The sequence below is a fragment of the Asticcacaulis sp. genome (assembly GCF_035497195.1).
Classification (GTDB): Bacteria; Pseudomonadota; Alphaproteobacteria; order Caulobacterales; family Caulobacteraceae; genus Asticcacaulis.
In genome coordinates, this window is the sequence record NZ_DATJDZ010000009.1 from 1 (window position 1) to 215,991 (window position 215,991).

A 215,991-nucleotide genomic window follows, 5' to 3' on the forward strand; every position below is an offset into this window, starting at 1 on the left:
GACGATTGACCAACGGTCCATCTGCGCCTGGTTGATCTGCTGCGTGCCATGGTAAAGGCCGGTGGTATCGCCGAGACCGACCGTGTTGGCTGTCGAGAACAGGCGGAAGGCCGGATGCGGACGGATGACGCGGCTCTGGTCCAGCAAGGTCAGGCGGCCTGAGGATTCCAGCACCCGCTGGATGACGAACATCACGTCCGGACGGCCGGCGTCATACTCATCGAACACCAGGGCGACCGGGCGCTGGATGGCCCACGGCAGGATGCCTTCCTTGAACTCGGTGACCTGCTGGCCGTCCTTCAGCACGATGGCGTCCTTGCCGATCAGGTCGATCCGGCTGACATGGCTGTCGAGATTGACGCGGACCAGCGGCCAGTTCAGGCGCGCGGCGATCTGCTCGATATGGGTCGATTTGCCGGTGCCGTGGAAACCCTGCACCATGACGCGGCGATCGAAGGCGAAACCGGCGCAGATCGCCTGCGTCGTCTGCGGATCGAAGCGGTAGGCGTCGTCAATATCCGGCACATGGCTGTCGCGGTGCGAAAAAGCCGGCACCTGCATGTCGATATCAATGCCGAACACGTCACGGACATTGACCTTTTTATCGGGTGCGAGGGCCAACAGGGGATCGGGATATTCAAGCTCGGCGGACATATGGCAATCAGGCTTTCAACGATGAAAATATGCAGGTTTCAGCTAAGACTTTAGCGCCTGCGAAACAACCCCCAATTCATTGCCTGCGACGTTTTTACCTGTCATTTATCCGGATATTGATGGCTGACCAGCTTATCAAGGAAGGGGGCGGCCTCAATATCCTCCATTGTCGTGCGTGCCGGCCAGTCATCGAGATGATCGAGCCAGGCAACACGACTTTCCATGCCATACTGGATATGCGGCTCCAGCGCTTCCGGATGATCGAAGGCGCCGATGGAAACCGCCATGCCGTCCGGCGCTTCGTAGGTGAGCGGCGTGCCGCAGTCCGGGCAGAAGCCGCGATTGACCAGGTTGGATGAGGTGAAACGCTTCGGCTCCGCCTTCGTCCAGCGAAAATCGGTGCCGCGCACCGAGACCAGCGGCGCGAAGACATTACCAAACGCCTTCTGACACATGCGGCAATGGCAGATGGAGGCATCCGGCAAGGGGCCGGTCACTTCAAAACGGATGGCGCCACACTGGCAGCCGCCTTTCAGCATAGTGTTCATGTGAACCTCTTTAGCGAATTATAGCGCAAGATTCCGGCAGCAAGCGAACGACTTTTCTGTTAGATGGCCTCTCATGAAAATGACCGAACTCGACAACCCTGCCTGGTCGGCTCTCACCAGCCGTCACGCGCATCTGGCCATCGGTGATGGCCCCGTGCGGCGCTATCCCGCGGAGATATCGCCCTTTGCCGCGATCGAGACGCCCGACGCCCTGCCGGTTCTGGCCGATCGCATGGCGGAAGGTGAAACCGCCGTATTATGGTCACCTGAAGAACTGGCAGCGCCGGAGGGGCTGGACCTGATGGTTCATTTCCCCATCCTGCAAATGGCCGGCTATGATTTTCGACCGGCCGATGTGGCCGATGACGCCGAATCTCTGACGCCAGCAAATGTCGATGAGATGATAGAACTCACCACCCTGATGAAACCGGGTCCGTTCGGTAAGCGCACCATCGAAATGGGCAGCTATATCGGCGTATTCGAAGGTGGGCGACTGGCGGCAATGGCCGGGGAGCGTATGAAGCCGGCGGACTTTACCGAGATCAGCGCCATCTGCGTCCATCCGGATTTTCAGGGACGCGGTCATGCCCGCCGCCTGACCTCGATCCTGGGCAAGCGCATTGTGGCCGACGGACGCGTGCCGTTCCTGAATGTTCTGCCGGAAAATACAGCCGCTATCGGGCTTTATGAAAGCCTGGGCTTTTCTCTGCGCCGACGGCTGCACGTTCATCTGTTGCGCAAACCTGGCGGCGATATTGCGGATGATCCGTTTTTCAGTAGTTTGTAGCTTGTAAGAGTCCCCCCTCCGCTTGCAGGGGAGGAGAAAAATAAAGCCGCAAGGCCGCATAGGCGAGGGATTTCTATTCGTGGCTAGCCGGCTAGCGCCGCAGGTACACTAAGTACCTGCAAGCGACGACTGCGACGTCCACGGGGAAAAAGGACCGACTAGGCGAGGGACATTTTTTTGAGGACTTTGTAAGCCTTGATGACTCTTTGCAGCTTGTCTTCGGCCGAACGGTCGCCGCCATTATTATCCGGGTGGCAGCGTTTGAGCATCTCGGTGTAGCGCACACGAATCTGCTCCGCCGTGGCGCCGACTTCGAGATCAAGGTCGGCGAAGGCGGCGCGTTCGATCTTGCCATATTGGCGCGCGGCTGGTGCGCTCTTGTCACGCAGGGGCGCGGCGCCGGCGCCAAAGACGCTGTGCGGATCGAAGAAGGTCTTGGACGTCGTACCCTTCACCGCGAAATTCGCCGCTTCCCGGCTGACGCGTGAGGCGCGGAACGCCCAGGTCGGGCGGTCACCGGTCATGATGGCTTCGCGGTGACGACGGGCTTCACCTTCGCTCATACCGGCGAAGAAGTTCCAGTTCTTGTTATACTCTGCCGCGTGATTGGTGCAGAAGTTATAGTATTCATTCATCATTTCGCGCGATTTTGGCGCGCGCGCCGTCGAGGCCTTATGGCATTCCGGCCATTCGCACGGCTTTTCACCCGGTTTCAGATGCAAGACATCATCTTCCGGCCTGCGCGTCTGCTCCTCGCCTTCCTTCGGCGGACGGATGCGCATATCCATGAATTTGGGCTTGAACTTAAATCCTTCGGTCATATGATGACAGTGATCCTTTGATCTTAAAAAATTGCGAAGCGTGTATAGCTGTAAAGTGAGGCCAGAATATGGGAACCGTAGCCGATCGCCTGAGATCGAAGCTCGATCAGGCCCTCGCCCCGCAGCAATTGGACATTCACGACGATAGCGCCAAACATAGTGGACATGAAGGCGCGCGTGAAGGGGGCGAGAGTCATTTTTCCTTACTTATCGTGTCAGAACGCTTTGAAGGCCTGAACCGCGTCGCCCGCCAGCGCCTGATAAACACTGCTTTGGCCGAGGATCTGGCCGGACAGGTTCACGCCTTGAGCCTGCAAACCCTGACGCCGGCGGAATATGCGGCGCAAAAGCCGCACTGACAGCTAATTGCGGTCTAAAGGTTGACGCGCTGCAATAAACGCCCTAGTTCCGCCGCGTGCCAATGGTGCCTGCGCGTCAAACCCGCAGGATAATAGGGAATTGGGTGCGATACCCAGACTGTCCCCGCAACTGTAAGCGCCGAGCGAGCGACACACGTCACTGGAAAATACCGGGAAGACGTCGCCCGCGTTCGAGGCGCAAGTCAGGAGACCTGCCTTGGCTGTCGTCCTTTGCGTGGCCGGGAAGTGCAGCGCGAGCGGAATCGATTCCGAGAGACGATACCTTGTGAGCCGTAACCGGCGCAGGCTTCGTCATGCGCGTTTACGGCTTTCGTTTCTGACCGAAAGCCCCTTATGCGCAATCGCAAAACCACCCTTATCCTCTCCACCGCCCTGCTGGCCCTGCCCGCCTTCGCTCACGCGCAAGATATTGCCCCCCAAGAGATTATCGTTACCATTACGCGTGAAGCTCTGCCGGTCTCCAAGGTCGGCCAAAGCGTCGATGTCCTGACCGACACCGATATCAAATCTTACCAGTCCCTGTTCGTCGCTGATCTGTTGACGCATACCACCGATCTAAGCATCGCTCGCAATGGCGGCCCCGGCTCTGCGACCACTGCCTCGATCCGTGGCGCCGGTTCCGATCACACCCTCTATATGCTGGATGGTGTGCGGCTGAATGACCCGTCACAGGTCGGCGGCGGCACCAATTTCGGCCTCATCAGCACCGATGACGCCGCGCGCATCGAAGTCCTCCGCGGCCCTTTGTCGACCCTGTGGGGGTCCGGCGCCATGGGCGGCGTGGTCAGTATCACCACCCGCACGCCAACTGAGCCGCTCGAAGGCGATCTGCGCGTGGAAGGCTTCGACGAATATGGTTCGGCCCGCGCCGGCATGGGCGGCAAACTGGCTGGCCTGACCTGGCGTCTGTCGGGCAGTACCTATAATGACCGCGGCATTTCGACCTTCGCCGGCGGCACGGAAAAGGACAGCTTCACCCAGACGACGCTGAATGGCAAGCTGCGCTACGATTTCAACGAAGCCTTGAGCGCACAGGCCTTCTCAACAACCAGCCACAGCCGCACCGATTTTGACGGATATAACTCTGTCGCCCCTTACAACTTCATGGATACCGGCGATTTCGGCAAGAACGATACCACCCTGTCGGTTGTCGCCCTGACCCATCGTTTCACAAAAGGCGAGCAGGTTTTGTCGGTCAGCGTCACAGACAATAACAGCGACAATTACAATCCGGATCACACGCCGAACTTCGTCGCCAATGGTCATATCGAAGCGGCCGATTATCACGTCAACTACCGCCTGAGCGATACCACTCGCCTGCTGGGTGGCCTGAGCTACGAGCGCGACACAATGCGCGTGGCCTACCCGTCAAGCTTCGACCCGAATCCTGTGCCGCTCAGGGCCGCCTCAACGCTTTCGAGCGTCTACGGTCAGGTGACGCATGATTTCGGACCGCTGGATATTGCCTTGAGCGCCCGTCATGATGACGCCTCGTCCTTTGGCGCCAATGATATCGCCCAAATCACTGTCAATGCGCCATTGGGCGACCACCTCCGCGTCCATGCCAGCGCCGGTCAGGGCGTCAAGGTGCCTAGCCTCTACCAGCTTTACAGCGATTATGGCACGGATTCGCTGATCGAAGAAAAGTCGATCACGCTCGATGGCGGCATCGATTACGGCTTCGATGGTGGTGTGTTCAGCGTCAGCCTGTTCACCCGCTCGGTGCGCGATCAGATCGACTTTGTCTATGACGGCTGCCGATCCGATCAGCCTTATGGCTGCTATGGCAATATCGGTCGCACTGAAACGCGTGGCGTCGAACTGGAACTGTCCAAGGACCTGACCGAGTCCTTACATCTGCGTGGTAATTTCAGCTTCCTCCACGCCCGTGACGGCTTCGGTGGTCTGCTGCCGCGCCGTCCGGACCAGATGGGCAGCCTCGACCTGACCTATGCCGCCACAACGAAGCTCAATCTTGGTCTCGGTTTGCGCCATGTCGGTGAGGGCCTCGATACGGCCTTTACCGGGATGCTGAAAGCCTATGACCTAGCCGATCTGCGCGCCGACTATGCGCTGAACGACCGCCTCAGTCTCTACGGCCGCATCGAAAACGCCGGAGACACCAGCTACCAGACCGCCGGCGATTATGGCCAGACGGGCCGCCGGGTGTGGCTCGGAATCCACGCTAAACTCTTTTAAACCGTCAACTCTTTTTGCGGCGCAGCATTTTTGTTAAATGCGGCACGTTCGAAGATTGTCATTATTGACTATAGACTTTTGCGCGGAGGATTTCGGTCCTCCGCGCTTTTTTATGCATTCGACGTTTGGAGCCAGTCCGATTTGCCGCCACTCTTGGCGACCACCGCTATCCCCTCGATCCGCATGGCCTTATCGACCGCTTTCAGCATGTCATAAAGCGTCAGGGCGGCGATGCTGGCCGCCGTCAGGGCCTCCATCTCGACGCCGGTCTGGCCGGTGGTCCGCACCTCGGCCTCGATATCGAAACCCGGCAGGTCGTCATTGATCGCTATCCGCACCGCCACCTTGCTGAGGGCCAGCGGATGACAGAGGGGAATGAGGTTCGAGGTCTGCTTGGCGGCCATGATGCCGGCCAGTTCGGCGGTCGAGATCACCGCGCCCTTCGGCGTCTTATTTTCACGCACCAGCGCCACGGTTTCCGCCGCGCAAACCAGACGCCCGCACGCTGTCGCCACGCGCGCAGTTACCGCCTTGTCGGACACATCAACCATGCGGGCGCGGCCTGTTTCATCGAGATGCGAAAGATCGTTCATTTATCACTCCAGCGTTTGAGATCATCAGCGTCCTTGCCGGTCGGTTCGACCCAGTGGTCGGTTTGTGGCCCGACTTCCCGCTTCCACAGGGCCGCTTCGGATTTCAGCCGGTCCATCATATAGTCCACCGCTTCAAAAGCCGCCCGGCGGTGCGCGCTGGCCGCGGCCACGAAAACCACCGGCTCGCCGGCCCGCACCTCGCCGCAGCGATGATGAATGCACAGGGCCTGGATATCGAACCGCTCCACCGCAGCGTCGGCAATGCCCTGGATCGACGCCTCGGTCATGCCGGGATACCAGTCGAGGTACAGATAATCAACCGCAGCGCCCTTTGCTGTTTCCCGCACCACGCCGGTAAAGGCCATAACCGCACCGAGCGCCCCGAACCGCGCCAGAAAATCGCCATGAACCGCCGCCGGATCAAATCCCGCCGGCAAAAGACGGACAGCCATTTCCACCATTTCAGCCTCCTGAAAACACAGAAAAGAAAGCCACCTCATCGCCATCATGCAGCGGCTGGTCGGCCGTCACCATCACCTGATTGACGCTCATGCGCATTCGCTCATCGGCTTCGCCGTTAAAAAGCCGCAGGCGCAGCGCAAACAGACTCAAGCCCTCTTCCGGGAAAGTCATCGCCAGACGCCGCTTTCCCTGCATGTCCGCCACGCGGCCGAAAAAAAGAATATCGATCATATCCTGTCTTTACACCATTGATGGCGTCCGGTTGCAAAAAATAGCGCCACACGGACGCTTCACCCTTGCTAAAAGAGCCATAACACGCTCAATACGCTCTCCTATTATCGCCAGCCCGCCGGAATACCTATGAGTCTGTCCAACTATCGACTGCTTCGCTTTCTGGCGCGCCTGGCTTCCTTCGGCAAGAAAAACGGCTCCCTCCCCCTGCCCGATCCCAGCGATCCGGCCTCTTTCAAGGTGTTGCTGCATCGCCCGCAGGTGCAACTCGATACCGACGGCCTGAAAAACTTCTATACCGGTAAGCGTGTACTGGTAACCGGCGCCGGCGGTTCGATCGGCTCGGAAATCTGCAAGCAGGTGCTGGCGCTTGGCGCTGAGCACGTCAGCCTGATCGATCACTCCGAACTGGCGCTGTATGAAATCGACCGGGCCATCAAGCTCGAATTCCCCAACAACGGATCAGGTGATCGCGCCCGTCCCTTCCTGTGCAGCGTGCGCCGCAAGGAACGAATCGCCGCCGTAGTGGCCCAGCAGAAGCCGGATGTCATCTTCCACGCCGCCGCGCTGAAGCACGTACCGATGGTCGAGCTTAATCCAAGTGAAAGCGTGCTGACCAACGTGCTCGGCACGCAATATGTCATCGATGCCGCCAAGGCGGCCGGTGTCAAGCAACTGGTGCTGATCTCGTCGGACAAGGCCGTAGCGCCTTCGTCGCTGATGGGCGCCACCAAGCGTCTGGCCGAGCACCTGATCCGCACGCAGATTTCCGACACGCATCAGGCCTGTGTCGTGCGCTTCGGCAATGTGCTGGGATCGACCGGTTCGGTGGTGCCCTTGTTCAAGTCGCAGATCGAGCGCGGCGGGCCGATCACCCTCACCGACCGCGATGTCGAGCGCTATTTCATGACCATCTTCGAGGCGGTACAACTGGTTCTGACCGCCGCCATGACCAATGCCGGCACGCCGGAACATTCCGGCCTCTATATCCTGGAGATGGGTAGGCCGGTGAAGATTCATGACCTAGCGACGCGGATGATCAAGCTTTACGGCCTGCGCGTCGATAAGGACATCAAGATCACCTTTACCGGACTGCGTGAGGGCGAAAAGATCACCGAAGCGCTGGTGGACGACAATGAGGAGCGCCGGCTCGTGCTGCCCGGCATCTTTGAAGTGGTCAATCAGGTGCATGTCGCGCCCGTCGCCGAAGAGGTGATGCAGACGCTTTATGCGCTGGCGCAGGAGGGCCATGACGCGCCAGCCAAAACGATGGTGTTTAACCTGGTGAATTCTCTTCGGGAATAACAAGGTTGATTTTTTACCGCTCAAGCGCCGCTAGGCTCTCCTCGCAACGGCTCGGGCACACTTGTGCTTGCCAAAATTCAGTGAATTTTGGAGTCTGAGTACGGGTCTTCGGCGTTCGGATCGTCAGTCGTATGAAACTCGTACCAGATGCCGTTGAGAATGCCGGCGGCGACGGCCAGACCAACGCCCAGAATCCATGAAAAATACCACATGCGCGGCTCCTTATGAGGGGGTTGGGGAGGCGCGCCTCCCCAGGCTTTTGATTAATACAGATCTGGATTGGTCTTGAGCTGTTCGGTGCTGACACGGCCGAAGAGCACCTTGTAGACCCAGGAGGTATACAGCAGCACGATCGGCAGAAAGACCGCCACCACCAGCAACATGATGAACAGGGTCAGGTGTGAGCTGGAAGCCGTCCAGACCAGCAGGCTGGAATGAGCATCCACCGAACTCGGCAGGATGATCGGGAACATCGAGCACCCGACCGTAGCGATAATACCCGTGGCCGCCAGTGACGAACCGATAAAGGCCAGCCAGTCGATGCGCAGGCGCTGTCCGGCCAGGGCAATCAAAGGCCCGGCAAAGCCCAGCACAGGCGCCGCCCACATCCACGGATGCCTGGCGAAGTTGGTCAGCCAACCACCGGCCTGCCGGACAACTTCGGCGCGTGTCGGGTTTGAAGGCCCGTCGGCAGACACAGCACCGACAACGCTGTAGCCAAGCCCTGAAAAGCGTACAAAGATATAACCGGCGGCGAACAGGGCTATGACGCCAAGGGCGGCGAACAGCCCGAACCGCAGCGCGCGGTCACGCACCACGCCTTTTTCCAGCTTGAGGCCGAGCCATGTCGAGCCTTGCAATACCAGCATGGCGACCGAAGTCAGGCCGCACAGGATAGTGAAGGGCGAAAACAGACCCAGCAAGCCACCCAGGAACTGATCATGATAGGTGACACGCAGGTCGTCGTCATGACTGAACGGTGCACCTTGCAGCACATTACCGATAGCAACACCGAAGACCAGGGCTGGCACGAACCCACCGATAAACAGTGCCCAGTCCCAATTGCGCCGCCATGCTTTTCCTGGCCGTTTAGAGCGATACTTGAAGCCGACCGGCCGCAGGATCAGCGCCATCAGAACCAGAAACATGGCGAGATAAAAGCCGGAAAAACTGGCGCCATAGACCAGCGGCCAGGCGGCGAATAGCCCCGCCCCACCGACGATAAACCACACCTGATTTCCTTCCCAGGTGGCGCCGACCGTATTGATAACGGCACGGCGTTCGGAGTCGGTCTTCGCCACGAAGGGCAGCAGGGCCGCTACGCCCATGTCAAAGCCGTCCATGATGGCGAAACCGATCAGCACCACGCCGACAAGGCCCCACCAGATGACCCTGAGGGTCGGATAGTCTAAAGGAAGTTCCATTTATGTATCTCCTTACTCAGCCGGACCGATTACGGGCAGCGAGGGATCGTCTGTGGGGCTGACTTCGGGGTCGTGGTGCATACGGCCGAGTTTGGCCTCATACGGTCCTTTTTTGATTGTGTGGATCATCAGCTTGACTTCAATGACGGCGAGAACCGCATAGGCCAGGGTGAAGCCAACAATCGTCAGCCAGATTTGCGATTTCGTCAGACTGGACGCGCCCATGAAGGTCGGGAGCACGCCATCCACCGCCCAGGGTTGCCGGCCGATCTCCGCCAGAACCCAGCCCGCTTCGATGGCGATCCACGGGAAGGGTATGGCAATGATACAGGCCAGCAGAAACAGGCGATTATTGTGTTTTCCTAGTGTCACCATCAGGAAGGCGATGGCGAACAGCGCGATAAAGGCAAAGCCTAAACCGGCCATAACGCGGAAACTCCAGAACATCACCGGCACATTGGGAATGGTATCGAGCGAGGCCTGGACGATCATTTCATTGGTCGCCATGCGCGGATCTGGCACATACTTCTTGAGCAGCAGAGCATAGCCAAGGTCTGCCTTGTGCGCCTCGAAAAGCGCGCGGGAGTCCATATCGTCCGGATTGGATTTCAGCTTTTGGACACCATCATAGGCGATAATGCCGGATCGGATGCGCACCTCGGCCTTGTCGGTCAGGTCGAGGATACCGATGACCGGCGTATCGACACTGCGGGTGGCGATCAGGCCCAGCACATAGGGAATCTTGATGTCAAAATCGGTGCGCTGCTCTTTCACGTTCGGAATGCCGAATACCGAGATGCCGGCGGGCGCCTTTTCGGTGTGCCACATTGATTCCAGCGCAGCCAGTTTCATCTTCTGGTTATCGGTCAGGGCATAACCGGATTCATCACCGAGCACGACGACCGACAGCGACGACGCCAGACCGAAGGCTGCGGCCACCGCCATGGAGCGCTTGGCGATGCTGGTCCACTTGTCGTTCCACAGATAGATGGCCGAAATGCCCATGACGAAAACCGCCGCCAGCACATAGCCCGCACTGACCGTATGAACGAACTTCGCCTGGGCCACCGGATTGAAGACGACCGCAATAAAGTCTGTCACTTCCATGCGCATGGTCGCCGGATTAAATTCCGCGCCGATCGGATGCTGCATCCAGCCATTGGCAATCAAAATCCACAGCGCTGACAGGTTGGTGCCAAGAGCTACCAGGAAGGTGACAAGCAGGTGAACGGGCTTCGACAGCTTTTCCCACCCAAAGAACATCAGGCCGACGAAGGTTGCTTCCAGGAAGAAGGCCATCAATCCTTCGATCGCCAGCGGCGCGCCGAATATGTCGCCGACATAGTGCGAATAATAGGACCAGTTCATACCGAACTCGAACTCCATGGTGAGACCTGTTGCCACACCCAGCACGAAATTGATGGCGAACAATGTGCCCCAGAAGCGCGTGATCGTACGCCAGACCTCTTGCCTCGTAAGGACATAAACGCTTTCCATGATCACCAGCATGAAGCTGAGACCCAAGGTCAGCGGCACAAACAGAAAATGGTACATGGCAGTCAAGGCGAATTGCAGCCTTGAGAGTTCTACGGTACTGAGGTCCATCAGACTTCCCCGGTTAAGTTCGCGTTCCCGGTGAGGAAACGCCTAAAATCAGCCCTTAGCAATGCCTTTTCTCAACCTCAAAGGGAAAGAGCAATGCTAAACCCATATAAACTTTAAGGCTTAATCTTGCGCCGCACAATATCCAAATCGTCGCACCCTGACGCCGCACCATCCGCAAAGACATTGCGAACTCAATTGCGCGCCTGGGCGAAGACAGATGCTAAAGCCTTGCGCGTGATACATGTGACAGGTTTGCTGGAAGGCCTGTGCATTATCGGTTTCGCCTGGGGCTTGTCCCATATGGTCAGCGATCTGTTCGGCGGGCCGCAAAGCTTCAGCCGCCTTGTCTTGCCACTCACCGTTACAGTGGTCTCGCTGGCCTGCCGGGCGGTATTAGGCTTGTTAAATCAAAAGCTTTCCATGCAATCGGCACGAAGGATCATCTCACACCTCAGGCTTGATCTCATGGCCAGGGCGCTCGATGGTCGAATCGATTCCCCCCGTCACCAGGGCCGGCTGAACGCCCTGTTCGAGGATACGGAAGCGCTCGAAGGTTACTATGCCCGTTTTCGTCAATGTGACTTCCAGGCGCGTATTTTACCTTTGGTCTTCATAGCCCTGATGGCCATGGCCAGCCCCGTCAGCGCCGGTATTTTGCTTCTGACCCTGCTGCCGTTTGTCGCATTGATGGCTATTCTCGGCCTGACGAGCGCTGAGGAATCGAAACGGCAACTGGATGCCCTGTCGCGCCTGTCAAACCTGTTCGTTGATCGCATCAGGGCTTTGCCGCTGATCCTGAGCTTTGATGCCGGACCGCGACAGGTGCATCATGTAGGTCGCGCCGCAAATGAGGTTGCCGAGCGTACACTCAGTGTACTGAAGATCGCTTTTGTCACCTCTGCGGTGCTGGAATTCTTCAGCGCACTGAGTGTTGCCCTGATCGCCATCTATTGCGGATTCTATCTGCTGGGCGAATTGCCGTTCGAAGTGCCGGAAACCCTGACCTTCGCCACCGCTTTTTTTGTGCTCGCGCTTGCGCCGGAGGTCTATGCGCCGATGCGCCGGTTAGCTGCCGCCTATCATGACCAGCAGACCGCCATGGCGGCCACGCAAAGGCTGATGGAAATAGACATCCTGCCGGAAAGTACGCCCGCCGCGCGCCTGACCGCCGCGCCGGAAATTACCTACACTGAGGTGGTCTGCGGCTTTGCCGACGATCCCGGCTTCCGTATCGGACCGGTCAGTTTCACCGCCGCGCCAGGACAGGTGATCGCCCTGAAAGGTCCGACCGGATCAGGGAAAACCACCCTGCTGCGGCTATTGCTGGGCCCGGGACATTTAGCCTCCGGCGAGATGCGGATCGATGGCCTGCCCCTGACCGATATCGGCGAAAGCATCGCCTGGGTATCGCAAAGCCCGCCAATCCTGACCGGCAGCCTCGCGGATAATCTCCGGATCGCCAACCGCGCGGCCAGAGATGATCAGATCCGGCAGGCGATCAAGCTGTTCGGCCTCGCCGCCGTAGCCGAAGCCCGCACGGATAAATTAAATGAACGCGGCTCCGGCCTGTCCGGCGGCGAGCGACGCAAGATCGGCCTGGCGCGTGCCTGGCTGAAAAATGCGCCGGTCCTGTTGCTCGATGAACCGACCGCCGATCTCGACGCGCAGGCCGAAGCCGATCTGATCGCACAACTGCCGGCGCTGTTCAAGGGCCGGACAGTGATCCTCTCCAGCCATTCGTCCCGGCTGTGCGCCTTGGCCGATCAGGTGGTGGAACTGTCATGAAGACCTTCGATACGTTCTTCAAAAATCTATTGAAAACCTACGGGACGCGCCTGTTCCTGACGGCAATTTTCGCCGCCGGGGTCAGCGTTTCCGCTGTCATGCTACTGGGGATTTCCGGCTGGTTCCTAACGGGTGCGGCGGTAGCGGGCGCGGCCGGGGTGATGGCCGCGCAGGGTTTCAACTATCTGCTCCCCAGCGCGGCGATCCGTTTCTTCGCCATCGCGCGCACCGTTCTGCGCTATGGCGAGCGCTATACCGGCCATTCGGCGGCGCTTCGGGCGATGGCGGAATTGCGCCCGGCCCTGTTGGAACGCGTAATCAATGCCGAACCGCAAAAGACCCTGCAACTCAGCCGGGGCGAGACCTCCAGCCGGTTCATACAGGACGTTACGACGCTGGAAAACGCGCTGGTCATGCGTAGCGCACCGTGGGCCGGCGGGGCAGGCATGGTCACGGCGCTGTTGCTGACCGTCCTGGCAGCTCCGTGGGCGGCGTTCGTTTTGCTGGTTTTCATGGCCGGCGCCTTGTCGGCCGGTCTTTATATCCACCGCCGTCCGGTAGATGATGTTTCCGAATCCGCCGCCATCGGCGCCCTGAAAACGCGCTTCTTTTCGCTGATGGCCTTGCTGCCTGATATCCGCGCCTACGACCTGCGCAGCCCCTTAATGGAAGAATTGCAAACACTGGAAGCCCGGCTTTTCGCGGCCAAAACGCAGGTCATCGGCAAGGAAGCGCTGAGCACCGCCGTCACCACCGCCCTGACCGGCGTTTGCCTGGCCGGAATCGCCGTGGCCAGCCTCAGCCAGCCGCTGGCGCATATGGCGCTGGCGTTGCTGGCCGGCAGCATGGGCTTTGAATCGGTGACCATCCTGACACGGGCCATGAGCCAGAAGGCCGGCTTCGATCAGGCTCGCACACGCGTGGCGGAAATCCACGACCAGCCGCAGGTCTCTTCACTCGGCCATGCCGAGCCGGCCTTCACCTTTAAAGGCGAGACCATCGCGCTCCACTCATCCCTGCGCCTGCGTATCGACGGCCCCTCCGGCAGCGGCAAGACCCGGCTGATCGAAACCCTGATGGGATTGAGGGAATCGGCGGGTGATCGGAGACGCTTTTCGCTCTGCCCGCAGGATGCGGCCCTGCTGACCGGCACGATCCGCGAAAACCTCCTGATGGCGATAAGCGACGCTGCCTTAAAGGCGATGCCCCGCGCCGATCAGGATAATGTCATGCTGGAAGCGCTCGATAAAGCCTGCCTGAAAGCGCGCATCATAGCGCTGCCAAAAGGCCTGAATACCTGGATCGGTGATGGCGGCATCACGCTTTCCGGCGGCGAGCGTAAACGTCTGGCCTTGGCCCGCAGCCTGCTGCGTGATGCGCCAATCCTCGTCCTCGACGAACCGACCGAGGGCCTCGATCTCACCGCCGAAGCGCAGGTGGTGGAAAACCTGTCGCAGCACCTGATCGACAAGCAGCAGGGACTGATCCTGATCAGTCACCACGAGGGGCCACGCCGACTGGCCGGCCAGGTCCTTACGGTTTAAGTCTTCGCGCCGTAAGCCGCGAAGAAAACGAACATAGCGGCGTCAACCTCGGCGGCGATTTCTTCGTCGCTCGGTGCCGGCATATAATTAAGCAGGCGCGCCTTGATCATGCGCCCGTGAATAAGCGACGTGAAATGGTGAGCCGCCACTTTCACATCGGGAACAACCAGTTCACCACGCGCCACGGCCTTTTCGATATAGCCGCCCAGGATACGCGCGCCGGCCAGCGGACCGCTTTCATAAAACAGCCGTCCAATTTCAGGCGATTTGTGGCTTTCAGCGGAAATGACGCGCCAGTTCTGCAAGGCCGGTTCGGCGGTGAAAGCACGGACATACCCCTTGGCGAAGGCCGTCATCACGGTACGGGCGTCACCTTCGTCCAGCAGCAGGTCGGTGATCTCACCCCGGTGAAAGACGCAACTGCGCTGAACATAAGCCGCGAACAGGTCTTCCTTGCTCTTGAAGTAATTGTAGAGCGTGCCCTTGGAGCCACCCAGCTTCGCCGCGATCGTCGACATCGACGCACTGGCATAGCCTTCCGACAAAAAAATCTCGGTGGCGACGTCAAGAATCGCTTCGCGGCGGTCTTCGCCGCTCATGCGCCCTTTGGATTCGCAGGCTTTCAACGCTTGTACTTTATCGTTTTGCATCGCAAAAATATTTCCTAAACCGTACGGTATGGTCAGTTGACAGATACAGCGTGCCGGACTATATGTCCAGCATAAATGACCATACCGTACGGTTGTTTCAAGAGTCCGCCCTTATGAGACTTATTACAATGACACATAACACGCCCTCCTCCCAAACGCCGCGCCGCAGCCTTGTTATCGCTGCCCTTCTGGCCACCACAGTCTTGACGGCCTGCACCACGATTCCGGAAAGCGCCCCTTTCGCATCAGAGCCTAGTCAGGCCAAGAAGGTCAACCCCATCAATGCGATAAGCGAGCAGAGCTGGTGGAAAGGCCTCGGCGATGCGCAATTGCAGCGCCTGATGACACAGGCTTTCGACAATTCGCCATCGCTGGCTATGGCCGAGGCCCGCCTCAATCAGGCGCAGGCCGCCGTTTCGCAGTATCGCGCCGCGAATCGCCCCCAGGTGGGGCTGGACGCCACGGCCTATGAAGGCAAGCAGAGTTATAATTACCTCTTCCCAAAGGAAGCTGTGCCCGAAGGCTATAAGGACTATGGTCAGACGACCTTGAGCTTCAACTGGGAACTCGATTTCTGGGGTAAAAACCGCGCCGCCATCGCTAGAGCCAGCACCAATGCCCAGGCCGCCGCCGCCGATGCCGCCCAGGCCCGTCTGGTGCTTTCGACCGCCATCGCCACCGCCTATATCGATCTCGACCGCCTGTATCAAGAACGCGACCTGGCCGAACGCGCCGTGGGAATCCGTAGCGATAGCGCCAAGCTGGTTCAGGACAAGCTCAATAACGGCGTCAGCAACGGCGCTCAGAACGCCCAGGCCCAGGCCGGTATCTTTGCCGCCAAGGCCGATCTGGCCGCGCTCGATGAGCAGATTGACCTCAACAAACACCTGATCGCCATGCTGACCGGCGCCTCGCCCGACTTCGCCAACGGCCTGCAACGCCCGGCACTGGCGCTCAACAACGCGGCTTTCGGCAGCGTGCCCAGTCAGGTCAACCTCGACCTGATCGGCCGCCGCCCGGATATCATCGCCGCGCGCTGGCGGGCTGAGTCAGCGTCGGCCCATATTAAGCAGGCCCACGCCGCCTTCTACCCCAATATCAATATCGCCGCCTTTATAGGCTTGCAGTCCCTGGGTCTCGACAAGCTGTTCTCCTCCGGCTCCGATATCGGTCAGGTCGGTCCGGCCCTCAGCCTGCCGCTGTTCGATGGCGGCGCGCTGAAGGCCAATCTCAAATCGGCCGAATCCGAACATGCCCTGGCCATCGCGGCCTATAATCAGGATGTGCTGGAAGCCATGCAGCAGGTGGCAGATACTCTGACCAGCCAGAAGGCGCTGCAATCAAGGCTCGATAATTCCGAACAGGCCCTGACGGCTTATGAGGAATCCTATCGCCTCAGCAAACTGCGCTATGACGGCGGCCTGTCCGACTACACCTCGCTGCTGGTGGCCGAGCAAAGCCTGATCAGCCAGCGCCGTACCGTCGCTGATCTGCGCAGCCGCGCCATGACCCTCGATATCGCCCTGATCAAGTCCCTGGGCGGCCAATACACCGTGAACAACTAGAAATCAGAGATTTCAACATGCCCGACACCGCACACAACCTCGAAAAAGTCGAAGAAGCCGCCGAAGCCTACGGCACCCAGAAGACAGCCGCCAAGCCAGCCGCAAACACCGCCGGCAACGCCAGGCGTCAGCGCCTGCTCACCTATCTTGGCACCGCCGTTGCCATCGGCGCCGTCGCCTACGGGGCCTATTACGGTCTCGTCGCCTCGCACTATGTTTCGACCGACAACGCCTATGTCGGCACCGACACGGCGCAGGTCAACGCTCTGGTGTCCGGTCCGGTAGCCAGTATCGCCGTTTCCGAAACCCAAGCCGTCAAAGCCGGTGATATCCTCCTGACCATAGATGACGCCGACGCAAAGATTGCCGTCGCCCAGGCGCAGGCGGCCCTCGCCCTCGCCCAGCGTCACGTCCAGGGCTACTACGCCAGTGACGAGGCCTTCGCCGGCGAACTGGGCGTCCGCCAGGCCGATGTCGCCCGCGCCGCCGCCATGATCGCTTCGGCGAAATCGGGCCTCGACAACGCCAAGACCGAACTGACCCGCCGCCAGAACCTGGCGCAGTCGGGCGCGGTCTCGCAGGAAGAACTGACCACCGCTCAGAATGCTTATACGCAGGCCCAGGCCGCCTATAGCACGGCACTGGCCACCCGCGATCAGGCCACGGCCGGCGTTCAGGCCGCCGGCGGCCAGCGCGCCACCAACGCGGCGCAGTTCTCCGGCGTTTCCGCTGCGGAAAACCCGGAAGTCCTGGCGGCGCAAGCCAAGCTCGACGCTGCCAACCTGGCGCTCGAACGCACCATCGTTCGCGCGCCGACCGACGGTATCGTCGCCAAGAAGGCCGTTCAGGTCGGCCAGCAGGTCGCCGTCGGCACCCCGCTGATGACCGTCGTGCCGATCGGCCGCGCCTATGTCGACGCCAACTTCAAGGAAGGTCAACTCCGAAAGGTCATTCCCGGCCAGCCGGTCGAACTGCATTCCGATCTCTACGGCAAGAAAATCACCTTCCACGGCATTGTGCGCGGCATTTCCGGCGGCACCGGTTCGGCCTTCTCGCTAATCCCGGCTCAGAACGCTTCGGGTAACTGGATCAAGGTGGTCCAGCGCCTGCCGGTTCGTATCGATCTTAATCCGAAGGAAGTCGCGGCGCACCCCTTGCGCGTCGGCCTGTCGATGGACGCGAAAATCAATACCAAGAACTAGCTTTCCCTGGCCCCGCGCTGTCTTCTCCCCCCTGAAGCGCGGGGCCCTTTTTATTCTGAGACAAGAGGCGCTCCATGTCCTCCTCCGCTAATACCGGCCCCGCCCCCATGACCGGCGGCCTGCTGGCCATCACCGCCATCGCACTGGCGCTCGGCACCTTCATGCAGGTGCTTGATTCAACCATCGCCAATGTCTCGATCCCGACCATCGCCGGCGACCTCGGCGTCTCGACTTCACAAGGCACCTGGGTCATCACCTCGTTCGCCGTGGCCAACGGCATTTCCGTGCCGCTGACCGGCTGGCTGATGGGCCGCTATGGCGTGGTCAAGACCTTTACGGCCGCAGTCGTCCTGTTCACCGTCGCGTCTTTTCTCTGCGGCATTGCCTGGGATATCAATTCGCTGATCTTCTTCCGCGTCCTGCAAGGGGCGGTTTCCGGTCCGATGATCCCCGGCTCGCAGGCCCTGCTGATGATGATTTTCCCACCCAACAAACGTGGCACGGCCCTGGCCATCTGGTCGATGACAACCCTTGTGGCGCCGATCTGCGGGCCTATTTTCGGCGGCTGGATATCCGATAACATGACCTGGCCGTGGATATTCTTCATCAATATCCCCGTCGGCGCTTTCTGTGCCTTCTTCTGCTGGCGCGGCATGTCGTCACGTGAGACGCCGACCTTCCAGCGCCCGATCGACCGCACCGGCTTCGCCTTGCTCATCGTCTGGGTCGGGGCCTTGCAGGTCATGCTCGATACCGGCAAGGACGTCGACTGGTTCAATTCGCCGGCTATCGTGGTCGAGACGATCATCGCCAGCGTCGGCTTTATCGCCTGGGTAATCTGGGAACTGAACGACAAGAATCCGATGGTCGATCTCAGCTTCTTCAAGACGCGTAACTTCGCCTTCGGCACCATCGTTCTGTGCGTCGCCTACGCCATCTTCTTCGGCGCCAATCTGCTGATGCCTTTGTGGCTGCAAACAAACATGGGCTATATCGCCACCTGGGCCGGGCTTGTCGCCGCGCCCTCCGGCGTGATCGCCGTCATCCTGACGCCATTCGCCGCCCGGATGCTCAACAGGTACGATGCGCGTATCCTCGGCACGGCTTCACTGTTCCTGTTCGCCCTATCTTTCTATATGCGCTCGCTGTTCACCACCGACGCCAGCTTCCTTGTGCTGATGGTGCCCATGCTGATCATGGGGGCGGCGATGAGCTTCTTCTTCATCGCCTTTATCAGTATCGGCCTGAGCGGCATTCCGGGCGACCGGATACCGGCGGCCTCGGGCCTGTCGAACTTCGCGCGGATCATCACCGGTTCGTTCGCCGCCTCGCTGGTCACGACGCTGTGGGAACGCAGCGAAAGCGAACACCAGACCCGTCTGGCGGAGGTCATGGGTGGCCCCGCCGGCCTGAGTGGTCCGATGACGGATGCGCTGCATCAGGCCAGCCAGTTCGGCCTGACGACCGCACAGGGTATGGGGGTGATCGCCCGGCAGATTTCCAGCCAGGCCTTCCTGCTGGCCACGGTCGATCTGTTCCGCATCTCGTCGATTGTCATCCTGCTGCTGGTGCCGTTCGTCTGGCTGTGTCGTAAGACACTGGTCACCGGACCGGTAACGCACGCGGCGGATTAGGCCTTGAAACGGACAGGGCAAGCGATCATAGGAACATCCGAAACCATTCGGAGATTCCCATGATCGCTTTCGCCTTGCACGGCGGCGCCGGGGCCAAACAGGGCCGCGACTATTCCGCTGAAATCGCTAATATGCGCGACATCGCCGAAGCCGCCCGCGACAGCCTGAAAAGCGGCGCGAAAGCCTTCGATGTCGTCACCGAAGGGGTGCGCAGGCTGGAGGATTCCGGCCTGTATGTCGCCGGCCGAGGGGCCTCTCCGAACGCCGCTGACCATTACGAACTCGACGCCAGCCTGATGAATGGCGCCGATCAGACCTGCGGCTCTGTCGCGGCCTTGCAAGGCTTCGCCAACCCGGTGCTGGTCGCCCGCGCCGTCATGGAAAAGACGCCGCATGTCATGCTGGCCGGTGATGGCGCGGCGCTTTTCGCTCATGAACAAGGCTTTGCGTCCCTCGCCGACGAAGCCGAATACTTCACCCGCGCCGGGCGCTTTGAATCCAACCACCCGCCGGGCACCCTGTCGCACGGCACGGTCGGCTGCGTCTGCCTCGACAGTTACGGCAACCTCGCGGCGGCGACTTCAACCGCCGGGGTGTTCGGTAAACTGGCCGGCCGGGTCGGCGATACACCTTTGATCGGCGCCGGCACCTGGGCGGATAAGCAGACCGCTGTTTCCTGCACCGGTCAGGGCGAATACTTCATCCGCGTCAATGCTTCGGCGCAAGTCGCTTTCCGCCATGCCGGCGGGCAAACACTGACCGGGGCCGCCGACACCACCTTACAGCAAATCGTCGATATGGGCGGCGAAGGCGGTCTGATCGCGCTCAATGCCAAAGGCGAGGTGGTCGTCCCGTTCCGGTCACAGGGCATGAAGCGCGCCTGGTTTTCCGGCGATAACCCAATTACATCAGAAGCGTTTTAAATCAGCCGTAATTTCGTCGAAAGACATGCGTAAAATTCAATCGCAGACGGTTGCGTAATGCCTGATATTCAGGCCACGTATACATCTGTCAGAGTAAGCGTCATGGTTCAATCGCACGATTTTGAAGCCGCCCTCGCCCTCTCCCGCTTCGGCCTGGGCAGCGGGTCATACGGATGGCACGCGGCAGGCGGTGATGCGCGCGCCGCACTGAAACATGAGATAAAAGCCGGGTCGGCCGCGCTTCGTATCGACGCCCCCCTGCTCTCGACGCCTGAACTCCTGACGCAATATTACGACTACACGCAGGCTGTGAAGGCTTTGCGGAAACAAACGCCGCCGGACGATGGCTCCAAACTACCCAATCCGGTAGCGGAGCGCAATCTCGACGAAATCGGCGCGCGTTTCAATACGGCCGTCATGAAACCGCGGATCGGTTTCAATGAGCGGCTGGTTATGTTCTGGGCCAATCATTTCGCGGTCGCCACCGACAAATCCTCCCCGATCCGGATCACCGCCGGCGCCTTCGAACGCGAGGCCATCCGACCGAATGTCTTTGGATCGTTCAAGGACCTGGTAATGGCTGTCGAGACTCACCCCTGTATGTTGACCTATCTCGACAACATTTCGTCAATCGGCCCGCAATCGCGCCACGGACGTAGTAGCCGGCTCGGTTTGAACGAAAACCTCGCCCGTGAGATCATGGAGTTGCATATTCTTGGCGTTGGCAGCGGCTACACTCAGGCCGACGTCACCGCCTTCGCCGCAGCACTGACCGGTTGGAGCGTCAAGAGTTTTTCCGAATCGAGCGAAGGCGCCGGTGACGGTTTCAATTTCATTGACACCAACCATCAGCCGGGCGAACAAACCGTTCTTGGCAAGGTGTATCCCGACTCAGGTTTCTTTCAGGCTGCCGACATTCTCATCGATTTGGCCAGCCGGCCTGCGACTGCGCGCCACATCACCTTCAAGCTGGCGCGTCATTTCGTGGCGGATGTACCACCGCCCGCTCTGGTGGACCGCCTGATGGAAAATTTCCTGGCCACCGGCGGCGACCTGGCCTCGGTTTACGAAACCCTGATCGAATCCGACGAAGCCTGGAACCCCGCGTGTGTGAAGATTCGTTCTCCGCAGGAACATCTGGCCGCCATGATCCGCACGTCAGGCGTCACCATCAGACCTCAGACCGAGAAGCAGGCGCTTTATGTCATGGGTCAGTCGCTATGGACCCCATCGGGGCCAAACGGTTTTCCGGATACCTTTGCGGCCTGGGCTACGCCGGAAGGCCTGAGTACCCGTCTCGACGTCACAGCCCTGATCGCCGCCCAGATTATCCGGGCGTTTCCCGGTCATAATATCGACCCGCGCGAACTGGCCGCGCGCTGCCTGGGGCCGCGCCTGACCGACGCCACCCTTCAGGCGATAAGTCACGCGGAAACCGTCCCGCAAGGCCTTTCGCTCGTTTTCATGTCCCCCGAATTCTTGAGGCGCTGATATGGAATTCAAATCGCTCTTCGCCAATGGCTTTTCGCGCCGCAATCTCTTTCAGATGGGCGGGGTCGCGGCCTTTGGCGCCTTCATTCCGCTGACCGCGCGTGCGGCCGGGGCCCGTGATCCCCGCTTCATCACCATTGTGCTGCGTGGCGCCCTCGACGGACTGACGGCCGTGCCGCCAGTCGGAGATCCAGATTACGCACGCCTGCATGGCCGCGAGGCGCAAACCACAAGCCAGCCCTTACCGCTGAATACGATGTTTGGCCTGCATCCCGCCATGCCGCATTTTGCCGCTCAATATCGCGCCGGTCAGGCTCTCGTCGTCCATGCCAGCGCCTCGCCCTACCGCGACCGGTCACATTTTGACGGACAGGACGTGCTGGAATCAGGCTTCACCACGCCCGGCCATACCGATTCAGGCTGGATGAACCGGCTATTGCTCACCTTGCGGCAGGATCAGCGCATCACGGCCATGCAGGGACTATCCGTCGGCACGACAACGCCCCTGATCATTCGCGGTCAGGCCGATATCCTGGGCTGGGCGCCTTCGAGCCTCAGCCTCAAGGATCCCGATCTGCCCGGCCGTGTCCTGGCGCTCTACCAGGAAAGCGACCCTGCGTTCGCAGCGACCTTCCGCGACGCCATCAAAACTAATCGCATCACCGCCGGCTTTGACGCCAATTCTGCACGCGGCGGCCCGGCCGATCCGCAGATGATGGCGGCTATGGCGACAGGCACGGCGCAGTTTCTCGCTCGCGATGACGGTCCCCGTATCGCTGCCCTCGCGTTTGAAGGCTGGGACACGCATGTCTCTGAAACCGATCGTCTCACCCGCCTGCTCGGCGGTCTCGACGATGCCCTGTATGCTTTTCAGCACACGCTCGGCCCCGTGTGGAAAGATACCGCCATTCTGGTTATCACCGAATTCGGTCGCACCGCTGCGATTAATGGCACCCAGGGCACCGATCACGGCACAGGCACAACCGCCTTCCTGACCGGCGGCGCCGTCAAGGGCGGACGCGTGATCGCCGACTGGCCCGGCCTGAAAACGGCGCAACTCTATCAGGGGCGCGACCTGGCCCCCACCATCGATTTACGCAGCATCGCCAAAGGCGTGATGGCTGAACTGTACGACGTTTCGGACAAGGCCCTGGCGACGACGATATTCTCTAATTCCGATACCGCTGTTCCCATGAAAGGCCTGATCGCCTAACTGCATAGTCCCGCCAGATTGCTGATATCGACATCGGGCGGGGCGTCGCTCCACAGGTCGATACCCTTTTCCTTGGCCGTGCGCTCAATCAATAGCCCTTCGCCCTGATGAGCGCTCGGCGCACTATAGGCCGGATCACTTTGCGCCTGATCGAGGGTCACGAAATGCGCGCCTTCTTCCTCAAAGGCCGCCAGCACTTCCGGCAGCATCAGGGCCGTAAAGGCGCCTTCGTGGATCAGCAGGACGTGGGATATCTGCCGGCCATAGACCTTTTCCGACGCCATCAGCGACCGCGCGATCGACGCCTTCACGCCCTGCATATACTGGATTTTCATGCCCTCGACGGCTTCTGAGTCACCCTTGGCCATGCAGCGCGCATAGGTATCTGTATAGGCCCAGTCGTTGAAGCTGATCGAGACGTCGGCGATCCTGTATTTGTGCGCCTTCAGATAGGCCATGATCCCCGCATGATGGGCCTCGTCGCCGGCGCTCAGGAAGGGAAAGCGCAACACACGCCAGTCGGCCCCGGTCATGCGGTCGCGGATCGCCGGTTCGCCGGCTTCAAGATCGGCTTCAAAAGCCTCCAGCGTACCGGAATTGATATTCATGTGACTATAGGTGTGATTACCCAGCGGATAACCGGCGGCGCGCCACATATCAAGCACTGCTTCCGTTCCGGGCTCCTGCTTCAAGCGGACGGCGTTAACGAAACCATAGACGGCCGGGACATTATGCGCCTTCAGCGCCGCCAGGTAATCGCGCGCCACGTCGGTGCGACTGACGCCCGGCGGCACGGGACCATGCGCCGGCAGATCGTCAACCGTAATGGCGACATCAAAAGTTGTCTGGGCGTGCGCGGAAGACGCAATCAGCGTCAAAGCGGCGAAAAGCAGGACGGCAACAGGCTTCATGGGGGTCGGTCTCCTTATCCGCCTCTGATGGACGTTAGCGCTACCCTGCGCCCGAAGTTAGCGTCTGGCAATCGCCTCAAACGCACCCTTGCACAAAAAACGACGTTACGTTAACTATGCGCATCCAAACGGGCCAAGGGGGCCAAAAAGGGGCATCTTATGAACGGTAATATTTTCCTGCGCACCAGTGTTGTTTTCCTGTGCATCGGTATTGTTCTCGGCCTGTATATGGGCGGCACGCACGATTTCACCCAAATGCCGACGCACGCCCATCTTAATCTCGTCGGCGGGGTTCTGATGTTCCTGGCAGGCCTGTTTTATAACGGCCATCCCCAGCTTTCACGCAGGATGACCCTGGTCCATTACGCCATCGCCGTCATTGGTCTGGTGATCTTCATTCCCGGCATATGGGGTGCGCAAACCCGGGCGTCCTGGGCTGAACCCGTGGTCGGAATCGGCTCTGTGCTGACCGCCGTCCAGATCGTCTTTTTTGCGGTCATGGTTTTTATCGGCACCGGCAAAAAATCCGCCCTCACAGGGTCGTGACGGCAAGACGGCGGTAAAGGTCAAAATAAGGATTGCCACGGCCAGGCAACAGGCATAGTTTCATTGGATACTATTCCTGTGAGACTCGCCATGACCGCCGACTCCCTGACCTTCCCGACGCAAACCCGTCTCTTCGACGGACTGGACGATCAGCCGCTTGACGCCATGCTGCTGCTTCTGCGGCAGTTACGCGACGATCCGCGCACTGGCAAGATCGATCTCGGCATTGGCGTTTATGGCGATGAAGCCGGCCGCACACCGGTGATGCAGGCCGTTCGCCAGGCCGAGCGGATCGTCGCTGAAGCCCAGACCACCAAGGCCTATGTCGCGGCTGAAGGCGATGCGCGCTTTATTGCTTTGCTGGCCTCGATCGTGTTGGGCGCTGCCCGCGCGGCCGATGACCGCTATTGCGGCCTGCAAACCCCCGGCGGCACGGGCGCGTTGCGTCTGGCGGCGGAACTGATCGCTCGCGCCAATCCGGACGCCCGTGTCTGGGTCGGGACGCCGACCTGGATCAATCACCAGGCCCTGATGCGTTCGGCCGGTTTGCAAGTGCTGGAGCATCCCTTCTTCGATCAGAGCACGCAGACCGTCCTGTTCGATGCGATGATCAGCACGCTGGAAACCGCCCGCCCCGGTGACGTCCTGCTGCTACACGCCTGTTGTCATAACCCGACCGGCGCCGGTTTTACCTCGGATCAGTGGCGCACCATCGCTGACCTCTGCGCCCGCAAGGGGCTGCTGCCGCTGATCGATATCGCCTATCAGGGCCTGGGCCACGGTCTGGAAGAAGACGCCGCCGCCATGCGCGCCCTGCTCGATATCGTGCCGGAAGCCCTCATTACCGCCTCGTGCTCGAAGAATTTCGGCCTTTATCGCGAACGCCTCGGCGCCTTGTGGATCAAGGGCAGCAATGCCCAGGCGGCCCTGCGCGCCCGCGCCAACTGCGTCAAGGCTGGCCGGTCGATGTGGTCTATGCCGCCTGATCACGGCGCCTCAGTCGTCCGGACTATTCTGGAATCGGCCGATCTGACGGCCAACTGGCAGGCCGAACTGGCCACCATGCGCGCCCGCATCAACAGCGTCCGCACCGAACTGGCCAGGGCCGTGCCGCAACTGGCTTCTGTCGCGCAGCAAACCGGTATGTTCGTCCTGCTGCCCTTGAGCCGTGAGGCGGTGGCCGAACTGCGCGTCAAACACGGCGTCTACATGGTCGAGAACGGCCGGATGAATGTCGCCGGCCTGAGGTCTGAAAACCTGCCGCGTTTCGCTGCGGCGCTTGAACCCTATCTGAGCAAAGGAGAATAAGTTGAATAATAATCCTTTGGGCCTGAACGGGTTCGAGTTTGTCGAATTTACCGGCCCGGATACCGCCGTCATGGCCGAACAGCTTGAAATGATGGGCTTTGTCGCCGCTTCGCGCCATCCTGAGCGCGATATTGTCCGCTACAAGCAGGGCACAATCAATTTCTTGCTCAACACCGCCGGCAGCGCACAAGCTGCCGATTTCGCCGAACACCACGGCCCCTCGGCCAATGGCATGGCTTTCCGTGTCGCCAATGCGAAAGCGGCCTATGACCTGGCCCTGCAAAACGGCGCGCAAGCCGCCGACGCGTCCCAGGGTGCGCTCGGCAAGGGCAGCTATGCGCTGAAAGGTATCGGCGGTTCGCTGCTTTATCTCGTCGATCATAATATCTACGCGGACTGGATCGCCATTCCCGGCGCGGCAGATGACGAGCACCTCAATAATGTCGGCTTCAAGGTACTCGATCACCTGACACATAACGTGGCCCGCGGCCAGATGCGCACCTGGTCGAGCTTCTACGCCCAGATTTTCGGCTTCGAGGAGCAAAAGTATTTCGACATCAAGGGCCAAGCCACCGGCCTGTTCTCGCAGGCGATGATCGCCCCCGACGGCAACATCCGCATCCCGCTCAATGAAAGCCAGGACGACACCAGCCAGATCGAGGAATTCCTGCGCCAGTATAATGGCGAGGGCATCCAGCATATCGCGCTCACCACCGACAATATTTATGAGACGGTCGAAAAGCTGCGCGCCCGCGGCGTCAAATTGCAGGATACCATCGAGACCTATTACGATCTGGTCGATACGCGCGTGCCGGGGCATGGCGAGGACCTGGAACGCCTGAAGGCCAATCGTATCCTGATTGATGGCGCTGTCGGCGATGAGGGTATATTGTTGCAGATATTCACCGAGAACACCTTCGGGCCGATCTTCTTCGAGGTTATTCAACGCAAGGGCAATCAGGGCTTCGGCAATGGTAATTTCCAGGCGCTGTTTGAATCGATTGAACTTGATCAGATACGGCGAGGCGTGATCAAGGTTTCGTAAGTCAGATACCCCACCACCACGCCTTCGGCGCGGTGAGATGTGGTGGTGGGGGTTCTCGCTTCCTATGATAACAGCGGGAGGAGCGCAGATGTCAGACTACATGACCGGCTTCGGCAATCATTTCTCGACCGAGGCCGTGCCCGGCGCCTTGCCGATCGGGCAGAACTCACCGCAGGCCGCACCCTTCGGTCTTTATACCGAACAACTGTCCGGCTCGGCCTTCACCGCCCCGCGCCACGAGAACCGCCGGTCGTGGCTCTACCGCCTGCGCCCCTCAGCCGCCCATGCGCCCTTCATCCCTTATCGAGACGCCGACACGTTCGCGCCACCGACGCCCAACCGCCTGCGCTGGTCGCCTCTGAATGCGCCGGCTACCCCTACAGACTTTATCGACGGCCTGATCACCTATGCCGGCAATGGTGACGCGGCGGCGCAGACCGGCATGGCCATTCATCTCTATGCCGCCAACCGCTCGATGGACCGCGCCTTCTTCAATGCCGATGGTGAGTGGCTGATCGTGCCGCAATCCGGCCGGCTGGTGATCTTCACCGAAATGGGCGTACTGAAGATTGAGCCGCTCCAGATCGCCGTCATTCCGCGCGGTGTGAAATTCCGCATCGCCCTGCCGGAAGGCCACGCCACCGGCTATGTGCTGGATAACTACGGCAAGCCGTTGCGCCTGCCTGAGCTTGGCCCGATCGGCGCCAACGGCCTGGCCAATCCGCGCGATTTTGAAACAGCCATAGCCGCCTTCGAGGATATCGACGGCGATTGCGAATTGATCCAGAAGTTTGGCGGCCGGCTGTGGACGACCCGCATCAGCCATTCGCCACTCGATGTCGTCGCCTGGCATGGTAATTACGCGCCTTATCGCTACGATCTGCGCCGCTTCAACACGATCAACACCGTCAGTTTCGACCATCCCGATCCGTCAATCTTCACGGTCCTGACCTCGCCATCAGAAATACCCGGCACCGCCAATGCCGATTTCGTCATTTTCCCGCCGCGCTGGATGGTGGCCGAGCACACCTTCCGACCGCCGTGGTTTCACCGCAATATCATGAGCGAGTTCATGGGCCTGATCACCGGCGCCTATGACGCCAAGGCTGACGGTTTCGCGCCGGGCGGGGCCAGTCTGCATAACTGCATGAATGGTCATGGCCCGGACAAAACGAGCTACGAGGCCGCTATCGCCGCGGACCTCAAACCCCACAAAATCGACGGCACGATGGCCTTCATGTTCGAGAGCCGGTTGCCGCTTACGCCTACGATTTTAGCATTAGAGACGCCGCTGTTGCAGCGCGATTATGACCAATGCTGGGATAATTTCAAAAAGGCGGAGTTGCCTAAGTGATAGACGCGACACACGATCAAAAACTGACCTCATGGGTCGCCAACGCCAATGGTCATGCGGACTTCCCGATCCAGAACCTGCCGCTCGGTCTGTTTTCGCCGGCGAATGAAGCCCCGCGTCCAGGTACAGCCGTCGGCGACTATATAATCGAATGGCAGGCCCTGGTTGCCGCCGGCCTGAGGCAGGACAACGGCCTCACTATGGAAGACGTGCTGGCGACCCCGGCCCTGCGCCAATCCTTGCGCGCGCAACTATCAAAACTACTTAGCGATCCGCAATACCGCGAAATTTCCGAACCCTACCTGCACACCGCCGCCGATTGCCGCCTGCACCTGCCAATCCGGATCGGCGACTACACCGATTTCTACGCCGGCATCCATCATGCCGTCACGGTCGGCAAGCTGTTCCGGCCGGACAACCCCCTGCTGCCGAATTACAAGCACGTGCCGATCGGCTATCATGGCCGCGCCTCGTCCATTCGGCCAACGGGCGCGCCGGTCATCCGCCCCAAGGGCCAGACCAGAGCGCCCGATGCGGAAGCGCCATCCTTCGGCCCCAGCAAACGGCTCGATTTCGAACTGGAACTCGGTATCTGGATCGGCGCCGGCAATGATCTCGGCGCCCCCATTCCCATCGAAAATGCTGCGCAGCATATTGCCGGTTTCTGCCTGCTCAATGACTGGTCGGCGCGCGATTTCCAGGCGTGGGAATACCAGCCGCTCGGCCCCTTTCTCGCCAAGAACTTCATGACGACGATCTCGCCGTGGATCATCACACCGGAAGCCCTGGCGCCTTTCCGGCTGGCGCAGGCATCGCGCCCCGAAGGCGATCCAAAGCCCTTGCCCTATCTGTGGGGCGAGGCCGATCAGGCCGGTGGTGCGCTGAAACTCAGGCTTGACGTCCTGATCGAGACCGCCGAAATGCGAGCGCAGAACCTGCCCCCCCATGCCCTCAGCCACAGCGAGGCCCGTCATATGTACTGGACCGCGGCGCAGCTCGTCACCCATCACGCCAGCAATGGCTGTAACCTGCAAACCGGCGACCTGCTCGGCACCGGCACCATTTCCGGCCCGGCTCCGGACAGCGCCGGCAGCCTGCTCGAACTGTCCGAAGGCGGTAAAAAACCCGTGACTTTGCCGTCAAATGAAACACGCGCCTTTCTTGAAGACGGCGATGCGCTTATCTTGAGGGCACGCGCCGAGGCGGACGGCTTTGTCAGCATCGGATTCGGAGACTGCCGCGGGCTGATTTTACCCGCCCCTTAACGAGAAAGCAGGCGAGGATGCTCAAGCTGCATGATTACTGGCGTTCCAGCGCCGCCTATCGCGTTCGGATCGCGCTCAATCTCAAGGGGCTGGACTACAAACAGGACAGCCACGACCTGCGCACCAACGCCCAGCACCTCGACAGCTACAAGGTGCTCAATCCGCAAGGCCTGGTGCCGGCGCTCGATATCGGCGGCCACATCCTGACCCAGAGTTCTGCGATCATCGAATGGCTGGAAGAAAGCTGCCCGGAACCGCCGCTTCTGCCCCGCGCCGCCGCCGACCGCGCCACGGTCCGGGCGATGGCGGCGCTGATCGCCTGCGATATCCATCCGCTCAACAATCTCCGCGTCCTGCGCGAACTGAAGAACGACTGGGGCGCCGACGACAAACAGGTCAAGATTTGGGCCACGGGCTGGATCGCCGAAGGATTCACCGCGCTGGAAACCCTGATCGCCCACAATGGCCAGGGCTATTGCTTTGGCGATACCCCGACCCTGGCCGATTGCTTCCTGGTGCCGCAGGTCTTCTCCGCTCAGCGCTTCAATGTCAGCCTCGATCCCTATCCCCATATCCGCGCCGTCAATGAGCGCTGCGACGAGCATCCGGCCTTCTCGCGCGCTCATCCGGCGCACCAGCCCGACGCCGATACGGTCGATTTCAATATCCGATGAATGTGCGTGTCTACGCCACCCCCGCCGGCGTAAAACTGGGGCCGAAGGATCTGATCGCGCCGGATAGCGCGCGCAATTTCGTGCTGGAAATCGGCGAGGCGCATTTTCATGGCTTCGTGGTGCGCAAGGCCGACGATTATTACGGCTATGTTGATCGCTGCCCGCACGCCGGATTGCCGCTGGCGCAGGAACTCGATGATTACCTGACGCCACAGGCCGACCTGATTTCCTGTAGCTGGCACGGTGCGTTGTTTCGCATCTCTTCCGGCCAGTGCATCGGTGGCCCCTGCGCCGGACAGAGCCTGACAGCATGGCCGGTGCGGATAACAGACGGATTTATCGTCACCGCTTAAGCTGTCGCATCGTTCGATCCGCGCTTTGCCGTCAGGCTGGAACCGGCCGATGCGATAATTACCAGCGCCACCGCCAGCCATTGCAGCGGCATCAGCAATTCATGCAGGATAACAAGCCCCAGCAGCGCGGCGACGGCCGGCTCCAGACTCATCATCAGGCCGAATGTCTTGGCCGGCATGGCCTTCAGCGCGATCATTTCCAGCGCATAGGGAATGGCGCTGGCCAGAATGCCGATACCGACCCCATATAGCATTATAACCGGTGACCACAGGGCCGCGCCGGCAAAGGCCACGCCGATCGGCACGGTGAAGATCGTTGAAAACGCCATGCCGAGCGCCACAGCCTTGCCGCCGTGGACGCGATCGCCGACCTTTTGGCCAACGATGATATAAAGCCCCCACAGAACGCCGGCGATCAGGGCATAGACCACGCCCAGAGGATCGAGCGCAGCATTGCCATTCCCCCAGGGCAGAAGGATCAGCAGACCAGCGACGGCGCAGGCCACCCAGATGAAATCACTCCACTTGCGGGAGCCTAAAATCGCCACGGTCAGCGGGCCGGAAAATTCCAGCGCCACGGCGATGCCCAGCGGAATGCGGGCGATAGAAGCATAGAAGATCAGGTTCATTACGCCGAGTATGGCGCCGTAAAGCGCCAGCACCGGCCAGTGTCTGCGTTCAGGCCCGCTGCGCCATGGCTGGAAGACGATCAGCAGGGAAACCGTGGCGAAGAACTGGCGCAAGGCTGTGGTGCCTTCGGAACCGACCAGCGGAAAGACATGCTTGCTGAGCGTAGCGCCGAGTTGCACGGAAACAATGGCGATCAGAACGGCGATGATCGCCCACAATTTAGGATTTTTGGACATGTTTCGACTCCGGTGTGGCGTCGTCTTGTCTTGACCGGGTACGGCGCACCTCGTCCGGAGAATATCTACGTTCTAGATAGCCGTTCGGCGGCCTTATCTCAACGGGCCGGAAAAATAAAATTGGTCTTATTGCTTATGACCAATAGGTAGGCCACCCTTCAAAAAAAACGGAGGGAACCGCCATGAAATCACTCGCCGCTATTATTCTGTCTGCCGCCCTGATCGCCGCACCGGTCATGGCGAAGCCCGCGCCAAAGCCGGTGATCATCGGTTACCTGCCGGCTTTCAAGGGACCGATGCTCGCCCATATGGACAGTATCGATCTGACGAAGATCACCCATATGAACCTGTCCTTCGTTAATCCCGATCCGCAAGGCCTGATTGTCAGCGGCGCCAATATGGCCTGCATGGATACCGAAGGCCACGGCGGCCTGCCGGTAGCCGATGTGCAGGCGGTGATCGGCCGCGCCCATAAGGCCGGCGTCAAGGTGCTGATCTCATTGGGCGGTGGGATTATTCCCAAATGCTCCGGCAACTGGCCCACCCTGCTCAAGCCCGAAAATCGCGCCAATACGGTGAAAAACCTCATTCAGTTTCTCGATGATACCGGTCTCGACGGTCTGGACATCGATCTCGAATGGGACGTGCTTACCGCCGTCGACACCGCCGGTGAATATACGCCCTTTATTCAGGAACTGAGTGCGGCCCTAAAAAAGCGCGGCAAACTTTTAACCTGCGCTACAGCTTCAGGCGAAGGCGGCATGGTGCCGGTGTCGTCCGTGCCCTATTTCGACTATGTGAACATCATGTCCTATGACGGCATCGGCCCAAGCTGGGGTACGCCGGGTGACGAACATGCCACATTAGACATGGCGAAACACGATATCGCCGTCTGGCAGGCGCGCGGCGCCACAAAGGCGCAGATCGTTCTGGGAGTTCCCTTCTACGGTCATGCCTTTGGCACCTACAAGCTCGGCTTCCATGATTACAAAGGCCTGCTGGCGGAATACGGCGATGCGGTCGCCGAAAACGATATCCTCGGCAAGGCATGCGCCGGCTGCGATTACGTTACCTATAATGGCCGCCCGACGATCCGCCTCAAGGCCGACCTGGCCCGGCAAAATGGCGCCGGCGTCATGATCTGGGAGCTGACCGCCGACCAGCCAGGACCGAACAGCCTGCTCGACGCCCTGCATGACTCGCTTAATCATGCTGCGGATTAACAGGTGCAGCATAAATTGTCATGACAGCGCCGTCAGTTGGCAAATTTTCCTGAAATGCAGTTAATTTTCCAAATTTGACACTAATGTCAGTTTTTGAAATTGACCCAAGGGCGGCTTTTTTGTATAGTGTTTTCAATAACAAGAGAAAACACTCCATAACACACCATGTTAACCAAGTTGCTATTCATCGCCGGAACGACCGCCACGTCAGCCCAGCGCCAAGCCCGGAGAGCGGGGGCGGTCAGCCCCGCCGGATATCCGGAAATGCTGCATCTCAAATTCATGCAGCATTTTTTTTGCGGCACAACGCAACACCCTATAAACATAATTGAAAAAGGCACCAAGGGACCGATACGCCATGCAACCTCCCATTTTTGAATATACCCTGCGTCTCGGTGACGACGCCCTCATCCTCGGCCAGCGCCTGAGCGCCTGGTGCGGCCACGCCCCCAGCCTTGAGGTTGACTTGGGCCTTAGCAGTTTGGCGCTCGATCTCGTTGGTCAGGCCACCTTCTGGCTGGAACTGGCAGCGAAGAACGACGCCCAGGGCCGCGATGCCGACGCGCTCGCTTTCCGCCGCGACCCGCACGATTTCCACAATTGCCTGCTGGTCGAACAGCAAAACGGCGACTTCGCCCAGACCCTGGCGCGGCAGTTCCTGTTCTCCAACTATCAGCACCTGTTCCTGGAAGCCCTCAGCGGTTCCACACACAAGGGGTTGGCCGAGATTGCGGCAAAAAGCGTCGGCGACGTGGCCTACCATGTCGATTTTGCCCGCGACTGGATGATCCGCCTGGGCGATGCGTCCTGCCTGAGCCATCAGCGTCTGGTCAAGAGCATGGACTATATGTACCACTTCGTCGACGAACTGTTCGTGATGGACGAGATCGACGAAGCTTTGCTGCCAAAGGGTATTTCCATCTGCAAGGCAGCCCTGCGCGATGAGTTCGATCATCGCGTGTCGTCGGTGCTTCAAGAGGCCGGCCTGACGCCGCCGAAGGCGAAGCGCTCGGTGATTCTCGGCCGTAAGGGGCACGATTGCGCGCATGTGGCGCATCTGCTGCATGATATGCAGATCCCGCCGCACGAAGCTGATCCGCGCTGGTAATTATCCGACGGCGAGTGACGCCGCCGCCAGATCCTGCGCGGCGTCGCCCACGCTTTTGAACAGGGTGATGCGGTTTTCGCGGTCAGTCACAGCGCCATGAGCGCACAACTTAGATAATGTCCCTTTGATCATCTCATGATGCAGCAAACCGGCGGCAATGGGTTGTGTCAGGTCCCCCGCCTCGCTGAGCGCGGCAAAGGTATCGACCCAGATGTCGGCGCGCGTCATGGCCGCGTCATCGGCCTCGCGCATGTCTTTCAGATAGCCGCCGATCAGCGCTACATGCTGGCCTGCGTGCAGCCATTCGCCCTTGATCAGCGGTTCTTTAGAGAGCGTGGCGCAGGCGATGATATCGGCTTTTGCTGCGTCTTTGGCCAGATCGGTACAGACCTCGGCATGGAAACCACCGGCCTTTAGCGCAGCCACCAGTTTCTCGGCATTGGCCGTGGTTGGGCTGAAAACCTGGACCGTTTCAATGTCTCGAACCGCTCGGTAAGCGAAGGCCAGTTCCGAAGCAATCCGGCCAGAACCGACCAGCAGCAGATGTTTGGCGCTGTCCACAGCCAGCCGGTCTCCTGCGATTGCCGCAACCGCCGCCGTGCGCCGCGCCGTCAGTTCGCCGCCATCGAGCAGGGCCATGTGTTCGCCGGTAACCGCATCGAACAACAGATAACTCGCCGTCACCGCCGGCAGGTTGCGGCGCGTATTGCCCGGCGTCACATTGACGATCTTGACCCCACCGACACCCTGACTCCACGCTGGCATCATCAAGAGCGTCGCATCCGGTTCGCCGTCGTTCTGAACCGTGTGGACATGGCGCTGCGGTGAGGTCGTCTCGCCCTGCAGCAATTTTGGCAATTGCTGGGTGAGGACAGCATAGGGCAAACGTTCGATCAGGTCGTGCGCGGTCAGGTTTTGCATCTTTTATCCGTTATCAGCGGCGGTTTCAGTCAGGAGCCAATCGCGGAAGGCGACCAGCGGCGGATGGTCGGCGCGGTCTTCCGGCCAGGCGAGATAATAGGCTTCAGCGTTCTTCATCGGCAGGTCGAGCGCCCGCACCAGTTGGCCGGTGCGCAGCTCTTCCTCGATCAGGAAGTCCGGCAGTAGCGCCACGCCAAGCCCGGCGCGCGCAACCTGCGCCACCGTAGCGAACTGGTCGAACAGCATCCCCTGCACATGCTCGGCCGGCGCGTCGTTCTGGCGCAGCCAGCGCTCCCAGGCATCCGGACGGGTGGTGATGTGCAGCAGCGGCGCTTTGCGCAGATCGGTCGGTGTCTCGAAACGGTAGCGTTCCAGCAGCGCCGGACTGCATGCCGGCACGACATATTCTTCGCGCAGCAGCAGGGTTTCAGCGCCTGGCCAGTCCCCGGTGCCGTGATGGATGGCGGCGTCCATCGCCTCCTGGCGGAAATCGAAAGCGGTCAGGCGCGTGATCAGGTTGAGCGTGGTGCCCGGATGCTGGCCCAGAAAAGCTGGCAGGCGCGGCGCCAGCCAGCGTGCGCCGAAGGTCGGCAGGACCGCGAGATTGAGCGTGCCACCAAAGGGATTGGCGCGCAGGTTGAGCGAGGCCGTGCTGATCTTTTTCAGGGCGTCGCGCACTTCACGGGCATAGGCTTCGCCACCAGGGGTCAGGCGGATGGTCTGGCGCTCACGGTGAAACAGTTCAACCTCAAGCTGGTCCTCCAGCGCCTTGATCTGACGGCTGACGGCGCTTTGCGTCAAGGCCAGTTCACGCGCCGCCGCCGTGATGCTGCCGGTGCGCGCCGCAGCCTCGAAGGCCTGCAGGTGGCTGGTCGGTGGTAAAAAACGGCGCGGCGCAAGCATGAAGTTCATTCCGATTGAGAATGATGTAATGCCGAAATGGCAATGGATAAGGCGCATATTAGCGCGTATAAGCCTGTTGTCCATACAGATACGGAATGACATGCTGAACGATAAGCGCACACATGGTCTCTGGGAAACCACCGCCCCCGCGGCGCCGGCAACAGCCACGCTGAGCGGAGATGTGCGCACGCAAGTCTGCATCATCGGTGGTGGCTATACAGGTAATTCGGCGGCGCTGCATCTGGCGAAAAAGGGCGTAGCCTCAATCGTTCTGGAAGCGAAAGAGATCGGTTTTGGCGGTGCGGGCCGCAATGTCGGGCTGGTCAATGCCGGCATGTGGGTCATGCCCGATGAACTGCCGAACGTGCTGGGTGAGGTCCATGGCGACCGCCTGCTGAAACTGCTCGGCGATGCCCCTTCGGCCGTGTTCGATATCGTCGAGTCTTACGGCATCGCGTGCCAGTTGCAGAAGCACGGCACCCTGCATTGCGGCGTCGGCCAGGCGGGTCTCGAAGAACTGCAACAGCGTGAAAAGCAATGGCAGTCGCGTGGTGCGCCGGTGCGACTGTTATCGGCGGAAGAGACCGCGCAAAAGGTTGGCTCCCGCGCCTACAGCGGCGCCCTGCTCGATCTGCGCGCCGGCACCATCCAGCCGCTGGCCTATGTGCGCGGACTGGCCAAGGCGGCGCAGACGGAAGGCGCCACGCTTTATACCGGCTCGCCCGCGCTGGAGGTCATTCCGGCCGGTACGCAATGGCAGGTAAAAACGCCGCAAGGCTCGGTCACAGCCGATTGGGTGATCATGGCCACCGACGCCTATACGCAAGGCCCTTGGGAGATCATTCGGCGCGAACAGGTTCACCTGCCCTACTTTAATTTCGCCACCGAACCCCTGAGCCATAATGTGCGCGCCACAATCCTGCCCGGCCATGAAGGCGTGTGGGATACCAAGGAAGTGCTGTCCTCTTTCCGCATGGATGTGCACGGCCGCCTGATCTTCGGCAGCGTCGGTGCACTGAACGGTGTCGGTCATGGCATCCATCGCGGCTGGGCCCTGCGCGCCCTGCACAAGATTTTCCCGCAAGTGGGCGATGTCAAATTCGAAGCGGAATGGTACGGCCAGATCGGCATGACCGATGATAACCTGCCGCGTTTCCATAAATTTGCGCCGAACGTCATCGGAATCAGCGGTTATAATGGCCGCGGCATCGCGCCGGGCACGGTCATGGGCCGCACCCTGGCCGAACTGATCGCCGGTGAAAAGTCCGAAGCCGATCTGCCCCTGCCCGTCACCGCTCCGCGCGATGCAAAGCTGCGGGCGCTGAAAGAAGTATTTTACGAGGTCGGCGCACAAGCGGCGCACCTCACGGATTCGAGATTCTAGCCATGACAACCCTGTGCGTGACCTTAACCCCACCCGGCCTTTCAGGCCACCCTCCCCTGAAATCAGGGGAGGTTCTTTCCTTTAGAATCCCCCCTGATTTCAGGGGGGAAACCGGCGAAGCCGGAGGGGGGTTAATTTCAGGCCGAGACAATAAAGGAACGCAACCATGATCACCGAAACCACACGCTTTGCCGAAGATGTCTCTTCGCTTCTGACAACCCTCGGCGTCGACGCCAAAACCTATACCGGTGGCACCCTGGCCGTCACCTCGCCGGTCACCGGCGATGTCATCGCCAAGGTTGTCGAGACCTCGACCGCCGACGCCACGAAGGCCATTGATGCGGCGCACAAGGCGTTCCTCGACTGGCGCGTCATCCCCGCCCCGAAGCGCGGCGAACTGGTCCGTCTGCTCGGTGAAGAACTGCGCGCACACAAGGCCGAACTCGGCAAGCTGGTCTCCATCGAAGTCGGCAAGGTGACCTCGGAAGGTCTCGGAGAAGTGCAGGAAATGATCGACATCTGCGATTTCGCCGTTGGTCTGTCGCGTCAATTGTACGGCCTGACCATCGCCACCGAACGTAGCAGCCACCGCATGATGGAAACCTGGCAGCCGCTTGGCGTCGTCGGCATCATCTCGGCCTTCAACTTTCCCGTCGCCGTCTGGGCCTGGAACGCGGCGCTTGCGCTGGTTTGCGGCGACTCGATCGTCTGGAAGCCGTCGGAAAAGTCGCCCCTCACCGGCCTGGCCACCCATGCGCTTTTTGAACGCGCCCTCAAGGCCTACGTCAACGCCGGCTACGATGCCCCTGAAGGCCTGTCGGCCCTGATCATCGGCGCCCGCGAAATCGGCGAAGTGCTGGTCGAACATGAAAAGGTCGCCCTGATCTCTGCCACCGGCTCCACCGCCATGGGCCGCGCCGTCGGTCCGAAACTGGCCGCCCGCTTTGCGCGTTCTATCCTCGAACTGGGTGGCAACAACGCCGCCATCGTTTCGCCGACCGCCGATCTCGACCTGACCTTACGCGGCGTCGCTTTTTCCGCCATGGGCACGGCCGGCCAGCGCTGCACGACGCTCCGCCGCCTGTTCGTTCACGACAGCATTTATGACACCTTGGTGCCGCGCCTTAAAAAGGCCTATGCCTCGGTCAAGATCGGCAACCCTATGGAAGATGGCGTGCTCGTTGGTCCGCTGATCGACAAATTGGCTTTTGATGGCTTTGAAAAGGCCCTGAACGAAGCCAAGACCGCCGGCGGCGTGGTCACCGGCGGTGAGCGCGTTACCGTCAGCGGCGACAACAGCTATTATGTCCGCCCCGCCATCGTCGAAATGTCGAAGCATGAAGGTCCGGTGCTGCGCGAAACCTTCGCGCCCATCCTCTACATCCTGCGTTATTCGGATGTGAAGGACGCCATCGCCATGCAAAACGATGTCGGCGCCGGCCTGTCCTCTTCCATCTTCACCAACGATATCCGCGAAGCAGAACTCTTCATGTCGGCGGCCGGGTCTGATTGCGGTATCGCCAACGTCAATATCGGCACATCCGGCGCTGAAATCGGCGGCGCCTTCGGTGGCGAAAAGGAAACCGGCGGCGGCCGTGAATCGGGTTCCGACGCCTGGCGCGCCTATATGCGCCGCACCACCAACACCATCAATTTCGGCAGCTCGCTGCCGCTGGCTCAGGGCGTGGTGTTTGATGTCTGATTTTGCCTGGAAAGATCCGTTCCTCCTCACCGAGCAACTAACGGACGATGAGCGGATGATCATGGAAGCGGCGCACGACTATGCGCAAGGTTCCCTGATGCCGCGCGTGCTGAAAGCCTATGGCGAGGAATATACCGACCGCGCCATTTTCAACGAGATGGGCGAACTCGGTCTTCTCGGCGCGACGCTGCCTGAACAATATGGTGGCGCCGGTGCGTCCTATGTCGCCTATGGCCTGGTGGCGCGTGAAGTCGAGCGCGTTGATTCCGGCTATCGCTCGATGATGAGCGTGCAGTCGTCGCTGGTCATGTACCCGATCTATGCCTATGGCAGCGAAGCGCAGCGCATGAAGTATCTGCCCAAGCTGGCTTCCGGCGAATGGGTTGGCTGTTTCGGCCTGACCGAGCCCGACGCCGGCTCCGATCCCGGCGCCATGACCACCCGCGCGGAGAAGATTGATGGCGGTTACCGCCTGACCGGCGCCAAGATGTGGATTTCCAACTCGCCGATCGCCGATGTGTTTGTGGTGTGGGCCAAACTCGATGGCGTCATCCGCGGCTTTGTGCTGGAAAAGGGCCTGAAGGGCCTGAGCGCCCCGAAGATTCATGGCAAGCTGTCGCTGCGTGCCTCCATCACCGGCGAGATCGTCATGGATGGTGTCGAAGTCGGTGAAGACGCCCTGTTGCCTAACGTGTCGGGCCTCAAGGGACCATTCGGCTGCCTCAATCGCGCCCGTTACGGCATTGCCTGGGGCGTGATGGGCGCCGCCGAGGACTGCTGGCACCGCGCCCGCCAGTACGGCCTTGACCGCAAACAGTTCGGCAAGCCACTGGCGCAGATGCAGCTTTTCCAGAAGAAACTGGCCGATATGCAGACCGAAATCACGCTGGGCCTGCAAGCGGCTTTGCGCGTCGGGCAACTGTTCGACGCCGGCCAGATGCAGCCGGAAATGATCTCGCTGATCAAGCGCAACAACTGCGGCAAGGCGCTCGATATCGCCCGTCAGGCGCGTGACATGCACGGCGGTAACGGCATCCACGAGGAATACCACGTCATGCGCCACGCGCAGAACCTGGAGTCGGTCAATACCTACGAAGGTACGCATGACGTCCATGCCCTGATCCTTGGCCGGGCACAGACCGGATTGCAGGCGTTTTATTGATGAGTAAAAGCAAGACACCCCACCACCACGCCTTTCAGGCGCGGTCCCCCTCCCCGGTAAAACCGGGGAGGTATAAGACACTCCTTTTATACCTCCCCAACTTGTTGGGGAGGGGGACCATGAGCGTAGCGAAATGGTGGTGGGGTATCTTGCTTTCTTCGAGTCAAACCGCATGAAACCTCTTTCTGGTCTCAAAGTTCTCGAACTCGCCCGCATTCTGGCCGGCCCGTGGTGCGGGCAGATGCTCGCCGATCTGGGGGCGCAAGTGATCAAGATCGAGCGGCCGGAGATCGGAGACGACACCCGCACCTGGGGGCCGCCGTTCATGACAGACGCCGCCGGCAATTCATGGGGCGCGGCCTATTTTCACGCCACCAATCGCGGCAAATCCTCGGTCGCCATCGCCTTTGAAACGCCGGAAGGCCAGGCCGCCATTCGTGCGCTGGCCGCCGAGGCCGATATCCTGATCGAGAACTTCAAGGTCGGTGGCCTGAAGAAATACGGCCTGGATTACGACAGTCTCAAAGCCGTCAATCCGCGCCTGATCTACGCCTCAATCACCGGCTTTGGCCAGACCGGCCCCTATGCCACCCGCGCCGGTTACGACTACATCATCCAGGGCATGAGCGGCCTGATGGACATTACCGGCGAACCGGACCGCGAGCCACAGAAGGTCGGGGTGGCCGTCGTCGATATCTTTACCGGCGTCTATACCGCGACGGCGATTCTGGCCGCCGTCCATGGCCGCGCCGCCACGGGTGAAGGCTGCCATATCGATATGTCGCTGTTCGACACCGCCACGGCTATACTCGCCAATCAGGCCAGCAACTACCTTGTCTCCGGTAGGTCACCGACGCGCCTCGGCAATGCCCATCCCAATATCGCCCCCTATCAGGTGTTTCAGGTGTCGGATGGCCATATCATCGTCGCGGTCGGCAATGACGGCCAGTTCCAGAAGTTCTGTATAGCGCTTGGTGCTAACGATATCGCTGCCCATCCGGACTACGCCACCAATGCCCTGCGTGTCGCCCGCCGCACGGATTTGCAATCCGCTGTGCAACCTTACCTGATGCAAAAGACCCGTGCCGAATGGCTGGCGGCGTTTGAGGCCGCCGGTGTCCCCGCCGGACCGATCAATCGCATCGAGGACGTATTCAGCGATCCGCAGATTATCCATCGCGGTATGCGGCTCGAATTGACCGCCGCCGATGGCTCGAAAGTCGCCGGGGTCGCCTCGCCCATCGTTATCAATGGCGAACGCATGTCTGCTCTCTCTCCCTCCCCCATGCTCGGTACCGGGCAAGCGCAATGGACTTCCAAATGACCTCACGCACTGGCGGCCAAATTCTTGTCGATCAACTATTGATTCAGGGCGTCGATCGCGTCACCTGCGTGCCCGGTGAAAGCTATCTGGCGGCGCTCGACGCCATGCACGACGCCGATATCGACGTGCTGATCTGCCGCCATGAAGGCGGCGCCTCCATCATGGCCGAAGCCTATGGCAAGCTGACCGCCCGCCCCGGTGTCTGCTTCGTCACCCGCGGCCCCGGCGCCACTAATGCCGCCCACGGCATCCATATCGCCCAGCACGACTCGACGCCAATGATCCTGTTTATCGGCCAGGTCGAGCGTGCCATGCGCGGCCGCGGCGCCTTCCAGGAGATGGATTATGAAGCGTTTTTCGGCAGTACGGCCAAGTGGGTGGTCGAGATCACCGATGCAAAGCGCATTCCGGAAATCGTCGCCCGCGCCTTTCGCGTCGCCATGCAGGGTCGCCCCGGCCCGGTGGTTATCTCCCTGCCAGAAGACGTGCTGACCGATATGGCAGACGTAACCGATGCGCCGGTGCTTAGCTTCGCCAAGCCGGAACTGTCCATCGAAGTGTTCCAGCAATTCGATGCCTTGCTGACCACCGCCAAACGCCCGTTAATCATCCTGGGCGGCAGCAACTGGAGCTATGACGGCTGCGAGGCGATCATCGATTTCGCCACCCGCTTCCAGATTCCGGTCGCCACCGAATTCCGCCGCTCAGCGCTGTTCCCGGCCGATCATCCGTCATACGCCGGCGACCTCGGTTTCGGTCCGAATCCCAAGCTGGCCAAGCGCGTCAGGGATGCCGACCTGCTGATCCTGTTAGGCGCCCGCATGGCCGAGGTGCCGTCCTCAAGCTATACCCTGATCGATATTCCGCAACCGGCGCAAAAACTGGTTCACGTCTTCCCCGACACCGGCGAGATCGGCAAGGTATATCAGCCGGATCTCGGCATCGTCTGCGCGCCTGACGCCTTCGCGCAGTCCCTCTCCTACCTGAAGACGCCCGATCGCGTCATCTGGCAGGAAGAAACGCAAAACGCCCATATGGACTTCCTGATGTGGACCACTACGCCGGCGAAGATCCCCGGCGATTTCCAGTACGGCGAGGTCATGGTGTGGCTGCGCGAAAACCTGCCCGCCGATACCATCACCTGCAACGGTGCCGGCAATTACGCTATCTGGCTGCATCGCTACTGGCGCTATACCCAGCCCCGCACCCAGATTGCGCCCACCTCTGGCAGCGTCGGCTACAGCGTGCCAGCCGGCGTCATGGCCAAGCGCCAGTGCCCGGACAAGACCGTGGTCGTCTTCGCCGGCGACGGCTGCTTCCTGATGCACGGCAACGAGTTCGCCACCGCCGTGCAGTATGATATCCCGGTCATCATTCTGGTGATCGATAACGGCATGTACGGCACCATCCGTATGCACCAGGAAAAGAATTATCCGCACCGTGTCGTTGGCACCGATCTGAAAAACCCGGATTTCAAAGTCTACGCCGAAGCCTTTGGCGGCCACGGCGAAACCGTGCGCACCACGGCCGAATTCGCTCCGGCCTTCCAGCGCGCCCAGGCTTCCGGCAAGCCGGCCATTATCCATTGCTTTATCGACCCACAGGCCATCACGCCAGCGAAGACACTCGATCAGGTGGCGCGCGGCGAATAAAAATCACAGCGCCAAGGTGTCGCGGAAATAATCGATGGTGCGCGCCAGGCCCTTATCCAGTCCAATAGCCGGTTGCCAGTCAAGCACCGCCTTCGCCAGCGCGATATCCGGCTGGCGTTGACGCGGATCGTCCGCCGGCAGAGAGTGGTTGACCAATTCGCTTTTGGCGCCCGTTAGCGAGATGACCTTTTCGGCCAGTTCGCGCATGGTGAACTCGACCGGATTGCCGATATTGATCGGTCCGGTCACGTCATCCGGGCTGTCCATCAGGCGGATCATGCCGTCGATCAGGTCATCGACATAGCAGAAACTGCGCGTCTGCTCACCGGAGCCGTAAAGCGTGATCGGTTCGCCTTTCAGGGCCTGAACGATGAAGTTTGAGACCACCCGGCCGTCATTCGGGTGCATTCGCGGGCCGTAGGTGTTGAAGATACGCATGACCTTGATCTTCAGTTTGTGCTGGCGATAGTAGTCGAAAAACAGCGTTTCGGCGCAACGCTTGCCCTCGTCATAACAGGCGCGCGGCCCCTGCACATTAACGCGTCCCCAATAGTCCTCGGTCTGCGGATGAACTTCCGGATCGCCGTAAATTTCGCTGGTCGAGGCCTGGAGAATTTTCGCCTTGGTGCGCTTGGCCAGGCCCAGCATATTGATGGCGCCGATGACGCTGGTCTTGGTCGTCTGGACCGGATCGAACTGATAATGTACTGGCGAGGCCGGACAGGCTAGATTGTAGATCTCGTCGACCTCGACGTAGAGCGGGAAGGTAATGTCGTGACGCAGGAGTTCAAAATAGGGGTTGCCCATCAGGTGGGCGATGTTGCGGCGCTGGCCGGTAAAGAAGTTATCGACGCAGACCACATCGTCACCGCGCGCCAGCAGGCGTTCGCACAGGTGCGAGCCGAGGAATCCCGCCCCGCCGGTGACCAGTATCTTTTTCACGGCGCTCCCCTTCATCACTCTTTACATACCCTGCGGGTTGCCACGAGTCGCCGCCTTTGACAAAAGGTTAACGCCGTCTACGCTCTGAGGCGTAACGAATCAGGAAAATGACATGCCGGATACCGCACATATCACGCCCGCCGCCTACAGCATGAGCGTCATGGAACTGATCCAGTCGGCGGAGAGCCTGAAAGCCGGTGGTCATGGCGCGGCGGCGGTGGCGCTGTACGAAACCTTCGTGGCGCAGAACCCCGACCACCCCCTGCTCTACGCCCTCCTGTTTAACCTCGGCGTCATCCTGACCGACACCCGCGACCTCAGCCGGGCGCGCGAGGTCATGGAACGTGCGTTGGAGGTCAATCCGGACTTCCACAGCGTCTATATCAATCTCGGCCGCATCTATGAAGGTCTGGGCAATAACGCCAAGGCCGTCATTACCTGGAACAGCCTGGCCGGACGGCTCGACCAACTCACCGGCTCGGCGCTGAAGCACAAGACGATGGCGCTCAACCAGGCCGCCCGCGTGCTGGAAGGCGCGCAACAGGACGAGCCGGCCGAAACCGCCCTGCGCATCAGCCTGGAGATCGATCCGCACCAGCGCGAGGCCATGCAGCACTTCATCGCCCTGCGCCAGCGCCAATGCGCCTGGCCGGTGGTCATCCCGTTCGAGAACATAACGCGCGAACACCTGCTGACCGGCATTTCGCCGTTGTCTATCGACGCCTATACCGACGACCCCATCTTCCAGCTGGCCTTGAGCTATCATTATAATCTAAAGGATGTCGGCGTGCCCGCCGGCGACATCATCACCAACCACTGGTCGGCGAAAAATGCCCCAAAAGGCAAGCCGATCCGCATTGGCTACCTGTCGTCCGACCTGCGCGAACATGCTATCGGCCATCTGATGTATGAGGTGCTGGGCCTGCACGATCGTTCGAAGGTCGAGGTCTTCGCCTATTATTGCGGCATCCAGACCAATGATCCGATCCATAATCACTACAAGGACACTTCGGATCATTTCATCGACATCACCGGCATGGATGATGCCACCGCCGCGCGCCGCATTGCCGACGATGGCATCCAGATCCTGATCGATGTAAACGGCTATACCCGCGACGGCCGCACCAAGCTGCTGGCCCTGCGCCCGGCGCCGGTCATCGTTAACTGGCTGGGCTTCCCCGGTTCGCTCGGGAGCCCCTACCATCACTATATCGTCGCCGACGACTGGATCATCCCCAAAGGCGACGAAATCTACTATTCCGAAGCCGTCACCCGCCTGCCCTGTTACCAGCCGAACAACCGCCTGCGCATCGTCGCCGAAGAGGTGCCGACCCGCGCCGAGGCCGGCCTCCCGGAAGACGCCTTCGTCTATTGCTGTTTCAACGGCACACACAAGATCACACGCTTCACCTTCGATCGCTGGCTGGAAATCCTGGCCCGCGTGCCCGACAGCGTGCTGTGGCTGCTCTCCGGCGCCGAAGCCTCGCACGGCCGGCTGAAAGCCTATGCCGAGGCCAAGGGAATCGATCCGGCGCGCATCGTCTTTGCCGACAAGAAGGCCAATCCGCACCATCTGGCACGCTACCAACTGGCCGACCTGTTCCTCGACACCACGCCCTACGGCGCTCACACCACCTGCTCGGACGCCCTGTGGATGGGCGTACCGGTGCTGACGCTTTCGGGGCGCACCTTTGCCTCACGCGTCTGCGGCTCACTGGTAAAGGCCGCCGGCCTGCCCGATGAGCTGGTCTGCACCAGGGCCGAGGACTATATCGACCGCGCCGTGGCGCTTGGCCGCGGCAATGGCGACCTCAAGGCCTGGCGCGAGCACCTGCTGGCCAATCGCCTGACCAGCACCCTGTTCGATACTTCGAAGCTTGTGACACATCTGGAGACGCTTTACGCCGATATGTGGCAGGCCTGCCTGGACGACCAACTGCCCCAGCCTGACCTGACCAATCTCGATACCTATTTCGAAATGGGCCTGCTGCACGACCACGAAGCGGTCGAGGTCCAGACCATAGCGGACTATAAAGGCTTCTGGCGGGAAAAGCTGGCCAGGCGTCACGCCTACCGGCCGGTGGCTTATGATCAGCGCCTATGGAAGAAGCCGGAGTAGGCAGCGTCATCACTTCCGATTTAATTGTCTCCGCGTAGTACACCTGTTATGAGTGCCTGATGTCATTTTTGAGAGTCGGCCTTTGAACGCGATCCGATCCCACCGGGCAAATCTGTAGTGGCAGACACATGGCGCGCCTCTCCCTCCCTGGTCGATTTGGGATGGACTGACTTTTTTGCCGATCAATGGCTTTCAACCGAAGAACACTTCGCGCCTCAACGCATTGCCGAGGTCCATCGCGCCCGCCTGAGCGCCATATCCCCGGCCGGCACAGCGAGGCTCGTCCTGCCTCACGGCGCAAACACCGGACAGTATGCCGTCGGTGACTGGGTTCTCGTCGAGCCTGAAACGCACGTGTTACACCGCCGCCTCGACCGCAGCACGCTGCTGCAACGTCATATCGAGGGCAAGGGCCTGCCTCAGCTTGCGGCGGCCAATGTCGACACCCTGTTCATCGTCACGTCGTGTAATGCCGATTTCAATCCCGCCCGGCTTGAGCGCTACCTGGCGATGGCCAATGAAGCCGGCACCGCGCCGGTGATTGTGCTGACCAAGGCCGATACCGTTTCCGACGCGCTAGAATACCAGCGCCAGGCCAGCGCCTTGCAGCGCGACGTGCCGGTCGTGACGCTGAATGCCCGGTCCGCGGACGCCGCACAGGCCTTGGAGCCGTGGTGTCAGCCCTGCCAAACCGTCGCGCTGGCCGGTTCCTCCGGCGTCGGGAAATCCACACTGGTGAATACCCTGGCCGGTTCGGAACAGATGGCGCCGCAGGAGACGGGCGGCATCCGCGAGCATGATGCGAAGGGCCGTCACACCACGACCGCCCGGTCCCTCCATGCAATTTCGGGCGGTGGCTGGATAATCGACACGCCAGGGATGCGCAATCTGCATGTGGGGAATGTCGCCTACGGTATCGACACCCTGTTTGCCGAGATCACTGAACTGGCGCCCCTGTGCAAATTCCGCGATTGCACCCATGCGCACGAACCGGGTTGCGCCGTCCGGGCCGCCGTCGCTGCCGGATCGTTACCCGAAGACCGCCTGACCCGCTGGCGAAAACTGCTCGAAGAGAATATCAGCAATACCCCCGTGCAAACCGGGCCGCGCGGTAACAGAACGACATTTGGCAAATCCAGGTGAGCGCAGGCCTGTAAGCGGCCAGTATCGCATCTCTACCGCACAAACAAAAACAGCACCCGAAGGTGCTGAATTATTGCGATCGTTGAATGGCGCACTCTAAGCCGTTTATAGCGAACGCAGAAGACGCCTGGTTAAAGACTAAACTATTCGAGAACCTAGCCGACTGGAGCCATATCCTCAAAGGTTCTTGTCTGGAGTTAGAACCTCCAGCAAATACGGAAAATGCTGCGCTGCCACAGTCCGAAATCGCCCGCCGAATGGGGGAGAAGCCAGCCGATCTGCCAGTCTCGATCCGCCTGTCTTTTCAGGATAGCGCCACGTTTGAGGTTACTGCCGGGGAAGTTACCTCGGTGGCTTCGTCGGTCTTCCCCCCCAATAACGATAATAGCTCGCCGCCGCCGGCGCGGCTTCTTCACCAAGCCTTTGAACATCTGTTAGCTGATAATGGACCACGACATGGTCCTCATGATCGCCAGTTTCTCAATCACCCGCAATGTCGCCGCTTTCACGATGGTGGGCCTCCTCTGGCCGCTTGACGAAGATCCGGGGAGCCAGCCTCTGACGGGCGAGACACGGCGCATATGGATCAGCCTCCTCCTCACCCGTGACATCGCCGGCGCGATAGCCAACCTCGAAGGTCAGTCCCTGGCGCATGCCTCCGTCCTTCACGACCTTGTCAAAGAGGGAAATGCCCGCGCGCTCGAAGCCGGTCCTGTCGAATTTGCATTCGTTTGAGGCAGTTGGTTGACGGCCAGGGCTCAGCCGGCCCCATCATAAACACGCATGACGATAGTAACGTCAGCAACCATTGCCACAGTCACTTCCAAATCATAATACATTGTTTGCATTATAAAAACTGTCAGAGTGGGGTTTCAAAAATAAAACTATAAGTATTTCAGTGATGTAATATGTTACTGGTGATTGCTTGATGTTTTCATATTTACATCGCGCCTACATTGTGAAACCTATTCGACACAACGAGGTATTTATGTTTGACGGGGCCCAACTATATCGCAATGAAGCGCTTGACGCGTCCCGCGATCGGCTAGGCGATCCGGCGAACCTGTTTGGCCTTAAGAGCTGGGCAGTCCCGGCCTTTATGACGACCCTGCTCGTCTCCGTGACGGTGTTCATTTCGACCGCGCACTACGCTCGCAAGGAAGCCGTATCGGGCGCCATTGCCCCGGCCGACGGCGTGGAGCGCGCGGCGGCTATCCGCGCCGGCATCGTCAAGCAAGTTTTCGTCGTCAATGGGCAGCATGTCCGTTAGGGCCAGCCGCTGTTCCTCGTCTCGTACAATCAGGCGCTTGAGGGCGGCGGTGATCTGACGGAACGACTGGATATGACCTCGCAAGCCCAACTGGCCTCCCTCCAGCAGCAAACCGTTTTCAAGAAGCAGCAAATCGCGCAAAGCGAGGCCGGGACGCGGGCGCGGTCTTCAAGACGATATTCGCCGACTGAGCGACCAAGCGGCCTTCCAAACGGATCGCGTGGCCTTGCTGCAGAAGGACTTTGAGGCGGCTTCGACCCTGATGGAGAAACAGTACATCTCGCAGGTACAACTCATGCAAAAGCGGGATGCGCTGCTTCAGGGACGTCAGGCCCTGTCCCAGATCGACCAGAGCATCGCCGCTAACCATAACCAAATCGAACAACTGGGGGCCACGCTGCGGTCGAGCCAGTCCGCCGGTGCCGAGGCCGAGGCCGATCTGCGGCTTATTCAGGCTCAGTTCGATGAGAAGCAGATCAGCACCCACGCGTCTGACGGCGCGCAGGTCTCAGCGACGCGCGCCGGCGAAGTCACCAACATCCAGGTGCGCGTTGGCGAGGTCGTCGCTGGTAACCAGACGATGGGTCTGGTCGTACCGGACGGCATCCGTAGCGCGCAACGCGCCGAACTCTGGGTGCCCTCGCGGGCTGTCGGCTTCATTCGCCCTGGCAACACGGTTCGGGTCATGTTCGATGCCTTTCCCTACCAGACGTTCGGCGTCGGCAAGGGGCGCGTGGTCGATGTCTCGAGCGCCCCGCTGATGCCGAATGAACTGCCAATTCCTCTCGAGACCAAAGAACAGATGTACCGCGTCGTTGTCGCGCTCGACGGCGACGCGCTTACCGCTTACGGCCGCAAACGGGTGCTGCTCCCCGGAATGCGTCTGACCGCCGACGTTGTGCTGGACGAGAAGTCATTTCTCGACTGGCTGCTAGATCCCCTGTTGGCTATCCGCAAACGCGCCGGTGGCTGACCGAGGTCGCCCTCACCAGCGGATGCCTCCCGCCCGGTGAAGGCAATCAGTAGCGTACCGTCACGCATCCCGTGACGTTTCCTTAGCAATGATATTTTGGAGCTAATTATGAGAGTTTTGAACATCGCCGAGATGGACGCAATTTCTGGTGGAGCCACACCCGACGATGCGCCCACGGTCGTCACCGTTGTCGGCAAGAAGAATAACAACATCGAAATCTACGGCAGCATCAAGACGCAGCCGGCCATCGAAATCAATACCAACATGCCGCTCGCGCCGATCCGCGTCGTCGACAACGGAACGGACCGTGGCGACTGGTGGGCCCCCTCCAGCATCAAGGCCGGCGAAATCGTTTTTGGGGGCCGGGATGTCCAAGGCCTGAGCATCGTCTATGGCAAGCAAGCCGATGGTCACGAATCCGTCTACCGTGACCCCGACACCAACCAGCTCTATATCGACCGCGATGGGAATGGCCGCGTAGACGCCCAGGCGACGATCGGCGCCAATGGCAATGTCTACGCTCGGACGCTTTCGCTTGGCGGCTATGACATCATGACTGACCTGAAAGGCAGCCAGATTGCGCCGGCAATGCGTTCGGGCATCGGGGCCTAGATCACATCGAAAGTCGACCTCGGTTTAAAATGGGCAGGGTGCTAACAGCGCCCTGCCCCGCTATTTGGGAGACGGATTTGAAGAGTCTTTTATCGTGGTGCGGGATCATCTGCGTACTTTACGCTGGAACGGCCAGTGCGCAAGGCACTGACGTCGACGCCTTTCTGACCGATCATGCGAGACTGGCGATACCTCCGGCCGGCCGGTACACCTACGCGCCGGAAAGCCAAGGCGACACCTGGACGCTTCAATTGGTCAGCGCCGACTGCCTGGTCTCACGCGATGCCTGCACGGTCAAAAGCGCGGCCTACACCGGCCCCTTCCCCTTCGCGAGTTATTTCTTCAGTCCCGACGATCGCTACCTCTATTTTGTCGGTCCCGGAATGGATGGAAACCGCGCTTCAGGCAGCGGCGTGGTCCAGCGCGTCGCGCTCGAGCCTTTGTTCACCTCACCCGACGCGCAAGGCGAAGTCGTACCCGCCACGATCAAGACGCCCCAGAACCTGTTCAGCGGCCTCAAACTCACCAGCACTGCCGCCGAACCCGATATTGCCGCCGCGCTAGAGGCCGCCATCCCCGTATACACCGACGCCACGAAATACTTCGTGCGCAATGCTTCGATCAATTCCTACAACGTCTTCGGCTACTATGCAGACGGCGACTATCTCTATCTGAGCCGCGACAACACCTTCAGTCTGTTCGCCCACTCAAAGACCTGCGACGCACACCTTATATCCCTCGAAGGTCAGGCCATTTCGCTGAATCACCACACGCCGTTCCCGACCACATATGTTCCGGTTTTCAAGCATACGGGGGCTACGAGCTATTTCTCGATGTCGGGCAGCATATTTACGCTGCGATCTGACTGCAGCTTGAACAATATGACCCAGAGCTTGCCACGCGTCGAGTTGATCGACGGCGAAGGCGAGATGCAATATGTCGGCTACTTTTCCAGAACGACGGTCTATCCAGAGAATATTCCGCAAGGGCTGACGACAGCGATCCACGAAGCGGTGCGTGACAATGACATCCAGTTCATCACAGGTGTCGCCATAAATGTCCGCACGAACAGCTTCCTCATTTCATATCAGAGCACCACTGGCGCCGAAGGCGATGAACAGGCGCCGGTGCGATACAGTCAGTATGTCTACCGCAACGGCAAGACCTCGAACCACACATGCTGCAACGGTGACCGGCCGTTCCGTTTCGCACTACCCCCCCTCGACGGCGCCGCAGGATGGATTCAATCCTATACGGTCGCGTCGGTCGCCCCCACAGTCATATTCCTGCATGGCGGTCCCGGCGTTCACGAGGAAATCACCGAAAATACCTTCGTCCGCATTCTGATGCAGAGCGGTTTCAACGTCGATATCGTCGAAGATGCCGGTGCCGATTATACGTTTGAAACGGTCACGCGCTTCGGCAAGCACGGCTATCGCGCCTTTGATCTCAACGCCGCGGCCATCGACCACTATCTCGCCGAGCGCTATCCCGGCAAAACCGACCTCTACCTCTATGCGCAAAGCTTCGGTGCCCACGATTACGTCCGGTTCGCCCCGTCTCTGCGTCAACGCTTCAGCCGGACAGTGCTGGACATGCCATCCGGCACCATACCCATGGACCTGCAACGAGCCGACCCGATCGTGTTCTCCAAATTCAGGCGCCTCGTCGGCGACGAACTGGCGGATGGCGAGGTCGATAACGCCTATTTCGTCGGGCTGACAGCGTGTCCGCTGCAAGGTGACGTCGCCATCTTCTACAGCGACACCGATCCTCTCGTCTCCCCGGTGGCGGACTATCGAACCTGCGCCGGCAAGACGAACGTCACCTTAGTGAACAACGCCTATGGCCACGAACTGTCAGCGACCGAACCTGACTATGTCCACATTGCCATGCGGCACATCACCGAGGTGGTGAGCTACCTGCACGGCCATAGCCCCTCATCCGACTGACCGTCCTCGCTGTCGTCCGTCTTTTCCCAAGTGTTCTATGCAATATCTTCAAACCGAAACCGCCGAATGCGGCCTGGTCTGCCTCGCCTATGCCTCGTCCCGACTCGGCGCGCACCTCGATATCGTGGACCTCCGCCGCAAGTTCCCGGTCGTCAGTCGAGGTCTCACCCTAACCCAGCTCACCGAGATTGCAGCCGGCCTCGATCTCATGGCGCGGGCAGTTCGTTGCGAGCTCGACGAACTACAGCAACTGAAAACGCCAGCCATTCTCCACTGGGGCTTCAATCACTTCGTCGTCCTCGACAAGGTGACCGAACATCACATCTTCCTGCACGATCCCGCCAGGGGCAAGGTCCGTCTATCCTTCGCCGATGCCGGCAAAGCCTTCACCGGCATTGCCCTCGAACTCTCGGCCTCACCAAAATTCCAGAAGCGCCGGGAGAAGGGGCCGCTCAGCATCATGGCATGGGTGCGCCTGACCCCGACACTCTACAGCGGTCTGGGGCAGATCCTTTTGCTGTCGCTAATCCTCCTAGTCTACGCCATTGCCAGCCCCTTCTACATGCAGATCGCCATCGATCAGGCGGCCCTGAAGGGCGACAGTGGCCTTCTGGTGACGCTGGCCTTGGGATTCGGCCTGTTCGGACTGTTCAATGCCGGCGCGACCGTATTGCGCAGCCTGGCGACGCAGGCGATTTCTGCGCATCTGAGCTGGGACATGGGACTGCGGCTCTTCCGTCACCTCGTTCGCGTGCCCCTGGGCTGGTTCCAGCGCCGCCGCCTCGCCGACACCATATCGCGTTTCGATTCTATCAATCCCATACGCGACCTGGTCTCTGGCGCGTTCATTTCCTCATTCATCGATGGAGTGCTCGCTGCGACGACGCTCCTGATGATGTTCATGTTCGCCTGGTCACTCGCCGTGTGCATATGCCTGTGGGCTGTCCTCCATGTTGCAATGCGCCTGGCGACGATGCCGACCAATCTACGCCTGAGTGCCGAAGCACTGGGCGCTCAGATTGCCGAAAACAGCAAGCGGATCGAGACGATCAAAGCGATCCAGACAATTAAGGTCAGCAGAGGTAGCCCTGAAAACCCAGTGGTCGAACTGCTATGCCGACTACATTCGCCGCAATCTGTCGCGCGGACGCTTCAGCATCTGGGTCACCGGTGCGAACGAATGCGTCAATGCCCTGGTCACGACGCTCGTCATTTTTCTCGGCACCCGCGCCATCATCGATCAACACATGACCGTCGGCGTCTTCTACGCGTTTTTGGCCTATAAGGGCCAATTCACCGGGGCGCTAACCAACATCATTGAACAGGTCATCCAGTGGCCCCTGACAGACGTATATTCGTACCGACTGGTCGATATTGTTCTGCCCCCGAAGGAGGACGGGATCGACAAGGCCGAGGTCGATCTACCGGTCTTGCGGGGCGATGTCGAAATCGCCGACCTGTCGTTCCGATACGCGCCTTATGAACCGTTCGTCTTCAAGAACCTCAACCTCCAAATCAACGCCGGGGAATTCATCGCCATCAGCGGGCCATCCGGCATCGGCAAGAGCAGTCTGGTCAAGGTAATATGCGGTCTCTATCCCGCCACCAGCGGCGAGGTCCGCATCGATGGCAGATCAATCAGCGCATGGGGACCGCGCGCCCTGCGAAGGAATCTGGGCGTCGTCATGCAGGATGATGAACTACTATCCGGTTCGATCGCGGAGAATGTGGCCTTTTTCGACGAGCATCTCGATCTGGATCGGGTTTGGCAGGCGCTTGAAAGCGCGGCATTGGCTGATGAAGTGAAAGCCATGCCGATGAAATGCGAAACCTTCGTTGGCGATATGGGCGGCGCGCTTTCAGGTGGCCAAAAGCAGCGCTTGCTCATTGCGCGAGCGCTCTATCGTCGGCCCGCGATCCTGCTGATGGATGAAGCCACATCACATCTTGACGCCCGGAACGAGATCGCAATCAACCGCGCGCTCAACAGCTTGAATATCACGCGCATTGTTATTGCCCACCGCATCGAAATCCTGCGCGCTGCAGATCGCATTTTTGACATGCTCACTGGCCGCTTTGTCAGCCTTGCTGGTGCAGATAAACTGGAGCGAATCTAGCCCCCTATCAGACCGCTATTGATAGATTGCCAAGGAACTTCCCGGCACCGGTGAGCGCTTCGAGGGCCTCCTTCCGCCTGTCGTGACGGCGCCGGCCTTCTCGGTCCGCAAACCCGCTGTCGCCGCCTTCTCGCTCGATGACTCCGCCTTGCGCCCGTTGCGGACATTACCGCGTCGTATAACTATCCTGCTAGCCCCTTAGCGACATCGGCTAGGGTGACTTCTGCGAACCGACTTCGCAAGAGTTTCTCAGCTTCGTCGAATACGCCTGTAAGTGTCGTGTTGACCGCCTGCTCGATGAGACATCCAGGCATATCGTAAGCCGGTCCAACGGCGAAAATTGATGGCTCGCCGACGGCGGTATGAATATCGAGAAGCGTAAGCTGATCCAGAGGGCGAGCAAGCCTCCAGCCGCCGCCATGGCCTTTCTCTGACAAGACAAAACCCGCATCGCGCAGGCCTGCCATAGTGCGGCGGATCACGACAGGATTCGCATCGAGCATCTGCGCGATCATCTCAGACGTCATGGCGCCATGATGCTTATCCATGTGGATTAAAACGTGCAGCATGCGCGAAAGCCGACCGTCTTGCCTCATACTTAAATTCCTTCTGCAGATCGCGCAGATGATATAGCACGACCGCATTACGATACAAATGAAGTATCATGAGTATTGACTCCGCCCAATCACGACACTTATGTTGTTGCGAAAGAAGGAGACAGTCATGAGCGACACAATTTACGATGCCATTATCATCGGCGGCAGCTTCGCCGGATTATCGGCTGCGCTGCAGCTCGGTCGCGCCCGGAGGAAAGTCCTCGTCATTGATGAGGGCCTTAGGCGAAATCGGTTTGCCTCACATTCCCACGGCTTCATCACTCAGGACGGTGTCGACCCCGCCGCTATCGCAGCCACGGCCCGTTCCCAGGTATCGAAATATCCAACGGTGCGGTGGCTGTCTGGTCGAGCGGATACGGTACATTCGATACCATACGGCGCCAGGACAGCAGCCTCGTTCGAAGTGATGGTTGGAGACACGCGAAATCTGTCAAAAACGCTCATCCTGGCCGTTGGCCTCAAGGACATTCTGCCCGGCATCGAAGGCCTGGAGGAACGCTGGGGCAAAAGCGTGTTCCACTGCCCCTACTGCCATGGCTACGAACTGAACCAAGGGCAGATCGGTGTGATCGCCGGATCAGAGTTGTCCATGCACCAAGCCCTCATGCTTCCGGATTGGGGCCCAACGACGCTCATCATCAATGACGCGTTCGAACCGAACGCGGATCACCTTGAATCTCTTGCAGCCCGCGGTGTCACCGTTGAGCGCAGCGCCGTGGAAGCTGTCAAAGGTCATGCGGATGTCCAACTCGCCGATGGCCGAACGCTGTCGTTCTCGGGGCTATTCGTGCTTGCCCCCTTTGAGATAGGCAGTGCGATCCCGCACCAGCTTGGCCTCGATTTGGAGCCGGGGCCGCTCGGCTCCATCATCAAGACCGATCCAATGAAGGAAACCAGCATGCCTGGGGTTTATGCCTGCGGTGATGCCGCGCGTGCCATGGCATCTGTGGCACTGGCTGTTGCAGATGGAAATCTTGCGGGTATCGGCGCTCACAAGTCACTGATATTGGGAGCTATTTCTCATGGGTAAGTTTGATGGAAGACAGGCAAATTACATCGAAGGCGCCAGACGCAACGTTCCGGGCCTCGATGGCCTCCACCGAATGACGGGAATACTTTTGGCTGAAAGGGTGCCGGAAGACGGGCGCATCCTTGTTGTTGGTGCTGGTGGCGGGCTTGAATTAAAGGCGCTGGCTGAGCAGCAAGCTGGCTGGACCTTTGACGGGATCGATCCCTCCTCGGACATGCTTGCGCTTGCACAGGGGACAAGTTCTGGCAGCGCCAGTCGCGTCAATCTTCACCACGGCGATATATCGTCCGCGCCCGACGGGCCGTTCGACGGGGCGGTTTGTCTTCTGGTCTTCCACCATATCTCAATCGAGGACAGGAAAGTCACGCTTCATGGCGTACGCCAACGTCTGCGTCCCGGCGCGCCCTTTGTCCTGGCTCATGTCAGCTTCCCTCTGAGCGAACCGGATCACGCGATGTGGATCGAACGGCATGTCGAGTTCGGTGCAAATGCGAGGCTGGACGAGGACAGACGTAACGCGGGAAAGGCTGGCATGAGGGATAAAGCCACTATAAAATCACCCGAGGAAGAGCAGGCATATCTGCAAGAAGCAGGGTTCACCAATATAACGCAGTTCTATCACGCGTTCAGTTTCCGAGGTTGGGTGTCCTATGCGTGAAGTCGGAATGAACCTAATCTAGTCCGCGAATAATGATCGGTTTGGGCCATATGCGACCGTTGAGATTCGGCTCGTTTGCGCCCGAAGCGGCCATTCCCATTTAACCAGTCTCGTTGTCCGAAAGCGGACATGCAGGTGATCGCGATATTATCGGCCGCGTGGCTGCGATCTGGAATGTTTGATAGGTGCTTTCCTTGTTCCCGTGCTTGATTTGAACTGACGACCTTCAGGTTATGGGCTTTGAGGAACTGATGGGTATGATGTCGTCGGGATACTGATGGTTATTACCCCCAGGATTTTTGACCGGCTTCATGAGATAGTGGCCAATGCCCCATTCGGCGCCTTCGGCATGACCGAACAGGCCTGCCGTCGCCAGGAAGAAGAGCCGCCAGCGCCGTTTCCATAATTTTGCATCGCGGCCATAGACCGACAGCAGGATGGCGTCGATAGCATCGGCCTCACGGTCGAAGTTAGCCAGCCAGTCTAAGGCCGTCTTTTGATAGTGTGTTCCGGACCAGCGCCATTCAGTCTCAACCGTCAACAGGCCGGGGAAGCGATGTGGCAGGGCGTGAGACGGCATGATGCCACCCGTGAAGAAATAGCGCCCGATCCAGTCCGCCGGATCTTCATGGTGGAAGCGATAGGAGCGGGATTTGTGTGTAAAGACATGCAGAAACAGGCGGCCGTCCGACTCAAGCCAGTTGCGGGCGCGTTCAAGCAGATCGTGCCAGTTCGACATATGCTCAAACATCTCCACGGACACGATGCGATCGAAGCGTCCCTGCGTCGAGAAATTATTCATGTCGGCGGTAATGACGTCCAGATTATGCAGACCGCGACGCTGCATTTCCCCGGTGATGAAGGCGCGCTGTGCATGAGAATTCGATACCGAGGTGATGCGCGCATTCGGGAAAGCCGACGCCATATGCAGGGACAGCGATCCCCAGCCGCAGCCGAGTTCAAGAATGTCCTGCCCGTCCGCCAGTCCGGCATGCCGGCAGGTTTCCTCAAGCGCGAAGACCTCAGCCTCGGCGAGGGAGGTGCGTTCGTTTTGATAAAGGCAACAGGAGTATTTTCGCGCTGGCCCCAATATCAGCCCAAAGAAGGCGGGCGGCAGTTCATAATGCTGCGCATTGGCCGCCTGGGTATGCAGGGCGATCGGGAACCGCCCCATCTCGTCAAGAAAAGCTGCCTCGGTTCCGAGGGGGGCGCGGGCAAGTGACTGACGGGTTCGGCTCACCAGCCAGTTGATCCCCGCCAAAGTCCAGGTGTCCGGAAGGGGAATGCGTTCCGCTGCGTCTATCGTACCGGCCAGCATATTCATGATCTTGTCTCCTTGATTGATCGGTGAGCGGACCGACGGGCCCAGGGGAAAAAGCCGCTGACCCGCGCCTGATAAGTCCGGAAAGCCTCTCCGCGGCTGGCAACCATATGCGTTTCCAGAGGCGGTATGCCTGAGATGTGCACCAACAGCACATACATCATGACCGGCGCGGCCAGCGCCACCAGCCCCTCAACCCGCCAGTTGCTCACATCAATCGCCAGCAATGGCCAGGCGCACCAGGCCAGCCATTCAAAAAAATAGTTCGGGTGGCGTGACCAGCCCCAGAGTCCGACATCGCAAACCGCCTTCTGGCCGTGATGAGTCCGGCGAAAGCGTGACAACTGAGCATCCGCTATAGCCTCACCCAAAATCGCCACCAGCAGAAGCGCCATGCCGAGCATGTCGGCAAGGCGTGGGAACGGCGCCGGATTGATGGCCGCCATGCGCACCGCCAGGATCAGGACAAAAGCGGCGCCGGCCTGTATCTGCAAAAAGACGAATAACCGCGGCGCGAAGCTACGCCCCCATTGCTGCGCCAGGGCAGCGTAGCGCGGATCTTCGTTCGCGCCATGCGTGCGGGCGGCGATGTGCCATGCCAGGCGCAACGACCAGATCGTCACGAGAAGTGCCGCAAAAACCTGCCGTCCGGCAACGGCTTCTGACGCCGGCAGGAGTGCCGCGGCCAGACCGCCCGCCCCTACCGCCAGCGACCAGATGGTATCGACCCAGCCGCTTGAGCCCGTAAGCCGCTGAACCACCCATGCGCCTGTCATGGCCGCAACGAGGCCTAATGCGATCCAGATCAACGGAAGATAATGCATTGCGGCTCCAAATAGCAGATACTTAAAGGAGTCTACGATGACCTTCATGCCCCGGTTCATATGCGCAAAAAATATTTTGAGGTCTCATGGGAGATCCGTTCCCGGCCTGCCGTCGTATCTCATTGAGGCTGTGGCACCTGGAGACACGGAACATGATGTCTATTCCTAAGATCGCCGCCGTGGGCGCGATGGCTCTGGTTGGGCTTGCGGGACCCGTTATGGCCCGCTCTGCCGCTTCGTTCGAAGGTACCTGGAGTCGCGGTGATGGTAAGGCACGTGTGCGCATTCAACCCTGTAAGGCCGGACTATGTGCGGTCAATATCTGGGTTCGCAAGGGTACGTCGCACGAAAAGGTCGGCGACAGGCTGGAAATGAAGGTCACCGAAACCCGACCTGCTCAATGGACCGGAACTGCTTATGATCCGCAACGACGGCTCAACATGAAGCTAATAGTTGACGTCAGCAAAACATCGATGGTCACGCGCGGGTGCCTGTTCATGGGTCTTGCCTGCAAAAGCATGGCCTGGACACGTACCGATGACGAGGTTAGCGATTCGTCCTGACGAGCGTCAGGGCGACACGGGCGCCATTGGCCGCAGCAAGTGTGATAATGCCTCCCCAGACCATGTCGATGAGACTGAGCGCCAGCGGCCAGTCACGCAAAACCGAGAGGGCTGTCAGGTCATAGGTTCCGTAAGTCACCACCCCGAAAAAGCCAGCACGCAGGGACAGCTCCGCAATCCCGCTGGATTTCATCGCCGGCAGAATGATCAGCCACGACAGGCCGAGCGCATAGAGCACATAGAAAGCCGCTGCTGCGCCAATATTCACCTGCGGACTCAGGAGATGGCCCATGGCGGGCAGGTAAAGGGGCTCATACGCCAACCCCAGCCACAGGGCGTCACAAGCCAGGAGCGTCAGCACGACCGCGATGAAAGCGACAAGCAATTTCATGCCGGCGTCCTAGATGCGGGCAAAAGGTTGCAATATCCTGCCCAGCCAAGTCTTGGGCACGATGGGCGCCGTTTGCATGACCAGGCACAGGCAATCTTCATCGGCCGTGATGGCAGGCGAATGGCTATCCTCCTCGGTGCGCACGGCGAAATCTCCGACAGCCAGGGCGCCATACTTGTCGGTAAAGCTGCCCTTGAGCATCAGAGTCATTTCCTGACCCGCATGCGTGTGTTCCGGCATGATCATGCCCGCCTTGACGTACATCAGGTAGGTCTTGATACGCCTGTCCGTTTCGCCAGTATCGATCGGCGCAATCCAGACTCCGGGCGCCGCCCAATAACGGCCACGCACGGCGGCCGCCGCCACGCTGGGCGGCAACGCGAAGCCGTCAAGAAAAGCCGGCAGTTTCTTGACCGGGCGTGGTGGCGCAACGGCAGGCCGTTCAATCCGAGCCAGAGCGAGTTCAAGAGCCGCGTCAGACATGGCCACCCCTTCGATCCGCTCCAGAAGAGCGCCCCCCAGAGCTTCAAATACCTTCAGCCCGCTACGGCAATGCGGGCAGGTTTCGATATGCGCACGGACCACCAAGGCCGCACCAGGCGACGCGGCCCCGCAGCAATAGTGCCATAAGATATCATCATCGGGATGGTGGTGTACGCTTTGCATGACTGGCCTCAGGCTTTGGTAAAATGTGTGCGCAACCGCGCAATGGCGAGACGCATTCTGGATTTGACCGTTCCCAGCGGAATGGACTGCGCACTCGCAATCTCGGCCTGTGAAAGACCTTCATAATAGGACAGGCGCAGAATCGTCTTCTGTTCCTCGGAAAGCCGGTCGAACGCGCGGCTGACCGACTCCTGGACCTGATGTTCGATCACCTGCTCGTCAGCCGGTTTCGCTGGCTCGCCCTGCCAGAGGTCTTCCGGCAGATCCCGGACGCGGGTGGCTTTGCGGATCGCGTCGATGCGCAGGTTGCGGGCAATCGTGTAGATCCAGGTCGAGGCGCCCGCCTTGGCCGGATCGAACAATTCGGCCTTGCGCCAGACCGTGAGCAGGGTGTCCTGCGCCAGATCCTCGGCGGCCTGAAACCCCATGCCCTGACGCATGACGAACGCCTTCACCTTCGGCGCGAACAGACAGAAGAGCCGCGCATAGGCTTCGCGGTCCCGCGAGATGGCTATGCGCGCAATTAGAAGGCCGGCATTATCCGTCGGAGCGACGCCTGTCGTTTCCAAATGTCGATCATCTTCATCCATGCGTCTAGTTGCCCCGAAAACAAGGCTTTGGTCAAAGGCCATTTTTCTGATCAGACCGGACATCGCACCAGACTTTCCTTGTTCGGCATTATTGCCCTTTGATTGTTATTACGCCGGACCAACCGGGTTGGATCATATAGGAACAATACGGCACCAATAGTGATCCAGTCAGGGACGCGCTCCGTAACCCTATTCATGAGACATATATTTTGGGAGCCCTCACATGCATGATCGGGTCGGAGCAGACACCGGGGTGAGAATTCCCGCCGGGCAGGAACGCCGCGTGAGGGTTGCGATCGTCGGTTCAGGGATAGCCGGGCTTTCGGCCGCCTGGCACCTGGATCGTCACTGTGAGGTCACCGTGTTCGAGCGCGAGGGTGTACCTGGCGGCCATAGTCACAGCGTCAATGTCGGCAGTGAAGAGGCACCTCTGTGGGTCGATATGGGGTTCATCGTCTTCAACGAACCCGCCTATCCAAATCTTGTGGCGCTGTTCAAGGCACTGAAGGTGCCGTACCAACTCAGCGATATGTCGTTCGGCGTTTCAATCGACCGCGGGTCTCTCGAATATTCCAGCCTCGGTTTTCGGGGGATCTTCGCACAAACGCTCAACCTGTTTCGTCCGCGCTTTCTGTCACTGCTGCTCGATATTGTTCGTTTCTATCGCGAAGCGCCAAAGGACCATGTGGCGCGCAGCCGTTCCGACTATCGCCTGGGCGACTATCTCAAGGATCGCAATTACGGCCGCGCCTTCATCGATGATCACCTGTTGCCGCAGGCGGCCGCTATATGGTCGACCTCGGCCGGTCAGGTGATGGATTATCCCTTTCACGCCTTCATCACCTTCTTCGAGAATCACGGCCTGCTGAAGGTGCTTGACCGCATTCTGTGGCACAGCGTCATTGGCGGCGCGCAAGCCTATGTCAGCAAGCTCACCGCGCCTTTTGCCCATCGAATTCATGCCGCGACCACGATTGCCACTGTTTCGCGTAATGCCGCCGGCGTTACGCTCACGGACAGCACAGGGCGGGTTCATCACTTTGACAAGGTGGTCTTCGCCACTCATGCCGATACCACACTGCGCTTGCTTGGCGATGCCGCGACCGAAGACGAACGTCGCACGCTTGGCGCCTTCAGCTACACCTCGAACGCGGTCGTGCTGCACACGGATACCTCCTTCATGCCCCGGCGCAAAGCCGCCTGGTCGAGTTGGAACTATCTGGGTGAGCGCATGGCCTCGGCGGAACAGCAATTGTGCGTCACCTACTGGATGAACCTGTTGCAGGTCTTGAAGACGCGCCAGAACTACTTCGTCACGCTTAATCCCAGTCACCCGGTTGATCCGGAAAAGATCATCCAGGTCCGGCATTTCGAGCATCCGCTGTTCAATGCCGAGGCCATCGCCGCTCAGTCACACCTGGGCGCGCTGCAAGGGCAGAGGCACACATGGTTCTGTGGCGCCTATTTCGGCTCCGGGTTCCACGAGGATGGCCTGCAATCCGGGCTTGCCGTCGCAGAAGCCATCAGCGGCGTGGCGCGGCCCTGGGATTTCGACTGGGCGCAAAGCCGCATCCCCTACAATCCCTGGGCGGATGAGCCGGCAGTCCTACAGGCAGCGGAATGAACAACGACAAGCCGAGGTCAGGCATTTATGATGGTACGGTGGTGCATCAGCGCTTCCGGCCGAAGCAGCATCGCTTGTCCTACCGCATGTTCCAGGTCCTGCTTGATCTCGATCGCCTCGATCTGGAGCTGACACCGTTGCGCTTCCTGTCGCACAATCGCTTCAACCTGTTCGGTTTTAACGACCGCGATCATGGCCCGGACCAGACGGATCTCCACGCTCCACTAAAGGATCGGATACGTACCCTTCTGCGTAAGCACGGCCTTGAGGCGGACCGGTTATTCCTGCTGACCATGCCGCGCGTCCTGGGTTTCGTCTTCAACCCGATCAGCGTATATTTCGTCTATGGCCGAACCAGCCGGTTGAAAGCTGTCATCTATGAGGTCAATAACACGTTCGGCAATCGCCATTCCTACGTCATGCCCGTGCCGAAGGAGAACGGGCATATCCGGCAGGGGACTGACAAACGCCTCCATGTCTCGCCCTTTATGGAGACGCACGACATGAGCTATGCCTTCGACCTGACCCCGCCGACAGATGCATTTGCGCTTAATATTCGCCTGCAACGGAAGGTGGGCGCAGGGGCAGAGGACATGCTGTTTGCCGGTTTTGCCGCCCAGCGGAAAGACCTGACGGACGCGCAACTATGGCGGCTGTTCTGGACTGTGCCGCTCCTGACCCTGAAAGTAGTCGCCGGCATCCATTGGGAAGCGGCGAAGCTTATGCTCAAGGGCCTATGGCTCAAGCCGAAGCCGCCGACACCGCGTTCGGGCGTTAGCGTCGGTTAAAAAGGGCAGTACGCAGTGGCTGATTTCTCCATACTGAGCCTTTTCAATACCTTTGTTCCCAAGGATAAGGGCGTTCGTCGCCTCGCCATTGGCGTGGTGTACGGCGCGCATCCACGCCAGCGCTATGACGTATATGCCCCGATACGGGTCAGGACACGCCTCCCGCTGCTGGTCTTCTTTTATGGTGGCGGCTGGTCAGAGGGGGAAAAGAAGAACTATGTCTGGATGGGCTATGCGCTGGCGGCAATCGGTTACATCGTCATAGTGCCGGATTACCGACTGGTGCCTGAGGTCCTTTACCCTGATTTTTTGAAAGATTGTGCCTGCGCGGTTCGCCACGCCGTGAGCCAGGCCAAAGACTACGGCGCCGATGCCTCGCGTTTGGCCCTGATCGGGCATTCGGCGGGCGCCTATAACGCCGCCATGCTGACACTGGACCCTTCATATCTCGGCGATAAAAAAATCTCCGCGCTCGTCGGTGTCTCAGGACCTTATGATTTTTATCCGTTCGACGTTAAAGCCTCGCGGGACACGTTTTCTGCATGGCCGCGCCCGGCTGAAACCCAGCCCATCAGCTATGCCCGCAAGGTATCGACCTCAGTCCTGCTGCTGCAAAGCACCGCCGATACCGTTGTGGGCATACACAACGCCGTCAACCTCCAAACGAGACTTAAAGCGACAGGCACCGATGTTCAGCTCAAACTTTACGATCACCTTAGCCATCAGGATATGGCCGCCGTCTTTTCTGGCCCTTTCCGCAGGAAGAGCATCATTCGGTCCGACGTCGCGGCATTCCTGACCGATCGCGTTTGACAGCGCCCTCTCTTCCTTTTTGAAGAGAGAGAGGGCGAAAGGCCGCAAGAATTTCGATCCCAGTCCGCGAGGTCCCGTTCCCCATTTAGTCACCATAGAGGCTTTTCAAACCTAAGCCTGCCAAAACTATTTTTAGCCAGGCAGGATATGCGCCGTCTTAACCGGGCAATGCTTTAGAGGTACTCCCGTTTGACCTACTCGGCGGCGGAAGAAATCAGGGACAAGGTTTCCTCCTGCGTGTTCTTCATGGCCTGAACTACCCAATTGGCGAACTTACGCACGGCGGATCGCGCATCGCCGGGGCGGTTTGCGACAATCCGGTATTTTGCGCCCGGAGCAGGCTTCAGCGAAGTGGCCGCGATCAGTTCGCCACGTTTGATAAGGCGGTTGACGAGGACAGTGCGTCCGATGGCCACGCCTTGATTGCTAAGCGCCGCGTGATAAGCGAGATGTGACAGGTTGAAATGTCGGTCGCCGACAATCTGGCCGCGCCATTCCGGGCGGGCCGATTGCCACGACCCCCATTCCGCTTCCGTGGGAACGCCTTGCCACAGGAAATCATCCCACGGCGCGTCGTCGTGAAGGCGGATGAGCTGTGGGTCCTGGGTTGCTGCGTTCATAGCGTCCTTACAGGACCTGGAACAGACTGGAACGATCATCTCCTGGAATGACCCGAGTTCATAGACGTCGTCGGCTGGCGCATTCTGGTAGCAAATGAGCACGTCGATGCCCTTGTCTTCCATGCGCTCTACGGTCGCCTGGTTAAATTCGCCGCGAATGAACAGCTCAATATCCGGATTTTCCTGGTAGAAACCTTGCAGACGCGGGACCAGCCACTCCATGGCCAATGAAGGGAGACAGCTTACTACGAGCGAGGTGCGTCGAACATGATCGAACCGGCTCAGCGCGCCGTTCAGCTTCGTTGCCACTTCATTCATCGTGCTGAGGACGTTTTCGCCCGAGGACGTCAGGATCAGGCGGCCATTCTTTCGGGAAAACAAGGTCGTGCCAAGTCTGCCTTCCAGGCGGATAACACGCTGGCTGACGGCGCCCTGCGTTACGCCAAGCCGGCTGGCCGCTCCTGTTATTGACCCCACGCGCGCCGCTATGCGGAAAATCCATAAATCGGACAGCAGCTGTGCATCGACCCGATAGCCCTCGACATCGTCTTCACCAATTTTACGGGCCATTCTCAAAACTCTCATGTTTAAACGCAGGCGGCAGGTGAACACTCAGGTCTCTGAGAGGCGATGAATACGTACCGTACCAAAACACTCGCGAGGTATGCTGAGTTCATCCTAAGAGACAGCGACGACGCCGGCACCGGAGTCTCAGCAAAAAGATATTCTAATGACAGCATTAGATTTGAACAATTGTCAGCGGACAATAAACACGTACCCTTAGTCGTCATCTTCGGAAGGGCCAAATGCAAACTGAAGGCAACGAGACGCCCCAAACCAGACGCCACATCCTTCGGTTGGCAGGCGGGGCCGCGATCTTTGCGACGCTCCCCACATGGCCCCTCGGTCAAGATTTCGATGATCCGCTGGCGAGCCGAGCGACGCTATCCTCACCTCACAGGGATACATCCTCTGTCCAATCAGCGCTGGATGCGCAAGTTCCCGCGTTGCTCAAGGAGCATCGTATTTCCTCAGTCAGCATCGCCCTTATTACGGAGGGCCAAGTCGCTCTCGAACGGAGCTATGGCGAACAGTCAGCCGGGGTCCGCGCCACGCCCGCCACACTCTATAATCTTGCGTCCGTGACCAAACCTGTTACGGCTGAGATATTGTTGCGCCTTGTCTCAGCAGGCCAGCTTTCACTCGATGAACCCATGTCCTCGTACTGGGTCGATCCCGACATCGCCTCGGATGCACGTCACCGGCAACTGACGCTTCGCATCGCATTGAGCCACCAAACCGGGCTTCCAAATTGGCGCGGACACAGCCCGGACGGAAAGCTCGCCTTCGCCTTCTCTCCCGGGGCTGCGTATGGGTATTCCGGCGAGGGCTATACCTACGCCGCGCGTTACGCAGAACGAAAGCTCGGACGCACGTTCGAAGATCTGGCACAGGAACAAGTGTTTGCGCCTCTTCGGATGACCAGCACGTCGTTCTCTTCGCGAGAATGGATGCTGGGACGACTTGCCGTGCCCCTCGACGCCGACGGGCGCTGGGGCAAACCGCAGGTAGAGATGGCCGGGCAGTGGAACGCGGCTAACAATTTGATTACCACTGCGGGGGACTATGCGCGATTCGTCGCCAGTGTGATGCAGGGCGAACGCTTGACGCCGCAATTAGCCATCGAGCGACTGCGTCCGGTGCGCGGCCCGCAACCTGAGTGGACGTGTGATGCCGTGCCGTTGACGGCGTGCCCGCAGACATTAAAGGTGGTACTCGGCTGGAGACGTCTGGAATTCGCCGACGGTCCTGTTTTCATGCACACGGGCTCCAACGATCGCCCCGGCGGCGAGCGCACGCTGGCTTACTTCGACCCTAGTAGCCAGCACGGCGTTGTCATACTGACGAGCGGTGCGGAAGGTGGGCGGCTATACCGTGAGATCGCCCCGATCATCGATCAAGGATCAGCAGTCTCCGCCTATCTGGTTTCGCAGCAATGAGACAACGGGCGGCCATCGCGTCGCTCAAGCCATCTCTCTACGCGCGCCAACGAATAAGTTTCACTCGGAGGCTTTCTTGATTCGATTGTTTATCGCCGCACTGGGCGCCGCGGTTCTCGCTGGTTCGCTCGCGAACCTATCCATGGCCGACGATTCAATAAATATCCGTATTCAACAGGTAACACAGCAGATGCCTCCGCCGGTTTTGGTGCGTGGCGAAACGCCTGTGGTTACATCGCTGGCCACGCGTATGACGGAACTCAGCGTGCCAGCGGTGAGCATTGCTGTGATCCACAACGGACGCATCGAGTGGGCGCGCGGATTTGGCGTCACTCAATGGGACGGACCCTCCGTTACAGAGCGCACAGTGTTTCAGGCTGCATCCATCAGCAAGCCGGTGTTTGCGCTTGCAGTGTTGCGTCTCGCTGATTCTGGCAAGGTGGATCTGCAAGCCAATGTCAACGATTACCTGACAAGCTGGAAGGTGCCCGACAGCGCTTTCACAAGCCAGGCACCAGTGACGTTGCGCGCATTGTTGTCCCATACAGCCGGAACCACCGTGCATGGCTTCCGCGGCTATGAGCCGACAGCGACATTGCCAACGCTCACTCAGATTCTCGACGGCGTATCCCCGGCGAATAGCAGCCCGGTTCGCGTCGATACCGTGCCAGGAACTCGATATCGCTATTCTGGCGGGGGGTACGTCATTGCACAGGCGGCGCTTCAAGACCTGACGGGTGTGCCGACCGCCCGGTACCTTCTAAAAGTCGTGCTTCAACCCTTGGGCATGAAAAACAGCACGTTCGAGCAGCCGTTGCCCGCCTCGCGCGCTGCGGAAATCGCAATGCCTTACCGCGCCGACGGGTCGCAAGTAGCGGGAGGGGCGCGGATCTATCCTGAGCAGGCTGCCGCCGGTCTGTGGACCACGCCGTCGGATCTGGCCCGTTACGCACTTGGCGTCAACGCGGCGCTTCAGGGGGAAAAAGACGCAATCATTTCAGCACCCATGGCGCGCACCATGCTGACTCCAGTGCTGAACGGTCGCGGGCTGGGACCGCAAGTCGGTGGAACAACGCCGAGAATGTACTTCGCACACGATGGCGGTAACGATGGATACCGTTGCCTGATGGTGGTTTACGAAGACGGCGAAGGCGCTGTCGTCATGACCAACAGCGACAATGGCGGCGTGATCGCGCAGGAAGTCATGCGCAGCGTCGCATCTGCTTATGGGTGGCCGGATTTTGCCCCCTCCCTACGCACCCTCGTGGATGTCAATCCCGAGAGATTGGAGCGATTGATCGGCGCCTACCAGTTTGACGATGGCTCAATCTACGTCGTGCGTCGTTACGCCGGCCGTTTGACGGGTCATGAGCTTGGCCAGACGCCAGTGGATTTATTCCCATCATCTGACCACGAGGTGTTCGCGCGGGACGCCGATCTCGTCGTCGACTTCGAAGGCGTCAACGACACGATAACGGCAATGCAACTCGGTATTGGTGAGACCGAGCGGCGCGCGGTCCGAGTTACCGAGGCGCGATCGCAAAGGGTTTTTGCCTGGCTCGATTCCACGGAGAACCGCTTTCGGACGCAGAGCGCTGCTCCCGAATCTGAAGCGGCGATCCGCTCACTGCTTGTCGGCATCACCGCGGGCAAGCCGGACTACCGCAACATGAGTCCGGCACTGGCAGACTCGATTAGCCAGCAATTGCCTGGACTGCAACAATGGTTAACGTGGTTAGGGGAACTGAAAAGCCTAAAGTTCGAGCGCGTGGACGCCAATGGACGGGACGAATATAGGGGTGAATTCGCCCAAGGCCCCTTGCGGATATTCATCCGGCTAAATGAAAATGGCCGCGTCGAACACGCCGAATTCGCACCGGGATAAGCACTCTGAAACCTGGATGGCAGATCAGGCCTTGCGCGGAGTGATTACCAATTGCGAGCGTGAAACCGCAAAAGAATTTCGATTCGTCACAATTGTACGATTTATTTGTCCGACCATTGACACCCAAGAAGCTACGTATATCGTATACAAATATAATATTTAAATCTATACATTTGGGGAGTCTAATGAACAAATTTCAAAAGCTGTTCCTTCTCGTGTCGACCGCCGTAGCTGTTTGCACATCCGTAACCTCCGCTTCTTCCAAGCCCATACAGGTGGAAAGCGCGGCGACCGAGAGGCCACGCGGCAATGAAATCCTGTCCCGTCAAAGCATTCTCGCTAAAATGGCCTTTCTGGATAACCGCGACTGGGACTGGTACCAGCGCAACGTGCCATTTCTCGAAACTCCGGATTCCGAGATCGACGCAACCTACTATTACCGCTTCGATATGATGACGAAACACTTTGTCTACGGTTCACCGGAGCACGGGTATTCGGTCACAGAATTTATCGATCGCCCGAGTTGGTCCGGCACGTATGGCGCCATCGTCGCACCGGCGGGATTACAGTTTGCTGACATGCGATGGTTGCGAGATCAACGCGTCACCCGCGACTATGCCCGCTATTGGTTTCACACCCCCGGCGCGCAACCACGCGCCTACAGCAACTGGTTTGGCGCCAGCATGTGGGGCCTATACGAGGCCTGGGGAGACAGAAACTTCATCCAGTCCATGCTGCCGGACATGAAGGCGCAATACGAAGGCTGGGAACAAGAGCATTTCGATCCAAAAGCGCAAATGTTCGTCTGGAATGGTATGCAGGACGGGATGGAGACCAATATCAATTCCCGGCTGACTAAGGATTGGTTCCGCGGAGCAGAGGGATATCGCCCAACGCTGAACGCTTACATGTATGGCGACGCCCTGGCCATTTCACGCGCAGCGGCGCTCACCGGCGACACGACCACAGCCAAGGCTTACGCCGATAAGGCCGCCTCGCTCAGAGACCTTGTGCAAAAGCGCTTGTGGGATCCTAAACGGAAACACTTTTTCCATATGTTCGCCAACGACGAAGATGGCGGCATAAAAGCCAACACACTGACCTATCAATCCGGCCCGCATGCCGGCGATCCGCATGGTCGGGAGTTGATCGGGTTCGTGCCCTGGCAATTCAATCTGCCAGATCCGGAGGCTAAGGAAGATTTCAGCGCCGCCTGGAAAACCATCATGGACCCGGATGGCTTCTTCGCGCCGTACGGTCCGACAACGGTGGAACGCCACGACCCGCAATTCAAGATCACACCCCGGTGTTGTGTATGGAGTGGTGACTCGTGGCCTTACGCTACGTCACAGACTCTGGAAGCGATGGCTAATCTGCTCAACAATTATGGTCAGTCCTATGTCAACAAGACCGACTACGTGAAGCTACTGAAGGTTTTCTCAGCCACACAACGTCATGAAGGCCAGCCTTATATCGCCGAAGCCGCTAATCCGGATACGGGCGCTTGGCAGATCGTGGATGGACATAGCGAGCATTACTTCCATTCTTCCTATGTCGATCTTGTTGTTACAGGGCTTGCCGGGCTGCGGCCACGGGCCGACAATATTCTTGAAGTCAACCCGCTCATACCCGACGACTGGGCCTATTTCGCTCTGGACGACATTGCCTATCATGGACATGATGTCTCTGTAATATGGGATAGGGACGGAACGCGATACAACCGAGGTAAGGGCCTGACCCTGATTGTCGACGGCCAGACCGCCGGCAAAGCCCCCACCCTGCAAAAACTGGAAGTCGCACTTCCGGCGCCTGTACCCGCGCCGGTGCCGGACGATTCGATTAATTTCGCCGTCAATAATGAAGGCACATACTTCCCCAACTTTACCGCGTCCTTCAGTGACCCCAAGACGGCTTTGCAGCGCCTCAACGATGGGGTCGCCTGGTATCTCGATGCTCCACCCAACCGGTGGACGACGGAGGGGTCACCCAACAAGTCCGACTCGCTTGTCCTGAATTTTGGGATCGAACGGCCCGTCAACTCTCTCAACCTTTATTTTCTGGATGATGGGGCCAGGTTGAAGGCGCCCCAGAGTTATGACGTCGAATACTGGAAGAACGGACAATGGGTGAAGGTCGCCAAAGCTGACCGCGCCCCCAAAGCGCCACAAGGCCACAAGCCCAACATCATCCGTTTTGACACGCCCGTCTCCGCGGAAAGATTCCGCTTCACCTTTGTCCACAGTCCCGGTGCTTTTACCGGCTTGTCGGAAGTTGAGGCCTGGGGGCATGCCCCCCTCCCCTTATCCGCGCCTACAGCAAAAATAGATGATCTGGCCTACAATCCCGGAGATCAAGCCTACCCGAAGGCGAGTGCGTCCTATACGTCTCCCTTCGATAAGATCGAAGAGGTGAATGATGGGAAGGTCTTTTTCTCCTCCAATTCGAGGAACCGCTGGACGGCCTTTGAATCGCCCAATGAAACGGACTGGGTGCAGATTGACTTTGGCGCGGAAAAGACTGTCGGCCGTGTCGACATGTATATTTTTGGCGATGGCGCCGGGGTTCGCTCGCCGCTGGGCTATTCCCTGATCTACTGGAACGGCTCGGAATGGACGCCGATGGATATCGTGTCAAGGACGCCGACGCAGCCTACCCAGGGCATGGTCAATAGCGTTCAGGTGAAACCGGTGAAGGCCAGCAAGATCGGCGTGACTTTCAAACATGATTCGCTCGGCCGCACGGGCCTTACCGAACTCATGGCCTTTGAGAAGTAACTCCAGATGCCTTCTAACCCAAAAAGGGGATAGGTTTATGATTATCAAAAAAGCCACCCTCATGCTGGCCGTCGCCGGAATGGCGCTTATTTGCGGCAGTGCATGTGCGCATGGCGTCACCTTCAGGATTCCCGGCACATCAAAAGCCTGGGATAACCAAGTCAATCCTGACTATCCTATCGGGATTGATGACGGCTCTGCACCGGCAGTGGCCGAGGGACTGTCACTGAAGGCCGGCGAAAAGATCCATATCACCGCGACCGGCGGAACCCAGACATTCCCAGGTGCCCCCCTGATCGGGCCTGAGGGGCAGCAGGACTACACTGCGGATGATTATCCGGGCGGTTCCGGCCGCTTCTTCCCCAGCAAATACGTGGCCCCGCACGATTATCCAGCTTTTCTGAATGAGCTAATCGGCACGTTTGTCGATGCAAAGGGCCGCATTGTCGGCAAACCCTTCCCGGTTGGAAAAGACTGGAAAGGTATGGTGCCTACAGGCGCCATCAAGCTGCAGTTCGGCCTCAATGACGACGTTCTGAACGATAATTCCGGCGAAATTTCCGTTGTTATTGAACCGAAGGCTGACTTCCCTGACAGCGATCTGGCAAGGGTCGCGCCACCACCGCCTTCGCCACCCGTCATCCTTCCGCCGTACCCCGAACACCCACCTGCACCTATTGCCCTCCACCCCGCTTTCAATACCCTTATAGCGGATGGCAGCCGTTACTCCGCAGACCCAGCACCGCTCGTGGCTGATGGCAAATTTTACATCATCGCCGGACGCGACGAGGCGCCCATCGATGGGGGCGGTTTTGTCATGTACAACTATCAAATCTTTGAAACGGCCGCCCTGGCCTCAAAGAACTGGAAACTGTATCCTGACATCTTACGTCCAGAAAAAGTGTTCGGGTGGGCGGATCAGGACGGAGCCTACGCGGCACAAATTATCCAGGGGCGTGATAAGCGTTTTTATCTTTACGCGCCGGTCAGAGAAAAAAACTGCAAGGCGCGCAATTGCATGGGGATCGGCGTGGCCGTGGCCGACACGCCCCTCGGTCCCTATCAGGATATTCACCCGGAGGGTCCAATTCTATCCCAGACTGTCCCGGTGAGAAATCAGATAGAAACATTGATCCGACCATTCTGGTTGACGACGACGATCGTGTTTACATCTATTGGGGCACCTTTGGCAGACTCAAAGGCATCGAACTCGAAAAGGACATGAAAACACCGAAGGGCACGCCTGTCGACGTGAGCGCCTTGACGGGCTTTTTTGAAGCGCCCTGGATTTTTAAGCGCAAAGGCGTTTATTATATGGCTTATGCGGCCAATAATGCAGGCCCTGACTCCCCGTGCACCGAAGCCGTTTATCACGCCTGTCAGAGCTATGGCACAGCCTCATCGCCTCTCGGCCCCTGGACCTATCGCGGTGTTTTCCTCGATCCTGTGACATCGGCCACCTCCCACGCGGGCCTCGTGCCGTTCAAGGACAAATGGTATCTTGCCTATCACAATGCTGACGCCAAGGACGGCAGTCATTTCCGCCGTAGCGTCGCCGTCGACGAAGTGTTCTGGGACGATACCGCATCGCCACCCGCCATTAAAAAGGTTATTCAGACGCGCCCGCCCGTAGACGCGACACCGACAAACAATGTGGCCTTAAGCGCGCGCATTACGGCCTCCAATATGCCCTTGCCGGTCCAGTTTCGCCTTAGGGCTTTGAACGATGAAAAAACCCCGCCGGCGCCCTTGCCGCCTGACATGTGGGGGAACTGGACAGGCCGAAACGATGCCCCGACAGGTTGGATTGAGTACCAATGGGATAAGCCTGTTACAGTAGATGCGACGAAAATCTACTTCTGGGGCGATCAACCGACAGGCGCAGGCGCAGGTGTTGCGGTACCTAAGGCATGGCATATTGAGTACTGGGACGAAGCCGAATGGCGGACTGTAAACCCGACTGGCCCCTATACAACCCTATCAGGAGACTATTCTCAGGTGTCATTCAAGCCAGTCACGACCCGCTGCGTCCGCGCGGTGATGGATGCATCCACCGACACTAAATCTTACGCCGCATTTGGGGTCCTGGAGTGGCAGATATTATCTCCCGATAAGATCATGAGACCAATATCAACATCCCTACTGAACGCGACTTCAGACTGCACGCGATAGAGCGGGCTCGGTTATATCTATAGCCTAAGTTGGCAGATCCCCTCGGCGCACTACACGCTGATGCGGGCCCTGCCAATGGATTTTGGGAACGGCCCTAAGGTCTTCGATATCAACGACCGTTTCATGTTCGGGCCATCTCTTCTGGTTCAAAGTACCGCACACTTTACAGGATTGCGCTCTAACGGCGTCAGTTCGTGAAATGCCGCTCGCCGTTGTCATCCACCCAGTACTTATTGCCATTCCCGTCGCTGTAAAGTTCACGCTTTTTGCCCTGCTCCACCACGTAGCCGATGACGGCGCCTGCGACAGCTCCAACCACTGCGCCCTTGACCGGATCATGCCCGGTTGCAGCGCCTACGGCGGCACCGCCTAAGCCCCCGATGACCGCCCCGCTGCCCATGCCGTCAGTTGCACATCCGCCCAGCAACGTGGCGAAGGCCAGGCCCAATACTGCGATTTTCATAGCTTTTCCTTTATGGTCAGAAGGTAAGCGTAAGGTGGTTTCGACACCCGCTCGGTTACGTCGAGTGTAACTAACCGTTGCTCTTTTTCTGATCGGGAATTGCCCCTGGGATTGTAAATATCGGGCAATGGCCTGTACCAGGAAAGCCGCCAAGGCCGTAGAGATTAAGCTTCTCGGCACATTCCAACCTCGCTTGTGCGGACACAGGTGTACGGAGTTGAACTTACAACCCCATAACTACCACATTTCAAAGGATTTTTCAAACATCAACGCACAGATGCGGACAGCTTCATGGTGCCCCCGGTCGGACTCGAACCGACACTCCTCGCGGAACCGGATTTTGAATCCGGCGCGTCTACCAATTCCACCACAGGGGCGCAGGGAAGGAAGCGGGGTGATAAAGGCTTTTCATCGCCCGTGCAAGACCCAAACAAAGCGTTTTTACAGCCTGACCTATGCCAACATATTGCGCTTATGCGCCGGTAACTTCTTGCGGGCGGGTTTCGGCGGCGCAGGCGGGGATGTCGGATCAGGCTCCGGCAACGGAGCAACCGTCACCACAGGCGTTGCGCCTGCCTTGTCGGCATCGTTCAATGCCCCGGCAACCACGGCAGCGGCCCCCGCCTTTCGCGCCAATAGCCAGGCCGGACGCCATCGCACAAGTTCAGGGGCAGGCAAATACTGAGCTTCCAACTGACGGACATAGGCCAGGGAATCGGTTCGGGCCAGTTCGTCCTGGGCAGCGCGAATCAGCCCCCTCACATAGGCCTCATTGCTCCAGAAAACCCGGAACGCATTGAGACTTTCCCATACCGCAATCATCTGCTCCTCAGCCGACATGGCGATCTTGACCTTGACGGTCCTGGGCTTTTCGGGTTTGGCCGGACCAGGCGGCGGCAAGGATTTTTCAAGTTCGGCTAGGTTTTTCCCCGGCTTGTCGACCAAAGCCATGACGTGACCAAGTCGATTATGCACCTCATCCCGCACCAGGGCGGCACGTTCGATAATGGCCAGTCCACGCGCCTCAAGCGCCTGATCGAGCTTATAGCGGATGCTGCCGTAGATATGATCGACCGAGCGCCGCTTGGCCTCATCAAGCCGCATGGCCGCCTGCCGCCGGCCGATATAGGCGCCAATACCGACAGCGACCACCATAGTGACCATCAGCGCCAGCAAGACATACAGCAGGAAGGGATCGAAATAGCCTATGCCGACGTCGGCGTAATAGGGATCAGGGGGCGCATCATTGAATGGCCCGTTAAAGTCGGAATCAAGGAACAGCAGCATCATCACCTATCCCCGTGCCATAGATTCGCCAGAACGCGGCAACAGGGGCGGCGTCCAGACCGGGGTATCGATAAGCTGGGTACGCGCGTCTTCCAGCAGCCCGGCCATGGAGCGTGTGCTTTTCCATTCATCATGCAGGACATTCAGGCTTTTGTAGATTCGCGCCTGATGGCTGAGCGGCGGCGCCGGCGGCTGGGCGAAGGGCGCACCGATATGCGCCACGGCCGGGCTGTTATTGACCGCCGTAGTCACCCCGTCGGCCACCGGCTGGCCATTAGGCCCGTTACTGACGGCGATATTGATGATGGTGCCTGAGTTTTCGCCGATCCCGCCGATACCATAGCCCGGCGGCGCATCAACTTCCTTTACGCCGCTAAGCGCCTTTTCAAGCTTGCCGTATTCCTCGCGGATTTCCTTGCCACAGCGGCATGTTTCTCCGCAAATAGCATTTACCAGCCCAACCACATCGGGGCTGAGCGTGCCGGGCGTTTCATAGGCCTTCGCCTGCGCGCGGCGCGAAGCGGCCTCGACCAGCTTCACCGTTTTTACGTGAGCGAAAAAGCTTTCCCACTGATTACGGCGCACGAAGCGGTAAACGCCCCAGATGACAAGCGCCATGACAACACCCCAGGCCAGAAACGCCAGCAGCGGACCATCATGATAGAAAACAGGATCTGTCGGGAAATCACTGGGCGCGGCCACTATATCCGGGCCATCGGGAGCGTCGTAAATACCGTGCATCATGAACCCTCCCCTCAATGTGCCTGCCTTCACCCGGAAAGGTTAACAGATTGCCAAGGGGGATGCGAGTCCACAACGCCTATTTTGCGAAGCGATCAGCCCTCAGTTCCGTTTTGCGCCTTGAGGGCGGCTTCTTCGACACGGCGCAGCCATTTCTTGAACTGTACGACTTCATCCGGCGAAAAACCGGCCAGCATGATACGTTCGTATTCGGCAGCGGCCGGCGCCACGTCGGCATAAAGCCGTTCGCCCTCGGCGGTGAGAATCAAGTGGTGCGACCGGCCGTCATGTTCGTGCGGCGCGCGGGTGATCAGGCGGCGCTTGGCCAGGGCCTGGGCAGCGCGCGAAATCGTCACCTTGTCCATGCCAGCGCGCTTGACCAGCGCCTGTTGCGTGGTCGGGCCATCTTCGCGCAGGATAAAGATCAGACGCCATTCCGGAATCTTGAGACCGTAGAGACTCTCGTATGCCGTCGAAATCAGCGCACTGACGGCGCTGGAGGCCACGGCCAGGCGGTAAGGCATGTAGTCGTCGAGAGGCAGCGAATCTTGAGACATTAATACGAGTCCTTCGTAGGGAAGGCTACTATGTGCCTTGTGACAAGACCAATTACAAATGAGTTATTGTTAAGGGATTGTCTAATTAACCTAATGCCAGGCCTCAAAGCACTGAAAATGTCGCGCTTTATGGCGTTCCAGCGCTTTTTTTGCCCCTGCCGGGCGTCACGCAGGCGACAAGCCACGGAACTCCTGATAAGGCAGTCGTCCCGATATTATCCAAGGAGCCTCCGTGCTGCGTCGTCTCTATAACTGGCTGCTGAAACTGGCCGGCACCCAACACGCCGAAAAAGTCCTCGCCGTCGTCTCCTTCGCCGAAGCCTCCTTCTTTCCGATTCCGCCCGACGCCATGCTGATACCCATGGTGCTTGCCAAGCCTGAGCGCGCCTGGCGCACCGCCTTCATCTGTTCGGTCGCCTCGGTGCTCGGCGGCTTTCTCGGTTATGCCATCGGCTATTACGCCCAGCCGCTCGGCCAGTCGATACTGACCCTGTTCGGCCATCCGCAAGGCCTGGAAGAGTTCCATGTCTGGTTCGCCAAATGGGGCGCAGGCGTCATCTTCATGAAGGGCCTGACCCCCATCCCCTACAAGCTGGTGACCATCGCCGCCGGCCTTGCGCAATTCAGCCTCGTGTGGTTCTTTATCGCTTCTGCCCTGACCCGTTCTTTGCGCTTCTTCGCGGTCGCGGCCCTGGTAAAGCGTTTCGGACCTGAAATCACCGAACTGATGGAAAAGCGCTTCTATCTGGTCGGCACCATTGTCGTCGGATTGCTGGTGGCCGGCATACTCGCTGTCAAATTTATTCCTCATTAGACACAGATCTTCATGACCGCGCACAAATCAAACAGGTTCGCAAAGAAGTTCATGCTCGCCTTCGGGCGCTGGTGGAGCATCACTGCCCTGGTCATCTCACTGGCCATGCTGGCCACCGCCTGGTCATTCCAGCTTTTCGGCCACCTCAGCCCCTGTCACCTCTGCCTGAAGCAGCGTGATATCTACTGGATCGCCGTCGGGGTGTCACTGGTCGCCAGTGTCTGGGCGCTGTTCACCGGCGCCAAGGGACCGCCGCGCGTCTTTTCGTTCGTTCTGTTCGCCATCTTCCTGACCGGCGCGGCCCTGGCCTTCTTCCACGCTGGCGTTGAACTGAAATGGTGGAATGGGCCGCAAAGCTGCACCGCTTCGGGCGGGGAGATCAGCATTGACCAGATGGCCGCCTTTCTCGCTGGCGCGGCCTCCAGTGCACCGATGTGCGATGTGGCGCAATGGCGCATGTTCGGCCTTTCGATGGCCGGCTATAATGCCATCGTATCGGCTGTCCTGGCCGCCCTGAGCCTGCTGGCCTCAATGCGTTTCAAGGCGAAATATCGCTCCAGCCGGCCCTATTGAGGTTAAGCTGATAACAATGACCGCCAAACCTATACCTCCCCGCCCCGGCTCCGGCGCCTCACGCCGCCGATTGGAAGAAATCCTGCGGGTCGATCATGCCGGCGAACTGGCCGCCGTCCATATCTATAAGGGCCAGAGCATGGTCTTTTCGGATACGCCGAAGCGCGATTTGAGCGAACAATTCAGCCATATGCAGGGCGAGGAACAGGTCCATCTCGACGCTTTCGAGGGCCTGCTGCGCGAGAAAAATATTCGCCCGACCGCCATGTCGCCGGTCTGGCGCCTGGCGGCGCTGGGCCTCGGTGTCGGCACCGCCCTGCTGGGTGAAAAAGCCGCCCACGCCTGCACGGAAGCGGTGGAAGAGGTCATCGCCGATCACTACGCCGAACAGATCGCCGAACTGGCGCCGTCCGATCCCGAACTGGCGGCGCGCCTGACGCAATTCCGTGACGACGAGATCGGCCATCATGATCGCGCGGTCGAACAGGGTGCGCGCGAGGCGACCGCCTATCCGCTGCTCTCCGCCCTTATCAAAACCGGATGCCGGGTCGCCATCAAGATCAGTGAAAAAATATAAGCGAATCCGCACTCTTGCGCTTCGCAGCCTGTTGCAGACATGCGGAGCCGATATGCCGGATACCGATACTCAAAAGGAAAAACCCAAAAGCCTGAAGGCGCTGTGGAAACTGCTCGGCCCCGGCCTTGTCACCGGCGCCAGCGATGATGATCCTTCCGGTATTGCCACCTATTCCCAGGCCGGGGCGCAATATGGCCTGACCACCCTGTGGACCGCCCTGATCACCTTCCCGCTTATGGCCGCTGTGCAGGAAATGTGCGCCCGCATCGGCGTGGTGACGGCGCAAGGGCTGACCGGCATCCTGCGCAAGACCTACCCCAAGCCCGTCCTGTGGCTGATGGTGCTGTTCAGCTTTCCTGCCATCATCCTCAATATCGGCGCCGATATCGCCGGCATGGGCGCGGTCGCCAACCTGATATTTCCGGCCATCAGTCCGATCTTTTTCAGCGTCGCCTTTACCATTCTGCTGCTGATCGCCATCATCGCCCTGCCCTATGCCAAGTTCGCCGCCGTGCTGAAATGGCTGTGCGTCATCCTCCTGGTCTATCTGGTGGTGCCATTCCTCGTCAAAACCGACTGGCTCAGCGTGGCGAAGCATACGGTCATCCCGACGGTGCAGTTCAACAAGGACTATGTCAGCGTGCTGGTGGCCATTCTCGGCACGACCATCTCGCCCTATCTGTTCTTCTGGCAGACCACCATGGAGGTGGAGGCTATGAAGCATGACCGGCATGTCGTGGTCGACAAGCGCTATATCAAGGACGTCGGGTTCGATGTCGATATGGGGATGCTGTTCTCCAACATCGTCATGTATTTCATCATCCTGACCACCGGGACCGTCCTGTTCAACGCCGGCATCCACCAGATAGATACGGTTGAGCAGGCAGCGAAAGCGCTCGAACCAGTTGCCGGCGCCGCAGCCTATTATCTGTTCGCCATCGGCGTCATCGGCACGGGCTTCCTCGCTATTCCAGTGCTGAGCGGTTCACTGTCCTACATCATTTCCGAGACCTTCGGCTGGCAGGAAGGCCTCGACAAGCGTCTGCGCGACGCCCCCGCCTTCTATGCGGTAATCGTCGTCTCGCTACTGATCGGGCTGGGAATCAACTATATCGGCATCAGCCCGATCCAGGCGCTGATCTGGTCGGCCATTCTTTATGGCATAACGTCGCCGGTGATCATCGCCATCGTCCTGCACATCTCGAACAACACCGCCGTCATGGGCACGTTCACCAACGGTGTCTGGTCGAATATCTTCGGCGGTTTGGCGCTGTTGCTGATGACCGTCGCTGCCGGCTTTATGCTGTACTTTCAGTTCTTCGGTTAAGATTTGGCAGTTTGCAGGTCAGGCGCTTCTGTCGCAGGCAAACCGAACCGGTTCGCCACGGTGCGCAAAGCCACAACTACCGTCAGACAGCCGAACAGTAACATAGCCATTGACGTACGATGCCAGCCGTCCATGTCGAAAATAAAGCTGAACACGCCCCAGATCATCCAGCCGGAGAATATCCACGACAGCACAAAGCGGAAAATGCCCCCGCCGATGCGATAGGCCACAGCCATCAACAGGGCGGCATAGGGCGCGATCAGGATCATGTCGTAATCGAGAATGCGCGGGATCATCAACGGCACCAGCCCCATGCCGAACAGCAGCCGCTCATCCTCTTCCAGTCGTCCCCACTGCGCGATCGCCATGCCCGACAGCCCCATCACGATCATGAAACCCAGCGCCAGTTGCCAGTTAAGATCGGACTTGCCCGGTACATGAAAGACGAAATTGGTCAGTTCGAACCAGCCCATGCCAGGCTGCCGCGCCAGGGTCACGGAATGCAGGGTTCTCTGCCACGCCTTGCCGAAATGGCCATCGGTGATCACCATCAGGTGGTTGACGCCGATCCCTGCCACTGCCCGCCAGATGAAGGCGAAACCCCGCCGCCACAGCACCACGTCGTCGAACAGGAAGATGACGAAATAGGCCAGAAAGGTCGGCTTGACGCACGAACACAGCAATACGACGATGGTGAATGGCAAACGCGCCAGAAAGAAATCCGGCTGGCTCATATCCGCCTTTGCCGTGTCCTTGCGACGGAACAGCAGCAGGCTGGCCAGTACCAGCGCGTGCATGACAATGCCGACATTGGCGCACAGGAAGGTCATGGCCGTCAGGCCGGAGAAGGCCAGCCAACGCCAGCGGATGTCGATATTCGGGAAACGCCGGACCAGGGCGAACCACAGCAGGAACAGTGTGGCCGGATAGAGCAAAACCCACTGGAACAGCGTACGGGTACCGGGAATACCGAAGCGCTCGATAAACGGCATGAAAAGATAAGCCACCTGCGGCGCATAGACGTAGGCGGCCGGTCGCACGCCGGCGCAGGTCGGCGGATGGATGGCATAGGGGGAGCGGCCGGACGCCAGGGTCTTGGCGCCGCACAACACAGCGTCGATATCCATCATCATCCAGGCGTGGTGGGTGATCATATGATACATGCCGGCCACAATTGGCCAGGCACAGAAGGCCATAAAGAGAAACAGAAGTGGCTTGAAGGCGGTCAGGCGCCGCAGGACTGAGAGGGCGTCCATGCGTCAGTGAGCCTCGAAATCGTGACTCTGGCGCAGGTGTTCCAGAATGATTTCCCGCACATCGTCATCCACCGCCACCAGGTCGATCTGGGCGTCACCGGTTTCCAGCAGGCGGATCTTCACCCGTTCGCCCATATAGATGAAACTCAGCACCTTCGGCCCGAACAGGCGCTCGCGCCGGGCCTCGAAGCGCACGCCGAGCGTTGTTTCCAGCGCGCTCTGCAACGGTTCCAGCGGAATACGGGTGCGTCCCTTGGGTCGCGGAAACGACACAAGGCCAAAACGGCGTTCGTCGATGACAAAACGCACGGGTAATGGTTTTTCAGACGACATATCTATGCCACGCCCAAGCCGGTATTCCCCCGGTACGCCGGAAGGTCAGCCCTCCAGTAGCGTATCCCAATACAGGTAGTCTATCCAACTTTCGTGAAGATAGTTAGGGGGAAAACGCCGCCCCAGTTCCTGCAACTGATACATTGTCGGCCGGTGTGGATTTTTTGCCGGCATCATGCGTGCCTGCTGGGGAGTTTTTCCCCCTTTGCGCAAGTTGCATGGCGCGCAGGCGGTCAGGATATTGGTCCAGCTAGACTTGCCGCCCTGCGAGACAGGCACAACATGATCGAAGGTCAGGTCTTCGTCGATACCGCAATACTGACAGGAAAATTCGTCGCGCAGGAAGACGTTATAGCGTGTGAAAGCTGGCGGGCGGTTCTGGTCGATATAGGTTTTGAGCGCCACCACACTCGGCAGGCGCATCTTCATCGAAGGCGAATGGATTTCAATATCGTAGGTCGACACCACATCGACACGACCCTCGAAAACCGCCTTGACCACATCCTGCCAGGGCTTGGTGGAGAGCGGATAATAGGACAGGGGGCGGAAATCAGCATTGAGCACGAGCGCGCGCCAATCCGAAGGCGGGCTTTTCAGAACCTGCATGTCGGCCTCCAACATGCAGGACAAAGCACTGTACAGGTAGCGAACTGTTTGAAGACGCATCCTCCTCATCAAGAAGCAGGCAGTCATAATCAGGCTGTAATGTAAGTGTGAGCCTGATTCCGCCAAAAGGGAACGGCAAATTTTTATGAAATTTTTGCGGCATACGGCTACACTACAATCATGTACCGCACCCGCTTCGCGCCCTCCCCCACCGGCTACCTGCATCTCGGCCACGCTTTCAGCGCGCTGACCGCCTATGAGCTAGCACGGGCAGCGGGCGGCGAATTCATCCTGCGCATCGAGGATATCGACCACACACGCAGCCGTCCGCAGTATGAAACAGCGATATACGAAGACCTCGCCTGGCTGGGCCTCTCGTGGCAGACGCCGGTTTTGCGCCAGAGCAATCACCTGCCCGACTATCAGGCGGCGCTGGAGCGACTCAAGGACCTGGGCCTGCTCTATGCCGATCACCGGACGCGCAAGGGGGAAGCGGAAGCCGCCCTCAGCGCGCCACAAAGCGAAGACAATCACGAGACTGCGCCGGCCAATCCGGCCTGGCGCTTGTCGCTCGAAGCCGCGCGCAAATACCTTGGTTCGCGCTACGATCACCTGACTTTCACGGATCACGGTCAGACGCAAAAAGCCGATCCATCGATCAATGGCGATGTCATTCTTGGCCGCAAGGATATCGGCGTCGCCTATCACCTCGCCGTGGTGATCGATGACGCCCGCCAGGGGATCAGCCACATCATCCGTGGCCGCGATCTCTCTGACGCCACGCATACGCAGGTTCTGCTACAAGCCCTGCTCGATCTGCCGGCGCCGGAATACAGCCACCATGCCTTGCTGCTGGACTCCGAAGGCCGCCGTCTCGCCAAGCGCAAGGGATCGAAATCCCTGCGCGATTACCGCAACGAAGGCCTGAGCGCGGCGGATATCAAGGCCATGATAACCACCGCGCCGAAAGGCTGAAACAGGCATAAAAAAGCGCAAACCGCTTACGCCGCCTGCGCTTTTTTATCTCAGATTATAGTGTCCAGAACCTACAGGAGCTGAATGTCGACCGCAGCGGTCTTGCCACGTTCGTTTTGCAGTTCGTAGGACACCTTCTGGCCATCGGCGAGACCTTGCAGGCCGGCGCGCTGAACAGCGGAAATATGCACGAAGACGTCATTGCCGCCTTCTGAGGGCTGGATAAAACCAAAACCCTTGGTGGAGTTGAACCATTTTACTGTACCTTCGGCCATGACGCTCTCCCTGGTCGCAAGCTGATATCGAGGCATGAAGCTTTCATCCCTCACAAGACAATCGTGTATCTCGGTAGCAGCGGGCGAGACCAAAGACCTGCGGCACGGGCCGGAAACCTTCAAATCCCATTAGCATAGGCAGCCAGACTAACGGATTGCGGAGATATTAAGACGCAGGTTTTAAAAACGGTCAAATAAAAACACGCTGTTTCGGGCGTGTCTCTCGCGTATTTTACCGGAAATTTGACAAAAATAGCCCAGTTTAGCGGATTTTTTATCACTACTCGCTGCGATTCAGGCGTGAAAGGTGCTAAATCACAGATCCTGGCGTCTCCCGCCTTTTCGTCTGATAAATACCATTTCCGAGGGTTCATGCGCGTCTCTGCTCTCAATACCTGGCTATTAAAGCTCGGCTTGACCCTGCCCTTGGCCGTACTGCGCTTTCTGGCTGGCGGCGGCGTGGTCCACAACCGGGGCCGAACGCTTGACGCGCAGATCCAGTTCCTGTGGCGCGGCCTGTTCACCAACCCGACCGGGCGAGCGCACCTTTCACTCACCGGCAAAAGTCTCGAAAGCGCCCGTGTCGAATGGCAGGAAACCATCGCTCTGTTCGGCCTGCCAGACGATATCCGCGTGCGGTACGAGGTCATCGAAGGCGGCGCTTCAATCAGCGGCCTGCTGATCCGCCCGGCGCATGTTTCCGAAGACGCGCCCCTGCTGGTCTTCTTCCATCAGGGCGGTGGCGTCATCGGCGGCCCTGACCTCAGCAAGGCGTTCTGCGCGCTTCTGGCGCACACCGCCCATTGCCCGGTCTTTTTGCCTGATTACCGCCTGGCCCCGCTCAATCGTTTTCCGGCGGCGCTCGAAGACGCCCGTGCCGCCTATGACTGGGCACTGGCCAACGCGGCGCGGTTGGGGGCGAAATCCGGACAGGTGGCCATCGGCGGAGCGCTGATCGGCGCCAACCTTGCGGCGCGGATCAGTCTTGATCTCAGACGCGATTTCAAGCCTTTTCCAGTCGGGCAATTACTGATCACGCCCCTGGTCGATCTCGCCGATCCCCTTATCAAAGCCAATGCAGCACTGGGGATGTGGCCGCTGACCGTAGCCGATCTCGACCTCATGATCAGCCATTATGCCGGCGCCGGCACCGATCTGACCGATCCACGCATCTCGCCAGCGTCGGAAAAGCTGATCATCGGCCAGCCGAAGACCTTTATCGTCTCGGCCGGCCTCGATCCACTGGCCGCACAGGGCGAAGCCTTCGCAAAGCGCCTGATCGCTGCGCGCAACGTCACACTTTATCGCCGCTATGACAGTCTGCCGCTCGGCTTCGACCTGTTCGCCGCCGTGGCGGACGAAGCGCGCTCAGCCGTGCAGGATATCGCCGAAAACTGGATGGACCTGCTGCGCAACGGCCAAATAGAGATCGCAGCGGAGCCAACGCAGGACGTCGCCTGATGGACATCGCGCGGCTCTATGGTGATGTCGAAGCGCAAGGGCCGCTGCCGCCGGTCGGGCAATGGCACCCGCCCTTCTGCGGCGATATCGATATGCGCATTACCCATGACGGCACATGGCTTTACACCGGCACGCCGATCACACGGCCGGCAATGGTCAAATTGTTCGCTGGCATCCTGCGTCGGGAAGGCGACGCCTATTTTCTGGTCACGCCGGTTGAAAAGGTCGAGATCACGGTCGAGGACGTGCCCTTTATCGCCGTGGAAATGATGTCTGACAAGGGTATCCTGACCTTCCGCACCAATGTCGATGACTGGGTGACGGCCGATGCCGATCACCCCTTGCGTTTCGAGTCCGATGGCGATGGGTTCAGGCCCTATATATGTGTCCGCGACGGTCTTTACGCCCGCCTTTCACGCGATCTGGCGCAGGAAATCGCCAATATGGGCGAGGTCACCGAGCATGAGGGCGCCCCCTGGTTCGGCGTCAGTTCCGGCGGTTTATTCTTTCCTGTCGTCCAGGCGGATCGTTTGTAATCGGCCAATTATAACATGAGTGAAATATTCATGCTGGGTTCAGGCTCAGGGAGTTACCTTATGCGTCATGGGGGCGATAGGATTAAGGAAAATCGCCATGAAACGATTCATGATTACCACGGCGCTCGCCGTACTGGCCGGGACCTTCGCGTTTGGCGACGTCGCCTCAGCCCAATCTCACCGCGGTTACGACCGTGGCTATGAACGCGGATATGATCGTCATGACCGCGGCGACCGTGATCACGACCGTCATTACAATCGCGGCGATCGTGGCCATAGCGGCTACAACCGCGGCTACCATCGCGGCTGGCGTGACCGCTCAGACTGGCGTCGCGGCGGCTATGTCTCCTATAATGACTGGCATCGCGGTTATTATGTCGATTACCGCCGCCACCATCTCCGCCATCCGCCGCGCGGCTATGAATGGCGCCGGGTGGATGACAATTACGTCCTCGCGGCCGTAGCCGGCGGTCTGATCGCCTCGGTTATCCTGAACAACGGCTATTAAAACAGAAACGGCGCCTCGCAAGGGGCGCCGTTTTTTAGCGCGTTATCACCTTGGCCAGCGTCACATCTTCCAGCCCCAGCGCCTGTAGAGTCGTCAGGACAATACCCGCTGCATCAAGACCGGCCTGGGCATATTGGTTGGCTTGAGAATCCTGGTCCTGATAAACATCCGGCAAGGTCAGGGTGCGGATCTTGAGGCCCGCATCCAGCGCGCCTTCGCCGGCCAGATAGTGCAGCACGAAGGCGCCGAATCCGCCGACGGCCCCCTCTTCGACCGTGATCAGGCATTCGTGGTGACGCGCCAGTTGCAGCACCAGTTCCTTGTCGATTGGCTTGGCGAAACGGGCGTCTGCCACCGTGGTGGACAAGCCACGCGCCGCCAGCATATCGGCCGCCTTCAGCGCATCGCCCAAACGGGTGCCCAGCGACAGGATGGCGACCTTCGAGCCTTCCCGCAGGATACGCCCCTTGCCGATTTGCAGAGGCGCGGCCAGTTCGGGAATAGCGATGCCAGACGCCTCGCCGCGCGGATAGCGGAAGGCCGACGGGCCATCATCATAGGCGGTGGCCGTGGCAATCATCGCCGCCAGTTCGGCCTCGTCGGCGGCGGCCATGATCATCATGTTCGGCAGGGCGCCGAGATAGCCGATATCAAAAGACCCGGCATGGGTGGCGCCATCGGCCCCGACCAGCCCTGCCCGATCGAGCGCAAAACGCACCGGCAGGTTTTGCAGGGACACATCATGCGCCACCTGGTCATAGCCACGTTGCAGGAAGGTCGAATAGATGGCGCAGAACGGCTTCATGCCATCCGCCGCCAGCCCCGCCGCGAAGGTGACGGCGTGCTGCTCGGCGATGCCGACATCATAGGTGCGCGCCGGGAAGACCTCGGCGAAACGGTCAAGGCCCGTGCCCGAAGGCATGGCCGCCGTTATGGCGACAATCTTGTCATCCAGGCGTGCCTGCTTGATCAGTTCCGAAGCGAAGACATCGGTATAGCTCGGTGCATTGGCCTTGGGTTTCGACTGTTCGCCGGTGATGACATCGAACTTGGCGACGCCGTGATACTTGTCCGGCGAGGTTTCGGCCGGGCTGTAGCCCTTGCCTTTCTGCGTCACCACATGGACCAGCACCGGCCGATCCTTGATCTCCTTGACGCGCTTCAGCACCGCCAGCAAGGTTTCCATATCGTGGCCGTCGATCGGGCCGACATAGTAGAAACCCAGTTCCTCGAAAAAGGTCCCGCCGGTAAACCAGGTGCGCGAAAATTCTTCCGACTTGCGCACCATCTCGAACAGCGGACGCGGCAGGCGCTCGGCCACCGACTTGCCCCAGCGGCGCAGGCTTTGATAGGCGCCGCCCGATACCAGATTGGCGAGATAGGCGCTCATGCCCCCGACCGGCGGCGCGATCGACATGTCATTGTCGTTGAGGATGACGGTCAGGTTTCTCGTCGTTTCGGCGGCGTTATTCATCGCCTCATAGGCCATGCCGGCGGACATCGAGCCGTCACCGATCACCGCGATCACATTATGGTTTTCGCCCTTCTGGTCACGCGCCGCACAGAAGCCGAGCGCCGCCGAAATCGAAGTGGCGGCATGAGCCGCACCGAACGGATCGTAGACGCTTTCGGAGCGCTTAGTGAAACCGGACAGTCCACCCGCCTGACGCAGGCTGCGGATACGATCGCGCCGGCCGGTCAGAATTTTATGCGGGTAACACTGGTGCCCGACATCCCAGATCAGGATATCCTTCGGTGTCTCGAAAACATGGTGCAGGGCCACGGTCAGTTCGACCACGCCGAGCGACGAACCGAGGTGTCCACCAATCTTCGACACCACATCGATGGTTTCGCTCCGCACCTCGTCGGCCAGCGCCCTCACCTGGGGGGAAGTCAGATCCCGGATGGCTTCGGGATCGGTCAGGGTATCGAGAATGGGGGTTTCAGGCATTAAAACGCAAACCGGTTTCTGGCGTAACACAAATCTGTCTTAGCCGCATTGCAACAAAATAGCCATTGGTTTTGCAGTCGGGCAGGGTAAATGGTCAGTTGCGCCGATTGAGCACGAAGTCAACGCTGTCCCGCAAGTAACGCGCTTTTCCGCCAAAAATATCAAGCCGTGATTTCGCCTGATCGGCGAGTATGCGGACGCGCGCCTTGGCCTCTTCCAGACCCAGCAGAGTAACGAAATTGGTCTTGCCCATAGCCGCGTCCTTGCCGCCGGAGGCCTTACCCATTTCTTCGGGGTCGCCTTCGACATCGAGCACATCATCGGCGATCTGATAGGCCAGCCCCAGGTCCTGGGCGAAGTGCATCAGGGCCATGCCCTCCTTTTCAGAGGCATCGGCGATGATCAGCGGTATCTGGAAGGCATAGACGATCAGGGCGCCGGTTTTCAGCCGCTGCATCCGCGCCACGCCGCCGACATCATCGGGTACGCCGATCAGGTCGATCATCTGGCCGCCGGCCATGCCCTGCGCTCCGGAAGCGATGGCCAGCATCCGGATCAGTTCGACACGGACCTGCGGGTCTTCGTGGGTATCCTCGTGCGACAGGATTTCAAAGGCCACGCTTTGAAGGGCGTCGCCGGCCAGCACGGCGGTGGCCTCGTCATAGGCGCGGTGAACGGTCAGACGGCCACGACGGATATCGTCATCATCCATGCACGGCAGGTCGTCATGGACCAGACTATAGGCGTGGATACATTCGAGCGCACAGGCGGCGCGCAGCACGGAATTCTCATCGGCATCGAACAGGCGGGCCGCTTCCAGCGCGAAAAACGGCCGCAGACGCTTGCCGGGTCCGAGCGCCGCGTAGCGCATGGCCTCGGTCAGGCGCGCTTCCGCCCCCTCGCCGCGCGGCAGAAGCTGATCAAGCGCCATCGTCACCAGATCAGCCGTTTCCGCCATGCGGATTTGCAGCGGCGGCAGATCGGAATTGGCGGCGACGGGGGTCATCTAATCTCTTTAATTAAAATCGGCGGGAGCCACGCCTTCGACGGCGCCGGATTTATTCAGCGAAATCTTCTCGACCTGCAAACGCGCGGCCTCGAGACGCGCTTCGCACAGCGCCTTCAGTTCAGCGCCACGCTGATAAAGTTCCAATGATTTTTCGAGCGGCGCCTGTCCGGATTCCAGTTCGGTGACGATCTTTTCCAGTTGCTTCAGCGCGTCTTCAAAAGAGAGTTCCACAGTTTCGGTCATTTGCGCTTCCTTAGTTCGTAGCGGCGGCAACCCCAGTATTTGAAGCCCTCTTCCAGAGTCTTTATATAGCCCATTTTCTTCAGTTCAATACTGACCATCAGATTAAAAAAGCCGTGGGCCAGCACAAGCACGTCGCCGCCTTCGCGGGCCTTGTCGAACAGGAATTCGGCCACTCTACGGGCGCGCACCTTGGCGACTTCGCGGCCTTCGGAAGTGCCGTGGATATTGAGATACCACCAGCAGACCCGCGCCAGAAAACCCCAGGCGTAGGAGTTTGGCGTCAACTTGATAAAGGACGGCAGGTGCGGCGGCGGCAAGGGTGCTTCGATCAATGCTTCCAGCGACGTAAAGCCCTTGCCGTCACAGATGGCTTCAGCCGTTTCGATCGAGCGCGGCAGGGTCGATGAATAAATGTAGCGGGCTTCCTTGGCGAACTTATGCAGGATCACCGGCGGTGTCTGGCCTTCGAGCAGGCCGACCTGATCATATTTGGCCCACCACTCGACATAGCCCCGCCAATCCAGCTTGACGCGACGCGACAGCGCCGGTTCGCCGTGGCGCACAAGTGTGATCGCCCCCATGCTGACGGGCTTCGCGGCCATATCGATATTTTTTGCGTCGAGCAACAGACCCCCAAACCGACAAACCTGGACATCAGATTCGCCGTTGGCCATTAAACAGAGGCCGTTGGTAACGTCCTTAAACGGGGGGGGCAAGTGTTTTGTGCTGGGATGCCTCCCTCTCCCACCTCCCCCTTTCGCAAATGAGGAGGTGTCGAGCAAGCGGAGCCGTCAGGCGAAGCACGTCGAGACGAAGGGGTTCTTAAAGAAGCAAGATACCCCTCCGTCGCGGACAAGCCGCGCCACCTCCCCATTTGGGAAATGGGGAGGAGAGATCAGTCCCCGCGCTGCAATTCCAGATGCACCACATTGGTGCGTTGCGTACGAAAGCCTGCCTCGCAATAGGCCAGATAGAACAGCCACAGCTTGCGGAAGTGGGCATCGAAGCCCTTGATCCGGCCCTCTTTCCAGGCGTCCTCGAAGCGTTGGCCCCATTGCTTGAGCGTCTCGGCATAGTCACTGCCGAACTTGAAGGACGAAATCGCCTTGAGACCGGCGACCTGTGTCTGCTCCAGCAGTTTCTGCGCCGAGGGCAACATGCCCCCGGGGAAGACATATTTCTGGATGAAATCGGCACGCGACCTGTAATCCTCGAACATTTCGTCGGCAATGGTGATAATCTGTAAACCCGCCTTACCGCCCTTTTTCAGCACGTCATGCAACTTGGTGAAATAGGCGCCCCAGTAGCTTTCACCGACCGCCTCGAACATTTCGATCGACACCACGGCATCGAACTGGCCCTTGATATCGCGGTAATCCATCATCACGATGTCAACCTTGTCTTCCAGGCCGAGCCGTTTCATACGCTCGACGGCGTAATCATGCTGGGCCTGCGAAATGGTGACACCGGTCACACGGGCGCCGATCGTCTCGGCGGCATATTGCGCGAAGCCACCCCAACCGCAGCCGATTTCCAGCACATGCTGGCCGGGTTTGAGATCAACCATTTCGGCCAGCTTGGCATATTTGGCCGTTTGCGCCGCGCCGAGATCCTTGTGCTCACGAAAACGCTCGCCCTCGAACAAAGCCGACGAATAGGTCATGCTCTGGTCAAGCCACTGATCATAAAAATTATTGCCGAGATCGTAATGATCGAAGATGTTCTTGCGGCTGCCTTTTTTAGTGTTTTTCCGCAGTGTGTGCAAAATCTTGTTGACGGTCCGCGTGATGAAATTGCCGGTAAAAAGCTGGCCCAAACGCTCGGTATTCAGGCTGAGCACGGTCAGAAGCGTCGCCAGATCAGGCGTATCCCACTCCCCTTCACGATAGCCGTCACAGAAACCGATATCGCCCGACGTCATCACCCGCTTCATGAAGTTGAAGTCCTTGACCAGCAAAGTGGCCGAAGGCCCCGGCTCACGCCCCTCCAGCATCATGTGCCGGCCATCGGGGAAAACGACATCCATCCGGCCGAATTCCCAGACCTTGCGCAGGGTTTCCACGCCCTTGCGCACCACAAACGGCTGGGCTTTTAAATCCTGGTCAATGGGGGCTGTCATGAACGGTGGCCTTTCCTCAGAGTGGGTTAACGCTCTTATACGGTACGCCGTGCCGGACAGATGATCCGGCAAAAATTCAGATATGGACCAAGCTAACAGAAAACAGGCCAAACGCAAAAGGGCCTGGTACGGTGACCAGGCCCTTTCACGAAGATGTTAAGCTATCCTATTTCTTTACCGTCACCGCCGCGCCGGAATAGGCCACCTCGCTATCGAAATCATCAAACGACGCCGAACTGGAGACGCCCGGCACGATAAAGCGCACGCGGAAGGTTCGGTTGGCGATCATGCCCTTATAGCTGCCGGTCCGCGCGCCGATGGTCAATTCGCCGGTCTTGTCATTATAGCTCAGCGGAATCCGGCTGAATTCGCCACGGGTATAGCCGTTGGTGACACCATCATCCTCATAAAAGCTGAACGTGCCATCAGCGCCGGTATAGACATTGAGCGTGATCGGCGCATCGGGCTTTTCATCGACATATTGCGTCACCGGACCAACCGGCACCACCGAGCCCGCCTTGACGAACAGCGGCATCTGAGTCACCGGCGCATTGACGGTCAGGCTCTGGCCACCCTTCAGCTTGCCACCTGTATAGAAATCATACCAGTCGGCGCCCGCCGGCAGGTAAACCGCGCGCGAACGGGCCTTGTACTCGTAGACCGGCGCCACCAGGAAGGCGTGACCGAACAGATACTCATCCTTGATATCCTTGACCTTAGGGTCGCGGAAATCCATCACCAGGCCGCGCATGATGGTGCCGGAATTATGATAGGTGTCCGAAGCCGTGGCGTAGATATAGGGCATCAGGCGGTAGCGCAGCTTATCGTACCAGATCATGTTGTCGCGCATGTCCGAGCCTTCCGGCGCGATCACGAAGATTTCGCGCTTCACGCCCTCGCCGTGCGAACGGAATAGCGGCGAGAAGGCGCCGAACTGGAACCAGCGCGTGTTCATTTCGCGCCATTCCTTCAGGTCCTCGGCCGTACCGGTGCCGCCCGATGCGCGGTTTTCCTGCAAGCCGCCGACATCCGTGCCCTGGAAGCGCGTTTCCTGCGCGTAGCCACCGATATCGTGCGTCCAGTTGGGGATGCCTGACATCGAGAAGTTCACGCCGGCGGCGATCTGATCGTAGAGATTGTTCCAGCGGCCCACCGTATCGCCCGACCAGACGGCCGCGGCATTGCGTTGCACACCGGCGAAGCCCGAACGGGTCAGGATGAACTGGCGGGTATCGGGCTGATCCTTCTTCAGGCCGTCATACATCGCCTTGGTGTTCATCAGCGCGTAAGGATTATGGACAATGGCGCCTGGTCCCATTTGTGTGGGCGTGATCAGCGCGGCGAATTCGGCCGGGCTGGTGTTGGAGCGCACGTCCGGTTCGGTATTATCCATCCACCAGGCGTCGAAGCCCTTCACGACCAGGGTGTCGTGAAGCTGCTTGTAGTACATGTCACGCGCGTCCTGATTATAGGGCGAATAGTGGCTGTTGAGATAGCCCTTGCCCACCCAGTCGCGCTGGCCTTCCTCGACATTCTTCGTCCACATATAGCCTTTCTTTTCAAAGGCCTTGTAGTTGTCGGTATTGGCGTAGAACTTGCCCCAGATTGAGATCATGATATGGGCGTTTTGCTTGTGCACCTCATCGACCATCTTCTGCGGATCGGGGAAGCGCTGGGGATCGAAGGTGTGCGAGCCCCACTGGTCTTCCGGCCAGTAGAACCAGTCCTGCACCATATTGTCGATCGGGATCTGCATGTCGCGGTAGGTCTTGAGTACACCCAGCAACTGATCCTGCGTCTCGTAGCGCTGGCGCGACTGCCAGAAGCCGTAGGCCCATTTCGGCATCAGCGGGGCCTGGCCGGTCAGGTGACGATAGCCGCCGATAACGCCATCCATGCTGTCCGACGCGATGAAATAGTAGTTGAGGCCTGTGCCGGCTTCTGACGAAAATTGCAGGGAGTGCGTATCGGCGGATGATTGCGGATTGTTATGGGTGATAGCGATCATGCCGCCCGAAGGCTGCCATTCGAGATGGAATTTCACCGGCTTGCCCTTGGTGAAATCCTGCTCGAAATTGTGATACCACGGGTTCCAGCCCTGACGCCACACGCTCAAGACCTTCTTGCCGTCGAGGGTCAGGTCGGCATAGTCGGACGAATACATCTGCATCTTGTGGACGCCGGAAATATCCGAGGTCATGGCGCCATCCCAGACAACCAGCACTTTTTTGCCTTGCGTCGCTTCCTTGGACAGCGCCGGATCGGTGGGCCAGTTGGCGGCGACATCGCTCAGATACTGATACTTGATGTCGCTCTCGACACGGGTCAGGATCAGCTTGCCATCGACATAGTATTTGGCGGTCAGGCCGGGCGTACCATCCTCGGCAGCCAGTTTCAGATCACGGCTGAACAGGGCGTAGGGCGTCGGATTGCCCCAGCGGGTGATCGAGTTATTGTCCCACAGGATGCCGTAATTCTGGTCCGACATAACGAACGGCACGGCGACGTCCATATTGTGTTGGGAGAGGAGCACGTCCTCGCCGTTCATGTCCATCTGGGCATTCTGGTGCTGACCGAGACCGTAAAGCCCCTCGGTCGTGCCGCGATTGAACTGGGCATGGCTCGTCACATAGGACTGGCCCTCGATGGTCACCGGCGCGATGGCGGCGGCGGTCTCGGTCAGGACCGGCTTGCCATCGGCATTGTAGAAGGTGACGAGGCCGGTCTCCAGCGAGACCACGGCCGAGGCTTTTGCAGCCTTGAGTGTCACGGCCTTCTTCGTTTCCGAAACCGTGAAATCACCACCGGGCGTGGCGATGGTCATCAGGGACGGCATTTGCTGGCGCGCCGGATCATCGGTGGCCAGCACATGGATGATCGAGTCGCTCATAACTTCGAGGCGGACTTCCTTGGCGGTACCCGTATCGGGCTTGACCACGATACCGGTGGCGGTTTTCTCGTAAGAACCGGCCAGAGCCGCGCCCGCCGACATGACGAGGGCAATGGCTGATACCGAGGCCCAGATTTTCGCTGCTTTCATCTTCTCACTCCCAGATTATCTTCTCCTCCCCTGCTTGCGGGGGAGGTGGCGAGCTTGTCTCGCCGGAGGGGGCTGCTGCCCTTACTTACTGTTCATAGGTAGCCAGGCGGACCTTCAATATCACCGGTTGCCCCGTGAAGTTCAGACCATAATCGGTCTGATCACCGTTCCATAGACGCTCAAAGACCCACTTGCCGTCCTCGAAATGGCCCTCCTCGACGCGATCCAGCAACATGCCCTTCTTGGCATTGGCTTCACCGGCGCCGAAGGTGATGCGCGCATTCAGGCCGGCCACCAGAAATTCATTATCGCTCAGCTTCGCCACAGCGATACCCCCGCTGGGAATTTCAGAGCCTTCCGGGAAGCCGTTCTTGTTCTCAGGGTCCCACTTGCGCAGGCCGAACTGCCATTCGCGGTAGCTGACCGTGGCGTTCCACTTCGCGCCGAGATCTAGCTTCTGATCCGAATGATCGTCCGGTTCGGAGACACCCCAGACCTGCGAGTCAAAGCTCAGCCTGGCCCATTCGCGGTCCATGCCGCCGAACAGCTTGTAGAGCGTGGCGAAGGGCTTGACCATCTCGATATCGGTCTTGGTCGTGCCCAGCGGATGATTGGAATAGCCGGTATAATCAAAGCCGAACGGATCGAAACCGATTCCCTGACGGCCCAGAGCCGAGAACAGGTAGCGCGCATAAACCGGCTTGTTGCCGCTTTCGGCGACATAGAGCGCGTTGTCGGGACGAGCGTAAAGCTCCAGCGTCTTCTCATAGGATTGCGAGGTCGGCGTATAGAGGTCGGGCGCCAGGAATTCGATATGCGGCGCCGCCGCCTTCCAGACATCGATGACGCTGTAGACCGGCCCGCCTGACGCATAGGAACCGGCCGGCTGGTCCGGGTTAAGCGGGTCTTTCAACGCGGCATTGACATAGGTGGGCAGCGGATAGACGGCATCGCCGGCCGCCACGATATCGTCGATATAGGTGGCGATCGACCAGGCATGGAAGTACTCGTCGGCATCCTTGCCGAAAACCGTGTTCCAGTCTCCCGCCTTCTTGTTGTATTTCTTGAGCAGGGCCGCCGGCACCGGTTTGGCCATCAGGGCATCGGCCTTTTTCGAATAGTCGCGCGCCGGACCATAGACGCCGACCTCATTTTCCGGCTGGAGCATGATGACCGTGTGCTGATCGCCGTCGATCGCCTTGAGATGCCTGACCAGTTCGACATAGGCCTTTTTGTCGGCGTCACGTGTCGATTCATAGAGCGGCGACAGGGCGTAGGAGGTTGTACCGTCCTTGTTCGTCAGGCGCGGGAAGCGTTTGTTATCCGTCTTGACCCAGGTGGGCGCATAGGACGGGCCGGTGTTCTTCCAGGTAGCGAACCACAGGATGACCAGCCGGACATTATTCTCGCGCGCCTGCGTCACCAGTGCATCGACGAAACTGAAATCGAACTTGCCCTCGACCGGTTCGATCTGCTCCCACGCCACCGGCATGGTCAGGGTATTGGCGTGCATATCCCTGATCGCCGGCCAGACCTTTGGCAGGGCGGCTTCGTAATTACTGGAATTGTTGGCCTGCCCGCCCAGGATCAGGAACGGCGCGCCATCGACCATCAGGGCGAACTTGCCGTCTTTCTGGACCAGTTCGGGCATCGGCCCCGCCGCCTGCGTCGGCATTGCGCCGGCCAGCATCAGCGCGCTGGATGATAGCGCTAACACAAAACGTGTCGACAAATGTTTCTTGAAGGTCTTGCCCATTGGTATCAGCTCCCATCAAACCGCTGCCCCGCTTATTACCGCAAAGTTTCACCTGCGAACGGACAGTCACATATAAAAACAGTCGTACAATAGTGGCCACCCTTCCGGCAAGCGTCAAATGACGAATCTGGTTTATAAATAGTATTTTATTCTATAAGCTTCCTAAGGCGAAGCGGCGAATCCCGGTTTTACAGAGATCGCACAACGCCTCAGGGACTATTAAAAGCCTACCAGAAAGAAACGTCATGCGCTCCGAACTCGGCGTCAGCCTCGCCTACGGCCTCCTCGCCTCCCTTGGCCAATCCATCGTCACCGGCGAATTCGAGAAGACCGGCTTCCCCACCGAAGCGGAACTCTGCGCCAAGTTCGGCGCCAGCCGCACCGTGATGCGTGAAGCGGTCAAGATGCTGTCGGCCAAGGGGCTGATCAGTTCGCGCCAGCGCCAGGGCACGCGCGTCGAGCCGGTCGATAACTGGAACCTGCTCGATCCGGACGTGCTGCGCTGGCTGATGGAGCGCCCCTATTCCAACAAGATTTTCCTCGAATTCGCCCAGATGCGCCTGGCCATCGAACCCGCCGCCGCCTCTCTCGCCGCCGAACTTCAGGACAAGCGCGCCATCGCCGGCATCCGCGAGGGCTTGCAGGCGATGATCGACCACGCCAACCAGCCGGACCTGGCTTTGCAGGCCGATATCGATTTTCACGTCGCCATATTGAAGGCGTCCGGCAATCCGTTCTTCTGGCGTCTCAAGCCGCTGGTCACCAATGCTCTGCACATGTCGATCCAACTCACCAATACGATCGCCGGGCATATGGCCGATATCCACGCTCACGAAGCGATCCTGATCGCCATCGAAAAAGGCGACGCCCCGATGGCGAAAAAGGCTTCCGAGGATATCTTGCTGGAATCGCTGAACTTTATCGAAAAAGCCCAGGCGGTTTAAAACGCGCCCCGTGATAAAAGCGCCTATGCACACCCCTTACGACGGTTCCCACAAGCTCTTCACCATCGGCGTCAAGCCGCTCGATCCAGCCGACTGGATCGATGTCGATGACCAATTGTTGGCTTATCTCGACGAAAAGGACCGGCTGGCTGAGCGCGCCTTTGACAGGATATTTGTCGCCGAACCGGGCACCGAAATGGCGCAGGCCGAGGTGCTGACCCTGCTAACCGATTATTTGCCTGAGCGCTTTCCCGATATCTACCGGCGCATCGGGCCGCAGATCGATATCGTGCCCGCTTTTCGGCGCGTCAGGCTGGATACGCTCTACCCGCCCCTGCTGATCGCCGGCGGGCTGGTGCAGGAAGACCTTGTGCTGATGCGGCGCAGCGAGACTGGCTGGCGGCTGGTGGCGGGGCACCTGTGCTTCCCATCGTCCTGGCGGCTGCATGAGAAGTTCGGCAAGGCGCTTCAGGAAATTCACACGCCGGTGCCGGATTTCGGCCGCGACACGCGCAACGCCACCATCATCGAGCGCATGTTTGACAATCTGCGCCCGGAACAGCCGATCATCCGCTGGAACTGGTCACTGCACGCCGACGATGCCCTGCACCATCCCCATTCCACAAAGCAATGGCGATTCGGTGACGAAAAGATCGACAGCTTCTACTTCCGGCTGGAACGCCAGACTCTGCGCAAGCTGGCCGTTAGCGGCGATATTCTCTTCACTATTCGTATTTATCTCGATCCGCTGGCAGCGATGGAACAGCAGCCCAACGCCGCCGAACTGGCGCAGGCATTGATCAGCCAGTTACAGGCCTATACGCCGCAACAACTCGATTACAAGGGTCTGACGCTCGAACGGGACCGTCTGATCGCGCGGCTGGAAGAGATCGCGGGCGCTTGAGCCGCATTGTCCGCTTACAAAAAGCCATGATAGCGTCGCGTAAATCTGTGCGAGGACCTCATGACAAAGATCGCCTGGCCTGTTGTGTTGCTGATCGCCCTGGCCGCCTGCCATCAGCCAACACCGGCGGAAAAGGCCGCATCCGCCTTTGCTGTCACCCCGCTGCAACCGGCAGATGGCGCCGACCTGACCGGCTGCATCACCCGGATCGCCCGCGCCGGCACGACCGACGGCTCACGCATCTTTATCGAGGATTCCCTGCAAGGCGGCGCCAAGGGCTATATCCGCATCAACGGCCATCCGGCGAAAGTCACCATGAGCACGGGCGGGTCGGACAGTATCCATAGCGTCCGCAGCTTTGTCGACGCGTCGGGGAAGCTGTCGGTAGTTGAATCCTATAATATCAGCGAGGCGAAAACCGGCCAAAATATCCGTCCCCTGACGGGCCAGTTGATCGTCACCTGGAAGGGCGGCACCCAGACCATTCCGATAGGCGGCGCCAGGGCCTGTATCGATGCGCCTTAGGCGGGGACAGGCGCACCGTCTTCATCGCTTGAATCAGCTTTGGAATGGCGTACCGGGCGCAGTCGCCCGACACGCAAACGAACGGCCCCGGCAAATCGTCGGACCTGTATAGATAGCCGGCGCACAACAATAATGATCCGCGCCGCGAATTGCCTGATCCGCAGTTTCGACGTCAGTACCGCCAGCGCGGCGGCAATTTCGATATAGGCGGTCAGGTCACCGGCGGCGATCAGGGCGATCTCAGCCGGAAAGGCTGCTGAGCAGAGGGTAACGACAATCGCAACGGCGATAAGCGCAAATACCTTTAGCGGACTGAGGTTGTTCAGCCATTGCGCCGGCGCATCGACAAAATGGCGTTTGGCGAAACGCCCTGTCGGCGTTTCCGGAAACATCAGCGCGAACAGTATCGCCGCCAGTGCCAATATCAGAACCATATCCGCCTCCCGTTTGCATAAAGCTGGGGTGGCAAAGAGTTATTTCAACCCGTGATGTGAGTAAAGATTGAGACGCCCCTCCGTCGCGGACTTCGCCGCGTCACCCCACGGGCGGCCCCGCTCCCCATTTGAGAAATGGGGAGGAGATTTTAGGCCGCGAGTTGTGCTTTTACGCGCTCGGCAAGGGTTTTAATGTCGAGCGGCTTGGGCAAGAAGGAGATGTTCTGTTCGGCTTCCAGCAGGTCGGAGAATTCCGACTCGGCATAGCCCGAAATGAACATTACCGGCACATTGCCCAGAATCGGCCGCGCCAGTTTCAACATCGAAGGCCCGTCCATGCCCGGCATGATGACGTCCGAGATCAGCAGGTCGAAGCGGCCGTTTTCGGCTTCGATGATGGCCAAAGCCTCCTCGCCATCCTCGGCTTCAAGCACCTCATAGCCGCGCTGACGCAGCAGGTGCGCCGCGATGCCGCGCACGATCTGCTCGTCCTCGACAAACAGGATACGGCCAACGCCTGAGAGATCCTTTGGCACCGGCTTGACCACCTCCGCCTTCGGCGTCGCCAGTTCCTTCTCGGTCTCGATCCACACCGGCAGGAAGATGCGGAAGGTCGCGCCCTTGCCCGGTGGCGAGACGATCTGGATATGACCGCCGGCCTGCGCAACGATTCCGTGGACGGTTGAGAGGCCGAGGCCTGTCCCCTCGCCGAGCGGTTTGGTGGTGAAAAACGGCTCGAACACCTGGGCCAGAATTTCCGGCGGGATGCCGGGGCCGGTGTCCGACACCTCGATCAGCGCTGCGCCCTGCGCCGGGGCTTCCGGCCAGCCGTAATCCTTGGCTTCGTCCTGTGTCATGCTGGCGGCGCGGATATTGACCTTGCCGCCGCCCTGGGCGCGCATGGCGTCGCGCGCATTGACCACCAGGTTCATCATGACCATCTCCATCTGCCCCTTGTCGACATGGACATTGGGCAGATTACGGCCATAGGCGGTTTCCAGCTTGACGTCCTCGCGCACCAGACGGCGCAGCAGAACCTCAGCCTCGGAGACCATTTCGCCGACATTGAGCGTGACGCGCTTGACCGTCTGCTTGCGGGCGAAGGCCAGCAGGTTGCGCACCAGGTCCTCGGCGCGGGCGATGATCTGGCGGATACCGTTCAGATCATCATAGGATGGATCGCCGAGGGGATGATTGACCAGCAGTTGATCATTACGGAACTTGAACCCGGTCAGCAGGTTGTTGAAATCGTGCGCCATGCCGCCAGCCACCTGTCCGATGGCCTGCATCTTCTGTGACTGGACAAGAGTCTGTTCCAGCTTCTTCTGCTCGGACACATCGAACAGATAGAGGCTGTAGCCGCCGGAGACCTGACTGACATAGATTTGCAGGGCGCGTTCGGACTTGACATTGAGGCTGATATCGAACGGGCCGCTCTTGCTGGTGGCCAGTTTTTCGGCCAGCGCCGCCCGCGAATTTTCGGTGACCAGATCGCCGAAAACCGCGCCGGTCAGCTTATCAGGCGCCTGCTCGGTCAGGGCGGCGAAAACGGTATTGAAATCGGTGACGCGCGCAGCGAACAGATCGCCTCCCGCCACCAGAGCTGCCCCGAAGGGTGCGGCTTCGGCGAAGGCGTCCATGATCGCTTCCGGCAGATCCGCCTTGAGAGGCTCAGGCTCATTCGGCAGAAACGCAGCATCCTGCACGGCCGGTGGGTTTTCATGTTTCAGCATCAGGCCATTGCCGAGCACGCCCTGCGAAGCGGCCCGCACCAGCACCAGGTCTTCGCCGAGGCGCGACACCACCATTTCGTAATCGAAGCCGCCAAGTCGGACCAGCGCGCGGCCGATCCCCTGCGCCCTGGCTTCACGCAGCGCCACGAAAAGCGCCGGCGCGTGTTCGCCCTGCGGCAGGCGCTTTGTGCCGTCACCCGCGTCACTCCAGGCGGTATTGACCGCCAGCACATGGCCGTCAAAAGCCGCCACCGCCGCCGGTTCGCTGAGGGACCTGACGATATCGGACGCCTTGAACCCTTCGGCGCCGAGGATATCGGCCTCGGCGGAAAAGGCGAACATGCCCATGAACACCACCCCGGCCACGGCGGCGATCAGGATGCCGATCACGATCCCGGCCGGCAGCCGCCCTGCCACCAGCCACACCGCGATACAGGCGCAAACCACGACAACCGCCACGATACCGATCGTCCACGGACTGGCGATCCCGCGCAGCCGCTCGATCAGCGGGTTGGCGGTTTTTACCGGTGCGGATACCGGCGTGGCAATCTGAGCTGCGGGCAAGGGAACAACCTTTTCGATACGGAATGCGGCGGCCGGGACGCTCAACGCCCAAGCGAATCACCGTCACATACTAGACCATTTTGTGTCAGGCGCGCATGTCTAACGAAAACCAGGCAGGGCAAGGGCAAGCACCCACCGCCGTCGATGCGGCGTTTATGCTAAAATGCACTCTTTTTCTTCGACATGATAAAGCTGATCAGCTTGGCGACCGCGGCGAAATGCTGCTCAGGAATAACCTCATCGATCTCCATGCTGGCGAACAGGGCGCGGGCCAGCGGCGGGTCTTCGACGATCGGCACATTATGCTTGCCGGCTTCCTCACGGATTTTCAGCGCCACGGCGTCCATGCCCTTGGCGACGCAGACCGGCGCGGCCATTTCGTTCATCTCGTAGTGCAGGGCGACGGCATAGTGGGTCGGATTCGTTACCACCACGGTGGCGTTCCTGACGTTCGACATCATGCGCCGGCGGCCTTTTTCCATGCGCAACTGGCGCAGCTTCGCCTTGATGTGCGGGTCGCCTTCGGTCTGCTTGTATTCTTCCTTTTGCTCCTGTTTCGACATCTTCATGCGTTGCAGGAAGCGGTATTTTTGCAGGGCGTAGTCGGCCACGCCCCCGACGAACAGGAAGATGCAGACGGCGATGGCCAGGGCAATGACCGCCTCATGGACATAGGGCAGGATGAGCAGCGGCGATGCGGCGGCCAGGGCCAGAATGTCAGTCAGGCGGTTCTTGATGACCAGCCAGACGATGAAACCGGTAATGGTCAGCTTGAGCAGGGTCTTGCCGAAGGTGATGAGCGCATCGACGCCGAACAGCTTCTTGAAACCTTTCATCGGATCGAGCTTGCTGAAATCCGGCGCCAGTTTCGATGGCGTGAACATCAGCCCAGTCTGCATGACATTGCCCAAAATGCCCAGCGCCATCGACGCCCCCATGACCATTAACAATATGGGGATGATATCCATGACCACGGCGTGAGCAATGCCAATGCCGCCATCGCCTTCGAGTGAACCCAGAAGCTGCTCCGGATGCGCCAGGAAGGGCAGCAGGTCGCCGGTCAGGGTCTGGCAGAGTTCAGGTCCCTTGATAGCCACAATCGCGCAGGCGCCGATCAGCGACAGGGCTTGCGGCAGGTCGCCGGACTTGGCGACATCGCCCTTTTCCTGCGCCTGCTGGAGTTTCCGTCCGGAGGCCGCTTCTGTTTTATCTTCGCCTTCGGATTCCTCAGCCAACGCGGCCTCCCATGAGGAATATGCCCAGGAATTGCTGATAGTGGTCGATGAAAACCATGCCCATCGTGCCGAGCGACAGGGCCATCAGGGACAGCCCGAACAGGACGCTCAAGGGCGTGGCGGCAAAGAAGATCGGAAAGCTGGGCATCATACGTCCGATAAACCCGGTAGCGATATTGAAGACCAAAGCGAAAACAACCACCGGCGCCGAAAGCTGCAAGGCCAGCACGAAGCTTTCGCTCAATGTCCGGACCATCAGGGCGCCGGCGTCGCCGATCATGACGTTTTTAGTGGGCGAAAATATCTGGTAGGAATCGACCATGGCGCGGATGAACAGGTGGTGGGTATTGGTCACCCAGATCATCACCAGCCCGAAAATGGCGAGGAAAGCGCCGAGGCTGGTGCTCGATTGCGCTTCGGTCGGATTGGCTGTCTGGGCGAAAGATAGCGTGGTTTGCAGCGACAGGATTTCGCCCGTCGTCACCAGGGTAAACAGCAGGACGCGCATCAGGCTGCCGAGCATAAGCCCGACGATCGTCTCGTGCAGGACGATGCCGGTCAGTCCGCCGAGCGTCGGCGGCATGGCCGGGATAAATGGCCCGACAATCGGCGTGATCATCATGGCCAGCAGCAGGGCGAAGCACAGACGCAGGCGCGGCGGCACGGCCGGATCGCCCAGCCCCGGAATCAGCATGACGATGCTGGCGAGACGAATAAAGATCAGCCCCACAACCCACAACTGCGCCGATGTGCCGAAAAAAGAGGCAAAATCGTCGCCTCCCGTATCCGACAAGCTGGAACGCAACTGTACGACCTGGAGCAGGAGCATCACATCGTCGCAATTTTATTGATAATTTCGTGCATGAAACTGGCGAGCAGAGATCCCATCAGGGGCAGCAGCAGCAGCAAGGCCAGGAAAACGGCGATAATCTTGGGGGCGTAGATAAGCGTGGCTTCCTGAATTTGTGTCAGGGCCTGAAACAGGCCGATCGCCACCCCGACCACCAGGCCGACCAGCAAAATCGGCGTACATAGCTGAATGGTCAGCCAGATGGCGTCGCGCCCGACACCCAGAACCTCGGCACCCGTCATTTACGTCATATCCGTCAAGAAATTACACCAAAACCCGGCAATATTTGCCGCCTGAACGGTTAATTTGCTCTTAACCTATGATGAGATTCTCACTGCACATAAAGCCCGGAAATTGCCGTTAAATTATCGCGGCATTAACTATGGTTAAACCCCGTTGAGGCAAGTTAACGGACGATGAGTCGAGACCGTAAAACGCCTGTGCCGAATGCCGATGCCATCGGCAGCGCGCCCGCCCCTGAGCGGACGCTTGATCGTGCGCGCGTTTTGCTCGACAAATCGCAGCCGGCCCGGAAGCCTTTTTCGCTGAATAACGCCCTGCGCACCACCGCCATCGTCGCCGCCACGGTCTCGATGGGAATGGCGACCCTGGCGCTGGGCGACACCATAGCTCCGCCGCAGGTGGCCCCGCGTTCCGATATCGATATCCGCGTCGGGCGCAACAAGTCCTCCGGCCGCATCGAAATCTACGGCGCCATCGGCAGCCGCGCTTCGGTCCGCCGTGAAAAGGGACAGGTGGTTATCCGCCTGCCCGGCCAGAAGAAGCCGGACCTCGGCGATATCCGCGCCAATCCGCCGGTCGGCATCAAGGGCGTCGATCTCAAATCCGATGCCCGCGCCAACGAACTGTGGTTAAGCGTCACCGACGGCTTCGAAACCCGTTTTGGCCGCGCCGATGGCGCTGTCTTCGTCCAGATCGACCCCACCGCCGCTAATACCCAAAGCAGCAACACGCCTGACGACGGCAAAAAAGACGGCGATATCCGCGTTAATATGCAGGACGTCATCAAGCGTGAGGCGAACAAGTCCGCCAACCTGAACGATACGCGCCTCAACCGCGCCGCCAATGTGCCGGTTGTGGCGGCGGAGGTCGAAAGCGTCGATGGCGGCAAGGATATCACCTTCCCCTTTGCCGGCCCTGTCGCCACCGCCGTCTTCCGCCGCGGCGAATCGGTGTGGATCGTCTTCGATTCCGAGGTCGATTTGCGCTTCCCGGCGGAATTCAAGGACGGCGCCATCGTTCAGGACGCTCAATGGACGCGTAATGACGGCTTCACCGCCCTGCGCCTCAAGGCCCCGACCATCGGCGCGCTGTCGGTCATCAATGACGGGCTGGTCTGGCGGGTGCGGCTGGGCGGCAAACCGCTGGAAAACAAGGCCGCCGAAGTCAGCGTCATCCGCGATGACAGCACCGGCGTGCCCGGCCTCAACATCACCCTGGCCGGCGCCACCCGCGTCGCCTGGATTCGAGATCCGAATGTCGGCGACCGCATGGCGGTGATACCGGCGCGAGGGCCTGTGAAGAACCTGACCGCCGCGCGCACCACCCTCGAAGCCACCCTGGCGTCGACAGCGCAGGGCGCGGCGATCGTGCATATGACGCCCGACGTCAAGGTGGCGGCCGAGGGCGACCTGATCCTGGTGTCGCGTCCCAAGGGCCTGACGCTTTCGACCATCAATCCCAATGCGTCGCCGAATGATCCGACCCTGGCCTATAAGAACGCCCTTTACCCCGGCCTGATGAATCCTGACTGGTCGGCGTCGCCGGCCGAGGGTTTCCTGCCCCGCTACAACGCGCTCCAGGCCGCCGCCGCCGATGAAGGCAGCCTTGGCCCCGCCGCCAGCACCAAGGCGCGGCTGGCCCTGGCGCGGTTCCTTGTCGGTCAGAATCTCACCTTCGAGGCCCAGGGCGTGCTCGACCTGATGATCAAGGAAAGTCCGCGCGCCCAGGACAATCCGCAGGTGCGCGGCCTGCGCGTCGTCGCCCGCCTGTTGTCGGACCGCTATGCCGACGCGGTGGGTGACCTGTCCTCCTCGCAACTTATCAATGACCCGGCTTCGCGCCTGTGGGCCGGATACGCCGGAATGCAGGCCGGGCACCATGCCGATGCGGTCAAGGATTTCAAATTCGGCCTCAGGGCGCTCGATCAGTTTCCGCCGGAATGGCGCACGAAAATCGGGGCGGCCTATGCCTATTCCGCCCTGCAACAAAACGACCTGACCACGGCGGAAGCCATGATCGGCTATGCCCTGGCCCAGGCCGTCACACCGCTGCAAAAGCTGCACGCCTATCTGATCGACGCTCAGATTATCGAGGCCCAGGGCGACAAACCACGTGCGCTCAAGGTCTATCAGGCGGTGGCGCGCGCAACGGATGACAGCATCGCCGCGCCGGCCACCATGCGTGCCGCCATGCTGAGTTACGACCTTGGGAAGGCGACCTCGGCCCAGACCCTGGCCGCGCTCGATTCCCTGCGTTTCCGCTGGCGTGGCGATGATACCGAGATGAAGCTGATCAATAATATGGGCAGCCTCTATCTTAGCCAGGGCCGCTACCGCGAAGCGCTGATCGTGCTGAAAAGCGGCGGCCAGTCCTTCATGGGCGATCCGCAATCGGTGCAGATTCAGACCACGCTCAACCAGGCCTTCCGCGGCCTGTTTCTTGGCGGCATGGCCGATGGCCTCCAGCCGGTCGAGGCGCTCGGCCTGTTCAACGATTTCAAGGAACTGACCCCGATCGGTCCCGACGGTGATGAGATGGTGCGCCGGATCGTGCGTCGCCTTGTCGATGTCGACCTGCTCGACCAGGCCGCCGATCTGCTGGAATATCAGGTCAGCCACCGCCTCGATGGCGTCGCCAAATCCTCGGTCGCCGCTGATCTGGCCGCCATCTACCTGATGGATCACGATCCGCAGAAGGCGCTTCAGGCACTGTGGAATACGCGCACCACCCTGCTGCCGAAATCGGTCATGGCCGAGCGCCGGGTGCTGGAGGCGCGCGCCCTCAACGAACTGAACGCGCCCGACAAGGCGCTGGATGTGCTGGGCAATGACAATTCGCCCGATGCCCAGGATATTCGCGCCGACATTTTCTGGAACCGGCAGGATTACGCCCATGCCGGCGCCATTCTCGAAAAGCGCCTCGGCGACCGCTGGAAGAGCGACGCGCCACTGGCCCTGGCCGACGAGGGCCGCCTGTTGCGCGCCGCCATCGCCTACAGCCTGCAAAAAGACCAGCCGTCGCTGACGCGCCTGTCAACGCGCTACGGCAAGTTCTCGGAAACCGCGTCATCATCGGACGCCATCCGCGTGGCGCTGGCCCCGCTGGATGGCGGCAGCCTGAGCGCCCGGGATTTCGCCGCCTCGACCGCGGCGACCGACAGCTTCACCGGCTGGGTGACGAGTATGAAAAAGAAGTTCCGTGAAAAAGACGACGCCGCCGCGAAGGCCGCCGCCAATACGCCGAAGCCGAAAACAGCTTAGAGTAACAAAGTCACATCGGCGTGATCAATGTCGTGTTTCGCTTTAAACAATTCAGACCTATATGTAGTATGTACGGGTTCCCAAGTTTTCGGGAATTGATCCAAATGAAGGAAAATGATCGTTAGTTAAGTCAGGCATAGCCGCAAGTTTAATGCGCGGCCATTCGTCGAAATCTCGGCACCAGCCCATATTTGCTCTTACGCGATCAAGCCCTCCCCGAAACTAAGACTATAGTCACTCTCTCACTTGAGAGCGCGCATACACTTGTTCTTTTTATCTTTGTCTCAACACATGAAAGGTCGGGGGACCTGAGCCGCGTTCGTTTGGCCGCAGCCCTTGAAACGAAAAACATGAATATGAATAATCTCCGTAATGGCGTTGCCATCCCTGCCAAATGGAAGGTGCTGATACCCGCCGGGGCGATTGCCGCCCTTTTGCTGCTGTCGCTGGTTTCCTGCGGCCAGACGATCCAGCCGGGTAATGTCGGCGTCAAGATCCGCACGCTCGGCCCCAATGCAGGCGTTGACAAGACGCCCCTGTCTTCCGGCTGGCATCTGAACCTGCCAGGCGAGCGCATTGCCGAATTTCCCGTGATCCAGCGCACCTATACCTATACGCGCGAAGCCGATGCGCGCGGGCCGGAAAATGAGGAAGTCACCTTCTCGGACAATAACGCCCTGCCGATGACCGCGGATGTCCAGTTGGTGATGCGTATCGATCCCTCCAAGGCGCCGTCGCTGTACACGCGCTATCGCCTGTCCTTTGATCAGTTGTTCGAAGGCCCAATCCGCAACGATGTCCGCTCGGCCATCGCGGCGGAAACCGAGCTGGTCAGTGTCGAATTCCTTTATCGCGGCGGCCGCCAGCAGATCATTCAAAAGGCTTTGGCGCGGGTCAGCCGCAAGTGGGAACCGCAAGGCGTCAATGTCAGTCAGCTCGACTGGATCGGCACCATCCGCTACCCGCAGGTGATCCTCGATTCGATCCAGATGAAGACCAAGGCCGACGCCGATGCCTCCGCCGCGCAGGCGCAGGTCGCCGTCTCCAAGGCCCAGGCCGATGCCCTGATCGAACAGGCGCGCGGTCAGGCCGAGGCCAACCGTCTGCTGGCGCAGTCGATCGCCTCTTCACCGGAAGTGGTGCAACTGCGCGCCATCGAAAAGTGGGACGGCAAGTTGCCGACGACGACTGGCGGCGCGGTGCCCTTTATCGACATTAACAAACGCTAAAATGGAAGGGAGGCTCCGTTTACTTAAAATGGGGCCTCCTTTTTTTTTTATATTTACCCGCTGCCCGCCACCGGATGGAAGCTCTGCACCAGCGAGCCAGCGACCAGATGCCAGCCATCGACCAGCACGAAAAAAATCAGCTTGAACGGCAGCGAAATGACCACCGGCGGCAGCATCATCATGCCCATCGACATCAGCACCGACGCCACGACCAGATCGATCACCAGAAACGGCACGAACAGCATGAATCCGATCTCAAACGCCTTTTTCAGCTCGGAAATCATGAACGCCGGCGTCACCACGCGCACCGGCAGATCCATCTTGTCGGCCGGCATTTCCAGCTTTGACAGGCTGACGAACAGGCCGAGGTCTTTCACATCGACCTGGGCCAGCATGAAGGCTTTTACGGGTTGGCTGGCGGCGTCGAAGGCCTGCGGCAGTTCCATTTCCTGATCCATCAAAGGCCTGATGCCCTGGCTGTAGGCCGCCTCGTAAGTCGGGGCCATAACGATAGCCGAGAGAAACAACGCCAGTGAAATGATCACCGCATTGGGCGGACTCTGCTGAAGACCAAGCGCGGTCCGTAGCAGGGACAGCACCACCACGATGCGAATGAACGAGGTGGTCATGATAACGATCGACGGCGCCAGAGACAGCACCGTCATCAGGCCAATCAACTGCACCACACGGGCGCTGAGCGATCCGCCCTTGCCGAGATCGACGTTCACCGATTGCGCCAGTGCGCCATACGGCATGATCATCATGGTGAAGCCGAGAATGAACACCAACAGGACGATGAAATTCATCATCCTGGGGCTTAAAGGCTTGCGAACCTTTGGTTCGACCTCAGCGGTACGCGCGTCAGAACAGGTCATCATTGGGGTCCACAGATGCGGCTCTTGACGCAGGTTGAATATCGGATTGTACGGGGCGACTCTCACCGGGCGCATCCAGTTCGCGGCCTTCGCCGAGCAGGATCAGGCGTTCCGCATTATCGAGCCGCACCAGCACCAGCCGGCGGGCCGGATCAAGCACCAGGGTCTCAATCACCTGCAAGCGCTTCGCCCCACGCTGCGCCTGCATCTTCGCCATCAGCGCCGGCGCATAACGGCGCAGCACATAGGCCAGGCCGAGGATCAGCCCGATAACGATGGACAGGCCGAAAAAGGCCCGCAGGATTTCTACCAGACTCATCTGTTCCTTCTGCGCTCACCGAAGTTAACGCGCTGTTTACTTAAAGTCTTCGTTAACCAAAAGGTGGGCATAATTTGCCTCGTGTTCGTGGCATAACCCTCATTAGGTTGAGTCGCGGGATTTCGGAAAGGCTTGAACATGGCGAATCAGGACATAGGCTTTTTGAATGCGCTGCAATCGCGCATGGGCTGGCTGAACGACCGGCAAAAGGTTGTGGCGCAGAACGTCGCCAACGCCTCGACTCCCGGTTTCAAGCCGCGTGACCTCACCCCGCAGGATTTTGGCAAGCTGGTGGCGGACGAATCGAACGGCGGCAGTCTGGGCCTGATGACGACGAACGCGATGCATATCGCGCCGCAGGGAGGCGCTTCCACCCGCGCCAACGAAGTCGTATCGCTCGATTCGGAAACCACAATGGATGGAAACAGCGTCGTCCTTGAAGAACAGATGCTCAAGATGGCCGAAAGCCGGATGCAGTTCCAGGCCGCGGTCTCATTCTACGAAAAGTCGATGTCCATGCTCCGCATGGCCGCACGCGTACCGGGTAAGTAAGGATTAGAGCATGATAAATGATAAGCCCATTCAATCCAGCCAGACCATGGCCATCGCCGCCAGCGCGCTCAAAGCGCAGCAGGCACGGATGCGGGTCATCGCTGAAAATATCGCCAACTCTGATTCGACCGGCAAGACACCTGGCGCCGATCCCTACCGCCGCCAGACGCCTGTCTTCACCTCGGCGCCGGTCGATGGCGCCACGGGCGTCAAGCTGGCCAATGTGGTGCAGGACATGAGTGCCTTTACCAGGGAATACGACCCGACCCATCCCGCGGCCGACGCCGAGGGCTACGTCAAGAAACCCAACGTTAAACCGCTGATCGAAACCATGGACATGCGCGAGGCCCAGCGGTCTTACGAAGCCAATCTGAACGTCATCGAGACGGCGCGCGCCATGACTCAGAAAACCCTCGATATTCTTCAAAAATAAGGCGTAACTCATGGATCCGTTATCAGCGGCCCGCGCCTATGGCGCAGCAGTCAAACAAGCACAGAACGCCGCCAAACAAGAAGGCGGAGACGCCGGCGCGGTAGGTGCTCCCGACTTCGGCAAGATGCTGCAAGGCGCGCTCGACCACACGATGAAGACGACGCAGGGCGCCGAGAATATGATGGTCCAGCAATCGCAGGGCAAGGCGGAATTGATCGATGCCGTGACCGCCGTTTCCAGCGCCGAAACCAGCCTGCAAACCGTCATCGCTATCCGGGACCAGGTAATCAGCGCCTATCAGGAAGTCATGCGGATGCCGATCTAGGCTCACGACATTTCACATGAAAAAGCCTTCTCAGTTTGCTCTGAGAAGGCTTTTTCATGCTTGTAAGCGTCTTAGCCCTTCTTTGTCGGAGCCGTCGGTTTGGCGGGGGCAGCGCCGGGGGCGGCCGGGCCACCGGCGGCGGTCTTGTTCAGTTGCTGTTGAAGACCATCGGCGCGCTGCATACGCTTGGCCAGCTTTTCGGTCAGGTCTTTCGCGGCATCAGCCGACATGGCGCCGAGGATGGCGGCCAGCGCCCGATCCTTCATTTTCGCGGCGATTGGCAGGCGGACCTCATCGCTCATGATGGTCATGGCGGCGGCGGCGTCCTTCGGCTTCATGGCGGCATAGACGGCTACCAGACGGGTGGTATCGTCGTCCTGAACCTTGGTCGCCTGATCCAGCAAGCCTTGAATCTGCGTTTTCAGGTCGGCAAGCTGAGTGATGCGGGCATCGAGCTTGGAATCGGCGGCCTCGATCAACTGGGCGCGCGAATTGAGTTGCTGTTCACGCTGGTCAAGTTGCGCGCGGCGCTGGCCGAGGCTTTGCAGGATATTCAGTTCATTCGGCGAAATGCCGGCCTGCTTGGCCAGGTCATCGACCGATGTAGCGCAGATCGGCGTCATCGGCGCGGTGGCGGCGGCATCCTTGCCTTGCGACGCTGCATCGGCCGCCATCAGGGCCGGATCGACGCCAAAACTCTGGGTCGGATCGTCGGCCTTGTCGACCTCCCCCTTGCCGGCTTTCGCAGCAACCTTTTTCGCCGCTGGCTTCTCCGTCTTCTTGTCGCTTTTTTGGGCATCGGCGGCAAAGGCCGTGGCCGCCTTGAAGACGTCAGGCATCACTTCCAGGCTGGTGATCGCCTTGAGGGCGAAGACACCGGCCACGGCGACAGCGACGAGCGGCAGGAAACGGGGAAGAGCCATCTATAAAACTATCTCTTGATATTGAACTGACGCGGACGGCCTTTCGGGGCCTCCACGGTCGCGGCCGCCTTGTTACCACCGAACAGATCGTCCTCAACGGATGCGACCTGCCGTGTCGGCAGATTGAGCGTGCGGATCATTTCGTTGAGATTGGCGACCACCAGTTCGGACATCTGAACCTTGTCGATGATTTCGCTCTCATCTTCCGGCTCGATTTCCGGCAACAGGCTGGTGCGGGCATAGGGCGTCTGATTGGGCCGAACCACATCATTCATGAAGGGCGTCCGGTCACGCGGGCGCGCCACACTTTCGGCCTCATGATGGGCGGGACGAATGATTTCATTCGCCATCGGCTGGCTACGGACAACCTCATAGCTGACCAGGCCCTTGTCGAGTTCGGATTGCACGCGTTCGGCGCGCGTCACCTGCATGTCGAGCTTTTGCAGCACCTCACGCGCCGCCAGGATACGGCCGTGCAGCAGGTCCTGCGACTCATCAGCATTGCCGCGCAGTTCCTTCAGCGAATTGTGAGCGCGGATCGCCGCGTCATCGAGATCATGCACCGCCTTGGCGAAGCCCTCATGAGCGGCGCGCAAGGCCTTCAGGCGCTTGTCGAGGCGCATACCGAACATCAGCGCCGCCGCCAGCAGCGCCATCAGGATCACATCCATGATAATGTTCGTCAGGCTCATATTCGCCCCCTATTTCCTGACCTGCATGAGCCGGCGCTTGGCCGCCGAAGCCAGGGGCGCATCGACGCGCACCGCGATGGAATGGCCCTTGCGGCCCATCCGGCCCGTCGTCAGCGGAATGGCGCCGCATTTCAACTGGATCGGCGAATCGGCATTGGCGTTGAGAATGAGCGTTTCGCCGACCTGCAAATTGAGCACCTTGGAGAGCGGCACCTGCTGCTCATCGAGCACGGCGCGCACCTCCATCTGGGTCGTCCAGATTTCGGTGGCCAGGTGGCTTTCCCAGATATTGTCGCGGCCGAACTTTTCGCCCATGAACTGCTGGAGCAGCATCTTGCGGATCGGCTCCAGCGTGGCGTAGGGCAGCAGCAGCTCGACGCGGCCGCCGCGATCTTCCATGTCGATACGCAGCTTGACCAGGATCGCGGCATTGGCCGGACGGGCGATGGCGGCGAAGCGCGGATTGGTTTCCAGCCGGTCGAGATTGAAACTGACGGGGGTCAGCGGCTCGAAAGCCGCCTTGGCGTCATTGAGGATGACCTCGACCATCCGCTGCACCAGCACGCGCTCGATCGTGGTATAGGGCCGGCCTTCAATCCGCAGCGCCGCCGTTCCCCGACGGCCGCCGAGCAGGACATCGACGATCGAATAGATCAGGTTGGAATCGACCGTCAGCAGGCCGTAATTATCCAGTTCCTCGGCACGGAAAACGGCGAGAATGGCTGGCAGCGGGATCGAATTGAGGTAATCGCCAAATCGGATCGAGGAAATATTATCGAGCGAGACTTCGACATTATCAGAGGTGAAATTGCGCAGGCTCGTCGTCATCAGGCGGACCAGCCGGTCGAAGACGATTTCAAGCATCGGCAGGCGCTCGTAGGACACCATCGCCGAATTGATAATCGCCCGGATGCCCGAGCGTTCGTTATAGTCGTCTTCCGACAGATCGAAACCGAGCAGGCTGTCGATTTCATCCTGGTTGAGGATACGTTCGGCGCCGGCGGGCATGTTGAAGCGTTCGCCCATGCCGCCGCCGCCGACCATCGCTTCCCATTCAGCCGCGAGGTCGCCGCCGGCATCACCGTCGCCGCCACCACCGCCCCTGGAACCTCCGGCGGCTGCCTCGGCTTCGGCGGCGAGTTCCGCCTCCCAAGCCGCCATCATGGCTTCCTGATCGACCTCATCGGACATTAGGTAATCAACATTTCTTCAATAAGTACGGCATTGATCTTGTGAGGCGCCAGAACCAGATTAACCCGGCGCAGGATTTCGAGACGAAGCTGATAATTGCCCTGCGAACCGGCGAGGTCTTCCGGACGCAGCTCGCGCAGAAAGCCCTGCATCACATCATTGATGCGCGGCATGTTCTGGGTCAGGGCGTCAACGGTTTCGTCGTCGGGGCATTCCAGGGTCAGTTTCAGTTTCAGATAGCTGGCGCGGCCGTCAGGCGACTGGATATTGGCCACCATGTTCGGCAGGGACAGGTAAGTCGTGCCGTTCGGCCCTTCCGAAGGCACGGGTTGCGTCGCCGGATCAACCTTGGCGTCCGCGGCACCATGTTCGCCGGCCGCTTTTTTCTTGTCCTTCTTCTCAGCATGTCCGGCCTTTGCCGCCTTGCCATGCGCATCAGCGGCGCCCGCCACAGGCTTTGGTGCCAGGAAGAGGAAATAAGCCGCAGCGCCCCCACCACCCAGCAACAGGACGGCGGCGGCGATAATGACGATCAGCAGCGGGAATTTCTTCTTGGGCGTGGCCTCGCCCTCTTCGGCGCCATCCACAGGCGGCACTTCCTCGTCCTTAGGCTTCTTTTCTGTCTTGGCCAAAATGCCCACCCGCTAACTACACAAAGCGCCGGAAACCCAAATCTAGGCCCAACCTTTAAACAAACCCTGATCGCTTCCCAAAAGCGTTAATGCCACTATCGCCAAACATAGTTAACGATTGCTTGTTGCCCGCGCTTCACACGGCATTTTTTGCCGCCCTTCCATGTGTCGGGATTCGGCACAAACCGTCAACTTCCTTTTAAATCAAGGCTTTGGTGAATTACCCATCCGTGGCACGGCGCTTGCATCTTTCAAAAACATGGTTAACGGCGCATCTGAGGGATCAGCGACGTTTTTCCAGTAAGACTTTGAACCTGAACCTTTAATTGGGAGCCGCTGACATGGATAATGCCAACTACGTCGCCCTGTCGCGCCAGATCACCCTGCAACGGGAGCTGGACATCAGCGCCAATAACCTCGCCAACATGAACACCACGGGCTACAAGTTCGAGGAATTGCTGGTAAATGCCGAGCCGGGCGCCCCTGCCGTCAACATGCCGATCCGCACACCGGCCAATTTTGCCTATGACAGCGGCGTCGGCCGTAACTTCACCCAGGGCACGATGAACCAGACCGGCGCCCCGCTCGACCTGGCGCTAAACGGCGAAGGCACCTTCTTCACCGTTACCGGCAAGAACGGCCAGACAGCCTATACCCGCGATGGCGCTTTCACACTTTCAAACGACGGCACACTGGTGACCCAGCAGGGTTATGTGGTGCAGGGCGACGGCGGCCCCATCACACTCGACCCCAAGAAGGGCGAACCCAGCATTTCCGCCGACGGCATCATCACCCAGAGCTATCAGGGCCAATCCGAACGTGTCGGCAAGCTCAATGTCGTGCGCATCGCCAATATGAGCGACCTGTCGAAAAATGGCGACGGCACCTTCATCCTGACCAGCAATGCGACGCCCATCACCGCCGTAGACGCCCAGGTCCGCCAGGGTTTTCTCGAAGCCTCCAATGTCAATCCGATGACCGAGATCACCAACCTGGTACGCATCAATCGCGCCTATTCCAGCCTCGCCGCCATTGTCGAACAGAACAGTCAGCTAAACCGTACCGCCGTCGAGCGGCTCGGTCGCGTGGCGTAAGGAAGTAAATCATGCACGCTTTGAGAACAGCGACGACGGGTATGGCCGCCCAGCAGATGAATGTTGAAGTCATCTCCAACAACATCGCCAACATGAATACGGTCGGCTTCAAGAAGCAGCGGGCCGAATTCCAGGATCTGCTCTACCAGAACGTCGAACGCATGGGCGCGCAGTCGTCCGATTCCGGCACCGTTGTGCCGACCGGCATCCAGGTCGGTTCCGGTGTGAAGACCGGCAGCGTCTATCGCATCATGGAACAGGGCAGCCCGACCCTGACCGGCAACGATTACGACCTCGCCATCCAGGGCAAGGGCTATTTCCAGATCGAACTGCCCTCCGGCGAAACCGCCTATACCCGCGCCGGCAATTTCTCGCTCGACGACCAGGGCCGCCTGGTGACGACGGACGGCTATCTGGTGCAGCCGGGCGTCACCATTCCGCAAGGCGTGACCGGCGTATCGATCTCCAAAACCGGTGAAGTGCAGGTCGTCACCGCCGGTTCGGGTTCAACCGCACCCACCGTAGTCGGGCAACTGCAACTGGCCACCTTCGCCAATGAAGCCGGCCTTGATGCGCAAGGCGACAACCTGTTCCTCGAAAGCGGCTCTTCAGGCGCACCTAACGTTTCTACGCCGGGTGATACCGGCTTTGGCACGTTGATGCAGCACTATACCGAATCGTCAAACGTTGACGCCGTGTCGGAAATCACCGCCCTGATCGTGGCTCAGCGCGCCTATGAGATGAACTCCAAGGTCATCACCACGGCGGACGAAATGCTGCAAACCACCAGCCAGTTGGCGAGAGGGTAAGCAAATGAAAGTTGTAAGTGTTCTGGCGGCTATTTTGCTACTCAGCCCGGCTTTCGCGCAGGCTCAGACCGCACCCAATCCGCTGACCCTCAAAGCCAATGTCACCGATGGCGATGGCCGCATCACCTTGGGCGATGTGTTCGACAATGCCGGCCAGGCGTCGGACGTGCTGCTCGGTTATCGCCAAGGCGCCACCGCCGTGCTCGACGCCGCCATCGTGCAATCGATCGCCGCGCGCAACGGCGTCTATTGGGATAATGCCCGTGGCCTGCGCCGCATCATCGTCGCCGCCGGTTCGGAAACCGGCTCCGCGAATGTCCAGCAACTCGCCACCATTTCGGGCCCGCAAAGTACCGCGAACTGGGGCCGGCCCGCCGTCAGCGGTCCTGTGGCCGTGAAACGTTCAGAAATGGTTTCGGTGACCTGGACGCAGAATGGCCTGAGCCTCACCCTGTCCGGTCCGGCGCAGAAGGATGGCGCGATCGGCGATGTGATCCAGGTGCAGAACCCGTCTTCGAAAAAGATGATCGATGCCGTCGTCACCGGTCCCGGCCAGGCCGTTTCCGGACAGGCCGCCGCCCAGATCCGCAATCAAACCTACCTGTCTTCCCGCTAATTTTGGGCGTTAGTCCTGAAGGTTCCCAGATGTCCAGATTCCTCCTTGCCGCCCCTGCCCTGCTCGCCGGCCTTGTCGTTTTAAGCGGTTGCGGCTCCGTCCGTGAAGCCGTCAATGGCCCCGGCCTGACGCCGATGGCCTATCCTTCGGCGCTGGTGCCTACAGAACAGGCCATCGCCTATCCGCCGGCCAACAATACACCCGCCTCCAGCAATTCGCTGTGGCGGGTCGGCGCCCGCACCTTCTTCAACGACCAGCGCGCCCGCGCCCTCGGCGATATCGTGACCGTGCAGGTCGATATCAATGACAGCGCCCAGACCAGCAATGCCACCGACCGCTCGCGCACCAACGATTTCAATGCCGCCACGCCTTCGATCTTCGGGCTGGAATCTTCGCTCGGCAAACTGCTGCCGGGCGCCTATAATCCAGCCAAGGCGCTCGGCAGTGCCAGCGACTCGACCTCGACCGGCGCCGGTTCGGTCAAACGGGCGGAAAAAATTTCCGTCACTGTCGCCGCCATTGTCACCGGCGTGCTGCCCAATGGCAACCTGATCATCCAGGGCACCCAGGAAGTCCGCACCAATCGCGAAGTCCGTGTGCTGACCGTTTCCGGTATCGCCCGTCCGGAAGATATTTCCTCGACCAACGCCATCAAGCACACGCAACTGGCCGAAGCGCGCATCTCCTACGGAGGCCGCGGCGATATTACCAATATGCAGAAGCCACCCGCCGCGCAGGCCCTGATGGAAAAGTATTCGCCGTTTTAAGGCTCTTGACCATATATTGAGACTTATAATCTAAAAGTGGTGGTCAGGTTCCTGATCGCCACAAGGTTTCATGCCCGCTCCGTCTTCCAGTCTCACCGGCGCCCGCCGCGATCTGCCGGCAGATGACGCCAGCGGCTTGGCAAAAGGGATTCTATATGCGGAAGTGGCGCTGACCATTTTCTGCATCCTGATGTTTTCCAGTGCCCTGATTGGCCCGCTGTTCGCGCCGCAGACCCTTGATCTGGCGGCGGCGGAAAGTGATTCCGCCATCCTGCGGGTGATGTGGCTGCCGGTCTATGCCGTCACGCTTCTGCTGATCGGCTTTCGCGTCACGCGACTGATGCGCATCCTGCCCGCGCTGTTCATGACCGGCCTGCTGGTCGGGCTGTGCTTTGCTTCCAGCTACTGGTCGATCGCGCCCGATATCACCATCCGGCGCACCATCGCGGTCGCCGTCACATCGCTATTCGGACTTTATCTCGCGGGGCGCTACAGGGGCGGAGAACTGGTCCAGATCATCGCCCTGAGCTTCGCGGTCCTGGCCTTCGGCTCCTATTTCGTCTGTATCTGTGTGCCCTCCCTCGGCATCCATAACGATATCAACGCCGGCGCCTGGAAAGGCCTGTGGTACGAGAAAAACCAGATGGCCGCCATGATGGTGCTGGGCTTCATCGCTGCCTGCGCCTCTGCCTATATTTCACCTGAGCGCCGGAAAATATGGATCGGACTGGCCATCGCCATCTTCGTGCTGGTGGTCTTGTCGCGGTCGAAAACCTCGCTGCTCGCCTGCATGACCAGCGCCGTCGCCATACCTATTTTGATGGCCCTGCAACGCGGCGGCGTACTCAGCGTTGTCTTCGTCTGGCTGGCGGCTACGGGCAGCCTGATCGGCGGCGCCCTGTTCTATATCGCTCCCGACCTGATCTTCAAAATGCTCGGCAAGGACCCGACCCTGACCGGTCGCACCGAAATCTGGGCCTCCCTGATGCGCCTGTCCGACAAGCACCCGTGGCTGGGCTATGGCTACAAGGCCTTCTGGACGCCGACCTCAGTGCCCGCGTCGGTGGTGCGCGCCGAAACCCACTGGGACGTGCCTTCGGCGCACAATGGCTGGCTCGACCTGCTGATCCAGCTCGGCTGGGTCGGCGTCATATTATTCGGGCTGGTGCTGGCGACTGGCTTTTTCTGCGCCCTGTTCCGCTTTGCCCGTGTCAAGGACGGCTTCTTTTCGGTGCTGATCCTGATGCTGTTCAGCTTCCTGATCCTGTCGGAAAGCTTTATCCTGTCGCAAAATTCGCTAATCTGGGCGCTGTTTGTTTGTGCCCTGGCGCGGCTGACGGCCAATGATATCGAAGATTAATTCGCGGTCCCGACCGCTTCCGAAATCGAACGAAAACCGTCCGCTTTCAGACGTAAAACCAGATCGCGTCGGATAGCATCCGCCAGGCCCGGCCCCTTATAAACCAAAGCCGAATAGAGCTGCACCAGTGAAGCGCCGGAGCGAATCTTGGCATAGGCCTGCGCGCCATTCGATACGCCGCCGGCGCCAATCAGGGTCAGTGTGCCTTCGCTGGCCGACCGCGCCGTTTTCAGCGCCCGCGTCGATAATTCAAACAAAGGCGCGCCGGACATGCCGCCGGCTTCCGACGCCTGAGACGAGATCAGCCCCTCACGCGACAGGGTCGTATTGGAAACGATCAGGCCGTCGAGCTTGTGATCAAGCGTCGAGGTTACTGTATCAATGATTTCACTCTCGGTCAGGTCCGGCGCGATTTTGAGGAAGATCGGATAGTTGCTACCGGAAACCTTCACCAAAGCCGCGCGCGTCTCGACGATCTGGCCCAGCAGGTCGTCGAGATGCGACTTCCCCTGCAAAGCGCGCAGGCCAGGCGTATTGGGCGAGGAAATATTGATCGTGAAATAGCTGCCCTGTCCCCACAGGCGTTTCAGCCCGGTGATATAATCAGCCATGCGATCGGTGGCGTCCTTATTGGCGCCGATATTGAGACCGATCACCGCACCCTTGCGGTGGGCGTTGATATGCTCCAGATGGCGCGAAAAGACATCAAGCCCCTTGTTATTGAAGCCCATGCGGTTGATCACCGCCTGATCCTCGGTCAGCCGGAACAGGCGCGGCTTCGGATTGCCACCCTGCGGCAGGGGCGTCACCGTGCCGCATTCGGCAAAGCCGAAGCCGGCACGCACCATGGCCAACGGCACGTCGGCGTTCTTGTCGAAGCCCGCCGCTAGGCCAAGGCAGTTGGGAAGGCGCAAAACACCGCCGTCATAGGCGACATCGACAGCCAGTTCCGGCGTATTCAGACGCGATACCGGCCCAAGACCCGCCTTGAGCAGCAATATGGTCAGGGTATGGGCGTCTTCGGGCGGCAAAATGTGCAGGGCGCGCGTGGCGAGGGAATAAATCATTTCGCTAAGTACAATCCGTCATAGATCGGCCGGCCGGCGGCGTCGATCTCGAAGACCGTCGCCGTCGCCGTCGGGTAATTGCCGCGCACCTTGTCAGTGATCTCCGGTCCCGCCGCGCCTTCAAACAGATATTCGGCGACGAGATATTGCACACCGGGATTATGCCCCACCACCAGCAGGCATTGGCCATCATCCTCATGCGCTTCGATGGCGCGGCGCAGGGCGTCCGAACCGGCATTATAGAAGTCCTTCGACACCAGCGCCGGAAGATCGCCCAGAACGGCCTTCACTTCATCGAAGGTGCCCTGTGTACGCGCCGATGACGAAACCAAAGCGAAATCGGGCTTCACGCCATAGGCTTTTAGCGCCTCGGCGACGCTGCGGGCTTCTGCCTTGCCGCGATCGGCCAGGGCGCGATCGAAATCCTCACCGGATTCCGCGTCTTTTTCTGCCTTGCCGTGGCGCATGATAATGAGCTGTTTCATGCCCATCCTATGGCCCAGAATCTTCTCAGGGGTCAAGCCAACTCACGCGTGACCGGCGCGTGATCGCGTGAGGTCGGCACCGGCTGCGGAGGGGTCAGGACACCCCGCAATTCCTGCAAGATCGATTTCTGCGGCCGCGCCGTATGGGCGATGAACGGCCGCCGCCCGGCCTCCATCAGGATCAGGCCACCGGTGATCGGCCAAACGCGCGGCAGGATATTTTCCAACGGTCCCGACCAGCGCAGCAGTGACGCCATCGGCGGCGTATAAAGCGCATAGGACCAGGCCAGCGGCTCCAGTTCGGCATCGCGCAGGGCCGCTTCAAGCTGCATCCGGCTATAGGGCTGGCCATAGCCGAACGGCGTCTTTTCGGCGTGCGCCCAAAAGCCGCCGCGCGCCGCCACGCCCAGGATCAGCTTGCCATTCGGCGCCAACAGGCGCGAAGCCTCCAGCAGCAGCCCTTGCGGCACGGGGGATTCCTCAAGCGCATGGATCATCAGGATGCGGTCGAACAGCGCCGTCGGAAAAGGCAGGGCCTCTTCTTCCACAAGGGTTGTGCGCACACGCAGGTCGGCGGGCCATATCTCGGCCCCCTGCGCCGCAGGCATGGCCGAAAGCACGCGCCGCGCTTCGTTAAACCTGTCGAGATAGGGGGTGCAATAACCGATGCCGAGCACATCCAGCCCGCGCACATCCGGCCAGGCCTCGCCCAGTTTACGGCCGATCAGGCGCTTCGCCACAGCGCCTTCCGGCGATTGATAAAAGCGGTTGAGATCTTCGACCGAACGGCGCAAGCGGGTTTCCCTTGATGGTTACAGCCCCTATATAGGACGGATCAGGCAAAATATGAGAGTGAAATCCTAAGATGGGCCTAAAGGTCGATATCTTCCCGGCGTTGCAGGACAATTACGGCTTTATCCTGCGCGATGAAGCGTCAGGCAAGGTAGCCAATGTTGATGCGCCCGAACCACGCGCTATCACCAAACGGCTGGCGGTGCTGGGCCTCGAAAAACTGGATTACATACTCAATACCCACTGGCATCCGGATCACGCCGGTGGCAACGCCCTGCTGAAAAAGCGTTATGGGTCGCAGATTTACGGTCCGCAGGAAGTAACCCGGATCGCGCCGCTCGATCACGTGCTTAAGGCCGGCGATGTCTTCATGCTGGGTGAAACGAAGCTCGACGTCGTCGATCTTGGCGGCCATACGCTCGGCCATATCGGTTATGTCGATCGCGCCGGCGGACAGGCTTTCGTGGCGGATACGATCTTTCCGCTCGGCTGCGGGCGGCTATTCGAGGGCACACCCGAGCAGATGTGGAGCGCATTGAAACGCATTGCCGAACTGCCGGACGAGACGATTCTTTACAGCGCTCACGAATATACGCTGCCCAATCTGAAATTCGCTGAAAGTCTTGGGAATAGTCATGCGTTGGCGGAGCGCGCCGTGAAAATCCGGGCCATGCGCCAACGTAGCGAGCCGACCGTGCCGTCGACCGTGGCCGAGGAAAAAGCCACCAATCCGTTTCTGGTCTACCCGCTATTGGAGAAGGATTTCACAGCTCAGGCGGCGAAATTCGGCGAACTGCGCAGGGCGAAGGATCGGTTCTAGCGTCTGGCGCTACTGCCAACCGGCGCCGAAGTCAGGATGACATTGAAGATGCGCCGTGAAGATGGCCGTCCGCTCCAGTCGCCGCGCGAAATGTCGAGCTTAAGCACCAGGATGCCATTTTGCAGGCTGGCGCTGGGCGGGCGGCCTTCGATGAACTGCACCGTGCGTATGGGCGCCATGATCTGCTTGCCGCGTGATTGTTGCGACACCTGCACCAGGGCCTCAGCGGCAACGCCTGCGGCATCGGCATAGAGGAAATCGGCGCCCGGCGTGACATCGGGGGCATCGAAACCGATATTACGGCCGATTGCCAGACTGACGCGGCGACTGGCATGGACCAACGATTGAAACAGCAGGCTCGGCGACATGCGCCCCGGCGTGAAGGCCTCAGCCTTGCCGGTAACGGCGGCGGGATCACCCATCGGGCGGTCATCGCTGAACAGGATCATGCCGCCCCAGCGCGTCGATTTCAGAACCGCCTCGCCGGTGTCGTTCTTGTAAATGACATCACCCTTTGGTCCCTGGGTCGGGGTCAGCAACCACACCTCGTCCTCACCATCGAAACGCATGAGAGACCGGTTACCGGATTCATCGAGAATGAAGCTCTGGCCATCTTCGGATTTGAAATGCGCCACCGCCGGACGTGAGGGCGAGCGACCGTCATCGGCCTTCTTGCCGAACATGGCTTCTTTGAGCGACCGCGGCCCATCGGCCAGCGCCACACCGGATTCCGCAATGCAGAACACCAGTATCAATACGGCCAGAAGGCGTGCCAAAGGATGTGCCAGGGTCTTCTTCATTACCCAGATATCTACGGACCGACTTGGGCGGATTTAAGACGCCGCTCAACTTTCAACCGCCTCAATGCGGGCGCAAAAGAGGCGCGAATGCCACCACCCGCGCCTCTTTACCATTGCAAAACTTTACCATTGCAAAACTTTGATTGAGCCATAAGCCGTTGGGATGAGGCGAAACGAAGTTCGGCGAAGCCAAAATTGTTAGCTTTTGAGACCCGTAGCGCAGCGTACTTTTGGGTACGTGAGCAACGGAAGCTCAAAAGATGACGATTTGCAGGACATCCCAACGTGGTTAGGGCCAATCAAAGCATGTGTTGCCCGCCATTGACGGCTATGGTCGCTCCTGTGATGAACGACGCCATATCCGAGGCCAGGAAGGCGCAGATTTCGGCGACTTCTTCCGGCGTACCCAAACGGCCGACGGGAATGCCGGCCACGATCTTTTCCAGCACCGCCGGGGCAATGGCCGAGACCATTTCTGTGCTCGTATAGCCCGGCGCCACGCAATTGACCGTGATGCCCTTGTTGGCCGATTCCATGGCCAGGGCCTTGGTGAAGCCGATCATGCCGGCCTTGGCGGCGGAATAGTTGGTCTGACCCGCCTGCCCCTTCTGACCGTTGATAGAGGAGATATTGATGATGCGGCCATAACCGCGCTCACGCATCCCTTCGATCACCTGACGCGTCATGTTGAAAACGCTGTCCATATTGGTGTGGATAACGTCCTGCCATTGTTCCTTGGACATCTTATGGAAGAAGCCGTCACGCGTGATGCCGGCATTATTGACCAGGACTTCGATCGGGCCGAGCTTGGCCTCAACCTCTTTCACGGCGCGGGCGCAATCGTCGAAATTATCGACGCTGCCCTTGACGATAGTGACGCCATACTCTTCCGCAATCTTTTTGGCCGCTTCTTCATTTCCCGCGTAACCGGCGGCGACCGTCAGGCCGGCATCTTTCAGGCGCTTGACAATGGCCTTGCCAATACCGCGCGTGCCACCGGTGACCAGTGCTACTCTACCCATTGTGTTCTCCCTCGAAAACTTTTTAAATTACAACCACCCACACCGCGCCGCTAAGGCGTTCCGGTGCGGCGAAAATTATTAGCTGTCGAGAAACGGAGCGGAGCGTACTTCAGTACGTGAGCACCGTCTCGCAGACAGATGATGATTTGCAGCCCGCCGGAGCGCCTTAGCCAACGGCTTCGACGGCCAACGCGACGCCCATGCCGCCGCCAATGCAGAGTGTGGCCACGCCCTTTTTTGCGCCGGAACGCTGCATTTCGAACAGTAGGGTGGTCAGGATGCGGGCGCCGGACGCGCCGATCGGATGGCCGATGGCGATGGCGCCACCATTGACATTGACCTTCGACAGATCCCAGCCGAGTTCGCGATTGACCGAGATGGCCTGCGCCGCAAAGGCTTCATTGGCTTCGATCAGGTCAAGATCACCGATCGACCAGTTGGCCTTTTTCAGCGCCTTCTGGACCGCCTGGATCGGGCCTGTGCCCATGATCGCCGGATCGACGCCGGAAATGCCGCTCGATACGATACGCGCCAGCGGCTTGAGGCCGCGCTTGTCGGCTTCGGCGCGCGACATCAGCACCACGGCGGCCGCGCCATCATTGAGGCCGGACGCGTTGGCGGCGGTGACGGTGCCTTCCTTGCTGAAAGCCGGGCGCAGGCCGGAAATGCTGTCGATGGTGACGCCATGACGGATGAACTCATCCTTGTCGACAATCACATCGCCCTTGCGGCCCTTGATGGTGTAAGGGACGATTTCGGCGTCAAACCTGCCGGCCTTCTGGGCGGCTTCGGCTTTATTTTGCGAGGCGACGGCGAACTCATCCTGTTCCTGGCGCGAAATACCGAACTTAGTGGCGATGTTCTCGGCCGTCTGGCCCATGTGGTAGTTGTTGAAGGCGTCCCACAGGCCGTCCTTGATCATGGTGTCGACCAGCGACAGGTCGCCCATTTTCTGGCCGGCGCGGATATAGGCGGCGTGCTGCGCCATCGACATGCTTTCCTGACCACCGGCGACGACAATGGCGCTATCACCGAGCGCGACCTGAGCCGCCCCCAAAGCCACGGCGCGCAGGCCGGAACCGCAGATCTGGTTGATCGACCAGGCCGGGGCGTCATAAGGGATGCCGGCTTTCACCGAGGCCTGGCGTGCCGGTCCCTGGCCTTGTGCTGCCTGTAAAACCTGGCCGAGAATGACTTCGTTGACGTCCGAGGATTGCAGTCCGGCCCGCTCGACGGCCGCCTTGATGGCGTGGGCGCCGAGATCATGCGCCGGCACAGCCGCGAAACTGCCGAGGAAAGATCCGACCGGTGTACGAGCGGCGGAGACGATAACGACTTCATTGACGGACATGCCGGGCTTCCCTTGTAAACACGAAAAAGACTTGCGTAACCGGGACTTAAGGCACCTGACAGGCGAAATCAAGTTACGCCGTTATCCCCGGCCCTGAACACTGGTTTCAGTTTATGACCGCATAGGTGCCCTATCGTGAAGCCGCCGTCACGCCTTAAAATCCGTCCTTTCAGGCTCGCCCATTCAACTTTTTGTGCGCAGCATCACTCGCAATATGGCTTGCAGATAAATTGCGCAGGACACAATAATGAAACCCTTGCGCAGAAGGGGTTTTGATCCTTTGCGCACGCCCTCTTTACGCAAAGGCAAAAAAGAGCTTATGTTGTAAGTGCGAAATAAAATGCAGACCCGATCAATCGGGCGCAATAATCTTAGGAAGAGTACAGGAGAGACTGCTCAGATGGCCGAAACAAAAACACGGGCAAAACGCGCCGAAGGCGACCGCGTAATCATCAAGAAATATGCCAACCGGCGCTTATACAACACGGCCACCAGTTCCTACGTCACGCTCGACAATCTGTCCGACATGGTTCGGCAGGGGATCGATTTCGTGGTTTTCGACGCTAAGTCCGGCGATGATATTACCCGCGGCGTGCTGGCCCAGATCATCTTTGAAGAAGAGAGCCGCGGTCAGAACCTGCTGCCAATCCAGTTCCTGCGCCAGCTTATCGGCTTTTATGGCGACAGTATGCAAAACCTGCTGCCGACCTATCTGGAAATGTCGCTCGACGGTTTCGCCAAACAGCAGGAACGTTTTCGCTCGCAGTTTTCGCAGGCCTTTGGCGCCGCGCCTGGCATAGGCTTCTTCGACGAGCAGGTATCGCAAAACCTGGCCATGTTCGACCGCGCCATGCGCATGTTCTCTCCCTTCTCGTTTGCCAATACGGCTGGCCAAGCGGGCAGCATCACCCCGGAACCGGCGGCCGAGACCGGCGTGCCTCCCAAGCCGGAAACCGACCAGGTCCGCGAACTGCGTCAGCAGATGGAAGCTATGAAAGCCCAGATCGATCAACTGGCCCAAAAGGGCTGAATGAAGCCGGCGGTTATTCTTGCGGATAACCGCCCGTTTTTCTGTTTGTTTTAACGCAAATACGATAAGCTCCAGGCATGAGCGAAAACTCTCCAGACACTCATCTGCCCGTCCCGGCCGGCCCCGTCATTGACCATGAACCGGACGACACGCGCCATAAGCGCAAAGCCACCGCTGAAGCGGATGACGCCACCTATGCCGCGCAGCTTTTGAGTGGCGGCGAAAAGCGCGGCCTGCGCGGTGGTCCGGAAACGCTTGATCGGGCAAAATCGACCTATCTCAAGTCGGAATATTCCGGTCCTAATGATCGGCGACCGGCGCCTGGCCGCGTCACCAAGACTGAAATCTAACAACAATTTCCCGGCACGCTTATTGCAGCCATTGAGGTTCCTTCATAGCGGAGCCTCGCGTGCTGTCCTTTTCCAAATCCCACAAAGCCCGTCCGGCCTGGACGCGCATCGCCACTCGCGCCTTCGATATCTTCGCGGTGACACTTATTTTCGCGGTGTTTGGATAATAAAAAACCCGCCAGCATTACCGGCGGGTTTACTCGTCTCAAAATCCTAAGCCTCAGTGCCCGAAGTCGATATCTTTCCGTGCCGATACGGCGGTAACGATAAAGCCGGCCAGCACATCCATGAGCGTCATGAAGGTCAGCAGGAAAAAAGCCGACGTGGCGAAAGGCTTGAACAGCAGGAACTCGACCAAGCAAACGATGAACAGCACCATCGACAGCGAGTGATTGACGATGGCCACCTTGTCGGATTTGGTCGATTTCAGCAGTTCAAAGAACAGACAGATCAGCGCGCCAAAGAGGATGACATCACCGACATTGACCGACCAGTGCGTGCCGGCGGAGGGCATGGGCAGGTTGAACAGCACCTGCATGACGGCATTATAGGCCGCGCCATCGCTGCCACCGAGCGAGAAGAGCGCCAGAATGTTGTAAACGAGAAACGGTATGACGAGTAAAGGAAACGCGGTAATCAAGCTGAACCCCCTTCTATGATCATCAGCCGGCGGCTGTCTGTCGTACATGCCGATAGCCGCTTCCTGCGCAATAAGATCACGATCAATAGCCATTTCACTGCTCCTGACGCCGATCTACCGCCCGCTTTCGGTAACCTTTCCGGGCTGACGTAAACGGCTGTTTAACCACATTACACCGGGCAGGTCGGAAAGCGCTACAGCTAAACGTCCGATATTGGTATATTTGGACTGACCTGTGGTACGTAAGCGATCATCGACCGGTTCAAATAAAATATCAAAGCCTTCCCGCGTCACCAGTGACGGCAGGTAGCGGTGCATCTGATCGAAATAGGGCAGGCGCAGAAAAACCTCGCGGCGCAAGGCTTTCAGGCCGCAGCCGGTATCGTCGGCCTTGTCGTTGAGCATGGCCTTGCGGATGCTGTTGGCCCAGCGCGAAGCCCATTTCTTCGAGGCCGTGTCCTGGCGATTACGCCGCTGGCCCGCCACCATCCCGACATTTGACGGCGATTTGTGCAGGATCTGCGACATGCGGGCGGCATCAGCGGCGGGATTCTGGCCGTCGCCATCAAGCGTGACCACAAGCGGCGCCCCGGCCGCAAACACACCGCTGCGCATGGCGCCACTCTTGCCGACATTATTTTCATGGCGCAACACACGTAAGGCAGGCATATCCGGTTGCACCGCCACAAGACGCGCATAGGTGTCGTCACGGCTGTGATCGTCAACGAAAATGATCTCGAAACCATCGGCGCCGAAGACGGATGAAAACGCCGCGTCGATTTCTCTGGCGACTTGTACGGCCGCGCCTTCTTCATTATAGACGGGCACCACGGCAGAGACGATTAAAGGCATGATCTGGCTGCTCGCTATACTGTGGGCAATGATGGGACCAAGGGATTGAAACCCATTGGGTTTTATGCCTCATAGACGGTTTGCACTTAAGCGTAAATAGGGGCCGCAATGGGTTCGATGTCCGCGACCACACAAAATCTGATTCAGTTTGTGCAGATACACTTCGCGCAACTGGTGTCGAAAGGCCGGCGCGGGCCGCTGCTCGCCGCCCTTCTGGCCATAGTGGTCGCCCTGCCCTGCGCCATGATGATGCCGCCGCTCGACCGCGATGAATCGCGCTTCATTCAGGCTTCGGCCCAGATGATCGAGACGCACGACTACATCAATATTAATGTGCAGGACGTGCCGCGTTACAAGAAGCCGGTCGGCATCCACTGGCTCCAGGTCGCTGCCGTCAAGCTAACCTCGAACGTCGCCAAACGCGACATTCTCGCTTTCCGCTGGCCTTCCATCCTGGGTGCGGCATTGGCGGCCTTCGCCTGCGCCTGGGGCGCTTCGTATGCCTTTGGCACCCGCGTCGGCACCAAGGCCGGTATCATCTTCGCCGTCACCTTCATGCTGTCGACCGAGGCCTTCATCGCCAAGACCGACGCCGTGCAATGCGGCTTCATCACCCTGATGATGGCCGCACTGGCGCATATATATTTGCGAACCCGCGATCTCGGCAAGGATGACCCGCGCCCGAAAATGCACGGGGTCAAACTGATCTTCTGGCTTGCGCTCGCCGGCAGCATCATGATCAAGTTCATTATCGGACCGATGATCCTGGCGACCACCCTGCTAACGCTTTGGGCCTGGGATCGCAAGATTCGCTGGGCGCGCAATATGGGCTGGGGCTGGGGGCTGATTCTTGTCGCCCTGATCTGCGGTCCGTGGATCATGGCCATCACCGTCACCACCGACGGCCAGTTCTGGGTCGGCGCGGTCGGCAAGGATTTTGCCGACAAGCTCAAGGGCGGCTCGGAAGGCCACTTCATGTGGCCGGGCTATCACCTGGCCCTGCTGCCGATCACCCTGTTCCCGGCGGCCTGGTTCCTTGGCGGCGCGCTGCAAACGGCGATTTCGCGCCGCCATGAAGCCGCCATCCGCTTCGCTGTCGCCTGGTTCCTGCCGGCCTTCCTTATCTTCGAGTTAATGCCGACCAAACTGCCGCACTATACCTTACCCACTTTCGCTGCCCTGGTCTGGTTATGCGCCGTCTCGCTCGATGTGCCGCTGAAACTGTGGGCAAAGTGTCTCAACACCGCTGCGGGCATAATCGGCGGATTGGTGTTGAGCGCCCTGGCTATCGCCGGATATGTGCTTTACGGAACACCGGCGGCTCTGGTCTTCGCCATCGCGGTCATTCTGTCCGCTCTTGTTCTTGGCGGCTTTGGCGGCTGGCTGATATGGGTCAACCGGCAGCGGGCGGGCTTCGCCTTCATCCTGGCGGCGGGCATCCTGACGCATCTGGCCTTTGTCAGCGAGCTGGCGCAACTCAAGCCGCTATGGATTTCCCGGCAGTTGGAAGTCGCATTGGTGACTGCGCATCTCGATCCGCGGCATGATTTGCGCACGCCGGGTCCAGTGGCGATTATCGGCTATTCCGAACCGAGTTTCGTCTTCGCAATGGGCACCAAAACGCAGTTGCTCAATGATGACGTGAAGGGCGCTGTGCGGGCGCTGCGCGAAGGACGGCCGCTCTTCGTGGAGTCACAGTTTGAAAATGCCTTCCAGGCCGAAGCGGCGCGGCAGGGGCTAAAACCGCACGCCGTCACCCAGGTGAAGGGCCATAATTACAATGGTCATGATCAGGTGTTGATCTTGTACGACAATCCGCCGGCGCCATAAATCGCTCGCCGCCTGAGAGCAAAAATGCCTAAAGCGGCATTTCGTCTTCGTCGTCACGCAGGCGATCGCGGAACAGGGCGCGGGTAACCGATACCGCGAGAATCAACGGCCCCAGCAGGCTGACATAGGCCATGCGCCAGAAGCCCTTGCCCTTGGCGCGCTTGTTGAAATAGTAGATCAGGCCATTGCCCTTGTTGCGCTCGACAAACACTGGCTCAACACGCGAGGTATGGCCTTCATGAACCACCTCGGCATGCGGATGGAACAGCACCGTGCCGCCCATTTCACGGGCGCGCCAGCACAGATCGATATCTTCGACATGCAGGAAGAAATTGTTGTCGAAACCCTTCAAACGGCTGAAATCATGCCGGGACACGGCAAAGCAGGCGCCTGAAATCGTCGGCACAGGCGCCGGCGCTTCCGGCAAGGGCTGATCCTCATAATGGATTTCATACTTGCCCCAGGTCGGCACATATTTGGACAGTTGCAGCAGGGAAACCAGGGTGGTGAAAGGCGTCACCTCGCCGCGCCGCGCGCCACGCTGTTCGCTCATGTCCGGATTAAGCAGGCGCGCCCCAACCAGGCAGGGACCGGGCTGATCCGCCGCCGCCTTTACCAGTTCGCGCGTGCAATCGGGCTGCAACAGGGCGTCCGGATTGAGGAAAACAAGCCACGGCTGGGTCGCCAGATGGGCGCCAAGATTGGCCGCCTTGGCGAAACCGATATTGCCCTGCCCTTGCACCAGCAAAATATGGTCGTATTCATCCTTCAGGTCGCGCAGGCGTTGCTCGACTTTTTCCGGACTGCCGTTGTCGATAATGATGAACTGTTTGACCTTGGGATCGTTCAACACGCGGCCAATGCTGTCGAACAGCACCTTGCCGGTATGAAAAACGACCATGATCAGCGTGACGCCATCCTGGTCGTCGCAAGGCGCCATCTGGAGATGCTGCACGAAATATTGCGCTTCGCTGGTGGCCAGCTTACGCTCTTTCAGCATCTCTATAATGGACGGCGGCAGTGCAGTCATCAGCTTTCCTTATTGTGTCCTGAGATCGGGTGGCGTGGCGTCTTCGGCCAGTCTCTTCACCGCATCGGCGATGCTGAGAATGGTCTGGCCTTCGGAACCGAGGAAGCGCAGGGCCACCTCGCCTGTTTCAGCTTCCTTGCGGCCGACGACCGCGATCACCGGCACCTTGGCCAACGAGTGCTCGCGAACCTTGTAATTGATCTTTTCGTTGCGCAGATCGGCCTCGACACGCAAGCCCGCCTTGCGCAGCGCCTCGACGACGCTTTCGGCATACGGATTGGCGTCCGAGGTGATCGGTGCGACTACAACCTGAACCGGCGCCAGCCACAGCGGGAAACGGCCGGCATAGTTCTCGATCATGATGCCGATAAAGCGCTCGAACGATCCCAGAATGGCGCGGTGAAGCATGACCGGACGCTGGCGCGAACCATCTTCGGCGACATATTCGGCGTCAAGACGCTCCGGCAGCACATAGTCGAGTTGCAAGGTGCCGCAGGTCCATTCGCGACCGATAGCGTCCTTGACGATGAAGTCGAGCTTGGGGGCATAGAAGGCGCCATCGCCTTCCGCGATCACTGGCTCGACGCCCGCCTGACGGGCGGCTTCAGCCAGCATGCCTTCGGCCTTGTCCCAGAATTCATCCGAACCGGCGCGCGTTTCCGGACGGGTGGCCAAGGTAATATAGGCCGTTTCCATACCAAGATCGGCGTGGACCAGCTTGGTCAGGCGAACGAACTTTTCCGTTTCCTCAACGATCTGGTCCTCGCGGCAGAAGATGTGGGCGTCGTCCTGCGTGAAGCCGCGCACCCGCATCAGGCCATGAAGCGAACCCGATGGTTCATAGCGGTGACAAGCGCCGAATTCGGCCATACGCATCGGCAGCTCTTTGTAGGACCGCAGGCCGACCTTGAAGATCTGAACGTGGCCGGGACAGTTCATCGGTTTGAGCGACAGGGTTTCCCCTTCGACCGTTTCGCAGACGAACATGTTCGGGCGATACTTTTCCCAATGACCGGACTTTTCCCAGAAGGTGCGATCGAGCACCTGCGGCGTCTTGACCTCAACATAGCCCGCTGCATCAAGGCGGCGGCGCATATAGGCTTCAAGCGTACGCCAGAGCTGCCAGCCCTTGGGATGCCAGAAGACCATGCCCCGGCCCTCTTCCTGCATGTGGAAAAGGTCCATGGCGCGGCCGAGCTTGCGGTGGTCGCGCTTTTCGGCTTCCTCGATGCGGTGGATGTAGGCTTCGAGATCGGCTTCCGTCGCCCAGGCCGTGCCGTAGATGCGCTGTAATTGTGCATTATTATGATCGCCACGCCAGTAGGCGCCGGCCAGCTTGGTCAGCTTGAAGGCCTTGCCGATGAACTTGGAGGTCGGCAGATGCGGGCCACGACACAGGTCTTTCCATTTGTCGCCATGACGATAAACGGTGATGGTTTCGGTGCCCGGCAGGTCGCGGATGATCTCCGCCTTGTATTTTTCGCCGATCGATTCGAAATGCCTGATGGCCTCGTCGCGGTCCCAGACCTCGCGGACGATCTTCTCGTCGCGGTCAACGATTTCCTTCATCTTCGCTTCGATTTTGGCGAAATCATCGGTGCTGAAAGGCTCATCGCGGGCGAAATCGTAATAGAAGCCGTCCTCGATCGAGGGACCGATCGTGACCTGCGTGCCCGGAAATAGTTCCTGCACCGCCTCGGCCAGAATGTGGGCCGCGTCATGACGGATCACTTCGAGCGCCTCGGGGGCGTCGCGCGTCAGAATTTCCAATGCCCCCCCCTGCTCCAAAGGCCGATCCAGGTCCAGCAGTTCGCCATCAAGCTTGATAAGCACCGCCTTCTTCGCCAGAGATTTTGACAGGCTTTCGGCAATACTCCTGCCGGTTGTCCCCCTGTCAAAGCTGCGAACGGCGCCATCGGGAAACATCAAGTCTATCATCATCTTAGTTACTTTTTAGCTGGCGACCTGTAGCCCTTACGGCGGGCTTCATCGCGCAATATTTTTCATAAAGATTCGATGCGGTCTTGCGAAAAACCACACCAAACCGGGTGTTGTGTGCCTGTCATGACACGCAAACCTTACTTTTTTGAGTCCCTTGGCGGAACCGGATCATACCCATTGCTTCCCCCCGGATGGCAACGACAGATACGTTTTATGCCTAACCACGACCCCTTCAGCGGGCCATGTGTGATCAGGGCTTCGGCCATATATTCGGAGCAGGTTGGCCGAAAGCGGCAAGCCTGCCCGATATAGGGCGACAATGTGAGCTTGTAAGCCCGCAAGGCCGCGCGCACGGAACGTTCATAAAGAGCGGTCATGCGTCACCGAATGAAGAAAAAGCCTACTGACGTCAACCCCCGCAAGCCGCCCCCTCGTCTCATATATTGAAAAGAAGTTTGCGTCGCCTGGCAAGCGGTAAGCGCTGTCAGCACCCTTTAAGATTGTTTCAGTGACGAAATAGCCGCACTTGCCGCCTCGAAAGCCAGCAGGGTGGAGGCGTGCCGCGCGGGGTAATCTCTTACTGAGGACAGAATCTGCAAATCAGTAAAGCGCTCAGGAAAATCCGCCGTCTCCCCCTTAAGCAGATCACGCAGCGCATCGCGGGCGGCCAGAACCTCACCCGCCGTGGCGCCGACGACATGCTGGCTCAGAATCGCCGCACTGGCCTGACCGAGCGCGCAGGCCTGCACCTGCTGGGCGAAATCGGTGATCACGTCGCCGTCCATATTGAGTTCGACATGGATGGTGCTGCCGCACAGCTTCGCCACCTTATCCGCGGTCGCCTGCGGATTGGCCAGATGTCCGACATGCTGGAGCTGAGTGGTGCGGCGCAGGATTTCGCGGGAATAGAGTTCGTCGATCATGGCTACCAGATGGGCGTGACGGCAGGATACCGCAAGGCTTATTTTTTCTTGCCCCAGAAGTGGGTCGCCAGCCATTTCGGGCGCGGCTTGTGCAACGGATCATCCTTCGGCACCGGTTTCACCAGAACGGACGAGACATGTGGATTACTGGCGAATTTCGCCTCCGCCTGTGCCTTCAGCGCTGCGCCGAAAGCCTCAAAGCCGGTGCGGATATGATCGCGGTAAGCCTTGCCTTCCCGTTCCGACAGATAGCCGCTGAACAGCGCGCCGATCGAGAAGCTGCTGCCGTATTCCGATAATGCGTCGAATTCGAAATAACGGATCAGACTGCCTGCGTAGAAGGGCTTGGGCACGGTGATGTGGATATGCGACAGCGGCGTCCAGTCGGCGATCACGCCATCGGTTTCCCAGGTGCCGAGGCCTTCATAATATTCCTCAAGGTGGACCGGCGCGCCGAAACGTAAAATCCCCTCGGCCTTTTTGTGGATCGGACTCCATTCCGGCCAGGCATTGATATCGGCGATGACCTCGTAAACGTCGTCGATGGGGGCGGCAATGCCGACGCGATGTTCGATTTTGAGCGCCATCAGGAAGTCACTTTCAGTTTCCAGGTCGCGCCGGCCGGGCCATCCATGACCTCGACATTGAGCGCATTAAGGGCGTCGCGGATACGGTCCGATTCCGGCCAGTTTTTCGCGGCGCGGGCGGCGGCGCGTTCGACGAGCAGAGCCTCGACCTGGGCAGTCAGGTCATCGGAGGCGCCACCCTTGAACCAGATTTCGGGGTCTTGCTGGAGGATGCCGAGAACGTCGGCCAGATACAAAAGTTCTGATTTGGTATGCTGTGCTTGGTTTAGGCTGTTGGTTTCAAGATACCCGCTAAGGCTTTTTGCATGTTGACCTAACCAGTATTGCGCAAAGGGCGTATTCAAATCCCCTAGTAGAGGCTCTAAAACTATCGCTTTATCCGCTTGAGATAATTCGACCATTTCAATGTCCTTAGCGCGCAGTAAAATTGCATAAATTTTGTCCAGCGTATTCCGAGATTGTTCGAGAATAGAGTCGTTCCAATCCAGTGGCCCTCTGTAACTCGCTGATAGCAAAGCCCAGCGGATCACCTCGCCCGGATAATCCTTGATCAGGTCGTGCACCAACACGACGTTGCCAAGGGACTTCGACATTTTCTCGCCGGAAAAGTCGAGGAAGCCGTTGTGCATCCAGTATTTCGCATAGGCCGCCGGATCAGAATGGCCGTGCGCGGCGCAGGACTGCGCGATCTCATTGGTATGATGCGGAAAGATCAGATCCTGACCGCCGCCGTGAATGTCGATCGGCAACTGCAAGACCGCCTCGCTCATTGCCGAGCATTCGATATGCCAGCCAGGTCGTCCCGGCAGAAGCTTTCCAGTAGAAGGATCGCGCGGTCCCGGCCACACCGGCTCGCCCGGCTTTGACGGCTTCCACAACACGAAATCGGCGGCGGCGTCCTTGTTTTCGGCCACCTCGACCCGTGCGCCGGCGATCATGTCGTCCAGCGACCGCTTGGCCAGCTTGCCATAGCGGCCTGATCCGCCATCATAGGCCGCTACGCGGAACAGCACCTCTCCATCGTCGGTCACATAGGCCGCTTCCCGCGCGATCAGGTCCTCGATCATCGCCACCATATCCGGCATATGATCGGTGGCACGCGGCTGATAGGTCGGCGGCAGAGCATTCAGGGCCGCCATGTCGGCATTGTAGATATCGGCAAACCGGTTGGTGATGATCGAGATATCAACCCCCTCGTCCATCGCCTTCTTATTGATCTTGTCATCGACGTCGGTGATGTTGCGCGCGTATACCACGTGGTTTTCGCCATAGATCGCCCGCAACAGGCGGAACAGCACGTCAAACACCACGACCGGTCGTGCATTGCCGATATGCGCGTAATTATAGACTGTCGGTCCGCAGACGTACATCGTCACACGATCAGGATTTTCCGGCGTAAACGCGACCTTTTGGCCGCTTAAAGTATCGTGAATGTGCAGGGTCATGAGTTTTCGTGTTGCAAACGGATTTCCTTCTCCCATATAGGGGCGGTTGAGCATTGTCACCACGTTAATAGCGCTTCCGAATGATCCGCAAGGCGCGCCGGAACGTAAAGGTGTCAGGGGTTCAGGACGATATTGTTTGATTTTCGGGAACCTTTTTACGATAAGGTCGTCAAACCCTGTAGTCCGCCGCTGACCGGCTGGCTCATTATGAAGGATGTCACGCGTCATTCCGGAACCTCCGTTCCGGCGCTACTCGGCCTTCGGGAGCATTGAAAACTTTATGGATACGCTGGAACCCATGCTGGGCAATTCTAACCCTGAAAACAGCCTGCTGAACACCTCGAAGCCCAAGAGCATCGTGAGCTTCACCAACCGTCCGTCGCGCGAAGAGGCCATGAAGGCCGTGAAAACGCTGCTGGCCTGGGCCGGTGACGACCCCGAACGCGAGGGCCTGATCGATACGCCAAAACGCGTGGTCGATGCCTATGAGGAATGGTTCCAGGGCTATCAGGCCGATCCGGCCAAGGAATTGTCGCGCACCTTCGAGGATGTGCAGGGTTATGACGATATGGTCATGCTGCGCGAAATCGATGTCGAATCGCACTGCGAACACCATATGGCGCCCTTCCTCGGCAAGGCGTGGGTCGCCTATATGCCAACCTCGAAGGTCGTCGGCATCTCCAAGATCGCCCGTGTGGTCGAAATCTTCGCCAAGCGCCTGCAAACCCAGGAAACCATGACCAAGCAGATCGCCGACGCCCTGGAAGAATCGCTGGCGCCGCTCGGCGTGGCCGTTCTGATCGACGCCGAGCACCAGTGCATGAGCACCCGCGGCGTCCACCACAAGAATGTCACCACGGTCACGACGCGCTTTACCGGCGTTTTCAAGACCGACCAGGCCTTGCAAGACCGCTTCCTGCGCCTGATTCACAGGTAAGCTACATACCTTTCTGAAAAAGCGGCCCCGCTCCGGCAGGGCCGCTTTTTTTTATGTCCGCATCCGCCCATTTCATTATTTCGCCCGTTTCATTATTTTCACATGCCTTGCTTTACAAAGTATAATGTAAAGCATAAATTATGGTCACGCAATATGAAAAGGGAGAGAACACCATGGCCATGAAACTGGGCGGCGGAAGCAGCCGTTACACCATCGCGCAAAATTCGGACATCAATGTCACGCCGTTCGTCGATGTCATGCTGGTCCTGCTCATCATCTTCATGGTGTCGATTCCCGCAGCCACCGTATCAATCAAGCTCGATCTGCCGCCCGCTGACGGCACAATCGCCAAGCCGCCAAAGCCACCCGTGTTTATTTCCGTCATGGGGCCGAATGACATCTATATCGGCGCCCAAAAGACCAGCATGGCGAATCTGATCGGTGACGTAGCCGCCGCCCTGCGCCTTTCAGACCCGGATACGCCCTTGAGCGAACAGCGCGTCCTGGTGCGCGGCGACAAGGACATCGCCTATGCCGACTTCGTTCAGGTGATCAATCGGCTCCAGCAAAATGGCTATCTCAAGATCGGCCTGATCAATGAGGATATCGAGTAACAGCCATCTCACCATTTGGGATAACGCCGGATGCCGCTTTTTGTTTTGGGCGATTTCCGGCGTTTTTGCTTCGGTGAGGGTCGCCGCGCATGAAATATTCTTAATGATGGACCAGATTGAATGGCTTTCAGGCTTTACTTTTATCCGAGACTTGTCCTAAATCCCTTCCGACCGGCAAAAGGCGGCGCACTCATTGCGCGGTCTCTGGGCCGATGACATAATGTTCTTCCCTGCGGGCTGTTCGCCTGCGGTGGTACAAAGGGAGTTAGACTATGGGCGCAAAGCTCGGCGGCGGCGGTAATAGCCGGTATACCATCGCACAGAATTCGGACATCAACGTCACGCCTTTCGTCGACGTCATGCTCGTTCTGCTCATCATCTTCATGGTGTCCATCCCGGCCGCCACAGTGTCGATCAAGCTCGACCTGCCGCCCGCGAAGGCGCCTCCCACGAACGAAAAGAAGCCTGATCCGGTCTTTATTTCGATCATGGGTCCCGATGACATCTATATCGGGCCGCAAAAGACCAGCATGGCCCGCCTGATCGGCGATGTGGCGGCCGCTCTGCGCGCCACCGATCCGAACACCCCACTCAGCGAACAACGCGTGCTGGTTCGCGGCGACAAGGACATCACCTATGCCGATTTCGTCAAGGTGATCAACGAACTGCAACAAAACGGCTACCTCAAGATCGGCCTGATCAACGAAGACATCGAATAGTCTTCCGATCGGTTTAGATACATATAAAAGACACCGGAGACCGCTGGTTTCCGGTGTCTTTGTTTTTGGAAACCCATGACCAACACGCCTGACGACATTGACGATGACTTCGCACCGGAAGAAGACACCGGCGATGTCCAGACCCTGACCGCCGACGTCGATGACGACGAATCGGGCGAGCGGCTGGACCGTGTTCTGGCTGGTCATTTCGCCGATCTCTCCCGCGCCCGCCTGCAAGCCCTGATCGCCGAGGGCCGCCTGAGCATCGACGGCAAGGTCATCACCGATGGCAAGCACAAGGCCCGCGCCGGCGCCTATACGCTCAGCATCCCCGCGCCGGTCGCTGCGCGGCCGGAAGCCCAGGATATCCCGCTCGACATCCTGTTCGAGGACGAGCACCTGATCGTGGTCAACAAGCCGGTCGGCATGGCGGCGCATCCCGCGCCTGGCACCCGCGATGGCACACTGGTCAACGCCCTGCTTTATCATTGCGGCGCCAATGCTTCCGGCGAATCGAGCCTATCGGGCATCGGCGGCGTGCTCAGGCCCGGCATCGTCCACCGGCTCGACAAGGACACCTCCGGCATCCTCGTCGCCGCGAAATCGGACCTGGCCCACCGATCCTTAAGCGAACTGTTCTCGCGTCACGATATCGACCGCGAATACAAGGCGATCGTGCGCGGTTCGCCGAAACATATGTCCGGCACGGTGACGACCCGCATTGGCCGTTCGCACCACGACCGCAAAAAGATGGCCGTGCTGCGCGCCGGCGGCCGCGAAGCCATTACCCATTTCCAGCTTGAAGAGGTCTATGGTGACACCAAACCACTGGCTGCCCTGCTGACCTGCCGGCTGGAAACCGGTCGCACCCACCAGATTCGCGTCCATATGGCGCATCTCGGCTGTCCGTGCCTGGGCGATCCGGTCTATGGCTCCGGCGCCCCGGCGAAAGAAGTCCAAGCCATACTGAAAGAGCTGGACTTCAGCCGTCAGGCCCTGCACGCCGGACTCCTGGGCTTTGTCCATCCAATCACCGGCGAAAAGCTGAAGTTCAAGGCGCCCCTGCCTGACGATATGCAGGCTCTGGCCGACGCCCTGGCGGATATGTATTAAATTCTGATGTGATTGTGCGCCGCACTCACCGAAGTGTGATCATGTAACAGCGTCTATTGTGATACCTTTCTGCAACAAATTCGCAGGCTGACGCCATTTTTTTGCGATTTCGCAGCTTATAGGTCTTTTTTTCGCCGAAAGGCTTCCTAAATCTAGTCGCAGTTGTCGGGCAGGATATCCCCTTCGTCTGTGCTCCCCCTCACTGACAAGGCGCGGGTCTCATGTCCGACACACCTTCTTTTTCTGACCTTTCGTCAGAATCCCGACCAGAAACAGAAAATTCTACAGAAAGCGACGCGCCGATGAGTTCTCTTGCCCTGACCTCCTCCTCGAACCTGGCCACCCGCGATGGCGCCAGCCTGCCCGCCCTGACCCCGGACGGCGGCCTCAATCGTTATCTGTCGGAAATCCGCAAGTTCCCCATGCTGCCCAAGGACGAAGAGTTCATGCTGGCCAAGCGCTGGGCTGAACATCAGGACCCGAAAGCCGCTCACAAACTGGTCACCTCGCACCTGCGTCTCGTCGCCAAGATCGCCATGGGCTATCGCGGCTACGGCCTGCCTGTCGGCGAAGTCATCTCCGAAGGCAATGTCGGCCTGATGCAGGCGGTCAAGAAATTCGATCCCGATCGTGGCTTCCGCCTGGCCACCTACGCCATGTGGTGGATCAAGGCGTCGATTCAGGAATATGTGCTGCGCTCGTGGTCACTGGTGAAAATGGGCACCACCGCCGCCCAGAAGAAACTGTTCTTCAACCTGCGCAAGGTGAAGTCGGAAATCTCGGCGCTTGAAGAAGGCGACCTGCACCACGAACATGTCGAACAGATCGCTACCAAACTCGGCGTGTCGGAAACCGACGTCATCAACATGAACCGCCGCATGTCCTCGGGTGACTCGTCGCTCAATGCGCCGTTGCGTGCATCAGAAGGCGATTCGGAATGGCAGGACTGGCTGGTCGACGACAAGCAGCAGTCGCAGGAAACCGTCCTGGCCGACAATCAGGAATATGGTCAGCGCATGGACCTGTTGCAGGCCGCCATGGGCGAACTGAACGACCGTGAAAAGGAAATCCTGACCGAGCGCCGCCTGAAAGACAGCCCGACCACTCTGGAAGACCTCGCCGAACGCTTTGGCGTGTCGCGTGAACGCGTCCGCCAGATCGAGGTACGGGCGTTTGAGAAGCTGCAAAAGGCCATGGTCGCGGCGTCTCAGGCCGCCACGCCGGTTCCGGCTTAAGGTTTCTGAAAATCTGAATTAAGGAAGCGCGGTCTGAAATCAGGCCGCGTTTTCTTTTTTTGGCGCGTCATCGATGCGGAACAGCTTGGCCAGCACGGCCACCGGCGCCTTGAGCATCTCACCCGTCATCTCATTGGATTTATAGGCGGCGAAAATTTCCGTCACGGCGGCCTTGAACTTCGGATCGGTGATCGCCTTGCAGGCCGGCACCAAAACCTCAAGCTGGGCAGTAATCGCCCGCTTGGCCTGCTTGCGGTCATTGTCGAACTGATCGGCGGCGGCGCGCAGGATTCGCACACTCTGTTCAAGGCGCTTCATGCCGTCCGACATAGTTTCCGGCGGACGCTTCGCCGTCCCAGCCATACCCGAATTGAATCGCCGGCGATCAGGGCCGACATACATCACCGCCTCGATCCATGGCCGGGACTTGGTGACGACGTGATCCAGGCGCTGCAACAGGTCACCCGAAGCGAAGGGCTTCTTCATGATCTCGTCGCTGCCGCAATCACGGGCCTGCTTCATGGTCTCCGGCAGATCGTTGGGCGCCATCATGATCACCGGGATCTTGCGGCATTTCATATCCGAGCGGCGCAGGCCGGTCACGAACGGCGCGCCTTCGATATTGGCGCCCTTGAGATCGCAAAAGATAATTTGCGGATCGAAATCCTGACAGATCAGTGTGGCGCGGCGGTCATCGGTCTCGACCTGCACCTTTTCAGCCCCCAATACCCGCAGCATATCCATCAGGATGCGCGCATAGGCAGGGTTGCTCTCAAGCACCAGCACCCGCTTCAGATGCGGCTTCAGTTTGGCTTCGAGTTTGGGGTCGAGTGAGAACAAGGGGACACACGGCTAAGGTTTAAGCCGTGACCTTAGCGCAGATTAGTAAAAATAGATTTTATGACGCGTTGCAAAATTCGAGCGCATTGAAAAAAACAACGCGCCTTTTTAGTCCTGGAAAGGGTCACGCATCAGGATGGTGTCTTCTCGCTCAGGACTGGTCGACAGCAGGGCCACCGGCGCACCGATCAGTTCCTCGATGCGGCGGACATACTTCACGGCATTGCCCGGCAGGTCTTTCCACGAACGGGCGCCCTGAGTGCTTTCGCTCCAGCCTTCGATCTCTTCATAGACCGGTTCGATGCCTTGCTGGTCTTTGAAACTGGCCGGCAGATAATCCAGCACCTTGTCGCCGACCTTATAGCCGACGCAGACCTTGATCGTCTCGATGCCGTCAAGGATATCGAGCTTGGTCAGGGCAATACCGTCAATGCCGTTTATGGCGATGGACTGACGCGCCAGAACCGCATCGAGCCAGCCGACGCGACGGGCGCGGCCGGTGACGGTACCGAATTCATGACCGCGCGTGGCGATGCCCTGGCCGATTTCATCAAACAGTTCGGTCGGGAACGGACCGGAACCAACGCGGGTGGTGTAGGCTTTGAGAATCCCCAGCACATAGCCGACGCTCTTCGGCCCCATGCCGGAACCGGCAGCGGCCTGACCGGCGACTGTATTGGACGAGGTGACGAACGGATAGGTGCCGTGGTCGATATCGAGCAGCGCGCCTTGCGCGCCTTCGAACAGGATGCGCTTGCCTTCGTGCTTGGCCTTGTCGAGCACATACCAGACCGGCTGAGCGAACGGCAGGAGGCGCGGCGCGACGGCCTTCAATTTCTCGGTCAGGGCCGCCACATCGACGGGATCGAGGCCGAGGCCGGCGCGCAGGGCGTTATGATGGGCCAGCAGACGGTCGATCTTCGATTCCAGCGCGTCGAGATCGGCCAGATCAGCCACGCGGATAGCGCGGCGACCAACCTTGTCTTCATAGGCCGGGCCAATACCGCGGCCCGTGGTGCCGATCTTGCCGGCGCCGGCGGCCGCTTCACGGGCGATATCGAGTTCGGAATGGATCGGCAGGATCAGGCAGGCATTGTCAGCGATGACCAGCAATTCGGGCGTGATCTTGAGGCCGAGCGCCTCGACGCGGGCGATTTCATCGAACAGCGCCCACGGATCAATCACCACGCCGTTGCCGACGATCGACAGCTTGCCTTGCACAACGCCGGACGGCAGCAGGGAGAGCTTGTAGACCTTGCCATCGACGACCAGCGTGTGGCCGGCATTATGCCCGCCCTGGAAACGCACGACGACATCGGCGCGGTTGGAGAGCCAGTCGACAAGCTTGCCCTTGCCTTCGTCGCCCCACTGAGCGCCAATTACGGTTACGTTTGCCAAGATGATTGCTCCGGTCACAGAATATTGCAGCGCAGATCTATGCCATGCGCCTGTTAGCCGGTGGCACCCTATAGAGCAGGAATCGCTGCTTGTAACCCTCTAATTTTGCCTGATCGCTTATGCCTGGTTTCGGGAAGGAAAGGGGATCACGGACAGGCACGGAAGAAGACAGAATCACACGGAATATGAGTACGCGGGTTTGCTCTTGCCCAAAGGGTGTCAATCATATTTGTGGCAACTGCTGTGACATTATGGCGCTTCGCGCAGAAGCAAACCCACAAAGAATTCCGTGTAATTCCGGCTTCTTCCGTGCCTGTCCGTGTTTCTCTTTAGTTAAGCGCTGGCCAACACGCTTTGCAGCGCCTCGCCATAGGCCCATTCCAGCCACGGTAGCAGCGAATCGATATCATCCGCTTCGACCGTGCAGCCGCACCAGATGCGCAGGCCCGGCGGCGCGGCGCGATAGCCGGTGACATCAAAGGCCACGCCCTCGATCTCCAAAAGCGAACCGATCTTGGAGGCCAGTTTCGCCTGAATCTCGGCTGGCTGCGATTGGACCGCCGGGTCGACGAACTTCAGGCAAACCGAGGTGGTGGAACGCTGTTCCGGCACTTCTGCGACGAAATCGATCCATGGCGTCGCTTCGACCCATTCGCGCAGTACTTCAAAATTGTGATTGCAGCGATTGATCAGCCCTTCCAGGCCGCCTTCGAGCGAGGCCCAGCGCAGGGCGTCGAGATAGTCCTCGATCACCAGGAAGGAGTAGGTGTTGATGGCGTCGCCACCGATGATCTTCATATCGGCGACACCCTTGGCCTTCAGGCGCAGAACCTTGGGTATCGGACGACCGGATTCCCAGGTGTTCAAGCGTTCGATCGCTTTCGGCGACAGCACCAGCACGCCGAAGCCCGCCTCACCACCCAGCGCCTTCTGGAAAGAGAAGGTGACGACATCGAGCTTTTGCCACGGCAGTTCCATACAAAAGGCCGCCGAAGTGGCGTCGCACAGCACCAGCCCCTGATGGCCGTTGAGAAAGTCCGAATTGGGCACGCGCACACCGGAAGTGGTGCCGTTCCACGGAAAGACCAGATCGGCTTTCGGGTCGATCTTCGATATATCCGGCAACCGGCCATAGGGCGCGCTCAACACTTCGCAATCAAGCTTGAGATGGGTAACCGCATCATCGGCCCATAACTGGCCGAAGCTTTCAAAGGCCAGAAGCTGCACCTTGCGCTCGCCGAGAAGGTTCCACATGGCGGCTTCAAAGGCGCCGGTATCGGAGGCCGGCATGACCAACACCTGATATGCTTCCGGGATTTGCAGGATGGAGCGTGTCAGTTCGATAGACTGATTGAGCCGGGCCACCGTGACCTTGGAGCGGTTCGAGCGCCCGACCGGCGCATTGACCAGGGCCTGAACGCTCCAGCCCGGACGCTTGCTTGTCGGCCCCGATGAAAACCACGGACGCTCTGGCGCGCGAGCCGGCTTGTTGGCGGAAAAAGTCGACATGCGAACCCCACGATACGGTACATTTTCCTTCGCTCTTTGCGCTTTCAGGCCTTTCAGGGCAAGCGTTTTTTCAATCCAGGCGGCTATCCGCCCTTAACAATTAGCGTGATCGAACACAGTCGTATTTTCCTGCACTTCTATTTACCATCCCGCTGACGATAGAAGCGCATCTGTTTGTTTTTACATCCAATTTCCAATCGTCATGAACCGTATATGAACCGCACCGTTCAGGTCAGGCTCAGGGGGCACGTGTTTATATAGGTCATCGCTTCTGAAACAGCGACGCACATCAAAAAGGAGAAAGACGATGAAAAAGACCCTGATCACCCTGGCCGCCGTTGCCGCCGCCCTGACCACCCTTTCCGCGCCGGCCATCGCCAGCGCCAAACCCGCCTATGTCTTGGTCGTCAGCGATCATCGCAGCACCGGTTGGAACCACCGCAACGATCGCGCCTCGGCTCAGTTGAGCGCCAAGATCGCGCGTCTTGACAGCCGGATCGACCAGGGCCGCCGCACCGGTCAGATCAGTCTGCGCGAAGGCCGCCGCCTCAATAACGAATTGAACCTGATCTCCGCGCAAAAGCGCAGCTTTGAACGGTCGGGCCGTGGCCTGAACGTCAACGAGATCAGCCAGCTGGACAACCGCCTCGATCGCCTGCAGGTCCAGATCCGTTACGAAAAAACCGACCGCAACAACCGTCGCGGTTAACCGGTAAAGGCCGGCGGCGCCTTCAAGGCCGCCCGTCTCTTATCCCTCAAGGCGCAGGACCTGGTTCTGCGCCTTTTGGCTATAACAACCAGTTGTGCCGCAGCGGTCCGTGCCCCTCGCCCAACCCCGGCGCCATCAGGATCGCCCCGCCGACATAATCTCTGGCCAGCCCGATCGTTTCCTCAAGCGGCCGGGCTTCGCGCGTCAGGGCGGCACACGCGCTCGCCAATGTGCAGCCGGTGCCGTGGGTGTGTCTGGTGTCGATCCGTTCGGAGGTGAAGCGATGCTCGCCCTTGCGGGTAAACAACAGGTCGACCACACCCGGCGTATCGAGGTGTCCGCCCTTGATCAGCACATTCTTCGCGCCCATCGCCAGCAGGGCTTCACCCGCCTTGCGCATGTCGTCTTCCGTTTCGACCCTCAGGCCGGTGAGCGCCGCCGCTTCCGGCGTATTCGGCGTCAGCAGGTCAGCCAGGGGCAGCATCAGCGCCTTCATGGCATCAACCGCGTAATGGTTCATCAGGGCATGGCCGCCCTTGGCCACCATCACCGGATCGATGACGGTAAAGACCCTGGCGCCTTCGATTACCAGAGACACCGCCTCCATGACGGCGACATCGGCCAGCATTCCGGTCTTGATGGCGTCGGCGCCGATATCATCGAGGCAGACCTGCGCCTGAGCAGTAATAAAGGCGGGCGGCACAGCCATGACATCGGAGACGCCGAGCGTATTCTGCACGGTCAGGGCGGTGATCGCCGTCATGGCGTAGCCGCCCAAGCAGGTGACCGCCTTGATATCGGCCTGAATGCCGGCGCCCCCCGAAGGATCGGAACCGGCGATTATAAGAACACGCTGCATACTGTCTTGTCCTGGATGGCCGAATAGGCTCATAGAAGCCTTATAAACTTCAAATAGGAGGGGTGAATGCCCCTGACAACCTCGTTTTACAAAAGCGCCATCAAACGTGGCACCTATCGCCACTACAAAAACAAGCTGTATAAGGTTTTCGGCACCGTGACCCATTCGGAAACCGAGGAAGACCTGGTGCTCTATGCCCCCATGGGACAGACCGCTGGAGAGGCGCGCCTGTGGGTACGGCCACTCGGCATGTTCACCGAATCGGTAGAGACTAACGCTGGCACCGTGCCGCGCTTCGCCTTTGTCGAAGCCTTTCCTGACTTCACGGACGACAACAGTTGAGCGACTCTGAGCGATGGATAGAACTGGAACCGGAGGCCTTTGCCGACAATGGCCATCCGATCCTGCGCGCCATGCGAGGAACGCTGATCCTTGTCCGCCTGAACCAGATCGACGCCGACGATCAGATGCTGAGCTATGAAATTCTGGCCGGGCAACTGATCCGCGCCAATCGGTCTGAAGGTTTTGTTTTGTCTCTGGTCGGCAAGAAATCCGGACAGGAATTGTTTTTGCCGCTGGTGCCGGCGGCCTTCAATCTGCAACCGCCGGGTCAATATATGCTGAGTTGCGGCTCGGTGATCGAAAACCCGGCCTTCCTTGGCGCCTTCGATATTTACAGGGCCACATGATCGACAAGATGCTTCACGACCCGTTTTTGCTGATCTGCGGCGGACTGTTTATCGTCATCGCCGTATTCATGCTCGTGCAGAAACTGCGCAATCGCCGCTAAATCTCATCGTGCCTTACGCCGTCCCACGGCTCGCGCTTCGTCAGATACTGCAACGGCCAGACGTTCTCGCGCGACCTTAGGCACCGCGGGCAGGTCGTTTCGTGCGGCTCGAAAACGCCATAGAAGAAATTACCGCGATCGGCGCCCTTGGTATCGACATGCTTGCCGCAGCGCGGGCACAGAAAGAAGAATTGTGAAATGGCGATGGCCAGGAAGGCGAAGGAGAAGACCAGCGGCACAGTATCACCCAGCGCACCGATCAGGCAGACCGGCAGCAGGATCAGATAGATGATGGCGCGTGTGCGATAGCTCAAGTCAGGCTCCTTCGAGCGCGCTCCATACCCGCAAGGCCTGCCTCATGGCAAGCACATCATGCACCCGCACCATTTTCGCCCCCTTAGCAATGGCGTGAAGATGCACGGCGATCGTCCCACCGACACGATCGTCTGCGGCCGAAGGCTCGGCGCCCTCACGTTCCTCCAGCGCGGCGATGAAGCGCTTGCGCGAAGCCGCCATCAACAGCGGAAAGCCATGCGAAGCCAGCCGGTCGGTGGCGCGGATAAGGGTCAGGTTATGATCGAGCGTCTTACCGAAGCCAATGCCGGGGTCGAGCCAGATATGATCGCGCTTCACCCCGGCCCGGATGGCCGCTCCGGCGCGTTCGAGCAGATAAGATTCGACCTCCGCCACGACATCTTCATACCACGGGTTGGATTGCATGGTGCGCGGCTCGCCCTGCATGTGCATCAGGATCACCTCGCGTCCGCTGCGCGCGGCGGTTTCCAGACTGTGAGGCGTGTAGCTAAGTGCGCTGACGTCATTCCAAATGCTCGCGCCCGCCTTGAAGGCTTCCTCAGCCACTTCGGGCTTGAGCGTATCGATGCTTATCGGCGCATCGGTAAGGTTGGAAAGCGCCGAAATCAGCGGCACAACGCGATTGATTTCTTCCTCCAGCGTGACCGGATGGGCGCCGGGCCGGGTCGATTCCCCACCGATATCGAGCACATCGGCGCCATCCACGATCAATTGTCGGGCATGGGCCAGCGCATTCTCGAAGCCGATATAGCGTCCACCATCGGAAAAGCTGTCGGGGGTGACATTGACCACGCCCATGATCAGCGGGCCCTTGGCGGCGCGGGTGATCAGCGTCATTTCAGGCCGGCGTCCCTGGCCGCCAGCAGGGATAGAGCCGTCAGATCGAGATGCCCCTCCCCGCCCTCGACCAGTCGACCAAGCCGCGCCCGCAACAGATCATTCAAAGGCATGGAAACGCTCAGCGCGTCGGCAGCCTCTCCGGCGAGGCGCATGTCCTTAGCCGCCAGCACCGCCGCGAAACCAGCCGGCTCGAATTTTTCTGAGACAATCAGTGCCCCGTAGTTTTTATAGATCGGCGCATCGAACAGGGTCGAGGTCAGGAACTCAAGCAGGTCGGCCTTTTCGACACCGCCCTTGGCAACCAGCGCCATGGCCTCGCCCAAGGCTTCCGTAACATTGACGATCAGGAAATTGCCAGCCAGCTTGACCAGATTGGCGGCCGAAGGTTTCTCGCCAAAGACCTGTACCTTCTGGCCGATGATTTCCAGCAGGGGCATGGCCTTGGCGATGGCCTCTTGCGATCCGGCAGCGGCGATAAACAACTTGCCTTCGGCGGCGACCGGCGGACGGCCAAATACCGGCGCCGAAACGAAATGCTGCCCTCTGGCGGCATGGGCCTCGGTCAATTTATCGGCCAATGCCACACTGATCGTGCTGAGGGAGATATGGACGCCGCCTGCCGGCAGGCTGGCCAGTATGGCTTTGGAAACGCCTTCGACTGCCGTGTCATCGGCCAGCATGGTGAAGACGGCCTCGCTGGTGCTGGCCTCGGCGGGCGTGACCGCACGAATGGCGCCTTTAGCCACCAGCGGATCGGCCTTTTCCGGCGAGCGGTTCCACACCGTCACCGCATGACCGGCTGTCACCAGATTGGGCGCAATCGCCGCCCCCATACTGCCCAAACCGATAAAACCGACCTTCATGGCGTATCTCCTATATTCGTTGTCTTGTGATACCATGCTGTCCCGTTTTGAGGGCTTGTAACCACAAATTCTCGAACTCGTTTTGACTCAACACGTTTTGATCAAAGTTCACTGTTGTTTCCATTTTTGGCCACGGCTTTTCGGATATCCAGCTATATCTCGGCTCCGTAGCGAGACTGGAATATTCCAAGTAGCCATCACGAAATTCGACGATTACTCGATGTTCCCAACGTTCGGCGTCTAATTCGCTATACCAAATGTACGCATCGTTCTGCGGTCCTGTTATCCAGATAGATTTTTGATACTCCATCAATCCCTCTTGAAATAATAGACTTACGATTTGCCGATCCGCTTAATTTCCCAGTGCAGGTCGATGCCAAGTTTCGTCATGACGTCGGCGCGGACGGCCTCGCCCAGACCTTCCAACTCGGCGGCGGTGGCGTCACCGGTATTGATCATGAAATTGGAATGCAGTTCCGAGAACTTGGCCGCACCGAACAGCCTGCCGCGCCAACCGGCTTCATCGACGCACTGCCAGGCAGATTTGCCTTCGGGGTTCTTGAACGTCGAACCGCCGGTCTTTTCACGGATCGGCTGGGTCTGCTCGCGGCGGGCGGTGATGGCCTCCATGCGCGCCTTAATCGCCGCTGGATCATCCTTCCTGGTTTCAAAAGTCGCACCGAGGACTATATTGCCAGAGCTTTGGAAGGAACTGTGACGATAGCTAAAGTCGAACTCTTCGCTTGCTCCCATTAGACAAATTTCGCCCAAGCGATTCATATATGTGACTGTCGCCACAACATTTTTAGTCTCTGAACCATAGCATCCGGCATTCATGACAATGGCGCCACCAACCGTACCGGGAATGCCTGCATAAAATTCGAGATCGGCAATGCCGGCATCTGCGGCCTTGCGTGCCAGAACAGCATCTGGAACCGCTGAACCAGCATATATGGATATATCGTCCAGAACCTTGACCTCGTTGAAGCCCCGGCCAAGGCGGATCACCACGCCGCTCACACCGCCGTCCCGGATCAGCAGGTTTGATCCAATACCAATAGTCGTGACGGGAATTGACGGGTCGAGTCCTTTAATGAAAGTGCTCAAATCTGCTTCGTCCGCAGGCACGAAAACCACGTCCGCCGGGCCGCCAACCCGGAACCATGTAAATGGTGCGAGCGCTTCCCCATACAACATCTTGCCACGAACCTGCGGCAAGTCTGCAATCCAGGCCTTATCGTTCATTCCGCCGCTCCAGCCTTCAGCGCCTCAAGCTGCGCAGGCAGGGCATAGGCCCATTGCGTGATATCGCCTGCCCCCAGCAGGACGACGATATCGCCCGGCTTGGCTTCGGCAGCCACCAGACCGGCCAGATGCGCCGGCGTATCGAGCGCCACGGCGTTGCGATGGCCAAAGCGATGCAGGCCTTCAACCAGATGGGTCTTGTCAACGCCTTCGATCGGCTGTTCGCCGGCCGAATAGACATCGGCGACAATCACCGCATCAGCATCATGGAAGCACGACGAGAACTCGTTCATCAGGTCGCGCAAACGGGTATAACGGTGCGGCTGGACGACGGCGATGACGCGGCCTTCGCTGACCTGGCGCGCCGCCTTCAGCACGGCGGCAATCTCGACCGGATGGTGGCCGTAGTCGTCGATAATGCGGATGCCATCGACCACGCCGGTGGTGGTGAAGCGGCGCTTGACGCCGCCGAAAGCACTCAGGCCACGACGGATATCGTCCTCGCCTATACCCAGTTCGCGGGCGATGGCGATGGCCGCCGTGGCGTTGGAGACATTGTGATTGCCGGTCATCGGCAGCCTGAGCTTTTCCCAGATGAAAGGCTCGACGCCAGTGGGCGAGAAGACGACATCAAACACCGCGCCTTCGGGACCAAATTCGATATTGGCGCAGCGCACCTCGGCCTGCGGGCTGACACCATAAGGGATCAGGCGGCGGTTATCGATCTTGGCGGCCAGGGCCTGCACTTCGGGATGGTCGATACAGACGGCGGCGAAGCCATAGAAGGGGATGTTCTCGACGAAATCGACGAAGCCTTTTTTGACGGCTTCGAAATCGCCCCAGTGATCGAGGTGCTCGGCGTCGATATTGGTGACGATGGCCAGGGTCGATTTCAGGCGCAGGAAGGAGCCGTCGGATTCATCGGCCTCAACCACGATCCAGTCGCCATCGCCCACCTTGGCATTGGTGCCATAGGCGTTGATGATACCGCCATTGACCACGGTCGGGTCCATGCCGCCGGCATCGAGCAGGCAGGCCACCATAGAGGTTGTGGTCGTCTTGCCGTGGGTGCCGCCGACCGCGATGGAGAATTGCAGGCGCATCAGTTCGGCCAGCATTTCCGCCCGGCGCACCAGCGGAATGCGGCGACGACGCGCCTCGACCATTTCCGGATTGTCCTGTTTCACCGCGGTCGAATAGACCAAAGCGCAGACGCCTTCTGAAACGTGCGCGGCTTCATGACCGATGAATATCTGCGCGCCGAGCTTTTCCAGACGCTCGGTGTTGGCCGAGGCCTTGGCGTCGGAACCCTGCACCTTGTAGCCGATCTTGATCATGATTTCGGCTATGCCGCTCATGCCTATGCCGCCGATGCCGACAAAATGGACAGGGCCGAGATCGAAAGGCGTCGGGCGCTTGGAATGGAGGGTCATGGGCGTTTTCGCAGACAGAATTGAGGTGGGATTCGGCTTTAGACCATCACGGTCAGGCTGTCACGAAGCTTTATCAGCCTTCGGCTTGAGCATCCCCCTGAACGGCTTTTCGCCCTTTGGCTGGGTCACGTCCTCGCCCGTATAGAGCCGGCGCACCAGGGTATAGATGATGACGGTCAGCGGCATGGCGAACAGCACGCCCATCGCCCCCAGCAATCCGGCAAAACCGATCACCGCAAACAGGGTCACGATCACCGGAATGGAGGCAATGCTGCGCTGGACCATCGGCGTGATGAAGTTGCTCTCAAGCTGCGACACCCCGACGTAGATGACCAGCGCCCAAACGAAGATCTGCCAGCCGGATACCGCGGCCAGCAGCAGGCCCGGCCCGGCCGAAACGACAGGCCCGACGATCGGCACAAATTGCGCCAGGCCAGAGACAAGCCCCAAAGCCAGGGCAGAGGGCACGCCAAGGATCGTCAGGCCTATGCCGGTCAGAGTGCCGACCAGCACCATGGAGATAAACTGCCCGACAAACCACAGACGCAGGGCATGACCAGCCACGTTCATGGCATCGCGCACCTTGTCCTTATGTTCATCGTTGAACAGATAGACCACACCGTCACGATACTGCGCTGGATTAATTGCCAATATGATACCAGCTATGGTCGCCACCAGCAGATTGGCCAGGCCGGAAAAGACATTGCCGGCGATAATCGGCAGCTTGGAAGCCATGCCGCCGGCCTGCTGACCCAGGGTCTGTATCTGCTTTTGCAGTTCGTCATTAAGCCCCAGGACCTGAAGCCGTGCCTGAAGAGCGGTCCAGGCCGCCGGCAATTGTTCGGTCAGGTTATGGGCCTGAGCCACCAGTTCATAACCAAACAGGGTGAACGTGACGCTTATGAGAGCCAGGACCAGTACCAGCACCATCAAAACGGCCATTGTATCGTTCAGCGGGGTATATTTGATCAGCGGTTCGGCCAGCGCCCGCAACACGGTGGCGATGACAATGGCGCCGAAGATCAGCAGCCACAAGCCGAGCAGCTTGAAAATCAGCAGGCCGGCGGCGATCGCCAGGATGACGAACAGCACCCGCTGCATGAAACCGGCATTGAGCGCTTTTTCGGTCATCGCCTACTCCTTGATGCGTTTGACGGTGCGTTCGACAAGATCGGCCAGCAATCTGGCGGCATCGGGGCGCGCCACCGATTTCGCCGCACGGGCGCGCATCGGCAGAAGCGCCACCCCTTCGATCAGGGCGCGGATTTCACTGCACAGCTTTTCCGCCGTTACATCGTCTTCCTTGATGACAATTGCAGCCTTGGCAGCTTTCAGCACCTCGGCATTATAGGTCTGGTGGTCGTCGGCCGCGATCTTGAGCGGAATCAGGATGGACGGTTTGCCGGCCACGGCCAGTTCACAGACCGTCGAGGCCCCAGCCCGGCCGATAACGATATGCGCGCGCCCCAGACGCGCGGCCATATCGGTAAAGAACGGCGCGACCTCGGCGCCGATCTCGGCATCCTTGTAGATCTTCGCCGCCACATCCAGTTGATCGGCGCGGGTTTGCTGCTCGACATGCAGATTGATGCGCAGGCTGACTGGCAAGAGGGCCAGGGCCTGCGGCACGGTTTCGGAGAGGATCTTCGCCCCCTGCGACCCGCCGGTCACCAGAATGCGGATCGTCGGATCGATGGCGGGATAGGGTTCATCATATAGCGCCCGAATATCCGGCCTGACCGGATTGCCGACCACCTGCACCCGCCCTTCCATTTCCACCGGCGCCATGCGCAAAACCGGAAAAGCGCAGGCCACGGCATCGACCTGTTTGACCAGTTGGCGATTGGAGCGGCCCAGCACCGAATTCTGCTCGTGAATAATCGTGATGTCACGGCGACCAAGGGCCGCCATCAGGGCCGGATAAGAGGGATAGCCGCCAAAACCGATGACTGCCCACGGCTTCAGTCGCTTGAAAGCCTTGCGGGCCTGCATGATGCCAAGGCCGATCTTGATCGCCGCCCGCACCATGCCGACCGGATCGCTTTTTTTGAAGGTGGCCGCGTCCAGCGACAGGCGTTCAATGGCGGGGAAATTGGCGGCAAAGGCCGCACCGCGCTTATCGGATGCCAGCACCACGTCCCAGCCGCGATCATTCAACTCACGGGCCAGCGCTTCGGCGGGAAACATGTGCCCACCGGTCCCCCCTGCCGTCACGATGGCCAAAGGCTTATCAGAAAAGGAAGACGCTTTGCGTCTCGGCTTGGCTTTTTTAGCGGTGGCCATTTAGTCCCCGAACAGGCGTACTCAAATCTGTGGTTACCATAGCGGGTTCCGCATAAAAAACTAAACCGTTTCTATCCTTTATTTACCATTTTGTCGGGTCGTCCTGCGGAATTTCTTCCTGCCTGCGGCGCGTCAGCGCCAGAATGAACCCCAGGGTCAGGCCCATGGCCAGCATCGACGAACCGCCGTAGGAAATAAACGGCAGGGTCATGCCCTTGGGGGGAATCAGGCCGAGATTAACCGATACATTGATCAGCACCTGCACACCCAACATGATGTAAAGGCCGGAGGTGGCGATCTGGCGGAAAGGGTCCTGCATCGCCATCGCCTTGAGCAGCCCCCGGATGATGATGAAGGCGAAGATGCCGATAAGGATCAGGATCAGCCAAAGGCCGTATTCTTCAGCCACCACCGAATAGATGAAATCGGTATGCAGATCAGGGATCAACCGCTTCATTGTGCCTTCGTTGATCCCCACGCCGAACAGTCCGCCATTGGCGATGGCGGCTTTTGCCCTGGCGACCTGGAAGCCGGAATCAGCGTCCGGTGAGATAAAGCCCATGATGCGGTTGCGAAAGTGCGGCTGAATGAAAAACAGACCGACCAGGCCCGCCCCTGCCGTGCCGAGCATCCCGATAATCCAGCGGAACGGCACGCCCGAAATGAAGAAACAGGCGCCGAAGGCGATGGTGATCAGGATGGATTGCCCGACATCCGGCTGGATCAGCAGCAGTCCGATGGCGAAGGCATAGAGGAAAAAGGCGACAGTCACGCCCGGCACGCCCTTGCCTTTCTGACCTTCGCAGAACATCCAGGCGATCAGCACGATCAGAGCCGGCTTGAGGAATTCCGACGGCTGGAGCGCGACCGGCCCCAGTTCCAGCCAGCGCCGGCCGCCCTTGGCGGCATGGCCGATCAGCGGCAGCATGGCCATGATCGAGATAGCGCCGCCATAGACCAATACGCTGACGCGCTTGATCCCTTTCAGCGACAGCATGGAGACCATGATCATCACTACCGCCGTCATCAGGGCGAAAACAAAGTGGCGCTTGGTGTAATAGAAGGTGTCGTAATGGCTGACATGTGGCGACGCCACCGGCGACGAGGAGAATGAAAAGAAGAAGCCGAGCACCAGCAGGATCAGCGCGAGCGTCAGGGTGACGCGATCCAGCGTCCACCACCAGATGGCGGTGGGTGAACGGTCGGTGCGCGTAAACGGATGGGCGTAAGCGTGAGCCATGAACGAACCTTGAGCGGTCTGACTGGGGAACTGGCTTACAGGATTCACCAAATCGTAGTTAACATTGGCTTAAGCGCAGGGAAGATTCGTAAGGAAATCTTAAGCAGTCGGACATCGGACTCTTGTTTTTCGTCATCTTTGCCCTCATCCTTCCGCGAAAGACACAAACGTGGGGGGCATGTTCATGCGGGTCTGGCTTATTATTGGCGTTGTGCATGTTATGGCGATGGGCAGCACGGCGAGCGCTCAGGCGGAGCCACTCGCCTCTCCCGCCCTGGAAGCGGCCGTAACGCAAACCTGTCTCGACTGGATGAAACCGCTGGATACCAATGCCCAGCTCAGCCTGAAGCGTGTCGACGGCGGCCTGTGCCTGAACGGACATATCGAGACGGGCGACGACAAGCCCGTCCTTGACCAATTGAACAGCTTTGGCAAAACAGAGCCGCTTGTAATGGTGGTTCGCTCCGGTGGCGGAGAGGTCAAGGCGGCATTGGCTATCGGCGAAGCCTTGCTGGACCATCCCGCAACCGTGGTGGCCGACACCTTTTGCGCGTCAAGCTGCGCCAATTTCCTGATCACGGCCGGTCACCGCAGAGTGGTCCGCCCCGACACTCTGCTCCTTTATCACGGCGGCGCCACATTGGAGCAACTCGAGCAGGCCTTGCCGCAGTTACGCGCATTTGCCGCGCAGGATCCGCAAATCATGTTCAATACTTACGAAGATACGCTCACCACGATCAACCGTCAGGAAGCCTTCCTCACAAAAGCCGGCATAAGCTCCACCCTGTTCCGCTGGATGGACCTGATCAATTATATGGCCCCGGCAGAGGCCGGCAGTCATTGCCCACTGGATAGCGTTGTCGTTGAATATCCACCGGTAGTACTGGCGCGCTTTGGCCTGACTTTCGACGCATATGAGACGCCGCGCAGTCAGACCGAATTGGACGACCTGCGGCATCGGCTAGGAAAAAAATCACCGCCTGCCTGTGGCGCGACTAGACCTTTTCGCCGGTCACGCCGATCTTGATTTCGGACACCGCATCGCGGAAGGCGTCACCACGCGCCTCGAAATCCCTGAATTGATCGAACGAGGCACAGGCCGGCGAGAACAGCACAATCTCTTCGCGGCCCGATTTTTCCGCCTCGGCATAGGCCTGGGCCACGGCGGTGAACAGCAGGCGCGACTGCGTGCAGGGCGCGGCCTTGCCAATGGTCACCTCGAACAGCTCGGCCGCATCGCCGATCAGATAGGCGTGCTTCACCCGGCCGAACAGATCGCGCAGGTCATCGATGCCGCCGGCCTTGGGCACCCCGCCGGCGATCCAGTAGAACTTATCGAACGACGACATGGCCTGACGCGCCGCGTCGGCATTGGTCGCTTTGGAATCGTTGATGAAGCGCACATGGCCGATGCGGCCGATTTCCTGCATCCGGTGCGCCAGGCCGGGGAAGGTGCGCATACCGGCGACAATCTCGTCCATCTCCAGCCCCAGCGCCTTGCACGCCGAATAGGCGGCGGCGGCGTTCTGCCAGTTGTGGCGGCCGGTCAGGGTCCGTACGGCCTTGAGGTCAATCACCTGGCGGGCGCGCACCGAGGTGCCATCATAGAGCACGCCATTGAGCGCATAGACGCCATGACCAAGTGTGCGGCGGGCCGAAATCGAGATCAGCTTGACCGGCGAATGGACGCGCATGTCGCTGATGATGGCGGCGGTATAGTCGTCATCCGCGCCGATCACCGCCGTCTGCTTGGAGCTTTGCGCCATAAAGATGCGGCGCTTGGCCTTGATATAGCCTTCCATGCCGCCGTGTCGGTCAAGATGGTCGGGCGTGATGTTCATCAACACGGAAACATCCGGAGAGAAACTTAAGGTCAGGTCGAGTTGATAGGACGAGGTTTCGATAACGTAGATCGCCCCGCCGTGCATATCCGGCAGGTCGAGGATACCGATGCCGATATTGCCGCCGACATGAACGTCCTTGCCGGCTGCTTTCAGGATATGACCGATCAGGGCCGTGGTGGTCGACTTACCATTGGTGCCGGTGATCGCCACGGTGCGCGGCCGCTTGTGCGCCGGCAGACAGGCGAGCGTCCGGGCGAACAGCTCAATATCCCCCATGACCGGTACATTCGCTGCATTGGCGAGGCCGACGGTCCAGTGCGGCGCCGGGTGCGTCAGCGGCACGCCTGGCGACAGGACGAGCGCGGCGAAATCCGACCAGTCGGCGTTTTTCAGGTTCTCGACCGTGAAGCCTTCTTTCGTTGCCGGCAGCAGGTTCGACGGTTTGTCGTCCCACAGGATCGGCTCCGCCCCGCCGGCCTTGAGCGCCCGCGCCGCCGACAGGCCCGAACGGCCCAGTCCGAAGATGGCGACCCGCTTGCCTTCAAAGCCTTTTACCGGAATCATAACGCTTACCTTAGTTTCAGTGTCGCCAGGCCAACCATGGCCAGCATGGCCGCCACGATCCAGAAGCGGATCACGACGGTCGATTCCGCCCAGCCGAGCTTTTCGAAATGGTGATGAATCGGCGCCATCAGAAATACGCGCTTCTTCGTCAGCTTGAAATAGCCGACCTGGATCATCACCGACAGGGCCTCCACGACGAACAGGCCGCCAATGATGGCCAGCACGATCTCGTGCTTGAGCGCCACGGCCACGGCGCCAAGGCCACCGCCGAGCGCCAGTGAACCCGTGTCGCCCATGAATATCTTGGCCGGCGGCGCGTTATACCACAGAAAGCCCATGCCGCCGCCGATGATGGCGGCCAGCAGCACAGCCACTTCACCGGCGCCCGGCACGAAATGGATGATCAGGTAGTTGGCGAACTTGGCGTTACCGACGAGATAGGCGATCAGGGTGAAGGCGCCCGCCGCGATCATCACCGGCACGATAGCGAGACCATCCAAACCATCGGTCAGGTTGACGGCGTTCGATGCACCGACAATCACCACCGCGCCGAAGACAACGTAAAAATAACCAAGATTAAAGATGAAGTTCTTGAAAACCGGAATGACCAGCGAGGTCGCCAGGTGCGGCGCATCGGCCGGTTGCGGCGAATAGTACATCAGCACCAGCACGGCGGCGACGGCGATGGCGATCTGCGCCACCAGCTTCTGGATCGAGGTCAGGCCCGCCGATGTCTGCTTGGTCACCTTGGCGTAGTCGTCGATGAAGCCGAGCAGGCCATAGGCCATGGTAACGCCGAACACAACCCAGGCCGAGGCCGAATGCGGATCGACCCACAGGACGGTGCCGACCGCGATCCCGGCCAGGATCATCAGCCCTCCCATGGTCGGCGTGCCTTTTTTTGTCAGCAGGTGGGTGGAAGGACCATCCTCACGGATCGGCTGCCCCTTGCCCTGCCTGGCGCGCATCCAGCGGATGAAGCGCGACCCCATGGCCACGGCGACGATCATGGCTGTGATCATGGCCAGGAAGATGCGCACGGTCTGATATTTCATCAGATTGATCAGCGGCCAGTGCTGATGCAGGCTGGTGACGTGCTCGTACAGCAGATAAAACATGAAGGGCCTTTATTCTTCGAGAGCCAGAAGGGTCTTGGCGATCAGTCCGGCTTTCGAACCGTTTGATCCCTTTACCATAATCACATCCCCCCCTTGCAAGCCCTCAATCAGGGCCGGCGTCAATTCGGCGGCGGTTTCGGCATAGCCGCCACGCAAGGCCTGCGGTAAGGCATTCCACAGGTTACGCATCAAAGGCCCCGCCAGATAAACGCTGTCGATATCCTGCGCCTCGATCACCGGCGCCAATGAGGCATGGAGCGTCGCCTCTTCGGTCCCCAGTTCGAGCATGTCGGTCAGGACGACAATTTTTCGTGAGTCCGCCGGTTTGGGCCGCATGCCGAGCGATTCCACCGTGGCGATCATCGATACCGGATTGGCGTTGTAGCTCTCGTCGATCAGGGTGATCTCGCCGCCTTTGAAGGCTTTGCGCGTCACCTTGCCCCGGCCATCGAGCGCGGCGAAACTTTCCAGCGCCAGCAAGGAAGTATCGAGATCGACATCGAGCGCCTCCAGCATCAGCAAGGTCGCCAGCGCATTGACCGCCTGATGCTTGCCGGTATGGGCCAGGCTGAAGATGATGTCGCGCCCATGAAAGCGCGCCGCCACCGAGGCGCGGTCGCCATTGATGCGGTGCTCGATCAGTTGCACATCGACGCCGTTATGCTCACCGAAAGCGGCGATCAGGCCCCCGGCGGCGCGCGCCTGCTGACTGAGGAAATCGAACCACGGATTATCGGCATTGAGGATCGCCAGACCGCCCGGCAGCAGACCATCGAAAATCTCCGCCTTGGCGCGGGCCACGCCGGCATCACCATCGGGGAAGTTTTCGGTGTGCGCCCCGCCGACCGTGGTGACGATCACCGCATGGGGCGCGACGAATTCCGACAAAGGCGCGATCTCGTCGGCGTGGTTCATGCCGATCTCGAAGACGGCGCGCTCGGTATCGGCCGGCATCCGGGCCAGGGTCAGGGGCACGCCGATATGGTTGTTGAAGCTCTTGATGGCGGAATGGGCGCGACCGGCCTGGGTCAGCCCCTGCATGACCATCTGCGTCACGCTGGTCTTGCCGACGCTGCCGGTCACCGCCCCACGTTTGGCATGGGTGGCGCGATCACGGGCAAACACGGCCATGTCTTCCAGCGCCTTTTGCACATCCGGCACCAGCAGGCAGGGTCCGCCTTCGATCGGCCGACGCGACACGGCGATGGCGGCTCCGGACGCAAACGCCTGCGGTACGAAATCATGGCCGTCGCGCACGCCTTTCAGCGCCAGGAAAACATCGCCCGGCTGGAGCGCCCGGCTGTCGAAATTGACGCCGGTAGCAGCGCGCGACGCCCCCTCGCCTATACCGGTCAGGGTGCCGCCGGTGGCCTTGGCCAGTTCATTGAAGGTCCAGAGAGGGGTATCGGCCATGTCTCACACGCGCAGCAAAGGAAAACGCCATTGAACCCGACTCAGGGATTTAGGCAAGCACGAGTGTATTAACGGTACAAACAGCGCGTCTTTATTGGCGGACAGAATCGTATCCGGTGAGGCGAAAACGATTGGCTTTCGAGCATCGCCGCGGAGCGTACTTAAGTACGTGAGCAGCGAAGCGGAGAAAGACGGCCGTTTGCAGACCACCGGGACGAATTCTGACGTCAATAAACGGGACAGGACATCCAGCGGTACACCCTCGCCCATGAAACGCCCATGGAACGGACAATGACGAAGCCCTTCGATTCCGGGGGACCGTCGTTTAGCTGCGTACAATTGTTCATGTAAACACCGGAGGGATCGAACGAGTCGATCCGGCGGGCGGACAGGCTCCTGTCCTTGTTCAGCGTCACCTCGGCGACATCATAGCTGATATAGCTGCCGGAGTAGAGATGATCATCGACGCGGGCGCGTTCGTTCAGCACCACCACAATGACATTATTGCGGCCGATACGGCGTAGGTAATCACCGGCGCTATTAAAACATTCGGCCGCCTCATCGTCCTGTTGTTTTCCTTGTGCATCCTTGCCGCGCGAACGCCCCCTGCGCCAGTCGCGCCCACAATCAACGATGAAATAATCGTCGCCATAGGCTTCCCATATTTCGGTCGGCACCGGCGCCAGAGGCGCTCCGCAGCGGTTCAACGCCTTTTCAGTGACATACAAGCCATCCGGCCGACCGGTCACCCACCAGCCGATGGCCTCGACCGGCGCACAGCCATCCACAGCCGCCATGAACGACTTGTCGATCCACCGGCTGTCTACCTTGAACTTGCTGCTGCCCTTGCGTTTCAGCACCCACTGATCGGTATCGGCCTTTTGCAGCACATCGCCGGCCTGAACCGCGCGCTTGGCGGCGATCAGGTCCAGTTCCTTTTCATCGCTATGGCCTTGCAGATACCTGACCGCCGGCTCGGCGCACCAGGTGGACTTTACACTATACTGCGGATCACAACTGCCGATCGTCGCCAGATAACGCATTGTCCCCTCGGCGCGCACCATCTCAGTATTGTGCCAGACACCCTGAACGCCAGGCGTCAGCGGCGGCCCTTCGGGCGTATAGGGGCCGTCCGGATCACGCGGGCCGCCACCGCACACCACCGTCTGGTGCTCAAGCGCCACATCGCCCGTGGCCCTGTGTTCGATGGAATAACCGACGTTTTCGCCGTTCAGCGCATAGCAATCACGCGGCACGGCGACATCCGAGGTTTCAAACGGCAGTTCGCGTGCCTGAAACCCTTCGGCGGTCGGGAAGAGATCGTACAGCCGGAAGTCACGACCATAGACGCCGGAGACCCAATCGCCCTGCGCCGGCCTGATGAGGCTCAATACGCGGGTCGCGCCCACCGAAGCCGGTTTCAGTTTCACCTTGTCGAAACAGGGACCGCCTTCGATGGGCTGGAACTTCACCGGGCAGCCGGCACGCGGCGCGGCAATCGCCAGTTCGGCGCCCAGCACTTCATGCACCGTGCCGAATTGGGCTTCATGCACCAGCACCGGTTGCGAAGTTTGCGCCTGCCCCGCCAACGGAATTAAAGCGCCTGCCAGCGTCAGGCCTGCCAGCCATTTTAGTGTTTTCATCGCCCCTGCCCCTGAATCGTCCCATCCCTTGATACCGCCAGTTTCCCTCCGCATCAAGCGTTGGAATAACCATGTTAGTATATTCAGGATGCGCGCCGGACAATGAACCGGCGCTGAATAGGATCAGGCGTTCAGGGCCTCACGCACCACACTGACATCATCAAACGGCAGGACGGTGCCGCCGACAATCTGCCCCTGCTCATGGCCCTTGCCGGCCACCACCAGCACATCGCCGGTTTTCAGCCCCGCCACGGCTTCAAAGATCGCCGCCCTGCGATCCCCGATCTCAACGGCGCTCTTGCCCATGCCGGCCAGCACCTCAGCGCGGATAGCCGCCGGCTCTTCCGAACGCGGATTATCGTCGGTGACAATGGCGCGGTCGGCCAGTTTCTGCGCAATAGCCCCCATCTTCGGGCGCTTGCCGCGATCGCGGTCACCGCCGCAGCCAAAGACACAGACCAGCTTACACTTGGTGTGCGGCCGCAGGGCGTGCAGCACGGTTTCCAGACCGTCCGGCGTGTGGGCGTAATCGACATAAACCTCGGCGCCATTGGCCTTCGTACCGGCGCGTTCCAGCCGCCCGCGCGCGCCCGCGAGCGATGACAGGGCATGGATCACTGCACCGGCGTCCTCACCGGCGGCAATGGCCAGACCGGCGGCGACCAGGGCGTTCGACGCCTGGAACAGGCCGGCCAGCGGCAGCTTGGTTTCAAACTTCTGGCCGAGATATTCGAGATAGAGAATCTGGCCATCGACGGTCAGGTCGCGGCCGGCCAGGCACAGGTGCGACGAGCGCTCGCCGACGCTCATGACATTGAGGCCCGACATGATCGACATGGCGGCAAACGCATTATAGGCGTCGGAATCGGCATTCAATACGGCTGTTTTGCCGCGTGGCAAAAGCTGCTCGAACAGGCGCAGCTTGGCCGTCCGGTAGGCATCCATTGTGCTGTGATAGTCGAGGTGATCCTGCGTCAGGTTGGTAAAACCGGCCGCCGACAGCGACACGCCGTCCAGGCGGCGCTGGTCGATGCCATGCGAAGAGGCCTCAAGCGCCAGATGAGTCACGCCGCCCTGCGCCAGATCGGCCAGATGGCGGGCCAGATCAGCGGCATCGGGCGTGGTCAGGCCCGGCCCGGTAATGGCGTGTTCCGCGCCGTCAGGCGCCTGCGTAACGACGCCGAGCGTCCCCATGCTGGCCGATTTGTGGCCCAGACTGGCGAAAATCTGCCGGCAGAAAGTAGCGACCGAGGTCTTGCCATTGGTGCCGGTGATAGCAACACAGGTCTTCGGCTGCGCCCCGTAAAACGCCTTGGCAGCCAGGGCATAGGCCCGGCGCACATCCGACACATTGACCACCACCGAACCTTCGGCACTGGTGCCATCGGGCGCCAGAATAGCGGCGGCGCCCTGTTTGATCGCCTGCGGAATGAACTGACGGCCATCGACGGCATTGCCCGGCAAGGCGCAGAACAGCACGCCTTCGCCCACCTTGCGGCTGTCGGCGGTCACGCCTGTCACGACCGGATCGTGATCCAGATCGCGCCTCAGAAGGTCTGACAGGCGTAAGGCGGTCATTAGTGCTCTTCTCCGGTAACGTCTTCGGCGGCGACAGGCGCCTTGTCCCATCCCGGTCCGGTAAACTTGTCTTCCTTGCGCGCCACGCCAACAAAGGGCGCGATGCGTTCGATCACATGGCCCGCCACCGGCGCTGCCACAGGGCCGCCCATGCGTGAACCATTGCTTTCCGGCGCACCTTGCGGCGAGTCGAAGGTGACCAACACACTATATCTGTCGCCATCCACAGGTCCGTCGATCGGGAAGACGGCGAGGAAGGACGAAATGTTTTCCCTGGTATAGTGGCCATTGCCAGGCTTTTGCGCCGTGCCGGTCTTGCCGCCGACGCGCAGGCCGGGGGCATTGGCGCGGGTGCCGGTGCCCTTGAGCACGTTCTGGCGCATCAGTTCCAGCATGGTGCGCGAGGTGGCGGCCGAGAAGACCTGCGTCCCTGGCAATGGCGAATGGCCGTCATATTTTTTGATCGTCAGCGGGCGCAGATAACCACCGTTGAGCGTGGCGTTGGCGGCCTCGATAAAGCTGAGCGGCGTGATCGCCATGCCCTGCCCGAAGGCCGAATTGGCCAGAGACCCATCCGACCAGCGCCCAGGCAGAAGCGGAGACGCCGGCTCGGTCAGTTCGATATCCGCCGAGCGGAACAGGCCGAGCGCCTCATAATAGCGCGTCATGGCCGTGGCCCCGACATCGAGCGCGATGCGCGAGGTGCCGATATTGGACGACTTGATGAAGACGTCGGTCAGGCTCAGCAGTTCGCTCGACGCGTGTTCGTCGTGGACGAAACGGTTGCCGATTTTCAACGGCTGGCGGCCGTCATAGACCGCGCTGAGCGACGTCGTGCCGGTATCGAGGCCGACCGAGATCGAGATGACCTTGAAGATCGATCCCAGTTCGTAACGATCAACAGCCGCGTGGTTGCGCTTGTCGGCGTCGCTGAACTGGCCGGGACGGTTGAGATCGAAATCGGGCCAACTTGCCAGGGCCAGCACTTCGCCGGTGCGCACATTGGTGACGATACCGATCGCACTCTGCGCCTTCTGGGCGATGGCCATGGCGCGCAGTTCGTTCTCCATTGTCCCCTGGATACGCAGGTCCATAGCCAGGGTCACCGGCTGGTCCGTCGCCGCATTGCCTGCGATCTGGTCCTGCAACGCCTTTTCGGCGCCGGACAGGCCTTCGCCACCGCGTTGCGTCATGCCGATATAGGCCGAACCGGTATTGGCCAGTGGATAGTCACGAACCCGCGCCGCTTCAAAACTGATGCCCGGCAGGCCGTAGTTGAGAATTTCATCGCGCTTGGCGGCTTTCAGGTTATTGGTCAGCAGCAGGCGCCGGTCACCTTTGAATGGCTTGTCAATCTGTTCGCGCGGCAGATCAGGGAAGATTTGCAGCAGGGCGCGGCGCACCATGGCGCGGTCATCGCCGGTCATGTCATTCGGATCGACGAACAGGCTGTAATCATTGACATCGACGGCGAGCAACTGACCGTTACGATCCTGCAACTGCGCCCGCGCATTCGGTTCGCCGGTCAGGGCGGCGATCTGGCCGCGCCCCTGAAGGGAACCACGCGCGGCGAAACCGGCCAGGGAAACATAGGCGACGGTCATCCCGACCAGGATGCAGAAGATACGCATCCGCGTGCTCGACGCCTTGACGCCGGAGGCATTGGCGCGCTCGAACGCGTGCTCGACCTTCCAGACGCGATCGGCCACCCATTGAAAGCCGGACTGAGTGGAATCGATGATCGAGATACCCATCAGCGCCCTCCCGCGCGAGTGGTGGTGGATTGAGATGCGACTTCGGGCGCCTTGCGGGCCGGCGCTACGGTGATCAGGTCATCCGCCGGGGCAGATACCGGTGCGGGCCTGGCTGGCGGCGGCGCTATGGTCGACGCCGGTGACACCGCCTGCGAGGTGGTGCGAGAGATTTCGCCCAGAGATTCCAGACGGGCCTCATGATTGGGATCGGTCGGCTTCATGCCGAGATATTCGACCGCCAGTTGCTCCAGCCGGCCGGGACGCTCCAACTGCGCCACCTTGATCTTGAGACTGTTGACCGCTTCCTGCTCGACGGCGATCTGACGGTCAAGTTCGTTCATGCGGCGGACATCCTCGCCCTCGCGCGCCTTGCTGATGCACACCCAGAAAATCAGGCCGAACATCAAAATCCCGCCGACCAGTTCGATCAGGCGGATACCACGGACACGTTGCTCAAACAGGCGCATCAAACCGTTCATGATCTGACCTTCCCACGGAGAGACATCGGGACAAGGGGGGCTGAGGTGCGGCGGACGGCGCGCAGCTTGGCCGAACGCGCGCGCGGATTGACGGCGGTTTCAGCATCCGACGCCTGCACGGCTTTCGGCGTGACCAGGGTATAGACGGACTGGCGCACCTCAACCTTATGCGGCGCATATCGGGAACCCGACGGCAGCTTGCCGGCGCGCTCATTGAAGAAATTCTTGACGATGCGGTCTTCCAGCGAATGAAAGGTCACCACCGCCAGAACGCCCTCAGGCTTAAGCAGGGTTTCCGCGACTTCGAGCGCGCGCTCCAGTTCGCCCAGTTCGTCGTTGACGGCGATGCGCAGGGCCTGAAACGTCCGTGTCGCCGGATGAACCGGCGCGCCGCGACGGCCGCCCAGGGCGCGTTCGACCACCTCAGCCAGGTCCAGCGTGCGCTCGAATTTCTGCGCCTCGCGGCGCTTGACAATGGCGGCGGCGATACCGCGCGACTTGTGTTCCTCGCCATAGAGCCAGATGATGTGAGCGATCTCGTCCTTGTCGTCCTCATTGACGATATCGGCGGCGCTGCGGCCACCGACGCTCATGCGCATATCGAGCGGGCCATCGCGCATGAAGGAGAAACCGCGATCGGCCTCATCGAGCTGCATCGACGACACGCCAATATCGAGCACGATGGCGTCGCACGACTCGTGGCCCAACTCGGCCAGGCCTTCCTTCATTTCGGAAAAGCAGCGGTTCACCCATTGGAAACGATCGGGATAATCAGCCTTGAGGGCATCGACATAGGGCTTGACGCGGGCGTCGCGGTCAAAGGCGATGACGTGCGCCCCACCTTGCAGGATAGCGCGCGAATAACCGCCGGCGCCGAAAGTACCATCCACCACCAGCTTGCCGGAGACATCACCGAGCGCGGCCAGCACTTCGGGCAAAAGGACGGAAATGTGCGCCTGCTCGGTCATATCAGGACCTCACGTTTGGCGAAGGCGGCCTCAACCAGCTTGTCCTGTTCGGCGGCATAGTCGGCATAGGCTTGCGGCGCCCAGATCTGAAAGCTCTCGCCCAGGCCGGCGATCACCACGTCGCCCGTCAGACCAAACTGCTCGCACAGCTTTTCCGGCAGGGTGATACGGCCGGCGGTGTCAAAACCGAGCCTGTGCATCGAGGCATAAAAACGACGCTGCATGGCGGTGCGGGTCGGGGACATCGGGGGGTATTCGTTGATCACGTCGCGGTACATGGCAAAGAAAGCGGCCCCGCCGCATTCGAGACATGCGGCGTTGATCGCGGCAAAACAATAAAGGCCTTCAAAGGGTTCGACACCTTCATAAGGCGCCAGAGCAGCGGCGCGGAAATCCTGCGGGACCAGAAGGCGCCGTTTGGAATCCAGTTGTTTCTCGTGGGTCGAGAGGAACACGCACCCGCACCAGGCCATTTGGGCCTGCTCCCTGTCCGCCAAAACCCGTGGCCAGCCCTCCCGGCCACATCGCTTCGGGACACATATAGGGTTAACATGGGATTAAATGGGATGCAATGACTCTGAATGACACCAAACAGAGATTCTGAGCATAAATATGCCCAATAGTGGATAAGTATAGAACAAACGAGAAACATTTATACTTACGCCTGTACGCTACCGGGATACTGGAATCATAAATGCGACCGGCCATGCCCATAGGCTGACCGGTCGCATTTGCAATACCGTAAGTTGTAGGCGGTTATGTTTAACGAAGACTTAAGCCGGCGCGGTCTCGAAAGCGCCATGAAGAGCCTTGCGGTTAAAGTGCGCGCAGAAGGCCGTGCCGTCTTTTTCCGTTGAGGTGACGCTGATGGCGCCGCCGTGCGCCGTGACGATTTCCTTGGAAATATACAGGCCAAGGCCGAGATTGACCGACAGCGCGCCGTGGCCGCTTTCGTCATCCGGATGCGGTTCTCCCCGCGTCAGGGAATTGAAGATATTGCCCAGGGCATCCGGCGCGATCGGCACGCCTTCGTTATGAACGCACAGGATCACCTTGTCCGGCTGCCCCTCGACCGTAACGGTGATCGGCGCATCGGTGAAGCCGTACTGGACGGCATTGCCGATCAGGTTGGAAAACACTTGCCCGATGCGCGCCCTGTCCCACAGACCTTCCAGATTGCCTGACAGATTAAGCACGAATTCACGCTTGGGGTGCAAAACGCGCGCCTCATCGACCAGCAGCTTGCTGACGTAACTCATATCCATGTTTTCCCTGACAATCGGCAGGCCGGACCCCAGCCGGGCGCGCGTCAGATCAAGCAGGTTGGTGACGATCTCGCCGGCCCGCGCCGTGCTGTCGGCGATCTGCGACAAAAGCATGGTCTGACGCTCATTCATCGGCCCCACCTTGGTGGCCAGTTGCGCCGACATGCTGATGGCGCTCAAAGGATTGCGCAAATCATGGCTGAGGATGCCGAGAAACAGGTTGCGCGACAGTTCGAGCCGGGCGGAATAGTCGTGGATCGACTCGGTCATCGTCTGGTCGATGGCTTCATTGAAGCGGATCATGTCCTGGACATCCGACGAACGGGCCTCACGCAGGTCGGCGCACCACAGCTTGGTGACGCTGGCGCGCAGGGCGCGATATTCCGACACCATCTGGTCCATGTTGAAACCACCGGCATGGCGCAGCGAAGCATGGGTTTCCGCCGCGCTTGGATAGAACAGCCGCGGCTTTTCACCGTGCGACTTGGTGACCTGCTCGGCGTCTGTCTGAGCGGATTCGATATCCGCCGAGATAAAAGCCAGGATTTGCCGGATGTGATTGCGCAGGGCCAGGGGCGTCATGTGCCCGCCAGCCGGTACAAACGTGCGGGCGAAATTTTCCCATTCGGCGATGATGGCGGCCGTATTGACGCGAATGAATTCGGCGAGACGCATGTCTTCTGAGTTCCGGATAACGGACATAATCAGGGACATCCTGATGGGCCCTGGCGATTTTGGAGATTTGCATTGGTCAGGCGGAGATCGCCTGGAGACTGCCCTGTGCAGAAACCTGATCTATGAATACGTGAAACGCGCGAACATTGACAGGATTTTTATGACTTCACCTGTCAACTGGTAAAGATAAATGGGCCAGATGACCTGTAAGCCGGGTTTTGTTCAGGGATTGCTCCCCTTGGCGATCATTCCTCTTGGCCGGCCATTGCTGGACGGCTCACGCAACCTACCCGAACGGTCTGGGGCGGTAATGCCCTGCTTTCGGTTGCCCGACAGCGCGCCGTTCCTATTTGGTCTTGCTCCGGACGAGGCTTGCCATGCCGTCTCCGTTACCGGAAACGCGGTGCGCTCTTACCGCACCCTTTCACCCTTACCCTGGCAAGCCAGGGCGGTCTGCTCTCTGTGGCGCTATCTCTGGGGTCACCCCCGGCGGGTGTTACCCGCCGTCCTATTACCGTGGAGCCCGGACTTTCCTCAGGTGGAGTTACCCCCATCCCGCGATCACCCGGTCATCTGGCCCGCAGGCCTTCTAGTTCAGTTCCTCGGTTCGATCAATGGGGCAATCATAAGCGCCAGCCAGCCAAGAATGGTGATCCCGCCGCCAATCGGCGCCAATCCGGGCAGAATCACGCCGGTCGTGGCGTGGATAATGATCTCGAAGGCAAATATCCCGCTACCGGTCAGCATCAGGGCCATCGGCAGGGCGCGCCGCCAGCCGGAGACCAGCGACGTCGATAAAATACCGATCACCGCCGCCGCATGGAACAGCAGGAACTGTCCGCCGATCGCCAGGGTGCCGGTCTGCGGCGGATGCGATCCCGCAGCCAGCATGACGACACCCGCCAGTCCCCACAGGGCGGCAATCGTCAGGATGATGCGTTGACCGGTCGTATTCATCTAAACCTCCATGAGGGTGATATGGCGCAGCAGGGCCATCAGGGTGACACGCAGTTTTGCGTCGGCGCGGCCCTCAAGCTCTGTGCCGATCTGTTCGGGTACCCAATGGCGCTGGAAGGCGGTGACGATGGTGGCGGTCTCGGCGTCATAAGGACCACCGGCCAGAATGCTGTAGCCCAGTTTGCCGAGCGCCGATTGCAGCGAGAAGACGCCCAACCCGGTTTCGCCCTGGCCGAGCGGCGGCCCCATGACGCCTTCAGGCGGAAGGTCGGGCGTCACCCAGAGGCCATGACCCTGCGCTGCCAGTTCCGCCCAGGGAAAGCGTTCGCCCGGATCTTCTTTCCGCGCCGGCGCGACATCGGAATGGCCGAGTATGAGATGATCCGGGATTTCCCAGCGTTCGCGGATGCCATCGAGCAAACCGATCACCCCATCGATCTGGGCCGGCGGAAAGTCGCTGTAGCCGAATTCATGACCGGGGTTCACCAGTTCGATACCGATCGAGCAGCCGTTAATATCGGTCTCGCCCTTCCAGAAGCTGACACCGGCGTGCCAGGCGCGGCGCTCCTCCGGCACCAGCCGGTAAATCCGCCCGTCTTCTTCGACCATGTAATGCGCCGAAACTTTCGCGTCCGGATCGCACATACGCGCCAGCGCCGCCTCGCCGCTCTTCATGCCGGTATAGTGCAGGACCACCATATCGGGTGGCCCCTTGCGTTCATTGAAATTGGGGGATGGGGTTTCGATCATCCGCTGTTCTTAGCGGCAATCCCGCATGTGGCCAAATAAAAACGCCGCTGTCGGATGACAGCGGCGTTCTGAATTTCAACAGGCGTAACACAAACCTAGTAAACGGTCCAAGTAGAGCCGTCCTTGCGCGCCTCATAGACGCCCTTGCCGTTATCGGCATGGATACGCACCTTCAACGGCTTGCGCGTGATGAGCGCCATTAACCCCATGATACCAACCACAGCCGCGCCAACCACGGCCACCGAAGCGGCGAACAGCGCCAGCACAGCCAGTCCGGCCACAACTGCGAGGCCCGCCAAGGTCATCGCCAGACCAGTCACCACACGGGCGATGAGGTTCTTGCGACGGACTTCACCCCAGGGCTTATAGCTGCGGGCGAAACGGGCAAAGGAAGCATTACGCATGGTCATGAAGGTAAAACCTTTAAACACTGAGACAATACGCGTCTCTTACAGGGAAAGATTGGCATGAATACGTCACACGTCAACCTCTGGAACGGGCAAAATCGAAACTTTAAGACTTTCTTAAGCCTTCAGGCACCGATTTCGTGGCGCGGCAGCCCGAAAATCTCACAAAATTCAACAGTTAGGCGAGTAAGGTCCGCTCCTTCACAATCTGGTCATATGCCGAATTGATCAGGGCGGTCTTCTGGGTATAGAGGGTTTCGAAATCGATCGGCAGGCCGCGCGCGCGGATGCGGTCCGGGTGGAAATCGTTGAGTCGGGAACGCCTAGCCACGCGGATATCGTCATCCGAGGCATCGGGATTCAGGCCGAGGATATAATAGGGATCATCCTCGCCCAGCGGCACATAGCCGGCGCGCACCCGGCGATAGGCGGCGGCCTTGATGCCGAACAGATCAGCCACCGTCTCCAGATAGGTTTCTTCCTGATGGCTGAGCTGACCATCGGAGACCGCGATATGAAACAGTCCTTCCAGCACATCCTCAAGGATTTGCGGGCAACTGCTGTAACGCTTGGCGAGACGGCGGGCGTAGGATTCAAAGCCCAGGCTGGTCTGGCGCGCCAGGTCATAGAGGCGCATAACGTCGCGCCGGGCTCTTTCATCGGGCTGGAAAACATGCAGGAAGGCGGTTTGCTCGACTTCGTGCGCCAGACCATCGGCCATAGCCAGCTTGGCGCCCAGCGCCGTCACCGCCGTGGCGAACGCCGGATCGGCGCCCGGCAGCCCTTTCGGACAATCGGTGCACTCAGCGGCATCGAAGGTGCGCACCGCCAGTTGAGCCAGGTTTTTCCAGAACGACATCATTACTCACTGATTATGGAGATCGACCTTAGCTTAATTACGGCCGACTGTGTGCTTAAGTTTCTGTAAGACTCGCAAAAAAACATACCTGATGGCGATTTTATGCCTTACTTGCTGTATAAGTAAGCTGTGGGGCACAAGACCTGTGCGTTTTTGCCGCAATACACTCAGGGTTCAAACAAACCCATTCGTCAGTTCCGGAGCCGAATTTGCGCCTGTTGAGATCGTCCGTCCTTACCTTGTCCGTCTGCGCCTTCGCTTTTTCGGCGGCGATTCCGGCTGACGCCGCCACCACGAAAAAGCGGCCGGCAGCCGCCAAGACCACCGCGAAAAAAGCCGTAGCGAAATCCGGCGCCGAACCAGCGATGGACAACAGCCCCGCCGCTACCGGCCGCAACGCCGACGGCAGCCTGCACGCGCCGACGCTGGAGGATGCCCCAAAAGATGATTTCCTGCGCGTGGCGTGGTGCCACGGTGTGCTGTCAGGCAATATGGAAATGGCCGAACTGGTCGATTCCGTTATGCCGGTCGATGACCAGATCCAGACGATCGGCCTGTCCTATCTGCGCGCTTACGAAGCGGCCCTGACCCTTTCCGGCAAGGGCAAGGACGAAGCCCAGCACAAAAAGGCCGAGGAAGTCCGCGACTACGGTTACAATGAATGGGCCGCCACCCGCACGGCGCCGACCAAGGAAGCCGCCTACGCCTATGCCAACTGGCAGTTGCCGGGCGATTGCGAACACGCCGCTGTCCGCCTGTCGGGTCATCCCAACCTGTTCGCTGAAATGGCGACGGAAGACGAACTCGACGCCATCGCCCTGGCGCTCAGTTCCGGTGGTCCGCACGATTACGAAGAAAAGCCGAAGCCGGTCCTGACCGCTTCCACCGCCCCGGTCGATGGCGACGGCCCGCTGGCCACCAATACCCTGGCCCGCCGCGCCACCGCTTCGCGTGCCCTGCCCTCCGTGCCGCAAACGGCCAACACCGGTGACGAGCAGGTCGAAACCACCTACGCGACGCAGCAACAGCCCGACCCGAACCATGTTGAAAAACGCAGTTGGTCGGAAGGGCTGGGCTATCGCCTGGGCTGGACGAACGTTCCGAAAAAGAAGATTAACTAACAGCGTAACGCCGTTTTTTTTCATTGCTATCGACGGCCTCCACACTTAGTCTTTGGAAGCGATTCCCTTCGTTCCTCCCCCGACGCCCAGGTGCCGCTTGGAAGTTTTTCCCTCATTGCCGTCAGCCACGGCGATCGCCCTTGCCGGCGACATGAGCACCCGTGGTTACGGCATTGCGGAGAACTGCATCTCGATCGAAGCCCTGACGGAACTTCGCCGCTTCATTCACGACAGCGTAAATCAGACCGGCGGGGAATATATAGCCTTTGGCGGTCCCGACGCGATGCGAGGCACCTTCCTGCAAGACCTGGCGGCCTCCGCCAACTTTCAGACCCTTTGCCGGGAGCTTTACAGCAGCGGTATGCAGAAACCCGCGCCGCCCGTCTCTTTTTATCAAGTGCTTCGCTGTCTGGCGGGCAAAACTGGCGAGCAGCATGCCTACCGGTTCCATTACGATTCCTATGTCCTGACCATACTGGTGCCGATCCTGATCCCTGCCGAGGGACAACCGGGCCACCTGATCATGTTCCCCAACACCCGGCCGGTGCGCAGGACCTATCTCGGCAACCTGATCGACAAGCTGTTTCTCGATAACCGCCTGACCCAGAACCGGCTGCGCAAAGGCGTCATTTCCGGCCGCCTGAAGCCGGAGCGTATCAAGATGCAGCCTGGAAACGCCTATTTCTTCTGGGGCTGCCGTTCGATACACACCAATGAGCCGTGCGATCCGGACAAGATCCGCGCCACCGCGCTTTTCCACTATGTCGACCCGTATGCCGATAGCTGGCTGCGGCAAACCCTGCTCAGGCTGCGTAACCGCAAGCCGCAGATGTCGATGGCCGCTCCAGAGGCAAGGGCCCCGCAGCCGGCCTGATCACGGCACGTAGTTGAGTATCGGACTGAGCCAGCGCTCGGCTTCATCGACCGACCAGCCCTTGCGGCGGGCATAGTCTGCTACCTGATCCTTTTCGATCTTGCCGACGCCGAAATAATGCGCCTTCGGGTGAGCGAAATACATGCCCGACACCGAGGCCGGCGGGGTCATGGCCAGCGAGTCGGTAAGCACCATGCCAGTACGGGCAGAAGCATCGAGCAGGTTGAACAGGGTCCACTTTTCGGTGTGGTCAGGCTGGGCCGGATAACCCGGCGCCGGGCGGATGCCGAGATATTTCTCGCCGATCAGTTCCTCGACCGACAGGCTCTCATCCGGCGCATAGCCCCACAGTTCGCGGCGCACCTTTTTGTGCAGGGCTTCGGCGAAAGCTTCGGCGAGACGGTCAGCCAGCGCCGTGGCGAGGATGGCGTTGTAATCATCGCCCGCCGCCTTGAACTGCATGGCCTTTTCCATCTGGCCATGACCGGCGGTGACGGCGAAGCCGCCGATCCAGTCGGGCGTACCTTTCGGGGCGATGAAATCGCCGAGCGCGGAATTGTTCTGGTCGGCGCGCGGCTTCTTCATCTGCTGGCGCAGGGTATGGAAAACGGCGATCGTTTTATCACGGTTTTCGTCGGCATAAATTTCAATATCGTCGTCATCATTGGCGTTGGCGGGCCAGAACCCGATCACGCCAGACGCCGTGTACCACTTCTCTTCCAGAATCTGCGCCAGCATCGCCTGCGCGTCCTTGAAAAGCTCGGTCGCCGCCTCGCCGACGATCTCGTCTTCGAGGATAGCCGGATACTTGCCCGCCAGTTCCCAGGTCGAGAAGAACGGCGTCCAGTCGATATGGTCGGCCAGATCGTGCAGGTCGTAGGGCGAGAAGGTCCTCAGACCGAGGAAGGACGGCTTGACCGGCGGCTCGGCGGCCCAGTCGATTTTGAACCTGTTGGCCCGCGCCTCGGCCAGAGGGCTGCGCGGCTGGGAATTGCCCTTGCCGTAAGCCTCGCGCACCTTGATATAATCGGCCTTCGTCTGCTCGACAAAGCCATAGCGGTCGGTTTCTGACAGCAGTTGCGACACCACGCCGACGGCGCGCGAGGCATCGAGCACATAGACGACCTGATTGTTTTTGTAGCCCGGTTCGATCTTGACCGCTGTGTGCGTCTTGGAAGTCGTCGCCCCGCCGATCAGCAGCGGAATGTCGAAGCCGGTCCGCTGCATTTCACGCGCCACGAAGACCATCTCATCGAGCGACGGCGTGATCAGGCCGGAAAGCCCGATCATATCGACGCCATGTTCCTTGGCCGCCGCCAGAATCCGGTCGCACGGCACCATGACACCGAGGTCGATCACTTCGTAATTGTTGCACTGGAGCACGACGCCGACGATGTTCTTGCCGATATCGTGGACATCGCCCTTGACCGTCGCCATCAGCACCTTGCCGGCTGCCTGATAGGTGCCGCCACCGGCGACATGCAGGGCCTTTTCGGCCTCCATATAGGGCATGAGGTAGGCGACCGACTGCTTCATCACGCGGGCCGATTTCACCACCTGCGGCAGGAACATCTTGCCGGCGCCAAACAGGTCACCGACCACGTTCATGCCAGCCATCAAAGGCCCTTCGATGACATGCAGCGGGCGCTCGGCCTGCTGGCGGGCTTCCTCGGTATCCTGATCGATAAATTCGGTGATGCCATTGACCAGGGCGTGCGACAGGCGCTCGGCCACCGTGCCTTCGCGCCAGGCCAGATTGACCACCTTGGCTTCGGTCTTGTCGCCTTTGTACTTCGGCGCCAGTTCGACCAGCCATTCGGTATTGGTGATGTTGTGGCGCTGCTTGCGATTGAGGATCACGTCCTCGACCGCCTCACGCAGTTCCGGATCGATACTGTCATAGACCGGCAGGTCACCGGCATTGACGATGCCCATGTCCATGCCGGCGGCGATGGCGTGGTAGAGGAAGACGCCGTGGATAGCCCGGCGCACCGGTTCATTGCCACGGAACGAGAACGACACGTTCGACACGCCGCCGGAGACCCGCGCATAAGGCAGCGTCTGCTTGATGGCGCGGGTGCCCTCGATGAAATCGACAGCATAGTTATTATGCTCGTCGATGCCGGTCGCCACCGCGAAGATGTTCGGATCGAAGATGATATCTTCCGGCGGGAAACCGACCTCATCGACCAGCACGCGATAGGCCTTGGTACAGATCTCGATCTTGCGTTCGGCGGTATCGGCCTGGCCGATCTCATCGAAGGCCATGACCACCACCGCCGCGCCATAGCGCATACAGGCGCGGGCCTGTTCCTTGAATTTCTCGACACCCTCCTTCATCGAGATCGAATTGACGATCGCCTTGCCCTGCACGCATTTCAGCCCGGCCTCGATGACTTCCCATTTGGAGGAATCGATCATCACCGGCACGCGGGCGATGTCGGGTTCGGCGGCCATCAGGTTGAGGAAGGTGGTCATCGCCTTTTGCGAATCGAGCAGGCCTTCGTCCATATTGACGTCGATGATCTGCGCCCCGGCCTCGACCTGCTGACGGGCCACGGCCAGCGCCGCCGTGTAATCACCTTCGATGATCAGCTTCTTGAATTTGGCGGAACCGGTGACATTGGTGCGTTCGCCGATATTGATAAAGGTAGGGGTCAAGTCAAAGCCTCTTCCGTCGCCCGGAGCAAGCCGAGCCACGCATTATAAGAACCGCTGTCCAGATACAGCTCACGAATTTCGGAATCACCTGTCGAGATGCGCTTCAGCGCGGCTCTCGCCAGTTCGGGAAGATCAACCGGCGGCGTCCCCATCGCCTCCAGGACCATCAGATAATCCTGCGCCGAGATATCGCTCTTGCCGGTCGCCACCGTCAGCAGGGCTGCCGCCGCATAGGCCCGCGCGCCTTCCGGCAGTTCGATATATTCCTCGGCCGCCAGCACCTCGTTGAAAACAAAGCGCACGCTTTCCCACGACGGCACGTCTTCCAGTTCCATCATCAGGTCGGCGGCGTCATCATTATCAAACGGTCCGGGTCCCCAGGCGCTCATGGCTATTTGCCCGCCTTCCGGATCGCCAGTTCGATCTGGCCATGAAGGAAGTCGATGAATTCGATGCCCTGCGCTTTCAGCGATTTCGGATAGAGCGACGCCTTGGTCAGGCCTGGCAGGGTGTTGGTTTCGAGATAGACCGGCCCCTTGTCAGAGATAATGAAGTCCGAACGCGAATAGCCGCGGCAGGACATCGCCTTGTGCGCCTTGATCGCCAGGCGTTGCAGTTCGGCGTTGATCTCGGGTGCGAAACGCGCCGGACAGATTTCCTGCGTCGTCGATTTGAGATACTTGCCGGCATAGTCAAACGCGCCATCGCCCGGCACGATCTCGACCGGCGGCAGGGCGATGATCGAGCCATCCGCCTGTTCGAGCACCCCACAGGTCGCTTCCGGACCGGTGATGAAAGGCTCGATCAGATAGGCCATGCTGGCGGATTCACGCCGCACGGCGGCGATATCCTGCGACGAATTGACATAGATCAGGCCATAGGATGAGCCTTCCGATGCCGGCTTGGCGATCAGGCGGCCATAATGCGACAGCGCCTCATCGGCTTCTTCCAGCGTGACGGTAGACGGCGAATAGACGCCGGCCAGACCGGCGAACAGCTTGGCGGCCGTCTTGTCGAACGCCAGATGCGACGCCGCCGAACCCGATCCAGTGAAGGGCACGCCACGCGCCTCGGCCAGCACCTGAAACTGGCCGTTTTCCGCCGTGCCGCCATGCAGGCCGAGCACCAGAACGCGATCCTCGGCAGCAGCGGCATCCAGCGCCTCAGCCATTGTGCCCAAAGTCGCGCCATCGGCCTTGAATGGCACCTCGAACGGCTTTTCGTGACCGAGCAAACGCGCTTGCGAGGCGATATGCACAGTTCCGTCGATATCCCAGAACCACAGGTCGGCCTCCGGCAGAGCCTGGGTCAGGGCCTGCGCGCTGGCGACGGAGACAAGGCGTTCGCGGCTGGTGCCGCCAAAGAGGATAGTGGTGTGCATAGATCAGGTCTCAAAAACAATGTCAGCCTTTTACGGCTTGAAGAAGCTCAATGCCGCTAAAGTCCGACCGATGCAACACCCTTTCGCGCTCATGGCGTCAGGACTGAAGCAGGGCCAGAACAGCCTTGGCGCCCGCCTCGGAAGACGCCGGATTTTGACCTGTGACCAGAAGGCCATCGGTCACGACATGAACACCCCAGTCAGCGCCCTTTTCATAAAGCCCGCCCTTGGCCGTCAATTCGTTTTCCACCAGGAAAGGCACCACGTCGGTCAGGCCGACCGCGTCTTCTTCGCTGTTGGTAAAGCCGGTGACGCGCTTGCCCTTGACCAGATAATCATCACCTGCCTTGACATGACGCAGAACGCCCGGGGCATGACAAACAGCGCCGACAGGCTTGCCGGCGGCGACAAAGGCCTCGATCAGGGCGATGGAGGCCTTGTCCTCGGCCAGATCCCAAAGCGGGCCATGACCACCGGGATAGAAAACAGCGTCAAAATCGGCCGCCTTGATGTCGGCGAGTTTGGTGGTGTGCGCCAGCACAGCCTGGGCCGCCCTGTCCGCCTTGAAGCGTTCGGTCGCCTCGGTCTGGCCGGACGGCTCATCGCTTTTCGGATCAAGCGGCGGCTGCCCGCCCTTTGGCGACGCGACCGTGATCTCGGCGCCGGCATCGAGGAAGGTATAGTAGGGCGCAACATATTCTTCGAGCCAGAAGCCGGTCTTTTTACCAGTGTCGCCCAATTGATCGTGCGAGGTCAGAACCATAAGTATTTTCATGAAAAATGTCCTTTAAGGCCCCTGCCCCTCCCCTAGATGGTGACGATGCAAAGCAACGCAACTAACTTAATTCAAACGGCTCCAGACCCGACAGGCGCAAAGCCTTGGGGCGTTCGGGGATCTGGCGCGGCGTGATTCCGCTGACTTCATCAGCCACATGCTTGATGTGATCCGGCGTCGTGCCGCAGCAACCGCCAAGGATATTGACGATGCCGTCCTTGGCCCATTCGTGCAGCTCATGGGCGGTTTCGTGCGGCTGTTCGTCGTACTGGCCCATAGCGTTGGGCAGGCCGGCATTTGGATAGGCGGCGACCAGGCAATCGGCCACGCGTGACAATTCGGCGATATGCGGACGCATCAGGTCGGCCCCTAAAGCGCAGTTGAAACCGATGGCGAACGGCTTGGCGTGCTTGACCGAATTCCAGAAGGCCTCGGCGGTCTGGCCCGAAAGCGTGCGTCCGGAACGGTCTGTGATGGTGCCCGAAATCCAGATCGGCAACGCCTCCTGGCCCTCATCTTCGAGGTCCAGGATGGCCTTGATGGCCGCCTTGCAGTTCAGCGTGTCGGTGATGGTCTCAATGAGATAGAGATCGACCCCGCCTTCATAAAGCGCCGCCACCTGCTCACGATAGGCCTGATAAACCTGATCGAAGGTCACCAGGCGCGCGCCCGGATCGTTCACATCCGATGACATGGAGAGCATCTTGTTGAGCGGCCCGATCGAACCGGCGACGAAGCGCGGCTTGTGCGGCTCCTTCGCGGTCCATTCGTCGGCTTTCGCACGAGCGATTTTCGCACCTTCGCGGTTGATATCGATGACCGATTGCAGGTCGAGGTGATAGTCGTCCTGCGCGATGGTGGTGGCCGAAAAGGTGTTAGTTTCGGAAATATCCGCTCCCGCCGCATAATACTGGTCATGCAGGTCGGAGATGATATCCGGGCGCGTCAGGCACAGGATATCGTTATTGCCCTTCATCTGGCCCTTGTGGCCTTTGAAACGCTCACCAAGAAAATCGGCCTCGTCCAGCCCGCGGCGTTGAATCATCACACCCCACGAACCATCGAGGATCAGGATGCGCTCTTTCGCGGCGGCTTTCAGCGCGGCGATACGGTCTGTGCGGTTCATGGTGCAGTTCCTTCAAGGAAGCCAGAAACCCCACCACCACATCTCACCGCTGCGCGGTTCGTGCGGTCCCCCTCCCCGGCAAAGCCAGGGAGATACAAGTTACTTCTTATACCTCCCCACTTTAGTGGGGAGGGGGACCGCGCTTCACTTGAGGCGTGGTGGTGGGAGTTCTTACTTAAGATATTCACTTTGTCGTTTCCTTCAATCCCAGTATCCGGCCAATAGCAAACACCAGATCGGCGCGATTGAGCGTATAGAAGTGGAAGTTCTCGACGCCTTCACGCTCAAGCCCCAAACATAGCTCTACGGCCACGGCCGAAGCCAGCAGCTTGCGCGTTTCGGCGTCGTCGTCCAGGCCTTCAAACAAACCGCCGAGCCACTCAGGAATAGCCGCGTCACAGGCGGCGGCCATGCGGCGCAGGCCCTTGAAATTGGTTACCGGCATGATGCCTGGCGTCAGGTCGATCCTGATCCCGGCATCAGCCACGGCGTCGCGGAAACGCAGGAAGGTGGCCGGTTCGAAGAAGAACTGGCTGATACCGCGCGTGGCGCCCGCATCGACCTTCTGGCGCAGAACATCGAGATCGAAATCGAGCGACGGCGATTGCGGATGTTTTTCCGGATAGACACCAACGCTGACCTCGAAATCACCGATCCGCTTGATGGCGGCGGTCAGTTCGGTGGCGTTCTGGTAACCGTCGGCGCGGGGTTTATAGTCGCCGAAACCGGTGGGCGGGTCGCCGCGCAGGGCCACGATATGGCGCACGCCGGCGTCCCAATAGGCGCGGATCACCTCATCGACTTCCGCGCGCGAAGCATCGACGCAGGTCAGGTGCGCGGCCGGGCGCAGATGCGTTTCGTCGAGAATGCGCTTGACCGTACGGTGGGTGCGTTCGCGGGTAGACCCGCCGGCCCCATAGGTGACGGACACAAACTCCGGATTAAGCGGCGCCAGACGGCGGATCGACTCCCACAGGGTCGTTTCCATCTCCTCGCTCTTGGGCGGGAAGAATTCAAACGACACCTTCAGATTCTGGCCACCGGCGGCAATCGCACGCGCAATGGGGGCCAGATTGGTTGTAAAACTGGGGTTCAGCGAGGGGCTCATGGTGTGTTCTCAGTTCATGCCTGTTCAGGCAAATAATGGGTCAGGCCTTGACGGCGAGCCAGATCTTGACGGTCAAACCCGCCGCTTTCGGCGGCAGAGACCGGGTAACATCGGGCGTCAGGCCCGCGGTTTCAAACCAGCTTCGCATGTCCTCGTCGAGCATACCGAGGCGCCGGTGCTGATATTGCTCGCGCATGATTTCAAGGTCGTGGTGCTCGAAATCAGCGATCAGCAACCGCCCCCCCGGTTTCAGCAATCGAGCCGCCTCAGCGATGGCCCGGCCCGGATCGGCCAGGAAGTGCAGCACCTGATGGACGACGACGAGATCCGCCGAGGCCGCCGGCAGACGCGTTTCGTAAATGTCGCCGTGACGGAAATCGATAGTTTCCAGCCCGGCGTCATGCGAGCGGGCGCGGGCGACATTGAGCATGTGCTGCGACAGGTCGAGGCCGATGGCCGTCTTCGCCTGATCAGCCAGAAGCGTCAACATACGGCCCGAACCGGTGCCGAGATCAACCAGGTGTTCATAGGGCTGACGACCAGCCAGAAGCCGTATCTCGGCCTCGACATCCGCCTCGGCGATATAATGGCTGCGAATCTCATCCCATTTCGGCGCAATGGTTTCGAAATAGCCTTCGGCCGATTTGCGCCGGTAACTGCGCACGCCTTCGAGCTGTTGCAGGTCTTCGCCATAGGCGTCGTCCAGCGAGGCGAGAATGGCGTCGACCAGCGGACGGATGGACGGGGCGGACGCCAGGCGGTAGAATACCCAGGCGCCATCGGGGAAACGCTCGATCAGGCCGGCCTCGCTCATCAGCTTGAGGTGGCGTGAAATACGTGGTTGGCTCTGGTCGAGAATCGACACCAGTTCCATGACCGACAGCTCTTCGCGCGCCAGCAGGCGCAGCAAGCGCAGGCGCGTCGGCTCACCCGCCGCCTTCAGGGCTTCGAGCAAGGTGTTGAATCGGGTCTTGGGCGCGTAATTGTCAGCCATATAATCATATAAAGATATCTTTATATGACTTGCAAGCCTTTTCTTGAATTGAGGCTCGCCTGTGCGTCAGCATATCGCATGGTAATTTCAACCATTATACGCCATTATTGCAGGCAGGAACAGACGAGGTTTAATATGAGAGACGGCGTTCGCGTTGGAAAAGCTTTATGGCGTGGTTTGCAGCGCAAATGCCCGTGCTGCGGCGCGGCACCGGCTTTTCGCGGCTACCTGAAGGTGGTGGACGCCTGTTCGTCCTGCCAGACCCCTCTCAGCATTTACCCGACCGATGATGGCCCCGCCTATATCACCATAATACTGGTCGGCCACGTAATCATCGCCCCCGCCTTCATGTTTGGCTTTTTCTACGCCTATCCCCCACAGGTTCTCATGCCCGTAATGGTCGGCGCCATAGGCGGCCTGACCCTGCTGGCCTTACCATACATCAAGGGCGCCTTCCTCGGGTTGATGTGGAATCTGGGCCTGAAACAGGCGCGATAATACCTTGACAAGATTTCCCTTTCGGCGCGAAGTGACCATCCTTATTCCGCAATAAAAAGGGAGTTGCGTCATGGCTCACAAGTTTGAAATCCGCAAGAACAAGGCCGGCGAGTTCGTCGCCTATTTCACCTATAACGGTGAAAGCATTTTCTGGACCGAAGGCTACAGTTCCAAGGCTTCGGCAAAGAACGCGATCGAATCCATCAAGAAGAACGGCCCTGACGCCCCGATCGACGACAAAACGGTCGACTAACAATAAAAAAAGCAGCCTGCTGAACAGGCCGCTTTTTTTATCTGCGCGCAGATGTCACGGCCTAGACCATGGTGAGCGCGTCCTGGATCAGGGCGATCGAGCCTTGAGCCTCTTCAGTACACTCCATCGACAGACGATCGATTTCTTCCTGGGCAAAGCTGCGCATCAGCAACGCGGCCTGAGGCGACAATGCCATCAGGGTACGGGTCGAGGCGCGGGCCAGGGCCAGGGCGGCATCCACGTCAACCAGATTGGCCGTGTCGCGGGCGACAGCCAGTGCATAGAGACGTGAGGCGACATTCGGGGAGGAATTAGCCATCATTTTCTTTTTGGACATGAGTAAATACGAATTGAACAAATGCGCGAAGCCGCAGGATGCAAAAACACACAACACATCCAGGCCGCACACAACGCATACGGTTATTTGAGTTATAATGTAGCGATTGAATGTGACGAAAACCAGCCCCATACCCTGCTACCGTATGGACTGCAAAAAACTGTCATGTAATTGTAATACATCGAATAATTGTATCTGCCACAGGAAGAAATTCCGCGCGGATCACCCCACCGCAAGATTATCTACTGGTAGCGGTCTCATTTGCAAATATATTTCACAATACACAAAATTTTACGGCCAAAATACGCCTTTCACCGTTTAAATTATGGCAGCATTGCAGCCTATATGCCCTGAAAGGCGAAAAGCCGCCGCAGCCAAGACTGCGACGGCTTTTATGATTCACTACGAATACCGGGAGAATTAACCGATTTTCTGCGCCAGGCGTTCCTGACCATCACGGATCAGTTGCGCGGCGGCTTCGGGTTCAACCCAGCCGATGACATTGGTCATCTTGTTCTTTTCCAGATCCTTGTAGTGCGCGAAGAAGTGCGTGATCTGGTCGATGAAGATTTGCGGCATCTGCCGGTAGCTCTCGATATTGGTATAGAAGGGGTGCAGCTTATCGACCGGCACGGCCAGGATCTTTTCGTCGCGGCCGGCTTCGTCTTCCATCACCAGCGCGCCGATCGGGCGGACGCGGATGACCACCCCCGGATAGACCGGCGTCGGGCCGACCACCATGACGTCGCACGGATCGCCGTCATCGGCCAGGGTGTGCGGGATGAAACCGTAGTTACCGGGATAGTACATCGAGGTATAAAGGAAGCGGTCGACGAACAGCGCGCCGGAGTCCTTGTCCATCTCGTACTTCACCGGCATACCGCCCTGCGGTATTTCGATAATCGCGTGGACATCCCACGGCGCATTCGGACCAACGGAAATTTTATCAATATTCATTGTACGACTTTGATTTGGAGCCAAAAAGTTGCGCTTTCATAAGCGTTGCCCTCCCTTCGCACAAGCGAAGAAACCACAAAAAGCCGATCTTTCTGACAAATGACATGACGGATCGCCGGAAAGCCTCTTATAAAGTGTGTCCATAGCCACATTTACCCCGGAAGCCCCAAGAAAAACCCGATGTCTATCCTCAACACGCTAATCAGGGCCGCGCAGGACAGCCCGCTGGATATAGCTGGCCTCGTCATCTTCGTTTTCTGCTGGCTGGGTTATGAACCCTTCCTGCGCAAGATATCCAAGAGTCGCGGCCTGATCACCAAGGACCTCAGCGTGGTGCGCCGGGCGTGGATGAAGGAAATGACCGTGCGTGAGGTCAAGCTGTTCGATTCCAACCTGATGGCCCACGCCGTCAATTCGGCCACCAATTTCTCCTCGGCCAACCTGTTGCTGATCGCCGCCGTGGCCGGCGTGCTTTTCGGCGGGCATCTGCCCCTCAAGTCGATGACGGCGCTTGGTTTTGACGTGTCTTCGACCCAGCTTTTCCAGATCAAACTCGCCCTCGTCCTTGTCTGTCTGTCACGCGGCCTGCTCGATTTCATCTGGGCCCTGCGCCAGATGAACTATTGTGCCGCCGCCATGGGCTCCTTGCCGGAAAACATGGATGTAGAAACGGCCGCGAAATTCAGCAACGCCATTACAAATATCCTGGAACCGGCGATGACCAGCTTTTCGCAGGGCGTCAGGGCCTATTATTTCTCGCTGGCCGCTGCCGCGTGGCTATGGGGGCCGATCTATCTTGGGGTCGCCAGTATCGGCGCCATCACCCTGCTTGGCTGGCGGCAATCGCGCTCACAATCGGCGCTTGGCCTGAGGCAATTGCGCGAATTGCTGGAGGAACACCCCTACCCCACGCCTCCACGCCCCATCGTTGCCGAAGCTCAGGTCAAGGGCAAAAATGCTGCATTGCACAATGCAAAGGGCGGCTACTAAACTTACGCCTCACGCACAAAGCCTGATAGCCGCTCGGATTGTAACGATACGTGATCATATTATGTTACATTTCGGCTTGCGTTTTTTCGCACCGCAAACTAAATTCAACCTGTTCGGCGCTTAGGCGCTGATGCCCTTCCTGGGCGTTTCCTCCCTGTAAACTTGGCCGCGCCGTTGAGCGCGGCTTTTTTTTGCCCGCGCATTGGAAACCGGTGTCATCACAGACCCGTTACCCTATAAGGTTTTGAGCGCTTCGGTCAGGGTACGGCAAACCGTCCGTAGACGGACCGCTCCGGAATGCGGCGCCAACAACTCTTCATCCATATAGATGGCGCGATTGATCTCGATTTGCAGAGCCTCGATTCCCGCCGCCGGCCGCCCATAGGTCTCGACGATATATCCGCCAGCGAAGGGCTTGTTCAGTCCGACCCGCAATCCAGCCCCTTCCAGCACCCCACGCACCCGCCGGACCAGCGCCTCCGAACAGGCTTCACCGTGGCGATTGCCCAGCACGATGTCCGGTTTTGTTTCGCCACTGCGAAAATGATTGAGCGCGGTGCTGGGCATGGAATGCCAGTCGATCAGTATAGCCGGACCCCGTTTTTCTCGAATAGCCTGGCGTCGGGCCTCGGCGAGCAATCCCTTCAGCGCCTCATGATAGGGCCGGTGGATGAGATCGAGCCGGCGATTAACCTCATCCATATCGAGCGGTTGGCGGTAAATGTCCTCGTCGGCGCTCAGACGGCGGGCGATCACGCCAAATCCGGCCTTGACCCGTGTGCTCAGCGAAAGCGCCGCCTTCGGCAGTTCGCCGCGGATCAGCCGGGCGTCGAGTTCCAGCGCGTTGCGGTTGACGTCGCAAAAAGCGCGGGCATAGCGGCTGGTCAGGCCATAGACACCGAGGTCGGGCGTGATGCCGACCAGTTCATCGACAAAGGCGTCCTCGCTGACCCGCAGCCCCTGGGGCGTCTGGCGAGCCTCGGCTATAAAACTTTCGGGGTAGTAGCGTCCGCTGTGCGGCAGGCTGTAGACCAGCCGGCTGGCCTCGTGCGGGCGCACCACGACCGGCGCGTGGTCAGGGGTGTGGACAAGGTGCCAGGGGGCTGGGAGGAGATCGCTCATATTAGCACTTTAGTAGGACATTCCTGTCACGTCTTCACCCCTAATTTACATTCCAACCGCAAAGATAGTGACTTCTGCGCCGGCGCGGATATGATGGGCAACGCTTGGGGTTTACATGACCGATCCAATGAAAAAAATTCTCCTGGCCGAAGACGAGGATTCCGTCCGCAGCTTCCTGTCGCGCGCCCTGCAACGCGCCGGTTACGATGTTGTGAGTTGCGCCGATGGCGACAGCGCGATCCTGGCGCTCGACCAGGGGCCTTACGACCTGCTCCTGACCGATATCGTCATGCCCGGCGCCGACGGCATCGAGGTGGCCAAGCGCGCCGCTCTGCTCCAGCCTGACCTCAAGATCATGTTCATCACCGGCTTCGCCGCCGTCGCGCTCAACGCGCAGAAGGCCTCGCCCAACGCCAAGGTATTGGAAAAGCCGGTGCATCTCAGGGAAATTGTCACCGAGGTCGAGCGCCTGATCGCCGCTTAAACCACCGAACCTGAAAACAAAAAAGCGCCTGACCGAAGTCAGGCGCTTTTTTGTTTGGCGAAGATGGTGGGCACTACTGGGATTGAACCAGTGACCCCTTCGATGTCAACGAAGTGCTCTCCCGCTGAGCTAAGCGCCCTTCTTCGCCGAAGAGAGCGGGTGTATAGCCAAGCCTTTCCCGCTTAGCAAGCGCCCTTGATGCTTTTTTTCGGGGAAAAGGCAAACTACCCCCGCGAATATCTCCGCGAGGGCCGTTTTCAGGTCAGGCCTTGCCTTCCAGTATGCCGAAGCGGAACAAAACGCCCGCCACAGCCGCTCCGATAAACGGCGCCACGATGAACAGCCACAGTTGTGACAGCGCCTGTCCGCCAACGAATAGCGCGGGGCCTAAGCTGCGCGCCGGATTGACCGACACACCGGTGATGCGGATACCGACGATATGGATGACCGTCAGGGTCAGGCCGATAGCGAGGCCGGCAAAACCGACCGGCGCCAGCTTGTGGGTCGAACCCAGGATCACGACGAGGAAGATAAAGGTCGCCACCACCTCAAAGGTAAAGGCCGCCGCCACGCCATAACCGCCCTGATAGCCTGCGCCCCAGCCGTTTTGGCCGAGGCCGCTTGTGGCGACGTCATAGCCGCCCACCTTGCCCGACAAAATGACATAGAGCACCGCCGCACCGAGAATGGCGCCAATGCACTGGGAAATAATATAGATCAGCAAGTCCTTGGCGGTCATGCGGCCGGCCACAAAGGCCCCCAGCGACACCGCCGGATTGACGTGGCAGCCCGACACCGGCCCGATGCCATAGGCCATGGCGACGATGGCCAGGCCGAAGGCGAACGCGATCCCCAACGGCAACATGCCCGTCTGGTCACCGGCGAAAACCGCCGAACCGCAACCGAAAAATACCAGTACGAATGTGCCGATCAGCTCGGCCAATGCTTTTTTCATGATGAAGCTCCCTGTCCGTTCCGGCGGATAAACGCACGACAGGGGCGCGTTCAACCTGCCGAGTCCCACCAGATAACACCGTACGCCCATATCAGGATGTACGCTGTTTCCCTGAGTCCGGGAAGCGGCAATTACGGATATCGGATAGAGGCGTTCTACTGAGCGGAGGCGTAGGTATCCGCCAGAGCGGACGCCTGACGCATATCGGCTTCGTTGAGCAGGTGATTACCATCCATGGTCTTCATCAGATCCTGGCCGTCCGGATCACCGTCACCGGCGGCCAGAAGCGCCCAGGCATAGGCCTTGACCTTATCCTGCGCCACGGCTTCACCCGAATAATAAAGACCGGCCATACGGCTTTGCGCCAATGGGAAGCCCTGCTTGGCCGAGGCTTCCACCAATGCCAGCCCCTTCGCCACGTCCTTCCCGACGCCCCGCCCCGTCAGGTACATATTGCCGAGGTTATAACGCGCCGGCGCATTGCCCTGGTCGGCGGCCTTTTGATACCAGTCGCGGGCCGAGGCCAGATCCTTCAATACGCCCTGCCCGGCCTCGAACATGGTGGCGACATTGAACTGGGCGATATCGTAGCCTTGCTGCGCTGCTTGCAGATACCACGAAAAGGCTGTTTGCAGGTCGGCCGGAACGCCCAGGCCATTATCGTAAGCGACGCCGAGATTGTACTGCGCCCCGACATAACCCTGGTCAGCGGCGATGCGCGTCCAGTGAATAGCTTCCTTATAATCGACCGGCGTGACGTCATAGCCCTTGGCGTACATCAGGCCCAGTTCGGTCTGCGCTTCCGGATCACCGGCATTGGCCGCTTTCTTGTACCAGTCAAACGCCCTGGCGTAGTCCTGGCCGATACCATTGCCGGTAAAGTAATCGTCGGCCAGCCGCACCTGAGCCTTGACATCGCCCGCCGTGGCCTGAAGCTGCAAGGTGGCGATATCGGCGGTTTCAGCCTTGAGGTTCTGATCGGCGACCACCTGCGGAGAGACCACACCCGATGTCTGCGCCAGCACGGGCGAGGACATGACCAATAAGGCCGCTGCCAGACTGATATGGAGATAAGGTTTCATGACGTGTCTCGCCCATTCGATATGACGAGTATATGGATGGTCAGGCCAAATTCTGCCAGTATGGAAGCGGAGTCATTTTCGCATCGCAACACCATTACCACGCACCTGCGGCATCAAGGCCACAGTTTTAGCGGCTTTTGGGCCTTTTCCGGGCGGATATAGTCATAAACCGCCAGCCCACTCAGTGGATCACTGAAGGTGCGCCAGCTTGTTTCGGCAATGGCGACGGCGGCATCATGCCGGCCGTCATGCCAGTGCTCCGTGATTGAGGCGCGCCAGAACTCATAGTCCTTGGACTGGATTTCACGCCGGTTAGCGCGGTTGATGATATGAACCAGGCTGACCCGGCCGCTGTATAGATCTGCCGGGGGGCGGCAGCCGCAGATGGTTTCCAGCACCTCCGGCGCTACGTGCTTCGCCAGTTCGCGGATGGCGTGGCGCAGACGATATTTTTCAAGGAAGGCGTCGGTATTGAGCCGAGTCCGGCTCGAATAGGTGATGTCCTTCATCCGCTCCTGCACCTCGTCCATCGTGGCAGGCTCCGGGCCTTCGGCGCTGAACAGGTCGATCTGGAAGATCAGGGTGTCTTTCGCCACGCCGGCTTCAAGCACGTAAGACAGCGGCGTGTTGGAGACCAGACCGGCGTCCCAGTAAGCCTCACCATCGATATGAACGGCGGGAAAGCCCGGCGGCAGAGCGGCGCTGGCCATGACGTGCTCCGGCCCGATCTTGCGCTCGCGGCTGTCGAAATAAACGAAGTTGCCGCTGCGGATATGAACGGCCCCCAGGCTGAGGCGCATCGGCCCGGCATTGATGCGGTCAAAATCGACGTGACGCAGCAAGGTTTCCCGCAGAGGCGCCGTATCGTAGAAACTGGTCGCTTCCGGTGTGCCGCGCTGGTTGAACCACGGCGGCAGGAACCACGGGCGGTAGAAGTTTTTCACCCCCGCCATCAGGCTCATCAGGCCGCTCATCTGCCGGAAGGTGAAGTCGCTGACGTCGTGCTTCTGCGCCAGGCTTTCACCCGGCACCGACGTGCTGATCTCTTTCCAGAACTCACGCAGATGGTGGATGCGCTCTTCCGGCTTATTACCGGCGATGATGGCGGCGTTGATCGCGCCGATGGAGATGCCGGCGATCCAGTCGGGTTCGACCCCGCTTTCATGCAGAACCTCGTAGGCGCCCGCCTGGTAGGCACCGAGCGCACCACCGCCTTGCAGGACCAACACGGTCTGATCGTAGGCGCCGGTCAGGGTTTCGGAGAGGGGCGAGTCTTTTTCAAACGACATGACGCAAAAATCCCGATTTCACATGAAATCGGCACTTATATTGCGCCGCAATAAGTTTATTTCAAGACCCTTGATTACCGGGGCGCCGGCAAGGCCACCCCTTCCCTGACCGGAATGCCGAAATCGGGCCGGCCATCCTTGCCCCAGGTGAATGTCTGAATATGCGGGGCGCGCGCCGGCGTGCATTTCATGTCCGGCCCGGAATTGGCGTGATAGATAATCCAGTTGGTCTTGCCATCCGGCGAGGTGAAGAAGCCGTTATGGCCCGTGGCGTAGACGCCGTTCTCCACCGACTTGGCGAGTACGGGCTTTGGTGTTTTCGTCCAGACCTTGGCATCGAGCGGATTGCTGCCGGCCGGCGCGCTGAGAAGCCCCAGCGCGTAGTCATCGGACCAGCAGGCGCTGGCCGAATAGGTCATAAACAGTTCGCCGTTTGGCCCGTTAAGGAACTCGGGTCCTTCCAGTATCTGGCGGCCGCCCTGGCGCTCCCACGGCAGATCAGGCCGGGCGATGGTGGTCTCAGGGCCTTCGAGCGTCCACGGATTGGACATATGCGCGATATTCAGCACGCTATCCGGCCCGACATAGGGCGAATAGACAAAATAGCGCTGGCCGGAATATTCAAAGGTGGTGCCGTCGATTCCGGTATGGGCGGTATTGATATGGCCCTTGTCGATCCACTCGCCGGTCGTCGGATCGGCGGAGGCATTTTCCAGCACGAACACACCGCGGTACGCGTCATCGTCATGACCGGCCGCGGCGGCGCTGTAATAGATATACCACTTGCCGTCGATGCGGTGTAGTTCCGGCGCCCAGATCGACTGTGCGTTCGGGCCAGTTTTGGGCGGCGTCCAGACGGTCTTCGTTTCGGCATGAGCGAGATCGGCGAGGTCTTTCGTCTTCCAGATCGCCAACCGGTTGCCCAGGGTGTGCATGTAATAATAGGTGTCGCCGTCGCGCGTCACCCACGAATCGGGACCGGAGGGCAGCAGCGGATTGGTGTAGGTGTGCGCGACGGCGCTGGCTGGCGCTTGCGACACCTCATTAGCCGGCTTGCAGGCCACCATGATCAGCGCGAGTGCAGACAGGCTGAGGGCAGTGTGTAAACGGGTCATCTTCATCCCTATATTATCTTATTTATCAGATAATATACAAACGGCGATGCGACACCACACAAAAATCCCGGCCTCGGATCACGAAGCCGGGATTTTACATGTTCGGGCGGATCAGTTCAGGCCGTACACTACGCAGGACTTGGCCTCCAGCCGTTGCAGCGGCGGAGTCTGGATAAAGGGATTTTGCAAGGCCTTGGCTTCGAGATATTCAGCGGAACCCAACGCGAGTCCTGCCATCATTGGCGCCGGCGGCGGAGCGGCGGCCATCTCATATTGCGGCGACATACGTGCCTGCACGACCGGGGGAGCATAATTGGCCGTCGTCGGGTCCCAGCCACCATCCGGCGCACGCGCCAGAATATCGGTTTCGCAGGCCCGGCCGGTCGGGTCGATCACCTTGATACCGCCGAGCTTGCCGCCCGCCGCCGACGCCGACTGCATGGCGCGAGCATGGGCGTCCCTGGTCGCTTCGGTATAGAGCCAGGTATTGGTCTCATTATCCGGCTGGAGGCTGAAATTAATCGGCGTCGAAGAGGTCGGGGCCGCCGCCAGCACCAGGGCGTAGGCCTTTTCAAGCTGCGCCGTATCGCGCACCTCGACCGAAAGATTCAAAGATACCTGATACTTCTCGATCTTGTCGCCGCGCTGATCCTCGATGCGATTGCCGTTCTTGTCACGGTACTGCTCGTAAAGCGCGCGCATCGAGAAACTGGTGCTGATCCGCACCTTGTCCTTGCCCAACTTGTCGAGCGCCTGATTGAGGCCCCTGGTCTGGGCGATCGCCAGTCCTTGCGCCTTTTCCGCCGTATCGGCCACGGTCAGGAAGGTGGCCGAGAAATTGGCGCGGTTGGCCGGAATTTCGGTAAAGACATAACCTGTCTGGGTGATGACGCTTTCCTTCATCCACCACGGCGCCTTGTCATAGGGCGAAGCAGACGGCACGGCGGTTTGCGCCGCGGCGGAGCCGGTAATGAAAAGGCCCGCGACCAGACCCGCAACCATAAGCTTATACATGATGTCCTCCCCGTATTGATAAATACGCCTGCATTTAACGTGAAGTCGGGGCGCTTGAACAGGGTCTTTCTCGCCCGCCCGAACGTCATCCGTATCATCCCGGTCCGAGGGCATGAATTCATCGATATAAAACTTACAATCCGACGCGATACACCCTATAGAATCAAACACAGGCGGCGCAGCTTGAATATGCTACGGGAATAGCATAAACGGGACCGCACTTTGCCCTGCGAAGCCGGGAAACGCCTGCATAAAAAGAAAAACATATCCGGGACACGGGTGAGAATCCATATCCGGACAAAAAGACGCTGATACTTACCCCGGAGGGGTTATACATGGGTGCTGATGAACGGGCTTTGGACAGCCGGGCGAGCGGGAATCGCGCCGAACCCAGGGTGCATTCGCTGGGCGATTCTCTTTCGGGCACCAATCTCGAACGCGCCGGCGATCATAACCAGCGCGTCACCCTGCAAGCCATACGCGCCGCCGGCGGTCCGATTACCCGCGCCGATATCACGGACCTCACCGGCCTCACCGCCCCCGCCATCGCCAATATCACCAAGCGCCTGCTCAATGACGGCATGATCCTGAAAGCCGGCCGTCTGCTCGGCGGACGCGGACAGCCCGCTACCAAGCTGGTCGTCAACCCGGACGGCGCCTTCTCCATCGGCCTCAATATCGACCGCGACCACATCGCCATCGTGGCGCTCGATTTCGTCGGCAATGTGCGCGCCCGCGTCTGCCGCGAAGTTCACTTCGCCATGCCGGATGAGGTCGTCGCCTTCTTCAAGGCCGAGGTCGACAAGATCGTGGCCGACAAGGCGATTGATATGAGCCGTTTGATCGGCGTCGGCATCGGCATCCCCGATGACCTGGGGCGCGTGCCCGTGGCCAATCGTCCGGATGCCTATCAGATATGGTCGGAGATCGACGTCGCCGCCCTGTTCGCCGAAGTGCTGCCGGTACCCGTCTACATCGAAAACGACGCCGCCGCCGCCTCAATCGGTGAAATGCAGTTCGGTCACGGCCTGCGCCACCGCAGCTTCATCTACACCATCATCAGCGCCGGCCTCGGCGGCGGCCTGGTGATCGACGGCCATTATTATCGCGGCGCCGACGGCCGGTCCGGCGAGATCGGTTTCCTGCCGGTGACCGACGAAAACGGCCAGTCGCAATCGCTAGAAGACATGGTGTCGCTCTATTCGCTCTATGATTACCTGCGCAAGGCCGGATTTAAGGTTTCGACGCCGGACGACCTGGAATCCCTGAGCACCGCCGCCCAGGCCCGCGTCGAAGCCTGGCTGGACCGCGCCGCCGAAAAACTGTTCGAACCTTTTCTGGTCATGAGTTGCGCCATCAATCCGGAAGCGCACTTCATCGGCGGACGCTTGCCCGCCGCCTATATCGAACAGTTGTGTACGCGTCTGAACCAGAAATTTGCGGTCTATCAGGGCCGCATCAAGACTCTGCCGCCGGTAAAACGCGCCGATCTGGCCGTCGATGCGGCAGCGCGCGGCGCCGGTATCCTGCCGTTCAACGACCGCTTCCTGCCGATCCGCGAAGCCCTGATGAAGACGGGCTGATGAAAAGCGCCAACCTGACACGCCTCATTGCGCTCGTTCTTCTGGTCGTCGTGCTGGGCGTGGCCTGGTTTGCCTTTAATGGCGGCATAAAGCTGCCGCTCTGATCCTACCAGCGCAACAGCTTCCCACCGAGCAGGGCGGCAATACCGGTGAGGATCGCCACAGCCACGCCATAAACCAGCAGAAGATAGACCGGCGCATCTCCCTGGCAATGCAGGGCGTAGGCCGCCGCCATCAGCGAGGCCGTCGCCAGGCCGCTCAAAGCGCCCAGCGCAATGGGATGTGATGTCGCCGACCGCCGGAGCCACAACCGCCACAGCACGATCAGCCCGGCCATGCCGCCGCACAGGATGGTCACATAGCAGATCATGACGCCGCCGCTCAAATTATCGGCCATGCGATCCCAGCCTTCGCGTTGGTATTCAACAAGCAAATTACCGAACACAATGCCGCCGATAATCAGCACCGGCAGCAGGTAGCGCAGCTTCGGGCGTCCTTCCGGCTTGACCAGACCGGCAACGCCCCACAACGCACCGATACCGAGAGCGAGAAACATCAAGGGTTTAAGAACCGGCATATGCCTGTCCGGCCAATCGCCACCGATCAGCGCCACCAGTTCCGGACGCGGCCCGTACAGGAACCAGATATAAAGCGCCGCCACGATCAGGCCGACCAGCGCGCCCAGCCACAACGGCCGGCTGCGCAAGGGCTTCACGGGTTTCAGGTCTTCGGTCAGGGTATCGAGAAGGTCACTCATTGGCCAGTTTCCTTGATGCCGACGAGCGCTTGTAGCTTTTTCAGGCCGCGATGCACCGTGACCTTGATCGCCGAGGCGCTCTTGCCGGTCTGCGCGGAGACTTCCTCGACACTCAGGCCGTCAAGCTTGTGCAGCTTGATAATCCGCGCCTGATCCTTCGGCAACTGCGCCAGCAGGACAGCCACGTCACGCGCCGCCAGATCGGGCTGCATACCGTCTTCCAGACCCAGTTCCTCGTTCAGTTCGACATGGACATGCCGCCCGTTCTTGCGAACATAATCGATCAGTTTGTGGCGCGCCACCGCCGCGATCCACGGCAGGAAGGGCGCGTTCGGATCATAGGTGTGGCGTTTCTCATGCAAACTCAAAAGCGTCATCTGTACTAAATCTTCACCAGTGCTGCCCATCAGGCGCCGCCGGAAATAGGCGATCAGCCAGGGTCTCAAGGCTTCCAGCAGGGCGCGGTAAGCGGCGGCGTCACCCGCCTGCGCGCTGCGCATCAGCGCCTGCCATTTTTCTGGCCCTTCACTGGGATTATACGTCGCCATGTGGATAAGGTTACATTCCGCCAATTAACCGGCCGCCGGTTGGGTTATGGTGTTTCTTAGCCGTCGAACAGGTCCGGCGCAATGGGGGGCGAGGCCGGCGGTGTCAGGCCCAGGTGCAGATAGGCGCGCGCACAGGCGGTGCGACCGCGCTGGGTGCGCTGGATAAAGCCCTGTTGCAGCAGGTAAGGCTCGATCATGTCCTCGACCGCATCGCGCGCCTCGGCGATGGCGGCCGAAAGCGTTTCCAGTCCCACAGGACCACCGTCATAGTTTTCGATCAGCGCCCGCAAATAGCGGCGATCGGAATGATCGAGCCCCACCGAATCGACCTCCAGCCGTGCCAGAGCTTTGGACGCAGCTTTTCTGTCAATGATCTCCGCCCCTTCGGCATGGGCGAAATCGCGCACCCGGCGCAGCAGGCGTCCGGCGACGCGCGGGGTGCCGCGCGAGCGCGAGGCGATCTCCAGCGCGCCATCTTCGGAAACCTGCGCGCCCATCTTGCGGCCGGTGCCCATGACCACACGCACCAGTTCCTCAGGCGTATAGAATTCCAGCCGCAGCGGAATGCCGAAACGATCGCGCAAGGGCGTGGAAAGCAGTCCCGCCCGCGTCGTGGCGCCCACCAGCGTAAACGGCGCCAGGTCGATGCGCACCGTCCGCGCCGCCGGCCCGTCACCGATGATCAGGTCGAGCACATAGTCTTCCATCGCCGGATAGAGGATTTCCTCGACCACCGGACTCAACCGGTGGATTTCATCGATGAACAGGACGTCATTCGGCTCCAGATTGGACAAAATCGCCGCCAGATCGCCGGCCTTGGCCAGAACCGGACCGGACGTGGCGCGAAAGCCGACACCGAGTTCCCGCGCCACGATCTGCGCCAGGGTCGTCTTGCCGAGGCCCGGCGGACCGTAGAACAGCACATGGTCGAGCGCTTCCTTGCGCTGCGCCGCCGCCGCCACGAAGACCTTGAGATTGGCCTTTAGCGGCGCCTGACCAACGAAATCGTCAAAGGTCTGCGGCCGCAGGGCGCGATCCTGGGCGCGTTCTTCGTAATCATTGTCGGACTCGCCGGAGATCAAACGCGCCATTTTACTTACCCAGCGCCTTCAGCGAAGCGCGGATCACCGCCGGCAGTTCGGCCTCAGGCCCCAACTGACCGACCGCCGTATCGACCGCTGCGCGCGCCTGCTGCTCCGAAACGCCCAGCCCCATCAGAGCGGCAACGCTCTCGCCAGTGACGCTCGGTTTAAGCGGCGCGGCAGGGCTATAGCTAACCGGCGTAAATTCGGCGGTCATCAATGCCTTGCCCTTCAACTCAATCACGATACGCTGCGCCAGTTTGGGGCCGACACCCGACGCGCGCGATACCGCCGTCTTGTCCTCGTGTGCCACGGCCTGCGCCAGCTGCTGTGGCGTCAGGATATCGAGCACGGCCAGCGCCGCTTTGGGGCCTACCCCCTGCACCCCCTGCAAAACCGTATAGGCCTTGCGCTCATCCTTGCTGAGGAAGCCATAGAGCCGCGTACCGTCCTCTCGCGTCTGGCTTTCGATGTGCATGATCACTTCGGCGCCCAATTCCGGCAGGGCCGCGATCGTCCGCACGCCACAGCGCACGACATAGCCGACGCCGGCGCATTCGATCAGCACCTCCTCGTCGGTGGTTTCCAGAAGCAAACCGCGCAGCCGTCCGATCAAGCGAGTAACCTCTTCAAACTGTTCATCTTGCGCTTGTGCGCGTGGGTAATGGCGCAGGCCAGGGCATCCGCCGCATCGGCCTTCATGGTCGCATCGGCCTTGGGCAGCAGGCGCTTGACCATAAAGAGGATCTGGTCCTTGTCGGCCCGGCCGGCGCCTACCACCGATTTCTTGATATCAAGCGCGGCATATTCCGCCACCAGCAACCCCGCCCTGGCCGGCGCCAGCATCGCCGCCGCGCGGGCATGGCCCAGTTTCAGGGTCGAGGACGGATTCATATTGACGAAGGTTTCCTCGATGGCCGCCTCGTCTGGCGTCCATTCGGCGATAACGGCGGTCAGGTGATCGAACAGATGCAGCAACCGCACCGACAGGTCGAGATCAACCGGCGGCTCGATAACGCCGTGCGCCACCCAACTCAGGCGCGCCCCTTCGACGTCGATCAGCCCCCATCCGAGCCGCCTCAGCCCCGGATCAAGCCCCAATATGCGCACAACGTTCTTCATATGTTCGCTTGTATCCGCACTTCCTGACTCGCGCAAGCCTTGCGCTCCGGTTTGGCCGGAAAGTTGCAAGACTGCCGCGAAGGATAGCTTAATTCGCCTTTTGGCACAGGTTTTGGAAGTTACCGTTGCCATAAAGCCAAAGCTGGGGTTAATGTTTTATGAAGATTAGCGTTGCGGGGGCCGTATGAGCAATTCGAATCCAACTCTGGATACCGTAAGAGACACGCGCCGGACCAATCCGGTGGGCTTTCTCGTGCTTATCGCCCTGGCGGTCGCCCTGGCGGGTTTCGCGCTGTACAAAGGCCAGGCGCCGGTTCGCACCCCTTTCCCGGAAGACTGGATCATCTGGGCGCGCGGCACCGCCACCTGGGCCGGTGCCTTGGCCGTCGGTTTCTTTGTGCTTCTGATCGGCGTCATCGGCCTGGTTATTAACCTGCTCACCGGTGCGAAACCTCACAAGACAACCAAGGCTACCACATCGGCCGGAATCGAACTGGCAGCCGCGCCCGCTGTCGACCTCCAGACCGCGACGCGCGCCAGCGAAAGCCGTGGCGATTTGCGTTTCAATACGCAGCACGCCGCCGTCATGGGCATTTCCGGAGGCCAATTGGAAACCGTTGCTGAGCCTGCGCACCTGGAAGCCCAGTCGCTGGAACCAGCCATTTTCAGCGATCACGGCGCTTTCTCCGATAATGCCTCCGATAGCTTTATGACGCGCACACCGGAAGCGCCGATCGAGACCGCCACCGAAGTGCCTGCTTTCGATGCTACCGCCGCCCTGGCTGAGACGCACGGCCTGCATATTCACACGGCCGAGATTGTGCCTATCCGGCCGGAGATCGCCGTGACGGAAGCCGAGCACGATCCAGTGGCCGCCGCCCTTCTGGCCGAGACGCCGGAAGTCATTACCCATGCACCACCGGGCGACATCAATGCCGTTATCAGTTCGGCCATGCGTTTCGCGCCGCAAAGCGAACCACAGACAGAGCTTGTGGTCCAGCCGGTAGTGGAGACTGTCGCTGAAATCGTGCCCGATGTCGTGCCCGCCCCCATCGACGATGAAGCCGAAATCCGTCAGGCGGCCCGCACCGCCCTCTCGGTCTGGCCGGATTCGACCCGTGCCATCGCCGCCGATGAATTGAGCGTGCGGATAGCCCATCTGTATTATGACAAGTCACCGGACAGCCAAAGAGCCTTTCAATTGATCGCTTCGGGCGATCTGTCCGCCGCCGCCGCCGCCCTGGCCTCGCAGGCGGACGCCCTGGCCGTGGCTGGCAATCATGCCGCCGCCGCCGAACTGTGGCGCATCTCCGGCGCCCTGCATATGGGTCGCGACGACAGCAAGGCTATGGCCGCTTATGAACATGTGTCGGAACTCGATCCGAACGACGCCAATATCCACCTTTACCTCGCCCGCCGCTACCAGATGGCCGGTGACACCGCCCGGCAGCCCGCCGTTATCGCCCGTGCGCTCGGCGTCATCAGCGATCCGGCCACCCGCGCCGAACTATTGGCCCCCTATGCCGATCTCAAGCTCAAGGCAGGTGACGCCAAGGCCGCCGGCGACGCCTTCGAGGAACTGAGCCGCCTGCACGAAAGCGAAACCTATTTGCGTCCCGATGATGTCGGCGTCCGCTCGACCTTGGCGATTACGGTCGCCCGTCTGGCGCAGGCGCGCGAAATGCAAGGCGCTTTTGATCAGGCCGGCCCGTTGTACCGCAAGGCCCACCAGGCCTTCGCAGACCTGTCGGCGATGAAGCCGGAACATCCCGGCCTGCGCGCTATGGCCGATAATGCCCTGCGGGACGCCCAGCGCTTTAATGTCGCTTAAACCGGCTTGACTTGAACGGCTGCGGGCGGGAAGAAAGGCGTCCCTTCCGGAGTTCGCCGTGCTCAAAATCTCTCCCGCCTTCGCCACCGTTGGTTTGCTGGTTTGCTCCAACCTGTTCATGACCCTGGCCTGGTATGGCCACCTCAAGTTCAAGATGGAAAAGCTGTGGGTGGTCATTCTGGTCAGTTGGGGCATCGCCTTCTTTGAATACTGCTTTCAGGTGCCGGCCAACCGTATCGGTTACGGCACCTTTTCGGCGGCGCAATTGAAGACCATCCAGGAAGTCATTACCCTGGTGGTTTTCGTCATCTTTTCCGCGCTTTACCTTGGCGAACCGCTGAAATGGCAAACAGCGGTCGGCTTTACCCTGATCGCCTGCGGCGCCGGTTTTGTCTTCTACAAGCCTTAAAATAACGCCGTCATTAATTCGCCCATATTGACCCTAATCCTGCCTCCCAAATGGAGAATGATCATGGCTGGCATTACACGTTTCAGCTTTCTCGCGGGCGGTCTGGCCGCACTCGCAACGCCAGTCTGGGCCGCACCAGTCCGGGCAAGGTCAGCCAGCCGGATTGAAGAACGCACAATCCAATCGAAACACTTCGCCCATAACAAAATCGGGTTAGGGCCTGAACGCCGCATCAGCGTTTACCTGCCCGCCGGCTATGATGCCGATGCCCGGCACTACCCGGTGATCTACTTTCTGCCAAACCTGTTTGACACCGACAGAAACCTGTTCGCCGATTATGCCGCCCAAAGCGTTTTAGACGCCGCGGTAGATGGCGGTGTAATCGATCCCTTCATTCTGGTATCCGCCGATTTCAGTACGCCGCTGGGGTCTTCGCTTTATGTCAATTCGCCGGTCACCGGTAATTGGGAAGACTATATGGTCTCAGAACTGGTGCCTTTTATAGATAAGTCATACCGCACCCTGACCGCATCCACCGCGCGCGGAGTGACGGGCGATCGCATGGGCGGCCACGGCGCCATCCGTTTCGGCATGAAGCACCCCGATATCTTCGGCTCGGTTTACGCACTCCATCCGGTCGGCACCGGCTTTGGCATCCAGATCATGCAGGGGCGCCCCAACTGGGAGATTTTATCAAAGGCCACCAAACTGGGTGACGTGAAGGCCGATATCTTCTCGCAGATATTCACCGCCATCTATCAGGCGCACCTGCCCAATCCGGATAAGGCGCCGCTTTATATTGACCTGCCAGCCCGTCGCGTGAACGGCCAGTTGGTCATGGACAGCGGCCTGACGACCCGGCTGCAGGACAGCTTTTTTCTGGAACGGATGATCCCCCGCTATGCGGAAAACCTGAAACGCCTGCGCGGCTTCAAATTCGATTGGGGCCGTAATGACAGCAATTTTGACCATGTCTACTCCAACCAGGCCTTTGCTCACCAGCTTGATGAATATGGCATCGCCTATGAGGCGGAAGAGTATCGCGGCGTTTGGGGTGAGCGCCACTGGGGAATGGACGGCCGCGTCATGACAGATCTGCTACCCTTCTTCGCGCACAATCTGGCTTTCGCCTGACCGCTTTGGCGCGTTTATGGATCTGGCGCATCCATGCGATATGATCAATCGCCGCCGTATTCTGTCTACCCGATCTCACGCGCCTGCCGCCCATAGTCGCGTCTGATTATTGTGAAATCCCTGCGTAATAAGGCCTCTCGGAACCTTACTACTATTTAATGATATATACCTTGCATCAACAGGTAGCTTGCCATATTCAATGAGCAAGCGGCCACCTCCCCGGCTGCGACACACCCGCACATCGAGGATATTCGGATGCCGGAAACCATTGATATTCAACTGAAAAAAGGCGTGCTTGGCCTGTGTGTGCTGGCGGTGCTGGCGCGCAATGAGAGCTACGCCTATGAGATCGCCAGCCATCTCTCCGAGGCCATCGGCATGGGCGAGGGCACGATCTACCCGCTGATGCGGCGGATGCAGACCGATGGACTGGTCGCCACCTACCTGGTGGAATCCTCTTCCGGCCCGTCGCGCAAATATTACAAATTGACCGACGCCGGACGCGCCGCCCTGGAGGCGCAACGCGACGAATGGCGTGGTTTCGCCATCGCGGTCGACGCCCTGCTTGAGCCGCTGCCTGCTCCTTTGGCTGCCACCCCCGAACCCTTAGAAGAGGCCTGAGATCATGACCCGTATCGAATTTCTGGACCGGCTGTGCAAGGGCCTGAAGGGCTTGCCGCCCGCCGCCCTAAAGGACATCATGGCCGACTATGAGGCTCACTTCAAGGATGCCGCCGCCGAAGGCCGCGCCGAATCCGAAGTGGCCGAAGCCCTCGGCGATCCCGATCGCCTCGCCCGCGAACTCCGCGCCGAAGCCGGCGTCAAGAGTTGGGATGAGGCCAAGACGCCCTCCAACGCCAGTTCCGCTATCATTGGCATACTGGGACTGGGCGCCATCGATATCCTGATCCTGCTGCCACTGGCCGGCGGTGTGGTCGGCACTCTTATCGGCATCTTCGCCGCGGCCATCGGCGCCTTCATCGGCGGCGGCGTGCTATTCGCCGCCGGTCCCTTCATGGGCCTGCCGGGCGGTATTATTGCCGCCCTGCTTGGCGGCTTCGGCATCATGGCGCTGGCCGCCACCATCGGCGCCGTCACCCTGGCCCTGACCATCTGGCTGGTCAATGGCCTTGTCTGGTATGCCCGCCTGCACTACCGCGTGCTCAAGCCCGCTCTTGAATCGTAAGGATAAGACCATGATCCGCAAACTGTTTCTCTTCTCCGGCGGCGCCTTCCTCCTGGCGCTGGTCTGCCTCGCCGGGGCCGCCGCCCTCGTCTCTAACGAGATCGGCACCAAGGGCTGGAATATCGGCCTGATCAAGGATGGCGATCACCTTCGCATCGGCAAGGGCGAGGCTGGCAAACCCGAACCGAGCACGAGCAAAACCATCGCCTGGACCGGCGGCGATCTGCTGGCCGTCGATCTGCCCGCCGATGTCGTCTACACACAGGGACCGGCCGCTTCGGTGACCGTCTCCGGGCCACAATCGCTGGTCAACCGCATCACGCTCGATAATGGCCGCCTGTCGATTACCGATGGTCCGGATCACAAGGAGAGCATCAACCTCACCTGGGGCAAGGATGGCTTCGATGCGCAATCGAGCCACGAAGGCGCCCGCATTACCGTCACCGCGCCGAATGTGAAACGCTTCGAGATGACCGGCAGCGGCGATCTCGACCTGCGCGGTTATGACCAGCCGTCGATCGATATCAGCATCGCCGGCTCCGGTTCGGTCCATGCCGTCGGCCGCACGCAAGCGCTGAAGCTCAATGTGTCGGGCAGCGGCAGCGCCGATCTGGCCGCACTTGAAACCAAGGACGCTGATGTCAGCGTCAATGGCTCCGGCGATGCCACCATCCATGCCAGCGGCCAGGCGAAGATCGATATCTCCGGTTCCGGCAATGTCGACCTGGCCACCAAGCCGGCCAAGATCGACACCACGATTTCCGGCTCCGGTACGGTTGACCAGAACGATAACTGAGCAGCGCCGGATCGCCCGGCACTAGAGGCGGCAGCGCCACCAACAAAGGGGCTTGCCGCCATTGTTCTCGATGCTGTTGGCATCGGCATCATGACCGCCCCTCTACGCAGTCATGCAGTTCATTTTCGCACCCATGCCCGGCGCGCTCAGCGACCGGCTCGGCCGGCGCCGATGTTGCTGCAATCAATGCGCTGACCTTTTCCGCGTCCGAGACGGTCACGGGATTAAATACCAGCATACTGAGATCCGGCCGCCCATCGACGGCAAAAGTAGATATTTCAATGGCGATCGGGCCGAGGACGGGATGTTGCAGATGCTTAACGACCTCGGCATGGCCGCGCACGTCGTTGTCACGCCACATAGCCTTGAACTCCGGACTCAGCAGGCAGAGTTCGTCGACCAGCGCGCTGACCTCCGCCATCGCGCCGGCCCGCGCTGCGTCAGCGCGAAACGTAGCCACGACGGAGCGCGCGACGCTTTCCCAATTGTGCTGCACCTCGCGGGTATGCTGATTTAAAAAGATCTGACGCAGCGTGTTGCGCTGCGCCGGCGGAAGCGATGCGTAGTCGTGAAGGACCACCGTGGCCGATTGGTTCCAGGCCACCACATCCCATAGCGCGGTCTTGATGAGCGCCGGGCTGGGGTTCAAGGCATCGAGCACGCGCTGCAAACGGGGCGTGACCCCATGATCCTTGCGGTATTGAACTTCTGGTGGCCGGCCAAGCCCCAGCAGGAAGAGGTGTTCGCGTTCGACATCGGTCAGCATCAGAGCCTGCGCGATGCGATTAAGGACGTCAGCCGACGGCGCGCCGCCGCGTCCCTGCTCCAGCCATGTGTACCAGGTCGGACTGATATTGGCGCGATGCGCCACCTCTTCTCGGCGCAGGCCGGGGGTACGCCGGCGCTGTGGCGCAAAGCCGAGCGCGATGGGGTCGAGCCTGGCCCGACGATCCTTCAGATAGGTTCCCAGAAGGGTGCCGGTTGTCGCGCGTTCGCCGATCATATTATTGATTATACCATGATAATGTCACTACTTTACGGGTATGAAATATAGGCAGATACGGGTCGCAAGTCCAATCAGGAGATTGTTTCATGCGTATATTCCTTACCGGCGCCACGGGCTTTATCGGTTCGCACATTGTCCCCGAACTGCTCAGCGCCGGGCATCAGGTGCTTGGCCTGACACGCTCGGATGCCGGTGCGCAGGCGCTGGTCAAGGCGGGTGCAGAACCCTATCACGGCACAATAGACGAACCTGAAAGCCTGCGGGCCGGCGCGGAGCAGGCCGATGCCATCATCCATACCGCCTTCGATCACAACTTCACCAATTTCGTGGCGAACTGCGAAAAGGACCAGCGGGTGATCCGCTTGCTGGGTAACGCTCTGGCGGGTTCGGACAGGCCGCTCGTCATCACGTCAGGCACCGGGATGGGCGCCGCCGCCGGACAACTGGCGACCGAAGACGTGTTTAATGCTCATAATCCCAACCCACGCGTGGCATCCGAACTGGCGGGCGCCGAGATGTCCGCCGCCGGGGTGAAGGTGGTCGTCATGCGCCTTCCACAAGTGCATGATGCGCACAGGCAAGGTCTGATTTCGCCGCTGATAGACATCGCGCGCCAGAAAGGCATATCGGCCTATGTCGGCGATGGCCTGAACAGATGGGCCGCCGCCCATGTCTCCGATGTGGCGCGGCTTTATCTTCTGGCGGTTGAAAAGGGCCTGGCTGGCGAGCGTTTCCATGCCGTTGCTGAAGAAGGCGTATCGGCGCGCGACATAGCCACTGCCATCGGCAGCGGACTTGGCGTTCCCGTGACTTCCCTGCCCCAGGAAAAAGCGGCGGAACACTTCGGCTGGCTCGGCATGTTCGTTGGTCTGAACATGCCCGCTTCGAGCGAATGGACGCGCCAACGACTGGACTGGCGCCCCGAAGGGGCCGGACTGATCGCTGATTTACGCGAGATGGACTATGAAAGCGGCGTGCATTAGCCGGCCTGGATGTGGCGACAGGCGATCAGCCCCTGGCCCATAGTCGCTGACGCCGGACGCCTTAACTCAGGCACTGGCTGAGAATCAGCGTGAATATCAATCCAAATATGCCCACCAGTCCTTCCATCAGCGTCCAGGATCGGAGGGTGTCTTTCACCGATAGCCCGAAATACTCCTTGAACATCCAGAACCCTGAATCGTTGACATGACTGAACATCAGGCTGCCGGCGCCTACCGCCAGAACCATCAGGTTCGGGTCAACGCCGCTCACCTTGACCAACGGCGTGACGAGTCCGGCCGCCGTCAATCCGGCCACTGTCGCTGACCCCAGGGCGACGCGAATGATACCCGCGATCAGCCAGCCAAGGATGAGCGGCGGCACCGGCAGGTCTTTAAGCAACACCCCAAGCTGATCGTTGACGCCGCCATCGACGAAAATCTGTTTCAGGGCGCCAGCCCCCGCGATGATCAACAGAATAGGGGCGATCTCGCGCAGGGCCAGACCGGAGCCGCTCATCAGGTCGCCGAGTCTCATCCCGCGCCCGACGCCCAGCGTCACTAACGCCACAATCACCGACACAAGCATGACAATCATCGGATTACCAAGAAAGGCGATCAAGACCTTGGCGTTTGCATCGAATCCGTGCCAGTAACCGAGCAAGGTCATGCCTGCCAGCAGGAAAACCGGCAACAAAGCGGTCAGAAAGGCATTCGCTGCCGACGGCAACCGCTCGTCCTGGATCTCTTCGGCGGCAAACAGTCTCGGCGGATCGGCCTTGATGTGTTTGACGCTCATGGCAAACAACGGCCCTGCGATGAGCGCGGTGGGGATACCGACGATCAAACCATAAATCAGGGTCAGGCCCATATTGGCGCCGAACATCGGCACGATCGCCGCCGGTGAGGGATGCGGGGGCAGGAAGCCATGCGCAATCGACAACCCGGCCATTACGGGGACAGCCAGGTAAACGATCGGCCTGCCCGACTGGCGCCACACGGAAAAAATCAGCGGCACCAGCAGGACAAAACCGACATTATAAAAGAGGGGAATGCCGACGATGAAGCCGGTCAGGCAGAGCGCCAGCGCAATGCGCTTGTCGCCGAATGCCCCAATCAACACGCCTGAAATCTTTTTGGCCGCCCCGCTATCGGCGACGATCTTGCCGAAAATAGCGCCCAACGCCAGCAGAACCGCCAGCGACCCGATCATGTCGCCTATGCCTTTTTCGATCGAGTGCGTGATCTGGTCGAGCGGCATACGCAGCAGCAAGGCGGCGAATATTGACGCCAGGATGAAGGCCAGCAAAGGCTGAACCTTCCCCCAGGCAATCATGACGATCAGGGACAGAACGGCGGCCAGAACAATAATCAGGACGCCCGTCTGCGGAGCCACGTCGAATGTCATGATCAGAATCCTTGCACGTTCAGGCTATATAGGCTGTGATGTGTCAGGATAAACAAGGTTTGGTGGTCAGCGCCACCGAAAATCAACTGAAGCGGCCGCTCCGGCGTATCGATCCGGCCAAGCGCCTTGCCATCGGCGTCATAAACAAAGATCTGGCCATTGGCGACAAACAGCCGGCCCTTCGCGTCAACGGCGACGCTTTCGCCGCCCCGGTCGGTGAGGGGCTTCAGATCTGTCACACTGCCGCCTTCGCCGACTCGTCCGCGATAGATACGCGCCTCCGACCCATTGCTCAGCGTTACCTGATCACCCGGTTTGGCGGTGACGAAGCCATAGGTATCGAGCGTGTCAGAGAACCGCCAGCCCTGGAAATTGGTCGGCCCCTGCTTGTAGACCCGGAAGGCGGGCAGAACCAGGCTGCCATCCGGAGAGACGTATTCAAGCGCCTTCGGAATGGCCATGTCGCGTTTGAACATCTCGGCGAGCGTGGTGAATTCGTAGGTCTGCGGATTAAGCTGATCGCGGAATTCGCCATTGTTCCACAGGTTTCCGGGCAAGGCGGTGACAGCGCCCGGGTGCGCCGCCGCTGGTGTGGCTGCAATGCGCGTGATCTCCGGCGTATGTGCCCACGGGTCGAGGCTATAGACGGTGGCGTCCGGACCGTCGGACGACAGCACCATAAGATGTCCCGAACGATCGGCGGCGAGATTGACGGCATCGAGCGGCGCATCGCTGATGACTTCAAGCCCGCTCCCTTGCGACCAGCGATAGATGCGTTGGAAATGGTGGTCGACAAAATAGAGGTTGCCCTTGTCATCGACCGTCCCTCCGGCGATCGAATAGAAGCCGTCCTCCAGCTTCGCGATTTTCGCCGACTCCAGTCCGGCCGGCACGGGCGCCGGCGGCGGCACTTGCGGCGTGCCTGACACATCAAGCACCGCGAATTGACGCTCGCGGACCTCAAGCTTGTGCGTCATGTCGGTGATGGCGTTTTCAAACGGAAACTTGCTGGCGCGGAGATAGGTGCCGCACCCGTTGGAATCACAGGTCGCATAGCCGCTCTCGGCATTGGTCGACATATTGCGGAAGCGGATATTTTCGGAATTGAACAGCTTGACCGCTGTCGGGGCCGGCTTCAGGCTGCGCGTCACACGATAGGCGTGATAGTTGGCAAACAGGATGTTCTTTGAGTTCCGCACTTCCAGCGACATCGATTCCAGGCCGTCGATGACCTCCTGCTCGGTCTGGGGCGCCAGGAACTCCCAGTTTTCCACGCCATTCAGCACGATCTCGTGGCGATTGTGGTGCTCGGCCGACAACTCGTAGACATGGCCGGGCGTCTTGGTGTTGCTGACGTAAAAGCCCGAATCCGACATGGTATTGGGCGTCCAGTTGGCGACGAAGGTGCCGCCGCCGCCATCGGTCACCCAGATGCCGGGATGCTGGCCATCCATGCGGAACTTCGGATCGGAAAAATCGACCCGCTTGCCGTCTGGTAAAAGGGTGCCGTGCCCGCCGTGAATGCGCACATCCTCGACCAACGAGCCTTCTCCGGCCTTCCACAGCAGCGCTGTGGCGCGCGGATTGATGCCGCCGGTGAACAGGCCAATACCGAAGACGATAGCGTTGCCCCCCCTGGCGCTCTCGACCAGGGCCTTGGCGTTGCCGACACCCTGAAAAGCCGGAGTGCTTTCGGCCAGGGTGATCTGGGTCACACTGGGGTGCAGCCCGATCAGGACCGTATCGCTGCGCAGATGAAGCGTATCGCTGACGAGATAATGCCCCGTTGGCAGATAGATAACCTTGTGGCCGTCGATCGCCTTTTGCAGGGCCGCCGTATCGTCGGTCTGACCATCGCCGACGACACCAAGGCTACGCACATCGACCCATTGATCAACGGGCGGCAACGCCGGCAGGACTGACGCCCGCTGCTGCGGCAAACCGGTTAGCGCTTCGGCTTGGAAGTTGGTGTCGAAATGGCCGACCTGGCCCAAATCGTCAATTTTCAGACCATAATTGAAGGCAGTGACGCGATAATTCGCCCCAGGTCCCTTGACGGTCTTTCCGGTGTCGCGAAAGCGCGCGAAAACAGGCACCTTGGTCGCCAGCGCATTATCGAAGCCAATCTGGGTGAAGGGGCTGTTCTCATTGCTGATGACCACGGCCGCCTTTGAAATGCGCTCAAAACGCACATCCTTGCCCCACAGGCTATCGCTGTAGCCGCGGTCGATATCGATGCCTATCGGCGTATCGCTGATCGTGATGTTGATCAGGGTCAGATCGACCTCGTGCTCGCGTATGGCGGCTTCGCGCTGCCCTTCAAAGCTCGAATCGATCAGCGTGAATTGCCAGGCGGGCGAGGTCTTTTCGGTGACGATGCCATACCGGCCGCCATAGAAATGCAGATCTTCCGCCTCGTTGCCGGCCTGGTAAATCCCGGCGAACCCCGACTCGAGGTGAAAGTCGATATGGCTCAGGAACGCATGTTGGGCGATGCGCATACGGACACCGGCCGCCGCGGGATTGCCCTTGCCCATTTCAAAATCGACGTTGGACAGGGCCGAATAAAAGGTTCCCGAATTGGCGTCCCGCACGGGGGGCGCCGAGGGCAAGGCTGAAGGCACCGGCACAGGGACCGGCCCCGTGGCGTATTGATCGGCGCCGGTGAAAATGACCATGGTCACCACGCCCTTATCGAAGCCCGGCGACTTGTCAGCCAGCATCAGTACAGGCCGCGTAGGGCCGACGCCAAACAAACGCACAGCCGCGGGGATGAGCAGGCTGCGGCTGATGCGATACCGCCCGGACGGCAGCCAGACAATGCCGCCGGCGCCCGATTTCCCCGCAGTGTCCAAAGCCGCCTGGATGGCAGCCGTATCATCCGCCTTGCCATCGCCTACGCCTTTGACCGTTATGGCCAGACGGTCGTTAGGCGCGGTCAGGAAAACCGACCCCCGGCCCGCCATGGCCGACACAGGCCCCGCAGCGAACGTCAAGGCCATTAGCCCTGCGGTCATCATCAAGGATTTGTACATCATCTGGATAGGGTCTCCATTCAAGGCGGATATTGTCAGGGGAAATGCGCCGGCGCGTTATTCCGACGCTTTAACGAGGCGTCGCACGAGCGTTGACGTCGTTACGTAAGGCAAGAAAGCCCAGGATCAGCGCGATCGATTGATCCGCATCCGCTTCTCCATCGATGGTCAGCACCGGTTCGTCAGGCATGGGCGCTTCCAGTGTCGCCATCTGGCTATCGAGCAGGCTGGCGGGCATGTAGTGGTTCGGGCGGTTGCGAAGCCGGGAGCGAAGGACATCGACCGGGACTTTCGGGAAGACGAACAACAATTGGTCTCCCACGCGCGACCTCAGCAGATCGCGGTAACGGCGCCGCAAGGCCGAACAGGAGACAATCCGCCCCGCCACGCCCTGCCCGTCACGCGCCGTCTTCAGCGCGCTGGCGATCCGTTCGAGCCAGGGCCAGCGATCCTCGTCCGTCAAGGCCGTGCCCGCCGCCATCCGGGCGACGTGTTCCGGCAGATGAAGGTCATCGCCTTCGATAAATCCGTAGCCGGTCGCCTCTGAAAGCCGACGGCCCAAGGTGGATTTGCCACAACCGCTAATGCCCATGATAACAATCGCTGGTGCCGAAAGTGTCAAAGCCTTGCCTCGATAAGCATATTCAAATTACAAAAAAGTCATGTTTCCGGACGAAAACGGGAGACATCCGGCCGGAAACATGCGGCTCAGTGACGATGCGTGTACGCTTGCACGCGCAAAGGGCCAGTTGGTTGCCGCCAGCCGCAAGTGGGAGTGTTGGCTGGCGGCAAAAACAGCGTCAAGAAAACGGATACCCGCCGCGCATACGCGACGGATATCCTTACTTTCCTTAGAAGGTGAACCGCAGGCCGGCGTGATAGAACCGGCCAATCGTGTCATAGAGCGCCGGATTGATATCAAGCCCGGTGTTCGTCTGAGGCAGCGGGGTTGGCGCGACATCGAACATATTATCGATCTTGAAGTAGGCCACGACGCCCTTGCCGATGTTGTAGGAGCCGGCCAGATCGACATAGGTCGCCCCCGGCATACTGTTGTTATCGATGGTGGGGTTGTTCGATGTCGAGACCGGGCAACCCGTGCTGCAAACCACGTACTGCGTCCCGATCACACCGTCGCTAAACCAGCGTTCCTGTAGCGTAAGGCTATAGGTGTCTGTCGAGTAGCTCTGAACAAACAGCGCTTTCCAATCGGGCGTTGCGCCCGAATTTTGTCCGGCGGATTGCGTGGCGACGGTGCCCGGCAAGCCTGGAATGGTCGTGAAATCACGCACATTGGTCGCCAGCGCCCGCAAGACCAGATTACCCTGCAAACCCAGGGGTTGCGGCACCTGATAGCTGACTTCATAATCAACGCCGCTTGTCCGGATGGAGGCGGCGTTTATGCTGCCCACATTCACGTAAGGGTTAGCGCCGGTCAGATCAAACGTGTTACAGGCAGCCGGCACTGACCCGTCGAAGCAGTATTGCACCAACTGGGTCGCGTTCGGTCCGGCCCCGATCGCGTCCGTCAGCTTGATATCGTAGTAATCGATCGAAGCGTTAAATCTGGGCGCCCAGGTGGGATTCGCCAGAACTACCCCGAAGTTAAAGTTTTGCGCAATTTCCGGCTTGAGGGCCGGGTTTGAGCCAGAGTTCTGCGAAATGGTCAGGGTTGTATTGGTGAACGGGTTGGTGAAGTTCGGCAGATTTGTCGAGGTTGTCGGACCAAACAGATCATTCAGGTTCGGGGCCCTGACATCCTGCGATCTGACGGTACGGAATCTCAGGCCGCTAAAGGGCGTATCCCACGTAAACCCGACCTTCCACGCCTGAACGTTTCCGGCGGTGCTATATTTTTCCGCGCGTCCCGCCGCGTTCAGGTTGAGCTGGCCAACCGCATCCGAGTTGAGCAACGGCACATTGAATTCGAGGAAGGCTTCGACGACATTATAGCTGCCAGTGCCGTTGCGATAGTTACCGGCATAGAAGTTGCCTCCACTGGTGCTCAGCAACGGGTCAGCCGGATAATCATCATTATAGGGGCTGCTCGTGCCGTTGCCATAGGGATCGGCCACGGCGCGATACCATTCACGACGCCCTTCTGCGCCAAACGCTATCGAGACGGGACCGGCCCACAGCGAGAACGGCTCCCCCGACACGCTCACAGCAGCGACATCCTGGGTTTGGATCGTATTCTGGAAGGCGCCGGCAGCCGGTTGAAGGTATGCAATCGCCGAGGCGCTGGGCGTTTGATTGCCGATGACATTGATGGGCTGGCAGCCATTGGCGCGCGCAACCGGATCGGCGCAGACGATGGCGCCATTCAGGGTAATCGCGTCTACCGCCGCCGTAAAGCGGGCTTTCAGCAGCAGGTTGTGGACATTGATATCCGACGTTTCCTTGCCATGCTGGTAATAGGCGTCATAGTTCCAGCTTGTCCCGAAGGCGTCGAACTTACCATCCGCTCCAACGACAAACCGCTCCTGTTTACGCTCGGTATTAACCCTGATGCTCGGCAGGAACGGGGTAACCGTTCCCAGCTTGAAACTGGTAATGCCGTTCGGCCCGCACTGCGCGGAAATGGACGCCGGCACATAGGGATTGGAACACTGTATCGTCAGGCCCGGCTCTGTAAAGCCTGGGTTCGGCTGGTTATGCGTGTCCACCTTGGCCAGGTTGACGGTAAAATAGATTTCATTGTCCGCATTCAGATCAAACGACGTGCGATTGTAGAAATTTGAACGAATGATGCCGGACTGCAGGGTGGCGCCGACGCCAACGTTAGCAGACGTATCGCCGCCGACGCAAAAGCCGACATAGCACCCGGCAACCGTGCCGGCGGCGTCCTTTTGCGGCACGCCATTCGAGCCATATACGAAATTATATGGATTGCCGCTCTGATCAAAGGCAATGCCCTGGAGCGGCCCCGAAGTGATCAGCCCATACTTGGAATAGGTGATCGATTGCGCGTGATCGACATTCACAAACTGCGGCGACCCATTGTTGGTAATGCCGGTATTGACCAGGGTCGAACTGCGGTACCAATCCCGGCCGTTCGCCGCCCGCTCACCGAAATCACCGGCCGGAACCCCATCCTCGGTATGGTATTCCAGGGCAAATTCGGTATGCAGTTTGCCACTCAGGAACGACTTGCCAAAAGCGACCTGGAACAGGCCCTGCTTGTCATCGCCATAGGTCGTCTCACCGACTTCAAAATTGCCCTTGAAGCCCTCGAATTTCTTGTCCGTAATGAAGTTGACGACGCCGCCGACGGCATCCGAACCCCAGGAAGCGGAGGCGCCGCCATTCACGACATCAACACGCTTTACCAGCAATTGCGGGAAAAGGCTGATATCCGGCGCGCCGGTGCCAATATTGGCGGGCACAACGCGCTGACCGTCAAGCAAGGTGAGCGTGCGGCTGACCCCAAGACCACGCAGGGCGAACGAGCTCAGGCCCTGCTGGCCGCTGGACGTGCTGAACGTATTGGTCGCCGTACCGCTTGATCCCTGCAAGGACGGCAATTGCACGATCGTGGTGAAAATGTTGGGCTGTGCCTGATTAGCGATGTCGGTCGCACTGATCGACGTTGTTGGCGTTGGCGCCTTGAAACCGCGCGATACGATACGCGAGGCCGTCACAACGACCACGGTGCCAACGTCCGCATCCGGTTTCGCCGATGTCGTCTGATCAGCCTCCTGGGCATAGGCGCAGCCCGTTGCGAGCGCCAAGGCCAGCACCGAACCTGACGCAAATCGCAGCGAACGTTTCAGGTAATGCGCAGACCTCTCCGGCATTTCATGAACGGGTTTTTGGGTGACATTTCTTATTTTCATAGCGGCTTCCTTCCCCTTGCCTTGTGGCAATTTTTATTAACGGCAGGTGGGCGGTCGACTGGCTCTGTAGGCCAGCCTGCGCCCGATTATCGATAATCTGCCGAACATTATGCCTGACCATAACGAGGGTATAATTGAAGCGCAACACGCAATAGGACAGACATATTAAAAATAACTTGCTGTTGCGCATTTACCACATGAAAAATGTGATCACACCGAAACGCGATCAGGAAGAGCGTGGCCGGCAAGAAAATGTGCAATTAATTATTAAAAATCAGCCAGTTACAAAAGCCTCTCATCGCCACCAAAACCATAAGACCTCCCCAATCGTCGCATACCATCACGCCAACTTGACTGACATACCGTCAATTATAGGTAAGACATAATTTAGGCTTTCAAATCTGACAATCCCAGCTCGCCACAACTTCCTGCCGGCGCTGCTTTTCAAATTTGGCGAATTATTCGCTCGTCTTACGAAGCGCGACGCCAGGTCAGACGGTTTCACCGTGATAACAAAACCAGTCAAAATCGGCAGCCAGCCCCTCCCCGGACATGTCCTGGCAGGCCATACCGACAAATGTACCGGTGAAATTCGGCAGGTCTTGCGGCCCCGCCTCGTCCGACAAGTGAGACATGTCCATTGTCGAGTCGAACCATGTCCAGCCCTCATCAGCGCCCTGGCGAAATCCGAATCGCAGGCGGTCAAATTCGACGCTGGCCCTGATTTCGACCGGCCCTTCAGTCAGGGGATGGAGGCTCGGCGCGACGCTGCCGCCCTCCGGGTCCGGCGAACTGGACATAAGGCGCAGATGCCGCCCGGCCGCGACATCATATGTGACATAGCAATAATGGTACTTGCTGGCGTTGTAGTAGACGACAAGACCGGCCGATTGCTGGAAATTGCGAGGCTCATAATCCAGCATCGTTGTCGCGTCGAAGCAAAAATCCTGCTGGCGTCGCGCAACAAGCGCCTGTTCAAAACGGCTTCCCAGACTTTCGCGCCCATAGAGGCGCAGAAAACCCGGCCGCTCGCTCAGGCTGAACAGCCTGTCCGGGCAAGGCGATCTCAGCCATTGAAAGTCTCCGGGAAGGTCGGCGGCATCGAAATCCTGCCTGATGATTTCCGGACAGGCCGCCCCCGCCTCAAGTTCCGCTTCAGCTTCCGGGTTTTGCGCAACCAGGTCGGGCGCGCCCTCGCCATCGATCGTTTCCAGCCAGCCATCCGCGCGCCAGCGCACAGGCTGGATCGCCGTCTCGCGCCCCATGACACAATGGCGCTGACCAGGCAGCGGGCGGCCGCACAGATAGGCGATCAGCCAGCTTCCGTCGCTGGCCTGAACAAGATCTCCATGCCCCGCCCTCTGCAACGCGCAATCCGGACGCCCGCGACTCGTCAGGATCGGCCCCGTCGGACAGGTTTCATAGGGTCCATAAATCCGTCGGGACCTCGCCATTGTCACCGCATGATCCCAGCCGGTGCCGCCCTCCGCAACGATCAGGTAGTACCAGTCGTCATGTCGCAGCAAATGCGGCCCCTCGGTGAATCCCAGGTCCGTTCCGGTATATATTAAACGCCGTTCCCCAATCAGCCTTTTTTCAGCCAGGCTGTACTCTTGCAGGATAATACCTCCAAAGTGCCGCCGTTCGGGCCGGTGATCCCACAGCATGTTTAACAGATACGTTTTGCCGTCGTCATCGTGAAACAGAGACGGATCAAAGCCACTGCTATTGAGCAAGATGGGATCGGACCACTCGCCTTCAATCGAACTGGACGTAACGAGGCAGTTGTGAAAATCCCGCAACGCAAGCTCATTGGCGCCCCTGACGGTGGTTCGCCCGTACCTCAGCACAACAGAATACACCAGATGGAAAAGGCCGTCCTTGTACGTCAGGCACGCCGCCCAGATCCCGCAACCATCCGGCACGCCCCGTAAATTCAACTGGGACGGTCGCCGCAATGGCCGGCTGACCAGGCGCCAGTGAACGAGATCGCGGGAGTGATGGATCTGAATGCCGGGGAACCACTCAAACGTGGAGGTGGCTATGTAATAGTCCTCTCCGACGCGCACAATCGAGGGGTCCGGATTGAAGCCCTTCAGCACAGGATTATGAATCACGAACGGCCTCCGTGCTGGCTGGCCTTGGCTTAATCAATAGCCAAAGCAACGTGGCGCCAACCAGATCAAGCCCGCCGATCAGGATGAAAAAGGGGCCGTAGCCGATCCTCGCGACCAGAAGGCCAATGGCAAGCGATGTGAGCAAAGCACCGAGATTAGCGGCTGTGCCAACCATCCCGGCGACGGTTGCGACCTCTCCGCGGGGAAACAGATCGGAAGCCATCGTAATTACATTCATGGATAAGGTTTGGTGGGCGAAAGCGCCAACACATAGCAGGGCGATAGCCATATAGGGGCTTGCAACGAAGCCAACGAAAGGCACGCACATCATCATGCACGCCCCGACCGTGAAGGCCCACCGCCGCGAGTTAATCAGACTGACGCCGCGGTTTTGAATCCACAGCGCCAGTGCCGGACCAAACAGGCAGCCGATATCCGCAGCGGCAAACGGCAGCCAGGCAAACAGCGCGATATGCTCCAGATCGAAACCGCGGACCGAACTCAGATAAAGCGGCACCCAGAACACCAGCGTGCCCCAGGTTGGGTCGGCGAGAAAGCGCGCGATCGCCAGGCCCCAGAAATTTCGCTGGGCCAATATTCGCAGGGGCGATGGTCTCGACGCGCGCGACTCCAGATGCCTTTCCTGACCGGCCTTGATGTAGTCGCGTTCCGCCGTGGACAGTCGCTTGTGCCGGGCCGGCGACTGATAGCAGACATACCACAGCGCCGCCCACACCAAAGCCAGCCCGCCGGAGATGAGGAAGGCGGCTTGCCAATTGTATTGAATAATAGCCCAGGCAACCAGAGGCGGCGCCAGCATAGAGCCAACGGACGCGCCGATATTGTAAATGCCACTGGCGAATCCCCGTTCCCTGGCCGGGAACCATTCCGCCACAACCTTCAGCCCCCCCGGTTGCGCGACTCCTTCAGCGAAGCCTTGCAGGCCGCGCAGGAACGCAAGACTCTGCCAGTTTCCCGCCAGGGCGTGCGCCATGGTTATCAGGCCCCAGGCCACTGCGAACAGGGCCAGCCCCAGTTTCAACTTCACCAGGTCAAGGATGTATCCGGCGATCGGTTGCAGCATGATGCCAAATTGAAAGATGCTGGTAATCACCCCGTAGTTTTTCTCGGTCATGTGCAGCGAGGCCATCATCGTCGGCGCCGCAACGCTCAGCGCGCTTCGGGTGAGATAGTTGATTATGGTTCCGAGCATGACCAGGCATATGATCCCCCACCGGGTCATCCCTGTGTTTTTTGCCATTCCGCCCTCCAATAGCCCTTTGGCGAAGCCGGCAAGAAAGACGGTTCGTGTCCGGCTCAAGAGGAAGGCCAGACGAAGAATCTGCGCTTACTTTCCGGGACTTTCGAACCTTAAGCTACGTTTGTTTTCATTATCGCTACCACGTTATGTCTGGCTTTATCAAGCCACGACAGACCGAAACCTAAGTCACGCGCCGGCCCAACAGCCGCACACCAAGACAAGGTGCGCGTCCGGCACAGCGTGCCGCCGGCCGGTAACTCACATTTACCTATGTATATTTTCAATGGTTTGTATATAAGGTCCAGAATAGGAAAAAGGTATTGCGCGATATGAGTAACAGCTATCCCAAGATACGAATTTTGACAAACGAACCTTTCAGACTCCTTATGTCTGAAGATCGCCTGCCGAATAGTCTTACATAATAGAGTTCATTCTTCTTGTCCGTCTCATGCGGTCTTTCAATATCCGCCAATCAAATATAGCGTGCGAATTACAAAATGCAGAGAGAACCACATATGAATAAGCCAGGCCGCAAGCGGCTGGCAGCCGTCAGCAATGGCGACGGGCTGGAGTCGGGTAAATTGGGCGAATTGCATACGCAGTTGGCGCAAAAACTGGGCATCGACATTCTTGGACGGAAATGGCTGCCGGGCGACATCCTGCCAAGCGAAGTCGACATGGCCAATACATATGCGATTTCGCGGCCGGCCGTGAGAGAAGCCATCAGAACGCTTGCCGCAAAAGGGATGGTTGAGCCGAGGCGCAGACGCGGCACATGTGTCACTGAGCGCGCGAAATGGAATATGCTGGACCCGGATGTTCTGAGTTGGATGTTTGCGACCAAGCCCGATGAAACACTGGTGAAAAACCTTTTCGAGATGCGTCTCATCCTGGAACCCGCTGCTGCGCGGCTTGCCGCACAAAGACGGACCGATGCGCATTTGGAAGCGATGGCGAATGCTCTGACGGTTATGGGACGTGAAACCTTGCTAACCGAGGTTGGCCTTCAGGCGGATATCGACTTTCACGCAGCACTCCTGGCCGCAGCCGGAAACGAGCAGCTTGGCGCTATGAATGCCTCCATCGGCGCCACGGTGGCGCTGTCAAACCGCTACAAGATTGCGCACAATATCCTGGGCCGTGATCCGGTTCCGGCGCATATGGCTGTGTATGAAGCTATTTTGAATCGTGATGCAGAGGAAGCGCATTGGTGTATGCAGTACCTCGTCCGGTTAGCGGTAAAAGACTTGCTGCATATGGACGCCATCGAAGACTTACCGTCGCCTTCCCCTGATAATTAACCCGAGCGGCCACTTATGCGCGCTTATCGAGCGGAGTGTCCTCCCTCCCGTCTATGCGGTATGTGGGGGTTGATTTTGAGCATAGAAAAGCCGCCCCTAAGGGCGGCTATATCTTTGATTTGTTTTATTATCTCCCCTGGTTGCGGGGGCCAGATTTGAACTGACGACCTTCAGGTTATGAGCCT

The 215,991-nt window shown here is 59.6% G+C and carries 212 protein-coding genes, 2 tRNA genes, 1 other RNA gene, 1 pseudogene and 2 riboswitches; of the genes and pseudogenes, 97 read left to right on the plus strand and 119 right to left on the minus strand.

The genetic code is table 11. The annotated features are described in order from the left end of the window. Positions 1 to 654: AAA family ATPase (locus VL130_RS02130; protein WP_325360636.1), on the minus strand; the 654-nt coding region annotated here is incomplete at its 3' end. A 101-nt stretch (positions 655 to 755) separates the two neighbouring features. Further along, complete coding sequence (locus tag VL130_RS02135) at positions 756 to 1,202, minus strand: GFA family protein (protein WP_325360638.1); 447 nt, start codon at positions 1,200 to 1,202, stop codon at positions 756 to 758. A gap of 73 nt (positions 1,203 to 1,275) precedes the next feature. Here VL130_RS02135 and VL130_RS02140 point away from each other — a divergent pair, with 73 nt between their 5' ends. Further along, on the plus strand, positions 1,276 to 1,989 hold the full coding sequence (locus VL130_RS02140) for a GNAT family N-acetyltransferase (RefSeq protein ID WP_325360640.1): 714 nt from the start codon (positions 1,276 to 1,278) through the stop codon (positions 1,987 to 1,989). Between the two features lie 158 nt (positions 1,990 to 2,147). On the opposite strand, the gene VL130_RS02145 is transcribed toward VL130_RS02140, so the two are convergent. After that, positions 2,148 to 2,810: a J domain-containing protein gene (locus VL130_RS02145; RefSeq protein WP_325360642.1), complete on the minus strand. Its 663-nt coding sequence runs from the start codon at positions 2,808 to 2,810 to the stop codon at positions 2,148 to 2,150. 68 nt (positions 2,811 to 2,878) lie between these two features. On the opposite strand from VL130_RS02145, the gene VL130_RS02150 reads away from it, so the two are divergent. Further along, complete coding sequence (locus VL130_RS02150; protein ID WP_325360644.1) at positions 2,879 to 3,169, plus strand: BolA family protein; 291 nt, start codon at positions 2,879 to 2,881, stop codon at positions 3,167 to 3,169. A gap of 45 nt (positions 3,170 to 3,214) precedes the next feature. Continuing rightward, positions 3,215 to 3,403: riboswitch (cobalamin riboswitch) on the plus strand. A 120-nt stretch (positions 3,404 to 3,523) separates the two neighbouring features. Next, a complete protein-coding gene (locus VL130_RS02155) occupies positions 3,524 to 5,389 on the plus strand; it encodes a TonB-dependent receptor plug domain-containing protein (RefSeq protein ID WP_325360647.1) in 1,866 nt (621 codons plus the stop codon). A 110-nt stretch (positions 5,390 to 5,499) separates the two neighbouring features. Here VL130_RS02155 and moaC read toward each other — a convergent pair whose 3' ends face one another. Genes moaC through VL130_RS02170 form a run of 3 tightly spaced genes read right to left on the minus strand, consistent with a single transcriptional unit; the run spans position 5,500 to position 6,675 of the window. After that, positions 5,500 to 5,982, minus strand: a complete 483-nt coding sequence (moaC, locus tag VL130_RS02160; protein ID WP_325360649.1) for a cyclic pyranopterin monophosphate synthase MoaC — start codon at positions 5,980 to 5,982, stop codon at positions 5,500 to 5,502. Further along, positions 5,979 to 6,443 carry a molybdenum cofactor biosynthesis protein MoaE gene (locus VL130_RS02165; protein ID WP_325360652.1) on the minus strand — a complete coding sequence of 155 codons (465 nt, stop codon included), beginning with the start codon at positions 6,441 to 6,443 and terminating at the stop codon, positions 5,979 to 5,981. The genes moaC and VL130_RS02165 overlap by 4 nt, the downstream gene beginning before the upstream one ends. Before the next feature lies 1 nt (position 6,444). After that, complete coding sequence (locus VL130_RS02170; protein ID WP_325360654.1) at positions 6,445 to 6,675, minus strand: MoaD/ThiS family protein; 231 nt, start codon at positions 6,673 to 6,675, stop codon at positions 6,445 to 6,447. A 129-nt stretch (positions 6,676 to 6,804) separates the two neighbouring features. Here VL130_RS02170 and VL130_RS02175 point away from each other — a divergent pair, with 129 nt between their 5' ends. Then, a complete protein-coding gene (locus VL130_RS02175; RefSeq protein WP_325360657.1) occupies positions 6,805 to 7,980 on the plus strand; it encodes an SDR family NAD(P)-dependent oxidoreductase in 1,176 nt (391 codons plus the stop codon). A gap of 77 nt (positions 7,981 to 8,057) precedes the next feature. Here VL130_RS02175 and cydX read toward each other — a convergent pair whose 3' ends face one another. From cydX to VL130_RS02190, 3 genes are read right to left on the minus strand one after another with little or no spacing between them, the layout of a single operon-like run. Next, positions 8,058 to 8,192 carry a cytochrome bd-I oxidase subunit CydX gene (gene cydX, locus VL130_RS02180; protein WP_325360659.1) on the minus strand — a complete coding sequence of 45 codons (135 nt, stop codon included), beginning with the start codon at positions 8,190 to 8,192 and terminating at the stop codon, positions 8,058 to 8,060. 51 nt (positions 8,193 to 8,243) lie between these two features. Then, positions 8,244 to 9,404, minus strand: coding sequence for a cytochrome d ubiquinol oxidase subunit II (gene cydB / locus VL130_RS02185; protein ID WP_325360661.1), 1,161 nt, complete (start codon positions 9,402 to 9,404; stop codon positions 8,244 to 8,246). Positions 9,405 to 9,416: 12 nt separating this feature from the next. Further along, positions 9,417 to 11,009, minus strand: a complete 1,593-nt coding sequence (locus VL130_RS02190) for a cytochrome ubiquinol oxidase subunit I (RefSeq protein WP_325360663.1) — start codon at positions 11,007 to 11,009, stop codon at positions 9,417 to 9,419. 234 nt (positions 11,010 to 11,243) lie between these two features. Between VL130_RS02190 and VL130_RS02195 the strand changes: the two genes are divergently transcribed. Continuing rightward, the gene (locus VL130_RS02195) at positions 11,244 to 12,794 is read left to right on the plus strand and encodes an ABC transporter ATP-binding protein/permease (protein WP_325360667.1); all 1,551 of its coding nucleotides are present in this window, start codon (positions 11,244 to 11,246) and stop codon (positions 12,792 to 12,794) included. After that, positions 12,791 to 14,338 (plus strand): amino acid ABC transporter ATP-binding/permease protein, encoded by a 1,548-nt coding sequence (locus VL130_RS02200; protein ID WP_325360670.1) that lies wholly within the window; start codon positions 12,791 to 12,793, stop codon positions 14,336 to 14,338. The genes VL130_RS02195 and VL130_RS02200 overlap by 4 nt, the downstream gene beginning before the upstream one ends. Here VL130_RS02200 and VL130_RS02205 read toward each other — a convergent pair. Next, complete coding sequence (locus VL130_RS02205; RefSeq protein WP_325360672.1) at positions 14,335 to 14,988, minus strand: TetR/AcrR family transcriptional regulator; 654 nt, start codon at positions 14,986 to 14,988, stop codon at positions 14,335 to 14,337. The genes VL130_RS02200 and VL130_RS02205 overlap by 4 nt on opposite strands. Before the next feature lie 128 nt (positions 14,989 to 15,116). Between VL130_RS02205 and VL130_RS02210 the strand changes: the two genes are divergently transcribed. From VL130_RS02210 to VL130_RS02235, 6 genes are all read left to right on the plus strand, one after another. Continuing rightward, positions 15,117 to 16,553, plus strand: coding sequence for an efflux transporter outer membrane subunit (locus VL130_RS02210; protein ID WP_325360675.1), 1,437 nt, complete (start codon positions 15,117 to 15,119; stop codon positions 16,551 to 16,553). 17 nt (positions 16,554 to 16,570) lie between these two features. Further along, positions 16,571 to 17,755 carry an HlyD family efflux transporter periplasmic adaptor subunit gene (locus tag VL130_RS02215; RefSeq protein WP_325360678.1) on the plus strand — a complete coding sequence of 395 codons (1,185 nt, stop codon included), beginning with the start codon at positions 16,571 to 16,573 and terminating at the stop codon, positions 17,753 to 17,755. A 74-nt stretch (positions 17,756 to 17,829) separates the two neighbouring features. Continuing rightward, a complete protein-coding gene (locus tag VL130_RS02220; protein ID WP_325360682.1) occupies positions 17,830 to 19,389 on the plus strand; it encodes a DHA2 family efflux MFS transporter permease subunit in 1,560 nt (519 codons plus the stop codon). Between the two features lie 59 nt (positions 19,390 to 19,448). After that, the gene (locus tag VL130_RS02225; protein WP_325360685.1) at positions 19,449 to 20,312 is read left to right on the plus strand and encodes an isoaspartyl peptidase/L-asparaginase family protein; all 864 of its coding nucleotides are present in this window, start codon (positions 19,449 to 19,451) and stop codon (positions 20,310 to 20,312) included. Between the two features lie 102 nt (positions 20,313 to 20,414). Beyond that, positions 20,415 to 21,803 (plus strand): DUF1800 domain-containing protein, encoded by a 1,389-nt coding sequence (locus tag VL130_RS02230; protein WP_325360688.1) that lies wholly within the window; start codon positions 20,415 to 20,417, stop codon positions 21,801 to 21,803. Position 21,804: 1 nt separating this feature from the next. Next, positions 21,805 to 23,016 (plus strand): DUF1501 domain-containing protein, encoded by a 1,212-nt coding sequence (locus VL130_RS02235; RefSeq protein ID WP_325360690.1) that lies wholly within the window; start codon positions 21,805 to 21,807, stop codon positions 23,014 to 23,016. Here the strand turns inward: VL130_RS02235 and VL130_RS02240 are convergent. Continuing rightward, on the minus strand, positions 23,013 to 23,927 hold the full coding sequence (locus tag VL130_RS02240; protein ID WP_325360693.1) for a polysaccharide deacetylase family protein: 915 nt from the start codon (positions 23,925 to 23,927) through the stop codon (positions 23,013 to 23,015). The two genes, VL130_RS02235 and VL130_RS02240, sit on opposite strands and share 4 nt — an antisense overlap. Before the next feature lie 159 nt (positions 23,928 to 24,086). Between VL130_RS02240 and VL130_RS02245 the strand changes: the two genes are divergently transcribed. The 7 genes from VL130_RS02245 (at position 24,087) to VL130_RS02275 (ending at position 30,472) form a co-directional block, all read left to right on the plus strand. Further along, positions 24,087 to 24,473, plus strand: a complete 387-nt coding sequence (locus VL130_RS02245) for a hypothetical protein (protein WP_325360696.1) — start codon at positions 24,087 to 24,089, stop codon at positions 24,471 to 24,473. Positions 24,474 to 24,563: 90 nt separating this feature from the next. Continuing rightward, entirely contained in the window at positions 24,564 to 25,781 is a 1,218-nt protein-coding gene (locus VL130_RS02250; protein WP_325360698.1) for an aromatic amino acid transaminase, read from the plus strand. A gap of 1 nt (position 25,782) precedes the next feature. Then, a complete protein-coding gene (gene hppD / locus VL130_RS02255) occupies positions 25,783 to 26,826 on the plus strand; it encodes a 4-hydroxyphenylpyruvate dioxygenase (protein WP_325360701.1) in 1,044 nt (347 codons plus the stop codon). Between the two features lie 88 nt (positions 26,827 to 26,914). After that, on the plus strand, positions 26,915 to 28,180 hold the full coding sequence (gene hmgA / locus VL130_RS02260) for a homogentisate 1,2-dioxygenase (RefSeq protein WP_325360703.1): 1,266 nt from the start codon (positions 26,915 to 26,917) through the stop codon (positions 28,178 to 28,180). Further along, a complete protein-coding gene (fahA, locus tag VL130_RS02265) occupies positions 28,177 to 29,445 on the plus strand; it encodes a fumarylacetoacetase (protein WP_325360705.1) in 1,269 nt (422 codons plus the stop codon). The genes hmgA and fahA overlap by 4 nt, the downstream gene beginning before the upstream one ends. Before the next feature lie 17 nt (positions 29,446 to 29,462). Continuing rightward, positions 29,463 to 30,119 (plus strand): maleylacetoacetate isomerase, encoded by a 657-nt coding sequence (gene maiA, locus VL130_RS02270; protein ID WP_325360707.1) that lies wholly within the window; start codon positions 29,463 to 29,465, stop codon positions 30,117 to 30,119. After that, positions 30,116 to 30,472: a Rieske (2Fe-2S) protein gene (locus VL130_RS02275; protein ID WP_325360709.1), complete on the plus strand. Its 357-nt coding sequence runs from the start codon at positions 30,116 to 30,118 to the stop codon at positions 30,470 to 30,472. The genes maiA and VL130_RS02275 overlap by 4 nt, the downstream gene beginning before the upstream one ends. Here VL130_RS02275 and VL130_RS02280 read toward each other — a convergent pair. After that, positions 30,469 to 31,338: a DMT family transporter gene (locus VL130_RS02280; protein WP_325360711.1), complete on the minus strand. Its 870-nt coding sequence runs from the start codon at positions 31,336 to 31,338 to the stop codon at positions 30,469 to 30,471. The two genes, VL130_RS02275 and VL130_RS02280, sit on opposite strands and share 4 nt — an antisense overlap. A gap of 14 nt (positions 31,339 to 31,352) precedes the next feature. Beyond that, a riboswitch (guanidine-III (ykkC-III) riboswitch) is annotated at positions 31,353 to 31,421 on the minus strand. A gap of 99 nt (positions 31,422 to 31,520) precedes the next feature. On the opposite strand from VL130_RS02280, the gene VL130_RS02285 reads away from it, so the two are divergent. Next, positions 31,521 to 32,561: a glycosyl hydrolase family 18 protein gene (locus tag VL130_RS02285; protein WP_325360713.1), complete on the plus strand. Its 1,041-nt coding sequence runs from the start codon at positions 31,521 to 31,523 to the stop codon at positions 32,559 to 32,561. A gap of 358 nt (positions 32,562 to 32,919) precedes the next feature. After that, positions 32,920 to 33,669, plus strand: a complete 750-nt coding sequence (paaC, locus tag VL130_RS02290) for a 1,2-phenylacetyl-CoA epoxidase subunit PaaC (protein ID WP_325360715.1) — start codon at positions 32,920 to 32,922, stop codon at positions 33,667 to 33,669. On the opposite strand, the gene VL130_RS02295 is transcribed toward paaC, so the two are convergent. Beyond that, entirely contained in the window at positions 33,670 to 34,590 is a 921-nt protein-coding gene (locus tag VL130_RS02295; RefSeq protein WP_325360717.1) for an ornithine cyclodeaminase family protein, read from the minus strand. A 3-nt stretch (positions 34,591 to 34,593) separates the two neighbouring features. Then, complete coding sequence (locus tag VL130_RS02300; protein WP_325360719.1) at positions 34,594 to 35,493, minus strand: LysR family transcriptional regulator; 900 nt, start codon at positions 35,491 to 35,493, stop codon at positions 34,594 to 34,596. Between the two features lie 100 nt (positions 35,494 to 35,593). Here VL130_RS02300 and VL130_RS02305 point away from each other — a divergent pair, with 100 nt between their 5' ends. The 5 genes from VL130_RS02305 to VL130_RS02325 all read left to right on the plus strand — a co-directional run bounded on the left by VL130_RS02305 (position 35,594) and on the right by VL130_RS02325 (position 42,717). After that, on the plus strand, positions 35,594 to 36,877 hold the full coding sequence (locus VL130_RS02305) for an FAD-binding oxidoreductase (RefSeq protein WP_325360720.1): 1,284 nt from the start codon (positions 35,594 to 35,596) through the stop codon (positions 36,875 to 36,877). Between the two features lie 166 nt (positions 36,878 to 37,043). Continuing rightward, complete coding sequence (locus VL130_RS02310; RefSeq protein ID WP_325360721.1) at positions 37,044 to 38,579, plus strand: aldehyde dehydrogenase family protein; 1,536 nt, start codon at positions 37,044 to 37,046, stop codon at positions 38,577 to 38,579. Then, the gene (locus VL130_RS02315; RefSeq protein WP_325360722.1) at positions 38,572 to 39,741 is read left to right on the plus strand and encodes an acyl-CoA dehydrogenase; all 1,170 of its coding nucleotides are present in this window, start codon (positions 38,572 to 38,574) and stop codon (positions 39,739 to 39,741) included. Before VL130_RS02310 ends, VL130_RS02315 begins: the two co-directional genes overlap by 8 nt. 172 nt (positions 39,742 to 39,913) lie before the next feature. Then, the gene (locus tag VL130_RS02320; protein ID WP_325360724.1) at positions 39,914 to 41,065 is read left to right on the plus strand and encodes a CaiB/BaiF CoA-transferase family protein; all 1,152 of its coding nucleotides are present in this window, start codon (positions 39,914 to 39,916) and stop codon (positions 41,063 to 41,065) included. After that, a complete protein-coding gene (locus tag VL130_RS02325; protein WP_325360726.1) occupies positions 41,062 to 42,717 on the plus strand; it encodes a thiamine pyrophosphate-binding protein in 1,656 nt (551 codons plus the stop codon). Before VL130_RS02320 ends, VL130_RS02325 begins: the two co-directional genes overlap by 4 nt. Before the next feature lie 3 nt (positions 42,718 to 42,720). On the opposite strand, the gene VL130_RS02330 is transcribed toward VL130_RS02325, so the two are convergent. Then, positions 42,721 to 43,674 carry a UDP-glucuronic acid decarboxylase family protein gene (locus VL130_RS02330; RefSeq protein ID WP_325361101.1) on the minus strand — a complete coding sequence of 318 codons (954 nt, stop codon included), beginning with the start codon at positions 43,672 to 43,674 and terminating at the stop codon, positions 42,721 to 42,723. Between the two features lie 97 nt (positions 43,675 to 43,771). Here VL130_RS02330 and VL130_RS02335 point away from each other — a divergent pair, with 97 nt between their 5' ends. From VL130_RS02335 to VL130_RS19475, 10 genes and pseudogenes are all read left to right on the plus strand, one after another. After that, positions 43,772 to 45,778: a tetratricopeptide repeat protein gene (locus VL130_RS02335; RefSeq protein WP_325360728.1), complete on the plus strand. Its 2,007-nt coding sequence runs from the start codon at positions 43,772 to 43,774 to the stop codon at positions 45,776 to 45,778. Between the two features lie 117 nt (positions 45,779 to 45,895). Further along, complete coding sequence (gene rsgA / locus VL130_RS02340; protein WP_325360731.1) at positions 45,896 to 46,921, plus strand: ribosome small subunit-dependent GTPase A; 1,026 nt, start codon at positions 45,896 to 45,898, stop codon at positions 46,919 to 46,921. 456 nt (positions 46,922 to 47,377) lie between these two features. Beyond that, complete coding sequence (locus tag VL130_RS02345) at positions 47,378 to 47,656, plus strand: hypothetical protein (protein WP_325360734.1); 279 nt, start codon at positions 47,378 to 47,380, stop codon at positions 47,654 to 47,656. A 253-nt stretch (positions 47,657 to 47,909) separates the two neighbouring features. Further along, on the plus strand, positions 47,910 to 48,191 hold the full coding sequence (locus tag VL130_RS02350) for a hypothetical protein (protein ID WP_325360738.1): 282 nt from the start codon (positions 47,910 to 47,912) through the stop codon (positions 48,189 to 48,191). 226 nt (positions 48,192 to 48,417) lie between these two features. Continuing rightward, positions 48,418 to 49,164, plus strand: a complete 747-nt coding sequence (locus tag VL130_RS02355) for an HlyD family secretion protein (protein WP_325360740.1) — start codon at positions 48,418 to 48,420, stop codon at positions 49,162 to 49,164. 108 nt (positions 49,165 to 49,272) lie between these two features. Beyond that, positions 49,273 to 49,776, plus strand: coding sequence for a hypothetical protein (locus VL130_RS02360; RefSeq protein ID WP_325360741.1), 504 nt, complete (start codon positions 49,273 to 49,275; stop codon positions 49,774 to 49,776). A 77-nt stretch (positions 49,777 to 49,853) separates the two neighbouring features. Further along, positions 49,854 to 51,728 (plus strand): hypothetical protein, encoded by a 1,875-nt coding sequence (locus VL130_RS02365; RefSeq protein ID WP_325360743.1) that lies wholly within the window; start codon positions 49,854 to 49,856, stop codon positions 51,726 to 51,728. 37 nt (positions 51,729 to 51,765) lie between these two features. Beyond that, positions 51,766 to 53,013 carry a cysteine peptidase family C39 domain-containing protein gene (locus VL130_RS02370; RefSeq protein WP_325360746.1) on the plus strand — a complete coding sequence of 416 codons (1,248 nt, stop codon included), beginning with the start codon at positions 51,766 to 51,768 and terminating at the stop codon, positions 53,011 to 53,013. Next, complete coding sequence (locus tag VL130_RS02375) at positions 52,976 to 53,845, plus strand: ATP-binding cassette domain-containing protein (protein WP_325360750.1); 870 nt, start codon at positions 52,976 to 52,978, stop codon at positions 53,843 to 53,845. The genes VL130_RS02370 and VL130_RS02375 overlap by 38 nt, the downstream gene beginning before the upstream one ends. A gap of 25 nt (positions 53,846 to 53,870) precedes the next feature. Next, positions 53,871 to 53,987: pseudogene (locus VL130_RS19475) on the plus strand (P-type conjugative transfer ATPase TrbB); the annotation flags it as partial. Positions 53,988 to 54,027: 40 nt separating this feature from the next. On the opposite strand, the gene VL130_RS02380 reads toward VL130_RS19475, so the two are convergent. After that, on the minus strand, positions 54,028 to 54,441 hold the full coding sequence (locus VL130_RS02380; protein WP_325360752.1) for an Rrf2 family transcriptional regulator: 414 nt from the start codon (positions 54,439 to 54,441) through the stop codon (positions 54,028 to 54,030). A 127-nt stretch (positions 54,442 to 54,568) separates the two neighbouring features. On the opposite strand from VL130_RS02380, the gene VL130_RS02385 reads away from it, so the two are divergent. Together VL130_RS02385 and VL130_RS02390 are read left to right on the plus strand one after the other, a co-directional pair. Further along, positions 54,569 to 55,492: an NAD(P)/FAD-dependent oxidoreductase gene (locus VL130_RS02385; RefSeq protein WP_325360754.1), complete on the plus strand. Its 924-nt coding sequence runs from the start codon at positions 54,569 to 54,571 to the stop codon at positions 55,490 to 55,492. Next, the gene (locus VL130_RS02390; RefSeq protein WP_325360756.1) at positions 55,485 to 56,150 is read left to right on the plus strand and encodes a class I SAM-dependent methyltransferase; all 666 of its coding nucleotides are present in this window, start codon (positions 55,485 to 55,487) and stop codon (positions 56,148 to 56,150) included. Before VL130_RS02385 ends, VL130_RS02390 begins: the two co-directional genes overlap by 8 nt. A 226-nt stretch (positions 56,151 to 56,376) precedes the next feature. On the opposite strand, the gene VL130_RS02395 is transcribed toward VL130_RS02390, so the two are convergent. Then, on the minus strand, positions 56,377 to 57,474 hold the full coding sequence (locus VL130_RS02395; protein WP_325360759.1) for a cyclopropane-fatty-acyl-phospholipid synthase family protein: 1,098 nt from the start codon (positions 57,472 to 57,474) through the stop codon (positions 56,377 to 56,379). Then, positions 57,471 to 58,343, minus strand: coding sequence for a DUF1295 domain-containing protein (locus tag VL130_RS02400; protein WP_325360761.1), 873 nt, complete (start codon positions 58,341 to 58,343; stop codon positions 57,471 to 57,473). Before VL130_RS02400 ends, VL130_RS02395 begins: the two co-directional genes overlap by 4 nt. Before the next feature lie 104 nt (positions 58,344 to 58,447). Between VL130_RS02400 and VL130_RS02405 the strand changes: the two genes are divergently transcribed. Further along, positions 58,448 to 58,858 carry a DUF2147 domain-containing protein gene (locus VL130_RS02405; RefSeq protein WP_325360763.1) on the plus strand — a complete coding sequence of 137 codons (411 nt, stop codon included), beginning with the start codon at positions 58,448 to 58,450 and terminating at the stop codon, positions 58,856 to 58,858. On the opposite strand, the gene VL130_RS02410 is transcribed toward VL130_RS02405, so the two are convergent. The 3 genes from VL130_RS02410 to VL130_RS02420 are packed head-to-tail and all read right to left on the minus strand — an operon-like array spanning position 58,842 to position 60,505. Next, the gene (locus tag VL130_RS02410) at positions 58,842 to 59,249 is read right to left on the minus strand and encodes a DUF2177 family protein (RefSeq protein WP_325360765.1); all 408 of its coding nucleotides are present in this window, start codon (positions 59,247 to 59,249) and stop codon (positions 58,842 to 58,844) included. The genes VL130_RS02405 and VL130_RS02410 overlap by 17 nt on opposite strands. 9 nt (positions 59,250 to 59,258) lie before the next feature. Continuing rightward, complete coding sequence (locus VL130_RS02415; RefSeq protein WP_325360768.1) at positions 59,259 to 59,915, minus strand: ChrR family anti-sigma-E factor; 657 nt, start codon at positions 59,913 to 59,915, stop codon at positions 59,259 to 59,261. Between the two features lie 8 nt (positions 59,916 to 59,923). Next, complete coding sequence (locus VL130_RS02420; protein WP_325360770.1) at positions 59,924 to 60,505, minus strand: sigma-70 family RNA polymerase sigma factor; 582 nt, start codon at positions 60,503 to 60,505, stop codon at positions 59,924 to 59,926. Positions 60,506 to 60,788: 283 nt separating this feature from the next. Here VL130_RS02420 and VL130_RS02425 point away from each other — a divergent pair, with 283 nt between their 5' ends. Genes VL130_RS02425 through VL130_RS02435 form a run of 3 tightly spaced genes read left to right on the plus strand, consistent with a single transcriptional unit; the run spans position 60,789 to position 63,730 of the window. After that, positions 60,789 to 62,129, plus strand: a complete 1,341-nt coding sequence (locus tag VL130_RS02425; RefSeq protein ID WP_325360772.1) for an NAD(P)/FAD-dependent oxidoreductase — start codon at positions 60,789 to 60,791, stop codon at positions 62,127 to 62,129. After that, positions 62,126 to 62,917: a DUF1365 domain-containing protein gene (locus VL130_RS02430; protein ID WP_325360774.1), complete on the plus strand. Its 792-nt coding sequence runs from the start codon at positions 62,126 to 62,128 to the stop codon at positions 62,915 to 62,917. The genes VL130_RS02425 and VL130_RS02430 overlap by 4 nt, the downstream gene beginning before the upstream one ends. A gap of 15 nt (positions 62,918 to 62,932) precedes the next feature. Continuing rightward, positions 62,933 to 63,730, plus strand: a complete 798-nt coding sequence (locus tag VL130_RS02435; protein WP_325360776.1) for an alpha/beta hydrolase — start codon at positions 62,933 to 62,935, stop codon at positions 63,728 to 63,730. 194 nt (positions 63,731 to 63,924) lie between these two features. On the opposite strand, the gene VL130_RS02440 is transcribed toward VL130_RS02435, so the two are convergent. After that, entirely contained in the window at positions 63,925 to 64,920 is a 996-nt protein-coding gene (locus tag VL130_RS02440) for a LysR family transcriptional regulator (RefSeq protein WP_325360779.1), read from the minus strand. Between the two features lie 236 nt (positions 64,921 to 65,156). On the opposite strand from VL130_RS02440, the gene VL130_RS02445 reads away from it, so the two are divergent. The 6 genes from VL130_RS02445 to VL130_RS19480 all read left to right on the plus strand — a co-directional run bounded on the left by VL130_RS02445 (position 65,157) and on the right by VL130_RS19480 (position 73,379). Then, positions 65,157 to 66,350 carry a serine hydrolase domain-containing protein gene (locus VL130_RS02445; RefSeq protein WP_325360781.1) on the plus strand — a complete coding sequence of 398 codons (1,194 nt, stop codon included), beginning with the start codon at positions 65,157 to 65,159 and terminating at the stop codon, positions 66,348 to 66,350. Positions 66,351 to 66,426: 76 nt separating this feature from the next. Next, positions 66,427 to 68,235: a serine hydrolase gene (locus VL130_RS02450; RefSeq protein ID WP_325360785.1), complete on the plus strand. Its 1,809-nt coding sequence runs from the start codon at positions 66,427 to 66,429 to the stop codon at positions 68,233 to 68,235. A 185-nt stretch (positions 68,236 to 68,420) separates the two neighbouring features. After that, a complete protein-coding gene (locus VL130_RS02455) occupies positions 68,421 to 71,009 on the plus strand; it encodes an MGH1-like glycoside hydrolase domain-containing protein (RefSeq protein WP_325360789.1) in 2,589 nt (862 codons plus the stop codon). Between the two features lie 37 nt (positions 71,010 to 71,046). Next, entirely contained in the window at positions 71,047 to 72,234 is a 1,188-nt protein-coding gene (locus tag VL130_RS02460; protein ID WP_325360793.1) for a hypothetical protein, read from the plus strand. Continuing rightward, entirely contained in the window at positions 72,180 to 73,181 is a 1,002-nt protein-coding gene (locus tag VL130_RS02465; protein WP_325361103.1) for a family 43 glycosylhydrolase, read from the plus strand. The genes VL130_RS02460 and VL130_RS02465 overlap by 55 nt, the downstream gene beginning before the upstream one ends. Positions 73,182 to 73,241: 60 nt before the next feature. Then, positions 73,242 to 73,379, plus strand: a complete 138-nt coding sequence (locus VL130_RS19480; RefSeq protein ID WP_414636197.1) for a hypothetical protein — start codon at positions 73,242 to 73,244, stop codon at positions 73,377 to 73,379. Here VL130_RS19480 and VL130_RS02470 read toward each other — a convergent pair. The 5 genes from VL130_RS02470 to VL130_RS02490 all read right to left on the minus strand — a co-directional run bounded on the left by VL130_RS02470 (position 73,369) and on the right by VL130_RS02490 (position 76,229). Then, positions 73,369 to 73,644 carry a YMGG-like glycine zipper-containing protein gene (locus VL130_RS02470; RefSeq protein WP_325360795.1) on the minus strand — a complete coding sequence of 92 codons (276 nt, stop codon included), beginning with the start codon at positions 73,642 to 73,644 and terminating at the stop codon, positions 73,369 to 73,371. The two genes, VL130_RS19480 and VL130_RS02470, sit on opposite strands and share 11 nt — an antisense overlap. Positions 73,645 to 73,936: 292 nt before the next feature. After that, positions 73,937 to 74,021 (minus strand) — tRNA-Leu (locus VL130_RS02475). Between the two features lie 76 nt (positions 74,022 to 74,097). After that, complete coding sequence (locus VL130_RS02480) at positions 74,098 to 74,934, minus strand: hypothetical protein (protein ID WP_325360797.1); 837 nt, start codon at positions 74,932 to 74,934, stop codon at positions 74,098 to 74,100. A 3-nt stretch (positions 74,935 to 74,937) separates the two neighbouring features. Next, on the minus strand, positions 74,938 to 75,675 hold the full coding sequence (locus VL130_RS02485; protein ID WP_325360799.1) for a hypothetical protein: 738 nt from the start codon (positions 75,673 to 75,675) through the stop codon (positions 74,938 to 74,940). Positions 75,676 to 75,767: 92 nt separating this feature from the next. Then, positions 75,768 to 76,229 (minus strand): MarR family transcriptional regulator, encoded by a 462-nt coding sequence (locus tag VL130_RS02490; RefSeq protein WP_325360802.1) that lies wholly within the window; start codon positions 76,227 to 76,229, stop codon positions 75,768 to 75,770. Positions 76,230 to 76,461: 232 nt separating this feature from the next. Between VL130_RS02490 and VL130_RS02495 the strand changes: the two genes are divergently transcribed. Genes VL130_RS02495 through VL130_RS02510 form a run of 4 tightly spaced genes read left to right on the plus strand, consistent with a single transcriptional unit; the run spans position 76,462 to position 79,520 of the window. Then, complete coding sequence (locus VL130_RS02495; RefSeq protein ID WP_325360804.1) at positions 76,462 to 77,043, plus strand: YqaA family protein; 582 nt, start codon at positions 76,462 to 76,464, stop codon at positions 77,041 to 77,043. Between the two features lie 51 nt (positions 77,044 to 77,094). Then, entirely contained in the window at positions 77,095 to 77,616 is a 522-nt protein-coding gene (locus VL130_RS02500) for a disulfide bond formation protein B (RefSeq protein WP_325360806.1), read from the plus strand. A gap of 16 nt (positions 77,617 to 77,632) precedes the next feature. Then, a complete protein-coding gene (locus tag VL130_RS02505) occupies positions 77,633 to 78,193 on the plus strand; it encodes a demethoxyubiquinone hydroxylase family protein (RefSeq protein ID WP_325360808.1) in 561 nt (186 codons plus the stop codon). A gap of 52 nt (positions 78,194 to 78,245) precedes the next feature. Further along, complete coding sequence (locus tag VL130_RS02510) at positions 78,246 to 79,520, plus strand: divalent metal cation transporter (RefSeq protein ID WP_325360810.1); 1,275 nt, start codon at positions 78,246 to 78,248, stop codon at positions 79,518 to 79,520. Here the strand turns inward: VL130_RS02510 and VL130_RS02515 are convergent. From VL130_RS02515 to VL130_RS02525, 3 genes are read right to left on the minus strand one after another with little or no spacing between them, the layout of a single operon-like run. Beyond that, a complete protein-coding gene (locus tag VL130_RS02515; RefSeq protein ID WP_325360813.1) occupies positions 79,517 to 80,776 on the minus strand; it encodes a hypothetical protein in 1,260 nt (419 codons plus the stop codon). The two genes, VL130_RS02510 and VL130_RS02515, sit on opposite strands and share 4 nt — an antisense overlap. 3 nt (positions 80,777 to 80,779) lie before the next feature. After that, positions 80,780 to 81,109, minus strand: a complete 330-nt coding sequence (locus VL130_RS02520) for a hypothetical protein (protein WP_325360815.1) — start codon at positions 81,107 to 81,109, stop codon at positions 80,780 to 80,782. A 45-nt stretch (positions 81,110 to 81,154) separates the two neighbouring features. Further along, complete coding sequence (locus VL130_RS02525) at positions 81,155 to 81,715, minus strand: HNH endonuclease (RefSeq protein ID WP_325360817.1); 561 nt, start codon at positions 81,713 to 81,715, stop codon at positions 81,155 to 81,157. Positions 81,716 to 81,892: 177 nt separating this feature from the next. On the opposite strand from VL130_RS02525, the gene gluQRS reads away from it, so the two are divergent. Continuing rightward, positions 81,893 to 82,690 carry a tRNA glutamyl-Q(34) synthetase GluQRS gene (gene gluQRS / locus VL130_RS02530; RefSeq protein ID WP_325361105.1) on the plus strand — a complete coding sequence of 266 codons (798 nt, stop codon included), beginning with the start codon at positions 81,893 to 81,895 and terminating at the stop codon, positions 82,688 to 82,690. Positions 82,691 to 82,761: 71 nt separating this feature from the next. Here the strand turns inward: gluQRS and VL130_RS02535 are convergent, their stop codons facing one another. Then, positions 82,762 to 82,965 (minus strand): cold-shock protein, encoded by a 204-nt coding sequence (locus VL130_RS02535; protein WP_325360819.1) that lies wholly within the window; start codon positions 82,963 to 82,965, stop codon positions 82,762 to 82,764. 372 nt (positions 82,966 to 83,337) lie between these two features. Here VL130_RS02535 and VL130_RS02540 point away from each other — a divergent pair, with 372 nt between their 5' ends. The 3 genes from VL130_RS02540 to VL130_RS02550 all read left to right on the plus strand — a co-directional run bounded on the left by VL130_RS02540 (position 83,338) and on the right by VL130_RS02550 (position 85,470). Next, positions 83,338 to 84,426: an alpha/beta hydrolase gene (locus VL130_RS02540; protein WP_325360821.1), complete on the plus strand. Its 1,089-nt coding sequence runs from the start codon at positions 83,338 to 83,340 to the stop codon at positions 84,424 to 84,426. Continuing rightward, positions 84,426 to 84,962, plus strand: coding sequence for a DUF1285 domain-containing protein (locus VL130_RS02545; protein WP_325360824.1), 537 nt, complete (start codon positions 84,426 to 84,428; stop codon positions 84,960 to 84,962). Before VL130_RS02540 ends, VL130_RS02545 begins: the two co-directional genes overlap by 1 nt. A gap of 97 nt (positions 84,963 to 85,059) precedes the next feature. Beyond that, entirely contained in the window at positions 85,060 to 85,470 is a 411-nt protein-coding gene (locus VL130_RS02550) for an RcnB family protein (RefSeq protein ID WP_325360827.1), read from the plus strand. A gap of 34 nt (positions 85,471 to 85,504) precedes the next feature. On the opposite strand, the gene dxs is transcribed toward VL130_RS02550, so the two are convergent. The 7 genes from dxs to VL130_RS02585 all read right to left on the minus strand — a co-directional run bounded on the left by dxs (position 85,505) and on the right by VL130_RS02585 (position 95,522). Beyond that, positions 85,505 to 87,421 carry a 1-deoxy-D-xylulose-5-phosphate synthase gene (gene dxs / locus VL130_RS02555; protein WP_325360829.1) on the minus strand — a complete coding sequence of 639 codons (1,917 nt, stop codon included), beginning with the start codon at positions 87,419 to 87,421 and terminating at the stop codon, positions 85,505 to 85,507. Positions 87,422 to 87,515: 94 nt separating this feature from the next. Next, positions 87,516 to 88,427 carry a farnesyl diphosphate synthase gene (locus VL130_RS02560; protein ID WP_325360831.1) on the minus strand — a complete coding sequence of 304 codons (912 nt, stop codon included), beginning with the start codon at positions 88,425 to 88,427 and terminating at the stop codon, positions 87,516 to 87,518. A 9-nt stretch (positions 88,428 to 88,436) separates the two neighbouring features. Beyond that, positions 88,437 to 88,673 (minus strand): exodeoxyribonuclease VII small subunit, encoded by a 237-nt coding sequence (locus VL130_RS02565; RefSeq protein WP_325360833.1) that lies wholly within the window; start codon positions 88,671 to 88,673, stop codon positions 88,437 to 88,439. Continuing rightward, positions 88,670 to 89,299 carry a phosphoglycerate mutase family protein gene (locus tag VL130_RS02570; RefSeq protein WP_325360835.1) on the minus strand — a complete coding sequence of 210 codons (630 nt, stop codon included), beginning with the start codon at positions 89,297 to 89,299 and terminating at the stop codon, positions 88,670 to 88,672. Before VL130_RS02570 ends, VL130_RS02565 begins: the two co-directional genes overlap by 4 nt. A 269-nt stretch (positions 89,300 to 89,568) precedes the next feature. Continuing rightward, on the minus strand, positions 89,569 to 90,792 hold the full coding sequence (locus tag VL130_RS02575; protein ID WP_325360837.1) for a cyclopropane-fatty-acyl-phospholipid synthase family protein: 1,224 nt from the start codon (positions 90,790 to 90,792) through the stop codon (positions 89,569 to 89,571). Positions 90,793 to 90,958: 166 nt separating this feature from the next. Beyond that, a complete protein-coding gene (locus tag VL130_RS02580; RefSeq protein WP_325360839.1) occupies positions 90,959 to 93,832 on the minus strand; it encodes a TIM-barrel domain-containing protein in 2,874 nt (957 codons plus the stop codon). A gap of 85 nt (positions 93,833 to 93,917) precedes the next feature. Next, on the minus strand, positions 93,918 to 95,522 hold the full coding sequence (locus VL130_RS02585) for a DUF5597 domain-containing protein (RefSeq protein WP_325360841.1): 1,605 nt from the start codon (positions 95,520 to 95,522) through the stop codon (positions 93,918 to 93,920). Between the two features lie 311 nt (positions 95,523 to 95,833). Here VL130_RS02585 and VL130_RS02590 point away from each other — a divergent pair, with 311 nt between their 5' ends. From VL130_RS02590 to VL130_RS02600, 3 genes are read left to right on the plus strand one after another with little or no spacing between them, the layout of a single operon-like run. After that, positions 95,834 to 96,532: a FadR/GntR family transcriptional regulator gene (locus VL130_RS02590; protein ID WP_325360843.1), complete on the plus strand. Its 699-nt coding sequence runs from the start codon at positions 95,834 to 95,836 to the stop codon at positions 96,530 to 96,532. Between the two features lie 25 nt (positions 96,533 to 96,557). Then, a complete protein-coding gene (locus tag VL130_RS02595; protein ID WP_325360844.1) occupies positions 96,558 to 97,436 on the plus strand; it encodes a DUF3445 domain-containing protein in 879 nt (292 codons plus the stop codon). A 60-nt stretch (positions 97,437 to 97,496) separates the two neighbouring features. Then, on the plus strand, positions 97,497 to 97,961 hold the full coding sequence (locus VL130_RS02600) for a hypothetical protein (RefSeq protein WP_325360846.1): 465 nt from the start codon (positions 97,497 to 97,499) through the stop codon (positions 97,959 to 97,961). On the opposite strand, the gene VL130_RS02605 is transcribed toward VL130_RS02600, so the two are convergent. The 5 genes from VL130_RS02605 to fliQ all read right to left on the minus strand — a co-directional run bounded on the left by VL130_RS02605 (position 97,958) and on the right by fliQ (position 103,019). Further along, positions 97,958 to 98,395 carry a hypothetical protein gene (locus VL130_RS02605; protein WP_325360849.1) on the minus strand — a complete coding sequence of 146 codons (438 nt, stop codon included), beginning with the start codon at positions 98,393 to 98,395 and terminating at the stop codon, positions 97,958 to 97,960. The two genes, VL130_RS02600 and VL130_RS02605, sit on opposite strands and share 4 nt — an antisense overlap. Positions 98,396 to 98,544: 149 nt before the next feature. Beyond that, entirely contained in the window at positions 98,545 to 100,692 is a 2,148-nt protein-coding gene (gene cckA, locus VL130_RS02610; RefSeq protein ID WP_325360851.1) for a cell cycle histidine kinase CckA, read from the minus strand. A 158-nt stretch (positions 100,693 to 100,850) separates the two neighbouring features. Next, positions 100,851 to 101,927, minus strand: coding sequence for a flagellar biosynthesis protein FlhB (flhB, locus tag VL130_RS02615; protein WP_325360853.1), 1,077 nt, complete (start codon positions 101,925 to 101,927; stop codon positions 100,851 to 100,853). After that, the gene (fliR, locus tag VL130_RS02620) at positions 101,920 to 102,756 is read right to left on the minus strand and encodes a flagellar biosynthetic protein FliR (protein ID WP_325360855.1); all 837 of its coding nucleotides are present in this window, start codon (positions 102,754 to 102,756) and stop codon (positions 101,920 to 101,922) included. The genes flhB and fliR overlap by 8 nt, the downstream gene beginning before the upstream one ends. Continuing rightward, positions 102,756 to 103,019 carry a flagellar biosynthesis protein FliQ gene (gene fliQ / locus VL130_RS02625; protein ID WP_325360858.1) on the minus strand — a complete coding sequence of 88 codons (264 nt, stop codon included), beginning with the start codon at positions 103,017 to 103,019 and terminating at the stop codon, positions 102,756 to 102,758. Before fliQ ends, fliR begins: the two co-directional genes overlap by 1 nt. Before the next feature lie 174 nt (positions 103,020 to 103,193). Here fliQ and VL130_RS02630 point away from each other — a divergent pair, with 174 nt between their 5' ends. Together VL130_RS02630 and VL130_RS02635 are read left to right on the plus strand one after the other, a co-directional pair. Beyond that, complete coding sequence (locus VL130_RS02630; protein ID WP_325360860.1) at positions 103,194 to 106,280, plus strand: tetratricopeptide repeat protein; 3,087 nt, start codon at positions 103,194 to 103,196, stop codon at positions 106,278 to 106,280. A 356-nt stretch (positions 106,281 to 106,636) separates the two neighbouring features. After that, positions 106,637 to 107,509: an SPFH domain-containing protein gene (locus VL130_RS02635; RefSeq protein WP_325360863.1), complete on the plus strand. Its 873-nt coding sequence runs from the start codon at positions 106,637 to 106,639 to the stop codon at positions 107,507 to 107,509. Between the two features lie 53 nt (positions 107,510 to 107,562). On the opposite strand, the gene fliP is transcribed toward VL130_RS02635, so the two are convergent. Together fliP and VL130_RS02645 are read right to left on the minus strand one after the other, a co-directional pair. Continuing rightward, positions 107,563 to 108,318 (minus strand): flagellar type III secretion system pore protein FliP, encoded by a 756-nt coding sequence (gene fliP, locus VL130_RS02640; protein ID WP_325361107.1) that lies wholly within the window; start codon positions 108,316 to 108,318, stop codon positions 107,563 to 107,565. Between the two features lie 52 nt (positions 108,319 to 108,370). Then, positions 108,371 to 108,703, minus strand: coding sequence for a FliO/MopB family protein (locus tag VL130_RS02645; protein WP_325360864.1), 333 nt, complete (start codon positions 108,701 to 108,703; stop codon positions 108,371 to 108,373). Positions 108,704 to 108,841: 138 nt separating this feature from the next. Here VL130_RS02645 and flgB point away from each other — a divergent pair, with 138 nt between their 5' ends. From flgB to fliE, 3 genes are read left to right on the plus strand one after another with little or no spacing between them, the layout of a single operon-like run. Beyond that, positions 108,842 to 109,255 carry a flagellar basal body rod protein FlgB gene (gene flgB, locus VL130_RS02650; protein WP_325360865.1) on the plus strand — a complete coding sequence of 138 codons (414 nt, stop codon included), beginning with the start codon at positions 108,842 to 108,844 and terminating at the stop codon, positions 109,253 to 109,255. Positions 109,256 to 109,265: 10 nt separating this feature from the next. After that, positions 109,266 to 109,688 (plus strand): flagellar basal body rod protein FlgC, encoded by a 423-nt coding sequence (gene flgC / locus VL130_RS02655; protein WP_325360866.1) that lies wholly within the window; start codon positions 109,266 to 109,268, stop codon positions 109,686 to 109,688. Positions 109,689 to 109,698: 10 nt separating this feature from the next. Next, on the plus strand, positions 109,699 to 110,013 hold the full coding sequence (gene fliE, locus VL130_RS02660; RefSeq protein WP_325360868.1) for a flagellar hook-basal body complex protein FliE: 315 nt from the start codon (positions 109,699 to 109,701) through the stop codon (positions 110,011 to 110,013). A 71-nt stretch (positions 110,014 to 110,084) separates the two neighbouring features. Here the strand turns inward: fliE and VL130_RS02665 are convergent, their stop codons facing one another. The 4 genes from VL130_RS02665 to VL130_RS02680 are packed head-to-tail and all read right to left on the minus strand — an operon-like array spanning position 110,085 to position 113,451. Further along, positions 110,085 to 110,936: a MotE family protein gene (locus VL130_RS02665; RefSeq protein ID WP_325360869.1), complete on the minus strand. Its 852-nt coding sequence runs from the start codon at positions 110,934 to 110,936 to the stop codon at positions 110,085 to 110,087. 8 nt (positions 110,937 to 110,944) lie between these two features. Beyond that, entirely contained in the window at positions 110,945 to 111,628 is a 684-nt protein-coding gene (locus VL130_RS02670; RefSeq protein WP_325360870.1) for a DUF6468 domain-containing protein, read from the minus strand. 9 nt (positions 111,629 to 111,637) lie between these two features. Next, complete coding sequence (gene fliM, locus VL130_RS02675; protein ID WP_325360871.1) at positions 111,638 to 112,819, minus strand: flagellar motor switch protein FliM; 1,182 nt, start codon at positions 112,817 to 112,819, stop codon at positions 111,638 to 111,640. Continuing rightward, positions 112,819 to 113,451: a flagellar basal body-associated FliL family protein gene (locus tag VL130_RS02680; protein ID WP_325360873.1), complete on the minus strand. Its 633-nt coding sequence runs from the start codon at positions 113,449 to 113,451 to the stop codon at positions 112,819 to 112,821. Before VL130_RS02680 ends, fliM begins: the two co-directional genes overlap by 1 nt. A 341-nt stretch (positions 113,452 to 113,792) precedes the next feature. Between VL130_RS02680 and flgF the strand changes: the two genes are divergently transcribed. The 5 genes from flgF (at position 113,793) to VL130_RS02705 (ending at position 118,097) form a co-directional block, all read left to right on the plus strand. After that, positions 113,793 to 114,545: a flagellar basal-body rod protein FlgF gene (gene flgF / locus VL130_RS02685; RefSeq protein WP_325360877.1), complete on the plus strand. Its 753-nt coding sequence runs from the start codon at positions 113,793 to 113,795 to the stop codon at positions 114,543 to 114,545. Between the two features lie 11 nt (positions 114,546 to 114,556). Continuing rightward, positions 114,557 to 115,354: a flagellar basal-body rod protein FlgG gene (gene flgG, locus VL130_RS02690; RefSeq protein WP_325360879.1), complete on the plus strand. Its 798-nt coding sequence runs from the start codon at positions 114,557 to 114,559 to the stop codon at positions 115,352 to 115,354. Between the two features lie 4 nt (positions 115,355 to 115,358). Continuing rightward, positions 115,359 to 115,970: a flagellar basal body P-ring formation chaperone FlgA gene (gene flgA / locus VL130_RS02695; protein ID WP_325360881.1), complete on the plus strand. Its 612-nt coding sequence runs from the start codon at positions 115,359 to 115,361 to the stop codon at positions 115,968 to 115,970. 29 nt (positions 115,971 to 115,999) lie between these two features. Further along, positions 116,000 to 116,737 (plus strand): flagellar basal body L-ring protein FlgH, encoded by a 738-nt coding sequence (gene flgH / locus VL130_RS02700; protein WP_325360884.1) that lies wholly within the window; start codon positions 116,000 to 116,002, stop codon positions 116,735 to 116,737. 70 nt (positions 116,738 to 116,807) lie between these two features. Continuing rightward, on the plus strand, positions 116,808 to 118,097 hold the full coding sequence (locus tag VL130_RS02705) for an O-antigen ligase (RefSeq protein WP_325360887.1): 1,290 nt from the start codon (positions 116,808 to 116,810) through the stop codon (positions 118,095 to 118,097). Here the strand turns inward: VL130_RS02705 and VL130_RS02710 are convergent. The 3 genes from VL130_RS02710 to VL130_RS02720 are packed head-to-tail and all read right to left on the minus strand — an operon-like array spanning position 118,094 to position 120,443. Beyond that, positions 118,094 to 119,164 (minus strand): quinone-dependent dihydroorotate dehydrogenase, encoded by a 1,071-nt coding sequence (locus VL130_RS02710; protein ID WP_325360889.1) that lies wholly within the window; start codon positions 119,162 to 119,164, stop codon positions 118,094 to 118,096. The genes VL130_RS02705 and VL130_RS02710 overlap by 4 nt on opposite strands. Further along, positions 119,161 to 119,649 (minus strand): SixA phosphatase family protein, encoded by a 489-nt coding sequence (locus VL130_RS02715; RefSeq protein WP_325360891.1) that lies wholly within the window; start codon positions 119,647 to 119,649, stop codon positions 119,161 to 119,163. Before VL130_RS02715 ends, VL130_RS02710 begins: the two co-directional genes overlap by 4 nt. Positions 119,650 to 119,681: 32 nt before the next feature. Next, positions 119,682 to 120,443 carry a class I SAM-dependent methyltransferase gene (locus VL130_RS02720; RefSeq protein WP_325360893.1) on the minus strand — a complete coding sequence of 254 codons (762 nt, stop codon included), beginning with the start codon at positions 120,441 to 120,443 and terminating at the stop codon, positions 119,682 to 119,684. Positions 120,444 to 120,514: 71 nt separating this feature from the next. Here VL130_RS02720 and gloB point away from each other — a divergent pair, with 71 nt between their 5' ends. Further along, positions 120,515 to 121,261, plus strand: a complete 747-nt coding sequence (gloB, locus tag VL130_RS02725; RefSeq protein WP_325360895.1) for a hydroxyacylglutathione hydrolase — start codon at positions 120,515 to 120,517, stop codon at positions 121,259 to 121,261. Here gloB and VL130_RS02730 read toward each other — a convergent pair. The 3 genes from VL130_RS02730 to VL130_RS02740 form a co-directional block, all read right to left on the minus strand. Continuing rightward, a complete protein-coding gene (locus VL130_RS02730; RefSeq protein ID WP_325360897.1) occupies positions 121,258 to 122,061 on the minus strand; it encodes a DUF4908 domain-containing protein in 804 nt (267 codons plus the stop codon). The genes gloB and VL130_RS02730 overlap by 4 nt on opposite strands. A gap of 299 nt (positions 122,062 to 122,360) precedes the next feature. Next, entirely contained in the window at positions 122,361 to 123,083 is a 723-nt protein-coding gene (gene phbB / locus VL130_RS02735) for an acetoacetyl-CoA reductase (RefSeq protein WP_325360899.1), read from the minus strand. Positions 123,084 to 123,249: 166 nt separating this feature from the next. After that, a complete protein-coding gene (locus VL130_RS02740) occupies positions 123,250 to 124,434 on the minus strand; it encodes an acetyl-CoA C-acetyltransferase (RefSeq protein WP_325360901.1) in 1,185 nt (394 codons plus the stop codon). 400 nt (positions 124,435 to 124,834) lie between these two features. Between VL130_RS02740 and phaR the strand changes: the two genes are divergently transcribed. Together phaR and VL130_RS02750 are read left to right on the plus strand one after the other, a co-directional pair. Further along, complete coding sequence (phaR, locus tag VL130_RS02745) at positions 124,835 to 125,464, plus strand: polyhydroxyalkanoate synthesis repressor PhaR (RefSeq protein ID WP_325360903.1); 630 nt, start codon at positions 124,835 to 124,837, stop codon at positions 125,462 to 125,464. 77 nt (positions 125,465 to 125,541) lie between these two features. After that, a complete protein-coding gene (locus VL130_RS02750; RefSeq protein ID WP_325360904.1) occupies positions 125,542 to 125,814 on the plus strand; it encodes a hypothetical protein in 273 nt (90 codons plus the stop codon). Positions 125,815 to 126,034: 220 nt separating this feature from the next. On the opposite strand, the gene VL130_RS02755 is transcribed toward VL130_RS02750, so the two are convergent. Both VL130_RS02755 and VL130_RS02760 read right to left on the minus strand, forming a co-directional pair. After that, positions 126,035 to 126,547, minus strand: a complete 513-nt coding sequence (locus VL130_RS02755; protein WP_325360905.1) for a hypothetical protein — start codon at positions 126,545 to 126,547, stop codon at positions 126,035 to 126,037. Positions 126,548 to 126,568: 21 nt separating this feature from the next. Then, positions 126,569 to 127,306: a glycosyltransferase family 2 protein gene (locus VL130_RS02760; protein ID WP_325360906.1), complete on the minus strand. Its 738-nt coding sequence runs from the start codon at positions 127,304 to 127,306 to the stop codon at positions 126,569 to 126,571. Positions 127,307 to 127,414: 108 nt separating this feature from the next. On the opposite strand from VL130_RS02760, the gene VL130_RS02765 reads away from it, so the two are divergent. Then, complete coding sequence (locus VL130_RS02765) at positions 127,415 to 129,136, plus strand: glycosyltransferase family 39 protein (protein ID WP_325360907.1); 1,722 nt, start codon at positions 127,415 to 127,417, stop codon at positions 129,134 to 129,136. A gap of 28 nt (positions 129,137 to 129,164) precedes the next feature. Here VL130_RS02765 and VL130_RS02770 read toward each other — a convergent pair whose 3' ends face one another. The 6 genes from VL130_RS02770 to cysS form a co-directional block, all read right to left on the minus strand. After that, positions 129,165 to 130,166 carry a glycosyltransferase family 2 protein gene (locus tag VL130_RS02770; protein WP_325360909.1) on the minus strand — a complete coding sequence of 334 codons (1,002 nt, stop codon included), beginning with the start codon at positions 130,164 to 130,166 and terminating at the stop codon, positions 129,165 to 129,167. Positions 130,167 to 130,175: 9 nt separating this feature from the next. Further along, positions 130,176 to 132,104, minus strand: a complete 1,929-nt coding sequence (thrS, locus tag VL130_RS02775; protein WP_325361109.1) for a threonine--tRNA ligase — start codon at positions 132,102 to 132,104, stop codon at positions 130,176 to 130,178. A 140-nt stretch (positions 132,105 to 132,244) separates the two neighbouring features. Beyond that, entirely contained in the window at positions 132,245 to 132,484 is a 240-nt protein-coding gene (gene yidD / locus VL130_RS02780) for a membrane protein insertion efficiency factor YidD (protein WP_325360911.1), read from the minus strand. Positions 132,485 to 132,601: 117 nt separating this feature from the next. After that, positions 132,602 to 133,030 carry an iron-sulfur cluster assembly scaffold protein gene (locus VL130_RS02785; protein WP_325360913.1) on the minus strand — a complete coding sequence of 143 codons (429 nt, stop codon included), beginning with the start codon at positions 133,028 to 133,030 and terminating at the stop codon, positions 132,602 to 132,604. Between the two features lie 38 nt (positions 133,031 to 133,068). Beyond that, on the minus strand, positions 133,069 to 133,617 hold the full coding sequence (locus VL130_RS02790) for an SRPBCC domain-containing protein (RefSeq protein ID WP_325360915.1): 549 nt from the start codon (positions 133,615 to 133,617) through the stop codon (positions 133,069 to 133,071). After that, a complete protein-coding gene (cysS, locus tag VL130_RS02795; RefSeq protein ID WP_325361111.1) occupies positions 133,617 to 135,062 on the minus strand; it encodes a cysteine--tRNA ligase in 1,446 nt (481 codons plus the stop codon). The genes VL130_RS02790 and cysS overlap by 1 nt, the downstream gene beginning before the upstream one ends. A 280-nt stretch (positions 135,063 to 135,342) precedes the next feature. Between cysS and folE the strand changes: the two genes are divergently transcribed. The 5 genes from folE to rpoH all read left to right on the plus strand — a co-directional run bounded on the left by folE (position 135,343) and on the right by rpoH (position 139,680). Further along, positions 135,343 to 135,999, plus strand: a complete 657-nt coding sequence (gene folE / locus VL130_RS02800) for a GTP cyclohydrolase I FolE (protein ID WP_325360917.1) — start codon at positions 135,343 to 135,345, stop codon at positions 135,997 to 135,999. A gap of 173 nt (positions 136,000 to 136,172) precedes the next feature. Further along, positions 136,173 to 136,613 carry a biopolymer transporter ExbD gene (locus tag VL130_RS02805; protein ID WP_325360919.1) on the plus strand — a complete coding sequence of 147 codons (441 nt, stop codon included), beginning with the start codon at positions 136,173 to 136,175 and terminating at the stop codon, positions 136,611 to 136,613. A 272-nt stretch (positions 136,614 to 136,885) separates the two neighbouring features. After that, the gene (locus VL130_RS02810; RefSeq protein WP_325360921.1) at positions 136,886 to 137,332 is read left to right on the plus strand and encodes a biopolymer transporter ExbD; all 447 of its coding nucleotides are present in this window, start codon (positions 136,886 to 136,888) and stop codon (positions 137,330 to 137,332) included. A gap of 75 nt (positions 137,333 to 137,407) precedes the next feature. Next, positions 137,408 to 138,445, plus strand: a complete 1,038-nt coding sequence (locus tag VL130_RS02815; protein WP_325360923.1) for an RluA family pseudouridine synthase — start codon at positions 137,408 to 137,410, stop codon at positions 138,443 to 138,445. A gap of 302 nt (positions 138,446 to 138,747) precedes the next feature. Further along, positions 138,748 to 139,680: an RNA polymerase sigma factor RpoH gene (gene rpoH, locus VL130_RS02820; protein WP_325360925.1), complete on the plus strand. Its 933-nt coding sequence runs from the start codon at positions 138,748 to 138,750 to the stop codon at positions 139,678 to 139,680. 39 nt (positions 139,681 to 139,719) lie between these two features. Here rpoH and VL130_RS02825 read toward each other — a convergent pair whose 3' ends face one another. The 3 genes from VL130_RS02825 to VL130_RS02835 form a co-directional block, all read right to left on the minus strand. Continuing rightward, positions 139,720 to 140,520, minus strand: a complete 801-nt coding sequence (locus VL130_RS02825; protein WP_325360927.1) for a response regulator — start codon at positions 140,518 to 140,520, stop codon at positions 139,720 to 139,722. Positions 140,521 to 140,628: 108 nt separating this feature from the next. Further along, on the minus strand, positions 140,629 to 141,918 hold the full coding sequence (locus VL130_RS02830) for an adenylosuccinate synthase (RefSeq protein ID WP_325360930.1): 1,290 nt from the start codon (positions 141,916 to 141,918) through the stop codon (positions 140,629 to 140,631). Between the two features lie 333 nt (positions 141,919 to 142,251). After that, positions 142,252 to 143,427, minus strand: coding sequence for a phosphoserine transaminase (locus VL130_RS02835; protein WP_325360932.1), 1,176 nt, complete (start codon positions 143,425 to 143,427; stop codon positions 142,252 to 142,254). Positions 143,428 to 143,734: 307 nt separating this feature from the next. Between VL130_RS02835 and VL130_RS02840 the strand changes: the two genes are divergently transcribed. After that, the gene (locus VL130_RS02840) at positions 143,735 to 144,136 is read left to right on the plus strand and encodes a hypothetical protein (RefSeq protein WP_325360934.1); all 402 of its coding nucleotides are present in this window, start codon (positions 143,735 to 143,737) and stop codon (positions 144,134 to 144,136) included. Positions 144,137 to 144,215: 79 nt separating this feature from the next. Here the strand turns inward: VL130_RS02840 and thiD are convergent, their stop codons facing one another. Then, complete coding sequence (thiD, locus tag VL130_RS02845; RefSeq protein WP_325360937.1) at positions 144,216 to 144,995, minus strand: bifunctional hydroxymethylpyrimidine kinase/phosphomethylpyrimidine kinase; 780 nt, start codon at positions 144,993 to 144,995, stop codon at positions 144,216 to 144,218. A gap of 66 nt (positions 144,996 to 145,061) precedes the next feature. Between thiD and VL130_RS02850 the strand changes: the two genes are divergently transcribed. Further along, on the plus strand, positions 145,062 to 145,337 hold the full coding sequence (locus VL130_RS02850) for a DUF1653 domain-containing protein (RefSeq protein ID WP_325360939.1): 276 nt from the start codon (positions 145,062 to 145,064) through the stop codon (positions 145,335 to 145,337). Further along, positions 145,334 to 145,684: a hypothetical protein gene (locus tag VL130_RS02855; protein ID WP_325360942.1), complete on the plus strand. Its 351-nt coding sequence runs from the start codon at positions 145,334 to 145,336 to the stop codon at positions 145,682 to 145,684. Before VL130_RS02850 ends, VL130_RS02855 begins: the two co-directional genes overlap by 4 nt. 97 nt (positions 145,685 to 145,781) lie before the next feature. On the opposite strand, the gene VL130_RS02860 is transcribed toward VL130_RS02855, so the two are convergent. From VL130_RS02860 to VL130_RS02895, 9 genes are all read right to left on the minus strand, one after another. Continuing rightward, positions 145,782 to 146,099 (minus strand): hypothetical protein, encoded by a 318-nt coding sequence (locus VL130_RS02860; RefSeq protein WP_325360944.1) that lies wholly within the window; start codon positions 146,097 to 146,099, stop codon positions 145,782 to 145,784. A gap of 1 nt (position 146,100) precedes the next feature. After that, the gene (gene folP / locus VL130_RS02865; RefSeq protein WP_325360946.1) at positions 146,101 to 146,937 is read right to left on the minus strand and encodes a dihydropteroate synthase; all 837 of its coding nucleotides are present in this window, start codon (positions 146,935 to 146,937) and stop codon (positions 146,101 to 146,103) included. After that, positions 146,934 to 147,803 (minus strand): NAD(P)-dependent oxidoreductase, encoded by an 870-nt coding sequence (locus tag VL130_RS02870; protein WP_325360948.1) that lies wholly within the window; start codon positions 147,801 to 147,803, stop codon positions 146,934 to 146,936. The genes folP and VL130_RS02870 overlap by 4 nt, the downstream gene beginning before the upstream one ends. 10 nt (positions 147,804 to 147,813) lie before the next feature. Next, positions 147,814 to 148,113: a DUF6881 domain-containing protein gene (locus VL130_RS19485; RefSeq protein WP_414636199.1), complete on the minus strand. Its 300-nt coding sequence runs from the start codon at positions 148,111 to 148,113 to the stop codon at positions 147,814 to 147,816. A 23-nt stretch (positions 148,114 to 148,136) separates the two neighbouring features. Continuing rightward, positions 148,137 to 149,048 carry a UDP-N-acetylmuramate dehydrogenase gene (murB, locus tag VL130_RS02875; protein WP_325360950.1) on the minus strand — a complete coding sequence of 304 codons (912 nt, stop codon included), beginning with the start codon at positions 149,046 to 149,048 and terminating at the stop codon, positions 148,137 to 148,139. Further along, the gene (gene murC / locus VL130_RS02880; protein WP_325360953.1) at positions 149,045 to 150,481 is read right to left on the minus strand and encodes a UDP-N-acetylmuramate--L-alanine ligase; all 1,437 of its coding nucleotides are present in this window, start codon (positions 150,479 to 150,481) and stop codon (positions 149,045 to 149,047) included. The genes murB and murC overlap by 4 nt, the downstream gene beginning before the upstream one ends. Positions 150,482 to 150,541: 60 nt before the next feature. After that, positions 150,542 to 151,612 (minus strand): AI-2E family transporter, encoded by a 1,071-nt coding sequence (locus VL130_RS02885; protein ID WP_325360955.1) that lies wholly within the window; start codon positions 151,610 to 151,612, stop codon positions 150,542 to 150,544. A gap of 3 nt (positions 151,613 to 151,615) precedes the next feature. After that, a complete protein-coding gene (gene murG, locus VL130_RS02890) occupies positions 151,616 to 152,764 on the minus strand; it encodes an undecaprenyldiphospho-muramoylpentapeptide beta-N-acetylglucosaminyltransferase (RefSeq protein ID WP_325360958.1) in 1,149 nt (382 codons plus the stop codon). Between the two features lie 82 nt (positions 152,765 to 152,846). Beyond that, positions 152,847 to 154,004, minus strand: a complete 1,158-nt coding sequence (locus tag VL130_RS02895) for a putative peptidoglycan glycosyltransferase FtsW (RefSeq protein WP_325360960.1) — start codon at positions 154,002 to 154,004, stop codon at positions 152,847 to 152,849. A gap of 184 nt (positions 154,005 to 154,188) precedes the next feature. Here VL130_RS02895 and VL130_RS02900 point away from each other — a divergent pair, with 184 nt between their 5' ends. Further along, the gene (locus VL130_RS02900; RefSeq protein ID WP_325360963.1) at positions 154,189 to 155,031 is read left to right on the plus strand and encodes an ATP-dependent Clp protease proteolytic subunit; all 843 of its coding nucleotides are present in this window, start codon (positions 154,189 to 154,191) and stop codon (positions 155,029 to 155,031) included. Here VL130_RS02900 and murD read toward each other — a convergent pair. The 15 genes from murD to VL130_RS02975 form a co-directional block, all read right to left on the minus strand. Continuing rightward, entirely contained in the window at positions 155,000 to 156,412 is a 1,413-nt protein-coding gene (murD, locus tag VL130_RS02905; RefSeq protein WP_325360966.1) for a UDP-N-acetylmuramoyl-L-alanine--D-glutamate ligase, read from the minus strand. The two genes, VL130_RS02900 and murD, sit on opposite strands and share 32 nt — an antisense overlap. Before the next feature lie 5 nt (positions 156,413 to 156,417). Further along, the gene (gene mraY, locus VL130_RS02910) at positions 156,418 to 157,530 is read right to left on the minus strand and encodes a phospho-N-acetylmuramoyl-pentapeptide-transferase (RefSeq protein WP_325360968.1); all 1,113 of its coding nucleotides are present in this window, start codon (positions 157,528 to 157,530) and stop codon (positions 156,418 to 156,420) included. Between the two features lie 9 nt (positions 157,531 to 157,539). After that, positions 157,540 to 158,943, minus strand: coding sequence for a UDP-N-acetylmuramoyl-tripeptide--D-alanyl-D-alanine ligase (locus VL130_RS02915; protein WP_325360971.1), 1,404 nt, complete (start codon positions 158,941 to 158,943; stop codon positions 157,540 to 157,542). A 227-nt stretch (positions 158,944 to 159,170) separates the two neighbouring features. Then, positions 159,171 to 160,586 carry a hypothetical protein gene (locus VL130_RS02920; RefSeq protein WP_325360973.1) on the minus strand — a complete coding sequence of 472 codons (1,416 nt, stop codon included), beginning with the start codon at positions 160,584 to 160,586 and terminating at the stop codon, positions 159,171 to 159,173. A gap of 123 nt (positions 160,587 to 160,709) precedes the next feature. Continuing rightward, positions 160,710 to 162,164 carry a UDP-N-acetylmuramoyl-L-alanyl-D-glutamate--2,6-diaminopimelate ligase gene (locus tag VL130_RS02925; protein ID WP_325360975.1) on the minus strand — a complete coding sequence of 485 codons (1,455 nt, stop codon included), beginning with the start codon at positions 162,162 to 162,164 and terminating at the stop codon, positions 160,710 to 160,712. Next, positions 162,164 to 163,918 (minus strand): penicillin-binding protein 2, encoded by a 1,755-nt coding sequence (locus VL130_RS02930; protein ID WP_325360977.1) that lies wholly within the window; start codon positions 163,916 to 163,918, stop codon positions 162,164 to 162,166. The genes VL130_RS02925 and VL130_RS02930 overlap by 1 nt, the downstream gene beginning before the upstream one ends. Beyond that, a complete protein-coding gene (gene ftsL / locus VL130_RS02935) occupies positions 163,918 to 164,397 on the minus strand; it encodes a cell division protein FtsL (protein ID WP_325360979.1) in 480 nt (159 codons plus the stop codon). Before ftsL ends, VL130_RS02930 begins: the two co-directional genes overlap by 1 nt. Beyond that, positions 164,394 to 165,365, minus strand: coding sequence for a 16S rRNA (cytosine(1402)-N(4))-methyltransferase RsmH (gene rsmH, locus VL130_RS02940; protein WP_325360984.1), 972 nt, complete (start codon positions 165,363 to 165,365; stop codon positions 164,394 to 164,396). Before rsmH ends, ftsL begins: the two co-directional genes overlap by 4 nt. Then, positions 165,362 to 165,820 (minus strand): division/cell wall cluster transcriptional repressor MraZ, encoded by a 459-nt coding sequence (locus VL130_RS02945; protein ID WP_325360987.1) that lies wholly within the window; start codon positions 165,818 to 165,820, stop codon positions 165,362 to 165,364. Before VL130_RS02945 ends, rsmH begins: the two co-directional genes overlap by 4 nt. A 318-nt stretch (positions 165,821 to 166,138) precedes the next feature. Beyond that, the gene (locus VL130_RS02950; RefSeq protein WP_325360989.1) at positions 166,139 to 167,332 is read right to left on the minus strand and encodes a HAMP domain-containing sensor histidine kinase; all 1,194 of its coding nucleotides are present in this window, start codon (positions 167,330 to 167,332) and stop codon (positions 166,139 to 166,141) included. A gap of 164 nt (positions 167,333 to 167,496) precedes the next feature. After that, positions 167,497 to 167,882: RNase P RNA component class A (gene rnpB / locus VL130_RS02955), an RNA gene on the minus strand. Positions 167,883 to 167,899: 17 nt separating this feature from the next. Beyond that, the gene (locus VL130_RS02960) at positions 167,900 to 168,262 is read right to left on the minus strand and encodes a hypothetical protein (protein WP_325360991.1); all 363 of its coding nucleotides are present in this window, start codon (positions 168,260 to 168,262) and stop codon (positions 167,900 to 167,902) included. Further along, positions 168,263 to 169,012 (minus strand): N-acetylmuramoyl-L-alanine amidase, encoded by a 750-nt coding sequence (locus VL130_RS02965; RefSeq protein WP_325360993.1) that lies wholly within the window; start codon positions 169,010 to 169,012, stop codon positions 168,263 to 168,265. It lies immediately after the preceding gene. Positions 169,013 to 169,107: 95 nt separating this feature from the next. Then, positions 169,108 to 169,422 (minus strand): hypothetical protein, encoded by a 315-nt coding sequence (locus VL130_RS02970; protein WP_325360995.1) that lies wholly within the window; start codon positions 169,420 to 169,422, stop codon positions 169,108 to 169,110. 175 nt (positions 169,423 to 169,597) lie between these two features. Next, complete coding sequence (locus VL130_RS02975) at positions 169,598 to 170,278, minus strand: TerB family tellurite resistance protein (RefSeq protein ID WP_325360997.1); 681 nt, start codon at positions 170,276 to 170,278, stop codon at positions 169,598 to 169,600. 209 nt (positions 170,279 to 170,487) lie between these two features. Here VL130_RS02975 and VL130_RS02980 point away from each other — a divergent pair, with 209 nt between their 5' ends. Next, positions 170,488 to 171,399 carry a hypothetical protein gene (locus VL130_RS02980; RefSeq protein ID WP_325361000.1) on the plus strand — a complete coding sequence of 304 codons (912 nt, stop codon included), beginning with the start codon at positions 170,488 to 170,490 and terminating at the stop codon, positions 171,397 to 171,399. Between the two features lie 97 nt (positions 171,400 to 171,496). Continuing rightward, positions 171,497 to 172,273, plus strand: a complete 777-nt coding sequence (locus tag VL130_RS02985; protein WP_325361002.1) for a hypothetical protein — start codon at positions 171,497 to 171,499, stop codon at positions 172,271 to 172,273. On the opposite strand, the gene metH is transcribed toward VL130_RS02985, so the two are convergent. The 7 genes from metH to VL130_RS03020 all read right to left on the minus strand — a co-directional run bounded on the left by metH (position 172,274) and on the right by VL130_RS03020 (position 180,318). Next, positions 172,274 to 174,934, minus strand: a complete 2,661-nt coding sequence (gene metH, locus VL130_RS02990; RefSeq protein WP_414636201.1) for a methionine synthase — start codon at positions 174,932 to 174,934, stop codon at positions 172,274 to 172,276. Further along, positions 174,931 to 175,323: a DUF4259 domain-containing protein gene (locus VL130_RS02995; RefSeq protein WP_325361006.1), complete on the minus strand. Its 393-nt coding sequence runs from the start codon at positions 175,321 to 175,323 to the stop codon at positions 174,931 to 174,933. Before VL130_RS02995 ends, metH begins: the two co-directional genes overlap by 4 nt. 2 nt (positions 175,324 to 175,325) lie before the next feature. Then, positions 175,326 to 176,315: a D-alanine--D-alanine ligase family protein gene (locus tag VL130_RS03000; protein WP_325361008.1), complete on the minus strand. Its 990-nt coding sequence runs from the start codon at positions 176,313 to 176,315 to the stop codon at positions 175,326 to 175,328. Positions 176,316 to 176,412: 97 nt separating this feature from the next. Further along, positions 176,413 to 177,090 carry a type 1 glutamine amidotransferase domain-containing protein gene (locus VL130_RS03005; protein ID WP_325361011.1) on the minus strand — a complete coding sequence of 226 codons (678 nt, stop codon included), beginning with the start codon at positions 177,088 to 177,090 and terminating at the stop codon, positions 176,413 to 176,415. Positions 177,091 to 177,151: 61 nt separating this feature from the next. Next, positions 177,152 to 178,216: a homocysteine S-methyltransferase family protein gene (locus VL130_RS03010; RefSeq protein ID WP_325361014.1), complete on the minus strand. Its 1,065-nt coding sequence runs from the start codon at positions 178,214 to 178,216 to the stop codon at positions 177,152 to 177,154. Between the two features lie 184 nt (positions 178,217 to 178,400). After that, a complete protein-coding gene (metF, locus tag VL130_RS03015; RefSeq protein ID WP_325361018.1) occupies positions 178,401 to 179,324 on the minus strand; it encodes a methylenetetrahydrofolate reductase [NAD(P)H] in 924 nt (307 codons plus the stop codon). 40 nt (positions 179,325 to 179,364) lie between these two features. Then, positions 179,365 to 180,318, minus strand: a complete 954-nt coding sequence (locus VL130_RS03020) for a metalloregulator ArsR/SmtB family transcription factor (protein WP_325361020.1) — start codon at positions 180,316 to 180,318, stop codon at positions 179,365 to 179,367. Between the two features lie 135 nt (positions 180,319 to 180,453). Here VL130_RS03020 and VL130_RS03025 point away from each other — a divergent pair, with 135 nt between their 5' ends. Both VL130_RS03025 and VL130_RS03030 read left to right on the plus strand, forming a co-directional pair. Beyond that, positions 180,454 to 180,816 (plus strand): DUF983 domain-containing protein, encoded by a 363-nt coding sequence (locus tag VL130_RS03025; RefSeq protein WP_325361022.1) that lies wholly within the window; start codon positions 180,454 to 180,456, stop codon positions 180,814 to 180,816. 70 nt (positions 180,817 to 180,886) lie between these two features. After that, positions 180,887 to 181,069 carry a YegP family protein gene (locus VL130_RS03030; RefSeq protein WP_325361024.1) on the plus strand — a complete coding sequence of 61 codons (183 nt, stop codon included), beginning with the start codon at positions 180,887 to 180,889 and terminating at the stop codon, positions 181,067 to 181,069. A 61-nt stretch (positions 181,070 to 181,130) separates the two neighbouring features. On the opposite strand, the gene VL130_RS03035 is transcribed toward VL130_RS03030, so the two are convergent. Next, positions 181,131 to 181,388, minus strand: coding sequence for a hypothetical protein (locus tag VL130_RS03035; RefSeq protein WP_325361027.1), 258 nt, complete (start codon positions 181,386 to 181,388; stop codon positions 181,131 to 181,133). Positions 181,389 to 181,826: 438 nt separating this feature from the next. Further along, positions 181,827 to 182,363: an inorganic diphosphatase gene (ppa, locus tag VL130_RS03040; RefSeq protein ID WP_325361030.1), complete on the minus strand. Its 537-nt coding sequence runs from the start codon at positions 182,361 to 182,363 to the stop codon at positions 181,827 to 181,829. A gap of 180 nt (positions 182,364 to 182,543) precedes the next feature. Between ppa and VL130_RS03045 the strand changes: the two genes are divergently transcribed. Then, entirely contained in the window at positions 182,544 to 183,353 is an 810-nt protein-coding gene (locus VL130_RS03045; RefSeq protein ID WP_325361032.1) for a DUF599 domain-containing protein, read from the plus strand. Between the two features lie 234 nt (positions 183,354 to 183,587). Here VL130_RS03045 and VL130_RS03050 read toward each other — a convergent pair whose 3' ends face one another. Then, the gene (locus VL130_RS03050; RefSeq protein WP_325361035.1) at positions 183,588 to 184,475 is read right to left on the minus strand and encodes an N-formylglutamate amidohydrolase; all 888 of its coding nucleotides are present in this window, start codon (positions 184,473 to 184,475) and stop codon (positions 183,588 to 183,590) included. Positions 184,476 to 184,602: 127 nt separating this feature from the next. Between VL130_RS03050 and VL130_RS03055 the strand changes: the two genes are divergently transcribed. Beyond that, positions 184,603 to 184,959 carry a response regulator gene (locus VL130_RS03055; RefSeq protein WP_325361040.1) on the plus strand — a complete coding sequence of 119 codons (357 nt, stop codon included), beginning with the start codon at positions 184,603 to 184,605 and terminating at the stop codon, positions 184,957 to 184,959. A gap of 64 nt (positions 184,960 to 185,023) precedes the next feature. Here the strand turns inward: VL130_RS03055 and VL130_RS03060 are convergent. From VL130_RS03060 to VL130_RS03085, 6 genes are all read right to left on the minus strand, one after another. Next, positions 185,024 to 185,098, minus strand: a tRNA-Val gene (locus VL130_RS03060). A 123-nt stretch (positions 185,099 to 185,221) separates the two neighbouring features. After that, positions 185,222 to 185,914 (minus strand): aquaporin Z, encoded by a 693-nt coding sequence (gene aqpZ, locus VL130_RS03065; RefSeq protein ID WP_325361043.1) that lies wholly within the window; start codon positions 185,912 to 185,914, stop codon positions 185,222 to 185,224. A gap of 155 nt (positions 185,915 to 186,069) precedes the next feature. Then, entirely contained in the window at positions 186,070 to 186,996 is a 927-nt protein-coding gene (locus tag VL130_RS03070; protein ID WP_325361045.1) for a tetratricopeptide repeat protein, read from the minus strand. 113 nt (positions 186,997 to 187,109) lie between these two features. Then, positions 187,110 to 188,285, minus strand: coding sequence for a patatin-like phospholipase family protein (locus VL130_RS03075; RefSeq protein WP_325361047.1), 1,176 nt, complete (start codon positions 188,283 to 188,285; stop codon positions 187,110 to 187,112). A 74-nt stretch (positions 188,286 to 188,359) separates the two neighbouring features. Continuing rightward, complete coding sequence (locus VL130_RS03080) at positions 188,360 to 189,400, minus strand: glycoside hydrolase family 43 protein (protein ID WP_325361050.1); 1,041 nt, start codon at positions 189,398 to 189,400, stop codon at positions 188,360 to 188,362. A gap of 111 nt (positions 189,401 to 189,511) precedes the next feature. Next, positions 189,512 to 190,414 (minus strand): SIMPL domain-containing protein, encoded by a 903-nt coding sequence (locus VL130_RS03085; RefSeq protein WP_325361053.1) that lies wholly within the window; start codon positions 190,412 to 190,414, stop codon positions 189,512 to 189,514. A 335-nt stretch (positions 190,415 to 190,749) separates the two neighbouring features. Here VL130_RS03085 and VL130_RS03090 point away from each other — a divergent pair, with 335 nt between their 5' ends. After that, positions 190,750 to 191,997, plus strand: coding sequence for an ROK family protein (locus VL130_RS03090; RefSeq protein ID WP_325361056.1), 1,248 nt, complete (start codon positions 190,750 to 190,752; stop codon positions 191,995 to 191,997). Positions 191,998 to 192,103: 106 nt separating this feature from the next. Here the strand turns inward: VL130_RS03090 and VL130_RS03095 are convergent, their stop codons facing one another. Genes VL130_RS03095 through ruvC form a run of 5 tightly spaced genes read right to left on the minus strand, consistent with a single transcriptional unit; the run spans position 192,104 to position 195,506 of the window. After that, the gene (locus VL130_RS03095; RefSeq protein ID WP_325361058.1) at positions 192,104 to 192,754 is read right to left on the minus strand and encodes a DUF1109 domain-containing protein; all 651 of its coding nucleotides are present in this window, start codon (positions 192,752 to 192,754) and stop codon (positions 192,104 to 192,106) included. After that, positions 192,751 to 193,302, minus strand: coding sequence for a sigma-70 family RNA polymerase sigma factor (locus VL130_RS03100; RefSeq protein ID WP_325361060.1), 552 nt, complete (start codon positions 193,300 to 193,302; stop codon positions 192,751 to 192,753). The genes VL130_RS03095 and VL130_RS03100 overlap by 4 nt, the downstream gene beginning before the upstream one ends. 56 nt (positions 193,303 to 193,358) lie before the next feature. Continuing rightward, the gene (ruvB, locus tag VL130_RS03105; protein ID WP_325361062.1) at positions 193,359 to 194,393 is read right to left on the minus strand and encodes a Holliday junction branch migration DNA helicase RuvB; all 1,035 of its coding nucleotides are present in this window, start codon (positions 194,391 to 194,393) and stop codon (positions 193,359 to 193,361) included. 1 nt (position 194,394) lies between these two features. Beyond that, the gene (ruvA, locus tag VL130_RS03110; protein ID WP_325361064.1) at positions 194,395 to 195,000 is read right to left on the minus strand and encodes a Holliday junction branch migration protein RuvA; all 606 of its coding nucleotides are present in this window, start codon (positions 194,998 to 195,000) and stop codon (positions 194,395 to 194,397) included. After that, a complete protein-coding gene (ruvC, locus tag VL130_RS03115) occupies positions 194,997 to 195,506 on the minus strand; it encodes a crossover junction endodeoxyribonuclease RuvC (RefSeq protein WP_325361066.1) in 510 nt (169 codons plus the stop codon). The genes ruvA and ruvC overlap by 4 nt, the downstream gene beginning before the upstream one ends. Before the next feature lie 184 nt (positions 195,507 to 195,690). On the opposite strand from ruvC, the gene VL130_RS03120 reads away from it, so the two are divergent. From VL130_RS03120 to VL130_RS03145, 6 genes are all read left to right on the plus strand, one after another. Beyond that, on the plus strand, positions 195,691 to 197,337 hold the full coding sequence (locus VL130_RS03120) for a hypothetical protein (RefSeq protein ID WP_325361068.1): 1,647 nt from the start codon (positions 195,691 to 195,693) through the stop codon (positions 197,335 to 197,337). Positions 197,338 to 197,395: 58 nt separating this feature from the next. Then, positions 197,396 to 197,746, plus strand: a complete 351-nt coding sequence (locus tag VL130_RS03125; RefSeq protein WP_325361070.1) for a DMT family protein — start codon at positions 197,396 to 197,398, stop codon at positions 197,744 to 197,746. A gap of 63 nt (positions 197,747 to 197,809) precedes the next feature. Continuing rightward, positions 197,810 to 198,880 (plus strand): alpha/beta hydrolase-fold protein, encoded by a 1,071-nt coding sequence (locus VL130_RS03130; RefSeq protein WP_325361072.1) that lies wholly within the window; start codon positions 197,810 to 197,812, stop codon positions 198,878 to 198,880. Between the two features lie 255 nt (positions 198,881 to 199,135). Continuing rightward, on the plus strand, positions 199,136 to 199,501 hold the full coding sequence (locus VL130_RS03135; RefSeq protein WP_325361074.1) for a PadR family transcriptional regulator: 366 nt from the start codon (positions 199,136 to 199,138) through the stop codon (positions 199,499 to 199,501). 4 nt (positions 199,502 to 199,505) lie between these two features. Continuing rightward, positions 199,506 to 200,066 carry a DUF1700 domain-containing protein gene (locus tag VL130_RS03140; protein ID WP_325361076.1) on the plus strand — a complete coding sequence of 187 codons (561 nt, stop codon included), beginning with the start codon at positions 199,506 to 199,508 and terminating at the stop codon, positions 200,064 to 200,066. Between the two features lie 10 nt (positions 200,067 to 200,076). Further along, positions 200,077 to 200,862, plus strand: coding sequence for a GIN domain-containing protein (locus VL130_RS03145; RefSeq protein ID WP_325361078.1), 786 nt, complete (start codon positions 200,077 to 200,079; stop codon positions 200,860 to 200,862). An 88-nt stretch (positions 200,863 to 200,950) separates the two neighbouring features. On the opposite strand, the gene VL130_RS03150 is transcribed toward VL130_RS03145, so the two are convergent. Then, positions 200,951 to 201,865, minus strand: coding sequence for a helix-turn-helix transcriptional regulator (locus VL130_RS03150; RefSeq protein ID WP_325361080.1), 915 nt, complete (start codon positions 201,863 to 201,865; stop codon positions 200,951 to 200,953). Positions 201,866 to 201,954: 89 nt separating this feature from the next. Between VL130_RS03150 and VL130_RS03155 the strand changes: the two genes are divergently transcribed. Then, positions 201,955 to 202,851: an SDR family oxidoreductase gene (locus tag VL130_RS03155; RefSeq protein WP_325361083.1), complete on the plus strand. Its 897-nt coding sequence runs from the start codon at positions 201,955 to 201,957 to the stop codon at positions 202,849 to 202,851. A 61-nt stretch (positions 202,852 to 202,912) separates the two neighbouring features. Here VL130_RS03155 and VL130_RS03160 read toward each other — a convergent pair whose 3' ends face one another. The 6 genes from VL130_RS03160 to VL130_RS03185 all read right to left on the minus strand — a co-directional run bounded on the left by VL130_RS03160 (position 202,913) and on the right by VL130_RS03185 (position 214,505). Then, positions 202,913 to 204,256, minus strand: a complete 1,344-nt coding sequence (locus tag VL130_RS03160; RefSeq protein WP_325361085.1) for a gluconate:H+ symporter — start codon at positions 204,254 to 204,256, stop codon at positions 202,913 to 202,915. A gap of 2 nt (positions 204,257 to 204,258) precedes the next feature. Then, positions 204,259 to 207,294: a glycosyl hydrolase family 28-related protein gene (locus tag VL130_RS03165; RefSeq protein ID WP_325361088.1), complete on the minus strand. Its 3,036-nt coding sequence runs from the start codon at positions 207,292 to 207,294 to the stop codon at positions 204,259 to 204,261. A 67-nt stretch (positions 207,295 to 207,361) separates the two neighbouring features. Continuing rightward, entirely contained in the window at positions 207,362 to 207,883 is a 522-nt protein-coding gene (locus VL130_RS03170) for a gluconokinase, GntK/IdnK-type (RefSeq protein WP_325361090.1), read from the minus strand. 259 nt (positions 207,884 to 208,142) lie between these two features. Further along, positions 208,143 to 211,127 (minus strand): TonB-dependent receptor plug domain-containing protein, encoded by a 2,985-nt coding sequence (locus VL130_RS03175; RefSeq protein WP_325361093.1) that lies wholly within the window; start codon positions 211,125 to 211,127, stop codon positions 208,143 to 208,145. 491 nt (positions 211,128 to 211,618) lie between these two features. Next, entirely contained in the window at positions 211,619 to 213,244 is a 1,626-nt protein-coding gene (locus VL130_RS03180) for a glycoside hydrolase family 43 protein (protein ID WP_325361095.1), read from the minus strand. Continuing rightward, positions 213,234 to 214,505, minus strand: coding sequence for an MFS transporter (locus VL130_RS03185; RefSeq protein WP_325361097.1), 1,272 nt, complete (start codon positions 214,503 to 214,505; stop codon positions 213,234 to 213,236). The genes VL130_RS03180 and VL130_RS03185 overlap by 11 nt, the downstream gene beginning before the upstream one ends. Positions 214,506 to 215,020: 515 nt before the next feature. On the opposite strand from VL130_RS03185, the gene VL130_RS03190 reads away from it, so the two are divergent. After that, positions 215,021 to 215,806, plus strand: a complete 786-nt coding sequence (locus tag VL130_RS03190) for a FadR/GntR family transcriptional regulator (protein ID WP_325361099.1) — start codon at positions 215,021 to 215,023, stop codon at positions 215,804 to 215,806. Positions 215,807 to 215,991 lie beyond the last annotated feature (185 nt).

Coding starts and splice junctions, on each gene's coding strand:
- VL130_RS02135 (WP_325360638.1), bottom strand. CDS start 1,202: ATGAACACTATGCTGAAAGGCGGCTGCCAGTGTGGCGCCATCCGTTTT.
- VL130_RS02140 (WP_325360640.1), top strand. CDS start 1,276: ATGAAAATGACCGAACTCGACAACCCTGCCTGGTCGGCTCTCACCAGC.
- VL130_RS02145 (WP_325360642.1), bottom strand. CDS start 2,810: ATGACCGAAGGATTTAAGTTCAAGCCCAAATTCATGGATATGCGCATC.
- VL130_RS02150 (WP_325360644.1), top strand. CDS start 2,879: ATGGGAACCGTAGCCGATCGCCTGAGATCGAAGCTCGATCAGGCCCTC.
- VL130_RS02155 (WP_325360647.1), top strand. CDS start 3,524: ATGCGCAATCGCAAAACCACCCTTATCCTCTCCACCGCCCTGCTGGCC.
- moaC (WP_325360649.1), bottom strand. CDS start 5,982: ATGAACGATCTTTCGCATCTCGATGAAACAGGCCGCGCCCGCATGGTT.
- VL130_RS02165 (WP_325360652.1), bottom strand. CDS start 6,443: ATGGTGGAAATGGCTGTCCGTCTTTTGCCGGCGGGATTTGATCCGGCG.
- VL130_RS02170 (WP_325360654.1), bottom strand. CDS start 6,675: ATGATCGATATTCTTTTTTTCGGCCGCGTGGCGGACATGCAGGGAAAG.
- VL130_RS02175 (WP_325360657.1), top strand. CDS start 6,805: ATGAGTCTGTCCAACTATCGACTGCTTCGCTTTCTGGCGCGCCTGGCT.
- cydX (WP_325360659.1), bottom strand. CDS start 8,192: ATGTGGTATTTTTCATGGATTCTGGGCGTTGGTCTGGCCGTCGCCGCC.
- cydB (WP_325360661.1), bottom strand. CDS start 9,404: ATGGAACTTCCTTTAGACTATCCGACCCTCAGGGTCATCTGGTGGGGC.
- VL130_RS02190 (WP_325360663.1), bottom strand. CDS start 11,009: ATGGACCTCAGTACCGTAGAACTCTCAAGGCTGCAATTCGCCTTGACT.
- VL130_RS02200 (WP_325360670.1), top strand. CDS start 12,791: ATGAAGACCTTCGATACGTTCTTCAAAAATCTATTGAAAACCTACGGG.
- VL130_RS02205 (WP_325360672.1), bottom strand. CDS start 14,988: ATGCAAAACGATAAAGTACAAGCGTTGAAAGCCTGCGAATCCAAAGGG.
- VL130_RS02210 (WP_325360675.1), top strand. CDS start 15,117: ATGACACATAACACGCCCTCCTCCCAAACGCCGCGCCGCAGCCTTGTT.
- VL130_RS02215 (WP_325360678.1), top strand. CDS start 16,571: ATGCCCGACACCGCACACAACCTCGAAAAAGTCGAAGAAGCCGCCGAA.
- VL130_RS02220 (WP_325360682.1), top strand. CDS start 17,830: ATGTCCTCCTCCGCTAATACCGGCCCCGCCCCCATGACCGGCGGCCTG.
- VL130_RS02225 (WP_325360685.1), top strand. CDS start 19,449: ATGATCGCTTTCGCCTTGCACGGCGGCGCCGGGGCCAAACAGGGCCGC.
- VL130_RS02230 (WP_325360688.1), top strand. CDS start 20,415: ATGGTTCAATCGCACGATTTTGAAGCCGCCCTCGCCCTCTCCCGCTTC.
- VL130_RS02235 (WP_325360690.1), top strand. CDS start 21,805: ATGGAATTCAAATCGCTCTTCGCCAATGGCTTTTCGCGCCGCAATCTC.
- VL130_RS02240 (WP_325360693.1), bottom strand. CDS start 23,927: ATGAAGCCTGTTGCCGTCCTGCTTTTCGCCGCTTTGACGCTGATTGCG.
- VL130_RS02245 (WP_325360696.1), top strand. CDS start 24,087: ATGAACGGTAATATTTTCCTGCGCACCAGTGTTGTTTTCCTGTGCATC.
- VL130_RS02250 (WP_325360698.1), top strand. CDS start 24,564: ATGACCGCCGACTCCCTGACCTTCCCGACGCAAACCCGTCTCTTCGAC.
- hmgA (WP_325360703.1), top strand. CDS start 26,915: ATGTCAGACTACATGACCGGCTTCGGCAATCATTTCTCGACCGAGGCC.
- maiA (WP_325360707.1), top strand. CDS start 29,463: ATGCTCAAGCTGCATGATTACTGGCGTTCCAGCGCCGCCTATCGCGTT.
- VL130_RS02275 (WP_325360709.1), top strand. CDS start 30,116: ATGAATGTGCGTGTCTACGCCACCCCCGCCGGCGTAAAACTGGGGCCG.
- VL130_RS02280 (WP_325360711.1), bottom strand. CDS start 31,338: ATGTCCAAAAATCCTAAATTGTGGGCGATCATCGCCGTTCTGATCGCC.
- VL130_RS02285 (WP_325360713.1), top strand. CDS start 31,521: ATGAAATCACTCGCCGCTATTATTCTGTCTGCCGCCCTGATCGCCGCA.
- paaC (WP_325360715.1), top strand. CDS start 32,920: ATGCAACCTCCCATTTTTGAATATACCCTGCGTCTCGGTGACGACGCC.
- VL130_RS02295 (WP_325360717.1), bottom strand. CDS start 34,590: ATGCAAAACCTGACCGCGCACGACCTGATCGAACGTTTGCCCTATGCT.
- VL130_RS02300 (WP_325360719.1), bottom strand. CDS start 35,493: ATGCTTGCGCCGCGCCGTTTTTTACCACCGACCAGCCACCTGCAGGCC.
- VL130_RS02305 (WP_325360720.1), top strand. CDS start 35,594: ATGCTGAACGATAAGCGCACACATGGTCTCTGGGAAACCACCGCCCCC.
- VL130_RS02310 (WP_325360721.1), top strand. CDS start 37,044: ATGATCACCGAAACCACACGCTTTGCCGAAGATGTCTCTTCGCTTCTG.
- VL130_RS02315 (WP_325360722.1), top strand. CDS start 38,572: ATGTCTGATTTTGCCTGGAAAGATCCGTTCCTCCTCACCGAGCAACTA.
- VL130_RS02320 (WP_325360724.1), top strand. CDS start 39,914: ATGAAACCTCTTTCTGGTCTCAAAGTTCTCGAACTCGCCCGCATTCTG.
- VL130_RS02325 (WP_325360726.1), top strand. CDS start 41,062: ATGACCTCACGCACTGGCGGCCAAATTCTTGTCGATCAACTATTGATT.
- VL130_RS02330 (WP_325361101.1), bottom strand. CDS start 43,674: ATGAAGGGGAGCGCCGTGAAAAAGATACTGGTCACCGGCGGGGCGGGA.
- VL130_RS02335 (WP_325360728.1), top strand. CDS start 43,772: ATGCCGGATACCGCACATATCACGCCCGCCGCCTACAGCATGAGCGTC.
- VL130_RS02345 (WP_325360734.1), top strand. CDS start 47,378: ATGGTCCTCATGATCGCCAGTTTCTCAATCACCCGCAATGTCGCCGCT.
- VL130_RS02350 (WP_325360738.1), top strand. CDS start 47,910: ATGTTTGACGGGGCCCAACTATATCGCAATGAAGCGCTTGACGCGTCC.
- VL130_RS02360 (WP_325360741.1), top strand. CDS start 49,273: ATGAGAGTTTTGAACATCGCCGAGATGGACGCAATTTCTGGTGGAGCC.
- VL130_RS02370 (WP_325360746.1), top strand. CDS start 51,766: ATGCAATATCTTCAAACCGAAACCGCCGAATGCGGCCTGGTCTGCCTC.
- VL130_RS02375 (WP_325360750.1), top strand. CDS start 52,976: ATGACCGTCGGCGTCTTCTACGCGTTTTTGGCCTATAAGGGCCAATTC.
- VL130_RS02380 (WP_325360752.1), bottom strand. CDS start 54,441: ATGAGGCAAGACGGTCGGCTTTCGCGCATGCTGCACGTTTTAATCCAC.
- VL130_RS02385 (WP_325360754.1), top strand. CDS start 54,569: ATGAGCGACACAATTTACGATGCCATTATCATCGGCGGCAGCTTCGCC.
- VL130_RS02390 (WP_325360756.1), top strand. CDS start 55,485: ATGGGTAAGTTTGATGGAAGACAGGCAAATTACATCGAAGGCGCCAGA.
- VL130_RS02395 (WP_325360759.1), bottom strand. CDS start 57,474: ATGAATATGCTGGCCGGTACGATAGACGCAGCGGAACGCATTCCCCTT.
- VL130_RS02400 (WP_325360761.1), bottom strand. CDS start 58,343: ATGAAGGTCATCGTAGACTCCTTTAAGTATCTGCTATTTGGAGCCGCA.
- VL130_RS02405 (WP_325360763.1), top strand. CDS start 58,448: ATGATGTCTATTCCTAAGATCGCCGCCGTGGGCGCGATGGCTCTGGTT.
- VL130_RS02410 (WP_325360765.1), bottom strand. CDS start 59,249: ATGAAATTGCTTGTCGCTTTCATCGCGGTCGTGCTGACGCTCCTGGCT.
- VL130_RS02415 (WP_325360768.1), bottom strand. CDS start 59,915: ATGCAAAGCGTACACCACCATCCCGATGATGATATCTTATGGCACTAT.
- VL130_RS02420 (WP_325360770.1), bottom strand. CDS start 60,505: ATGGATGAAGATGATCGACATTTGGAAACGACAGGCGTCGCTCCGACG.
- VL130_RS02430 (WP_325360774.1), top strand. CDS start 62,126: ATGAACAACGACAAGCCGAGGTCAGGCATTTATGATGGTACGGTGGTG.
- VL130_RS02440 (WP_325360779.1), bottom strand. CDS start 64,920: ATGGCCCGTAAAATTGGTGAAGACGATGTCGAGGGCTATCGGGTCGAT.
- VL130_RS02445 (WP_325360781.1), top strand. CDS start 65,157: ATGCAAACTGAAGGCAACGAGACGCCCCAAACCAGACGCCACATCCTT.
- VL130_RS02455 (WP_325360789.1), top strand. CDS start 68,421: ATGAACAAATTTCAAAAGCTGTTCCTTCTCGTGTCGACCGCCGTAGCT.
- VL130_RS02460 (WP_325360793.1), top strand. CDS start 71,047: ATGATTATCAAAAAAGCCACCCTCATGCTGGCCGTCGCCGGAATGGCG.
- VL130_RS19480 (WP_414636197.1), top strand. CDS start 73,242: ATGCGGGCCCTGCCAATGGATTTTGGGAACGGCCCTAAGGTCTTCGAT.
- VL130_RS02470 (WP_325360795.1), bottom strand. CDS start 73,644: ATGAAAATCGCAGTATTGGGCCTGGCCTTCGCCACGTTGCTGGGCGGA.
- VL130_RS02480 (WP_325360797.1), bottom strand. CDS start 74,934: ATGATGCTGCTGTTCCTTGATTCCGACTTTAACGGGCCATTCAATGAT.
- VL130_RS02485 (WP_325360799.1), bottom strand. CDS start 75,675: ATGATGCACGGTATTTACGACGCTCCCGATGGCCCGGATATAGTGGCC.
- VL130_RS02490 (WP_325360802.1), bottom strand. CDS start 76,229: ATGTCTCAAGATTCGCTGCCTCTCGACGACTACATGCCTTACCGCCTG.
- VL130_RS02500 (WP_325360806.1), top strand. CDS start 77,095: ATGCTCGCCTTCGGGCGCTGGTGGAGCATCACTGCCCTGGTCATCTCA.
- VL130_RS02505 (WP_325360808.1), top strand. CDS start 77,633: ATGACCGCCAAACCTATACCTCCCCGCCCCGGCTCCGGCGCCTCACGC.
- VL130_RS02510 (WP_325360810.1), top strand. CDS start 78,246: ATGCCGGATACCGATACTCAAAAGGAAAAACCCAAAAGCCTGAAGGCG.
- VL130_RS02515 (WP_325360813.1), bottom strand. CDS start 80,776: ATGGACGCCCTCTCAGTCCTGCGGCGCCTGACCGCCTTCAAGCCACTT.
- VL130_RS02520 (WP_325360815.1), bottom strand. CDS start 81,109: ATGTCGTCTGAAAAACCATTACCCGTGCGTTTTGTCATCGACGAACGC.
- VL130_RS02525 (WP_325360817.1), bottom strand. CDS start 81,715: ATGCAGGTTCTGAAAAGCCCGCCTTCGGATTGGCGCGCGCTCGTGCTC.
- VL130_RS02535 (WP_325360819.1), bottom strand. CDS start 82,965: ATGGCCGAAGGTACAGTAAAATGGTTCAACTCCACCAAGGGTTTTGGT.
- VL130_RS02540 (WP_325360821.1), top strand. CDS start 83,338: ATGCGCGTCTCTGCTCTCAATACCTGGCTATTAAAGCTCGGCTTGACC.
- VL130_RS02545 (WP_325360824.1), top strand. CDS start 84,426: ATGGACATCGCGCGGCTCTATGGTGATGTCGAAGCGCAAGGGCCGCTG.
- VL130_RS02550 (WP_325360827.1), top strand. CDS start 85,060: ATGAAACGATTCATGATTACCACGGCGCTCGCCGTACTGGCCGGGACC.
- dxs (WP_325360829.1), bottom strand. CDS start 87,421: ATGCCTGAAACCCCCATTCTCGATACCCTGACCGATCCCGAAGCCATC.
- VL130_RS02560 (WP_325360831.1), bottom strand. CDS start 88,427: ATGACCCCCGTCGCCGCCAATTCCGATCTGCCGCCGCTGCAAATCCGC.
- VL130_RS02565 (WP_325360833.1), bottom strand. CDS start 88,673: ATGACCGAAACTGTGGAACTCTCTTTTGAAGACGCGCTGAAGCAACTG.
- VL130_RS02575 (WP_325360837.1), bottom strand. CDS start 90,792: ATGACAGCCCCCATTGACCAGGATTTAAAAGCCCAGCCGTTTGTGGTG.
- VL130_RS02580 (WP_325360839.1), bottom strand. CDS start 93,832: ATGAAAGCAGCGAAAATCTGGGCCTCGGTATCAGCCATTGCCCTCGTC.
- VL130_RS02585 (WP_325360841.1), bottom strand. CDS start 95,522: ATGCTGGCCGGCGCAATGCCGACGCAGGCGGCGGGGCCGATGCCCGAA.
- VL130_RS02590 (WP_325360843.1), top strand. CDS start 95,834: ATGCGCTCCGAACTCGGCGTCAGCCTCGCCTACGGCCTCCTCGCCTCC.
- VL130_RS02595 (WP_325360844.1), top strand. CDS start 96,558: ATGCACACCCCTTACGACGGTTCCCACAAGCTCTTCACCATCGGCGTC.
- VL130_RS02600 (WP_325360846.1), top strand. CDS start 97,497: ATGACAAAGATCGCCTGGCCTGTTGTGTTGCTGATCGCCCTGGCCGCC.
- VL130_RS02605 (WP_325360849.1), bottom strand. CDS start 98,395: ATGGTTCTGATATTGGCACTGGCGGCGATACTGTTCGCGCTGATGTTT.
- fliR (WP_325360855.1), bottom strand. CDS start 102,756: ATGCTCCTGCTCCAGGTCGTACAGTTGCGTTCCAGCTTGTCGGATACG.
- fliQ (WP_325360858.1), bottom strand. CDS start 103,019: ATGACGGGTGCCGAGGTTCTGGGTGTCGGGCGCGACGCCATCTGGCTG.
- VL130_RS02630 (WP_325360860.1), top strand. CDS start 103,194: ATGAGTCGAGACCGTAAAACGCCTGTGCCGAATGCCGATGCCATCGGC.
- VL130_RS02635 (WP_325360863.1), top strand. CDS start 106,637: ATGAATAATCTCCGTAATGGCGTTGCCATCCCTGCCAAATGGAAGGTG.
- fliP (WP_325361107.1), bottom strand. CDS start 108,318: ATGATGAATTTCATCGTCCTGTTGGTGTTCATTCTCGGCTTCACCATG.
- VL130_RS02645 (WP_325360864.1), bottom strand. CDS start 108,703: ATGAGTCTGGTAGAAATCCTGCGGGCCTTTTTCGGCCTGTCCATCGTT.
- flgB (WP_325360865.1), top strand. CDS start 108,842: ATGGCGAATCAGGACATAGGCTTTTTGAATGCGCTGCAATCGCGCATG.
- flgC (WP_325360866.1), top strand. CDS start 109,266: ATGATAAATGATAAGCCCATTCAATCCAGCCAGACCATGGCCATCGCC.
- fliE (WP_325360868.1), top strand. CDS start 109,699: ATGGATCCGTTATCAGCGGCCCGCGCCTATGGCGCAGCAGTCAAACAA.
- VL130_RS02665 (WP_325360869.1), bottom strand. CDS start 110,936: ATGGCTCTTCCCCGTTTCCTGCCGCTCGTCGCTGTCGCCGTGGCCGGT.
- VL130_RS02670 (WP_325360870.1), bottom strand. CDS start 111,628: ATGAGCCTGACGAACATTATCATGGATGTGATCCTGATGGCGCTGCTG.
- fliM (WP_325360871.1), bottom strand. CDS start 112,819: ATGTCCGATGAGGTCGATCAGGAAGCCATGATGGCGGCTTGGGAGGCG.
- flgF (WP_325360877.1), top strand. CDS start 113,793: ATGGATAATGCCAACTACGTCGCCCTGTCGCGCCAGATCACCCTGCAA.
- flgG (WP_325360879.1), top strand. CDS start 114,557: ATGCACGCTTTGAGAACAGCGACGACGGGTATGGCCGCCCAGCAGATG.
- flgA (WP_325360881.1), top strand. CDS start 115,359: ATGAAAGTTGTAAGTGTTCTGGCGGCTATTTTGCTACTCAGCCCGGCT.
- flgH (WP_325360884.1), top strand. CDS start 116,000: ATGTCCAGATTCCTCCTTGCCGCCCCTGCCCTGCTCGCCGGCCTTGTC.
- VL130_RS02705 (WP_325360887.1), top strand. CDS start 116,808: ATGCCCGCTCCGTCTTCCAGTCTCACCGGCGCCCGCCGCGATCTGCCG.
- VL130_RS02710 (WP_325360889.1), bottom strand. CDS start 119,164: ATGATTTATTCCCTCGCCACGCGCGCCCTGCACATTTTGCCGCCCGAA.
- VL130_RS02715 (WP_325360891.1), bottom strand. CDS start 119,649: ATGAAACAGCTCATTATCATGCGCCACGGCAAGGCAGAAAAAGACGCG.
- gloB (WP_325360895.1), top strand. CDS start 120,515: ATGGGCCTAAAGGTCGATATCTTCCCGGCGTTGCAGGACAATTACGGC.
- VL130_RS02730 (WP_325360897.1), bottom strand. CDS start 122,061: ATGAAGAAGACCCTGGCACATCCTTTGGCACGCCTTCTGGCCGTATTG.
- phbB (WP_325360899.1), bottom strand. CDS start 123,083: ATGGGTAGAGTAGCACTGGTCACCGGTGGCACGCGCGGTATTGGCAAG.
- VL130_RS02740 (WP_325360901.1), bottom strand. CDS start 124,434: ATGTCCGTCAATGAAGTCGTTATCGTCTCCGCCGCTCGTACACCGGTC.
- phaR (WP_325360903.1), top strand. CDS start 124,835: ATGGCCGAAACAAAAACACGGGCAAAACGCGCCGAAGGCGACCGCGTA.
- VL130_RS02750 (WP_325360904.1), top strand. CDS start 125,542: ATGAGCGAAAACTCTCCAGACACTCATCTGCCCGTCCCGGCCGGCCCC.
- VL130_RS02755 (WP_325360905.1), bottom strand. CDS start 126,547: ATGGCTATTGATCGTGATCTTATTGCGCAGGAAGCGGCTATCGGCATG.
- VL130_RS02760 (WP_325360906.1), bottom strand. CDS start 127,306: ATGCCTTTAATCGTCTCTGCCGTGGTGCCCGTCTATAATGAAGAAGGC.
- VL130_RS02765 (WP_325360907.1), top strand. CDS start 127,415: ATGGGTTCGATGTCCGCGACCACACAAAATCTGATTCAGTTTGTGCAG.
- VL130_RS02770 (WP_325360909.1), bottom strand. CDS start 130,166: ATGACTGCACTGCCGCCGTCCATTATAGAGATGCTGAAAGAGCGTAAG.
- thrS (WP_325361109.1), bottom strand. CDS start 132,104: ATGATAGACTTGATGTTTCCCGATGGCGCCGTTCGCAGCTTTGACAGG.
- yidD (WP_325360911.1), bottom strand. CDS start 132,484: ATGACCGCTCTTTATGAACGTTCCGTGCGCGCGGCCTTGCGGGCTTAC.
- VL130_RS02785 (WP_325360913.1), bottom strand. CDS start 133,030: ATGATCGACGAACTCTATTCCCGCGAAATCCTGCGCCGCACCACTCAG.
- VL130_RS02790 (WP_325360915.1), bottom strand. CDS start 133,617: ATGGCGCTCAAAATCGAACATCGCGTCGGCATTGCCGCCCCCATCGAC.
- cysS (WP_325361111.1), bottom strand. CDS start 135,062: ATGACCCTGCACATTCACGATACTTTAAGCGGCCAAAAGGTCGCGTTT.
- folE (WP_325360917.1), top strand. CDS start 135,343: ATGGATACGCTGGAACCCATGCTGGGCAATTCTAACCCTGAAAACAGC.
- VL130_RS02805 (WP_325360919.1), top strand. CDS start 136,173: ATGGCCATGAAACTGGGCGGCGGAAGCAGCCGTTACACCATCGCGCAA.
- VL130_RS02810 (WP_325360921.1), top strand. CDS start 136,886: ATGGGCGCAAAGCTCGGCGGCGGCGGTAATAGCCGGTATACCATCGCA.
- VL130_RS02815 (WP_325360923.1), top strand. CDS start 137,408: ATGACCAACACGCCTGACGACATTGACGATGACTTCGCACCGGAAGAA.
- rpoH (WP_325360925.1), top strand. CDS start 138,748: ATGAGTTCTCTTGCCCTGACCTCCTCCTCGAACCTGGCCACCCGCGAT.
- VL130_RS02835 (WP_325360932.1), bottom strand. CDS start 143,427: ATGTCGACTTTTTCCGCCAACAAGCCGGCTCGCGCGCCAGAGCGTCCG.
- VL130_RS02840 (WP_325360934.1), top strand. CDS start 143,735: ATGAAAAAGACCCTGATCACCCTGGCCGCCGTTGCCGCCGCCCTGACC.
- thiD (WP_325360937.1), bottom strand. CDS start 144,995: ATGCAGCGTGTTCTTATAATCGCCGGTTCCGATCCTTCGGGGGGCGCC.
- VL130_RS02850 (WP_325360939.1), top strand. CDS start 145,062: ATGCCCCTGACAACCTCGTTTTACAAAAGCGCCATCAAACGTGGCACC.
- folP (WP_325360946.1), bottom strand. CDS start 146,937: ATGACGCTGATCACCCGCGCCGCCAAGGGCCCGCTGATCATGGGCGTG.
- VL130_RS02870 (WP_325360948.1), bottom strand. CDS start 147,803: ATGAAGGTCGGTTTTATCGGTTTGGGCAGTATGGGGGCGGCGATTGCG.
- VL130_RS19485 (WP_414636199.1), bottom strand. CDS start 148,113: ATGGAGTATCAAAAATCTATCTGGATAACAGGACCGCAGAACGATGCG.
- murB (WP_325360950.1), bottom strand. CDS start 149,048: ATGAACGATAAGGCCTGGATTGCAGACTTGCCGCAGGTTCGTGGCAAG.
- murC (WP_325360953.1), bottom strand. CDS start 150,481: ATGACCCTCCATTCCAAGCGCCCGACGCCTTTCGATCTCGGCCCTGTC.
- VL130_RS02885 (WP_325360955.1), bottom strand. CDS start 151,612: ATGACCGAAAAAGCGCTCAATGCCGGTTTCATGCAGCGGGTGCTGTTC.
- murG (WP_325360958.1), bottom strand. CDS start 152,764: ATGGCCACCGCTAAAAAAGCCAAGCCGAGACGCAAAGCGTCTTCCTTT.
- VL130_RS02895 (WP_325360960.1), bottom strand. CDS start 154,004: ATGGCTCACGCTTACGCCCATCCGTTTACGCGCACCGACCGTTCACCC.
- VL130_RS02900 (WP_325360963.1), top strand. CDS start 154,189: ATGCGGGTCTGGCTTATTATTGGCGTTGTGCATGTTATGGCGATGGGC.
- murD (WP_325360966.1), bottom strand. CDS start 156,412: ATGATTCCGGTAAAAGGCTTTGAAGGCAAGCGGGTCGCCATCTTCGGA.
- mraY (WP_325360968.1), bottom strand. CDS start 157,530: ATGTTTTATCTGCTGTACGAGCACGTCACCAGCCTGCATCAGCACTGG.
- VL130_RS02915 (WP_325360971.1), bottom strand. CDS start 158,943: ATGGCCGATACCCCTCTCTGGACCTTCAATGAACTGGCCAAGGCCACC.
- VL130_RS02920 (WP_325360973.1), bottom strand. CDS start 160,586: ATGAAAACACTAAAATGGCTGGCAGGCCTGACGCTGGCAGGCGCTTTA.
- VL130_RS02925 (WP_325360975.1), bottom strand. CDS start 162,164: ATGACCGCCTTACGCCTGTCAGACCTTCTGAGGCGCGATCTGGATCAC.
- VL130_RS02930 (WP_325360977.1), bottom strand. CDS start 163,918: ATGGGTATCTCGATCATCGATTCCACTCAGTCCGGCTTTCAATGGGTG.
- ftsL (WP_325360979.1), bottom strand. CDS start 164,397: ATGAACGGTTTGATGCGCCTGTTTGAGCAACGTGTCCGTGGTATCCGC.
- rsmH (WP_325360984.1), bottom strand. CDS start 165,365: ATGACCGAGCAGGCGCACATTTCCGTCCTTTTGCCCGAAGTGCTGGCC.
- VL130_RS02950 (WP_325360989.1), bottom strand. CDS start 167,332: ATGTCCGTTATCCGGAACTCAGAAGACATGCGTCTCGCCGAATTCATT.
- VL130_RS02960 (WP_325360991.1), bottom strand. CDS start 168,262: ATGAATACGACCGGTCAACGCATCATCCTGACGATTGCCGCCCTGTGG.
- VL130_RS02965 (WP_325360993.1), bottom strand. CDS start 169,012: ATGATCGAAACCCCATCCCCCAATTTCAATGAACGCAAGGGGCCACCC.
- VL130_RS02970 (WP_325360995.1), bottom strand. CDS start 169,422: ATGACCATGCGTAATGCTTCCTTTGCCCGTTTCGCCCGCAGCTATAAG.
- VL130_RS02975 (WP_325360997.1), bottom strand. CDS start 170,278: ATGTCGTTCTGGAAAAACCTGGCTCAACTGGCGGTGCGCACCTTCGAT.
- VL130_RS02995 (WP_325361006.1), bottom strand. CDS start 175,323: ATGAGCGCCTGGGGACCCGGACCGTTTGATAATGATGACGCCGCCGAC.
- VL130_RS03000 (WP_325361008.1), bottom strand. CDS start 176,315: ATGCACACCACTATCCTCTTTGGCGGCACCAGCCGCGAACGCCTTGTC.
- VL130_RS03005 (WP_325361011.1), bottom strand. CDS start 177,090: ATGAAAATACTTATGGTTCTGACCTCGCACGATCAATTGGGCGACACT.
- VL130_RS03010 (WP_325361014.1), bottom strand. CDS start 178,216: ATGAACCGCACAGACCGTATCGCCGCGCTGAAAGCCGCCGCGAAAGAG.
- metF (WP_325361018.1), bottom strand. CDS start 179,324: ATGAGCCCCTCGCTGAACCCCAGTTTTACAACCAATCTGGCCCCCATT.
- VL130_RS03020 (WP_325361020.1), bottom strand. CDS start 180,318: ATGGCTGACAATTACGCGCCCAAGACCCGATTCAACACCTTGCTCGAA.
- VL130_RS03025 (WP_325361022.1), top strand. CDS start 180,454: ATGAGAGACGGCGTTCGCGTTGGAAAAGCTTTATGGCGTGGTTTGCAG.
- VL130_RS03030 (WP_325361024.1), top strand. CDS start 180,887: ATGGCTCACAAGTTTGAAATCCGCAAGAACAAGGCCGGCGAGTTCGTC.
- VL130_RS03035 (WP_325361027.1), bottom strand. CDS start 181,388: ATGGCTAATTCCTCCCCGAATGTCGCCTCACGTCTCTATGCACTGGCT.
- ppa (WP_325361030.1), bottom strand. CDS start 182,363: ATGAATATTGATAAAATTTCCGTTGGTCCGAATGCGCCGTGGGATGTC.
- VL130_RS03045 (WP_325361032.1), top strand. CDS start 182,544: ATGTCTATCCTCAACACGCTAATCAGGGCCGCGCAGGACAGCCCGCTG.
- VL130_RS03050 (WP_325361035.1), bottom strand. CDS start 184,475: ATGAGCGATCTCCTCCCAGCCCCCTGGCACCTTGTCCACACCCCTGAC.
- VL130_RS03055 (WP_325361040.1), top strand. CDS start 184,603: ATGAAAAAAATTCTCCTGGCCGAAGACGAGGATTCCGTCCGCAGCTTC.
- aqpZ (WP_325361043.1), bottom strand. CDS start 185,914: ATGAAAAAAGCATTGGCCGAGCTGATCGGCACATTCGTACTGGTATTT.
- VL130_RS03070 (WP_325361045.1), bottom strand. CDS start 186,996: ATGAAACCTTATCTCCATATCAGTCTGGCAGCGGCCTTATTGGTCATG.
- VL130_RS03075 (WP_325361047.1), bottom strand. CDS start 188,285: ATGTCGTTTGAAAAAGACTCGCCCCTCTCCGAAACCCTGACCGGCGCC.
- VL130_RS03080 (WP_325361050.1), bottom strand. CDS start 189,400: ATGACCCGTTTACACACTGCCCTCAGCCTGTCTGCACTCGCGCTGATC.
- VL130_RS03085 (WP_325361053.1), bottom strand. CDS start 190,414: ATGTATAAGCTTATGGTTGCGGGTCTGGTCGCGGGCCTTTTCATTACC.
- VL130_RS03090 (WP_325361056.1), top strand. CDS start 190,750: ATGGGTGCTGATGAACGGGCTTTGGACAGCCGGGCGAGCGGGAATCGC.
- VL130_RS03095 (WP_325361058.1), bottom strand. CDS start 192,754: ATGAGTGACCTTCTCGATACCCTGACCGAAGACCTGAAACCCGTGAAG.
- VL130_RS03100 (WP_325361060.1), bottom strand. CDS start 193,302: ATGGCGACGTATAATCCCAGTGAAGGGCCAGAAAAATGGCAGGCGCTG.
- ruvB (WP_325361062.1), bottom strand. CDS start 194,393: ATGGCGCGTTTGATCTCCGGCGAGTCCGACAATGATTACGAAGAACGC.
- ruvC (WP_325361066.1), bottom strand. CDS start 195,506: ATGAAGAACGTTGTGCGCATATTGGGGCTTGATCCGGGGCTGAGGCGG.
- VL130_RS03120 (WP_325361068.1), top strand. CDS start 195,691: ATGAGCAATTCGAATCCAACTCTGGATACCGTAAGAGACACGCGCCGG.
- VL130_RS03130 (WP_325361072.1), top strand. CDS start 197,810: ATGGCTGGCATTACACGTTTCAGCTTTCTCGCGGGCGGTCTGGCCGCA.
- VL130_RS03135 (WP_325361074.1), top strand. CDS start 199,136: ATGCCGGAAACCATTGATATTCAACTGAAAAAAGGCGTGCTTGGCCTG.
- VL130_RS03140 (WP_325361076.1), top strand. CDS start 199,506: ATGACCCGTATCGAATTTCTGGACCGGCTGTGCAAGGGCCTGAAGGGC.
- VL130_RS03145 (WP_325361078.1), top strand. CDS start 200,077: ATGATCCGCAAACTGTTTCTCTTCTCCGGCGGCGCCTTCCTCCTGGCG.
- VL130_RS03150 (WP_325361080.1), bottom strand. CDS start 201,865: ATGATCGGCGAACGCGCGACAACCGGCACCCTTCTGGGAACCTATCTG.
- VL130_RS03155 (WP_325361083.1), top strand. CDS start 201,955: ATGCGTATATTCCTTACCGGCGCCACGGGCTTTATCGGTTCGCACATT.
- VL130_RS03160 (WP_325361085.1), bottom strand. CDS start 204,256: ATGACATTCGACGTGGCTCCGCAGACGGGCGTCCTGATTATTGTTCTG.
- VL130_RS03165 (WP_325361088.1), bottom strand. CDS start 207,294: ATGATGTACAAATCCTTGATGATGACCGCAGGGCTAATGGCCTTGACG.
- VL130_RS03170 (WP_325361090.1), bottom strand. CDS start 207,883: ATGGGCATTAGCGGTTGTGGCAAATCCACCTTGGGCCGTCGGCTTTCA.
- VL130_RS03175 (WP_325361093.1), bottom strand. CDS start 211,127: ATGAAAATAAGAAATGTCACCCAAAAACCCGTTCATGAAATGCCGGAG.
- VL130_RS03185 (WP_325361097.1), bottom strand. CDS start 214,505: ATGGCAAAAAACACAGGGATGACCCGGTGGGGGATCATATGCCTGGTC.
- VL130_RS03190 (WP_325361099.1), top strand. CDS start 215,021: ATGAATAAGCCAGGCCGCAAGCGGCTGGCAGCCGTCAGCAATGGCGAC.